This is a genomic window from Flavobacterium suaedae, from assembly GCF_014642915.1.
GTDB lineage: Bacteria > Bacteroidota > Bacteroidia > Flavobacteriales > Flavobacteriaceae > Flavobacterium > Flavobacterium suaedae.
The window spans coordinates 345,071-575,756 of sequence record NZ_BMJE01000001.1; the positions used below are offsets into that span (position 1 = coordinate 345,071).

The window sequence follows — 230,686 nt, forward strand, 5'->3', positions numbered from 1 at the left end:
AAAAGATGTAAATTTGTTCTCCAATCAATTTTTATTAATGAGCAGCAATATAACCGCTAAAAATTATAAAAAACTTGTACTACAGGCAGGACTTAAAGGAGTTAGCTTCTGTTCGTTTGATATGCTAAACAATAGTATATCAGAGATAAGCAGTGCTACGTTCTCCCGATACCAGTCGGTAGAAGATGAGTTATGGAAACTTTTTGTACACCATCCGGAGCTGAAAGCCTCGTATGATGAAGTACTGGTGTTACACGATAATAATTTTAACACCTTTGTACCTGAAGCCTTGTTTGACAAGGATTTTTTGGGTAGTTACCTGCAATACAATACCAAAGTTTTTGAAACTGATTTTTTCGCGTACGATGCTATAAACAGCTACGATATAAACAATGTTTATGTACCGCTGGTTAACATTAATAACTATTTAATTGACCGTTTTGGTAGTTTCGACTATAAAAACACCAATACCATACTGGTAAACAAGCTACTGGATGCTTCTAAAAATATAGAAGAAAACCAAGTGTTTGTACATGTACAGGATACTCATTTTGAGGTAGTAATAGCCAACAACCAAAAACTGTTACTGTACAACTCTTTTGAGTACACATCACCCGAAGATTTTTTATACTTCCTGTTATTTACATTGGAACAATTATCGCTTAACCCTGAAACGGTTAAGGTTATACTACTGGGTAACATAAGTAAAACTGACCCATGCTATACTATGGCATATAAGTATATACGTCATATTTCATTTCACGATACCGAGGCACTACAGGAAAAATACAATATAAACAGTAACATCGCTACACAACACTTTATATTGCTTAACGCATGAGAATAATATCAGGAAAATATAAAGGCAAGCGCCTTACCGCACCCAAAAACTTACCCGTACGCCCTACTACCGATATGAGTAAGGAATCGTTATTTAATATACTGAATAACAAGTTTTATTTTGATGAAGTTAAGGTACTGGACTTGTTTTCGGGTACGGGCAACCTGAGTTATGAGTTTGGCTCACGTGGCACGGAAACCATTACGGCTGTAGATGCTGATTACGGTTGTATAAGGTATATAAAACAAACTGCCGAGGCTTTGGAACTAAACATTACCGCTATAAAAAGCGATGTGTATAAATTCCTGAAAAACCATAAACTAAGCTACAATATTATTGTATCCGACCCACCATACGACTTTGATCAACAAAAGTTTGAGGAAATTGTAAACCTTGTTTTTGAAAACGAATTACTTGATAAAGAAGGGACTATGGTTATAGAACACTCCCCACAAACGGATTTAGAGCATATGCCTCACTTTGTAATGAAAAAGAAATACGGTAGCAGTATTTTTTCTTTTTTTGAGTTTGAAAGTGACTAAACGTTTAAGGTAGTTTAAAAAAATTATATTTCAATATTAATTATTTCATCCAAGATATGTGGGCAAGTCGTTTACCCAACCTACAACTCTTTCTTGAATTAATTCTTTAATATCATTCTCAACAAAGCCATCATATTTATACCAATTATCCGTCTCAACATCATAATAAGCAACATATTTAAAAAAGTGTTCTTTATTATTATTTCGTTTTAAAACGCTAATCACATATGATTGGGAATGATTTGGTTTATTTTCAGGGTAAGAAATCCAATTCATGATTTAATTTTTTAGTTTAACCAAAGATAATAAAAATCATCACATCATGGAAAAGAATAAAGCAGGTCTATAAGCCGGATTCTGTATTTCTTAATAAAGAAACCCTTATCATTTATCTGGGTATAGCATTACTGCTATACTCTATCTGCCTACCCCCCGGCATCGGGCGAGCAACCCTTAACAGCCGGTATACGTGGCATTGCACCGCATAGAGTTTACCTGATTTCACTACAGCATTACCTGTACATCCTTTCTGCTGCACTTGTCCTCCCATGCCTAAACATGGTGACGGGCGTTACCCGCTATGCTGCTCTACGGTGTCCGGACTTTCCTCCCTTTACATAAAGTAAAGAGCGATAAGGCGACCTGCGCGGCAAAGATAGTTTTTTTAAGTCTAAAGTTTATATAGTCCTAAAGTTATAATGTTTATAAAGTCAAAAGCCCGAACCCCTTTTAAGACTTTATGACCTTTGACTTTATGACTTTCGACCTTCAACGTTATGACTAAAATGATGTTTAACATTTCATTGGCAGCGCAACCAATAGTAAATCTGTAATTTTAAATAAACAAAAGAAAAACCAATAAAAAACTAAGTTATGGACAGACAAATGTATCATTACGCTCCTGTATCGAAAGCATTAGCAGAATTAGCTAAAAAAGGATACACAACCGATTTTAATCTGGAAGAAGAGCGAATAGTAAATACTCCGGACGACTTTACCATAGAACATATATACCGTTACGAAGGGGAAACCGACCCTGCTGATGAAGCTACCGTTTATGGTGTGGAAGCAAAAGACGGAACTAAAGGTGTTTTTGTAGCAAGTCACGGAGCTTATACCGAAAAAAGTGCTGCCAAAGTATTGCACGAAATGAGTATACAAGGCAGAGAAGATAATTAATAAAGGTCAGTACCCTTAACAGTACATGAATGCAACTATAAAGAAACTTGAAAAAATAGGTAGTGACCCTAAAATTACTGCCAAAGCCGCTGGCTTACGTTATGCTCTGCAATCCAACAAAGGATATTACAGGAAACGTAAAGGCAGCGGCTTTACTTATCAAGACCATGATGGCAACACGGTTAAAGACAAAGAACTGCGTAAGCGTTTTAAAGATTTGGTAATTCCGCCAGCATGGACTGATGTTTGGATATCGCCCTACCCTAACGGGCATTTACAGGTAACAGGTTATGATGATAAGGGCAGAAAACAATACCGCTACCACCCGGACTGGAACAAAATAAGAAACCAATCTAAATTTTATCGATTAAAGCATTTCGCCGAGGTACTGCCTGATATCCGTAAACAGGTAGAAAAAGACTTGCGTAAGCATGGCTTGCCGTATGAGAAAGTTGTTGCGCTAGTTGTAAAACTTATAGAGCTTACCAACATACGTATAGGTAACGATGAGTATAAAAAACTATACGGTTCTTTCGGGCTTACTACCCTGCGCGATAAACATGTAAAGTTTGAAGGACGTGCAGTTTACTTTCAGTTTACAGGGAAAAAAGGCGTTAAGCACAAAATAAAGCTACAAAGTAGACGAATGGCAAACCTGGTTAAAAAATGTAAAGAAGTACCCGGTTATGAACTTTTCCAATATTATGATGACGATGGAACGCACCATAGTATTGGCTCTGCTGATGTAAATAGCTATGTAAAAGAAATTACAGGCGAAGATTTTACCGCAAAAGATTTCAGGTCTTGGGCAGGCAGCCTTAATGCCCTTTGTTCTTTCTACGAAATAGGTGAACATACCAATAAAACCGACTGCAAGAAAAAAATAGTTCACGTGCTGGATTCCGTAGCCAAAAAATTGGGAAATACCCGTAGTGTTTGCAAAAAGTACTACGTACACCCTACTGTAATAGCATCGTACAAGCAGGGTTCTATTTGGAACTATAAACCCAAAAATACTACAAGTACCGACCTTAATGCAGAAGAAAAAGCATTATATAAACTTTTATCTACCGAAAACATTGCAGAGGTAATTGCCTGATAGTTACACATTATAAATTTATGTGATTAATTTCCTCATATTTCAAATATAAATTATATTGCAGTTGGCAGGGCAATTAGTATATTTGCTCTACAATTATTTCTATGGAGCAGTTTATTGTATCAGCACGCAAGTATCGTCCGCAAACATTTAAAGATGTTGTGGGGCAGCAGGCTATTACCAATACTTTGCTCAACGCTATAGAAAACAATCACTTAGCACAGGCATTATTATTTACAGGACCTCGTGGGGTTGGTAAAACCACCTGTGCGCGTATTTTGGCACGTAAAATCAATCAGGAAGGGTATGATGACCCTAATGAAGATTTTGCTTTTAACGTGTTCGAGCTTGATGCGGCTTCTAATAACTCAGTAGATGACATTCGTAATCTTATAGACCAAGTACGCATACCACCACAAACAGGTAAATACAAGGTTTATATTATTGACGAGGTACACATGCTTTCTCAGGCTGCATTTAACGCCTTCCTGAAAACACTGGAAGAACCGCCAAGGCATGCCATATTTATACTTGCCACTACCGAAAAGCATAAAATTATACCGACTATACTTTCGCGCTGCCAGATATTCGATTTTAAACGAATTACGGTAAACGATGCTAAAGAACACTTAGCAGTAGTAGCGGAAAACCAAGGTATTACTTTTGAGGATGATGCTTTACACATTATAGCCCAAAAAGCAGATGGTGCTATGCGTGATGCACTTTCTATTTTTGACAGGGTGGTTAGCTATTGTGGTAACAACTTAACCAGACAGGCAGTTACTGAAAACCTTAATGTACTTGACTTTGAGTACTACATAAAAGTAACGGACTTAATACTGGAAAATAAAATACCGGAATTGCTTTTAGCTTTTAATGATATTTTGGCTAAAGGTTTTGATGGTCATCATTTTATTGCAGGTTTAGCTTCCCATTTTAGGGATTTAATGGTATGTAAAAACCCTGCTACACTGGTATTACTACAAGTAGGCGAAATGGCGCAAAAGCAATATGCTGAACAAGCACAAAAAACATCAGAGAGTTTTTTACTTGAAGCTATAGATATAGCTAACGATTGTGACTTAAAATACAAAACAAGCCAAAACCAACGGCTTTTAGTAGAATTAACACTTATGCAGCTTGCCTCCCTCACTTTTGACGGAGAAAAAAAAAAGCTGACAAATTTATAATTCCACCGCATTACTTTAAGCAAGGTGCCACTACTCCATCGATAACTACTACTACCGAGCAGGTTAATAATAAGTCTGATAAGTCTAGAAGTAATACAAGTACAGAGGGAATAAGCTCTTTACCTACTAAGCAAATACCTGTAAATAATCCTGAAGTAGTAAAACCGCCTGTAATTAAAAAACAAGATGATGGTAAACCTCGTGTTTCCGCTTTTTCGCTATCCAGTATCCAAAAAAAGCGTGAAATTGAGCAGAATCAAAAAGCTCAAATTAAAAAACAGGACGAGCTGCCAAGAGAGTCTTTCACGGAAACGGATATGTTGTTAATGTGGAATAAATTTGCACAACGCCTTAGCGACAGTGGACAGAAAATTATGGCTACTTATATGCAAATAAACGACCCCGTATTAGCTGAAGATGGCGTAACCTTAAACCTTGAATTACCTAATGAGGGATCTAAAGTTGATTTTGACAGGAGTAAAAATGAATTAATAGGCTACCTGCGCGGGAAACTACACAATCATGATATTGTTATAGAAACCCATGTAAATGAGGAAGTTTCTAAAAAACATGCTTTTACACCACAGGAAAAGTATGAAAGGCTAAAAGCTATTAACCCTACTATTGAGTTATTACGTAAAACCTTTGATTTAGATATTTAAATCAATTGTTGTTACTAGTTTTTTCTACTTCATTTAAAAATTGGTTTAACCAGTTGTTTCTGTGCAATACTAAAAACTGATTTATAAGTTGGGATAGTTCATTTTGTATAATTCTGTCATTTTTACCATAATCCCATATCGGTAATATTGCTGTTTTAGCTATAGCTTCAAAATTAGGTGATATACTATATATACGAGATATATTGTTATCATCTTTAATAATATTCTCAGGGAAAGAGTTAATTCTGCAATCAAGTAGGTAGAATAAGGCACGTAATGCTAAACAAGCTGTACCAGGGTCATTTATACCGGGACTTAACGCCTTAATAGCAACTTCTGAAAGCTGCCGAAAACCATATAAATAATTGTTTTCAATAGTTTCATCTTGGTTTATAATAAGTGTTGTTTGCAGTTTCTTTACTACATCTTCTGATATTGGTTTGTCTACTTCCAATACAGGAGTGTTTTTTAGCACATATACGCCCGGCTCATATTTGACTTTAACCGTAATATCATTACTCTTACATAACTGGAGTAGGTTTTTAGTATCTATCCCTTCATAAACACCTGCTACGGGTGCTACTATATCATTTTGGAAATTAATATCATCTATAGGTTGTGGGAGTGACTTTAAAGTACACTTATTCTTCATAGATTTCTCTGTATCATTCAAAATACGGTGAATAATTACCTCATATTTTACCGACTGGGTAATAAAATGAATGAAATATATAAAGATGAAAATATCAATAACGGCAAGTATTATCAATAAATAAGTGCTTATGGCAGGTATGTGTATACCAGAGTCTATATCCCGTATGGTAGTATGCAGGAAAAGTGCAAACATAATAGTACCTATGTATACCCCAAGCACTACTTGCTGAAAGCTATTGCCTATTAACTTATTAAGTACCCGATTAGACATTTTTGATGCTGCCTGATTAAGCACTATCATTACCATTGAGAAACTAAACACTGTAAGCGATAATATACCTGCTGCAATTACCCCAATAATATTACGTGCTGTATCAGCATCTTGCAGATTCAGCCACTCTACATTGCTTTTTAAACTTTTACCCATTTCAGAGAAATCAAAGCGAATAGCTATTATTGAAACTATAAGAAATGTAAGAGATATAAAAGCAGGGTAAAATGCTATACTATTAACTATTTTGTAGTAGTTATGGCGAATCCAAATCTTTATTTTACTAAATAATTTACTCAAACTGCTGTTTTTATTTTTTGTAATACTAAATTTACATATAATTGACCTATTATATTCTTAACAAAATGCAAATAGTGTAAACTATGGCTTCAAGATCTGATATAATTTCTGTAAATACTTATATAGAGGTATTTAATATAAGTAATGATGAGTATATTGAAGAATTTGATATAAGTCATATTCCTTTAGCAATTCTTCGAACAATATTTGACCCAAACGAAGAGTATGATGTAGAGCTATATTTATCATACTCTATAAATAAAGAAAAATCAATAGCATTGAATTCATTTATAGACCCTCCCATAATATTTGAATTTTCAAAATATGAATATTTTCTGCAACGTTATGGAGATTATAAATAAAAAGCCGCTTAATAGCGGCTTTTTACTAATTAACCTTTACGGAGCTACTCCACGTCGCCCCGCTTATATCTGTCAGTGTTAAAATGTAATTTTCATGTTCTGATAAAATACCACTTCCTACAGGTAAAGTTATTGATGCCTTTGCACCTAATGGTATTATTAAGCTATATTTCCCTGATTTTACATCAGCTATATATTTATTTCTAATAGCACTTTTAGGCAGCTTAGCTAAATCTTCTCCTTTCAAATTCAAGATGGTTTTACCATGAGAATCCTTTAAAGAAATTCCAATTAAAAAAGAGCCGTAAACATCAACCCCTTCTACTCTATAAACATTGAATTGTAATTGATTAATATCAATCACTGCATCTGATACTTCAATTAATGGTTTTACGGATTTATTGTGTAATGTACCCCACAAACCACCATGAAAATAATGATTAGTAAATAGTGTTAGAAACAATATTAGCGTAGCTCCTGTTAAGGAGAGTTTTTTTAATGTATGTAGCTTTATCGGTAAACTCCCTGAGCCTAACCAGCTAAACCATTTTTTAGTAGTAAAGATGTATTTCTTGTTTAGCAGCCAATTATCAACAGCGTAATAACCACTACCGGAAAGGAATAATATAAAACCTCCTGAAATACCTAAAACGCCTATTTGCCATTCATCAAGGCATGTAGTACCAAGCCATCCTGAACCCAGCAAAATCCCCATAGCTAAAGCAATTACACCAATACTCATTAATCGGGTAAATAGCCCAAATAGTATAAAAAGCCCTACTACGCCTTCAATTATGGTAAAAATTACCATAGCGAGCCAAAGCTCATCAGGATTAAGTAATAAACGCTCAATAATGGGTTTAATTCCCAAAGCATTAGGTAAAAAATGATTGAACTTCTCCCCTATGTAGCCTGCTGTATCAGGGTTTAGTTTATCTGCTAAAATTAACCGCCTCCAAAAAGCGGAAAAGTACGTCCACCCCACCACTAAACGCAGGGCAAGTGTTATTGTGCCAGCCATTGTATAATGCTGACTATTAATATGTATGTTTTGCATATTATCTGAAAAATTAAAAAATGAAATATTTTACCGTTAGTAACGGTACTCTTAAAACTGTAAAGTATTTTAAGATAATAAGCTGTATTTCATTTTTTTGTAGAGAATATAAAGTGGTATTTTTTCCGCTATATATTGACTTTCAGCTTTTAAAGAGTTGATTTTAAAGCTATATGCTGTAAATAAAGTACTTGAATTATTTCTATTTAAGAAAGGAAGTGAAATAAACTTTTTAGCAGAAATTTTATACTGATTTTCTGCTTTTACTTCAGAGAAATGACAAGAATTAGTAACAGAAGATACTGTAGTTTTTGAAAGGTTTAAAGGTTTTTCATAACCTACATCAACAGCATGAGCAATTACTTTTTTTACTGTACATGAAGATAGTAGCAGTAATAGAGCACTAAAAAATGCCAAAAAATAATTGTTATGTATTTGTTCTCTACCGTTCAAACCCTGATATATACTATTTTAAAGTAAGTTTTATTATTTTATTTCTGCCTGCTGCTATTACAGTTTTATTATCTGCAAAACGTAATGTATGTAAAGCAGTATCATTATGTACTTTTTTCCAGCTTTTTCCTCTGTCATAAGAATAAAATACTCCCGCAGGACCACAAGCTAAAAGTTCATAACCATCACTTGCAGGGATAAATTGCACGCATGAAGCATAACCAAATCCAGTGTTTTGACCAACTAAAATCCAGGTTTTACCTCCATCAGTAGTTAGTATTTTATTACCTGAATTTTTATTTTGCTGTTCATAATCACCTCCTACAGCAAAACCAATGTTTTCATCGTAAAAATCTGCTGAAAAGATACCAGTCATAGCACTTCCCTGTACTATTGGAGTGTCAAACACTTCCCAGCTTTCTCCCTTATCAGCTGAATAAAAAACTCTGGATTTTTTCCCTCCGGAAACTATCCATGTGTTATCTCCCTTTACAATTACATTAGTATCGCTTGCTGCAAAACCAGCCTCACCTTCTGCAACATTCGGTAAAGCATCACAGCTAATTTTATGCCATGTTTCGCCTCCGTCTGTAGTTTTTATAACCGAAAGGCACTCATTAGTAGGATCTCCCATTGCAATACCCTCTTTATCATTATAAAACTGCATACTGTCATAAAAAACTTTTTCTCCTTCTTCGGTATATACTTTTGTAACGACACCGTCCTTTTTATCTATTTTATAAAGCATGGCAGGCGATGCAACATTAATAATAAAAATGTTATGCTTATTCTGTGCTATAGCTCTGAATTCAGGTAATATAGAGTCTTGTTCCTGAGTAATAACTTTTTGTAATTTATCTTCTCCGTTTAGTGACACCCTACCCCACTTTCCGTTACTGCCGGCATACCAAACTTTATCATTATCAATAGTTATAGCGCGTATACTTATATCATCCTGTAATAAGGTATCTACAGTAACTTCGCTAAAAGAAACCTCATTAATATGGTTTTCTTTGCAGCCAATAAAAACTAAAACAGAAAGTATAAAAAAGAGTTGTTTCATAAAACATAACATATTGTAATGCTAATATAAAAACAAAATCCGGTTAGTTATACCCAACTGAGTTACTAACCGGATTTCTTTGGAAATTAGTTTTAAAAAACTGAAACAAATTAATTATGTACTTCCTGCTTTTTCTTTTTCCCATCAAAAATATACATCCATATCATTCGTGAAAGCCTGAAATTAAAAGTACTCAACAAAAATGCACATATACCTATTATAGCTATAGTTGCATTGTAACTTTCTATAAAAATTCTTGATATAAGAAATACAGGAGCCATTTCTAATATTGTAAGCCCATAACTTACATACATTGCCCCGTAAAAAAATCCGGGTTCTTTTTCAAATTTATGCCCACATACATCGCATTCTTTTTTCATTTTGGGCATTTTAAATAAAAATGGATTCCCTTTTTGTGTAAAAACATGACTCTCACCACAAACAGGGCATTTTTCTGTTATAATATCTTTAAACTGTGACATACCTAAAAGTTTGATACAAATTTACTTCACAAAGCCCTATACAGTCAATGCAATATGTGAGCATAAATTTGTACTTTTAGGACATTATCATGGGAATATGAAAAAAGTAGCCATATTAAATATAAATCAGTTCTTAAGGCAAAGCAGCTTAAAGGGCTTTTATGCTAATACATTGGAGGACCACTTAGTAACCAGCCATAAAGATATTGCACTGCCCCATTCACACGATTTTTATTTGGCTATATTGTTCACGCATGGAAGCGGTATACATGAAGTAGATTTTACGACCTATGACATTAAACCCGGTAGCCTTTTTTATTTAAACCCGGGGCAAACGCATCATTGGGAACTATCTGATGACGTAAAAGGATATGTGTTTTTCCATACACAAGGTTTTTACGACTTGCAATACACCCAAGCCAACATCAATAGATTTCCCTTCTTTTACAGTATGCACAATTCACCCTGCTTATACTTAGTGAATGATGAACTTACATACATTATCTCGCTTTTTAGGCAGATACATGAAGAAAACTTAAAAGAAGAGCCTCTAAAAAGACAAAAAATGCTGAGCCTTATCAACTTGGTGTATATTGAGAGTACTCGTATTTATTTAGATGAAAATCCTGTTGATGATATCAATAAAAACGGATATTATTTAAAATTCAGGCAGTTAGAACAACTGATAGAAGAAAATTATAAAACAGAAAAAGCACCATCTGCTTACGCTGATATGATACACGTTAGCCCTAAACACTTAAACCGAATAACCCAAACTGTTGCAGGCAAAACAGCTACTGATGTTATTTTAGAACGTGTTTTTTTAGAAGCAAAAAAAGAACTGGTTTTACAGCAAAAAAACTTTAATGAAGTAGCTTACTTACTTGGTTATGAAGATTATGCTTATTTCTCCCGAATATTTAAAAAGAAAACAGGCGAAACACCTTCAGCTTTTTTAAATCGCTACAGAAAAGAGTAAAAAACCTTTGTTAAGCAGTAGAGCTACCTCAGTAAATTTCAGTACCTTTGCCCCTCAATTTTTCACAATGAGATTACACAGAAATTTAGTCTTTACAGTAATAGACTCGCTAAACTTTATTTTTAATGATGGAGAGTATGCCGATAAGGTAGTAGCACGTGCTTTAAAAAAAGATAAACGTTGGGGCAGTCATGACAGAAAGTTTGTTGCCGAAACAATATATGAAATAGTACGCTGGAAACGCCTTTACGCTGAAATAGCAGAGGTTAAAGAACCTTATGACAGGGATAACCTATGGCGCATATTTGCCGTATGGGCAATATTACGCGGTTATAAATTACCGGACTGGAAGTACTTTGAGCAAACCCCTGTACGCCGCATAAAAGGACGTTTTGATGAGCTTAATAAAATAAGAAAATATAGAGAGTCTATCCCTGACTGGATGGATGAACTGGGCGTTAAAGAGCTGGGCGAGAAAAAATGGGAAACCGAACTGGCTGCACAAAACCAGCAGGCTAAAGTAGTCCTTAGAGTAAACACCTTAAAAACGACTAAGGAAAAGCTTAGGGCTATTTTAATGGATGATGATATTGAAACAGAATTCAATAAAGAGTATCCTGATGCGCTTATACTAAAAGAGCGTGCTAATGTTTTCCTAACTCAAGCATTTAAAGACGGACTATTTGAAGTACAGGATGCTTCTTCTCAGTTAGTAGCACATTTCCTTGATGTTAAGCCGGGTATGCGTGTGGTAGATACGTGTGCAGGTGCAGGAGGTAAAACATTACACATAGCGTCCCTTATGGAAAATAAAGGGCAAATAGTAGCTATGGATATTTACGAAAGTAAATTAAAACAGCTTAAACTACGTGCGAAAAGAAATAGTGTTTTCAATATCGATTACCGCATTATTGAAAGTACAAAAGCTATAAAAAAATTACACGAAAAAGCAGACAGGGTACTTATTGATGCGCCTTGTAGTGGTTTAGGTGTTTTAAAAAGAAACCCTGACAGTAAATGGAAGTTACAACAGGAGTTTGTAGATAACATAAAGAAAACACAGGCAGAAGTACTGGAAAGCTATTCTAAAATAGTAAAACCGGGTGGTAAATTAGTATACGCTACCTGTTCCGTATTACCATCTGAAAATCAGGAACAAATAGAAAAATTCCTTACTACGGAAACCGGTAAAAACTTCACTTTTGTAAAAGATAAAAAAGTATTGGCTTCACAGTCAGGTTTTGATGGTTTTTACATGGCGCTTTTAGAACGTAAAGCATAAACAAAATACGTTTAAAGGCTTTTTATGTTAAACTTTAGGAGTTAATTTAAAATATTACTCTAAGTTTGTAGCCCAATTTTTGAGAGATGAAACATATTTACACTTTTTGCCTAATGATGCTTTCATTAGGTGCAATTGCACAAGACGGAGCTCCTGCTTCTCCTTATTATGATGGTTTTAATTTTGAGCAGACAGGAACAGCTTTAAAAAACAGTTTATCTACTAAGATTACCAATACCCATGTTAATGAATTATCTTATACACCTGAGGTTTGGGAAGCTTTAAAAATAACAGATCAGGATCCTGATGCATCAAATTACGTATTCTTATTATATGGATATAGTGATAATGTATGTCCTAACAACTCATCGAACGATGATTACCACAGAAGAAGACTAAAAAATGACAATGGCGGAGACCCTAATTGTGAGTGGAACAGAGAACATGTTTACCCACAATCATTAGGAAACCCAGAACTTGGACAGGTAGGTGCTGGAGCCGATGCACACCACTTAAGAGCGTGTGATGTTGACTTTAACGGTGACCGTGCTAACAAAAAATATAATACAGGTAGCGGTAATGCAGGAAATTCAGGTGGCGGATGGTATCCCGGTGATGAATGGAAAGGTGATGTTGCACGTATATTAATGTATATGTACCTGCACTATGGTGAACAATGCCTTCCTACAAATGTTGTAATGGGTGGTACTGTTCCCAGTGACTCAAACATGCCTGAACTGTTATTACAATGGAATGCCGAAGACCCGGTATCTGAACACGAAGATTACAGAAATACTTATTTAGGTAATGCCAATAATAATTACGGACAAGGTAACCGTAACCCGTTTATTGATAACCCTTACTTGGCAACATTAATATGGGGAGGACCTGTAGCACAAGACCGTTGGGCTATGGCTTCAATAGAAGATTACTTTACTACAAATCTTTCTGTATATCCTAATCCTGCTACAGCACATGAAGTTAACATATACAGTGAAGTTGAACTAGAGGAAATCCAGCTAATAAACCTTAACGGGCAAATAATTCAGTATATACAGCAACCAAAAGCTGAAAGTAACACTTATACTATAGAAAACCTGCCTAGTGGTTTTTATATGCTAAAAGTAGCTTCAGATAAAAACACTGCTGTTAAAAAAGTAATTGTAAACTAAATAATAGTTTAATAAAAAAGCCTCCAATAATTGGAGGCTTTTTTTGTGTTTATTTTATAACAGAAATTAATAAAATTGATGTAAAATTATTTCATGTACAATTTTAACGCGATATCGTTATAGTATTAGCAATTTATTTACCTTTGCCCACCGTATTTAAAGTAACTTTGCTACAAAACATTGTTTTGCTATGAACGAATGTATTTCAGTTTTTGATATGCTTAAAATAGGTGTGGGACCTTCAAGTTCGCACACTTTAGGACCTTGGCGTGGTGCCGAACGCTTTTTAGCCGAACTGCGCGAAGAGAATATTTTTGATAGTGTTACCCGTATAAAAGTAGATTTATATGGTTCGCTATCATTAACAGGAAAAGGACATGCTACTGATTTGGCTGTTATTCTTGGTCTTAGTGGTGCAGACCCTGAATATGTACCTATTGAAGCTGTTGAGAGTATAGTAGAAAACATAAAGGAAACTAGTGTTATGCGACTGGGTAATGAAAGAGAAATTACCTTTACTCCTGCTGATGATATTATTTTCAACAGAGATTTTCTTCCTTTTCACTCTAATGGTTTCCGTTTTACAGCATATTCAAATGATAAAGAAATATTCGTTTCTACATTATACTCTATAGGCGGTGGTTTTGTTGTAAAAGAAGAACGTACCGTAGCCAAAGAAAAAGAAGAAATAAAAGACAACTTCCCTTACCCTGTAGATAAAGCAACTGAACTATTAGAATACACCAAGAAGTTAAACAAAAGCATTTCGGAACTGGTTTACGAAAACGAGAAATCAATCCGTAGTGAACAGGAAATACACACCGAGTTAATGCGTGTATGGAACACCATGCTGGAATGTATGTATACAGGTTGCCATACTGAAGGTGTATTACCTGGCGGACTTAACGTTCGCAGGCGTGCTTATGATATGCACCTTAAAATGATTGGCGATTTACCTTATAACAATCCGCAGGACTGGATTGCCGTTATACGAAAAACAGAAGTAAAATTCAGGCAAATACTAAAATGGGTTAGCTGTTTCGCTTTAGCTGTAAATGAAGTTAATGCAGCGCTAGGTCGTGTAGTAACAGCTCCTACCAATGGTAGCGCAGGTGTAATACCTGCTGTACTTATGTACTATTTGGTTATAGAAAACCATGAAGCTGGCGAAGATGAAATCAAGCAATTTTTATTAGTAGCAGGCGAAATAGGAAGTCTATTTAAAAAAGGTGCTACTATATCAGCAGCTATGGGAGGTTGCCAGGCAGAAATAGGCGTTTCATCAGCAATGGCAGCAGCAGGATTATGTGAAGTTATGGGCGGAACTCCCGAACAGTGTCTTATCGCCTCTGAAATAGCTATGGAGCATCACTTAGGCTTAACCTGCGACCCTATTGCCGGACTTGTACAGGTACCTTGTATAGAGCGTAATACTATGGGTGCAATAAAAGCTATTAATGCCGCCGAATTGGCGTTGGAAACAGACCCGAAAAATGCTAAAGTACCGCTTGACAAAGTAATTAATACTATGTGGGAAACAGCAAAAGATATGAATAACAAGTATAAAGAAACTTCTGAAGGAGGGCTTGCTATAACTGTTAACGTATCCGACTGTTAATATTCTAATTTACTTACTATACTTATATATACTATGGTACAGGTGTTAATAAACAACCTGTGTCCTTAATTTCTTGTGGCAATTTAGTACTTTTACATCTTCAAAAAACTTAGGTATGTCTACAGCAAAAAAAGATTATAAAAGAATTACCACAAAATCATTAATAGAAATGAAAGCCAACGGCGAGAAGATATCTATGCTAACGGCTTATGACTATACAATGGCTAAAATAGTTGACACAGCAGGTGTTGACGTTATTTTAGTTGGTGACTCAGCATCAAACGTAATGGCGGGTCACGAAACCACCCTTCCTATAACACTGGATCAAATGATATATCATGCATCATCAGTAGTGCGTGCTATACAACGATCATTAGTAGTAGTAGATTTACCTTTCGGTAGTTACCAATCAGACTCTAAAGAAGCACTACGCTCTGCTATACGTATTATGAAAGAAAGTGGCGCACATGCTGTAAAACTTGAAGGCGGCAGAGAGATAAAAGACTCTATTAAAAAAATACTGCATGCAGGTATACCTGTTATGGGACACTTAGGGCTTACACCACAATCCATATATAAATTTGGTACGTATACGGTAAGAGCAAAAGAGGAAGAAGAAGCAGAAAAATTAATTGATGATGCCAAGCTTTTAGAGCGTATAGGCTGTTTTGCTGTAGTATTAGAAAAAATACCTGCTGCATTAGCAAAAAGAGTAGCAGAAAGTATATCTATACCTGTAATTGGTATTGGTGCCGGTGGTGGTGTAGATGGTCAGGTACTTGTAGTACATGATATGCTGGGTATGACACATGAATTCAGTCCTCGTTTCCTTCGCAGGTACATGAATTTATTTGAAGATATGAATATTGCTATTTCGCAATATGTGTCAGATGTTAAGTCAACTGACTTTCCTAATGAACAAGAGCAATATTAATTTACTAACGTAGAAAGTAAATTACTTTGAAAATAGTTTCAAATAAAGATAACCTACAAGTCTTACACGAAGACAATCACATAATTGTAGTAAATAAGCGCGCCGGAGATATTGTTCAGGGAGATAAAACCGGCGATAAGCCACTGAGCGATGTGGTTAAAGAGTATATTAAAGAAAAATATAATAAACCCGGCGCAGTTTTTTTAGGGGTTGTACATAGGCTGGACAGACCTACTACCGGTATTGTTGTTTTCGCTCGTACATCAAAAGCATTATCTCGTTTAAATGATTTATTTAAAAATCGTGAGACTAAAAAAACATATTGGGCTGCTGTAAAAAACCAACTGCCTAAAGAGCAAGGTACTCTGGTGCATTACCTTGTTCGAAATCCTAAAAATAATACCTCAAAAGCCCATACTAAAGAGGTTAATAATAGTAAAAAAGCAAGCCTGGATTACACAATTATCAGGGCTTTAAATAACTATTATATACTTGAAATAAACTTGCACACAGGACGCCACCACCAAATAAGGTCACAACTTTCGGCTATAGGCTGCCCTATAAAAGGTGATTTAAAATACGGCTTTAACCGCAGTAATCCTGATGGAGGGATACATTTACATGCACGTCAACTTTCATTTAATCACCCTGTTAATAAAGAAATATTAAATATTACAGCCCCTACTCCAAACGATCCTGTTTGGTCTTCTATATAAATACCCATTAGCAGGTATTTTAAGGTATTAAGACAAATTATAAATTTGCTAATATAAAGCCCTGTTAGGTGTCACTTTTAATAAATACATGATATTTTTTGTTAATTTTATAGAAAACAAATACTTACTACGAATATGAAAAAAACACTACTATGTCTTTTCTCTGTTATAGGGATATCTTCTTTTGCACAAGAACATTTTTCAGGTATTAATACTTCCCGAAGAGGAGGGTTATTAAATGCCGACATCAACCCTGCCGAATTAGCTAATATGAGCAGTAAATATGATGTGAATGTATTTAACTTCAGTGGTAATTTTGCTAATAACAAAGTTGCTTTTGGAGATTTTATTGATGGAGGAGATGATTTTGAAAACATACTGTTTTCAGGAAATGAAAACGTAAATATGCGTGTTGATGTAGAAATTTTAGGTCCTGCATTAGCTTTTCAGGTAAACAAATGGGCTTTTGCAATTTCTTCATCTGCAAAAGTACAGGCTTCATTAGTTGATATTAATACTACTTTGGGTAATGCTGTTACTAATGGTGGCGTAGATAATATTACTGAAGTGTATAATATACTTGCAAGCGAAAACCAAAGAGCGGCAGGTATTTCTTGGGGAGAAATAGGATTATCAATAGCTAGAGAGCTTTATGACTCTGAAGAACATAAAATAAGTGCTGGTATAACCTTCAATTTATTATTTCCGGGTACTTATGCCAATATGGGTGCCAGCAGATTTGAAGGTACTATAACTAATAACTTTGGGGATGTATCACTTACTGATGCCTCTGCAGAAGTTAATATTGCCTACTCCGGTTCTTTAGCAGGCGATTTTTCTGAAAGCGATAATTTTACAGAGTTTTTTGCAGGAGGCTTAAACGGTTTTTCTACAGATATTGGTGTTAACTACCGCTGGAAAGATAAAAGTAATTTTACATTAACAAAAAACAGTAACGATGAAGATGATAATGAAAATAATACATTAACATTTCAATATTCTGATCCAAGAAATTATAAGCTTAATGCAGGGCTTGCAATTCGTAACATGGGTAGCATGACATTTAAAGATGATAATAACGAGTCTGTAAACTATGAACTTGATGTACCTACAGGAGAATTTTTAGATCTTAACCAGTTTGAAGATGCTGAAAGTATTCAGGATGTTGAGGACATTCTTTTACAAAGTGGATATTTAACTATGGATGAGGCTGCTAAAGATTTTAAAGTAAAATTACCTACTGTATTTTCTGCTTATGCTGATGTTAAACTTTATGGTAAATTTTATGCTACAGGATTTGTACAACAAAAACTTAATGAGAATAATGATAACGACCAAATAACTGTACAAAACATTGTAAGTGTTACCCCTCGTTATTCTACTAACTTTTTTGAGGTGTATGCACCACTTGCCAATAATGAAATTTCAGGTTTTACAGCCGGTTTAGGAGTTAGACTTGGAGGATTCTTTATTGGTTCAGGTTCAGGAATATCTATGCTTTTAGACAGTGACTCTAAACAAGCGGACTTATATTTTGGGTTTAGATTCGGAATTTAAATCGAAAACAATTTAATCAATATATGCACAAAAAAGCCGAAGTATAATACTTCGGCTTTTTTATTGGTTAAAAACATTAACGCAATCAAGTTGCATTTAAATAAACTTTAATTAATTTTGCAACTTAATTGCATTAAAATTAATCATGATAGTAAAAAAATTACCTGTAACTGTTCTAAGCGGTTTTTTAGGTGCAGGAAAAACAACCTTATTAAATCATATTCTACACAATAAAGAAAATTTAAAAGTAGCTGTTATCGTAAATGATATGAGCGAAATAAATATAGATGCCCGATTAGTTGAAAAAGAAGAAACACTTTCACGGACAGAGGAGAAGCTAGTGGAAATGAGTAATGGTTGTATATGCTGCACACTCAGGGAAGATTTAATGGTAGAGGTAGAAAAATTAGCAAAAGACGGTCGGTTTGATTATTTATTAATTGAGAGTACAGGTATTAGTGAACCGGTTCCTGTAGCACAAACGTTTTCATTTGTTGACAGCGAAAATAATATTGATATGTCCAGATTCAGTTACATTGACACGATGGTAACAGTAGTTGATTGCTTTAATTTCTTTAACGATTTTAGCACAAATGAACTTCTGCAAGACCGTGACTTAACAGATATTCAGGATGACTATCGTACTATTGTTAATTTATTGACGGATCAAATAGAGTTTGCAAATGTTATAATACTAAATAAAACTGACTTAGTTGATAATAACACAATAGGACTTTTAAAAGCTGCTATACACAAGTTAAATCCAAGTGCAAAAATTATACTTTCTTCTTTTGGTAAAGTAGTCCCTACTGAGATATTAAATACTCAACTTTTTGACTTTGAAGAAGCTCAAAACTCGGCTGGTTGGCAAAAAGAATTACAAGCTGAGAACCATACACCTGAAACTGAAGAATATGGTATTAGTTCCTTTGTATTTCGAAATCAAAAACCATTTCACCCTGAAAGATTCTGGAATTATTTAAATAGTCAATACCCTGATGGAATTATACGAGCCAAAGGTCTGTTTTGGCTGGCTTCAAGACCTAACGAAGCTTTAACTTTCTCTCAGGCAGGTGGTTCTTTCAGAATGGAAAGAGGAGGTGTTTGGTGGTGCAGTATGGACTTTGGGGAAAGAATTAGATATGCCTCATTTATTAATAATAGAGATATTATTGAGGAACGCTGGGACAAACAATGGGGAGACCGGATGAATGAATTGGTATTTATAGGGCAGGATATAAATAAAGATAAAATGGTTACTGACCTTGAAGAATGTCTTTTATTAGATAATGAACAACATTTATTTGATAAAAACATGCCGTTTAATGACCCTTTTCCTGTAAATATATAATATCTAAATAATTAAGAATATTAATAAAGAAGCCATTACAAAAGCAAGTGTAACATATTCGTTTTTGCTATTGGCTTCTTTTAGTATCGATTTAAATGTTCTTTTCCTTCCCAAAAACAACCAGCGTATAAAAGCTCCCGGATAGGGTAAAATAACCTCTGTTATAACTTCAATTACAAAATCTGAACCTGCCAATGCTTTATAAATGTTTATTTGTGAGCTAATAGTGTTATAGTAGCTGCTGCAGTAACTTTTGCTTTAAAACTGCTATAGTCGCTTATATTTTCGCTTTTTTCATCTATAAAAATCCAACCTTCTCCACTACTATCTATTAATTGATTCGCTGTATTAGTAAATTCTTTTTCTTCCAGCCCTTTATTATTATCACTAACAAAAGATTTAATAATAGTATTTTTAGCTTCGTTTATATAGTGCACTTCTTGCAGCCTGCCAACACCATTATCCAATTTAAAATTAGCAATCACTGCATCGCTATCGGGGTATTCTTCCAATTCCCATTGAACATCTTTTTGTACCTCCAATAAAAAATTCTGAATCTCTTTAGTGGCTTCCTTCTTTGTGGTATAAGTAAATACTTTAGTAAAATCGATATTAATATCTTTCCAGGCTACTGCAAATGCTTCAGCAAGTGCTTCTTTATCAAATAATTTAGGGATAAACTCATCATTTTCTGTCTCTGCAACAGCTTCTACTTCCTGTTCATTATAGGTATCTTCTGCACTACAAGAAAAAAATAATCCTGATACTGCTATAAGTGATAGTATTCGTAAGTTTTTCATAATTATAATTTTTTAGTCGGTTAAATATACTCTAAATCACTTACAATCAGTTTATCAATTAATTATTTTTCTTACTATTCATTATTCTCCATTGGTCATTTAAGTACTTTACTTTGTGTACGTCTTTTATTATAAGTTCGCGGTATTTCTCGTAATAGTCAGGGTATTCTTTTTTCAAAAGAATTATATTCTCATAAACTAATTTACCGTTTTATCTAATATATTTTGATTTTAATCAATAATTATTATTAAAATATTTAACTTTTAAAACATGTTAATTGTGGTTTTATCTCAATAATAATAACTAAAAATCATATTCATTTACACCCGATTTCATCATGATATAATCAAAATATCTCATAGATTATTTTTCTATTATTATTATTAATTAAATCTAATTTTAAAAATGTTAAAAAGAATTTGGATGCCTTTAATGGCATTAGTAATTTTCGGCTGTTCAAGTGATAATGATTCAACAGAAATTAAAAAGCAAGCTTTTACAAAGAGTGATGATTTTACAATTAAAGATTTTGCTTATACACATTGTGTACTCACAAAAGATATAATGGATGTTTGGACAAATGAAGTTGAATCCGGTAGAGAAATTAAAGAAGAAGTAATTTATCAAATCCAAAGTGCTAAAACTGAATCTGAAATTAAATCTATCTTAGAAAATAATGGGGTATCTAAAGAGAATACATTAAAAATTGTAGAACTTCACATTCAGCAAATTGATAATTTTAAAAATTTTATAGATAAAAATAAAGAATTTTCTACTTTAGAGACTAAAGCTCAAGAACAAGCTATAAGTAATGCTGTTAGTGAAATGATTACCTTAAATCCTGGAAATATATTTCATCCTGGGGATATCTATGAACCAAATGTACATCCTTGTAACAGAGATAAAAGATTAGGTTTAAGAGATTGTTTTGAGGATGCCAGTGTAACGATGGGTATTGGGCTTATTGGTGGTATTTGGACATGCGGTATATCAATATTAAGTGGCACTCTTGTTGCAGGAGTTCAGGCTGCCTTATGCGAAAGAAGAGTTTTAAGAGCATGGCACAATTGTCTTGATGATGCAGGTATTGTAATACATATATAATTATGAACAATAAGATATTACCAATAATATTGATTATAATATTTGCAATTTTTTTATCCTTTGATAATGAAATAGTATTCTATTTGCAGGCAATTATAGTTATATTTATGGTAACCATGTCTATAATCAAACTTAAAAGGTTATATACAATCAATAAAATAGATAAATTTATTTTTGGTGCTACACTAATAGTATTAGTATTTCTTACCATTACAATACTTTATTTTTTATATAAAAAATACTTGAAATAATTCTGATAATATGAGATAGTATAATTATACTATCTCATATTTATTTAAAATAAGAACTATTAAAATCAAGTCATTATCAATTAATTATTTTCTCTGCTATTCATTATTCGCCATTGGTCATTTAAATACTTTACTTTATGTACATCTTTCATTATAAGTTCACGGTCTTCCTCATAATACTCCGGGTCTTCATTTTTAAATTCGTCATACTCCCCTGCCCGTTCCAGTATATTATCAATAACAGGTTTTAATTTATCTTGCACAAATTGTGGCATTCCGTTAAATAACTCTTCAAGTTCTTTTTTAAACATATTTTTTATTCTTTATTAATTCTTACCACATTATCCCAGCCAGCCCTCTCGGTCTAAACTTCTGTATTGTATAGCTTCTGAGATATGATGTGGTTCAATATTTTCGGCATTTTCAAGATCAGCAATAGTACGGCTTACTTTTAATATTCTGTCATAAGCCCTTGCCGAAAGGTTTAATCGTTCCATAGCTGTTTTCAGTAATTGTAACGATGTACTGTCTAATTTACAAAACTCCTGAATATGCTTGGTATTCATTTGTGCATTATAATGAATACTTTTATTACTTTCAAATCTTTTAGTCTGTATTTCTCTTGCTTTAATAACTCTTTCACGTATTTCCTTACTACTCTCCGCTTTTTGAGTATCGCTTAGCTTTTCAAAAGGCACGGGAGTAACTTCAATGTGTATATCAATCCTGTCCAATAATGGTCCTGAAATTTTACTTAAATAACGCTGTATTTCATGTGGTGAAGATGCGGATGGAACATCAGGGTCATTAAAATAACCGCTTGGGCTGGGGTTCATACTGGCAACCAACATGAATGATGACGGATAGGTTATCGTAAATTTAGAACGGCTTATAGTTACCTCTCTATCTTCCAGAGGCTGTCGCATAACCTCCAGTACGTCTCGCTTAAACTCAGGAAGCTCATCAAGAAAAAGCACACCATTATGTGCCATAGAAATTTCTCCCGGCTGAGGGAAACTTCCTCCACCCACAAGTGCTACATTACTTATAGTATGGTGCGGACTTCTAAACGGTCGCTGATTCATTAAACCTACATCTTTAAGTTTACCTGCAACACTATGTATTTTAGTAGTTTCCAAGGCTTCATGCAGTGTCATTGGTGGCAATATGCTTGGTAAGCGTTTTGCCAACATGGTTTTACCTGCACCGGGAGGACCTATCAATATTATATTATGCCCTCCTGCTGCTGCAATTTCCATACAGCGCTTTATACTCTCCTGTCCTTTAACATCACTAAAATCAAATTCAGGAAAATCAAGGGTTTTGTAAAACTCTTCTCTTGTATTAATTACAGTTGGTTCAAGTGTACTCTTACCTTCAAAAAACTCAATTACTTCTGTAAGGTTTTCTATTCCATATACATCTAATCCGCTCACAATAGCTGCTTCTCTCACATTCTCCTTCGGCAGGAAAAAGCCTTTAAATCCTTCTTCTTTTGCTTTTATAGCAATGGGTAGCACCCCTTTTATGGGTTGAAGGCTACCGTCAAGCGACAACTCACCCATTATAATATAATCTCCTACATCATTAGCTTTTATTTGCCCTGATGCTGCCAGTATACCAATAGCTAAAGTAAGGTCGTAAGCAGAGCCTTCTTTACGCATGTCGGCAGGAGCCATGTTTATTGTTATTTTTTTACCGGGAAGTTGATAACCTGTGTTTTTAAGTGCGGCTGCAATACGATAACTACTTTCTTTAATAGCGTTGTCGGGCAACCCTACCAAGTGATATCCTATTCCTTTATCAATATTAACTTCAACAGTAATAGTGGTAGCTTCTACGCCAAAAACAGCGCTTCCGAAGACTTTTATTAGCATAATTGTTTAATAATTTTAGGCATTCGAAAATAACCTAAAAAAGTGTATAAATCATAAATTACACTTAAAAATAATCGCACTTTTCTCACATTGACTAATAAGTTTTTAAATTGTATATCTATACTGATTGATATTAAAAAATAAATCTTAGCCTTTATTACATAGATGCCTGACTATTTTGAAATTGAATACTATAACATGGTGTTGCTTGCTACAGGAGTTATTGCTCTGCTGGCAGCTATAATACCTGTTATTACACAACGTAAAGTTCTATCTGCTCCGGTTGTATATATGCTACTGGGTATTGGTGGTTATTTTATATTCCTGCACTATTTCTTTCAGCCAATGGACTACATGGAGGTAATTAAAAAAGTTACTGAATTTGTAGTTATTATAGCACTTACCAATGCCGGCTTAAAAATAAAAGAACCTTTTAAATGGAGTACTTGGCGTAATTCTTTAAGGTTACTGGCTATTGTTATGCCTTTTACTATAGTTGCCGCTGCTTTTTTAGGCTGGTGGATTATTGGTCTTGCTCCTGCTACCGCTTTATTATTCGGGGCTTTAATAGCTCCTACAGACCCTGTACTGGCTAGTGAATTACAAACATCTCAGCCCAGTGAAGCAGATACATCTAAAATTAAACTGGGGCTTACTTCCGAAGCCGGTTTAAATGATGGTCTGGCTTTCCCTTTCACTTATTTTGCCATTTTAGCGGCACAAAAAGGAATGGAAATTGAAAATTGGATTGGTGATTGGTTACTACACTACGTACTAATTAGAATTGTAGTAGCCGTTATAATTGGTTTACTGTCTGGCTGGATATTATTTAAAATAGTATTTAATGTTGCTAAAAATGAATTGTTAACACAGATAAGCCGAGGGATATTATCATTATCTTTAACATTACTACCATATGCTATAACTGAAATGGTAGGCGGATATGGATTTATAGCTGTTTTTATAGCTGCCTGTATATTTAGCCGATATGAAAAGTTTGATGAACATATGGATAGTCTGCACGACTTTAATGAAGAGCTTGAAAGCCTTATAGTAGCTGTAATATTTATAGTTACAGGTATATTTATAGCCTCTCACTATTATATATTAATAGACGTTAAAATTATTTCAGTAGCACTAATAATGATATTCTTAATACGACCTGTAATTGGGTACTTATCACTATTAGGTACTGATTTAAACAAATTTCAAAAATTTGTACTCTCGTTTTACGGAATCAGAGGTATAGGCTCAGTGTTTTATTTAGCTTATGCTCTTACTTCTGCTGATTTTAAAGACTCTGAAAAATTGTTTGAGATTACTATAGCAATTATATTTTTCTCTGTACTTATACACGGTTTAACAGCACACCGCGTGCAAAAAAGAATTTATAAACATGACTCAACATAAAAGTAAAGGCAATAAACTTGTAGTGATTGGCGGAGATGCAGCAGGGATGTCAGCAGCATCAAAAGTAAGAAGAGAAAATCCTGAACGAGAGATAATAGTATTTGAAAAATCAAGCTACACCTCCTACTCTGCTTGTGGTATTCCTTATTTTATATCTAATACAATACCTGATATTAATGAACTTATAGTGCGAAGCCCTGAAGAGTTTAGAGAAAAATATGATATTAATGTACACATACAACACGAAGTTATACAGGTAAACACTAAAGAGAAAAAGATAAAAGTAAAGGACATTGAAGGTAATAAAGAGTTTTGGGAGAGTTATGACCAGTTACTGATTGCTACAGGTGCTAAAGCCTATTGTCCTGATGTAAAAGGTTATAATGCTGATGGTATTTTCGGAGTATCGAATTTGAGAAGCGGTGTAAAAGTCGAAAAGTTTATTGAGGAAGAAAAGCCTAAGAAAGCGGTAATAATAGGCGGTGGTTATATCGGGCTGGAAATGGCAGAGGCATTACTAATACGCGGGCTGGAAGTAACCATAATAAACAAATCTCCACAGTTAATGAATACGCTTGACCCAGATATGGGAGAAAAAATATCGGAAGCGATGAAAGGTTTGGGTATTACAGTGTATTGCGGAGAAGCCTTAAACTATTTTAAAACTAAGGATAACAAAGTAATCGCGGTAGTAAGCGAAAACAGAACCATAAAAACCGATATGGTTATACTGGGTATGGGCGCATTGCCTAACACCGGGTTTTTAAAAGGTTCAGGGATTGACCTGGGCGTAAAAAACGCTATAAAAGTAAATGCACAAATGCAAACCAATATAGAAGATGTATATGCCGCCGGCGATTGCAGTGAAACATTGGACCTTACCAGCAAACGGCCAACGCATATTGCTTTGGGTACGGTAGCCAATAAAACAGGGTTGGTTGCGGGTAGTAATTTAGCTGGTGAAAAAAGTGTATTCCCCGGTGTTGTAGGTACGGCAGTTTGTAAACTTTGCAGTTATGAGGTTGCCCGAACGGGGCTTCGTGAAAAAGATATAGAAAGTTTAGGTATAGAATATGTTACAGGTACTATTGACAGTAAAACCAGAGCGCATTACTACCCGGGTGCTAAGGACATAACTGTAAAGCTACTTGCAGAAAAAAACAGCGGGCGACTACTCGGTGGGCAAATAGTAGGTATGGAAGGTGCCGCCAAACGTATTGATGTTATAGCAACAGCTTTAACCCACAACCTTACACTGCAAAATATTATCGATCTAGACCTTTCTTACGCTCCTCCCTTCTCCCCTGTTTGGGATCCTGTGCAAACAGCAGCGAGGCATTTAATTAAAAGTATATAAAAAAAGCTCCTTAAAAAGGAGCTTTTTTTATTTTCAGATAATGTTATTTAATATCAGCAATTACTCTATCTCTTTCAATTGTATAATCGTTATAAACATCAGGATTTTCATCTAAATAAGTTCTTACCGGTTTTCCGTTAGGTAGCTCATCCTTAATAATAAAGTCTCCTTTATATTCTCCTTCATAACTATTAGTTACCAAACCTTCATCATCACACCCTGAACCTGTTTGAATAATAGCTGAATGAGCAAGACTTCTTTCTCCATCTTTATCCTTTAAAACTATTCTAAGTTGATACTTGAAACAGTTATTATCCCAGCTAATTAAATCAACTTCAACAAATATTCCGGTTTCTTTAGGTACTGGTTCAGTAGATTTCACATTAAAACCAGCATTAGATTTAGCTGCTTCATTATTAGTTACTTCACTATCATTTGAACACGATTGAGTACCTATTATCAAAAAAAGTAAACATAAAACAAAAATTGATTTTGCTACTACTGTATATAATGGTTTTTTATTCATAATAAATTTATTGCTTAGTGATTATTTTATATATGGACGTTAATTTTGTAATTTTTCTCTTTTTAAAACATATTCTTCATAAACTTTAGGGTGTTCCTTTAAAAAAGGGATTATAGGTTTGTCGTCCGGTCTTTCATCTTTAAGTAAATAATCCGGTAAAGACTTTGTTCCAAAGTAAGTAGTACTTAAAAGAACCTGCCCCTCTCTATCTCCACATCCAATACCACTTAATACTATTGCGGAGTGTATAAGTCTTCTCTGTCTTGTTGTAGTATTAGTAGCATAAATTCTGATTTGATAAGAAGTACAGCCTGAACCTGCACTATTAAATATATCAGCCTCTGCAGTAAACACATAGCTATCCTGAATTTGAGTTTTTTCATTTTTCTCAATCTTTAATGATTTGTTTTCTTGAAATAATTCTACATTAGGATTGATATTACCAGTAACCAAAAGCAATGGTAATAGTAATATTCCAATTTTAGGAATAAATAGGTTTGTCATAATTTAGATGGATTTAATAATTGTTTGTAATTTTAATTAGCTAGCTACTCAAATATAGACAGAAAGTATGTAAGAAAAAACGAAAAAATTCCTTTCAATAAAAAATACCTAGTATTAGGTATTTAACGATATAAATAAAAAAAGCTCCTTTTTAAGGAGCTTTTTTTATTATTCTTTAAAGTTTTCAATGCCCGATGTGAGCCATTCTTTATACTCTAATACATCCGGTGTATAACCTACTGGATCATTTAGTTTTTCCTCTGTATCAGGATTCATTAAAACATAATACGGCTGTGCATTGGCTTTATAGCGTTCTATTTGTAAGTCACTCCATTTATTACCTATTGTTTTAATCTTTTTACCTGTAGTTTCAGATATATATTGTTCGCTTTCAGGAAGGTCTTCTTTAGAATCTACATAAAGTGATACTAATACTACCTCATTTTTAAGTATTGAAAGTATACGTTCGTCAGACCACACATGGTCTTCCATTTTACGACAATTTACACAAGCATAGCCTGTAAAATCTAACATAACAGGTTTATTAACTTCTTTTGCATAAGCTAAGCCATCTTTATAATCTTCAAAAGCTATAAGCCCGTGTGCAGCTATTTTAGCTCCTTCAGGAAGTTCCTCTTCCATAATGGCAGCCGAAGACCCACCGAAGCCAAATGGCGACTCACTATACGTTGATGGTGGCGGGAAACCGCTTAATAATTTTAAGGGTGCTCCCCATAATCCCGGGATAAGGTATACAGTAAATGATAATACCAGTAACCCCATACATAAACGCCCTACCGAAATAGAAGTTATAGGGCTGTCATGCGGTAATTGTATTTTACCAAATAAGTAAAATGCAAGTGTACCAAATATAGCTATCCATAATGCTAAAAATGTTTCACGTTCTAATAAGTGCATTTGTAATACAAGGTCAGCATTAGAAAGGAATTTAAAAGCAAAAGCAAGCTCTAAAAATCCTAAAAATACTTTTACAGTGTTTAACCAGCCTCCTGATTTTGGCATAGAATTAAGCCAGCCCGGGAACATTGCAAATAACATAAATGGTAATGCTAAAGCTGATGAAAAACCAAGCATCCCAACTATAGGAGCGATACCACCTTTACTTGCTGCCTGTACTAATAAAGTACCTACTATTGGACCTGTACATGAAAAGGAAACAATTGCCAGTGCCAGTGCCATAAAGACTATACCTATGTAACCTCCTTTATCTGCCTGACGGTCTATTTTATTTGCCCAAGAGTTTGGTAACATAATTTCAAAAGCACCTAGGAAAGAGGTAGCAAAAACTATAAGTAATACAAAAAATACTAAGTTAAAAGTAACATTAGTAGAAAGTGCATTTAATGAATCTGCACCGAAAATTGCAGTTACTACAGAACCTAAAATTACATATATTACTATAATAGAAATTCCGTAAAAAATGGCATTTCTTCTTCCTGCTGCTTTTGTTTTACTTTGTTTAGTAAAGAAGCTTACCGTCATAGGTATCATAGGGAATACACAAGGAGTAAGTAAAGCTGCAAAACCGCCGGCAAAGGCTAATAAAAAGATAGTTAATAAGCCTTTTTCCTCTTCTTCTTCATCTTCCGATGATTTTTCTGTAGGAGATTTATCTTCTTTTTTTTTATCAGTAGTAGTGGCTGCTGTAGTAGCTTCTTCAAAATTATTTACTTCCTGAGATGTTAATTTCTCTAAATCAATAACAAAAAGCTTATCTCCCTGTAAACAAGATTCTTTACAAACCTGATATTCAATTTCAATCTGAACTAATTTATTATCAGGATTAGTAACTTTTATATGTTGTTTTAACTCGGCTGTTTCACTAAAAAAGGTTTCCTCTACACCAAAAGTTTCATTAAACTCTTTATGTGTTTCACTTTCTTCGGCTGTTTTTTCAGGCTCATAATTACCCTCAGCATTATTAAAGCTTATTACCATAGGTAAACCGCCCATTTCATCACTAAACTGAGAGTACATATGCCATTCCGGCTCTATCTCAGCATTAAAGATCAATATATATTCAGTGTCTGACTTTTTTTCTACACTGGACTCCCACTTTACAGGGTCTGCCATCTGTGCATTTGATGTTAAAAAAGCCATGAAAAACAAAGCAAAGTAAACTAGTTTTTTCATTTCTATAATAACTCTATTTTTAAAATTTGTGTTGTGTTTTCAGTTACTTTATAGCGTTCATCTGCCCGGCGACCAATTATCCATATAATATTGTTACCGGAACATAAAAGCCAGGTGTTTTCTTTTTCTGATAAAGACATTTTTTCGTCTTTAAAGAATTTAGAAACCTTTTTTTTCTTCCCATTCATTCCGAAAGGGTAAAAATAATCACCTTCTCGCCATTTTCTCACAAATAACGGGAATTTTATTAATTCATTGTTAACAAAGATTTCATTTTTTGATGATTTCTCAGGAACTATTGTTGTTTTTTGAAAATGTAATTGAATTGGCGTAGCTATATCACTTTGTCCTTCTTCAATTTTATACACATTACTATCCTGCTGTTGCAGAGGCTCTAAAATTAAATTTTCCCGATTTTTTAATAATCTGTATTCATCCGTATTAACCTGTTTACCTGATTGTGCATTAGGAAGTTTGTATATATCATTCCAGGCAGTAAAACCAAAAGGTTTCAACCACTGGTATAAATAAGCCTGATAATTAGGTAAGCGTAAAAGTTGTTCAATATTAATATGCTTTTGTCCCTCAACCTCTGTAACCACTTGCTTATAAACCAGTACCGATGCATCCTCTACCAGTGACTGTGCCTGTTGTAAATGCTGCAAAGTTTCTTTAAACGAACCATTAAAATCAGTATTCATCGATTTTAAAACAGGAATAATATCATGACGCAGTTTATTACGCATGTATTTATCTGAAACATTACTACTATCTTCCCGCCATTTTATGTTATTCTCTTCTGCATAACTTTCTATTTCAGCTCTGGTAAAAGATAATAATGGACGTATAATTATATCATTCTGTTGCGGAATACCTGTTAAGCCCTCTAAGCCTGTACCTCGCGTAAAATTGATAAGGAAAGTTTCTATACTATCATCCAAATGATGTGCTGTAAGCAGGTAATCAAACCCTTTTTCTTGTATTAATTCCTGAAACCAGGCATAGCGCAATTGCCTTGCTGCCATTTGAATGGATAGTTTAGCATCCTCAGCAAAAGAGACTGTATTAAAATGAGTTACAAAAATTTCAATATCATTATCCTGAGCATAATTTTTAATGAAATTTTCATCTCCGTCACTCTCTTCGCCACGCAAATTAAAGTTGCAATGTGCTATAGCGATATTATAATTTAATGCTTTAAAAAGATGCGTCAATACCATACTATCAACTCCCCCACTAACGGCAAGCAAGAGTTTTTTATCTTGTAAAAAAGGTAAGTTTTGCGATAAATGATTTTGGAGTTGTAAAAGCATTTTCAAAAATAGTAAATTAATAAGATAGTTTTACCCTACTCAGCTTCTAAAACATTACGCATTGCTTTGGCTTTAAGCAGGCATTCTTCATATTCTTTTTCGGGAGTTGCTTTAGCAGTAATAGCACTACCTACAGAAAAGGAAACATATTTTTCCTTTTCGTTATATAATATACTTCGTATTATTACATTAAAATCAAAATCGCCATCAGGTGTAAAATAACCAACCGCACCACTGTAAAGTCCACGTTTAGTTTCTTCCAACTTTTCTATAATCTGCATTGCTGATATTTTTGGTGCACCAGTCATACTACCCATTGGGAAAGTTGTTTTTATAACGTCAACAGGTGTATGGATGTCATCTATATGAGATGTTACCGTAGATACCAAATGATGCACTTGCTTAAAAGTATATACACCGCACAGCTCCTCTACTTTTACCGAGCCTTTGGCTGCCGTACGGGAAAGGTCGTTACGTACCAAATCAACAATCATTATATTTTCCGACCGTTCTTTTTCATTTAGGGTTAGTTCTTGCTTAATAGCCTCATCTTCCTGTGGGTTTTCACTACGTCGTGCGGTGCCTTTTATGGGTTGCGAAATTATCTTACTTGCCGATTTGCGCAAATAACGCTCCGGTGAGGCAGAAAGTAAATAATTAGAACCGTTATTTAAATAGGTTGCAAATGGTGGCTGCGATATGTTATTCAGTTTTTTATAAGTTGACAAAGTATCTATTTGGGCATTTTCAGCGTAAAACTCCATGCAGAAGTTTGCTTCATAAATATCACCACGCTGAATATGTGCCAGCATTTGCTGTACTTTATCAATGTATTCTTCTTTAGAAATTCTTTGTTGTATCGTTAGCGAGTTATGGGTTGCAGGTTGTGGGTTGTCGATACTTAATGATTCTATTTCCTTAACATCATCTTCCATTTCATCACTGCACATATTCAGATAGCAAACTTCTACTTCATTCCCTTTCACTAAAAATAACTTTTGTGGCTGAAAAAAAAACAATTCAGGGAAGTGTAACCCGTCAAAATTATTGGATGACAATTTTTCAGTATCATTTTTCAGGTCGTAAGTAAGATACCCAAACAACCAGTCTTTAGTAGTTTGTTGGTATTCATTTAAATCATTAAATGCGTTATGGTAATCGGTTACTATTGAGGTAAATGCATCAACAGCTAATACAGCATCATAACTGGTATATTTCCTGTGATAATCGTTACCGTCAAGATATACTACCTCTCTAAACTGCCTGCTCCATTGAAGCAACTGTTCTTTAAACTGTATCGGGTTTTGCAGGGTATATGTAGCACTAACTCTCACTTGTATTCTATTGAAATTCCTAAAAATTCAGTACTAAAAACTATAAAAAAACCCACTCCCTTACGAAAGTGGGTTTTATATATAAAATTATATTTTTTATAAATGTAATGGTCTGTTATCAGTAGCAGCAAGCGCAGCTTCTTTAACAGCCTCAGCATACGTAGGGTGTGCGTGCGACATTCTTGAAATATCTTCAGCAGAAGCACGGAACTCCATAGCTGTAACTGCTTCAGCAATAAGGTCAGCAACACGAGCACCAATCATGTGTACCCCTAAAACTTCATCCGTTTTAGCATCAGCTAGTATTTTTACAAAACCATCAGTATCCATACTCGCACGAGAACGTCCTAATGCTTTGAATGGGAAACTACCTGACTTATACTCTACTCCTGCCTCTTTAAGTTGCTCTTCGGTTTTACCTACAGCAGCAACTTCAGGCCATGTATACACTACACCCGGTATTAGGTTATAGTTTATATGTGGTTTTTGTCCTGCTAATATTTCAGCAACAAGTACACCTTCTTCCTCAGCTTTGTGTGCCAGCATTGCACCTCGCACTACATCACCAATAGCGTATATGTTCGAGACATTTGTTTGTAAGTGGTCATTTACTTCTACCTGACCTCTTTCTGTTAGCTTAACACCTGCTTTATCAGCATCAAGACCATCTGTATAAGGGCGACGACCTACCGATACTAAAGCGTAATCACCTTCAAGGGTTTCAATATCTCCTTTTTTGTTTTCCGCCTTTACGGTTACAGTATCACCATCTCTTTCAACCGATTGTACTTTATGGCTAGTGTAGAACTTCATCCCCTGCTTTTTAAGCACTTTTGTAAGCTCTTTAGAAAGGGCAGCATCCATTGTAGGGATAATTCTGTCCATATATTCTACAACTGATACTTTAGCACCTAAACGAAGGTAAACCTGACCAAGCTCTAAACCAATAACACCACCACCTATAATTACAAGGTGTTTTGGTATTTCTTTAAGTTTTAAAGCCTCTGTAGAGGTTATTATTCTTTCTTTATCAATATCTATAAAAGGAAGTGAAGCAGGCTTAGAACCTGTAGCAATTATAACGTTCTTAGCTTCTACCGTTTCAGATGAACCATCTTCTTTGGTTACTTTTACATGTGTTGCATCTTCAAAAGAGCCTACACCCTGTATAACAGTTATTTTGTTCTTATCCATCAGGTATTGTATACCGCTAACATTTTGGTCTACTACACCTTTTTTACGGTTAATCATTTGCTCGAAGTTTACTTTTATATCGCCCGGTATTTCAATACCATGCTCTTTAAAGTGCTTCATTGCATCATCATAATGATGTGAAGAATCAAGTAATGCCTTTGATGGTATGCAGCCTACATTAAGGCAGGTTCCCCCAAGTGTTGGGTATTTTTCAACAATTGCTGTATTAAACCCAAGCTGTGCGCAACGTATAGCTGACACATATCCGCCGGGACCTGAACCTATAACGACTACGTCAAATGAACTCATATTCTATAGTTTTTGTGTATTTTTTATTAGTTAGGCAAATTTAGCGAAGTTTTTTTGTTTAGGCTATTTTATACATTTAAAGTATATGTAAAAAATTTCCTGATTTGTTATAAATCTATCACATTTGTGTTTTTCACCTCGCTTATCATAAAAATACTGTGTGTACTGCCTATGTGTTGCAGTGTAGTTAACTTGGTTACCATAAACTCCCTGTAGGCATCCATATCATCAACATATATTTTTAAAATATAGTCGTAATCACCACTAACGTGGTAACACTCAAGTACTTCTTTTAGCTTCTTTACTTCCTGTTCAAAACGGGTTAAATATTCCTTGGTATGCTGTACCAACTTTATATGACAAAAGACTATAAAGGCTCTTTCTACTTTTTTGTGGTCTAATAAGGCTACATAGTTACTAATTATTCCTTCGCGTTCCAGTTTTTTAACTCTTTCATACACTGCTGTTACAGAAAGGTTAAGTTGTAAAGAAAGTTCTTTAGTAGTACGCCTGCTATTGGTTTGCAACAGGTTAAGTAATTTTTTATCTATAGCATCAAGATTCATACTGTAAATTTTTCTGTAAAGATACGTTAATAAAAACGTAAATAAATTTTTAAACTATAGAAGCACACTTAAACTGAAAATAAATCTATAATTATAGCTATATATTGATTATATAACTTTATTTTATTCTATTTGAGGGTAAAATTATAGAACAAAACAACTAAACCCTTAATCACTATGGAATTTAATCCGGCAGATAAAATACAGGATTTACAGTATTTTGGAGAGTTTGGAGGCGTAAACCCTTCAATTTCTGATTCATCTACTTATACCTTTCTTTCAGCAAAAACAATGTTTGATACTTTTGAAGGAAATGCTGATGGATGTTACTTATATTCACGTCACTCATCGCCAAGTAACTTGTATTTAGGTCAGGCACTTGCAGCAATGGAAGGTACAGAAACAGCAAATGTTACCGCTTCGGGTATGGGTGCTATAGTAAGTGCTTTAATGCAACTTTGCGAAGCAGGCGACCATATTGTTTCCAGCCGTACTATATATGGCGGAACATATGCTTTTATGAAAAACTTCCTACCTAAAATAAACATACAAACCGCTTTTGTAGATATTACTAAGCTGGATGTTGTTGAAGCTGCTATTACTCCTAACACTAAAGTGCTTTACTGTGAAACCGTTAGCAACCCATTACTTGAGGTAGCTGATATTGAAGGACTTTCTAAAATTGCTAAAAAACATAACCTGACACTTATAGTTGATAATACTTTCTCTCCACTATCTGTTACACCAACCAAATTTGGTGCTGATGTTGTAATACACAGTCTTACTAAGTTTATTAACGGTAGTAGCGATACTGTAGGTGGTGTTGCTTGTGGTTCTCAGGAATTTATTGATGCTATGCGTAACGTTAACGACGGGGCAGCTATGCTGTTAGGTTCTACTATGGACAGCCTAAGAGCAGCAAGTATATTAAAAAACTTACGTACACTGCACATACGTGTTAAGCAACACAGCCATAATGCACAGTATTTAGCAGAGCGTTTTGAAAAAGACGGTATTAAAACGGTGTATCCTGGACTGGCAAGCCACCCAAGCCATGAACTTTATAAAAGCATGATAAATCCTGAATACGGGTTTGGCGGAATGCTTACTATTGACGTAGGTTCTCTTGAAAAAGCGAATGAGCTTATGGAGCTTATGCAACATAAAAACCTTGGTTACTTAGCAGTAAGTCTTGGTTTTTACAAAACACTATTCAGTGCACCGGGTTCATCAACTTCCAGTGAAATACCGGAAGAAGAGCAAAAAGAAATGGGATTAACCGATGGTCTTATCCGTTTCTCAATAGGTCTTGATAATGATATTGAAAGAACCTATAATATGATGAAAGAGTGCATGAAAGAACTGGGAATATTGTAATCCAACTCCAACCAATATATCACAACAGTGAAAAAAGCCGCTTTTAAAAGCGGCTTTTTTGTAACTAATTACTATTTGTTACTACTAATAATAGCAAATATCATTTCGGTGAATTACACAGTTTCGTTAAATTCGCCTTCTAATTAAACAACAAACAATTTAAAAATGAAAAAATTTTTAATACTGTTCCTGCTTACAGGTATGGTGGCTACTGCTCAGCGTAACCTTACCATTCAGGAAGCAACCTACGGGCAATACCAAGCCTTTGCACCAAAAAGTCTTGTAGCACAACAATGGAGACCGGAAAGTAACACCATTACGTACCTTAGCAGTAATTACGCTGCATTAATGTCCAGAAGTAAAGAAAGTAACTGGACAGAAAGCACTCTTGTAACTAAAGACGAGCTACTTACTAAACTACAGGAAAGATTCTCTGACGAATCTTTTATGATGTCTATTTTCCCATATACTTACCAGTGGAGCGACAAAAATACTATCAGCTTTACGGTTCCCGGTAAAAGCGGTAACTACTTAATACTATTTAACGTTGAAAGCAAAGCTATAAGCAATACTATAAAAATAGACTCTACAGGAGAGCAGGAAAAACTTTCACCGGATAATAAATATGCAGCTTCTTTAAATGGTAACAATATTGTTATTACTGATGCTGCCGGTAAAAATATTACTGTTACTAACGATGCTGATGCAGGTATTGTAAACGGTAGCGACTATACACACCGTCAGGAGTTTGGTATTGACAGGGGTATGTGGTGGAGCCCTAACAGCGATAAGCTACTTTTTTATCGTAAAGACGAAACTATGGTAGGCAACTACCCGCTTACTGATTTTTCAGCACGTACTGCCTCAGAAAATGATATTAAATACCCAATGGCAGGGCTTAAAAGTGAAGAGGTTACGCTTGTAGTGTATGATGTAAAGTCAGGTAATAAAACAACACTTAAAACCGAAGGCCCTAAAGAACAGTTCCTTACTACAGTAACATGGTCGCCTGACGGGAAGTATGTTTTTGTAGGAGTTTTAAACCGTGAACAAAACGACTTAAAACTTAATAAGTATGATGCTGCTACAGGTAATTTTATAAAAACATTATTTGAAGAAACAGCTCCTACATATGTTGAGCCTTTACACCCATTAACTTTTGTTCCCGGTGAAAATGACGAGTTTTTATACCGTACTGAAAAAGATGGTTATGAGCAATTATACCTATACAACACTGATGGTAAACTGTTAGAAAAATTAGGTTATAAAGATATAGTTGTTACAGAATTCCTTGGGTTTGACAGCAAAGCTAAAAATGCTTTCTATATGGGAACTGCTAATAACGGACTTGACAGGCAGTTATATAAAGTTAGCTTGAAATCAGGAAAAACAACACAGTTAACAACTGAATCAGGTACACACAATGTTATTATTAATAGTGATGCTACTTTAGGTTTAGACAGCTTTAGTAACATTACTACTCCTAATGATGTAAGTATTATAAACCTTAAAAACGGTAAAGTTGAAAAGGAACTTATCATTGCAGAAGATCCATACAAAGGTACTGTTGAACTACCTAAAATGGAATTGGTAACAATTACAGCCGCTGATGGTAAAACACCATTAAACGGAAGAATTATTTACCCTGCTAATTTTGATGCTACCAAAAAATATCCTGTAATGATATATGTATATGGTGGTCCTCATGCCCAGCTTGTTACTAATAGTTGGTTAGGCGGAGCTTCTTTATTTGACTACTACATGGCACAACATGGTTATGTAGTATTTACATTGGATAACAGAGGTAGTGATGCCCGCGGACGTGATTTTGAACATGTAATACACCGCCAGTTAGGTCAAAATGAAATGGCTGACCAGATGAAAGGCGTTGATTTCCTTAAATCAAAAACGTTTGTAGACCAAGATAAAATTGGTGTATACGGTTGGAGTTTTGGTGGCTTTATGACTACTTCATTAATGACTACACATCCTGAAACCTTTAAAGTAGGTGTTGCCGGTGGTCCTGTTATTGACTGGAAGTTTTATGAAATAATGTATGGTGAGCGTTATATGGATATGCCACAGGAAAATCCTGATGGTTATGCTAAAGCAAGTCTTATAGATAAAGCTAAGAACTTACAAGGACGATTACTTATGATTCATGGTGCTCAGGATAATGTTGTGGTGCAACAACACAGTATGGAGTTTATACAGGCATGTATAGAGGCAGGTAAACAAGTAGATTACTTCCTGTACCCTACTCATGAGCACAATGTTCGCGGTAAAGATCGTTTCCACTTAAATCAGAAAATAGCTGATTATTTCGACACATACTTAAAGAAAGAGTAAATAAATCTCAATAATAAATTAAAGGGAGGCTGTACAGCCTCCCTTTTTAGTTAAATATACCCACTAATGGGTATGTTTTGATATTAGTCAACATAATACTTTTGTAGGAGCAATTATAAGTAAAGTTCAGATTTCCTTTTCAGGATTTAAATCTAAATTAAACGGGGGTCCATCTCCAACAAAAACAAGGGGTACAAAACTGTACCCCTTGTTTTGCTTTAAAATAATAACATTTTATTTGTATACATTTAAATAAAATGTATATTTGTACTATGTATAGTAAAGAACTTACCAAAGGAACCCTTCAGCCCATCATTTTAAAGCTCATAAGTGAGAGTGATAAAATGTATGGTTATGAAATAACGCAGAAGGTTAAAGAGATAACTAAAGGAAAAATAGATATCTCAGAAGGTGCGCTCTACCCTATTCTTCATAGATTAGAAGCTGATAAAATATTAGATACTAAAAAAGTATATATAGGTAAACGAGTACGTAAATACTATAAAATAACTAATTCAGGAAAAAAAGCAGCACAAAAAATAACTGCGGAACTGAATGATTTTATAGGAACACTATCATTAATTTTTAACGAGAAAAAGCCGTTATATGAAGCTGACTGATGAACAAATAGAATATATAGCTACTAACTTAAAGTTTTATGGGGTAAAATCAGAGGAACTAAAAGAAGATTTATTAGACCATATATGTACCTATATAGAGACAGGAAATTTTACAGATTTTGATACTGCATATAAAGCTGCTTTAAAGGAGTTTGGCGGTCATCATGCTATGGGTAGCATACAACGAGAAACTTATATAATGACAACCTTTAAGAAAAATATCAGGATTCAGCGATTGATATATATAACAGGCTATATAGTAGCAACACTAATTAGTACAGGGTTTATTTTTAAAATGATGCACTGGCCGGGAGCCAGTATTTTACTTACTATAGGCTTTGCTATATTAATAGTAATGCTTTTACCGGTATTTTTTTACAGAAAATATAAATCATCAGAAAGAAAACTATACGAATAATCATTAATCTAAATCAATCATATCATGAAACGAACAGTTTATTTATTCGCGTTTATTACCTGCTTTATTTTAAGTACAGGAATTATGTTTAAAATGATGCATTGGCCGGGGGCTAACATTTTAATCTTCTCAGGTTTTTTATTACTAAACCTTGTTACCATGCCAATGTATTTTTACCATAAGTACAAAGCAGCAGTATAATAAAAAAGAGGCTTAATAAGCCTCTTTTTTTATTTTTGTTAAATGAAAACATCCAAAATAATATATCTTCATATAGTTCTTTACATATTATTAAACATCTTGTTCTTTTTTTATTCCGAGATGCTTTTAAATATAACTGTTCCGGGACTTAGTAATATAGCTATATGGCTATATTTAATATTATTCGGTAGTATTACTCTTTTTACATTTTCCACTATCTCCTGCATATTCTTCATCCGTAAAGAAAAAAAGAAAAATTCTGAAGGATAATTACTTTACCTCTCTTATTCCTTTTATAAAAAGCCACTTCATAAATATTTTTTCTTCTCCCTGATAATTTAACGCCTGAAACTTAGGTGCTAATATAGTGGAGGCTATAAATGCTGTAAGTGGCATCCAAAAACCTGTTAATCCCGTAAATTTTTCAACTAAAAAATAAACTAATAGGAAAATAGGTGCAAAACCTAAAAAATTATATAAAAATGCTTTTACCTTTTTCTTACTCATAATAAAATTTATTGATTAGGGTTGTTATATTTTGCTTTTTTACTACCCTCGTATATTTCGTATTTTACTAACCTAGCTTCCAGTTTACCGTTAAACAGCTTTATTTTTCTTGATGGTTTTAGCCCCACAAACTTTAAAGCCTCTAAATTAGCCGTTATAAACCAAGCATTAGTATTAGGGTAACCTTGCTTAAAGGTATCGCCTATTTCACGATAAAAACGCTCCATATCTATATCCAAACGCTCTCCATACGGCGGGTTAAACACCATGTGTAAAGGTCCGCTTGTTTCTTTTTTGGTTTCAAAAAAGTTTTCATGCTTAATGATTATATAATCTTCCAAATTAGCATTACTTATATTATTTTTAGCTTTCTCTACTGCCGATGGTGCTTTATCATAACCTGTAATGGTATAATGAAACTCTCTGGTTTTATTTAATAACGAATCTTCTATTTTTTCAAAAAGGTCATTATCCCAGTCACTCCACTTTTCAAAAGCAAATTCTTTTCTGTTAATATTCGCAGGAATATTACAAGCAATCATAGCCGCTTCGGCTATTATAGTACCACTACCACACATAGGGTCTAAAAAATCCCCTTGTCCGTCCCAACCGGAAAGTAAAAGCATACCAGCAGCAAGCACCTCATTAATTGGTGCAATATTGGTTGCTGTTCTGTACCCTCTGTGGTGTAAAGAGCTACCGGAAGTATCTAGCGATACAGAACATTGCTCATCATGTATATGTACATTTATACGTAAATCAGGGAAATCTTTATCAATATTAGGGCGTTTACCAAATTTATCCCTAAACTGGTCTACTATAGCATCTTTAGTTTTTAGTGCTACAAACTGCGAGTGGTTAAAATGATCAGAATTTAAAGTAACATCAACCACAAAAGAGTCGTTTACATCTAAATACTGAGACCAGTCAACATTTTGTATACCACTATATAAGCTCTTGTCGTTATACACTCTGCAACTGTGTATAGGCTTTAATATTTTTAAAGCAGTACGCAAAGCAAGGTTAGCTTTATACATAAAGCCTTTATCTCCTACAAAGCTTACCATTCTTACACCTGTTTGTACATCTTGCGCGCCAAGGTTTCTTAACTCTTTAGCAAGCACTTCTTCAAGACCAAATAAAGTCTTGGCTATCATTTTAAAATTCTCCATTTCTTCACGTCAAAATTCTATGCAAAAGTAAGGGAAATATTTTAGGGTTTATTTAATATACTTCCTTATTATATTTGTAACGCTTTTTATATTTTCACTCAGCAAATTACGTATAGCCTATATCTATCATATAGGAAATTTCTATATACTAATAGGTAAATACGATAAATATCATTTATAGTAAAGGCTAATAAATTATATTTTTGCATTGTAATAAATTAGTAACCACAAAAAAAATCATACTTATGTCATTAGTAGGAAAAAAATTCCCAAACATTACTGTAGACGCAATGTCTGAAATGGGCGACAACCTTTCAATCAACGTTTACGAAGAAGCAGTAAATAATAAGAAAAAAGTATTATTATTCTGGTATCCAAAAGATTTTACTTTTGTTTGCCCTACTGAACTTCACGCTTTCCAGTCTGCTCTTAAAGAATTTGAAAAGAGAAACACTATGGTGATAGGTGCATCATGCGATACTAACGAAGTACATTTTGCATGGCTTAATACTCCAAAAGATAACGGTGGTATAGAAGGTGTTACTTACCCTATACTTGCAGATACTAACAGAAACCTTTCAAGTGTACTTGGTATTCTTGATATACAGTCTGCTGAATACAACGAAACAACTGATACTGTAATGGTAGAAGGTTCTAACGTAACTTACCGTGCTACTTATTTAGTAGACGAAGATGGTAAAATATTCCACGAAAGTGTAAACGATATGCCATTAGGTAGAAATGTAAATGAATACCTAAGATTAATTGATGCTTACACTCACGTACAGGAAAAAGGAGAAGTTTGTCCTGCAAACTGGGAAGAAGGTAAAGAAGCAATGACTGCTGACAGAGCCGGTGTAGCTTCTTACCTAAGCTCAAACTAATTAAATAACCTTAAAAAATTTCATTATGCTACAGGAACTGGATAAAGATAATCTTGCAGAGATAGTAGCTGAACAACCGGTGGTGTTAGTGCAATACTCTGCCGGATGGTGCGGCAACTGCAGGATAATGAAACCAAAATTTAAAAGACTGGCAGGAGAACATGAAAATGTACAGTTTGTTATAGCTGATGCTGAAAATTTCCCTGAATCGAGAAAACTGGCAAAGGTTGATAACCTGCCTACTTTTGCAGCTTTTAAAGATGGTAAACTGGTTAACCAGGTACAAACAAATAAACTAGAAATTTTAACTGATTTAGTCAATGAAGTTACCGGTAATTAAGAACCTTACAGAGTTTATAGAGCAAAACGACCAAGATTATGTAATTGAGGCAGTTGAAGTGCTTGAAGCACTAACGGAAGTACCTTCGCTTAAAGATGAAGAACTGGACGTTATTGGAGAGTTAATCTCTAACATGTATGGTGCTATAGAGGTAGACAAAATGATTAAAGACGGTATGAGCAAAAAAGAAGCGTTAAATACATTTATGCAACGCGTTCTTGGAGCAATAGATAAAAATTAATTTTAGAATTTCTTTTTAAATTTAAAAAAGCGTCCTGTAAACAGGGCGCTTTTTGGTTTTTGACTGTAATTTAAACTTTACTATACAATATAATTTGCTACTTTTGTTTACCAAGTAAATACAACAAAAATGGCACAAATAACATTAGGAGGAAATCCTGTAAATATCACTGGTAATTTACCTGCTACAGGTACTAAAGCTCCGGGGTTTGAATTAGTTAAAAACGATTTATCGACTGTATCATTAAATGATTTTAAAAGCAGTAAGTTGGTGCTTAATATTTTCCCCAGTATTGATACAGGAACTTGTGCTACATCTGTACGAAAGTTTAATGAAAAAGCAGCAGGTATAGAAAATACAAAAGTACTTTGCATATCACGCGATTTACCATTTGCTCAAGCCCGTTTTTGTGGTGCTGAAGGGCTGGACAATGTTATTACGCTTTCTGATTTTAAAGAAGGTAAATTTGGTAACGATTACGGGCTTACCATAACCGATGGCCCATTAGCAGGATTACATTCCCGAGCAGTAATAGTAATAAATGAAGAAGGTAATATAGTTTATACAGAACAGGTAAGCGAAATAAAAGACGAACCTGATTATGATAAAGCATTAGCTGCCCTATAATTTATTAAATGAAGAAACCATTTGTAAGTGGCAGACTTAAAAGTGTAGTATATGCTTTTAACGGAGCCAAGAAATTAATACTAACAGAGCATAGTATAATGGTTCAGTTTACTATTGGTATACTGGTAACCATAGCCGGTTTCATATTTAATATTTCAACTACCGAATGGCTTATACAAACCCTTGCCATAGGTATGGTACTGGGTATTGAAGGGGTAAATACAGCTATAGAAAAAATAGCCGATTTTATACACCCTCAATACCATGAACGAATAGGGTTTATAAAAGATATTGCTGCAGGAGCCGTTTTTTTTGCTGCTCTTATGGCATTATGTATAGGGATAATTATATATTACCCTAAGGTTTTTTAAACACCTTGCTTATAAATTAATATTTTTACATAAAAGAATTAGTTACTTTATAAATGGCGAAAGCAAAAAAAGACACTTCTAAGAAAAAGACGAAAACAGGTGCTGAAGGTAGTGAAGGTAAAAAGAAATGGTCTTTATCACGCAGGAATAAAGTCCTTATAGGAGTTTTATCATTTCTGTTTGCTGTTGCCATGTTACTATCATTTATTTCATACTTTCTATACGGAAGTTATGACCAAAGTGAGGTAACCGCATTAGCTGAAAGAAATGAAGTAGTACACAATTGGTTAGGTAAGTTTGGTGCTTATTTAGCCGATTTATTTTTGTACCATGGCTTTGGTGCCGCTTCTTTTATTTTAGTACGTTTTTTCTTTTTACTGGGTGCTTACCTTGTGCTGGGGTTACCCTCTCGAAAACTTAAAAGAACACTGTTTTGGGATTTATTCCTAACTATAAATGTTTCGGTATTATTTGGTTTCTTTAGCTCTTGCCTACCCGAACTTGGCGGAATTATAGGTTATGAAATTAACCTATTCCTACAGGATTACTTAGGTAAAACAGGAACATTACTCTTACTTATTTTCGGTTTCTTTACTTTCCTTTTATTTAAAGTAAAAATGTCTCCGGACGCTATAAAAGCACTTTTTGAAAGAAAGAAAAAAGAAATTGAAGAGGAAAATAACGATATAGAAAACGCTGTAACGGACTCGACTTTTTCGCCTACCGTAGTAGCTGCTGAAAACTCGGAAGGAAGTAATAAAACAAAATCAGACTCATTACAAGAAGTAAATACTAATAATAATGATGACGATAATGAATGGGAAAACATGCAACTTAAAACTGTTGAGGAAACTCCTGTTGAAGAAGCCTTTGATGCAAACAGTAAAATTAAACAAGAAGAATCTTCTGAAATTGACTTAAGCCCTGTAAAAAAAGAGTCTGAAACTAAAACTGATAAAAAGGCAGAAAAAGAAGAAGAGTTTGTTATAGAACAGGCTGTAGAGGAAGACAGTGTGGAAGAAAACCAAGCCTCTAAATTAGTTCAGGATTTTGGTGAATTTGATCCTACCCTAGAACTTTCTAACTATCAGTTACCTTCTATAGAACTCTTGAGAGACCATGCGTCGGGAGGTATCACTATTAATCAGGAAGAATTAGAAGAAAACAAAAACCGTATTGTAGATACATTAAAGAACTACAAAATTGATATTGCCCAAATAAAAGCAACGGTTGGACCTACGGTTACTTTATACGAAATTGTACCGGAAGCCGGAGTACGAATATCAAAAATTAAAAATCTTGAAGATGATATTGCACTATCGCTTTCAGCATTAGGTATTCGTATTATTGCGCCTATACCTGGTAAAGGAACAATAGGTATAGAAGTACCCAACCAAAAACCTACAATTGTTTCCGCAAAATCAGCTATAGCATCACCTAAGTTCCAAAATGCAGAAATGGAATTACCTATAGCATTAGGTAAAACAATATCAAATGAAACATTTGTAGTTGATTTAGCTAAAATGCCCCACTTACTTATGGCAGGTGCTACAGGTCAGGGTAAATCTGTTGGGCTTAATATGGTGCTAACTTCCCTGCTTTACAAAAAGCACCCTGCGGAAGTTAAGTTTGTATTGGTTGACCCTAAAAAAGTAGAGCTTACTTTATTTAATAAAATAGAAAGGCATTACTTGGCAAAATTACCGGATTCGGATGATGCTATTATTACTGATAACTCTAAAGTTATTACGACCTTAAACTCCTTGTGTGTTGAAATGGATAACCGTTACAACCTGCTTAAAGATGCCATGGTACGTAATATAAAAGAGTATAATGAGAAATTTAAGCAACGAAAACTCAACCCTGAAAACGGTCACAGATTTCTACCCTACATTGTACTTGTGGTAGATGAATTTGCTGACCTTATAATGACCGCCGGTAAAGAGGTAGAAACACCTATAGCAAGGCTGGCGCAGTTAGCAAGGGCGATTGGTATACACCTTATTATTGCTACACAACGTCCGTCGGTTAACGTTATTACAGGTATAATTAAAGCAAACTTCCCGGCGCGTATTGCTTTTAGGGTAACATCTAAAATAGATTCACGTACTATTTTGGACAGTCAGGGAGCCGACCAGCTTATAGGTCGCGGTGATTTACTATACACTCAGGGTAACGATTTAACACGCGTGCAATGTGCCTTTGTTGATACTCCTGAAGTAGAAAAAATCACTGAATTTATCGGATCGCAAAAAGCCTATCCTGATGCTTATTTACTTCCCGAATATCAAGGTGAAGAAAGTGGCACTAATCTTGATATTGATGTGTCCGAAAGAGATTCAATGTTCAGGGAAGCTGCCGAAGTTTTGGTTACAGCACAACAAGGTTCAGCATCTTTATTGCAACGAAAACTTAAACTGGGCTACAACCGTGCAGGCAGGCTTATAGACCAACTTGAAGCGGCAGGAATTGTAGGTCCGTTTGAAGGCAGTAAGGCAAGAAGTGTTTTAATTCCTGATTTGCAGTCTCTTGAACAATTTTTTGCAAATGAAGAAAATAGTTAATAACATGCACAAAAATATACTAAAACTGGTATTGCTTTTTACTTTAACGCTGGGCGTTACTGCACAAGCACAAGATTCTTTAAAAGCTAAAGATTTACTTGACCAAGTAGCTCTTAAAGCAAGAAGCTATGATAATATTGTTATCGACTTTAAATATTCAGTAGTTAATCTTGACAAAAATATTAATCAGGAAAGTAAGGGTAATGTAGCGTTAAAAGGTAACCGTTATGTACTTAATATTATGGGAATGACCCGTATATATGATGGTAGTAAGGTATACAATATTGTACCTGAAGATGAAGAAATTTCTATAGCTTCGTTTGACGATACTAATACCAATGAACTTACCCCTGCCAAAATGTTTACTTTTTTTGATTATGGTTATGAATACTACTGGGATATAACTCAAAATGTAAGAGGCAGAAAAATACAGTATATAAAGCTTAAGCCTATAGATGACAAAGACAATACAAAGGAAATACTTATTGGTGTTGATTTACAAACTAAGCACATATATAATCTTATAAAAATGGAAAAAGATGGTACTAAAATTACCTTTACCATAAATTCTTTTAAAACAAATCAACCTTTATCAAAAAATCACTTTACTTTTACAGAAAGTAAATATCCTAATTATTACATCAACCGATTAGATTGATTTTTCTTTGAAAATATTAGACCGTTATATAGTATCGTCATTCCTAAAAACATTTACATCTGTATTTGTTATACTCTTTTTTATCTTTATCCTGCAGGGAATATGGCTTTTCATTTCCGAACTGGCAGGTAAAGACCTTGATGCATGGGTAGTAATTAAATTTTTATTATTCTACTCCCCTACCATGGTTCCTTTAGTACTTCCTTTATCAGTACTGCTTGCTTCTATTATGACATTTGGTAATCTTGCCGAAAATTATGAGTTTGCTGCTATGAAAGCATCAGGAATATCATTAGGTCGTGCTATGCGAGGTTTAATGGTTTTTATATTTATACTCAGTATTATATCTTTTTTCTTCGCAAACAATGTTATCCCCAGAGCACAGTATAAGTTTATTAACCTGAGAAAAAATATTGTACAAACAAAACCGGCACTGGCTATTGCGGAAGGACAGTTTAACGCTATTGGAAACTTTAATATTAAGGTAGATAAGAAAAGTGGCGATAAAGGGCAAGAGCTTTCCGGGGTTACAATTCATAAGCGACTTCCGGGTTCTTCAAACGCGACCATAATACGGGCGAAAAGTGGTTTACTTCATAGCAGCGAAAAATCTAATATATTACAGCTGGAACTATTTAATGGGTATTACTATGAAGAAGTAACTACCAAAAATCCTGTTGAAAGAAGAAAACTTCCTTTTGTAAAAAGTAGTTTTTCTAAACAAGTCATGAATATCGACCTTACAATGCTCAACTCTGAGGATATGGATAAAGAGAGTATTTCTCCTACTAACAGTATGCTGAATATTAACGAATTAAAGTATACGTTAGATTCATTAGAGTCTAATTTTGAAAAAGAAAAAATAAGTGTACGGTCTAATATTACTGACAGAACAAATTTAATACTAACAAAAAGGCAACCTGTTACTAAACAACTTACGCTTCACGATAGTATTAAAGATATTACCAAGAATATAAATGACACTCTTAATAATAGTAATATTATAGAAAAAGAAATTGCAGTTAGCGATACAGACTCTTTACCGCAAAATCTTTTGCCGTTAATTGATAAAGAAGAAGATAAGAAAAGAGTTGTTGATTTAGCTTTTAACACACTAAACAGTACTGACTTTACTATTACTTCAGGTATAAGTAATCTGGATCAAAAGAAAAAAAATATAAATAACCACTGGTACGCAATTTACCAGAAGTTTGTAATTGCCTTTTCATGTATCCTTATGTTCTTTATAGGAGCCCCTCTTGGCGCAATAATACGTAAAGGAGGGTTAGGGTTACCTATAGTATTTGCGGTTATTATTTTTATAATATTTCACTTTGTAAATACTTTCGGAAGAAAATTAACTCAGGAAGATGCTATTTCTCCATTTTTAGGAGCATGGGTATCTTCAATAATATTAGCTCCTTTGGCGGTATTCTTAACTTATAGGGCTACTAACGATATAGGGCTTATTAATATGGATAACATATTATTACCTTTACAAAAGTTTGTACAAAAACTATTTAAATTAAAATCAAAAGAAGAAAATTAAATGGCTACTACTGCTACACAACAAGACATACAACTAAATACTATAGAAGAAGCTATTGAAGACATCAGAAATGGAAAAGTAATTATTGTAGTAGATGATGAAGACCGTGAAAACGAAGGTGATTTTCTTGCTGCAGCCGATAAAGTAACTCCTGATATGATTAACTTTATGGCAACTCACGGTAAAGGGCTTATATGTACCCCCCTTACCGAAAAAAGATGTAAAGAGCTTGAACTAAATGTAATGGTTGCTAATAATACCGATGCTATGGAAACAGCATTTACAGTATCGGTAGATCTTAGGGGAAAAGGTGTTACTACAGGTATATCAGCACATGACAGGTCTAAAACAATAGAAGCTCTTGTTGACCATAATACAAAACCATACGAATTAGGACGACCAGGGCATATATTCCCTTTAATAGCTAAAGAAGGTGGTGTACTTAGACGAACAGGTCACACAGAGGCTGCTATAGACTTTGCAAGACTTGCAGGGTTTCAGCCCGCAGGTGTTATTTGCGAAATAATGAACGATAACGGTACAATGGCAAGATTACCGGAATTATATGAAGTAGCAAAGAAATTTGACCTAAAACTGGTTTCTATTGAAGATTTAGTTGCTTACAGAATGCAACATGACAGTCTGATTCAGAAAAAAGAAGATTTTGAAGTAGAAACACGTTTTGGTGCCTTTCGTTTAAGAGCTTATGAACAAACTACAAATAAGCAAATACATATTGCATTAACCAAAGGTAGCTGGAATACAGGTGAACCTATATTGACACGTATAAATGCTACACATGTTAATAACGACATTTTAAGCACACTTACTAAAGATGCTGATAAAAAACTTGAGAAAATCTTTGAAAGGATTAATCAGGAAGAAAAAGCAGCTGTTTTGTTTATTAATCAGGAGGTGCGCCCTACAGAACTTTTAACGAGGATAAAAGAACTTAAAAGTTTACAAGCGGAAGGAACAAGCCAGGCTCCACAAATTAAAATGGACGCTAAAGATTTTGGTATAGGGGCACAAATATTACATGATATTGATATTTCTAAAATAAGATTACTTACAAACTCAGGACAGACAAAACGTGTAGGTATGATAGGTTACGGACTGGAAATAACAGAGTACGTTGAATTTTAAAAAAAATATAATTTTATAATATTCACTTAATGAAGCAGTTGAAAGTACTATAAAAATAAACATATATATTTTTAATTAATATGTTTGGAAAACCCGAAAAGCTTAGTATATTTGCAACCGCAATCAGGAAATGATAGCAGAATATTGGAGAAATGGCAGAGCGGTCGAATGCGGCGGTCTTGAAAACCGTTGACTGTAACAGGTCCGGGGGTTCGAATCCCTCTTTCTCCGCAGAAAAAAGGTCAGATTATAATCTGACCTTTTTTATTATTATATTTCATAAAACTCTATATCATTCTGTCAACTTATTTACTAATACTAGAATTATAATAAAATATATAATTCTTAGTACATTTTCACTTTAACAGATTTAATTCATTCCTCTTACATCAATAGTATTTTATTATAAATATAAATAAATACTGGGCGTAAGACATTTTAATTACACAAAAAGTAATTATAAAATATTGAAAATAACCTTTGCTTATCTTACATAAAAATAAATTTAATAGGTAATAACTAATTATATATCAATAAAAAAGAGTTTTAAAAGGTAATCATACAGTTCTTTGGTTGCGGAAAAACCGCAATTAAAGTTTTTTTCATTCATTTTTAACAAAAAACAAACTTAAATAACTGAATATTAATTTATTGAGATTAAAATATTAAAAGTATATTATCAAATAACATTAACATAATAAATACTTAGCTAAAAAAACGTTTTAACGTAATGGTTTAAAACTAAATTTGAAAAAGGAAGCACAAACCCTGCGCAGGTATAAAATGCTTTTAGTCAACGATTTATCCAACTTTAATTTTTAATCATTATGTTTAAAAAACGATTTTTGTTAGCCCTAGCCGTTGTAGGTATAACGGGACTATCATTCGGAAATTTTAAAACTATTTCCGGTCTTTTAGCTACTGAGTCAACCTCAATGGTAGCTTGCTCAGGAGGAGGAAACGAAACCTTCTCTAACCTTGGCTCTAGCCAAAGTAATTATACTACCAGAACTTGGACTGGTAATGACGGAATATCTTGGGAAGCTACTGATGCCAGAACTGACCAAGATTTAGATGGCGATGCTATCGCTGTAAGATCAGGGCATTTAATAAACACTTCTACTATATCTGGTGGTGTTGGTACAGTAAGCTTTGATTATGCAAGAGTATTTTCCGGTAATTCTACATTAAAACTTTATGTTAACGGTACTCAGTACGGTTCAGACATAACTGTATCATCTACATCTTCTACTACTTTCACTCAGGCTGTAAATGTAGCTGGTGATGCTACTATTGAATTAGTAAACAGTGGTAAAAGAACAATTATAGACAATTTAACTTGGGATTGTTACCCATCTATTAGCGGTCCTGAACTTCAGGTTGCTGACTCTGGTAACAATAATTTTGATTGTGATAGTCTTACTGTAAACTTTGGTTCTCAAGCAGTAAATGATTATAACGATCAGGTATTCTACATTAAAAACCTAGGTACTACAGATCTTGATGTTAGCTCATTAACATTAAGCAACACTACTGATTTCTCTATTATTTCACCTTCAGGTGCATTTACAGTAGCTCCATCTAACTCTTCTATAATACTTGTTCGTTTTCAAAGTGCTACTGCCGGTGCTAAAACATCTACACTTACAATAGCAAGCAACGATGCTGATGAAGCTTCTTGTGTTGTTAACCTTTCAGGTGTAGCTCTTGGTGCTTGTGTAGCTCCTGCTGATGCTGATGAACTTGTAATAAGCAATGTTACTTCTTCTTCTGCTGATGTTGAAGTTGAAAACAATACTGCTGATGGTTACATCGCTATTTTAAGTGACACTACTCCTCTGTCTGCAGCTCCTTCTGATGCTACAGAATATCAGGTAAATGATGCTATAGGTAATGGTACTGTAGCTTACGTTGGTGCTTCATCAACTTTCACTATTTCAGATCTTGAAGAAGATTCTGATTACTATCTATTTATCTACGCATACAACAGTGTAGATTGTACGGGTGGACCTCTTTACTCTTCTGTTGCCGGAGAGGATGAAATACAAACTCCAGTTGCTCCATGTATTGGTGGTTCTGAAAGCTTCTCTAACATGGGGTCTAGCCAAAGTAACTACGCTACAAGAACTTGGACTGGTGATAATGGTGTTGAGTGGGAAGCTACTGATGCCAGAACTGACCAAAGCCTTACTGACGAAGCTATTGCTATAAGAACCGGTTACCTTACAAACACAACTACTGTTTCTGGTGGTATAGGTACACTTTCATTTGACTATGCAAGAGTATTCTCCGGAGAGTCCACTCTTAAAGTATTTGTAAACGGTAATCAAGTAGGTACTGATGTTACTGTATCTGAAACTACTGCTACTGAATATTCTGTAGCTGTTGATGTTGACGGTGATGTTACAATCCGTATAGAAAACAGCGGTAACAGAACTATTATTGACAACCTTGCTTGGGATTGTTATTCAACTCCTACAACTCAAGAACTTCAGCTTCTTGATAGTAATCTTGCTAATCAGGATTGTGGTTATAACTTAGAATTTGGTAATGTTGAAACAAGTGTTGATACAGAGCGTACATTTACTATTCAAAACCGTGGTGCTTTAGACCTTAATGTAAGTAGCCTTGTATTAAGCGATGCTACTAACTACTCTATAGTAAGCCCAACTACTGTTCCTTTTGTAATAGCTCCACAAGGTACTCAAGACGTAACTGTACGTTTTAATAGTGCTACTGCTGCTGCTTACCCGGCTACTCTTACAATAAACAATAATGATGCAGATGAGTCTGCTTGTGTTGTTAAACTTAACGCTAATGCTCAAGATGCTTGTGCTGCTCCTGGAGTTACAGGTGAAGTTGCTATAAGCAATATTACTTCTACTTCTGCTGACTTTGCTGTAAGTAACGTTACTGCTAACGGCTATGTTGCTGTAGTAGTTTCTGCTTCCGGTACTGTAGAAGAGCCTGTAAACGGTACTTCTTACGAAGTAAATGATATGTTAGGTGACGGTGTAGTTGCTTACGTTGGTACTGACGCTAACTTTACTATCTCTGACTTAGACCCTGAAACATATTACCTTGTTTTCATTCACCCATATAATGATGCTGATTGTTTCGGTGCTCCTGTATATGCTTTAGCTGGTATAGAGGACGAAGTTACTACTGCTGCTGCTCCATGTGTTGGTGGTTCTGAAAACTTTGATAACTTAGGTTCTAGCTCTAGTAGCTACTCTACAAGAACTTGGACTGGTAACAATGGAGTTATATGGCAAGCTACTGATGCCAGAACTGACCAAGACCTTAACGATGATGCTATCGCTATAAGAACAGGTTCTCTTACTAACACAACTGCTGTTTCTGGAGGTATAGGTACACTTTCTTTCAACTATGCCAGAGTGTTCTCTGGAGAGTCTACTCTTAAAGTATTTGTAAATGGTACTCAGTACGGTTCTGATATTACTGTATCTGAAACTAGTGCTACTTTATTCTCTCAATCAATCAATGTTTCTGGTGATGTTACTATAGAAATAGAAAACAGCGGTAACAGAACTATTATTGATGATGTATCTTGGGATTGTTATTCAGCTCCTGCAACTCAGGAACTTCAGTTATTAGATAGCAGCCTGAACAACCAAGAGTGTGGTTTCGCTATCAACTACGGTGACGTTCAAACTGGTGTTAATGCTGATCAGACTTTCACTATTGAGAACATAGGTCTTCAGGCTCTTTCTGTATCTGACTTAGTATTAAGCGATGCTACTAACTACTCTATAGTTACTCCAGCTACATCTTCATTCACTGTAGCTGCTCAATCAACTCAAACAGTTACTGTACGTTTCAACAGTGCTTCTGAAGGTACATTCCCTGCTACACTTACAATAAGCAGTGATGATGCTAACGAGGGTACATGTGTTGTTAACTTTAGCGCTACAGCTCAGGATGTATGTGCTGCTCCTGCTAACACAGGTGAAGTTGCAATAAGCAATGTTACTACTAGTTCTGCTGATATTGCTGTAAGCAGCGTTACTGCTGATGGTTATATAGCATTAGTACTTACTTCAGGTACTGTTGGTACTCTTAATGATGGTACTGTATATGCAGTAGGTTCATCTGTAGGAGATGCAGTTGTTGCTTATGTTGGTCCTAGTGCTTCTTTCACTGCTTCTGACTTAGCTGACGGTACTTACTACCAACTTTATGTTTATCCATACAACAGTGCTAACTGTTTTGGTGGTCCTGTATACGCTACTGCTGCTATAGAAGATGAAATTACTACTCCTGCTGCTCCTTGCTCTGGTGTTGCTGAAGCATTCGATAACTTAGGTTCTAGCTCTAGCAGCTACTCTACAAGAACTTGGACTGGTAACGGTGGTATAGACTGGACTGCTACTGATGCAAGAACTGACCAAGACCTTAATGGTGATGCTATTGCTATAAGAACTGGTTCTCTTACTAACGATGATCCGATTTCTGGTGGTATAGGTACTCTTACTTTCAACTATGCAAGAGTATTCTCCGGAAACTCTACTATTAAAGTATATGTAAATGGTGTTCAGGTTGGTAGTGATGTTACTGTATCTTCTACTTCTGCTACTCAGTTCTCTGAAGTAGTTAATGTTGCAGGTAATGTTTCTATAGAAATAGAAAACAGCGGTAACAGAACTATTATTGATGATGTAACTTGGGATTGTTACTCAGCTCCTTCTTCTAGAATAGCTGTTGAGCAAACTGAAGCTAAAGAAGTTTCAGCTCCTTCAACTGTTGCCAGCAACGAAGTAGTACTTTACCCTAACCCTAACAACGGAGAATTCTTTATAGAGCTTCCTAGCGTTGATGCTAATGCTGAAGTAACTGTATTTGATTCTCTTGGTAAGCAAATAATAAGCAAAAAAGTTACCGGTAAAGAGTCAATCAACATGGAAAATGCTAATCAAGGTATATACATGGTGGTTATAACTTCTGGTAATAATGTAACTACTAAAAAAGTAGTTATAAAATAAGTTTTAGGTAAATTTATAATATCTAATTTTTAATAGCTCCGGAAGGATATCCTTCCGGAGCTTATTTTTTTGATTATTAACTACTTATGCTTTAATTTGACTAAATTTTATGTTTTTGTAATGTTTTTTTTATAACTATTTTGGGAATAAATGTTTTAATTTAGCATCACAACTACTTTTTTTCACTTTAACATTTAATTAAAACTAATATAACAATCATAAGCAAATTAACATGTAACTTGCGCGGCATTTTACCTTTTAGTAATCAATAAAAATTATCTATGAAAAAAACTACATTATTATTAACTATAACAACTTTTTTTACTGCGTTGTTATTTTTAATACCAAATAACGTATCAGCTCAGCTATATATGCATGAGTTTGGTACAGACCCTATAACAAGTCACCCTTACACAGTAACTCCTGATGTATTAGATACTGATTTATCTAATTCTGAATGGACAAATAATTTAGGTATATGGGTTAGCTATCTTGGTGAAAGTGGACAGGCAATAGGTCATGCTTCTGCATTAGCAGGTGCTACTGTTACATTAAATTTTGATATTGCTCCCGGTAAAGAGTTAGAAATAGCATCATTCAACTTCTGGAGAAAACGTTCTCCTGTAGGAGCGCAAAGCTGGGCTATGACTATTAACGGTATTGATGTAGGTAATGGCTCAATACCATCAACCGGAGCAGAAATAGGTACTACTGCTGTTGCAAACCCTGTTAATGGACTTACAGGAAACGTTACTATAGTAATAACATTAAGTAATGCTATAGGTTCAGGATGGTTTGCTTTAGATAATTTTACATTAAACGGTACTTTAACTGATGCTTGTATCCCTCCTACTGTAACATCGGTTTCACCACAATCAGGACCTGCACAAACTGTTGTTACTATTGAAGGTAGCGGGTTTGAAGCAGGAACAGGAACAACAAGTGTACTATTTAATGGGGTGGAATCTAACGGTTTTACTGTAATATCAGACACTACAATTAGAGCCGTTGTACCTGTAGACGCTACAGATGGCGATATTACAATAATTACAGATGGCTGTGAAGCAAACGCAGGAACATTTACTGTTTTCGAATCTGATTGTCCCGATTCAGGTAGTATACCAGATTTATTTATTTCTGAACTTTACGATCATACACCGGGAAGTTATGGAGTGATAGAACTTTATAATCCTACCCCAAACACTATTACTTTTAATGATGAATATGTACTGGAAAGGTATGGAGATATTGGCGGCGCTACAGCTAGCTACTCTTTAGTTTTACCTGGTTCAGTCGCTCCATTTACAACTTATTTAGTACGCAGTTACGGTACAGGAGTTTTAGGTTGTACTGTTGCTACAGATGCAGAAGTGGGAACGGGAATTAATGACAATGATGAATTTAAACTAAAAAAGAACGGTGTACTTATTGATGTGGCACATGCTCCAACCAATACAGGATATACCGTTATAAGAAATGCAGACGCTACGGCACCTAGCCCTACTTTTATAAGTGGTGATTGGAGTTTTACAAGTAATGATTGTTCTGACTTAGGAACTCATAATATTACACTTGCTGCTGCAATAGCTACACAACCTGAAAGTACAAGTGTTTGTGAAAATAATAGTGCTCAGTTTTCAGTATCTGTAACTGATGATACAGGATTTACATACCAATGGAAAACTTTAAATGATAGTGGTAACTGGGTAAACCTTACGGATGATGCCACATATTCTGGTACTAACACAAATACTTTAACAGTTACTCAGGTTACAAACAGTATGGACGGGCAACAATTCTATTGTGAAATAGAATCTGTAAGTTGTACACTTGTTACTGATGGTGTACAGTTAACAGTATCTCCACTACCATTAGCAATAGTGATACCTACACAGCCTACCTGTACTACAAACACAGGTAGTATAGAAATAACAGCATCTATAGGCGATGACCTTACTTACAGCCTTGACGGAGTAAACTTCCAAACAGAAACTACTTTTACAGGTTTAGCACCCGGTAACTATACATTATATATAGAATCTTCAACGGGTTGTAGTTCTACAATGCCTGTAGAGATAGAAGAAGCTCCTGACGGACCTGCTATTGCTACTACAGTACAAACACAACCTACCTGTACTACAAACACAGGTAGTATTGAAGTAACAGCGCCACTTGATGCTACCTTAGAATACAGCCTTAACGGAATTGATTTCCAATCAGGAACTACTTTTGATAACTTAGCACCAAGCACATATACTATTACAGTACAAAATGATGAAGGATGTATATCTGTCACAGAACAAATAACAATTGATGATGTGCCTACTCCACCGGCAGTAGCTACTTTAAACATCAGCCAATCAACCTGTACTACACCAGAAACTGTAGAAGTAACTGCACCGCTTGGAGCTGATTTAGAATATAGTATTGACGGGATTAACTTCCAAAGCGAAACTACATTTACAGGGATAGCTGCCGGAAATTATACTATAACAGTGAGAAATAATGATGGTTGTACATCAGAAACTGCTTCTTTCACTATTGATGAAGCCCCTACAACTCCTGTTGTAGCTACAACTACAGTTATTCAACCTACTTGTAATACAAATGCAAATATAGAAGTAACTGCACCACTTGGAACTGATTTAGAATATAGTATTGACGGGGTTAACTTCCAAACGGAAACTACATTTACAGGTTTGTCTGCCGGAAATTACACAGTAACAGTAAGAAATAATGATGGTTGTACTTCTGTTACAGGAACAATAACTATAAACCCTTCAGTTGATGCTCCTGATACTCCAACAGTATCTGTAACACAACCTGACTGTACTACTGCAATAGGTAGTATTGAAGTAACTGCACCACTGGGAGCTGATTTAGAATATAGTATTGATGGGACTAACTTCCAATCAGGAACAACTTTTAATAACTTAGCAGCAGGTTCTTACACAGTAACAGTAAAAAATTCAGCAGATTGTACATCTACTACAAACATTGTAATAAATGATGCGCCTGAAACCCCTGCAATAGCTACAGTTACAGAAACACAACCTGACTGTACTACTGCAACAGGTAGTATTGAAGTAACTGCACCACTGGGAGCTGATTTAGAATATAGTATTGATGGGACTAACTTCCAATCAGGAACAACTTTTAATAACTTAGCAGCAGGAACATATACGGTAACTGTTCAAAATAACGACGGTTGTACTTCTGTAACAGCTGATATAGTAATAAACGATGCCCCTGAAACTCCGGCTGTAGCTACAATTACAGAAACACAGCCTGACTGTACTACTTCAACGGGTAGTATTGAGGTGACTGCACCATTGGGAGCTGATTTAGAATATAGTATTGATGGAACTAACTTCCAGTCTGCAACTACTTTTGATAACTTGGCAGCAGGAACATATACGGTAACTGTTCAAAATAACGATGGTTGTACTTCTGTAACAGCTGATATAGTAATAAATTCAGTAACAACACCTGATGTTGCTACAACTACAGTTACTCAACCAGACTGTACCACACCAACAGGTAGTATTGACGTTACTGCACCACTGGGAGCTGATTTAGAATATAGTATTGATGGGACTAACTTCCAGCCTGGAACTACTTTTAACAATTTAGCTGCAGGAACATATACAGTAATTGTTAGAAATAATGACGGCTGTACTTCTGAAACTGCCACTATAACAATAGATGCTGATAACGGTGCTCCTGATGTAGCAACAATAACAGAAACACAGCCTGACTGTACTACTGCAACAGGTAGTATTGAAGTAACTGCACCACTGGGAGCTGATTTAGAATATAGTATTGACGGAACTAACTTCCAGTCTGCAACTATATTTGATAACCTTACACCGGGTACTTATAACGTAACTGTAAGAAATGGTGCCGGTTGTATTTCTACAACTACAGATATTGTAATAAACACAGTAACCACACCAACAGCTCCTACAGCAACAGCTACACAAGCTACGTGTAATGTAAACGCAAGTATTGAAGTAACTGCACCGCTGGGGGCTGATTTAGAATATAGTATTGATGGGGCTACCTTCCAAAGCGATGTTACTTTTAATGATGTAGCTGCCGGAACATATACAGTAACTGTGAGAAACAACGATGGCTGTACAGCAACATCATCAAATATTATAATTGATGACAGCCCACAAGCAGAAATTGCAACATACTTAGAAACACAGCCAACATGTGCTGTAGAAACAGGTACTATAGAAGTGGTTGCACCTGTAGGAGCAGGATACTCTTACAGTATAGATGGTACTAACTTCCAGTCTTCACGTTTCTTTAGTAACTTACAGCCTGGCCAGTACACAATAACACTTGAGAACCCTGATGGTTGTACATCAGTTACAGAAGCTATAACAATAAACGATGTTCCTACCCCGCCTACCATTACAGGTGTACAAGGTTGTTCTGAAATTACAGGTGGAGAAGTAAACTACTTATTAAATTTTAAAGTTGCTGATAACTCTTTTGATATTAATACAGCAACCATTACTTGGATAAATGAGAATGGTAGCACTATAGGTAATGATATTACTTTTAATGTTACCGAGTATGCTGATATGAATAGCATTGAGGGTTCAGACTATCCACTAGAAATTACAGCTATAGTTGAAACTGCCGGAGGATGTGAAACAAGCTATACCTTTATTATTGATGGTATACTATGTACTATACCAAGAGGTATTTCTCCAAACAATGACAACCAAAACGACAACTTTGACCTTAGTGGTTTAAATGCTCAAAAAGTAATTATATTTAACCGTTATGGTAAAGAAGTGTATAGCAAAACTAACTATACTAACGAATGGAATGGACAAACGGATAACGGAGATGAGTTACCAACAGGAACTTATTTTTACGTAGTTGAAACTACAAGCGGCTCAAAAACAGGATGGGTTTATGTAAATCGTCAGGAAAACTAATAGTAAAATCAATAATTTAGAATAGTAAAAGCCACTTATATAAGTGGCTTTTATTTTTTTATTTTGCATTTAACATTATATTTACAATTAATCTGCTTTTATATAATGTTATAATAATAGCTCAAACCATATTATCTTATAATTTTGGGCTGCTAAAAACGCTTAATAAAAAAGAAATGTTATTGAATTACAGTACTTTAACAAAAAAAAACTTTATACTGTTTTTTTTTCTCCTAATAGTTCCTATTAGTATAAAAGCACAATCTGTTATTTACCATCATAATTTTGATACTTATCAGGCTTCTGTTCCATATAATATACCTCCTACTACTATAGCTCCTGAAATATCAAATTCCCAATGGACTAATAATACTGATACACAGACCTGGAATGATGCATTAGGAGTTACAGGTAATTCATTATCATCAGATACAAGTCCGGGAAATACCATCCCGCTAACCATTTTTACACTTACTTTTGATGTAGCAGCAGGACAACAACTTGAAGTTTCTTCCTACGAATTTGCCAAAATGAGATCTTCTTTTGGAGCACAAAACTGGACAATGTACATAAACGGTACAATGGTTGGCAACGGTTCTTTAAGCAGTTCATGGACAAATAATACAAATTCCACCGTACTTGCACCAATATCAGGTTTAACAGGTACTGTTACAGTTAGTCTGGAATTTAATAACCACCCTACAGGAAGCGGAAGCATAAGAATTGATAATTTTTACTTATATGGTGCTTTAACACCGGATGCTGCTTCTTGCCCACTGGAAATAACTTCTTTTTCTCCCTCATACGGACCTGCTAATACATTAGTTACTATAGAAGGTACAGGTTTTAATGATGCTACATCAGTAACTTTTGACGGTATAGATGCTACTTTTGCAGCATTGTCAGATACCGAAATTATGGCGCTTGTGCCGGAAGGTGCAAGTACAGGAGAAATAGTAGTAAACTCAGCTGCTTGTAGTGAAACTACTACTTCAAACTTTACAGTACTTACTTCGGAATGTGAAAGTGATATTTATATTTCTGAAGTATATGACGCTTATAGTGGAAACCCTGGTGCTGTAGAATTATATAATCCTACCTCTACTACAATTAATCTTTCCGGTTACACCCTACTAAGGTATGGAGATATAGGTGCTGCTTCACCCAGTTATACTATGAATCTTTCAGGTTCTATAGCACCGGGAGATACTTTTATTATTGGTTTTTCAATAGGTAGTGTTTGTAGTGGAGTGACTTCTGACTTTGGATTAACAAATGGTATTAATGCAAATGATGAATTTGAACTATTAAAAAACGGAAGTGTTATAGATAATCTTGAAATACCTTTGGGGTCAGGTAATTCAGGTAAAGGATATACGTTAATAAGAAAACCTGATGCAGTAGCCCCTAAAGTTGCTTTTGATGTAGCTGACTGGAATGTATATGGTAATGAATTTTGCAGTGACCTTGGCACTCATACTGCAAATAATTCGGCTGCTCCAACTCCTGATATTACGCATCCTGTAACACAATATATTTGTGAAAATGAAACAGCTACATTCTCTGTAAGTGTAGATGGGACAGGTTATAACTACCAATGGGTAGTACTGGATAATTCGGGTAACTGGGTTAATGTAAATAACAACAGTAATTACTCGGGTGCTACTACTGATACTTTAACAATAACGGATGTGCCTTTCAGTTTTAACGGCTATCAGTATTACTGTTATATAACCTCTACTACCTGCGAAATTTTTAGTAATGCGGCACAGCTAAACGTTACGGAATCTCCTGAACAACCAACAGTTGTGGTTACTCCATCTGATTGTAATGCCGATACAGGAACTATTACTGTTTCTACAACATCTACAGACCCTATACTGTTTTACAGTATAGATGGTACTAACTACCAAGTAAATAACCCTATATTTACTAATTTAGCTCCGGGCGAATATACTGTAACAGTTAAAAACTTATCTGATTGTGTTTCTTTACCAGCAACCGCTACTGTAGAAGTTACCGGAGCGCCTGATATTGCCGACACAACAGTAACACAACCTAGCTGTCCCGACCCTTTCGGTACAATTACAGTTAACAGCCCTACGGGAGCAATTTACACGTACAGTATTGATGATGTTACTTATAATACTGACCCTGTATTTACGAACCTTATTCCGGGCGATTACGTTGTGTATGTAAAAAACGACCTTGGGTGTGTTTCTGAAACAGAAACTATAGAAATAGAAGCAATTACAACACTTCCTGAACCTGAAGCAACTACTATACAGCCTACTTGTGATGTGCCTACAGGAACTATTGAAGTGACTACCCCACTAGGAACTGAATATACTTATAGTATTGACGGAACTAACTTCCAATCTTCAACTACTTTTGAAAATTTAGCTCCGGACAACTATAATATAACACTAAAGGATAACAGTAACTGTACTGCTGTATCGCAAACAATAACAATTGACGATGTTCCTGCTCCACCTGTTTTAGGAACAATAAATGTAACACAACCTGACTGTAATATTAGCGGACAAATATTTGTATTTTCTCCTGTCGGTACAGGCTATACCTATAGTATAGATGGAGTTAACTACCAAAGTAGTCCTGTTTTTAATAATTTAGCAGCAGGAACTTATGATGTTACAGTACAATTAAACACTTGTATTTCAGATTCTCAATCTGTAACTATAAATAATGATAATGCTCCTTCATGTATCGAAAACCCTAACTTAGAAGATGGCTTCCCTCCTTCATCTGATACTTATTTATCAAGTAAAGGGAGTTGGTTTACTTCACATGGGTCTCCTTCAACCAGCACAACATCCAGCCATATCTGGATGTGGTCATACGGTGGAATAGGTGAAGGTACTTATACTTGCTATAATTTTGAAGCAGGAAAAGAATACCGCGTTTGTATAAATGTTGTAAACCAAAATGATCCCGGAACAAGAGGATATGACAATCCTAACGCTGTACTATACATACAAGCCAGTAATGGTAATTTTACTCCTACTCCTACCCCTGCAGGTAATCAGGTAATAGCGGGAGACCATATTATTGACGACACACCTACAGATTACGATTATACATTTACAGCAGATAATAATTATAATAAACTATGGTTATTTCCCTATATGGCACAAACCGCTGCTGTTTCGGGTGATGAATATAAAATACAAATATTCTCTGTTACCGTAGAAGAGGTTATAGCTGACCCGCAAGTAACAGTAGCTGCAAATACAGCAACTATAACAGGTACACCTGCTACAGGAGGGTCATGGTCATGGTCTCCTTCTAATTTAGTAACATCTCAAAACACTGATAATTCAGTAGTAACATTAGAAGAAACCTGTGCTCCTGAAACTGTTACAGCTACTTTTATATCAGACTGTGAAATTTGTTCAACATATACTGTACAAGTAACTACTAATACTACTCCTTTACCTGCACCTGATGTTATAACTACACAACCTGATTGCTCGGGAACAGTGTCTCAAATAGAAATTACATCACCAACAGGTACAGGAATTACATATAGCATTGGAGATGGAAACGGATACCAGTCCTCTCCTGTTTTCAATAATATTGCTACAGGAAATTATGACGTTACTATACAAAATGAAGATGGATGTATTTCTGAAATAACACAGGTAACTATTAACCCTATACCTAATGCGCCTGATGTACCTACACTAACAGTTACTGCACAGCCTACTTGTAATACCCCGACAGGAACTATTGAAGTGACTGCACCAACAGGTAGTGATTTAGAATATAGTATTGATGGCGGAACTTATCAAACTGCACCGGTATTTAGTGCTGCACCGGGTACACATACTATAACAGTACAAAATGCTGCGGGTTGTACTTCATCAAATACTATAACTGTTGATGATTTACCTACGGTAGCAGTACCAACCTACACAATACCTATTTTAGCTTGTGAAGATACTGATGGTATACTTACATTTAACTCTCCTACAGGTAATGAATACGAATATAGTATTGACGGAGGTACAACATTTGAAACTTTTACAGACTTTACAGTAACCCCTGGTAATTATACGCTAGTAGTACTAAATACTACTAACGGATGTGTATATGCTGATGAAAGTATTACTGTATTACCTGCTCCAAATACTCCTGAACAAGCTTTAGCTACATTAACACAACCTACTTGTACTACAACAACAGGAACTATTGAAGTTACCTCGCCAACAGGAAATGATTTAGAATATAGTATTGATGGAATAAACTTCCAGTCGTCAACTACTTTTGATAACCTGAATCCGGATACTTATAACGTAACAGTACAAAATGCAGATGGATGTATATCTGTTTCTAATGATTTTGTAATAACTGATGCGCTTGAAGTTCCTGCTACACCAACAGTAACAGAAACGCAACCTGATTGTACTACTGCAACAGGAACTATTGAAGTAACTTCACCAATAGGAGCTGACTTAGAATATAGTATTGACGGTACTAATTTCCAATTATCAACTACATTTAGTAACCTAACTCCGGGAATATATGATATAACAGTGCAAAATACCGATGGTTGTACTTCGTTATTAACAGGAATCGTAATAAATGACGCTCTTGAAGTTCCTGCTACACCAACAGTAACAGAAATGCAACCTGATTGTACTACAGCAACAGGAACTATTGAAGTTACTTCGCCAACAGGTACTGATTTAGAATATAGTATTGACGGAACAAACTTCCAGTCGTCAACTACATTTAGTAACCTAAATCAAGGAATATATGATATAACAGTGCAAAATACTGATGGTTGTACTGCGGTAGTAACAGGAATAGTAATAAATAATGCACCTGTAACACCTGCAGTAGCTACAACTGCACAAACTCAGCCTGACTGTACTACACCAACAGGAACTATTGAAGTTACATCACCAACAGGTACAGACTTAGAATACAGTATCGACGGAACAAACTTTCAGTCGTCAACTACATTTAGTAACCTAAATCAGGGAACATATACTGTAACTGTACAAAACGCTGATGGATGTACTTCGGTATTAACAGGAGTAACAATAGATGATGCACCTACTATACCTGCAATAGCTACAACTACACAAATTCAACCTGATTGTCTTGTAACAACAGGAACTATTGAAGTTACCGCACCAACAGGAACTGATTTAGAATACAGTATTGACGGAGTTAATTTCCAGTCGTCAAATACATTTGTAAACTTAACTCCGGGAACATATAGTATAACAATACAAAACGCTGAAGGATGTACATCGGTAGCGAATAACATCGTTATCAATGATATCCCAACAGACCCTGCTAACCCTACAGTATCGGAAACACAACCTAACTGCTTTAATAATACGGGTAGCATAGAGGTTACATCTCCTTTAGGTACTGATTTAACATACAGTATTAATGGCGTTAATTTCCAGTCATCAACTACATTTAATAACCTAAATCCGGGAACTTACACTATTACTGTAAAAAATGCAGGCAATTGTACAGCCGAGCTAAACAATATAATTATAAACAATGCTCCGCAAACACCTGCTACTCCTGTAGTGACACAAACACAGCCTACTTGTACAGTAACTACAGGAAGTATAGAAGTTACTGCACCATTAGGGGCTAATTTAGAATATAGTATAGACGGGGTTAACTTCCAGTCCTCAACTATATTTAATAACCTTACACCGGGAAGCTATAATGTAACAGTACAAAATGCCGATGGCTGTACTGCTACAGTTAATAATGTTATTATAAATGCTCCGCTTAACATTCCTGATGATGCAATTGTAAGTGTTACTCACCCTACTTGTAATAGTCCTTTAGGTATTATTGCTGTAACTGAACCTATAGGTAATGGGATGACATATAGTATTGACGGAGTTAACTATCAATCACAAACTACATTTTATAACGTTGCACCAGGGAATTATACTGTATATGTTAAGAATGCTGCAGGATGTATTTCTGACAACCCACCGAGTGTAACTATAAACCCTGCATTACAAATACCGGCAATTACAACTGCTGATATAACCAACCCTGACTGCGAAAATGCATTGGGTACAATTACAATTACATCTCCGCTGGGAACAGATTTAACGTATAGTATAGATAACGGAGTAACCTATCAATCATCTGCTGTATTTAGTGATGTAGCATCAGGAACATATTTTATCAGGGTTCAAAATGGTGATGGCTGTACATCTCAGCCATATCAGGTATATGTACAACCACAACCTTCAATTCCTGCTGTACCTACACTATCAATAATACAAACAGATTGTGATAATGACTTTGGTAGAATTACAGTTACCAGCCCTGTTGGTCCTATGAATACGTATAGTATAGATGGCGGTGCAAGTTATCAAGCTACAACTACTTTTAATAACCTTGCTCCGGGAAATTATACCGTTCAGGTAAGAAATCAGGCAGGATGTACTGCAATTTCAGAAGAAGTAACTATAGATGCTCCTCCCTCCCCAGCTCCAGACCCGGGAATTATTACAGGGACTACAACTATTTGTGAAGGTGAAAGCACAATACTCGAAAACACTGTTCTTGATGGAATATGGTCCAGCAGCAATGAAAATATAGCTACGGTAGACCAAGATGGTAATGTAACAAGTGTAGCAGCAGGAACAGTAACAATAAGTTATACAGTAGGAACAGAATGTACTGATAGTGCTGAGGCAACCATAAGAATCAATCCTCTGCCTAGCCCTCAGCTAAAAGATGAATATTACTTATGTTTTGATGAAGAAACAGAAGAGTATAACTCTGTAATGTTAAACACAGGACTTTCAACATCTAACTTTAGTTTTGTATGGAAAAAAGGTGAAGAAACACTACCATTTATGTCCAATTTTGTTTTTATAAATGAACCCGGTAATTATACTGTTGATGTAACTAATATTACTACAGGGTGTACCACAACGGCAACTACAACTGTAAATGTTTCATCTACAGCAACTGCAACTGCTACAGTAGGCACTGATTTTACTAACAACCAAATTATAACTGTAAATGTAGTTGGTGGTTCAGGAGACTATGAATTCAGCTTGAATGGTGGTCTATTCCAGGATAGTAATATATTTACCAATATAAATGAAGGTTTATATACAATAATCGTAAATGACAAAAACGGTTGTAACCCAATAGAACTTGAAGTCTATGCTTTAAATTACCCCAGGTTCTTTAGCCCTAACGGAGACGGGCAGCATGATACTTGGAACATTAGCGGTCTTAGAAATCAAAGAGAAGCGATAATTTATATATATGACAGGTTTGGTAAAATTGTATCTGTATTACAACCCGGTGGCTTAGGTTGGGACGGAACATATAATGGAGAAAGACTCCCTGCAACCGATTACTGGTTTACATTAGATTATCAATCTTCCGACGGAAGCAAAAAAGAATTTAAAGCACACTTCTCATTATTAAGATAAATTAAAATAGAATGAAGTTAAATAAAATCACGTTCCTATTATTATTTCCCTTATACTGTTTAGGTCAGGAAATCCCTGAATACTATTCATCAATAAATTTTGAATTAACAGGCGATGCTTTAAAAGAGGAATTGGCTGACATGATTACGGAAACACATACTAATGAACTGGTATATACACCTGAAGTTTGGGAAGCGTTAAAACAATCTGACTTAGACCCCGAAAATTCTGAAAATGTGCTTTTACTATATGGGTATGAGGATAACGACAATGATCCTGATAATGACAGAACAAGAGATAAAGATTTAAGTTGCCATAATACCAGTTGCGAAGGCAAATGGGTAAGAGAACATGTATATCCTCGCTCTCTTGGTGACCCTAACTTAGAATATACAGGACCGGGCTCTGATGCGCACCATTTACGCTCTATAGACTATTATATGAATAGCTCCAGAAGCAACAGGCGTTTTGCAGACGGCGAAGGACATGCCGCCCCCCTTGACGGATGGTTATTTTACCCGGGAGACGAATGGAAAGGTGATGTAGCCCGAATGATGATGTATATGTATGTAAGATATAATGAAAGATGTCTTGCAACAACCGTAGGGGCAGGTAGTACTACTTATAGTAGTGATATGCCTGATATATTTTTGGAATGGAATGAAGAAGATCCAGTAAGCCAATATGAAATAAACAGAAATGAAATATTAGAAGATATGCAAGGCAATAGAAATCCTTTTATAGACAATCCTTACTTGGCTACTATAATATGGAATGGACCTAATGCTGAAGATAAATGGGCTTTAAATAGCACGAATGAAATAGTTCAAACAAAATTTATAGTACATCCTACTATAACTGATGGTATAATCCATATCGAAAATAATTCAAATTCTAACTATAGTTATTCAGTATATAATATGGTTGGACAAGCTATTGAAACTACTCTATCCAGTAATAGTATTAATATTAAAGGCAATCCAAAAGGAATTTATTTTTTAAATATCACAACAAAAAATAAAAAAGAAATCTTCAAAATTCTATTAAAATAAATAGCTCCTGGGTTATTATAAAAGCTATGCTTTTTTATAAAAACTCAATCCAAAAAAATTTATTTAAAAAATTAATTATCAGTAATTTATAAACATTTTTTCAACAAAAAGGACTTAACATTATAGTAATAGTCATTTTACAAAAATGACATGATTAGTTAATATGTGATTTGAAACTTTGCGCTTGCCTCAGAATAGGTAATCCTTAAAGTATCCAAATATTAATTAAAACTTCTATGATGAAATTTTTGAAAAAAAAATTACTGTTAAAAATTTTTATGGCAGCATTTATGCTGTCTGTATGGACCGGATGGTCTCAGGGTCATGAAACATTTTCGAATATTACTACAGCCATAAATGGTAATAGTAATGAATATACTACACGAGAATGGACTGGCGATAATGGTATTGAATGGACCGCAACAGAGTCCACTATAAACCAATCAATTGATGGACCTGCATTAGGTGGGTTACGTGGCGGTGAACTAAGTCATTCATCACCTATATCAGGGGGCGTAGGTACTCTTAGCTTTGAATACAAAAGACTTTTTAGTGGAAATTCTAACTTAAGAGTATATGTAAACAACATACAGTATGGCTCTGATTTAACCGTAAGCAGTACTTCTGTAAATACATATAGTATAGATGTTAATGTTAGCGGAGATGTAAATATTAGAATAGTTAATACTATAAGTAAAAGAGTTGTATTAGATGATTTAAGATGGACTGCATATGTAACAACTCCCGAAATAACTACAAACAGTACTGTTACAAATACTACTACTAATTCTGCTACTGTTAGCGGAGAAATTACAAGTGAAGGAGCTTCTGCTATAACAGCAAGAGGATTTGTTTGGAGTTCTTCAGTTACTGCACCTACTTTAGAGTCGAATGACGGTTTAAGTAGTAACGGAACCGGAACCGGAACTTTTACAGAAGGTTTAACAGGTTTAACTCAAGGCACAACTTACTACTTCCGAGCTTATGCTACAAATAATGAGGGTACTGCATACGGAAATGTACAAACATTCACTACTCAGGCAATAGTCACTCCAACTGTATTTACCACTACAGTTGACGAACAAAATGACGTTGATTCTTCGTTTGCAATAATAGCTGGTGGTGTTACAAATAATGGAAATGCAACAGTTACAGAGAAAGGTTTTGTTTATAATACTACAGGAACAGACCTTAATGCAAGTGAGACAACAACTGTTATAAATGCTAATGCTGACAATTCATCATTTAGTGAAATTATAGAAGACCTTAATGCAAACACTCAATATTACTTCAGAGCTTATGCTACAAATAGTACAGGCACAGGCTATGGTAATACAGAAAGTTTTTATACGTATGCTGCTACTCCTTTAGCCCCAAGTATTACTAACCCTACAACTAACAGCCTGGATGTTACAGTTAACGATAATGGCGCTTCATTATACTCAATTACAGTATTAGGAGGAATAATTGACGGTTATTTAAATACTGATGGTACAATATCTGAAACACCTGTATGGGCAGATGCTTCTTCTTGGGTTAATGTAACTTTAACTGATTTAACTCCTGAAACATCTTATTTATTTGCTGTAAATGCACAAAATGCTTCAGGTATAGAAACGGGTGAGGGAGCAACTGCTGAAGAAACAACTGCTGAGGCTGTAAACCCTTACTTAGTACCTGTAGACAGTAATTTAGACTTTGGTGATATTTGTATCACTGCATCTAACACTACGGGATATATAACATTTAGTGGAGAAAACTTTAGCTCCCCTACTACTATAACTATAAGTTCAGCTACTCCTGATGGTACTGGTGGGTATGAGGATTTAGATGGATTTAGATTTGGTATTGAAGGAGAAACATTCACCGCAGGTTCTTACACCTTAAATGATTTTGATGGTAGTGAAGTAACTATACAAGTACATTTTTATCCTGCCTTAGCAGAAGATTACAGTACAGAGGATATACTTATAACTTATAATAATGGAAGTGCTATAGTAGAACTTTATACTTTTGATATTCTTAGTGCAAGAGGCATTAACACTGCAGGAGCAGTTACTACAGGAGGAGTTATAAGTACTGATTTATTTACAGCTACTTTGGCAGGACAAGCTGTTGAAGCATGTACTGCTTTTACTGAATACGGAATAGAATATAGTAATACCGAAAACTTTACAGAGGGTACGGGCACATCTGTAACAAGTAATAACATTAGTTCCGGTAATTACACTGCTGATATAACAGGACTTGAGCCTTGTACAACCTACTATTATAAAGCCTACGCTACTGATTCGGCAGGTACACATTACGGAACGCAACAATCCTTCACAACTTCACAAGTAGGCGCTCCTACTACAATTACCGCTACAGAAATTTCAAGCTCATCATTTACAGCTAATTGGGAAACAGAAGAAGGTGCTACAAGTTATATTCTTGAAATAAGTACAAGCCCTAATTTTATTACTGAAAACTATGCTGATGATTTATTTATATCTGAATATATAGAAGGTAGTTCAAATAATAAATATATAGAAATATATAACGGTACAGGAGAAGATGTTGATTTAAATAATTACGACCTTAGAATTTACTACAATGGTAATAGTTCATACGGTACCAGTATGAACTTAACAGGAACACTGGCAAACGGAGAAGTTATAGTGTACCGTAACCCTAATGCTGAAGTACATGGTGCAGTATCAACTATTGCTAGTTATGATGTTAATTTTAATGGTGATGATGCTATAGAATTATATAATAATAGTACTGATGCTCCTGTAGATATTTTTGGAGAAATTGGCAATGACCCCGGTAGTGGTTGGAATGTAGGAGGAAACTTTACAGCGAATTACACATTAGTACGTAATGCTGATGTAATGGGGGGAGTAACTACAAGTGTTGCCGGTTTCCCTTCATTAGGTACAGAATGGACTTCCTATTCAACAAACACAACTTCTAACCTTGGAAGCCATGATTTTGATGGAGGCTTAATTTCTGATATTATAGAAGGTTATGAAAACTTAAATGTAGGGAATGTAACATCATACAATGTTACAGGTCTTGATGAGTTTACAACATATTACTACAGAGTTCGTGCAGTAACAGATGGTTGTACATCTGAAAACTCTAATGTAACAAGTGTAACTACAAGTGGAATGGTAACTTGGGAGGAAGTTGACGGTATAGCAAAATGGATGCCTGAGTTTGAATCAGATGGTGTCACACCAATTTCCATTGATAATTCAGTAGCTATTGTAATTGATACTGATTATAATACAGGTACAGACGGAGAGTTTGAGGTAGAAAGCCTTACGGTTAACAGCGGCGCATCAATTACCGTTACCTCCGGTACCACCTTAACTATATCCGAGGGTATAGTAAACAACGCCGGAGCCGAGAACTTCATAGTAGAAGACAACGCCAACATTATACAAACCAACGATGCAGCCAATACAGGAGCCATCACAGTATATAAAAACAGCTCACCACTATACCGCTTAGACTACACCATGTGGTCATCACCCGTAAGCGGACAAAACCTACAGGAATTCTCACCGCAGACCCTGTCAAACCGTTTCTACACCTATAACGAAACCACCGATCAGTACAATGCCATAGACCCAAGTGTTACAGCATTTGCAACAGGACTGGGATACCTTATCCGTATCGCAAACGACCACCCGTCCTATGTAGATACCGACACACCCGGAGCACCATGGACAGGAACCTTTACAGGAACCCCAAATAATGGCGATGTAGCCGTAAACATGTCAACAGTCCTTAACGGCTATAACATAGTAGGAAACCCCTACCCATCACCAATAAACGTACACGACTTCTACAACACCAACTCAGGAACCATAAACGCAGGCTCAGCACTGTACTTCTGGAGAAAACGTAACGATGCCGCAGCAAGCAGCTATGCCACCGTAACCATGGCAGCCTATACCGCAAACAGCCAGGAAGGCGGATTCGGAGATACCGGTTCAGGAACCTTTACAGGAGACCCATCCACTTGGGTAATCAATCCCGGACAAGGATTCATAGTACAGGCAACAGGAAGCACCCTTACCTTCAACAACAGTATGAGAAGAGGCGTTAACAACGGGCAATTCTTCCGAATGAATCAGGAAAACACCCCATCAACAAACATTTCCCGTTTATGGTTAAACATCACCGGAAACAACGGAGAATTTAACCAAATGGCAGTAGCCTACAGCGATGTTACCACAAACGAGCTGGACTATGGTTGGGATGGTAAAATGTTAGAAAACAATGACAATGTTAAACTATTCTCTCTACTGGGAGATGCTACCAAACTATCCATACAGGCAAGAGCAGCCTTTACCGATACCGATGCAGTAGCGGTAGGATACAAAGCAAACAATGCAGGAAGCTATACCATAAGCCTGGACCATGTAGACGGATTGTTTGAAGAAGGACAACAAATATACCTTATAGACAAGGTACAGAACATGACCCATAACCTTACAGAAGGAGGCGGGTACAACTTCAGTACAGAAGCAGGAACATTTACTGACCGATTTGAAATAATTTATACCATAGAGGCACNTACTGGTACGTATAATGCCCTTTTATCAGAGTTGGGAATCATGAGTAAAAGTACAATTTTGAAAGCAATTCACAACTCCTTTCAACTCTTCCACGTATTTCTGTATGTTGGGAATCATGAGTAAAAGTACAATTTTGAAAGCAATTCACAACTATTCCAGTATCGCCAGCCTTGAGGGGTTGGTTGGGAATCATGAGTAAAAGTACAATTTTGAAAGCAATTCACAACTATAGTGTCTATTAATGGAGAATTGAATTAGTTGGGAATCATGAGTAAAAGTACAATTTTGAAAGCAATTCACAACTCTAGTGTTTGCAGTCCTCCTTTTGTTAGTGTTGGGAATCATGAGTAAAAGTACAATTTTGAAAGCAATTCACAACCCTGTTAAGTGTCATAAACATTTGACTATGTTGGGAATCATGAGTAAAAGTACAATTTTGAAAGCAATTCACAACATACCATCTTTAGCAAAAATAGAAACACCAGTTGGGAATCATGAGTAAAAGTACAATTTTGAAAGCAATTCACAACGCTAGGGTCTATGTACGTTGTTAAGTCTTTGTTGGGAATCATGAGTAAAAGTACAATTTTGAAAGCAATTCACAACTGCGATGCTTAAAGTAGTAGCATTGCAATGGTTGGGAATCATGTATTTAGTAATAGTACGCTTGCCATAATTACACTTTGACGATAGATGTGCCAGAAACTTTTCCAGTAAATTCGGAGTAATTTCATGGAATGCAATATTCTTTCCGTCCAAAAGTTCCTTAAACAATTTCAATCGTGATTTATCTGAAAGAAAGTCATTATAGCTCCCGGCATCTTTGAATTTTTGCAAGAACGCTGCCGCTTGGGTAAAAAATGTTTCTCCTCTTTGTGGTTTGATTTTATGCCGAATGGCACATACTGTTATTTCTTTCTTATTTTTTTCTACTTCAATGGAAATATTACTGGTCTTGGCTTTACGGCTAAGGATAAGATTGTTCAGCCTTTTAAAATTAGGGTGGGAGGTTCTGGACCGTTGCTCTGATAATCCAATCTTCACTTTTTAAATTATATTTTATTTTTTAACAGTAAAATAAAATACATTAATTGTAAGTGTTAAATTTCTTTTTAATAGAATGTTTTATTGAAAAATCAACTATTAAATATTAAATACGTGTTAACTAAAAAAAGATTAGTTAATATTAATTTAATGATAATGTGACTAATACATAAACATTTTTTAAGGTAAATAATTAAAATATAAATATATTTGCACCTTGATTATCCTTAAAAAATATTCACTAAATTAATTTTATTTATATGCTAAAAAGTTTACAATTGCATATAACAAAAGTGCTGTTCGCAGCAGTTTTGTTATGTATTGGCGCAACCTCTTGGGGGCAAGATTTAATAGCAGTGCAAGATTTTGAGTCTAGTCCTGCTACGCCAACTTTAACATTCTCTAATAGTAGTGGTAATTATTCTTCTGGTACAAATAGCGGTAGTTACAGACCTTCAGGTGCAGATAGATTTGTTAGTGGTTCTCGCGGGTGGGAAGTAAGAGGAGGTACATCTACTTTAACATTTAACAATCAAAGCCTTGATGGCTATATAGATGTTGACTTAAATCTCAAGATAGCTTCAATGTCTTTAACTACAGGCAATGGTGCAGACAGTTCTGATTATGTAGATGTCTATATAAGTTTAGATGGAGGCTCGACCTATTCTAATGAAGTTAGTATTAATGGTTCAGGAAACACTTATTGGTCTTTTACGGATTCAGGTTCTGAAACCGTTGAATATGACGGAGATAATAACCCTACAGATTTTACTTCAAGTGGTGAACCAAACGGTATTTCTAGCTTAACGGTTAGCTTACCTAATACTGCTACTCAAGTTAGAGTTAGGGTAGTTTTACATAATAATTCAAGTAATGAGCGTTGGGTTATTGATGATGTTAAGTTAACTGGTACAGTTTCAGGTCCATCAGTAACTACTGATTCACCTGATGTAGATACAGATTTTGCTATATTAAATGGTACAGTGAGCAATGGAGACGCTACAGCAGTTTCATTTGATTATGGTACAACTACAGATTACGGTAGTAACGAAATAGGAGATCCTTCAACTATTACAGGTAACGGTAGTTTTAATGCAATTGTGCTTATAGATGTAAATACACAATATCACTACCGTGCTGTTGCCGGTAGCGAACTGGGTGACGATGTAAGTTTTTGGACGTTGGCAAATGTGCCAAATGCTCCTGAGGCAAACAACGTAGGAGTTTATCAGGCGGATATTACAATAGGATCAGGGGACGGAAACCCTGCTACTACGCAATATGCTTTACATGTTGTAGATGAAGCAAATAATGATTATTATGTACAGACTGACGGTACATTGGGTGTCACAGCAGCATGGCATATAGCATCAGAGTGGGCTGCTATAACAGTAAACGGTCTTACAGAAGATTCAGATTATGTTTTCTATGCGAAAGCACGAAATGGTGCTAATGTAGAAACTGCTGAAAATACACAGGGTTTGTTAGTATCTACATTACCTAACACAGCTCCAACTATTACAGCAGACGAACTTACTGCGTTTGGAGAGGTGTGTATACATACAACATCTACAGAAAATAGTTTTGGGCTTTACGGAGAAAACCTTACAGCAGATAATGTAGTAATTACAGCACCAACAGGGTATACACTATCAAACACAGCAGCAGGTACTTATGCTGCAACATTAACATTAACTCCGGTAGGAGGGGAAGTATTAGAAGATATTTATGTACGTTTTACACCTACAGCAGTACAGTCATATAGCGGAAATATAACCATATCAGGTGGAGGCACAAGTATAGATACTAACGTTGCAACATCAGGTTCAGGTGTAAATACAGGCGCAACAGTAACAACAAGCAGTGCAAATGCTATTAATACTACCACAGCTACTTTAGGCGGAGAGGTTACAGATGAAGGGTGTAGTAGTGTAACAGCACGTGGTGTTGTAATAGGTACATCAGCAACTCCAAGTATAGGTGATGCAGGCGTTACAAATTTTGCTGCTGCTTCAGGTGGTTCAGGAGTATTCACTGTTTCAGCAACAGGGCTTACCTCAAATACACAGTACTATGCAAGAGCTTATGCTACTACAGCAGGGGGTACTACATACGGTAGTGATATTACTTTTACTACATTATGTGGAGAGTTTGCACTGCCATTTACCGAAGGATTTGATGATGTATCTTTTCCACCAACGTGTTGGACATCTTTTAGAGGTTCAAATGGTTTAGGCACTAACCAAGACTGGAAAAGGGAGACTAATACAAGTTACACGTATAACGGTTCTGCCGGTACAGCATATGTTGAGTATGAAAGTGTGTCAGGAGGAAATGCAGAAGATTGGTTAGTGACACCACCTATTATGTTACCGAATACTGATGGCACAATAGAATTGAAGTATCAAGAAATGCAGGACTTTGAAAATAATTGGGGTACGGAATATTATGTAAAAATAGCTACCAGTAATCCAAGCAATCCTGCATCATATACAAATGTCATAAATTATGGTGAATCTGATTTACCTGATGCAGAGACCAGTAATTATGCTGAAAGAACTATTGATTTAACCACCTATAAAGGGCAAACAGTATATATTGCTTTTGTAATGGTACAAAACAATGGTGATAGCTGGTATATAGATGATATTTCTATAACAGAAACAGCACCGCCTCTTGCTGCACCGGTTGCCATAGCAGCTACAGATATCACTACCACAAGCTTTACTGCTAACTGGGCTTCGGTTGAAGGTGCCACAAGTTACAGGCTTGATGTTAGCGCATATGAAGAGTTTGGAGTAGGATCTGCTTTTAGTGAACTAATTATATCAGAATATGTAGAAGGTAATAACCCCGGTAATAACAGAGCTATAGAGTTGTATAACGGAACAGGAAATAGTATAGATTTATCTGAATATTCTATTAGTAGGGGTGATGATACCAAATATGTTCTTTCAGGTACTTTAGCCAATGGAGCTACATACGTGATAGCCAATAGTGGGGCAGCATCAGGAACATTGGCTGTTGCTGATGATACAGTAGCTTGGTCTGATGGTACAGCAATGTCTTTTACAGGTGATGAAGATGTAAACTTATATAAGAACTTTGTTTTAATAGATAAAGTAGGAGCTGGTAATACAAATGTAACACTAAGAAGAAAATCTACTGTAACAGGTCCGACAACATCATACAATAGTAATGAATGGGATAGCTACCCTGTTGATAATATAGATAACTTAGGAAGTCATACCGCTAATGGAAGCTTTACACCGTCTTATGTAACAGGTTATGAAGACCTTAATGTAAGTGATGTAACGAGTTATGAAGTAACAGGTCTTGAATCAGGTGTTGATTATTTTTATAGAGTCAGAGCTGTTTCTGCAACAGAAACTTCTGATAATTCAAATGTTATAGCAACTATTACAGGTGCTCAAAATGTATGGAATGGTACTGAGTGGACTACCGGTAGCGCTCCTGGTGTAATTGATGCTGCTATTATAGAAGGCCCTTATAATACAACTGATAACGGAACTTTCTCTGCTGCTACACTTACAGTAAATGCGGAAGGTAGTATTACCGTTACCTCCGGTACTACCTTAACCATATCCGAGGGTATAGTAAACAACGCCGGAGCCGAGAACTTCATAGTAGAAGACAACGCCAACATTATACAAACCAATAATGTAGCCAACACAGGAGCTATCACAGTATATAAAAACAGCTCACCACTATACCGCTTAGACTACACCATGTGGTCATCACCCGTAAGCGGACAAAACCTACAGGAATTCTCACCACAAACCCTGTCAAACCGTTTCTACACCTATAACGAAACCACCGACCAATACAACACAGTAGACCCAAGCGTTACAGCATTTGCAACAGGACTGGGATACCTTATCCGTATCGCAAACGACCACCCGTCCTATGTAAATACCGACACACCCGGAGCACCATGGACAGGAACCTTTACAGGAACCCCAAACAATGGCGATGTAGCCGTAAACATGTCAACAGTCCTTAACGGCTATAACATAGTAGGAAACCCCTACCCATCACCAATAAACGTACACGACTTCTACAACACCAACTCAGGAACCATAAACGCAGGCTCAGCACTATACTTCTGGAGAAAACGTAACGATGCCGCAGCAAGCAGCTATGCCACCGTAACCATGGCAGCCTATACCGCAAACAGCCAGGAAGGCGGATTTGGAGATACCGGTTCAGGAACCTTTACAGGAGATCCATCCACTTGGGTAATCAACCCCGGACAAGGATTCATAGTACAAGCAACAGGAAGCACCCTTACCTTCAACAACAGTATGAGAAGAGGCGTTAACAACGGACAGTTCTTCCGAATGGATCAGGAAAACACCCCATCAACAAACATTTCCCGTTTATGGTTAAACATAACCGGAAACAACGGAGAATTTAACCAAATGGCAGTAGCCTACAGCGATGTTACCACAAACGAGCTGGACTATGGTTGGGATGGTAAAATGTTAGAAAACAATGACGATGTTAAACTATTCTCTCTACTGGGAGATGCTACCAAACTATCCATACAGGCAAGAGCAGCCTTTACCGATACCGATGCAGTAGCGGTAGGATACAAAGCAACAAATACAGGAAGCTATACCATAAGCCTGGACCATGTAGACGGATTGTTTGAAGAAGGACAACAAATATACCTTATAGACAACGTACAGAACATGACCCATAACCTTACAGAAGGAGGCGGGTACAACTTCAGTACAGAAGCAGGAACATTTACTGACCGATTTGAAATAATTTATACCATAGAGGCACTGGATACCAACACACCTGTATTAAATATCAATCAGGTTGTGGTGTATAAAGAAGGAAACAGTGTAATGATTGATACCGGAAATGCAGAAATAAGCACAGTAAATGTTTATGACATTAACGGAAGATTACTATACAATGCCGGTAACATTAATGCTACTACTACAGCTATTAACAATTTAAGAATAGCACAACAGTTAATCATCCTTGAAATTAATACAAACAAAGGTACTGTTAACAAGAAGTTTGTGTTTTAATATTTAGTTTGTCTTAAATAATAAAACCCCTCACGTATAGTTGACGTGAGGGGTTTGTTTTTTATTATTGACCTAAGTTTAGCTATTCAGGAATATTGGTTGCAGCAATTACCTTGAATAATTGTGCATATGAATCTAAATATTTATTTTCAAGGTCTATAAGTGATATTCTACTGCTAACAAGTTTATTTTCTCGGGTGTTTATTAAGAAAATAGAGCTTTCACCAAAAGAGAATAACCGCTCTTCCGAATCCAGCATTTTAGTATAGTCCTGAACTAATGAATCAGTTAACTCTATCTGTTTTTCTATATTGGTTATTTCATTTTGGCTAGCTATAACTTTGTTTTTAAGTTTTACTCTTTCCAAGTTTAAATCCAGTTCTGCATCTTGTATTTTAAGTTTAGTAAGTTTTAAATAACCTCTTTCTTTTCTTAAAAATAGAGGAAAGCTGAAGTTTAAAGCAAATTTGTGATCTTCAAACCTGAAATTGTCTATATATGAAGGCTCCGAAAGGTAATAATAGCTTAAATCTACTTTAGGTAAAAGAAGGTTGGCATTTAATTTACGTTCTATATTAAGCATATCAATTTTTGTTTGTAGTGATATTACCTTTGGGTGATTGTCTATATCAGCTATTCCTCCATTAAGTTCAGTAATATTTAATGCCTCCTGAACAGTCTTTTTTATATCGGCATCAGGCTTTATGGTTTCTTCAAGTTCAACCGGTACACCTTCAATCCATAAATAATTAGAAAGTTGAAGTTTAGCTTTTATTAATTTTAAACCAGCTTGTTCAACATTAAGCTTACGGTTTTTTACTACTATACCTGCCTCAATACTGTCTATCGCAGGTTTATCACCCAGTTCAATTAAACGGGTAATTCCTTTGTACCTTTTCTCAGCAAATTCCAGATATTCTTTATAAAGTAAACTTTCATTATAGGCTTTTAACCAATCAAAATATGCTACCGATGCTTCGTAAACAACATCTACAGCTCTAAGCTGGCGTTCGGCAACACTTAGTTTTTGCAGCATTTTTGCTGTGCGAATGTCAGCCATTCGTTGGTTAATAATTAGCCCTTGACCTATAGGCACACTAACTCCTAAAGATGTTAAACCACTATTAGGTAAAGTATTTTGCGGGTTAACATATATTCCTTCACTATTGTCAAATCCTGCTTTTACTTCTATGCCGTACCAGGTAGGTATTTTAAAACTGCTGTTTAGCAGTGAGTAATACTCTTTATCTTTAAACTCTTTTTTATCAAAATCCACTTCTATTTTTGGGTCAAAAGCACCACGGGCAGTCATTAACTTAGCTTCAGCCTTGCTGATTTCTAAGTTAGCTTGCTTTACTTGTGGATGGTATTTTTTTACATACCCAACATATTCAGTATAGCTTAAAATTTCAGGTTGTATCTCCTGAGAATGCATGAGTGAAGGTAAAGTAGCAAATGCACTCACCAATATAAGCTGTACTATTTTATTTTTTTTCTTTTCCAGCATCACTTTGTGTATTGTTGGGTTGATAATAGTTAGGAGGGAAGCCGTTAAGGGTTCTCCATATTTCAAACCATACCGGCACAGTTTCTAACAATGCCATTGTTTGAGCACCTGCGCCAATACTTAGTTGCTCAGGCCATGGTTCTGCACTTTTATCAGGAGCAATTAAAACCCTGTATTTACCGTTAGGGCTTATAAAGTTTTCTATTGCTACAATTTCGCCTCCAAAAGTACCGTATGACATATTTGGCCATCCTGAAAATACTATGGTAGGCCATCCGTCAAACCATACCCTTACTTTTTCACCTCTTTTTAATAGTGGTAAATCAATAGGGTTAACATAGGTTTCTACTGCAATTTCGTAATCAGAAGGCATTATGCTTACTATAGGTGTTCCTTCTTTAATAGTTTCTCCTAAGCCTGATTGCAGCGCACGATTTACATAGCCGTCTTGTGGTGCTTTTATATAGTACATGCCATTACGTATGCTATAATTTACATACTGATTTTCAAGTTTATTAACTTGTGTTTCAGTATCGAACTGATTGCTTAGAGCGGTAAACTTATCACTATTAGCTTTTGAAATTTTTTCAGAATATTCGGCTAAAATTCTATTAATCTCTACCTGAGCGTTTATAAGCTCGTTTTCGGAACTTAAAAGTTTATTTTCCTGAGTGATTATTTTTGCTTGAGATTCCTGTAATTTTAATCTTTTCTCTTCCAGTTCAGTAAGTGGTTTTAAGCCTTCTTCATGTAACTGGGAAACTCGGTTAAACTGTCTTGTAGCAATAGTAAGTTGTGTTTTTACAGCTTCCAGATCAATACTGTCACTCTTAACCTTTAACCGGGCTTGTTTCATTTTATTTTGAGCCTGTTCCAGTTTAAGATTCTGTTCTCTACTAAGAGCATTAATTTGGGAACTTAAAGCCTCTACCTTACCACTGTAAGACTCCAAAGACATTTTTTTAGCATCAACCTGTTGCTTAGTGTTTTGTACTAAGTTAGGGTCAAAATACTCTTCTTTTATTTCTGAAATAAATAAAATAGTATCCCCTTTATTTACATGGTCACCTTCTTTTACATACCATTTTTCAATTCTTCCTGCAATTGCAGAGTGTACCGTTTGCGGTCTTTGGTCAGGCTTTAAAGTAGTTACTGCACCGGAGCCTGATATATTTTGCGTCCACGGCATTAACAGTATTATTATAGCTAATACACAGGCAACTACTATAATACGGTTAAGTATTTTATAATGAGGCCTGTTTGCAAGTTTCTTTACAGTGTCTAAACTCTGTAAACCCTCTTGTTTTACATTTTTGTTGTTAGATATATTTAGCATAATTTTTACTGTATAATATCTTTAATAATTCGTCCTTTCTCCATTACAATATGTCTGCTGGTTTTAGTTTGCCAGTAAGGGTATGTAGATGATACAACTACAGTCCAGGTATTTTCAGGAGCACATATAAAATCTATAATTGCTTTGGCGGCTTGTTCATCTATTTTATCTGTAGGGTCTTCATAAAACAGTACCCTTGGTCTTCTTATAATACTTCGTGCCAATAATATTTTTTGAGCATTTGAAGCACTTAACTGTTTCCCTTCAGGGTATACCATTGTATCAAGACCATTGGTTAATGTTTTTATATAAGGAGTTAATTGTACCGCATCTAGCGCCCATTTTATGTCTTCAGGACTTATATTAGGGTCGTTAAATGTAATGTTTTCCATAATTGTTCCTTCAAAAGGTGTTTCACCCTGAACAATAGAACCTATTTGAACTCTATATTGTACAAGATCAATTTTATGGAAAGTATTATCATTAATATAAAAAGAACCGCTAGTAGGTTTAAGCACTGCGGAAAGTACACGCATGAGTGTAGTTTTCCCTGCTCCATTACTACCTTTAAGGCTTATTCTTTCACCTTGTTCTATTTTTAAAGATATGTCTTTTAAAATGTCATTTGAAGCTTGAGGGAATTTAAAGTGCAAGTTTTCTGTTTCCAGTGTAATACTGTTGTAGCAACTTTTACTGTCAGTCTCTTTAACATCTTCAATATCCATATCTGCCACCTCTCCAATTTTTTCAATAGAAGTAAGTACATCATAAAAAGTTTCCATACCCAGTATAATCTTTTCAACAGAGTTTATAACCAGCAGTATAACAATTTCCGAAGCTACAAACTGCCCTATATTCATACGCTGTGTTATAACAAGGTAACCACCTATAATCAGGAGACCGGCAGTAATAATTATTTTAAAAAGAATTAGCTGGCTATACTGTCTTTTAATTACAGAGAAATGTTTTTCCCTGTAATTAAGGTAACCATCAACCAAGTGGTCATTTTTCTCAAGAGCATAATCAAAATTTCTCTTTTTTCTAAAACTGGAGTTATTACGAGCTATTTCCTGTAGCCAGTCTGCAACTCGATATTTGTATTTTGATTCTTTTAAACTTGTAGCAAGACCGGGGTTATATGAAAGTCTGAATATTAAGTATAACAAAACCAAAAGTAATAACCCAAACAATATAAAGAAAGGGTGGTATAATGATAATAGTATAATACCAAAGATAATTTGCAATAGGGCAGCCGAAAAATCAAGTAATAATTTAGAGATACCTTTTTGTATAGAAATAGTATCAAAAAAACGATTGGCTAACTCTGGGGGATATACATTATTATATAGTTCATCAAACTTAATTTTTGGCATACGATAAGCAAACTCAAACGATGAGCGTACAAATATTTTTTGCTGTAAATTTTCAGTAATACGTAGTTGCATTAGCGATAGTATACCCACAAAGGCTACACCAATAACTACGACTACTACAAGTACCACCCATGATGCGCTTACCCTGCCACTTTGTATTAAGTTTACAATAGCCTGTATACCCAACGGAAGCGATAAACTAATGAGCCCTGCAAAAATTGCATAAAAGAAAATTTGGTAGACATCCTTCTTGTCTAGTTTTAATAAATTAAAAAAGCGTTTTGTAGTGGTCATAAATTAATGTTTTAAAACTCGTTTCACCAAGTCACTATAATAATCAGTAGGGCTAATTTTTTCGTTACAATTTGTAATAGTTTGTAAATGGTCTCTTAAAAAATGCTGATGAAGCCCTCCTTCAACAATATTTGAAACTAAACTTTTAGGATAAGGATATTCAGGATCAACCATAGTCACAATGTCCACCATACGGTTTATTATCCTTTTATATATAGTAAAAAAACCCTCTCTGTTTTCCTCATCAACCTCTTTAGTAAGAAAGGTTTTTGTAAATTCAGCTATAATAATCTTATTTAATATTGACTCATTAACATGTAAAGTAGCATCATCATCTTTAATTTTTTCAGTAATTACCGCAATAGCCTTTAAAAGCTGCTCCATAGGGCAAGTAACATTAGTAGTAGCAAGCAACATTTTATATTCAATCCAGCTCCAGTACCAAGATGATAAATATACTAGAAACTTATGCTTGTTTTCAAAGTACCTATATAAAGAACTTTCATTAGAACCTATTTTAGCTCCCAGCTTTTTAAAAGTAAAGCAATCAAACCCTATTTCATCAATAAGTAATATACCCTCCTTAATAATCTTTTTACCCAATACAGACGATTCAGGATCCTTAAGGTAAATTTTATCATTTACCTGTATGCGTAAACTTGAAAGTATAGTTTTCATTTAATATATTTTGTTTTCAAAATTAATAGTAAAACTATTAAAAAAGAAAATTTTAATATTATTTAACAATATTAGATGAATTTATTATTAATATACTTCTTTTAAGTAGGTACACAATGTATTAATAGTCTATTTTATCAATACAGACTTAAAATTAAAATTTTGTTATTTAACCATATATCGCACTATAATTTTTTATACCTCAAAACAAAACATTAGTTTAGCAGTAGAATAGTTTATACTATTTCAGTAATTTTTAGTTAGATTAAAAAGCTCGCGTTATAGCGAGCTTTTTTTATACATATATAAATAAAAAACACACTTCATCTACATATTAAAGTCATTTACCAGACTCAACAACCAGTTAGGCTAAAAATTAAATATATAATAGGTGTTCAAATATAGATTTGTATCAGAAATTGAAAACAAGAAAAGAATTAAAGTTGGACATAATTTTTAAAGTTAGATTTAAATTAAAGTAACAGCCCCTAAAAGTTGCTATAATTATGTTAGCCTGCCAAAACGGTAGGCTAATTTTTTATATGTATATTTAAAAAGTCTAAAAAATATAAACTAAAATTTATTAGATTAGCCTCCAAGAAAATTTAAGAATCGAGAAAATGACTGATTATGACAAACTAGAAAAAGAGCTCCATAAAGACTGTGAAGAGCTAAGTAAAGACTTTGTAAAGCAATATAATGAAAATTATATTTCAGCAGGAGGAGCTAAACTTGATGCATTTATATACGAAATGCAACAAGAATTCAATAATACAGCAATAAAGTTTCTGCAACAACGCCACCTTTTACATAATAAAGAAGCAAAAAAGCGTACATTAAATATAACAAAACACTACGCTAAAAATTGCGTAGAGCACTTTAGTAAAGTAACAAAATAATAACTTTTACTATGTTTGGGTTATTTAATAAAAAAGCAGCAAAAAAAACTTCAGTGTCTAAAATTAGGTAAATCAACAAGTTGAGCTAAAAGATTAAAAAAAGGTTAAAAAAACCTTAGCAAAACAGTTGCAAAAGCCAAAAAGAGTATTACATTTGCACCCGCTTACAACAACAAGCACGTACAGACACATACTGAAAACCTCCAAGCGCTGCAAACACTTATTTAAACTAAGAAAAGCAGCGAAAAAGTTTTAAAAAAAACTTCAAAAAACATTTGGAAAAAGGAAAAAAAGAATAGTATCTTTGCACCCCTTTCCGCCGGTAAAACANTATAAATGCTACTACTACAGCTATTAACAACTTAAGAATAGCACAACAGTTAATCATCCTTGAAATTATTACAGATAAAGGTACTGTTAAAAAGAAGTTTGCTTTATAAGAAAACTTCATAAATATTAAAAAAGCCCTCACAATGTGAGGGCTTTTGGTTTCTTATAGCTATTGTATAGGTTCTATTTTAAAACCTCTGCTTTTTATCTTTTCAATTACTCTATCTTCTGTAATACCATTTGATTTTACAGTAAGTATTTTATCAGGATTATCAGTATCTACTTTCCATTCTTGTATACCTTCTGCTTCATCAAGAACAGGGGTTACTTTTGCTACACAACCACCACAGTTGATAGTTGTTTTAAACTTAAATTCTTTCTCCATTTTATCTTATTATTTTTAGATTTTATAATTTTTTTAATCGTAAAAGCAAACTGTTACTTACTACACTAACACTACTCATAGCCATAGCAGCACCTGCAATCATCGGGCTTAGTAAAAAACCATTTATTGGGTATAGCACTCCCGCAGCAATAGGAATACCGATAACATTATAAATAAACGCCCAAAACAGGTTAAATCGAATAGTTTTAACGGTTTGCTGCGATAGTTTTATAGCCTGAGACACTTTCATCAAATCACCGGAAATAATAGTAATTTTTGCCACGTCCATAGCAATATCGCTACCACTGCCCATTGCAATACTTACATCGGCTTGTGCCAGTGCGCTACTGTCATTTATACCATCGCCAGCCATCGCTACAGTTTTACCTTGTTGTTGCAGTTTCTTTATATAATCCAGTTTATCCTGAGGTAAGATTCCGCCTTCGTAATGCTTAATACCTACCTGAGTTGCCACTGCTTTGGCTGTATGCTCATTATCTCCGGTAAGCATATATACATTAATACCATTATAATGTAATTGCTGTATTGCTTTTTGAGAAGTTTCTTTAATAGTATCGGCAATACCAATGGCACAAATAACCTGTTTTTCATCTGCGAAGAATACTACGGTGTTTGCCTGTTCCAGTCGTTGCTTTTCCCAAACTAATACCTCATCAGTAATAGTAATACCCTTTTCTTCCGTAAGTTTTCGGTTACCTATGGTATAGCTTTCACTGTTGTATTTCGCCTGTATACCTTTACCCTCATGATTTTCTATCGTAACATTTTCCAGATATTGCGATTGCTCTTTTAAATGTCGCACTACTGCATCTGCCAACGGGTGCTCTGATGCTTTTTCTATACTGTAAAGAATATTTCTTGCTTCATCCGTCTCACTGTCAAACCATTGTATTGCAGTAACATTTGGTTTCCCTTCAGTAATAGTCCCTGTTTTATCTAAAACTACAGTATCTACTTTATTTGCTAATTCTAAGCTCTGTGCATCTTTAATCAAAATACCATTTTGGGCTCCCTTGCCCACTCCTACCATTATAGCGGTTGGTGTAGCTAAGCCTAATGCACACGGGCAGGCAATAACCAATACAGTAATAGCTGCCAGTAAACCATGTGTAAACCCATCTGCTCCTCCGAAAGCTAACCAAATAAAGAAAGTAGCAGTGGCTATGAGTATAACAACAGGCACAAATATTCCTGCTATTTTATCAACTAAACGCTGAACGGGAGCTTTACTACCCTGTGCATCTTCAACCATTTTTATAATTTGAGATAGCAGCGTCTCCCCTCCTACTTTTTCAGCTTTGAATTGAAAACTTCCTTTTTGGTTTATTGTCCCTGCAAATACTTCGCTGTCTTTCTTCTTTTCTAACGCCAAAGGCTCTCCGTTAATCATACTTTCATCAACAAAAGAACTTCCTGAAATTACTTTGCCATCAACCGCAATTTTCTCTCCGGGTTTTACCAGTATTATATCTCCTTTTTCTACCTCAGCAATTGGTATTTTCCCCTGATTGTTATCTCTAACTACTGTTACTGTTTTAGGTTGTAACCCTATCAGGTTTTTAATAGCCGATGATGTTTTACTCTTAGCTTTTTCTTCCAGCATTTTACCTAGCAGAATGAAAGCAATTACCACTCCGGCAGCCTCAAAATAAACGCTCGCTTCTAACCCTCTACTTTCCCAAAACTGCGGAAACAATACATTAAAAACGCTAAACAAATAAGCTGTACCTGTACTTACCGCTACAAGAGTATCCATGTTAGCAGAGCGATGTTTGGTTTGTTTATAAGCTCCTACAAAAAACTGCCTGCCTAAGTATAAAACTATTGGAGTAGAAAATGCCCACATAGCATATTTAGCCCAAGGCTGATGATGTAAAAATGGTGTCATACCTATTACTACCAATGGTATAGCAAGTAGTACTGCCCATATTGTTCGTGTTCGTAATGCTTTATAATGCTGTACTTTCATTTCTTCCATAGCATCAGCATTCGACTCGTTTTCATCAATCAGTAAATCATACCCTATGGATTGCAATGAACTTTTTAATTTTTGAGGACTGGTAATAGTGGGGATAAATTCTACGGTTCCGTTGCCGTTAGCATAGTTAACCGAAGCGTCTACCACACCTGGCTGCATTTTCAGCACATCCTGACTTGATGCAGCACAGGAGGCGCAACTCATACCCGTAACAGGATATGTTTTTTTAATAGTAGTTACACCATATCCTAAATCGCGAATTTGTTTTACGGCTTCGGGTACGGCAGTTAAAATATCAGTTGTATTGAGTACTACTCGGTTGTTATTTAGTTCTACCTCATGGCTGTCAATAGCTTTTATATCATTGAGTCCTTTATTTACTATCATGGCGCAATGTTCGCTATCTACACCCTGTAAAGGCAGGTATACTGTATTTTCATTATTCTTTTCCATACTACTGTATTTGTACTATACAAAATTCAGTATAATTACGAAAAAGTGTTTATACAATTAAGGAAAGTGTTTACAGCTTTTTGGTAAGACTGTCTATAGGCTGGCGGTTATTAGTCCCACTACTGCGAAAAGCCGTAGGTGTAACGCCTGTAATTTTCCGGAATTGAGAGGAAAGATGTGCACTACTACTGTAGCCAAGTAAATCAGCGATTTCTGTTAAGTTTAATTCTTTATAAAGCAACAGCTCTTTTACTTTTTCTATTTTTTGGAGGATAATAAATTGCTCAATAGTGATGGCTTCTTCTGCCGAAAAAAGTTTACTTAATCCTGAATAATCTTTATGAAGTTCTTTGGATAGTAATTCAGAGAAAACAACAGGCTTACCATCCATGTGGTGAATATGCTCAATAATTATAGATTTTATACGGTCTATAATTCTGTCTTTATCAGCTTCCAACAGTTCAAAACCCTGCTGCTGTAATAGTTGCTTTAATTTACTTAATTGCTCGCTTTTAAGTTCTTCTGCCAAAATTACCTGTCCTAAAGTAACTTGCTCTGCATGAAATCCCATATTGCGTAATGTAGCATCAACAGCAGCAATACATCTCGGGCAAACCATATTTTTAATAGCAAGTTCCATTTTTCGGTTCAATTAAATCGATTACAAAGTTAGGTATTATTCATTTAAACAAATAATGTAACTATTTTGCACAATTACTATTCCGTAAGATTTTTTTTAGCAAAATTTTAAATAGGTAGTGCTTAATTTATGGCTACTTTTAGCCTTGAATGAATACAAAGGTTAAAAAATACTCGAAAAAGGTTTTAAAAATACTATTATGGATAATTGGTTCTATAATAGCACTATTTTTATTAATTGTTTTACTACTGCAAATACCCTACATACAAAACAAGGTTAAAGACAAAGCGGTTACCTATTTAGAAGAAAAAATAGGCACTGAAGTTGAAATTGACCGCATTGAAATTGGTTTACCTAAAAAAGTGATTGTAGAAGGTATTTACTTTGAAGACCAACAAGGAGACACTTTATTATCGGGTAAAAAAATTGCAGTAGATATTAGTTTATTCAAGCTGCTTGATAATACTGTAGAATTAAATAAAGTAGAACTTGAAGGCATAGTAGCTAATGTGGAGCGAGGTAAAGACTCTGTTTTCAATTTTGATTACATTATAAAAGCATTTGATTCCGGCAAGCCAAAAGATACTACGGCTGCACCTACTACTTTTTCTTTAGGTAAAGTTGAACTTAATAACATACGCGTTACGTATAATGATGCTATTACTAAAAATGACCTAAAGGCTAACCTTACTCACTTTGATACCAAAATTAAAGAGTTCGACCTTGAAAATATGAGTTTTAGCGCTCCTGAAATTAACCTTGACGGGCTTAAACTTGTTTTTGAACAGGGCATGGTTGATGAAATAGCCAAAACTACCCAAAAAGCAGCCGAAGAGGTATCAAAACGACCTGATTTAAAACTTGAGTTAGGCGATATTAATCTTACCAATATTGAAGTAGGCTATGATAATGCAGGTACTCATCTTGATACTAAAATAAAATTTGAAAAGCTATTAACCGAAGTTAACACTGTAGACCTTAAAAAGCAGCTTATAGATTTAGAAAAATTAGAATTTAAAGGCGTTGATGGTCAGCTTACACTAGGGGAATTTGAAAAACAAATAAAAAACAAACTACCGGAAGAAGACCCGGAGGCAAGTTCTGCACAATGGAAGTTTAAATTACAAGAAACCGATATTGCAGATGTAAACTTTAAATTTAATGATGAAAATGCTGCCCCTGTTAAAAAAGGTATCGATTATAAACACTTGAATATCCAAAATTTTAATCTGCAAGCAAAAGAACTATCCTATGCTACAGATACTATTTCAGGAGAAATAAATAATCTGAGTGTAAAAGAACTGGGGAGTGACTTAACCGTTACTAAATTACAAACTAACTTTTATTACGGGCAACAAACAGCTAAACTGGAAAACCTTTATATAGAAACACCTGAAACACTTATAAAAGATAAAATTGTAGTCAGCTACCCTTCTATTGAATCTCTAAAAGAAAATATAGGAGAGTTAGCTGTTGATGTTAAACTGAAACAAAGTAAAATAAGTTTTAAAGATGTATTACTATTTGTTCCTGATTTAGCTGATACTAATCCTTTTAAAAGTAACCCAAATGCTACGGTTTATATAGATAGTAATATAAAAGGTAAAGTAAGCGATTTACGTATAAATAGCCTTTCTATTAGTGGTATAAGTAATACTACCGTTGCTGCAAGAGGAAGAATAAAAGGTTTACCCGACGTTAAAACTGCTTATTTTGATTTAGAAATACCAAAACTTAAAACAACAGCAAAAGACATTAATACTTTTGTTCCTGAAAATACAATACCAAACAATATACAATTACCTAAATCACTAACAGTTTATGCTTACTTTAAAGGTACAATGGAAAACTTTAATACTGATGTTGGTTTAACCAGTAGCTTTGGTAATGCTAAAATAACAGCCTTGTTAGACCAAAGCCGTAAAGGCAATGAGAAATATGATGCTGATGTTGAAATAGACAAATTTGATGTAGGTGCATTATTAAAAAATGACTCTATTGGTACAGTAAGTTTAAACGCTACTGTAAAAGGTACAGGGCTTGACCCTAAAACAGCCAACGCTACACTAAAAGGAAAACTTATTGAGGCAGAGTATAACAGCTATGTGTACAATAACCTAAATATTGACGGTAGCATCAATAACGGTAGCTTTGAGGCTACTGCTAATATGACTGACCCTAACTTGGAGTTTGATTTAGTAGCAAGCGGAGGATTTAAAGATAAATACCCTACAGGGAAAATAAAACTTAATGTAGATATAGCTGACTTAAACGAACTAAACCTTCATGCTGGTCCTTTAAAACTGAGAGGAAATGTAGATGCAGATATTGCTGATTCTAATCCTGATAATTTAAACGGTACTGTTAAGTTTTATGATTTTTGGTTTGCTAATGCTGAAGAGCAGTTTGGCTTAGATACTATAAAAATAGAGGCAGAATCAACAGCAGAGAAAAACTCTATTATTCTAAAATCTCAAATTGTTGATGCTTACACTAAAGGTAAATATAATGTTAGTGAACTGGGTACTGCCCTATCTAACACTATTGCCAAATATTATAATACTGATACGCTTGCAAAAAGAAAAACTACCAGTCCGCAAAAAATTAAATTCTTAGTAAAAGTTAAAAACGACCCTGTTTTAACTAAGCTGTTACCCAACCTAAAACGTATTGAACCGATACAAATAATCGGTAAATATGACAGTGAACATGATAGCCTAAATATAAACGGGGTAATACCAAGAATAAGTTATGGTAGTAATACCCTATCAAGCGGAGTTATAAATATTAAAAATGACAGTTCTGCTCTAGCCTATGAAGTACGAGTAGGCAGTATAGAAAATGAGCAATTCCAAATACGCAATACTGCACTTACAGGAAAATTAAAAGATAACATACTTACCTACGAACTTGAGATTATAGGCAGAAAAGAAGAAGAACAAGAACAGCAATACCTTATAGCAGGAGAAATGCGTGCCAATAATGGTAATAACGAAATTGAACTTTACCCTAAAGGGCTTACGCTTAATTATGAGCCTTGGGATGTGGCAAAGGACAATCTTATACGTTTAGGTAAAAATGGTTTCTATGCCAATAACTTTAAAATGAGTAATGAAAATGGTAGTTCAATTAGCTTGCAATCAGAAAGTGAAACTGCCAATGCACCCCTTGATGTAAAATTACAGGACTTTAAAATTGAAACCATAACCAATATCATTCAAAAAGAAGAATTAAAAATAAAAGGTACTATAGACGGTGAAGCAAACATACGTAACCTGGCTAAAGAACCTATATTTACTTCTGATATTAATATATCTGATTTAGCTATTAGTAAAGACACCGTAGGAAATGTGGCTATAAAAGTTGATAACAATATAGCCGATACTTTTACTGCCGATGTAAAAATTACGGGAAAAGGTAACGATGTACAACTGGATGGAACATATAACACAAATGAGAGTAGCTTTAACTTAAACATGAATATGAATAAGCTGAACATGAATAGTGTTCAGGCTTTTTCTATGGGTAACCTTACAGATGGTGAAGGGTATTTATCCGGTAACTTTAAATTAACAGGAAATGTGCAGGCACCTAAAGTAAATGGCGATTTAAAGTTTAATGATGTAGCATTCAGAGTAGTTCCTTTTAATGCTTATTATCAAAATATAGATGATGCTATTACTTTTAATAATAAAGGGGTTCGCTTTAATAACTTTACTATAGAGGATAAAGACAATAACATCCTTACAGTTAATGGAGATGTAGCTACTACAAACTTTCAGGAATTTGGTTTTGGTTTACAGGTAGATGCTCAAAACTTTAAAGTAGTAAACTCAACAGCTCAAGATAACGATTTATATTACGGAAATCTGATAATAGATACCAACCTTAATATAAAAGGTACACTGGAAAGCCCTGTTATAGATGGTGACCTCAGAATTAATGAGGACACTAAATTTACTGTTGTATTACCTCAACAAGACCCTTCTATAGCAGACAGAGAGGGAATAGTAGAGTTTATAGACCAAGACAATATGCAGCTAAAACAAAAGTTGCAAATGGAACAAGACTTCAACCAAAGTGACCTTAAAGGTATGGATGTCTCGGTATCCATTAAAATTGTTGAGGAAGCAGAACTTAACTTGGTTATTGATAAAGGTAACGGAGACTTTTTACGACTAAAAGGAGAAGCAGATTTAAATGGTGGTATAGACCCATCAGGTAAAACCAGTCTTACCGGTAGGTATGAATTTACTGACGGAGCCTATGAAATGACCTTCAATTTTATAAAAAGAAAATTTGATATACAGGAAGGTAGTTACATACTTTGGACGGGAGAGCCTACCAAAGCAAATATTAATATTACTGCCGTTTATGAAACCGAAGCTGCTCCTATAGACCTTTTAGACGGTCAGCTTAATGCCAGCCAATCTGAAAGAAACATGTACAAACAAAGACTTCCTTTTGAAACACAGTTAAAGATGGAAGGTGAACTGTTGGAACCTGAATTATCATTTGATGTTGTACTACCTGAAGGAAACTATAATGTAGCTGCAAGAGTAGTAAACGATAGCCGTGCAAAACTGGAAGAGTTAAGGCAACAACCTTCGGAAATGAATAAACAGGTTTTTGCACTGTTGCTTTTAAACCGATTTATAGGAGAAAACCCTTTTGCCAGCGAAGCAGGTGTAAGTGGCGAAACCATAGCAAGAGAAAGTGTAAGTAAAATACTTTCGCAACAGCTAAACAGATTAGCTTCTGATGTTGTTAGTGGTGTAGAATTAAATTTTGATTTAGAGTCTACAGAAGATTATACTACTGGACAAAGAGAAAACCGTACAGACCTGAATGTAGGTGTATCTAAAAGACTATTAAATGACAGACTTAAAGTTACAGTGGGCAGCACGTTTAATTTAGAAGGACCACAGCAAACCAATGAAGAAGCAAACAATATAGCCGGAGACGTATCTGTAGATTATGAGTTAACAAAAGATGGCAGGTATATGGTTCGCGCCTACCGTAAAAACGAATATCAGGTAGCATTACAGGGGCAGGTAGTAGAAACAGGAGTAGCATTTATTATCACAATGGATTATGATAAATTCCGTGAGTTATTCCATACTACCAAGGAGGAAAAAGAAATGAAAGAGAGAGAACGCGCCAAAAAGAAACGAGAGAAGGAAAAAGCAAAACAAAAAGAGCAAGAAGAGAAAAATAAGAAGGAAGATACGAATGATTTACCGCCTAATACTGAGCAGAATGAGGAATAACCCTATTATATACATTTTATTAGTAATTTTTGCCTTTGGATGTAGCAATACTAAATATTTACCTGAAGGGGAAATGCTGTATACAGGTGCGGAAGTAAAGGTAAAAGATTCCACTTTAAGCAAAAGTGACCGAAAAGAAATGGAGCAGGAAATGGAAGACTTACTCCGCCCGAGGCCTAACCGTAAAATACTCGGGTTAAGAGCTAAACTCTATTTCTATAATATTGCGGGGGAGCCTAAAAAAAATAAAGGTTTCAGGCATTGGTTAAAAAATAAAGTTGGAGAGCCACCTGTACTTTTTAGTCAGGTAGATATGGATTATAATGCCGATTTACTGCAAAATTATGCTGAAAATAAAGGCTATTTTAAAACCAGAACAAGTGCCGATTCTACTTCACATAATCGCAGGGCATCTGTAGATTATACTGTTACTACGGGAAAGCGCTATACAATACGTAACGTAAACTACCCTCCTGCTGATTCTACAAAAATAGACAGTGTTATAAGTGGTTTAAAACGCTGGAGCATACTAAAATCAGGAAATCCTTATGATTTAGGAGATATAAAAGAGCAGAGAGAACAAATTGACAAAATACTTAAATATAAAGGCTATTATTACTTTAACCTTGACTATTTATTAGTACAGGTTGACAGTACAATAGGAAATAAACAGGTAGACTTGTTTTTAAAAGTAAAAGAGGAAACCCCAGAAAAGGCAAAGCAAGTTTATACTATAAATGATATTTATATTTATCCTAACTATTCTATTAGTGATAAAGAGCAAACAATAAACCCTGATAAAGATTCTATTACAGTATATAAGGATTTTAAGATTATAGACCCTGATCACACTTTTAGACCTGTAATATATGACAGAACATTATACTTTAAAAAAGGAGACATATATAATCGTAAAGACCATAACCTTTCCTTAAACAGGCTGGTTAACTTAGGGGTGTTTAAATTTGTAAAAAACGAATTTCGTCCTGCTGATAGTACCAACACTTTAAACGCTTATTACTACCTGAGCCCCTATCCTAAAAAATCAATCAGGGTAGAACTATTAGGAAAAACAAACTCTGCAAACTATAATGGTACAGAGCTAAATGTTAACTGGAGTAATCGTAACATATTTGGTGGTGCAGAACTTTTAACTTTAAGTGTTTTTGGTGGTATGGAAGTACAGGTAGCAGGACAAAACAAGGGGTATAATGTATACCGCGTTGGTGGGGAGGCAAGTTTAGACTGGCCTCGTTTTATAACTCCATTTAAGGTACATTCTGCAAGTGGGTTTGTACCCCACACACAAGCCAAAATAAGCTATGAATACCAAAACAGGCGTAAATTATATTCCCTAAACTCTTTTAGGGCACAGTTTGGCTATAAATGGAAAGAAAACATTAAGAAAGAGCATAACCTTAATGTGTTTGATATAAACTATGTAAGCCCTGCTACAGTAACTGATTTGTACAGAGAACGCATAGATGGTGATCCATCATTAAAAAATGTTATTGAAAAGCAGCTTATTTTTGGACCTACCTACTCTTACAACTATACCAATACTATGCAAGAGTACAAAAGGCATACTTTTTATTACAAAGGTTCGCTAGATCTTTCAGGAACACTTACAGGTTTACTATCAGGAGCTAATGTTAAAAAAGGTGATACAATTAGAATTTTAGATGTTCCTTTCAGTCAGTTTATCAAAATGGAACACGATTTTAGGTACTATTTAAAATTGAGTCGTAATTCTCAATTAGCCAACCGTATTATAGTGGGGGTTGGTATGCCCTATGGTAACTCAGGAGAGCTTCCCTATATAAGGCAGTTTTTCTCTGGCGGTACAAATAGCCTTCGTGGTTTCAGAGCAAGGTCTATAGGTCCCGGAACTTACAGAGATGATATTGATGAAGGTAGCTTTTTACCGGATCAATCGGGTGACTTAAAATTGGAACTAAACACTGAATATCGCGCAACGATTTACAAAATAATTGAAGGAGCAGTTTTTGTTGATGCCGGTAATATATGGCTATGGAATGACAACAGAGATGAAGATGGAAATATTATTAAACCTGACGGGCGCATATCTAAAGATTTTTACAAACAACTGGCTGTTGATACAGGAATAGGTTTACGGTTTGATTTTTCATTCCTTATACTGCGTACTGACCTTGCCTTCCCTATAAGAAAACCATGGTTACCTGAAGGTGACAGGTGGGTGCTTGACAGGATTAACTTTGGCAGTAGTACGTGGAGGAAAGAAAACCTTGTATTCAACTTAGCAATAGGCTATCCTTTCTAGTTTTTTTATTAGTTTAGCGAGATGATAAATTCATCCTTATAAAATAATGGCTAATATAATTACTTATTTAAAGCCTGTACCTGTAACAAAACGCATATTAGGTTTCACACTAATAATTTTTGGCTTTTTAGCTATTTTCACTAAAAGTATAGGGTTTGGTGCAGTTGCTGTAGCTTTTGGCATACACTTTTCTTCAAGCGAAGGTTCTCAAATTGATATTACAAGTAAAAAATATCGAAAAATATGGTCTATAGCAAGTATACATATTGGTAAATGGAAGCCATGCCCTGAATTTGAATATATATCTGTTTTTAGCACTAAAGAGTCTCAGAGAGTAAATGTAGTGACTGCTACAACTAATGTAACAAGAAGTGTAATTTTACTAAATCTGTTTTATGGTAATAAACATCAGACTGTTTATAAAACTACAAATAAAAAAGATGCTTTTAAAATAGCTGAACATTTTAAAGTTGCATTTAATATTGATATTCTTGATGCTACAGGAACAGAAAAAGTCTGGCTTTAAAAAGCCAGACTTTTTAAGTGCATTTGTCCTCTATAAATTCTTTATTTTTCTTATCAGGACGTATAATCATGCGTAAAGATTGGTCTTGTGCAAAATACGCTGTCATCCAGTTCCAAAAAGTTACAATTCTGTTTCGGTAACTTATTAAGGACATTAGGTGGATAAACAACCACATTAACCAGGCTATGAAACCATTAAAGTGCATTTTGGGTTTAGGTAAATCAACAACCGCTTTATTTTTACCAATAATAGCCATAGAGCCTTTATCATTATAATGGAAAGGAGTTAAAGTCTCCCCTTTTACCATTTTCTTGAAGTTTTTAGCTAAATGTTCTCCTTGTTGTATGGCAACCTGTGCAACCTGTGGGTGACCATGAGGAAAATCTTTATCGGTAAGCTGTATACAAGTATCGCCTATTGCATAAATATTTTCAGTATTCGCTACTTTGTTAAACTCATCTACCATCATACGTTTACCACGTCCATAACTTTCAACAGGAATACCTTCAAAAGTTTTAGCGGAAACTCCTGCCGCCCATATCAAATTTTTGGACTGTATGGTTTCTCCTGTTGATAGGTGAACAGTATCATCTTTATAATCGGTAACCCTTGTATTTAGTTTTATAATAACACCAAGTTTTTTTAAAGCGTTATAAGTATCTTTTTGCGATTTCTCACTCATAGGGCTTAATAACTGAGAACCGCCATCAACCAAATAAATATTACTAACACTGGTAGCTAATTCAGGATATTCTTTTCTTAAAGCTCCTTTACGCATCTCAGCAAACATACCTGAAAGCTCTACCCCTGTTGGTCCCCCTCCTGCTATTACTATGTTTAAGTACTTTCTGCGCTCACGCATGTCTTTACATATAGCGGCTTTTTCTGTACGTTGTAATAGCACGTTACGCATCTCAATAGCATCATTAAGCGTTTTCATCGGTATGGCATTATTTTTAACGTTTTCCATACCAAAATAGTTGGTCTCTGCACCTGTAGCAAAAATAAGAGTATCGTATGTCAGCTCACCATTATTAAGTACTATTTTATTCTCTTCAGGTTTTACTGATAGTAATTCTCCTAAACGAAATTGTATATTATCTTTAGTTCGGTATAATCTCCTAAAGGGATAACTAATGCTTGAAGGCTCTAAATAAGCAGTAGCAACCTGGTATATTAAGGGCGGGAAAAAATTATAATTATTTTTATCTATAAGAGTAACGCTAAAATTTTTATTTTTTGCCAGGTTTTGTGCCAAGTTAATACCTGCAAAACCACCACCTATTATTAAAACTTTCATGAAAATTTCTTTTTAGTTTTTGCTGTTCCCTTTGTAGGAAATTTTACTATAAAGTTAACCAATTTGGTACGAATTGCCAATGTATAAGTAGCTGTATAATCAGTTTTTAGGAAAGAATTAGCAATTTATAATTTGGTTGTATAATATATTGCCGAATACTTATAGCATAATGTTAATGTAATAGTTTTTATGTAGTGCTATTCTTATTTTTATGTTTAAACTAAACGGTTATATATGTATATTTTTAGTAAAAAGTTTGTAAAGGACAGTATCACTATATTAAAAGATGCAGGCTCAGGTTTTATGAAGGATAAAGGTTTAAAACTCAGCGCATCATTATCATACTATACAGTCTTTTCTATGGCTCCCTTATTATTACTGGTTATATCACTGGTAGGCTTCTTTTTTGGAGATGAAGCCATTGAGGGAAGAGTTTTTGCAGAGATAAATGGTTTAATAGGAGATTCAGCAGCATCTCAGGTACAGGAAACCATTACAAATATGAAATTATCAGGGGAAACAAATCTTTCGCTTATTATTGGTATTATAACACTAATTATTACTGCCACCACTGTATTTAATGAAATTCAGGATTCTATTAATATGATATGGCGACTGAAGGTTAAACCTAAGCGAGGTTGGTTAAAACTTTTAAAAGACAGACTTCAATCAGGTTCTGTAATAATAGGTTTAGGGTTTTTACTTATTGTTACTTTAATAGTAAACGGTGTATTACTGGCAATGGGAGATGCACTTAAAGATTACTTCCCTCAAATAACCATAGCACTTATGGACGTTATAAATATTGCATTAAACTTTTTAGTAATAACCGTACTTTTTGGAGTTATATTTAAAGTATTACCAGATGCTAAAATAGCCTGGAAGGATGTAAGAGCCGGAGCACTTTTTACGGCATGCCTATTTATGCTGGGGCGTTATTTAATTAACCTGTACATACAAACTACAGGCGCAGGTTCACCTTATGGAGCAGCAGGCTCTATAATAGTTATATTACTGTGGGTGTATTTTACAGCTGCTATTTTATATTTTGGTGCCGAGTTTACCCGTGCTTATGCTAATTTTATTGGTGCTAAGGTACGACCATCACAATATGCTGTATATGTAGAGCAACGTGAAATAGAAAAGCATGTTGATTGTTTGCCTAAACGCTGTGATGAAGAAAAAAATAATGTTACTATAGATGATTGATAGTTAGCAAGATGTTTTTATGAAAAAAAGCTCCTCTAATAATTAATTAAGAGGAGCTTTTAGCATTAATAAATAACTAAACGGGGGGGATAGTTATACTTTTATGTATATTACTCTACATTCAATTTTCCTTCTACGCCTATATCTGCTTTTTTACCTGTAACAGCCGAAGCTGCCATTTTTAGCATTGCAATCATCTTACCGTTTTTAGTATCCCAGTAATAAGCATCTTTAGGTATTACTTTAATAACTGTAGCATTAGGGTCTTTTTTACCTTCTTCAAACCATGCTTTGGCAACAGGTTTCCAAATATCATCTACATGAGACTGGTCTGTGTATATTACAGCTTCTCCCAATAATGAAAGATATTTTGCACCTGAATTTTCAGCAAATATAAGCTGAACTTCGTTATCATGCTTAATTTCAAAGTTTTTATTACTCTCTGCCGAACTTATAAACCACAGATTACCATTATCATCTACTTCACTAACGGCCATAGGGCGTGTTGGTACTGGTCTTACAGAAAGTTCTGTACAAAACATACAGGTTTTAATATCTTTTGCCATGTCTTTCACTTTGGCAATTGCTTCTTCACTAAATAAATCTTTATGATTTCCCATTTTTCAATTTTTTAATTAAACATTTACTTTTCCTGAAACCCAATTCACCGCATCGTTATAATCAGATGTATGATATCCTTTAAACTCACCCGGCATTACTTTACTAAAACCATCAGTAAAATCAATAACAGTATCAGAGTCAGACACTATAGCTACACGGTTCCATTTGGTTATATTTTCTATACCTAAAAGTACATCCTGTAACCAGGCTCCAACACTAAAATCTTTTGGTGAATTTTCTAAAAGCAATAAGTAGTTCAGTTCACCTGTCCTCTCAACAAGTTCCTTTACATGCTTTTTAACCAGTTCAAAGTCTTTACTGGTTACCTCGCCCTGAGAGCGGAAGCCTACCATATTTTCGGGTAAATTATTAATATAAGTTATCATAAGGTTATTAGGTTTTTACCAAATTTACCCTTATTATACCTTAATATGTGTTATAGGTATTATAATAAATATCCAAATTTATTATAAAGCAAGATTTTTCTCCAGTATAAAATCCTCCATTAAATAACCTCTGCCTATATCAATATCTTCTTCTCCTACTTTTTGAAAACCTGTTTTTTTATAAAAATGTAAGGCACTATTAAAGCGGTTTACATTTAATGTTATAATAGTATTATTCATAACCATAGCCTCTTTTTCTACAGCAGAAAGCAAAATTCTGCCTACACCTTTCCCTTGAGCATTTGGTAAAACGTATATTTTATGAATTTTTGTTACCCCGGGTTTAGCATTTATTTCATACGATGCAAAACCATAATATTGGGTATCATCTTTCACTAATAAATACTCATGTCCTTTCTTTACAATCTGCTCATTAATAGACTCTTTACTATACATCATAGTAAACATATATTGTAATTGTTCCGGTGAAAGAATTTCCTTATAAGTAGGCTCCCAAACCTGCTCTGCAAGTTTGTTTATTAATAAAATATCTTTTAAGCCTGCTTTAACAATTTCCATAAGTTAGTATATTTGGTGTAAAGTCTTTTATTTACAAGTTGTTTTATACAAGGTAAAATTACTAAAAAATTATTGGCACAGTAATTGGTTAATCTTAAACAGATAATAAAAAATAATTAATTCAGGGCATTTAAAAATTACCAGACGATGAAAACGAAAATGAAATATATTGCCTTATTTGCTTTACTTTTTGTAAATCAAATTTTTGCCCAGGATGTAACTACAGTCACTGCCAATAGTTATGATATTAGCGATAATCTGGACTTAAAAGCTGTAGCCTCTATTTTTGGAGAATCGAGAGACCTGGAAGATTTTGAAAAAAGACTTAACGACCCAAACATACAAATATCTAATCTGGACCTGAATGGTGATAACAGAGTGGATTATTTAAGGGTTATAGAGGTAGTAGAAAATAACACACACCTTATTATACTGCAATCAGTACTGGGAATTAACCAGTTTCAGGATGTGGCAACTATTGAGGTTGAAAGAGACCGCTATAATAATGTACAAGTACAGGTAGTGGGAGATGTATACATGTATGGTACAAATTATATATATGAACCTGTATACGTTACAAGACCACTTATATATGATGTGTTTTGGGCAAGCAGTTATCGTCCGTACTACTCACCTTGGTACTGGGGGTACTACCCTACTTATTACTCTTATTGGAACCCTTACCCGGTGTACAGATACAGAAGAAATATACACATACATATAAATAACAGAAATACTTATCATTATGTAAGTACACGAAGAAGTAGCCGTGCAGTAGCCATGCACAGTTCCAGAAGGTCTGATTACTACGAAAGAACACACCCTAACAGATCGTTTAACAGCAGAACATCTGCTACAAACAGATATGCTTTAGTACAAAGAAGAGGTAATAATGATACAACTACCAGAGCTACCACTACAGGTACTACAAGAAACAGCTATACCACTTCGGGCAGAAACTCAAATACCACTAATAATGTTAGAAACAGTAATATCAATCATAGTAACGTTAACAGTAGTCGCAGTAATAATTCACGCGCTACTACTCCTGCAAGAACAACTACCACTACAAGAAGAAGCAACACCACTACTTCAGGAAGAAACAGTAGTTTAAACAGGTCAGGCAGTTCTTCCAGACAAAATAATAACTCTTCATACTCCGGACAAAGAAGTAATACTCCAAGCAGAAATTCTAGTCCAAGTATGAGAAGCGGTTCATCAAGAAGCAGTAGTTCTTCTCCAAGAGTAAGAACAAGTACCCCTTCACCTTCAAGGTCCGGTTCAAGCACAAGAAGTTCCAGAGGTCAATAATTTTATAATAGTTTCTTTTGTTTTGTTTTAAAAAAGCACTGTGTATTTACAGTGCTTTTTTCATTTACATACTATTCACTTAACAAACATTAGCAGAACTTTAATAGTGCATTATAAAGTGTTGATTAATAGTATAACTAAATTTGAAGTAAATAAATTACAAACCAAAAAAAATAAAATTATGAACAAGAAGGTAGCAATTTTAGCAACTAACGGATTTGAAGAAAGTGAATTAAGCTCTCCTAAAGAAGCAATAGAAAAACAAGGCTGGACAGCACATATTATAAGCCCGGAAAGCGGATCTATTAAATCATGGTCTGGTACTGACTGGAGTAAAAGCTATGATGTAGATAAAACACTAGACGAAGTATCATCTTCTCAGTATCATGCACTTGTAGTACCTGGAGGCGTAATTAATCCTGACAAGTTAAGAAGAGACGAAAAAGCAATAAGCTTTGTTAGAGACTTTTTTAAAGAAAAGAAACCTGTAGCTGCTATATGCCACGGTCCTCAAATTCTTATCAATGCAGAAGTTGTAGAGGGCAGAGAGCTTACATCTTTCCCTTCAATCAGAAAAGATTTAGAAAATGCAGGAGCTAAATGGGTTGATAAAGAAGTTGTAGTAGATAATGGTTTTGTAACCAGCCGTACACCGGACGATCTTCCTGCTTTTAATGATAAGCTTATTGAAGAAATTAAAGAAGGTAAACATGAATTACAAACAGCATAGTTTGTAGTACTGTATAATTAAAGTTAATTATTTAACCTGGAAAAGCTTTTATATCAATTGATATAAAAGCTTTTTTTATATTTATCCTTTAAACAACCCAATAAAAAATGAAAACTAAACTATTATTTTGCTTCGCTCTTGTAACTATGGCTACACAAATCAACGCACAACGACTACAACCAATAAATTATAATGATGAAAACCAACAACTAAATGGTTTTGCTATAGCTCCCGAAGAAGCTACACCTGAAACTCCCGGTATTTTAATATTACCGGCATGGATGGGTATAAACGACCACTCTAAAAGAGTAGCGAAAGAACTGGCTGATTTGGGCTATTATGCTTTTATAGCTGATATATATGGTGAGGGTAGCTACCCGAAAAACCGAGAAGAAGCAGGAGAAAAATCAGGTTATTTTAAAAACAATCCTGAAAAGTATCAAAAGCGTATTCGCTTGGCTATGAATCAGCTCATAAAGTTTGGTGCAAGCCCCGAAAATATTGTAGTGATAGGCTATTGTTTTGGTGGTACAGGAGCACTTGAAGTAATGAGAGCGCAAATGGCGGTAAGAGGCATTGTATCATTTCACGGTGGGCTATGGAAAAATCCTGAACGCGAAAACAAAAAAATAAAATGTAAGGTATTGATTTTACATGGTGCTGATGACCCCTATGTACCTCAAGAGCATGTTGCATCGTTAAAACAAGAATTGAAAGACGGAAATGCCGATTGGCAAATGGTGTACTACGGTAATGCTGTACATGCGTTTACCGAGAAAGAAGCAGGAAATGATAACACTAAAGGAGCTGCCTATAATGCCCAGGCAGACAGAAGAAGCTGGGAACATTTTATGATGTTTTTGGATGAGATTTTTAATGAATAAAGATTTTAAATTAAAAAAACTAATATTAATTGCCGGTTAAAGTTAATTTTTTATATTCGTAGAGAATATATTCTGTCTGACAAGCCGAAACAAAGACATAAAATTATTGAGAGGAGGCACAATCCAATTAAATCATTTACTAATGAAAAAAATTTCTATGCTCTTAATTGGGCTATTTCTAATGGTTTCTTGTTCTTCTGACCAAGATGAAACTACAATTACTGATGCAAATGCATCTAAAAACTCTTCCCAAACTAAAGCATTAAGTAAACTTGAAAGCCTTTATAATACTATGGTTAGCTCTCAGGACTACATTGACTATGATGATGCAATAGAATCATTTGTAGCTAAAATGAAATTTTCAGGTTCATCATCACAAATAGATACCGAAGCTAAAATGCTTAACTGGATTTCAACTAATATAGGTAGTACAGGCTTTACAAGTTATATTGATGCTGAAAATGAATGGAATAGTATAAAAGCACAAAGGGAAACTGTAATTCTTAATAATAAACCTTTCTTTGCTGAACTTTCAATAAGCACAAGACAAGATTTTGTTATATTATTACCTGAAATAGAACCAGGTGTACAACCTACCAATGCATGTATGGATGAATGTAGAGCTACATTTGATGCCATTGTAGATGCTGCTCAGGATGATTTTGGTGATTCTCTACAGTTAGGGGCAAATGATTTCGGAATGTCTGGAGATGGACAAACTTTTTCAAGGCTTATGGCTATAGAGAAAATAACACTTACAGTAACTGTAGAAATGGCTGCAGGTGAATATGCAGATTGCCTAATAGGCTGCCTTTAATTAAAAATGGATACGATAATAAAAATATTGTCTTTAATTAGTATTTGTTTAAGTACTTGTTACTCTTTTGCTCAGCAAAATACTGTGCATAATGATAGCGTTACCTCTTATGATTTAGCCTATAACAAGCTAAAAAAATTATATATAGAGCAACTAGATTCAGATGTTTATAAAAAACAAAAAGTTGTTTTCCGTAAATTTTATAAAAAAATGAATTTTGAGGGAGATGCCTCGGAAATTACACCTGATCCTATACCTTGGATTAAGGAAAATCTGGAAAAAACTGATTTTTTTAGTGTGACTGAAGCAGAATTAGAGTGGGCTCAATATATGCTATTATATGAAGAGGATCTAAAACAAAATGCTGATTATCACGATTACTTAGTAGAAGTTGTTTTAAAATTTGGAGGGAAAATTGCTGCAAGTGTAATAAAAGACGTTGTTGAAGAGTACCCTGATAAATTTTTTAATAAAGACTCTCCCGAGGAGCTATATAAAGATTAAACTATTTCATACAAATAAAAGCCTGAGTTTAACTCAGGCTTTTTGCTCTAATACTAAAAGGTTTTGAAAATAATAAAAGGAATATTTATAATGAGTATTTATTTAAGTACTTGTTACTCTTTTGCTCAGCAAAACACATTGAGTGATAGTCTTACCTCTTATGATTTAGCCTTTAACAGGCTAAAAAAATTATATCTAAAACAACTTGATTCAAATATATATTGTAAGAAAAAAGCTGCTTATCGAAAGTTTTATAAAAAAATGAATTTTGAAGGAGATGTCTCAGAAATTGCACCTGATCCTATACCTTGGATTAAGGATAATCTGGAAAAAACTGATTTTTTTAGTGTGACCGAAGCAGAATTAGAATGGGCTCAATATATGGTATTGGATGAAGAGGATCAAAAACAAAATTCTGATTATTATAATTTTTTATTTGAATCTATACCAAAGTTTGGTGCTAAAATAGTTACGGAACTAATGGATGATATAGTAACCAATCATCTTGATAAATTCCTTTGTAAAGACTCCCCTAGGGAGCTATATAAAGATTAAATTAATTTATAGAAATAAAAGCCTGAGTTAAACTCAGGCTTTTTTTATTAAACATTGTTTTGTAAAGTTTAGGTTTAAATAATATATTTACTAAAAACATATTACTTTTAATGAAAAAACTATTTATATTACCGTTATCGCTACTTGTATTTTCGTGTAGTACTACCAAAATTGAAAATAAAGATTATGCCAAGGCAGATGTAACAAAGTATATGAACAGTATTACTACCTCTGATTTAGAGAAGCATCTTTATACAGTAGCTTCTGATGAAATGGAAGGACGTAATACAGGAGAAAAAGGACAGAAAAAAGCAGGGCTGTACATTATTAATCATTATAAAGATAATGGCATCTCCTTCCCAAAAGGAGCTGATAATTTTTATCAGAAAGTACCTTCAGAATATATGGTACGCCCTTTCAGCCCAAAACTTAATGACTCTGAAAATATATGGGCATATATAGAGGGAACAGAAAAACCCGATGAAATTTTAGTAATATCTGCCCACTATGACCATATTGGTATGAAGAATGGCGAAATATATAATGGTGCAGATGATGACGGTTCGGGTACTGTAGCTTTACTTGAAATAGCTCAGGCATTTATGGAAGCTAAAAAAGACGGATACGGTCCTAAGCGTTCTATTTTATTCCTGCATGTAACGGGTGAGGAATATGGGTTACATGGCTCTCGCTACTACTCTGATAATCCTTTATTTCCTTTAGAAAATACAATTACAGATATAAATATTGATATGGTAGGACGCAGAGATGCAGATCATGAAAATAATGGTAATTATGTATATGTTATAGGTTCTGACAGGCTAAGCTCTGAACTTCGTGAGATTAACGAGGAGGTAAACAATAAATACACGCACCTTGAACTGGACTATAAATATGATGACAGGAATGACCCTAATCAATTCTATTACAGATCAGACCACTATAACTTTGCTAAAAAAGGTATACCTATTATTTTCTTTTTTAATGGGGTACATGATGATTACCACATGCCTACTGATACTCCTGACAAAATTGAATATGATTTACTGGCTAAACGTGCTCAGCTTGCATTTGTAACAGCCTGGGAGCTGGCTAACAGAGAAAACAGACCTGTAGTTGACAGAGATGGTAAATAAATAGTTTTTAAAATAAGGAATAAACAATGTAAATAAAAAACTCCGGCAAAAGCCGGAGTTTTTTTATTTACTGTATTTTCTTTCTCTTTTAGAGAAGTTATTGGTCACAAATAATATAACTTTTCCTTTTTTATTTTTCCTGAACACCTCCCAATTAATAATTACTCCTGTTACGCATATAGCCATGAGCAACACTAGTAACGATATGTAAATACCGTCGTTAAAACTTTCGACAAAAGGTATTTTGTCAAAAAAGAAATATAGTGATACAAAGAACACCACTATAGATAATATCAGTGAAAATAATTTCATAGCCCTTTACTTTAAATTAAACAGGTTGTAAATAGCAAAAGGTGGAGTAAAACATTTTAATTGGCGGCTGCATTCATACAGATAAAACTGTATTTCCCCTTCATACTTACATTGTACAAATGTACAAAGTTTTAAGTTTAATTTAACTTTTATTAGGTTATTTTTTAGTAAACGTTATAATGCAAGCATTAACTCTTGCATGGTATTAAACTCCTGTTCTCTGCCTTTTATTGTATAATTAAACTGATATATTATTTTTTCATCTAAAAAGTCTTTGTAATAAGCAGTTGCATGCAACATTTTGTCTTGTTCATCACTTTCAAAATCAGCCGAAACCTCAGGTTCTTCTTTACTACATACTGCCGAAACTAAAAATTCAAAAGTTTCTCCTTCAAATGTTTCAATATCACCTTCAATAATAAAATCAGTATTGTCAAGATTTTTATACACATCTACATCCAACACTATAGCATGGTCTTTATATTCGGCAGTAACACTATGTTCATTTTCCTTAAACTTAAAACTGCCATCTCTTTTAAAGAACTCTTTAAAGCTATCAAATATATTTTTTATTTCATCTTTCTTTATCTCTTTTTTGGCATATTCATACTGCTTTCTGTATTGCTTATATTCTGCCTTAATATCTATCCTTAATTTAAGGTATGCTACGTCCATAAAGTACTGTTTTATAATTCTGCTACTTTAGGCGGATAAAAGTTTACATAAAAAACGTCGTTATAATCTATTCCCTCTTCTACAAGAATTTTCTTAATTTCTTCTGTACGCTCTTTGCTATTACTGGCTCCTGATATTTTGAGAAACTCCGAAAACTCATCTATGTTTTCAAACTTAAAGCTAAGGTCTGTATTTAGGGAATATCGAGTTAATTTAAACTCAACTGTAGTTAATTCTATATTTGCTTCTTTAAAAGCATCAAGTATTATTTTAAAATTTTCTTTCATGGCTGTATTTTTAATTAAATATAGCCCAAAAATTCTATTTCTGCAATAAGGTATCTATAGTTATTTTCATAGCGGCAATAGTTTCTTTTTGTGCCTCTATGGTCTTTAATAAAGCTTCTTTCTCACTTTCGTAAACAACAGGTTCTGGCTCAGCTATATTTTTAGAATTAGCGTTAGTATATCCTTTGTGTTTTAAGTATAAATCCTGATTTACAAATTCATCCAGCGTCAGATTAAATTCCTCGCAAATTTTTTGCATCACTTCGATTTTAGGATAAGATATTCCCCTTACGTAAGTACCTATCACACTCTTTTTGAGCCCGAATTTAGCACCAAACTCATCCTGAGACAAAAAATTATTCTCACACAGATATTTGATATTTAATCCAATAAAATTTTTCATTTCCAAAATTGATGATATATTTGTAATAAATAATTGTTTTTACTAGTAATATTCGATATGAAATCTTTATAAATATAAATAATTTATCGCAAAAATATAATTTATGACAGTAAGTGACCTATTAAAAAAGAGGAATCAAAAAATTGTAGAGCGGTATCACCAACTAAAACTACTAAAAATGAGAAGTGATGAAGCTAAAAAAATTATCAGCAATGAGTTTAATAATCTGTCTATCTCTACGATTGATCAGGTTATATATAACAAAAAGTATTCTAATAGCCCATATACTAAAGAATAAGTACCTGTAATTTATGTAAGTTGGATGGTTGATGGAACTCCGGGCTAAATATATAAATGCTCGGGGTTTTGTTTTTATTGAGAATAGTAAACTGTAATTTATACTATAAAAAATCCTAACGTTTAAAATCTGTATCTTTGCCCAAAATACAAGCTATGGCAACTTTCAACGATTTTAATTTACCTAAGTCCCTACAAAAAGCAATTGATGAAATGGGATTAACCACCCCTACTCCTATTCAGGAGCGTGCTATGCCGGTTATACTATCAGGCAGAGACATGATGGGAATTGCACAAACAGGTACAGGTAAAACATTTGCCTACTTGTTACCGGTATTAAAACAATGGAAGTTTGCAGAAACGCATACTCCCAGAGTTGTAATAATAGTACCAACTAGAGAGCTTGTAGTACAAGTAGTAGAAGTTGTTGAAAAATTAACGCAGTTTATGTCTATACGCACTGTAGGTGTATATGGTGGTACTAATATAAATACACAAAAAAAGCTTGTTTACGAAGGAGTAGATATATTAGTAGGAACTCCGGGACGTACAATGGATCTGGCTTTAGATAATGTTTTACGCTTTGATGCACTTCAAAAACTCATTATAGATGAGTTTGATGAAATACTAAACCTGGGATTCCGATTCCAGGTTACTTCTATACTAACCATGATGAAGGGTAAAAGACAAAACATTCTGTTTTCGGCTACTATGACTGAAGATGTAGACGATATACTAAATGAGTATTTTGATTTTCCCGAAGAAGTATCGTTAGCGCCATCAGGAACACCTTTAGAAAAAATAGAACAACTAGGCTACCATGTACCTAACTTTACTACTAAAGTTAATTTACTAAAGCACATACTAAAAAATGAAGAACTGGAAAGAGTTTTAATTTTTGTAAACAGTAAGCGTGCTGCCGATTTTGTAATGGAACATTTAGAGGAAGACTACCCTGAACAGTTTGGGGTTATACACTCTAATAAATCACAAAATTACAGGCTTAACACTATGGCTTCTTTTAAAGCCAGTGAAATAAGAGGTATTGTTACTACAGATGTAATGGCTCGTGGTCTTGATATTCCTGATATTACCCATGTTATTAATATTGAGTTTACCGAAACTCCGGAACAATACATACACCGTATAGGTAGAACGGGACGTGCAGAGAAAAAAGGTATTGCCATTAGTTTTATAAGCCCTAAAGAACAGGAACATCAAGTTGAGGCAGAAGTACTGATGGAAAAAGAAATAACCTTACATGCTATTCCCGAAGAAGTTGAGATAGCTAAGGAACTACTCCCTTTTGAAAAAGAAAAGCCAAAAATAAAAAAGCTACTTAAAGCACCTAAAACAGAAACTGTAGGACCTGCATTCCACGAGAAAAAAGCGAAGAACAAAAAAGTAAACTTAGGTGGTCCCGGTAAAAGAAAACCGCAAAAAACAGGTAAAAACCGAAATGCTCAAAAATCAAAAGCTGCAAAAAGGAAAAAGAGATAACACTTAGTTTATAAGCGCTTTTACTATACAAGCAATATACTTACTGGAAACGTTTTTTATAAAAACGGGAAAATCAATTGGTGAGGCATCATCTGCAGCGTCTGATATAATTCTTATAACGGTAAACGGTATATCATACTCATAGCACACTTGTGCTACAGCAGCGCCTTCCATTTCCACACAAAGTGTTTCAGGTAAGTTATCTGTAAGCTTTTCTTTATCGTCATTAGTAGCAAAAAATTTATCGCCACTGGCAATATCGCCAACATGCACACTTAGTCTTGTAATACCAAAATCACTTAAAACCTCTTTACCGACATTTTGAGATAAAATATTATTTTCCAATAAATTCGTTATGGTAGAAAGAGCTAAGGAAACGTTTCCGGCATTAGCTTCTATATAAGTTTTACCCAATAAAGGTATTTCAAAGCGTTGCATAATAGGTCGTGCATCAATATCATGCTGTATAAGCCTTTTGCCTATTACAATGTCACCAATTGCTACATTGGTATGAACAGCACCTGCTACGCCTGTAAAAATAAGCTCAGTTACGTTAAATACATTAATGAGTGTTGCAGCAGTAGCCGACGCAGCCACTTTTCCCCAACGTGAAAAAACTAATACTGTTTTAACCCCGTTAAGCATGCCGGAAATATACCTGCGTTTGCCTATTATTGTAGAAGTGGTATCTGTTAAAAGGGCTTTTATACCTTCAATTTCTTCGGGCATAGCCCCCATTATACCAACTACCCTATTGCTTTGCATTTACTCGTTGTGTTCTGCAAGAAGTTCCTTAGAGTCGTACCCGAATAAATTATCTTTCTTAATCATTTCCGAAACGCCTTCAGGAAGCATATTTTCCCAACCTGTTTGCCCCTTGCTAATCATTTTAAGTACTTCTCTGGAGAATATTTTAAGGTGCTCTTCTTTAACATCCGGTATATCTATTACCTTACCATTAAACTTAAAGAATTTGTACAGCTCCTTCATTCTTGGGTGTACTTTAAGATTTTCAGAGGTTATAATTGTACCGTCATCCTCTTTCATTGGGTATAAGAATACTTTAAGGTCTCTGTAGAATAGTTTACCAAATGCCTCCAGTATACCTCCACTAAGGTGACGATAGTACTTCTCATCGAATATATCAATAAGGTTACTAACCCCCATAGCAAGCCCCATACGGGCTTTAGTATACTTAGAAAAGTATTCTACAACTTTATAGTATTCCTGGAAGTTCGATATCATTACGGTTTGCCCAAGTGAACATAAAAGCTCTGCCCTGTCAAGAAAATCTCTTTCATCAATTTCCCCTTCGGAGCGAAGGTTAGAAAGTGTTATTTCAAATACAACAAGTGTTTTCTCTTTATTAACTTTATTCTCTTCAAGGAACATTTCGTAGGAGTTCTCCAGCATATCAATGTTAACCTTGGTTACAGGACGGAAACTACCACGTAAAGCCAGTATATTCTTTTTATATAATACTGCCGCAGGCAGTACATTATTACCATCAGGGTTAAACATTACGGCATCAGTCATGCCGTTTTTAACCAACTGAAGGCTCATTAAGCGGTTATCTACATCCTTAAACTTAGGACCTGAAAAGTTAATTGTATCTATTTCAAGCTGATCTTTGTCAAGGTTATCATATAAATATCTCAGCAGCTTTTTAGGATTATTATATTTATAAAAAGCACCATAAATAAGGTTAACCCCTAGTATTCCTAAAGTTTCCTGCTGCAATCTTGCATCATTCTCTCTAAAACGAATATGCAATGTAATCTCATTATACTCCTCTTCAGGATCAAGCTGATATTTTATACCTACCCAGCCATGCCCTTTAAACTGCTTGGCAAAATCTATAGTTGCTACAGTATTGGCATAACTAAAAAACATTTTATGAGGGTGCTTGTCTCTTTTAAGTCGGTTCTCAATAATGCGAACTTCATGAACAAGCATTTTCTTTAAACGGCTTTCTGTAACATACCTCCCATCATCCTCAACACCATATATGGCATCACTAAAGTCCTTATCATAAGCAGACATTGCTTTTGCAATAGTACCCGAAGAACCTCCTGCCCTGAAAAAGTGACGAACAGTTTCCTGCCCCGCTCCTATCTCAGAAAAGGTTCCGTATATATTTTCGTTAAGATTTATGCGTAAAGCTTTGTCTTTTGATGAAGGAACGTGCTCAATTATTTTGTCCCCTTTTAAAGTTATGTCTTTCTCTGTTAGTTTCATAGCTTGTTAGCTTAGTAGGTAGTGTAAAATAGGTCTCCTGCAAAGTTAGGAAAACAGGCAGTCTAATAAAACAAATAATGTTATTTTTGTAAAAATATCAAGTGATTTGAAAGTTTGTTTTTTAGGTACAGGAACATCGCAGGGAATCCCAATTATAGGTTCTGAGCACCCCGTGTGTCTCAGTAACGACCCGAGGGACAAACGTTTGCGTGTTTCTGTATGGATAGAATGGGATGAATATTCGTATGTTATAGACTGTGGTCCTGACTTCAGGCAGCAAATGCTTGTATCGCAATGCCCGAAGGTTGACGGTATATTATTTACCCATGAACATGCTGACCACACTGCAGGGCTTGATGATATCCGTCCTTTCTTTTTTAGGCAAGGTGATATTCCTGTATATGGCTGTGAGCGAGTAATAAAAAATCTTTCACGCCGTTTTGATTATATTTTTAGCAGTGAAAATAAATATCCGGGTGCACCTTCGGTAGCAATTAAAATTGTTGAAAATAATAAACCATTTCCTGTAGGAGATAAAATAGCAGTACCTATTAAAGTTTTTCATGGCAGCCTGGAGGTATTTGGATACCGAATTGATGAATTTGCTTACCTTACTGATATTAAAACAATAGCTGACGAAGAAGCTGAAAAACTTAAAGGAGTTAAGGTTTTAGTAGTAAGTGCATTGCGAATTGAACCTCATGCCACTCATTTTAATCTGGAAGAAGCTCTGGCTTTTATAGAAAGAATACAGCCTGAAAGAGCTTACTTAACGCATATTAGCCATAATATGGGCTTTCATGCCGAAGTAGAAAAAACATTACCCGAAAATGTATTTTTAGCTTACGATAACCTTAAAATAACTATTTAAAATACACCATGAAGAAGAACATATTTTTATATCTGTTTATTTTTAGCTTACTAATCAACATTTTTACTTTCATGCATTTTAGTAAACAGGAAAAATATCAAACTGAAAGAGTAAACAACCTTACGGAAAGAGTTACAGGCTTAAAAGACAGTCTTGCTGTAACTACTGATTTAATGCAAAGGGCTGACTACTTTTCGATAGAACAAAACCTTAATGCCCGTAATTATTTTAGAGGTGAGTATGATATTGATGAACTTGCTATTAAAATAACAGATGCTGTTTTTGCTAAAAATAAAAATGAAGAAGGTAATCCGCTAATAAACTACCCTAAAATGGGTGAAAAACCTTTTATCATCAACAAAATAAAAATACTTAACAATCGCTGGATAATAGCCGATTTTACTGACGGTAAAGCGTGGGGAGAAGTACTTATTAAGTATTTTATTGAAGAAAACGGCGATGTAACTTTCGAAACTATTGAAACGTTACTACATGCCAATACAATAATGCGCTAAAATTAATAGCGCATTATTGATATATAGTAATAGTATTATTTGTTTATAAATGTTAGCATATCCTGAAAGCTTTGTGGTGTAACACCATGCCCTACAGGATATTCATGATACTCCGGAGACATTCCTAAACCTTTAAAATATTCCGGTGCTTTACGTGCCCAGTCTACAGGTATAACCTGGTCTACCGTTCCGTGTGATATAAAGAGTTTTAAGTCCTTAATTTGTTCATCTGCCTTTTTATTAGCGATATCTAAATTAAGGTAACCGCTAAGCGCAATTACTCTCTTTATTTTTTCAGGATACGTTAATGCTATAGCATAACTTAAAATTGCTCCCTGACTGAAACCTATTAACGTAATATCATCTGCATCAATAGGATATTCTTTTATAACCTCATCAATAAACGTAACAATCAATTCGCGCGATTCTACTGCCTGCTTTTCATCAGTAAACTTATTCATACCGGCATCAAAATTAATAGCGTACCATGCATTACCATAAGGCGGTATAGTATGTGGTGCTCTTGCCGATATTATATAATATTCGTCCGGTAAATGTTCTGCAAAAGAGAATAAATCCTCTTCATTACTGCCGTAACCATGTAGTAGTAGTAATAACGGATTTTTATCTTTTTTTACTTTTGGTTCTCTTACTAAGTGGTATAGTGATAAATTATTTGCCATTACAATGATTTAAATATTTTTTGATAAACATTTCCTAAAAGCGGTATAAGATACGTGCGCCCCTGAACTGCACCTATAAAGCCATATATCCATAACACAAAAAAGAAAATATAAAAAGGAAGTGTTACTAACCAGCTATTAAAAGAACCTATAGGGTAGCCCAAAGCCATAAATGTTAGTAATAAACCTAACGCCTGCCTTACATGGAAAGAGGTAAAGGCATTTTTCTTTTCTAAATTCATTATCAGCGCTATTATAGTACCAAAAATAGTTACATAACTTACAATAGCCATTGTTTTTCCTTCCTGTACTGTATTATTATTATTTATATTGTTCATTTTAGTTTATTTCTATTGTACTTTTTGACTCTATATCTGTTCTGGCATCAAAAACCACATCATAATAATTAGCTTCTCCGGCCTTCCCTTCTACTTCAATTTGTTTTCTTCCGTACTCCACGCCTTTTTTATCTGTAAGTTTAAAGGTTAGCGGAGCTTTAAAATCTTGTTCGGTTATAATGTATATAACCAGTTTATTATCATTATTAGTTTCTATATCACTTTCAGTATAGTATTTCCCTATACTAATACCTTTACTTTGTAGCGTATCAGAAAGTTCTATTTTACTGTCTAAAGTATTTTTTATACCATCCTTTAAGCCATCAGCAATTTCAGATGCAGTTTCTCCTACTACTCTACCTCCTTCATTAAGAGTATCTTTTGTTCTTTCTTTTACATCATTACAAGAAATGAATAGTAAACCTGATAATAAAACTAAAACAAGTGATTTCATGGTTTTTATTCTTTTAAAATTATTTTTCCGTTACTGCCTATTCCGTATACTTTTCCTTTTAACTTTTTACCTAAAAAAGCTGAATTTTTAGATTTTGAAAGAATATGCTCTTTACCAAATGTATAGTCTTCATTTGGATTAAACAACGTAAACGAAGCCGGTTTCCCTTCGGCTATAACATGGTCTTCAACACTAAATAACTCTTTACCTGCTGTTAGTTTTTCAATAACAGTTTCCAAAGGTAAAAGTGTATTTAATGCACCAAAAGCACTTTCCAGTCCTATTGTACCATCCTTAGCCAAATCAAACTCCAGTTTTTTATTTTCTATATCCATAGGGTTATGGTCAGAGGTAACTAAATCAATAGTCCCGTCAATAACACCTTCAAGCAATGCTTTGCGTTCGCTTTCAGGGCGTAACGGTGGCATAACTTTATAGTTTGCGTCAAAACCGGTAAGTTCTTCATCCGTAAGGAATAAATGGTGTACGCTTACACTACAGGTTACATTTAAACCTTTGGCTTTAGCTTCTCTTACAAGCTGTACTGATTTTGCTGTAGAAACGGTTGGTATATGCATTTTACCACCTGTATATTCTAAAAGGAATAAGTTTCTTACTATTTGTAATTCTTCTGCAAGGGCAGGAATACCTTTAAGCCCCAACTTGGTGCTTACTTCACCTTCGTGTACTATTCCTTTACCTTTTATTTTACTGTCCTGAGCAAAAGCAATTAATAACCCATTAAAATCCTGAACGTATTGTAATGCTATTTTTAAAAGATTAGCATCCGATAATGATTTGTTATAATCACCAAAAGCTACTGCTCCTGCATTTTTCATATCAAAAAGCTCTGCCATATCTGCGCCTTCGCTGCCTTTTGTTAATGCTCCTATTGGGTGTACTCGTGTAGCATGTCCTGTTGCTTTACCTTTAAGGAAATGAATATCTGCCTGAGTATCTGCAACGGGATGTCCTGTGGGTTGTATAGCTACATCAGTAAAACCGCTTAATGCAGCAGTATTAAGTCCGTTAGCTATGGTTTCTCTGTTCTCGTAACCCGGTTCTCCAAAACTTACAGAGCTATCAAACCATCCACGTGAAACATGCAGATTAGGCAGCTCTATAACTTCTAAATGTGATTCTTCCGCTAGGTTCGCCCCTATTTTACTAATAATGCCGTTTTCAACCTTAATATCTACAGTCTCATTATTGTACTGACTGTGTTTATCTATTATCGTGGCATTTTTAAAAAGTAAATTCATTTTACAAATTTTTGTATAAAAAGTTCCAGTAACAAAAAGATTAGTGTCGCTATAACAAACCACTTCCATAATTCATCGGCTGTTCTTTTCGATTGCATATCGGTATACACCTCTTCTACAGAATTGGCTATGTTATACTCTTTCAGTATGGCTTTATTTTGCAGATTTAAATTACTCTCATTCCTGCTGTAATTAAAGCTAATATTTTTCAATGGCTCGTTATCCTTATAAATGGTATAGTTACCCGCTTTTTCAGGATAATTACCAAATGACAGTTTTACTTTATTGTTTAAAACCTGCTGCATTGGTATAAAATCACTGTTTTCACTACGTACCGTTACAACCTCATCTTTAGATAGTAAAGCATCAATAAAAATGCTCTCACTTTTACCGATAGTAATAGCACTAACTCCGGTAGTATTGCTATTCTGTGCCATATTAATAAATGTAGGCACTATAAGCGGAGAGTTCTGGAAATTACTATTATCGGTATTTACAGGAGCTGCAAAAACGTATACATTACCCACTCCATTGGTTACCGATGCCAGAAATAGTGAACCATCATCATACGTAAGCACAGGTAAAGCATTACCTCTTAATGTAAAGCCTGCGCTCACCTTAGGATATTGGAAATTAGATATTTGCTTTTCAAAAACAGTTCTGTACAATGGGTGACTAAATGCTATTTTAGTTACTTGCTTTTCTGTACTCTTTACAGCACTATATGTAGTACTACTAAATGCACTTAATAACTGATTTAAGTTTTGCGCACTGCTTTTAGCGTTAGGTAGTATTACTATATTCAATCCACTATCGTAATATGATTTTAAAGTAGTAATAAGCGACTGCGGAATTTCAGTCAGCTCATTTAATATTACAGCATCTTGCTTTTCAAGAATATTATAATCCAGCGTACTTAGTTCTGTAGCTGTAAAATTATATTCCTCAGTAGTATAAATACGTGACAGGAAGTTATTTTTAGCTGTTTCACCTATTGCAATTACATTCTGCTTTTCAGGTTCAGTTATACTGAAATAGTATTTATTGTCATAAGCCAGGTTGTTATCTGTTACACTAACATAACCGTTAAAATCTGCTTTAGGTATGGTAAAAGTAGCTTCCTGCTTTGGCTCGGTAAAGTTTACTACTGTTTTAGCCTGTAGTTTATTGCCATTGTATAAGGCTATTGGGGTTTCTTCTTCAACAGTACCATAAGCCTGCATGGTTACTTTTATTTCGTAAAAGTTATCCAGTGCCTGTGCTATATAGACACTATCAATAGTTATGTTATTTTTATTCTCAGCTTCCGGTACTATAAAATAAGTAGAAGCATCAGCATTTAAATCATTCAGGTATTTACTGTCCATATTTACAGCATCAGTAATTGTAATAATATCCTTAGTTGTATTAGGCTTTTTGGCTTGTGCCTTTGTCAGTAAAAAGTCAGGTCGAAAAGCAACATCCGAATACTCTAAACTCTGTAATTCCTTTTGTACTGATTTTACGTCAGTATCCCAAAAGACAGTAGTATTTGTAATTAATGAAAATTGCTTATCATCAGGTGTATTCTCCAATATGTCCTGTATAGCTCTTTTTAAAAGTTCTCCTTTACTGCCTTTTGCCTGCATAGAAAAAGAATTATCCAGCAATATTACCATTTCATTAGCTGCACTTTCGCTATCTTCCGCTTTAAAATAAGGCTGGGCAAAAGCAATAATAATTGCAGTAAGTAATAACAACCTAGTAAAAAGTAACAGCCATTTTTTAATAACTGAACTTTTACGGGTTTGCAGGCTCAACTCTTTTAAAAACTTAACGTTTGTAAAATTTTGCTTTTGAAAACGGCGTAATTGAAATAAATGAACCAGTATGGGAATTACCAACAGAAAAAGAAAGTAAAGGATTTCCGGGTGTTTAAACTGCATTCGTCTTAAAGTTTGTCAAAAATACTAATTTTTATTCGAAGCCTAAAGATACAAACAGCTATAAATATATAGTTACCGTTTAAATTCTTATTTTTGTTTTTCGCAAAAAAAATTAAGAAGCCATGAAATTATTAAAAATAGCTGCATTACTGTTATGCATTAGTGTAAATGCTCAAAATGATTATAACCTTTTAGTAGGTACTTATACTAATAAATGTGAAAGTGACGGTATTTATGTATACGGCTACGATGCTTCGAGCGGAGAGCTAAAATTAAAGGGAAGCACCAAGAACGTAGATAACCCCAGTTTTTTAACTGTCTCTGCTGATGAGAAAACAGTATATGCAGTAAACGAGAGTGGCAAAAAAAGTAGTGTTAGTGCTTTTCAATATATGCCGGCTGAAGGGAAACTTGACTTAATAGATAAAAAAAATGCAAAAGGCGAAGACCCTTGCCATATAATAAGCGATGAAAAAAATGTAATTATAGCTAACTATACCAGTGGTAATATTGTTGTTTTTGGTCGTAATAAAAAAGGGGAACTTACCGATGCTAAACAAGTTGTAATACATAGTGGTAACAGTATGCATCCAAGACAGAAAAGCTCTCATGTACACATGGTGCAATTTTCTCCTGACAAGAAATATGTTTTGGCTACTGACTTAGGTACAGATGAAATATACATATATGACTATGACCCTGACGGAGGTAAAGAAACATTGGTAGAGCAAGATGTAAAAGATGTAAAAAAAGGTAGCGGACCGCGTCATTTGGTTTTTAATCCTAACAATACATTTTTATACACTTTACACGAACTGGACGGAACACTTTCTGCATATTACTATAAAGATGGTAATATGGCAAATGTGCAGGATTTAACAGTACAACCTGAGGGTATGCACACGGAAGATAACAGTGCTGCCGAAATACAAATTACAAAAGACGGTAAGTATATATATGCCACAAACCGAGGTGGTGCTAACAATATATCTGTATTTAAAGTACACGCAAACGGAAAAATAAATCTGATACAACAAATAAGTACCGAAGGTATTGCGCCACGTCACTTTACTATTGACCCTAACGAACAGTTTATTTTGGTAGCTAACCAAATAAGTAATAATATAGTAATTTTTAAAAGAGATAAAGCTACAGGTATGCTGGAAGATACCGGAAACCGTGTAGAAGTATGCCAGCCGGTTTGCTTGGTTTTTACTAAAAGTAAATAAACTTTCTGTTTTCGTTAAGCAAATTTTTCATATCTGGCTCTTACAAAACTAAATACGCCATAACATATTAAACCAAAGCCTACTGCTGCTAAAAGGTAAGGACCGTATTCCACATCTTTTAAATAACTAAATGCTTTAGCGGTATCACCGGCTTTACTGGCATTAGCATCAATAGCTGCTTTTGCAAAAAGCCAGGCCAACAATAACCATACTACTCCCCTGGCAATGTATCCCATTTTACCGGAATTAAGCATTATCTTCCTCCCCTTTTCTACAGTTTTGTCAACATGCTTTTTATATTTTTCTGAATAGCCGTAATATATCTGATAAATACCAACCCCTAATAATATCGCTGCCGCAATACCTACCAAAATCTGACCGAAAGGTTTACTTAACAGTTCTTGGGCAACATTTTGTTGTGTGCTATTACCTCCGCTATCAGATGATGAGGATGATATGCCGGATATAAGTTTTTTGATCACCCTGTATGCCAATACGCCGTAAGCCACGGCACTAAAAATATATCGGAATGTTTTAATATACTTTTTAGATTTTTTATCCGTATCTTTTTTGCTAAATGCTTCTACAAATCGCCAAATGCAATAGCAAACCAAACCCAGTGCAAGTATGCCGAGCATTATTTGCCCTCCTGTTTGCTGATACAGAAAGTCAAAAACCCCTCCCTTGCCTGTTTCTTTTGTAGACTGCCCATTAATATTAAATGCAGCCATAAAAGTTAAAGCCCCCAATAGGCAATACACAATTCCTTTTGCGACGAAACCTGCCTTGGCTACAGGTTTTATTTTATTTTTAGATACTGATGGATTTGAAGTAATTGTAGACATGATAAATCAATTAAAGCTTATTTTCAAAGATATACCATATGCTACTGCAAAGCTCTTAACAATATGCTAAACAAAGACTAATGAATAAATAAAAAAAGCAGCCTGTTGGCTGCTTTTTTTATTTTAATATCTGTGAAGCATGTTCTTTGGTTTTAACCTTTTCAATTACTTCATCTATGATACCTTCTTCATTTATTATAAAAGTTGTTCGGTGAATACCTTCATACTCGCGTCCCATAAACTTTTTAGGACCCCATACCCCAAAAGCATGAATCACATCTTTATTTTCGTCTGCGAGTAAAGAGAATGGCAACTCATATTTGTCTCTAAATTTGCCTTGTGCTTTTTGGTTATCGCCACTCACACCTATCAGTTCATAATTATTGTCTACAAATCGCTCATAATTATCGCGTAAGTCGCAAGCTTCGCTTGTACACCCGGGGGTATTAGCTTTTGGGTAAAAAAACAATACTACCTTTTTACCTTTATAGTCACTTAGTTTATGTGCTTTACCATCTTGGTCAATACCTGAAAAATCAGGAGCTTTATCTCCTTTTTTTAATGTAGTCATAAATGTATATTTGTTTTTTTATAAAATTACTAAAAATGACAAAAGCTGAAAAGGTAAATTTTGTTATAGATACGTTAAACGATATTTACCCTACAATACCCATACCACTGGACCATAAAGATCCTTATACCTTATTAATTGCCGTACTAATGTCTGCGCAAAGTACCGATGTACGGGTAAACCAAATCACTCCTTTACTTTTTGAGAGGGCTGATAACCCCTATGACATGGTTAAACTCTCGGTAGATGAAATACGCGAAATTATAAAACCGGTAGGGCTTTCTCCTATGAAATCAAAAGGAATACATGGGCTCTCGAAAATATTAATTGAAAAGCACAATGGCGAAGTTCCTGCTAATTTTGAAGATTTAGAAGCCTTACCTGCTGTTGGGCATAAAACTGCGAGTGTTGTAATGAGTCAGGCTTTTGGTATACCTGCTTTTCCTGTTGATACACACATACACCGATTAATGTACCGCTGGGGCTTTAGTAATGGTAAAAATGTTGTACAAACAGAAAAAGATGCTAAACGTTTATTTCCTGAAGAGTTGTGGAATAAGCTCCACCTGCAAATAATATGGTATGGCAGGGAATACTCACCTGCACGTGGCTGGAATTTAAATAAAGATATTATTACCCGCACTATAGGCAGAAAAAGTGTAATAAACGAATATAATAAAAAAGCCTCCCGATAAAGGAGGCTTTATTTTTGCTTGTTAATTAGCAATGTTCTCAAACGTACCGTTAGAAGTCTTAACTATAGTAAGCGACTTAGAATAGTTAAGAAGAAAATCAATCGTTTCTTTCTTAGGTAGCATATTAGGAACTTGTAATTTTTCTTTAGAGTAAATTTTTGCCATATATAGAAGTTGTTTTTGTTTACATTTTCTATATAACGCAAAGCAAGTTCCTATTATTGTTTAATTTGTCAAAACAATATTATTTTTTTCTATAACTTTCCTCAAATTCATAATCGCATAGCGCATTCTGCCTAAAGCAGTATTAATGCTAACCCCTGTACTTTCAGCTATTTCCTTAAAACTCATATCCTGGTACATACGCATCAATAATACTTGTTTTTGGTCTTCAGGTAACTCTTCAATAAGCTTTTGCACATCGCTCTCTACCTGATTTGTTATCATAGTACTTTCTACATTCGGGCTATTATCACTCATAATAGAGAAAATAGAAAACTCCTCTGTTTCACGAAACATTGGCATTTTTTTGTTTTTCCTGAAGTGATCTACAATAAGGTTGTGAGAAATACGCATAACCCAAGGCAGGAATTTACCTTCCTCATTATAGTTATTCGATTTAAGTGTTTTGATTACCTTAATGAAAGTATCCTGGAAGATATCTTCTGCAATATCTCTGTCAGTTACTTTTGAATAGATAAAACCGTAGATTTTTGATTGGTGTCTCTTGATTAAGCAGGCAAGAGCGTTTTCGTCTCCACCTATGTAGTTTTTAACCAGAGCCGCATCTGGGATTACAACATTAGCCATAGCACAACTTTTTAGTTTTTGATTCGTGTTTTCGATAAATAGAACTTACAGTTCTCTAAAAAGTAGTTTTTCGCTTATAGGCAAATAGTAATTCTGGTTAATAATGAATCAAATATACTATAAAAGTTTTGTTAATAGCAACACAAAACTTAAACTTTAACATTTAAAACGCAATAAAATCTGTTAAAAATAATAAAAACAGCACACTTTTTTTATTGAAATTTACTATACTTTTTCGTGTTTTTCTATTTTTTTCAGCATTGTTACAATACGTTTTACTTTAGTCTTTTCCTGCTTTGCAGCGTATATCCAATCTATAAAAGCTTTTTGTTCACCATCGGTATAACTACAAAAGGTTTCATAAGCATTAGGTTCATTTTGTAAACAAAGTTTAATTTCTTCAGGTATCACAACAGGAGCATTGTCCAAGTATAGTGCAATATTTACATAGCCGCCTGCTTCCTTTTTTATCTTTTTTCGTATAGCAGCTTTTACAGGTAAAAACAACTCACCATTGCCCATAGGCATCAAGTTATAATTATTTATTTCATAATCGTCAATAGTGCCCTTTACCCGTACCATACCAAACTGTTTTGTTTTATCGGCTTTTATTTCAGGCATTCGGGCATACGTCCACCCTCCCTTACCGGGAAATTTTTCGAGTAGACAGGTTTTATTTATTAACAAAATATCCAATTTATTATATTTTTTAAGAGGTACTTTATTTGATAATAATCTACCATCAAAAAACTCTGTTTCATTATTTTCTATCTCTTCAAGAATGTATTTCGGCAATACATTTTTATATTCATCTGCATGAAATTCATAAAAAAGTTGGAAAGTATTAGCATCATTTAAACTCTTATACCTTAAAATTCCTCCCCCAAAACCTTCTGTATTAAGTTCTAAAAAAATGGGAAACATTATTATAGACTTAAAAGTTTTTGTTTCGCCGGGATATACAGTTACACTATTTCGGAGATAATTATCCACTTTCCTCGAATAAGATTTAGTAATCCCTAACTTTTCATAATCATCCATTCTATGTGTAATTACCCATCCTCTACAATCAGTACAGTTCATTATATCAAAATTATCCGCAATTCCTGGTGCAGGTTTCATAAGTTTATCATTTTTATCTCTTATATAAAATCCCGGACAAACAGATCTTGAATATGTTTCAGAAAACATTGGTTCAACTGTTTCTCTATCAATTATAAATAGTAGTTTTTTATCTGTCGGGTTATTAATAGTGTATGTAATTACATTCGTTGCTTTCTTTCTTATACTATCATTTTTATAATTATTAAACTGTATAGTTTCAGAAGAATCAACATAGGATATATACTCATTTTCAACAGTAAGTGTTACATGTTCTTCTTTATTATTACAACTAATAAAAGTCATTAATAGAACTAAACAAAAGCCAGTTAAATATCTTTTAATCATTGTTTTACAAGTTTTTCATTCAGTATTTTATTAATTATGCCTGTAGCTACAATTACACTTCCTTCACGGGCATCAAACTCCATTCCTACAGCCAAACTTTTCTCGAAATAATCCACTGCAAGTATTTTTATAGCTACATCAATAGTTTCTCCGGGGTTAACTATTTTTTTATTAATGAAAACTTGCATACCTGTTGTCATCATTTTATCGAAAGGAAACTTTACTGCAGGACGGTATCCTGATATTGCATAAGTCTTTCTCCCTCCCTCTTCTGCAGTTTTATACACTAAAGTGGCTATAAAATCACAAGAATCAATTTGTAGTTTTTTGATAAATCTTTCAGATAAATCACTTATTAATTCTTTTTTAGCCAGTTGGTTTAACCATTGTACAGGAATATTTTCTACACCATACAGTAAACCTGCAAGACCTCCTGCTACAGCAGCGGTAGTATCAGTATCTTCTCCTAGGTTTACGGCATTTAAAACACAGTCTTTATAACTTTTAAAATTAAATAAACACCAGAAAGATGCTTCTAAAGTATGTAAAACATAACCGCTACTCTGTATTTCATTCTCAGGTAAATTCCAAATATCATTTTTCAATAACCTGTCAAAAAACGATATTTCTTTTTCAGTAATATGTATGTTTTTAAGAAATTCAGGGATTTCATCTTTTAGCTTATTATAAATAGTTTTTGCGAACTCATTTGTTCTTTCTATCTCTGAAACTGATACTAAATACCTTGCAAATTCCAGATAATAAAAACAAGCTATTACAGAGCGGATATGCCCATGAGTAATAGATGAAACTTGTTTGGTAATTTCCCAACGTTCATTAATAGGTTTATTTTTTATGTAAAAAACCAACGGCAATATTCTCATTAACGAACCATTTCCATTTGAATATTCATCACTCCCACCGGCTAGCTCAGGCGAAGAAGCATCTTCTGCTAATTTGTTTATAGCCTGCCTTGTAGCAATACCTATATCGAAAACCTTTCCATGTGCTGCCCAGTAACCCTCCTTATACCATGCTATAAAATTGTATGCTATTTCAGTTAAGTTATAATCTTTAGTTAAAGCCTCTGCTAGACACAGTGTAAGCGAAGTATCGTCAGAAAACGTGCCTGCCGGTTGATGATGTGTACCAAAAGCCAACATATCATGTACAGGAAAACGCTTTAAATAATCACGGTCTTTAAACTCTACAGGTACGCCAATTGCATCACCTACAGCAACCCCTAAAAGTGCTGATTTTATATCTTGGGTATAAGTAAATGTCATATCGAGCTAATGTAATAATTGGAATGTTCAAATTTTTGTGCTTCTTTCAAATAAAAATAATTCGTAATCAAAATATTAAGTTGGTTTATAATTGTCATGAGTTCTTCACGTCTTTTAGTCTTTTCTTCACCTAATGTATTAAAATCATGCTTTTCTTCATCTAAAACAAGTTGACGTAGTCTGTCTATATATAGTTTCTTTTGCTTATCAATTTTATACTTTTTTTCATAAACATCTTTATTGTTTTTATACAGGTAAACACTATACTCAACTTTGCCATATATTCTGCTCATTTGATGACCAAAATAAGTTCCTCCATAATTTAGACTTCCATATATAGAATTTATATATTGAAAAATTTTGATAAGATTTTCTCTTTCTTCTTTATATTCCTCTTCTGCATTTTTCTGTTTTAAAAAATGACTGTATAAGACGTAATACACATCTTGTCCTGCTTCGCTTGTAAATTCATATCTCAAATCTTCATATCCCTCAATACAACATCCTGATAAAATTAAATAGGTTGTTTCCGGATTTTTAATAAAACCATCATTTATTTCATCAAAATATTGCTGATATTTATAGAATACTCTTTCAGAAATTCGCAAGGTGTCTTCTCTAATAATTATTTCTTTTTTAATTTCAGGTTTAACAGAAACTTCGGAATCATTCTCTTTTATAATTTCATCTTTATTTTCGTCAATATTTTTTACTTTATTACATGACACTAAAACAAGTAGGATAAGATAAATGGTTATTTGTTTCATATAGTACAGTATTTAAAATCAACTTGATGTATCATTAAGAAAATCAAGGTCAAAAAAGCATTTTTTATTGCGCGGATTATAGTAAATGTCTATTTCTTTTTTATTGTATAACTTTATTTCTAAAGTTTTCTTATCCATTTTTATCGCCTTACTTTTAAATAGCTTTTGAGTAAAATTTACTTTAGCCAGACATTCTATATAATAATCTTCAGTTTCTTTATATTTTTCACTTATAATTTTACACTTATCAGCACCGATAGTAATTTTAATTCCCTCTGCCTTAATAGTATTTATAAATTGGATTTCGCGTTCCCTTTGTTTCTTTTTATCTCTTCTTCGTGAGTATACTATATATAACAAAATGAGTATACAGGTTGTAGATACTGTTATAGTTTTTACACCACCTGAATAATTATTTCTATCCCAACTAGGAGGCGAATAACGAGATAGTATAAAACAGAATGTTATAAAGTAATTCACTGGTCGGTTTAAAATGATATAAAGATAGCAATCAAATATACCACTTCCCTTTCTCATTCCCTTAACAAAATTTTCCTGTAAAAACAGTACTTTTGCACATTACACTTTTTGCTATGACGAAAACCGATATATCTACACTAGAACCAAAGAAAAACATACTGATAAAAGGCGCGCAACTGCACAACCTTAAAAATATAGATGTTGCTATACCCCGTAATAAACTGGTAGTGGTAACAGGGCTTTCGGGTTCGGGTAAATCAAGCCTTGCATTTGACACACTATATGCCGAGGGACAACGCCGCTATGTGGAAAGCCTTTCCAGTTATGCACGTCAGTTTTTAGGACGATTGGATAAACCAAAAGTAGAATATATAAAAGGTATAGCACCCGCTATTGCTATAGAGCAAAAAGTAAACACTACCAATGCCCGCAGTACCGTTGGTACCAGTACCGAGATATACGATTACTTAAAACTACTGTTTGCCCGTGTGGGACGTACCTACTCCCCTGTTTCAGGCAGAGAGGTTAAAAAAGATACGGTAACTGATGTAGTGGAAGAAATAAAAAGCAAAGAGCTAAACACCCGCTGGTTACTATTAGCACCAGTGCATACCGAAAAAGGTCGTAGTATAGAAGAAAAACTTGGTGTACTATTACAACAAGGTTTCGCACGTATATTGGTAGATAACGAAACTATCCGCTTAGATGAAATAGAGCATGTAGATTTTACCAATAAAGAGGTTTTACTGGTAATTGACCGTATTGTGGTAAAAGAGGAAGAAGAATTTTATAACAGGCTTGCCGATGCCGTACAAACTGCTTTTTACGAAGGTAAAGGTGAATGTTTTTTGCAAGAACTAAAATCAGGGGAGCGTGTTACGTATAGTAATAAGTTTGAACTGGACGGTATGGCTTTTTTAGAGCCTAATGTTCACTTGTTCAGTTTTAACAATCCTTATGGAGCTTGCCCTGCCTGCGAAGGTTACGGCAGCATTATTGGTATAGATGAAGACTTAGTAGTACCCAATACATCACTATCGGTTTACGAAAGTGCTATATACCCTTGGCGTGGCGAGAGTATGAGTTGGTATAAAGATCAATTGGTAAATAATAGCCATAAATTCGATTTCCCGATACATAAGCCTTATTTTGAATTATCAGAAAAAGACCGCCTGTTAATCTGGGAAGGCAATAAATACTTTACAGGACTTAATGACTTTTTTAAAGAACTGGAAGAAAAGAATTATAAAATTCAAAACCGTGTAATGCTTTCGCGTTATCGTGGTAAAACCAAATGTAATGTTTGTAACGGTAAGCGTTTACGCCCCGAAGCTAATTATATAAAAGTAGGTAACAGAACAATATCCGACCTTGTTGACCTGCCTATTAAAAATCTTATTCCGTTTTTTGATGGCTTAGAGCTTAACGAATACGACCAAAAAGTAGCCAAACGACTGCTTATTGAAATAAATAACCGTTTACACTTTTTACAGGAAGTGGGGTTAGATTACCTTACCCTAAATCGTAAATCGGCTACACTATCAGGAGGGGAATCGCAGCGTATAAACCTGGCAACATCACTGGGCAGTAGCTTGGTAGGCTCTATGTATATACTGGATGAGCCTAGTATAGGGCTACACCCAAAAGACACCGAAAGGCTGGTTAAAGTACTCCTAAATCTACGTGATTTGGGTAATACCGTTATTGTAGTAGAACATGACGAAGATATTATGAAAGCTGCCGATATGATTATTGACATAGGTCCCGAAGCGGGAACACTGGGCGGTAATGTAGTAGCACAAGGCACGTATAAAGAGATTTTAAAGTCTGATTCGCTTACAGCCCAATACCTGAATGGCGAAATGGAAATAGCTTTGCCCAAAAAACGCAGAAAGTTTAAACACCATATTGATGTAGTTGGCGCACGCGAAAACAACCTAAAAAATATAGATGTTACTTTCCCGCTCGATTGCCTTACGGTAATAACAGGTGTTTCGGGTAGTGGTAAAAGTACATTGGTTAAAAAAATACTATTCCCTGCCCTGCAAAAAAAGCTGGAAAGCGTAGGCGAAAAAGCAGGTCAGTTTACAGAGTTAAGGGGTAGCTATTCGCATATTAAACATATTGAGTACGTTGACCAAAACCCTATCGGGCGTAGTTCGCGTTCTAACCCTGTAACCTATATAAAAGCGTATGATGACATAAGGGATTTATTCTCTAAACAAAAAATCTCTAAAATACGCGGGTACAAACCAAAGCATTTCTCTTTTAACGTAGATGGCGGACGTTGCGAAACCTGCAAAGGTGAAGGCGAAGTGACTATCGAAATGCAGTTTATGGCGGATGTTCACCTGGAGTGTGAAACTTGTAACGGTAAACGTTTTAAAAAGGAAATACTGGAGGTTACTTTTAAAGATAAGAATATTGATGATATCCTGACTATGACTATTGATGATGCTGTCGCTTTTTTTAGTGAGCACAAGCAAACCAAAATTATTCAGAAGCTACAGCCGTTACAGGATGTTGGTTTGGGCTATGTTCAGTTAGGGCAGTCGTCCTCTACCCTTTCGGGTGGTGAGGCACAGCGTATTAAACTGGCGTCTTTCCTTGTAAAAGGTACGACTAAAGATAAAGTACTTTTTGTGTTTGATGAACCTACTACGGGGTTGCACTTTCACGATATTAAAAAGCTATTAGCCTCTTTTGAAGCGCTTTTAGATAAAGGACATTCCATTATAGTGATTGAGCATAATTTAGACCTTATAAAATGCGCCGACTATATTATTGATATAGGCCCGGAAGGTGGCGAAAACGGCGGACATTTGGTTGCTTTTGGCACACCGGAACAAATTGCTAAAAACAGTAAATCAGTTACAGGAGAGTATTTGAGAGAGAAGTTGTAATAATTTTAATATTTTTATAAAAAGTAAAAGTTTTCCTTACTTTATTTATTCCAACTTAATATATAGTTATGGCAATTCCAAAATATCATGAATTAAGAATCTCCGCTTTAAGACTTCTTTCAGACGGACGTTCTATGAAACTCAGAGATTTTCTTGAACCATTAGCAAATGAATTTAAATTAACCGATGAAGAAATAAATGAAATGTATCCATCCGGTAACGGTCATATTTTTTATGATAGGATTTCATGGGCATTAAGTTATCTTAATATGGCGGGCTTACTAGATAAACCCGCAAGGGGTATTTACAAAATAAGCAAGAAGGGTGTAACAATGTTTAATTCTGAAACTCCTGAATATATAAATGAGTTTGTTGATAAAGAAGTTGCTAAACGAGATAAAATAAAGAAAAATAAAAATCCTGAAATAAAAATTATAGATTTAAATGACAGGCAGACTCCTCAAGAAGGTCTTTATACATCATTTAATAATATTCGAAATTCTATCTATGAAGAAATTCTTACTACTATCCTAACTAAAACCCCAGCTGCTTTTGAAAAGCTAGTAGTAATGCTTCTTCAAAAAATGGGATATGGAGGTGAAATTAAAAACTCTGGAGTAGTGACTAAGCAGTCTAATGACGGGGGTATAGATGGAATTATAAAAGAGGATATTCTTGGATTTGGCAGAATAAACATTCAAGCAAAAAGGTACAGACTTGATATTGCTGTAGGACGTGAGGAAATACAACGCTTTGTAGGTGCTTTAGCTGTTGCTCAATCAAATAAAGGGGTATTTATAACTACATCTTATTTTTCAAAAGGAGCAATTGAATATGTTGAAAACTTATTTGGTAACACGACCGTTGTACTGATTGATGGTAAAAATCTAGCTTCTTATATATATGATTATGGATTAGGAATGCAAGTAGAACAAACCATTGAAATTAAAAAGATGGATACTGATTTTTGGGATTCTATGGCTAATCAATAAAATGAAAAACCACTATAAAATACTCGGCGTTACACCCGGTAGCTCGCAAGCTGAAATAAAAAAGGCTTATAAGTTACTGGCGGTAAAGCACCATCCTGATAAAAACAACGGGGACAGGCATAGCGAAGAGCGTTTTAAAGAAATAGCGGAAGCATACCATATACTTTACGACGAGGAACGAAGAGAGGCTTATGATTTTGAAAAGAAATATAACCGACAAAAAGTAGGCTCTCAGGATATAACCTCTACTACTTTCCTCAACTTAATACGACGAATAAAAGACCGTATTTTCCATGCCGGAGGGCATATTGACGAAAATGCGCTTTTTAAACTGCTTAATGAAATACTTTCTGATAAGAATATTGAGTTAATGATAAAATCGGAAGATTTAGCAACCAATAGCCTTATTATGGATGAAACAATAGTTTCGAGTATCTTTTTAAGTGATTCCCATAAAGCCATTATATATAATAAACTCACCAAGCTGGCTGATAACAACCCTTGGTTTCTTGAAAAAATCCCGACTATTGAAGGGGATGCTACTGCCCATACATTCAACACCCCGGGTAAAAATGTAGAAACTCCTTATGCTGCTTTAGCGGTATTTTTTATACTTCTGGGTATCTGCATCTTCCTTATTGTGGTAGTATAAACCAAAAAAATGTATTTAAAAGTTATTCGCTTTCAAACACTTATTAAAAAATATCACTTGTATAATACACTTTTATTCCGTTAATTTATAATACCAACTAAATAAATTAACTATGAATACCTATACACAACGGTCGCAAACTGTTCAACAACAGTCTGCAGCAGGTAGCACTACATCAAAAAATACTGCTGCAATTACAGATAACCGTCCTGAAGCAGTTGCTCAACTAAAATTAAAGTCTTCCTTAAATGAAACTTGCACTCCTCAAAACAATGTAGTACAGTTGGTTAAGTCTATTAAAAAAAAGAAAGATGAACCAAAAATACCGGGAGTAACAAAAACTATAAAAAAAAGAACTAAATACAGAGAAGGACAGCATGGTTATAAAAAAAGTGAACAGCAACGTTTAAAGAAATTACTAGGTAAAGCTGTTAGCGGAAAAACGCATCAATCAGAACATTACTTCGGCTTTGCAGCACTTAATCAAACCTCCGGACAATCCAGAAAAGAATCCGGTGCGTTTGAAAGAAATGCATATGCCTATCAGGAAGCCTATCAATCTCACAGAGATCATGTAGGCACAGGTAGTAGCAAACAAATAGGTCCTACAGGGCTTTCATCAGAAACATATAGAAATGACACCCGAATGCTATTAGAGTCCGGAGATGTCAGTTCAGCAGGGCAATTAAACACTTTAGGATATGCTTTTCAACCTGATTTTTCAAAAAGGGCACAAACTATAGCAGGACAACAAGCCAGTAATTCTTTTACACATATGATGAGAGGAATGGATAGTGTTAGTTATATGCAAGGCAATAAACAAGTATCGGTACCGGTATCAGATTATGACAGACTTGAACAACTAGCTGCCCGATATGCTGTTGAAAGGAAGCATTCCTGGCCTACAGATAAAGACATTGCTGATGCAAAAAAAGCATTAGGTATGTTGTAAATAATAAACAGTAATAAAAAACATTACACTTAAACCGACTTTGGCACACAACTTGCTATTAACTATATGAATCTCAATCTACTTTTTGAGATTTGTTAATAATTGGTTGGTTGGTTTGTTAAGTCCCGTCTTTCTTTCATAAGAAGAAAACGGGATTTTACTTTTAAAGTATTTTAATTACTGATTATTAACGTTTTAGAATACTTTCAAGTTGTCCTGTTAAATTTTTTCTAGAATATTGTTGCAATCCTATAGCATGGCTTTTCAGTTCCTTTTTCTGGTATAAATCAAAATAGTTTTGCAGTGTTTCTTTAATTTTATCTTTCTCAGTATACGTAGTAAAAACTCCTGTATTGGTAGTTTTAATTATACTCTCAATATCAGCTCCTTCAGGACCAATAGCCAATATAGGACGTTCTGATACCATATATTCAAACAGCTTACCTGGAATAATACATCTGGTATCAGGTGAGTCTATTTCAACTAATAAAAGTACTTGTGATTTTCGCTGCTGTACTAAAGCCTCTGTATGGGAAATATATCCCATATTATTTACATAGCTTGTAAGCTCAAACTCATTAATGGTATTTAAAACTTCCTGACTTACCGCTCCTATAAGTTTTAATTCGAAAGCATTTTTAAAATCACTATTCTCATCTATAAGCTCTTTTATAGCTTGCCACAATGCTTTAGGGTTACGTTCCGAAAGTAATGAGCCTATATGTGCCAATGTAAACTTTTCATCCAGTGGTTGCCTGCCTACTTTTGATACATCATAACCATTAGTTATTACGGTTATAGGTTTATCAGTAATAGCTTCAAATTCTTTTTTAGTAGTAGGACTGGTTACTATAACATGGTCAGCAGTATTTAAAACTTCACTTTCCAGTTGTTTATGCTTTTTTGCAGCGGTTTTAGATAGCTTTAATTCTTTATGATAACCAATAGTAGTCCAAGGGTCTCTAAAATCAGCAAACCATTTTACAGCCAACTGCTTTTTTAACTCTAAACCTATTAAATGTAAACTATGCGGAGGCCCTGTAGTAATTACAGTATCGATACCATGTTCTTGTATATAATTAGATAAATAATTGACTGATGGCTTTACCCAAAGTACTCGGGCATCAGGAATAAAAAGGTTTCCCCTAACCCAAAGCATTAATCGCTGCATAAACGATTGTTTCTGCTTGTTAGGAATAATTCCTGAACTTATCTTTTTAGTATCTTTTTTAGAAAAAGCAGAAGCCCAATTATACGGTTCTGTAATTCTGTGCTTGATTATGGTAACTTGTGGGTTTACCTCATCAACCAAATCATTATCAATAAGCGGATAGGTAGGGTTTTCAGGTATGTAAACAATTGGCTCTATACTATATTCAGGTAAGTACTTTACAAACTTTAGCCAACGTTGCACACCGGGACCTCCTGCAGGTGGCCAGTAATATGTTATAATAAGAACCTTCTTCACAGTTAAAGTTGGTTATCTTTTTTAGTATTGAAATATATACCTCCCACTAAAAGCAACAGCATACCTATACTACTAAACAATGCTATAGAACTACCCGTTTTTACTACCTGAGGGTCAAACTTAAACTCAATAGTGTGTTTACCAGCAGGCACTTGCATAGCACGTAATACATAGTCTGCTCTAAAATACGGAACTTCTTTTCCGTCAATATAGGCTTGCCAGCCATTGGCATAATATATTTCAGAGAATATAGCTAAACCTTCATTTTTATTATCAGAAGTATATTTTATGTAGTTTGGCTTATGCTCATCCAATTGTATAGTAGCAGTACTATCAACAGCGTATGATGCTTTTATAACTTCTGTTAAGTCATTTTTATTTACTACAGCTTCTTGCTTGGAGTTTAAATCTTTAAGCGACAGGATTTCATCGTCTGCCGAAGCTACTGTTTTTACGTCGCTAACAAACCATGCTGCACCATTAGCATAAGGGTTCGTTAAAGGAAGACTCTGTCCCTCACCTGCTTGTACAATAATGTATTTTATATTTAATAAGTTAAGTACAGGGAAGTTTTTATTTACCTGCATTGTTTCAGGGTCAATAGACTGATATATTTCAGAAATATAAGGGTCTGCCAAATACGTAAACAGTTGGTCTGTTCTTCTTGGTCGTACAGCACTGTACCCCCCTACTGAATTATGGAAATAGGATGTTCTACCCTGTAGTCTTGCCTGTGGTTCGTATACTCTGTAGAATGAATCATCCTCAAGAATGTAAGAATCTGAAGGAGTTTCCTGAAATGGCATGTTAGCCTCTCTTGCACTTATAAAATCTTCTTTATTTACGTAATTTTTATCTATTAAATATAAATCGCCTACCAATAGTACCCCTACTATTATAGTCGCAACCATATTAGATAGTTTATTCTCTTTATAAGCCCACAATACACCACCTGTAACTAAAATTAAAAACCCTGAACGTAATAAATCGTTCATATACATATCGGCACGCTGTTCTTGTAATGCTTCTACAAATGCAGGTCCCATTTGCCCGTACATTTCTCTTAACTGGGCATCGTACCCACCTGTATATTCAAAACTTCCGCTAAGTGCAAATAATACTATTATTACTCCTAAAGCAGCACCTCCTGCATACTGTAAACCTTTCCATTGCTCAGCTTTTTCTGATTTCATAAACGATTGCAGCCCCATTATAGCTAAAACGGGAAAGCATAACTCTAATACAACTTGTATAGACGATACTGCTCTGAACTTATCATAAAGCGGAACGTAATCAATAAAGAAATTGGTAAGTACAGGGAAGTTTTTACCCCACGATAATAATAACGATAGAATAGCTCCTGCCAAAAAGGCATATTTTACTTTACGCTTATCTATAAACAATGCCAAAAGGGCTAAAAAGAAAACTACAGCACCTATATATGCCGGAGCTTCTACTATAGGCTGGTCTCCCCAATAAGTAGGTACACCCGAAACAAAATCTTTTGCTTCCGAAGGTCTTGCACCTTGCGAAAGTATAAACTCATACATTACAGAGTCTTCCCCTACATTTTCACGGGCACCACCTCCAAATAATCGTGGTGCAATAAGGTTAAAACTTTCAGCTTTACCATAACTATACTCTGTAATATAGTCATAGTCCATAGCAGAATCTGTATTGTTAGGAGAACCATCAGGGTTTATAGTTAGTTCACTTTTACTTCGCATACTAAAATCAGTATACTCGGCAGTAGCCATTAATCCTGTTGCATTAGCACCTATTGCAAAAAGTCCTGCAACTACAAATGTACCGGCTAATATCCCTAAGTGTTTAAAGTCTTTTTTCTGTATAATCTGAACTATGTAGTATATACCTATAACCAGTAATAATAGTAATAAGTAATACGTCATCTGGAAGTGGTTGGCATTTATTTCCAGTGCAGCGGCAACCATAGTAAGCAAACCACCTGTTATATATCGTTTCCTGAAAACCAGTAATACACCGGCTACTACCATAGGCATATAGGCAATAGCATGGGCTTTCGCATTATGCCCAACCCCCAGTATTATAACCAGATAGGTTGAAAAACCAAAAGCGAGTGCACCAAAAAATGCTTTTAGCGGATCAACTTTTAGTACACACATTAAAATATAAAACCCTATAAAATAAAGGAATAAATAATCGGCTGGGCGAGGAAGAAATCGTAAAACGGAGTCTAATTTTTTTACATAGTTATGTGGGTAATTAGCACCCATTTGGTAAGTGGGCATTCCCCCAAAGGCGTTGTCTGCCCAGTACGGTTCTTCACCTGTTGTTTTCCTGAAATCGTTTTGCTGTTTTGCCATACCTGTATACTGAGCAATATCAGACTGATATATTTTTTTGCCTTGTAATACAGGGTAAAAATAAATTAGGGAAACAACTACAAAACCTATTATAGCCAGTAAATGCGGATAGAGTTTACCGATGTTCTTCATGTATCGTTAATCTTTTTTAAACTAAAGTAAAACGCCGTGAAGATACTTAATTTACAGGAAAGAATAAATTAGCCGGTATAATTAATATAACATGTATGCATAAAAAAAGTTCCTGTAAGGAACTTTTAAATTTCTTTAATCTATTTCTTCAAAGTCAATATACTCACCAACTTTTTTATTGTCATTATATTTTTTGTCTGACTTAACTTTATGCTGTTGGTTAGTATTACGCTCTTGCTGACTTTTGTTATATTGTTGCTGGTTATACTGTTGTTGCTGATAGAAGTTTTGTTCTGCTTTTTTTGCTACCTGCTGTAATATCATAGGGGCAAACAGGCGCAGTAAAAATTTAGCTGCATAATAAATTAATATCAGTATGGCTATTGTTCTTAATATGCCTGCAAAAGATGCGATGTCCATAATCAATAATTTTTTTCAAAAATACGGAATCCGTACTTTAAAATTAAATAAGCTGCCTTAAAATAATAATAAATGTAGTATTTTTGAGCATTACCTTAACTTAAAATGAACAATAAACCTGCCAAACATGAGATACGCTAAAAAAATATTTCTTTTTGCTTTTTTGTCATGTCTTACTTCTACATACGCGCAGTATACTGACCAAATAAACTCTAACCGTCCCGGTAAATCAATGTCTGCTTTTGCTGTAGGTAAAAGTATATTTCAGGTAGAAACGGGTGTATACGGTATAATGGAAGACCACTCTATATTGAATTATGAAACTAAAGGCTTAGGCATAGACCTTTCTGTTCGATATGGTGCTTTTGTAGAAGAACTGGAATTTGTAGTTGATTTACAATACCAGTTTGACCAGCATGAAGATTTAATTTATACTAAATACCGTAACGATTTTAAACAGGCTTATATAGGTGCTAAATACTTATTATATGACCCTGACAAAAACTATAACCCGGAACCAAACTTATACAGTTGGAAAGCAAACCATAAATTTAAATGGCATAATTTATTACCCGCTGTTGCGTTATATGGTGGTGCAAACCTTATAGGGGGGAATAATATATACACTTTCCCTGAAGATAAAATCAGCTTTAAATTTATGGCTATTACTCAAAACCATTTTGGTAAGTGGGTATGGGTAAATAATATTATTGTTGATAAATTCCCTACAGAGTATCCCAGCCTTGGCTTAATTTCTACCCTTACAAGAGGTTTTAATGAAAGATGGTCTGGTTTCGTAGAATTTCAGGGCTATAATAGTGATTACTACTCTGATGGTATAGGACGTATAGGTGCCGCACACCTGCTTACGGATGTTTTACAAGTAGATGCATCAATAAGTGCTAATGTTAAAGATACACCTTCTATATTATATGCAGGACTAGGTCTCTCTTGGCGTTTTGATGCTAATTATGTTGATGTTTTACTACCGGGTAAAGGTAGCCGTGAAGATGAATATAACGAAGAGCAGAAAAAGCTAAAGGAGAAAAAAGAGAAAGAAAAGGAAGAACGTAAAAAGAAAAGAGAAGCGCGCAAGCAAAAAAGACTTGACGAAATAGACGAAGATTAACCCTACCATGATAACTATAACAGAAGTTAAAACGCTTAAAGAAAAAAAACAATTCATTAAATTTTCTTTTAAGTTATATAAAGATAACCCGTACTGGATACCACCACTTATTAGTGATGAACTTGAAAATTTTGATGAAACTAAAAACCCGGCTTTTAAAAATGCAGATGTAAAACTGTTTTTAGCTAAAAAAGGGAATGAGATAGTAGGTAAAATAGCTGCTATAGTTAACTGGCAGGAAATAAAACTGCAAAACAAACTTAAAGTACGTTTTGGTTGGTTTGATGTTATTGATGATATAGAGGTTACCAAAGCATTGCTTGAAAAAGTTTATGAATACGGCAGAGAGCACCATTTAGAGTATGTAGAGGGCCCCATGGGCTTTTCTAACTTAGATAAAGTTGGTGCGCTAACAGAAGGTTTTGATAAAATAGGTACGGCTATTACATGGTATAATCCTCCATATTATAAAGAACATTTTGAAAAACTGGGCTTTGTAAAGGAAAAAGAGTACATAGAGAGTACTTTTACTATGAATAATGTAGACCCTAAATCTTTTCAGAAAGCCAGCACCTTAATTAAAAAGAGGTATAACTTAACATCTGTAAACTTTTCCAGCAGCAAAGAAATAATGCCTTATGTAGACAAGATGTTCGATTTATTTAACCGATCGTATGAAAGGCTTTCTTCTTTTGTAGCAATCTCCGATGAGCAAAAAGCATACTTTAAAAAGAAATATATAGGGCTTATAAACCCTGAGTATATAAAATTTGTAGAGGACGAAAATAAAAATATAGTAGCCTTTTGTATTGTAATGCCTTCTTTTGCTAAGGCATTAAAAAAAGCTAACGGCAAACTATTCCCTTTTGGTTTTTTACACCTGCTTAAAGCACGCAAACACAGTAAAGATGTAGTTTTTTACTTGATAGGTATAGAGCCTGCTTACCAAAACAAAGGGGTTACAGCTATAATTTTTGATGAGTATTATAAAGTCTTTAAAAGAAATAACATTCAAAATTGTATTCGCACTCCTGAATTGGAAGAAAACCGTGCAATGCATAATCTTTGGAAAAACTTCGACCCTATTATACACAAACGCAGAAGAACATACCGAAAAGATTTATAAAAAAAATCCCGAGTAGTAACTCGGGATTTTTTATTTCAAGTAAAATTATTCTCCTGATACATCAACAGTAGTTTCAGCAGCTACTTTTTTGTATGTACCATTTTCTAATTTTTCTCTAATAGCTTCATAAGCCTCAAGTGTCAATTCTATATCTTCTGCCGTATGAGAAGCTGTAGGTATCATTCTTAAAAGTATAATACCTTTTGGTATTACAGGGTACACCACTATAGAAAGGAATATACCGTAATTCTCTCTCAGGTCATTAACCATCGCCATAGCTTCAGGAATACTACCTTCAAGATACACAGGTGTTACACAAGTATTAGTATCACCTATATTAAAGCCTCTGCTTTTTAAACCATTTTGCAGTGCATTTACATTCTCCCAAAGTTTTGCTTTTATCTCAGGCATTGTCCTTAGCATTTCTAAACGCCTAAGAGCACCTTTTACCATAATCATTGGTAATGATTTAGCAAACATTTGAGAACGCAGGTTATACTTTAAAAAGTCAATAACATCTTTATCTGCCGCTACAAATGCACCTATACTTGCCATAGATTTTGCAAATGTAGAGAAGTAAACATCTATACCGTCCTGGCATCCCTGCTCCTCTCCTGCTCCGGCACCTGTTTTACCAAGTGTACCAAAACCATGTGCATCATCTACTAAAAGTCTGAAGTTATACTTTTCTTTTAGTGCAATAATTTCTTTTAGTTTACCCTGCTGCCCACGCATACCAAACACACCTTCGGTAATAACCAATATACCGCCTCCGGTAGTTTCTGCTATGTTTACAGCACGTTCAAGGTTTTTTTCAAGGCTCTCTACATCATTATGCTTATAGGTAAAACGTTTACCCATGTGCAAACGTACACCGTCTATAATACAAGCATGAGAATCTACATCATATACTATAACATCGTTTTTAGATACTAATGCGTCTATAATAGACACCATACCCTGATAACCAAAGTTTAATAAATACGCTGATTCTTTTTGTACAAATGAAGCTAGTTCATCTTGTAATTTTTCGTGCCAGGTAGTGTGTCCACTCATCATCCTTGCACCCATGGGGTAAGCCGCTCCATACTCTGCTGCTGCTTCCGCATCAACTTTTCTTACTTCAGGATGATTACCCAGACCTAAATAGTCATTAATGCTCCAGTTGATAACTTTCTTACCATGAAACATCATTCTATTGGATAAAGGCCCTTCAAGTTTAGGGAAAACATAGTACCCCTCTGCCTGAGATGCCCATTTACCTAATGGTCCTTTATTTTTTTGTATTCTCTCAAATAAATCTTTTACCATTATCTCTAAATTTTCTGTGTCATAAAAAACGCATCAAAAGTAGTTATTATATTGCTTTCATCATAATAATTTTTTAATGCAGCTAGTAACTAAATGGTCTTAGATTTGCAGAAACAGAGTATTTTAAATAAGTTATGCATACATAATTTTATCAAAAAATTACTTTAACATAATTTTAATTAAAATATTTTTATAGTTTTACGCAGTTAACCAACCAAAAACTAAAAATAATGGATGCACAAAAAGTGGACATGTATATAATGTCAAATTCAAAGTATTTCCAAAGCCATCAAATAAGCTACCTGAGAGAAAGACTTTTGTTATTAGATGAGGACAAATGGATGATGCTACAAACAGTAGATCTTAAAGACCCGACTACTATATTAATAGTATCTATACTTGCAGGATCGCTTGGTATAGATCGTTTCCTTATAGGTGATACAGGGCTTGGTGTAGGTAAACTTTTAACTTGTGGTGGGGCATATATATGGACTATTGTTGACTGGTTCCTTATACAGGATGCTACTCGCCAAAAGAACATGGAAAAGATACAGCAATTCCTATAGTAAAAAGGTAATGACAAAAAAAAGGCTATACCTAATACTTACTTTAGGATTAATAGCCGGATATAGCTGGCTGGCTTATAATTTATGGCAACAACATGCCGTAAATAGTAAGCCGGTTTGTTTTTTTAAAAGAACTACAGGTATTCCATGCCCTTCCTGTGGTAATACCCGTTCTGTACTTGCTATAACTTCAGGAGATTTTTACGATGCTGTTTTAATTAACCCCTTGGGTTATGTTATTGCTGCTATTTTAATTATATTTCCTTTTTGGCTTCTTTATGATGTAACTTTAAGAAAAGAGACCTTATACAGGAGCTATTTACAGTTTGAAAAGGCTCTAGGCAAAAAAACTGTAGCTATACTACTTATTGTACTCATTTTATTAAACTGGATATGGAATATACAGAAGGGACTGTAACTAAAGAAAAACAGGTAAGCATACACCCGTATGAATACGAACAGGCGTCAAACGGATACCTTATGGCTATAGTAGCCGTTATTGTAGGGGTGCCTTTACCTATAGTTAATGTATTAGCTTCATTAATTTACTATTTAAGCAATTTAAAATCGAGCTATTTTATAAAATGGCATAGCCTGCAAGCAGTATTAGCACAACTTATTATAGTACCGTTTAACAGTATTGCATGGGGCTGGACTTTTGCTATAATGTGGCAAGACAGCAAAGTATCTGTGTTCTTTGTAATTTATATTTTCTTTGTATTAATATTAAATATAGCCGAGTTTATTGCGGTTATTGCTACCTCTTCAAAAGTGCGTAATGGTGAAAATGTACGCTGGGCAGTTGTAGCTAATATTACAGATGCACTCTGTAAGCCAAATAACAAAAATTAACAAACCCATTATTTCTATTCAATGAAACTTGTATTTGCCTCTAACAACAAAAACAAAGTAAAAGAAATAAAGCATCAGCTACCGAGTAGTATTGAGATACTAACACTTGAAGATATTGGGTGTACCGAAGATATACCCGAAACAGCCGAAACGATAGAAGGAAATGCAATTTTAAAAGCAAACTATATTACCGAAAAATATGGTTATAACTGTTTTGCTGACGATACAGGGCTTGAAGTAGAAGCACTAAACGGCGCTCCCGGTGTATATTCCGCACGATATGCAGGAGAAGAAAAAAACGCTGAAGCCAATATGGAAAAGCTTTTAAATGAACTTAGAGATAAAAGTAACCGTAATGCACAGTTTAAAACTGTAATAGCCTTAAACTTAAACGGAGAACAACTTTTATTTACAGGAATTGCCAAAGGCGAAATAACTGTAAACAAGCAGGGAAATGAAGGTTTTGGCTATGACCCTATATTTAAACCGGAGGGCAAAAATATAACTTTTGCCGAGATTTCTCTTGAGGAAAAAACAAAGCTAAGCCACCGTGGCAAAGCCGTTACAGCATTAACACAATTTCTGAAAAATATAAATATCTGATTTTCAAATTTTTAATTTAAAATAAAACTCGTACTGTTATTAGTATATCTCACTAACAAACAGTACCTTTGCAGCTATTTTAAAAATATTTATGAATAAATTTGAACAATTAGGATTGAATGAATCGCTGCTGAGGGCGATAAACGATCTAGGGTTTGAAAACCCGTCAGAAGTGCAGGAAAAGGCGATTCCCCTATTATTGGAAAAAGATACCGATATAGTTGCTCTTGCTCAAACAGGAACAGGTAAAACAGCAGCTTTCGGTTTTCCGTTAATTCAAAAAATTGATGCTGATAACAGAAATACACAAGCCTTAATACTTTCTCCTACTCGCGAGCTTTGTCTGCAAATTACAAACGAGATTAAACTTTACTCCAAATACATAAACGGTATTCGTACTGTTGCAGTATATGGTGGAGCAAGCATTACAGAACAAGCCAGAGAAATTAAAAAAGGAGCACAAATAATTGTAGCTACCCCGGGAAGAATGCAGGATATGCTTAATCGTAAAATGATTGACATATCTAAAATAAACTTTTGCGTTCTTGATGAGGCAGATGAAATGCTTAACATGGGCTTTTATGAGGATATAGTATCTATATTATCTACAACGCCTGATGAGAAAAACACATGGTTATTCTCTGCTACTATGCCAAGAGAAGTAGCACGTATAGCAAAAGAATTTATGAGAAAACCACTTGAAATAACAGTGGGACACAAAAATTCAGGCTCTTCTACAGTCTCACATGAATTTTACTTAGTTAACGGTCGTAACCGTTACGAGGCACTAAAAAGGCTTGCAGATGCAAACCCTGATATTTTCTCAGTAGTATTTTGTCGTACAAAACGTGATACACAGGCTGTAGCCGAAAAACTTATTGGTGACGGTTATAATGCAGCAGCGCTACATGGTGACTTATCGCAGGCACAACGTGATGCGGTAATGAAATCATTCAGAACACGCCAAATACAAATGCTTGTAGCTACTGATGTGGCAGCAAGAGGTATTGATGTTGATGATATTACACACGTAATTAATTACCAGTTACCTGATGAAATAGAAACCTATAACCACCGTAGTGGCCGTACAGGACGTGCAGGTAAATCAGGTACATCTATCGTAATTGTTACTAAAAGTGAGTTACGCAAAATATCTACTATAGAGAAGATTATCAAACAAAAGTTTGAAGAAAAATCTATCCCTTCAGGTATGGAAATTTGCGAAATACAACTTTTCCACCTTGCGAATAAAATAAAAGATGTAGAAGTAGATCACGAAATAGACTCTTACCTTCCTGCTATATATGAGGTAATGAAAGACCTTACCAAGGAAGAAGTTATCAAAAAAATGGTGTCAGTAGAGTTTAACAGGTTTATTAACTACTACAAAAAGAATCAAGACCTTAATACGCCATCTGCTGACAGAGGCAGCCATGCAATACCTACAGACGGTAACGTACGTTTCTTTATAAACATTGGTTCACGAGATAATTTCGACTGGATGAGCCTTAAAGATTTCCTTAGAGATACTTTAGGTCTTGGTCGTGATGATGTATTTAAAGTTGACGTAAAAGAAGGATTCTCATTCTTTAATACAGAAGCCGGTAACTTATCATTAGTTATGGATACGTTAAACAGTATGCACTTAGAAGGCAGAAAAATTAACGTAGAAATCTCTAAAAATGATGGTGGAGGAAGCAACAGCCGTCGCAGAGACCATAACGGAAGAAATAAAAGAAGCGGTAAGTTCGAAAACTCTTCCAGCTCAAACTCCAGAAAAGGAAACTTTAATAAAGGAGGGGGCAGCGGAAGAAGATCCAGAAGAAGTTAAAAGAAATATTTTTACTTAATTATACACTAACTACAAAATATCGCGTTTGTTTATTACTTTTACAACATATAGAGATTCGATGAGATATTTTGTAGTTTTTTTATTTTTATTTATTTCCGTTAGCGGTTTAGCACAAACAACTGTTTCGGGTATTATTATTAATGATGGTACAATGCGCCCTGCGGCTAATATCAGCATTATTAATATTAACACCGTAAAAGGTACTGTTACCGATGCTAAAGGACAATTTACCATAGAAGCAAAAGCAAACGATACCCTGCATATTTCGCAAACAGGTTATCAGGCAATAAAAGTAAGGGTAACAAACGACTGGATAAATAATGCTACCGTTACCAAAATTCCGCTTACAGAAAGAGCTTATACACTGGAAGAAGTTGTAATTAACAAATACAACCTTACCGGTTATCTTCAAATAGACTCAAAATTAGCTCCTATTGAGGAGAATAATTACCGTTATGGTATTGCAGGACTTAATTATGGCTACGAGGGCGGAGAGTACTCCCCCAGTGCTTTTAAACGTATTGTTAGCTCAGTACTAAACCCTGCCGATTTACTGCATAATATTTTTGGTAAAAAACCTGCCGAAATGCGCCGTTTAAGGCAAATGAAAAAAGATGATACAGTAAGAAACCTGTTAGCATCTAAATTTGACCGCGAAACACTGTCTGCATTATTAGGTGTATCAAAAGATGAAATTGCTGAAATATTAGAGCGTTGTAACTACTCCGAAGCATTTATTACCACTGCTAATGACTTACAGATAATGGATGCGATAAGTAGCTGTTATGAAGAATATAAAGTTTTAAACAGAGATTAAAGAATTTTATTATTCCTGATTAGCCTCAATATATTTTCGCTTTATATAATCAATATCTTTAATTGATTTCTCAGCCCAGTCAATACGCTTTTGCAGTAACTCTTCATCAGTTAACTTCCAATCAATATCTGATTTTCTTAGCTTACTTGTTATATACTGCATTACAATAGCTGCCGATGTAGATATATTAAGACTTTCAGTAAAACCTACCATTGGTATTTTAATAAAACTATCTGCCTGATCTAATACCTCTTGCGATAGCCCTGTTTTTTCAGTCCCGAAAAACAACGCTGCGGGTTTCGTTATATCAAATTCATCAAGATAACACGAGTCAATATGCGGTGAAGTAGCTATAATTTTATACCCTTCCCCTCTTAACTTATGTATACATGATGCTGTAGAAGCATGCCGGTTAATATCAACCCACTTTTGTGCGCCTAAAGCTATTTCCTTATCTATATCTTTACCAAATTTTTCTTCTATTACATTAAGTTCCTGTATACCAAAAACATCGCAGGTACGCATTACCGCACTGGTATTATGCAACTGAAAAACATCTTCTACAGCTACTGTAAAATGTTTTGTTCGGTTTTGTAATACCTTTAAAAAAGTCTCTTTTCTGTTTTCTGTAATAAAGCCTTCCAGATGTTGAAGGTAGTCTGCACCAAAAGTGTTTTTCATTAATCGTTAAAATGTTAAAAATCTTTTACTAAATTAGGCGTATCAAATTGAACTTATGACACAGGAAGAACTATTAGAGCAAATTTACAAAAAAGACAGTAAAGCCTTTACCTTGCTATACGACATGTACTCCAAAAGTTTGTATGGGGTAATATACAACCTGCTAAAGGATAAAGAAGAAAGCGAAGATGTATTGCAAGAGGTATTTGTAAAAATCTGGAAAAATCTTGATACTTACAATGACAAAAAAGGCAGGTTTTTTACCTGGATTCTTAATATTGCTCGCAATGCATCTATAGACAGGTTGCGCTCTAAAAGCCATAATAACAGTAAGAAAAACTTATCTTCAGACAATTTCGTACATATTCTCGACCACAATACCTCAACCACGAATAAGATAGACGCTATCGGGATAAAACAATTTATCCAAAAACTGAAACCTAAATGTATTCGTATAATCGATTTGCTGTTCTTTAAAGGCTACACACAAAAAGAAGCCTCCGAAGAACTGGATATACCTTTGGGTACAGTAAAAACACAAAACAGAAATTGTATTAAAGAATTAAGGAACATTTTACAAGCGTAATGGAGAAAGAAGAACTAATAGAATCAGGAACACTGGAATTGTTTGTTTTCGGGTTGCTAACCGAGGAAGAGAATATTGCGGTACAGGAAATGGCACAAAAACACCCCGAAGTACAAGCAGAAATACTATCTATAGAACAGGCAGTTATAAACCTGTCATATAGTATATCACCAAAACTTTCGGCAGAAAACTACCATAAAATAAAACAAATATTACTTGAGCGACAAGGTGGCGAAGTAGTACAAATACAACCTAAAAAATCTGTATCGCCATACCTTGGTTGGGCAGCAGCCGTTATACTTATGTTTGGTATAGGTATACAGTATTACAAGTATAACGAAGTTAAAGACGAAGCCAAAAAAGTGGTTATTGAAAGAAATAAGTATGAGCAAATGCTTGCCGATGCACAAAAGCAAAACACCCAAACAGAAGAGGCACTGGCAATAGTTCGCGATAAAGCAGACCAAACCATAACACTGGAAGGACAACAAGTAGCCCCCGATGCTAAAGCAAAAATATACTTAAACAAAGCCGATAACGAAACTTATGTTGATATTGCAGGACTGCCTACTCCACCCGAAGGAAAAGTATACCAAGTATGGGCACTTAAACTTAGTCCCCTTACCCCAACCAGTATAGGTGTACTTGATACTGATAATATAGCCGACACAAAAGGTATTTATAAAGTAGACTCTTTTGAAGGGGCTGAAGCCTTTGGTATTACGCTTGAACCGGAAGGTGGTAGCGATTCGCCTACCCTTGAACAACTTTACACACTGGGAAAAGTATAACTAAATGAAAAAGAAACTGGTAGTACTTTCCGGAGCCGGAGTGAGTGCCGAAAGTGGTATTAAAACCTTTCGCGATGCTGACGGGCTTTGGGAAGGACACGATGTTATGGAAGTGGCAACACCCGAAGGTTTTCGTAAAAACCCTGCGTTGGTACTGGATTTTTATAACCAAAGGCGTAAACAGCTTTTAGAAGTACAGCCCAACAAAGCGCATAAAATAATAGCGGAACTGGAAAGCCATTTTGATGTTACGGTTATTACCCAAAATGTAGACGACCTGCACGAACGTGGTGGCAGTACTAATGTAGTACACCTGCATGGCGAACTGTTAAAGGCGCGCTGTACTGTATGCGAAACAGAGATACTGAACTGGCAAGACGATATTTTACAAGGCACACTACACCCTGTTACACAAAAACAGCTACGCCCGCATATAGTATGGTTTGGTGAGGCGGTACCCGCTATTGAAAAAGCCATGAAAATAGTAGAACAAGCTGATTATATGATAGTAATAGGCACCAGTATGCAGGTATACCCTGCAGCAGGGCTTGTAGACTATGCTAAACCCGATACCCCTATTTATTACATAGACCCGAAACCGGCACAAATCCCGCACTTACCAAACCCATTAGAGGTATTTCCGTTAACGGCTAGTGAGGGGATAGAGGTAGTAAAAGGAAAACTGATGTCGTTTACTGCTTTTTTCCCTCTGATAAAGAATAACTTAAAAGATAAACTTGAACTTGATAAAGACTATCTTTTTGGTTACACCTACTTCGATGGTTTAACTCATAGATTGCTCAATATTGACCTTTTTGTAAATCTCTTATATGAATATGAGATAAAAATGAGCTTTCGTAATGAAGATAATAAGGAGAAAACTCATATTTCTTCCGGAAACTTTCCTGAGCATCTAAAAAGTATGCTTGACAATATTTTAAACAATCAGAGTTTTCAAACAAAAGAAGAATACAACGGAGATTTTTGCGCTACTGATTTATCTCTTGAAAACTATTATTTTAATATAAATGGCAGAAAAGCAAGTTCTTTCATATATGGTTTAATAACTAATCAAAAAGAGTATTTTACAAGTGAAAACGAGCAGACTTTATTTGAATTCCACACCTCAATAAAAGACTGGACTAAAAAGATTTTTGAAGAATTGACAAATACATAATGAACTCAATAAAAGATATATGGATAGAAAGCGAAGTTAAAGGGTCAATTATTGAAGGTGAATTATATACTAATGACAATACTGATGTTATAGTTACTTTTGATAATGATAAAAAATACATTGCTACATTTTTCACTTATCAAAACATCCAACACCTCAGATTAAAAAATCAAAAAACAGGAGAATGCGATTCAGGTTATTATTTTTGGCTTCTGATATGATAATTATAGAAAGAACAGATAGAAAATCAATTATATCAACAATTGAATATCTAATAGATAATGATGAATTTTATTCTGTTTTTAATGAAATCAGCACTTAATCACAGTCCACAAACAAAGAATCCGCTAAAGGAGCTAAGCCTATTTCTGCTCTGGCGCTGTTGGTTTCTTCTCGCATATCTTTACATGGCATTCCAAACTGAGAACCATATAGTACCCTGTGGTTATTATCCTTTTTTACCCAATAATACTTATCTAAAATAGTAGCATACATTTCCGCTTTTAAATTTCCTTTTTTAACCTCATTTAAAAACACATTAAAATACGTTTTATCATTTACCAGCATATGTGGGGTATGTAGTAATACCGCAACAGCAGCAGCTTCTACACATTCATGGCTATAGTTCTTTTCACCTAAAAGCTTTTTAGTCGGGAATCCGTTATCTTTTACAAAAGCAACCAGCTTTTTAAAGTTAATAGAATCTATTTTTTGAACGTAAGCCCAGTCTATTTTGCCACCATATAAATAAGGGTCTCTTAACCCCTGGTCGCTACCATATAGTTTGCAAAGCTCAAAAGCAAGGCTATCCTGTAGCTTTGTGTTTACAGTTTTTATACTCTTGCCGTCGGTAGTTATATTTTCCGCCTTAATAGTTATACAACTGTATACTAAAAAGATAAGCATTGAAGCTAATAGCAAAGGCAGTTTTTTCATAGTAATTTATTATTTTTTGATGATGGAACGGCAAGTTAGCATTATTTTTTAAACTATTGTAAAGCAGTAATTTTTCTATAGACTTATATTTAATTATTACCTAAAATTGGTAACTTTACAAAAAATTCAGGTTATGGGGAAAAACACATCAATATCATTAGGCAATCATTTTGAAGGGTTTGTAGAACATGCAATATCAAACGGACGATTTAAAAATGTAAGTGAGGTAGTAAGGGCGGGGTTACGACTTCTTGAAGAACAAGAAGATAAAGCTGCTATGCTAAAAAAGGCTATTCAGGAAGGAATAAACAGTGGAAGAGCTGATGATTTCGACCCCAAAAAACACCTTGCATCATTAAAAGCTCAAAAAGCGAAAAATGGCTAAATATCATCTTTCAAAAAAAGCTGTTGATGACTTAGCCAATATATGGAGCTATACTTATGATGAATGGTCTGAAAGGCAAGCTGACAAATATTACAAATTACTTATAGACAGTTGTCAAGAAATAGCAAACAATCCGTTATTAGGTAAATCATATACCGAAATAGCTGATTCTTTATTCGGCTATAAATCAGGAGAACATATTATATTTTACCTGATAATTGACAAAAAAGAAATAGAAGTAGTAAGAATACTTCACGGCAGAATGGATATAAAACAGAAGTTTTAATATTGGCTTCAAAAACCTATCTTTGCCGTTTACTGAAACACACAACAACAAATGCAAGTTTTAACTGAATTAAATGCCATTTCTCCGATAGACGGAAGATACAGAGGTAAAACACAATCGTTATCAGCTTATTTTTCTGAAGAAGCACTAATACGCTACCGTGTATTAGTAGAAATCGAATACTTTATTGAACTATGCTCATTACCCCTGCCACAGTTGGAAGGCGTAAGCGAAAGTAAGTTTGAAGAACTTCGCGATATATACAAAAATTTTACTGCACAGGATGCAGCGGATATAAAAGAAATAGAAAAAACTACTAACCACGATGTTAAAGCGGTTGAGTATTTTATAAAAAAGAAATTTGATACACTGGGACTTGAAGCGTATAAAGAGTTTATACACTTCGGGCTTACCTCTCAGGACATAAACAACACGGCTATACCGCTTTCTACCAAAGAAGCATTTGAAAACGTATACCTGCCATCGCTTATTAAGGTTATTGCCAAATTAAAAGAGCTATCTGTTGAATGGGCAGATGTACCTATGCTGGCACGAACACACGGGCAACCGGCATCGCCTACGCGTTTAGGTAAGGAAATAGCTGTTTTTGTAGAACGTTTAGAAGAGCAAATGCGTTTGTTATTCAACGTACCTTTTGCTGCTAAATTTGGTGGTGCTACAGGTAACTTTAATGCGCATTTTATTGCCTACCCTAAAAATGACTGGAAACAGTTTGGTATCGACTTCGTTGAAGGGAACCTTGGGTTAAAACACTCATTCCCTACTACACAAATAGAACATTACGACCATTTTGCTGCTTTTTGCGATGCTTTAAAACGTATCAATAATATTTTTATTGATTTAGACCGCGATATATGGACGTATGTATCTATGGACTACTTTAAGCAAAAAATTAAAGCAGGTGAAATAGGTTCATCGGCTATGCCACATAAAGTAAATCCTATTGATTTTGAAAACTCAGAAGGGAACTTAGGTATTGCAAATGCACTATTTGAACACCTTGCTGCTAAATTACCAATATCAAGACTGCAACGTGACTTAACAGATAGTACTGTATTACGAAATATAGGTGTACCTGTTGGGCATACATTAATAGCTTTTGAAGCTACTTTAAAAGGGCTTAACAAACTATTGCTTAACGCAGATAAATTTGCAGAAGACCTAGAAAAGAATTGGGCTGTAGTAGCAGAAGCGATACAAACCATTTTAAGAAGGGAAAACTACCCTAACCCGTATGAGGCTTTAAAAGATCTTACACGTACTAATACAGTAATAAATAAAGAAGCTATACATTCCTTTATAAACACACTTAACGTAAGTGACGATGTAAAGAATGAACTATTACAAATTACACCTTCTAACTATTTAGGTATAAACGTATAGTACGTTTATAAAAATAATTTTAAAAGAAAACCGATATTTTTTAATATACTCGCTATGTTTTAGCAGTATTAATTCAGAGAATATCGGTTTTCTTTTTTATTTAAGGTGTATTTATAAAGTTTTTCATCAATTAAAAATGGGATTAATTTCAACATTTGTAAAAGATGTTAAAGAAGCGTTATTGCTGGAATATAACACTTACTTTTTTATGAATAAATCCTTAACTTTAATGGCATATAAGTTAGTTACATGCCAAACAGGATTCTTATAATTTTTGCACATCCGCTATTCGAAAAGTCAAAGGCAAATGCTGCATTGGTAAAGAGTATACCCAAATCAAGTAATATTACATTTCACGATTTATATCAGGAATATCCGGAGTTTGATATTGATATGAAACGGGAACAGCAATTACTGTTAATGCACGATATTATTATTTGGCATCACCCGATGTATTGGTATAGCTGTCCGCCATTATTAAAACAATGGATTGATATTGTGCTGGAACATGGCTGGGCATACGGAAAAGAAGGCAAAGCATTAAAAAATAAACTTCTATTACAAGTAATTACTACCGGAGGCAGACGTGAGAACTACAGCCCTACCGGACGTGACCGCTTTACTATAATGCAACTTTTAGAACCTTTTTACCAAACGGCTCAGGTTTGTAACATGACGTATCTGCCACCTTATGTAGTGCATGGTACACACGTAATGAAAAATCAGGGGTATGATGAATGTGGTAAAGAATATAGTGTTTTACTGGACTATCTTGAAAACAGAGACCTTAATATCTCTGAACTGAGCAAATACACTTATTTTAATGATTGGTTAAAAACTAAACTAAGCTAATTATGCAGGACAGCTTTTTCTTTCAGGCTATAATATACCTTACGGCTGCCGTAATATGTGTACCTATTGCTAAAAAAATAGGACTCAGTTCCATACTGGGGTATCTTTTTGCCGGTATTATAATAGGTCCTTATGTTTTAGGGTTAATCGGTCAGGAAGGAGAAGACATTATGCACTTTGCCGAATTTGGTGTAGTAATGATGCTTTTCCTTATTGGTTTAGAACTGGACCCCGCTAAGTTCTGGCGTATGCGGAAGTTTATTTTTGGTATGGGGCTTTTACAGGTCGTCATGACCATAGTAGTGCTGTTTTTAGCCTGTTCGCTTGTGCTGCGGTGGGAATGGAAAACTACTTTAGCTATATCTATGGCACTGACGCTTTCCTCTACTGCTATTGTCATGCAAACCTTAAAAGAGAAAAACCTCACTAAAACCTCAATGGGGCGTTCCTCTTTTGCTGTGTTGTTATTTCAGGATATTGCAGTGATTCCTATACTGGCACTATTACCATTTTTGGCAAGCAGCACCATACAAAACGAAAATGTAGGGCAGTCACTCATTACAGAATTATCTCCCTGGCTACAGGCAGGAATAGTATTCGGTGCTATAGCATTAGTATATTTTGGAGGGCGTTATATTATTGTCCCATTATTACATATAATAGCCAAAACACGGTTACAAGAGCTATTTACAGCATCAGCACTACTCTTAGTTATGGCAGTTTCCTACATGATGCAACTGGTAGGACTTAGCCCCGCATTAGGTGCATTTATGGCAGGAGTAGTATTAGCAAACAGTGAATTTAGGCATGAACTGGAAGGCGACATAGAACCCTTTAAAGGATTGCTCTTAGGACTATTTTTTATAGGTGTAGGAGCGTCTATAAATTTTAGATTAATATTTGCCGATCCTGCTTTCATTATCATATTCTGTACTATTTTCAACATTATAAAATTCTTTGTATTAGTATTTGTAGGTCGGGTTTATAAAAAGAGTTCCGACCAAAATTTACTATTCGCATTTGCATTAAGTCAGGCAGGTGAATTTGGGTTTGTAGTGTTAGGGTTTGCCAATCAACTAAACCTGATGCCTACTACACTGGCAAACCAAATGATGGCTGTTATTGCTTTAAGTATGATGGGAACTCCTTTCCTTCTATTAATAAATGAACGCTGGATAGCCCCTAATTTTGGAGTAAAGGAAAAGTCAGGTAACGATTTTGATACTATTGATGAAGATGAAAACAATGACGTGATTATTGCCGGGTTCGGAAACTTTGGTAGTACCATTGGTCGACTACTTAAAGCAAACGGAATACCTGCTACAGTATTAGACCTCAACTCCGAACGTGTAGACTCACTACGTAAAATGGGCTTTAAAGTATATTATGGTGATGCTAACCGCCTAGAATTATTGAAAGCAGCAGGTTGCGAGAAAGCTAAAATATTTATTGCAGCTATAGATAACCCTAATGTTAACCTTAGCGTTATAGAAAAAATAAAAAAACATTTTCCTCATCTTAAAATACTGGCACGTGCCAGAAACCGTACAGACTCTTTTGAAATGGTAGATTTAGGGCTGGAAAATTTTTACAGAGAAAACCTATACAGTGCGGTACATTTAGGAGTAGATGCTTTAGTAGCTATGGGACACCGTAGGTATACTGCAACAAGGCAAGGACAACGCTTTATTAAATATGACGAGCAGGCTACTTTTAGGCTGGCACATAAACGCCATGATAAAAAAGCTTTCCTAATTACTTCATTAGAAGAAATTGAAATGCAGGAACAACTTATAAAAAGTGACTTGTATGCCCAATTGGGAGCTAATGACCACGCTTGGGAAAGTGAAGATATTAAACGTGAACATTTGGAAGCAAATCAAAAAGATAAAAAGAAATAAAAAAGCAAGGTTTAAAACCTTGCTTTTTTATTATATATCCTAATTGTATTATCTTCTTGAATAGTTTGGAGATTCTTTTGTTATAGTAACATCATGTGGATGACTTTCTGCAATTCCGCTTGATGTTATACGAACAAACCTACCGTTATCCTGAAGCGTAAGAATATCGCTTGCACCACAATAGCCCATACCGGCACGAAGTCCGCCTATAAACTGTAGCATACTTTCAAATAGTTCTCCTTTATACGCTACACGCCCTACAATACCTTCCGGCACAAGTTTCTTAACATCATCCTCAACATCTTGGAAGTATCGGTCTTTTGAACCTTTTTCCATAGCCTCTACAGACCCCATACCTCGGTATGACTTGAACTTTCTTCCTTCGTATATTATCGTTTCTCCAGGAGATTCTTTAGTTCCTGCCAGTAGCGAACCAAGCATTACAGAATCAGCTCCCGCTGCTATCGCTTTAGGAATATCACCTGTAAAGCGTATACCACCATCGGCAATAACCGGCACACCCGAACCCTTTATAGCTGCTGCTACTTCCAGCACTGCTGAAAACTGAGGGAAACCAACACCTGCAACTACTCTTGTAGTACATATAGAACCTGGTCCTATGCCTACTTTTACAGCATCAGCACCATTTTCTACAAGATATTTAGCCGCTTCCGGTGTAGCAATATTTCCTACTACTACATCAAGCTCCGGAAATTCTCTTTTAAGTTCTTTAAGTACTTCTACCACTCCTTTTGTATGCCCGTGTGCAGTATCTACAATTACAGCATCTACTCCGGCATTTACAAGTGCTCCGGCACGCTCTAACACATCGCCTGTTACACCCAGTGCAGCCGCAACACGCAGCCTGCCGTATCGGTCTTTATTAGCAATAGGTTTTTGTGTTAGTTTGGTTATATCTCTAAAGGTAATAAGCCCTATTAGTTTATAATCACTGTCAACTACAGGTAGTTTTTCAATTTTATTATCCTGAAGAATTGTTTCAGCCGTAGTAAGGGTTGTACCCTCTCCTGCCGTAACTAAATTTTCAAAAGTCATTACCTCTGTAATGGCTCTGTCATTATTTCTTTCAAATCGTAAATCACGATTGGTAACAATACCTCTAAGTATTCCGTTATCGTCTACAATAGGAATACCGCCAATACTATACTCACGCATAACTGTTTTAGCATCGCCTACAGTAGCAGTAAGTGGTAAAGTAACAGGGTCTATTATCATTCCTGATTCTGCTCTTTTTACCTTACGTACTTCTGTAGCCTGCTTTTCAATCGTCATGTTTTTGTGTAACACACCTATCCCGCCTTCGCGAGCCATAGCAATAGCCATAGCACTTTCGGTTACGGTATCCATAGCTGCAGAAACTATAGGTACATTTAGCTCTATATTACGTGAAAATTTAGATTTCAGGCTTACCTCTCTCGGTAATACTTCTGAGTAGTTTGGTATAAGGAGAACATCATCGTAAGTAAGTCCTTCCCCGATGATTTTTGTGTTGTGTGCTTCCATTTGCAATTTGTAGTTAAATTGCATGCAAATATAATACTTTTTAAAATACTTTTAAAGTAGTATTATTTATAAAAAATTAATGATACTCATTAAATATTTTGGTAGCCTCATTATAGGCACTTTCAAAACTTAGTGAATTTAAGTTTGTGGTAACTTTTTCAGCAGTAAAATAGGATAACATTTTTTCTGTAGGCATATTTCCTGTCAGGTCATCTTTTGCCATTGGGCAGCCGCCAAAGCCTTGTATTGCACCATCAAAACGAATACACCCTGCTTTATAAGCAGCATCTACTTTTTCATGCCATTTGTCAGGCGTTATATGTAAATGCGCACCAAATTCTATTTCAGGATATTTGGTTATCAGGTTCGAGAACAAGTAATCAATAACGTCAGGTGTTGAACTCCCTACAGTATCCGATAACGATAATATAGTTACCCCCATATTGGCAAGTTTCTCTGTCCACTCCCCCACTATTTCTACATTCCAAGGGTCACCATACGGATTACCAAAACCCATAGACAGGTATGCTACTACTTCCTTATTGGATTTATCAGCCATATTTAATATTTCCTGTAACGTCACAATAGATTCCGCTATGGTTTTATGTGTGTTACGCATCTGGAAGTTTTCGGATATAGAGAAAGGATAACCTAAATATTGTATTTCAGGATGCTGAGCAGCAGCTTCTGCACCACGGGTATTGGCAATAATAGCCAGTAATTTACTTCGTGTTGAAGATAGGTCTAATTGTGCCAGTACCTCAGCGGTATCTTGCATTTGTGGTATTGCCTTTGGCGAAACAAAACTACCAAAATCAATAGTATCAAAACCAACACGCAAAAGCGATTGTATATAAGCTACTTTTTTTTCTGTAGGAATAAACGTTTTTATACCCTGCATTGCATCGCGTGGGCATTCAATGATTTTTACCTGCTCCATAGAAAGCCAAAGATATAAAATTTACCGTTTACGAAATCGTTTTATTTCTACAGAATATGCAATAAATACTATAAAAACAAAGGTTGATTTACAGGTTTCTTATTTATACACCTGTAATATCTTTTTATTGATAGCTTTAACCAATTCCGGCCCTTCGTAAACAAAGCCTGTATAAAGCTGGATAAGGCTTGCTCCTGCTTCCAGTTTTTCAATAGCATCTTCAGGAGTGTGAATACCTCCCACCCCTATTATAGGGAATGCTCTATTACTTTTCTCTGAAAGGAAGCGTATTACTTCTGTAGAACGTTTGTTTAACGGTTTACCGCTTAACCCTCCCATTTCCTTTTTATTTTCAGATTGTAGTCCTTCTCTTGAAATGGTAGTATTGGTAGCTATAACCCCTGCTATTTTTGTAGTAGTTACTATATCTATTATATCTAATAATTGCTCATCCGTAAGATCAGGAGCTATTTTTAATAATATAGGTTTCTGTTTTGGCTTTGCAGTATTTTTTGCCTGTAGTGTTTGTAACAGCTTGGTTAATGGTTCTTTGTCCTGTAACTCTCTTAAATTAGGCGTGTTTGGCGAACTTACATTTACCACAAAATAATCTACATAATCATATAATGCATCAAAACATACTTCGTAATCCTTTACAGCATCTTCATTTGGGGTAACTTTATTTTTACCAATATTACCTCCTATTAATACGTGTCCTTTTCCTTTCGGGTTATTTTTCAGGCGTTCCACTGCATCAACTACACCACCGTTATTAAACCCCATTCGGTTAATAAGTGCACTGTCTTCACGAAGCCTGAATAACCTTGTTTTAGGATTTCCGGGCTGGGGTTTTGGCGTTAGCGTACCTATTTCTATAAATCCGAAACCGCAATTAGAAAGTTCTTTATACAGCGTAGCATCTTTATCTAAGCCTGCTGCAAGCCCTACTGGGTTTTTAAAATTCAGTCCGAAAACTTCTCTTTCAAGTCTTGGGTCACTTACTGTATACTTTGCTTTAAGAAAACCGGCCATTCCCGGTATTTTGTTCATAAAGCGAATGGAATCAAAAGTAAAGTGGTGTATTTTTTCAGGATCGAAACGGAAAAGTAACGGGCGTATAATTGATTTGTACATAGTTGTTGTGTTGTGAGTGCAAAAATAACATTATCCTTTCAATAATTACTAATTTTGATAAGAAGCAATAATTACCAAATCGTTTTTATGATGAAAGATGTTTTTTATAGTTTATTAGACAACTACACTAAAGATAAAAACCTGATTAGTACATTATGGATTGAAATAGAAACTAATTATACTAATAGTAAAAGGCATTATCATACACTCCTACACTTGAAAAACATGTGTAAAGAACTGTATGAATGTAATGATGATATTAACGATTGGCATACAATTTTGTTTTCGCTGTTTTACCATGATATAATTTATAATGCTTCGAAAAAAGATAATGAGGAAAAAAGTGCAGACTTGGCAATAAAGCGGCTTCAACAAATAAATTATACTGAAAGCAAAATAAACGTATGTCATGAAGCAATAGTAGCTACAAAAAGCCATACTTTAAGTAATAATAATGATATCAACCTCTTTACTGATGCCGACCTTTCCATATTAGGGTATACATGGCAAGAATATGAGCAGTACTATAAACAGGTACGAAAAGAATATAGTATATACCCTGACTTTTTATACAACCCAGGCAGAAAAAAAGTATTACAGCATTTTCTTGATATGGAAAATATATTTAAAACTGAATTCTTTAGAAGTAAATATGAAAATACCGCCCGAAATAACATCTCTAAAGAATTAAGGCTGCTTTAAATTTAATACTCTTAAATAAATCGTAAATTTGTGCTTCATTATTAATAAAAATATAAAAATGCAACACATAATAGACCGTTTTATCAGCTATGTTACTGTTGATACCGAATCTGATCCGAATTCTGACACTACACCAAGTACCGAAAAACAATGGGATTTAGCTAACCAACTTGTAGAGGAGCTAAAAGCCATAGGTATGGAAGATGTAACTATAGATGAAAATGCATACATAATGGCGACGTTACCATCTAACGTGGAGCATGATGTTCCTGTTATTGGTTTTGTTGCTCACTTTGATACTACTCCTGACTTTACAGGAGCTAATGTAAAGCCTCAAATTATAGAGAATTATGATGGTGGCGATATTGTTTTAAACAAAGAACAAAACATTGTACTTTCTCCGTCATACTTTAAAGATATGCTACAGTATAAAGGGCAAACTCTTATTACTACTGATGGTACTACCCTACTGGGTGCTGATGATAAAGCAGGTATTACCGAAATTGTAAGTGCAATGGAATACCTTATACAGCATCCTGAAATTAAGCATGGTAAAATTCGTGTTGGATTTACTCCTGATGAAGAAATTGGTCGTGGAGCTCATAAATTTGATGTAGCTAAATTTGGTGCTGAGTGGGCTTATACTATGGATGGTAGCCAAATAGGCGAACTGGAGTATGAAAACTTTAATGCGGCAGGAGCAAAAATTACTTTTAAAGGTAAAAGCGTACACCCTGGTTATGCAAAAGGAAAAATGATAAACTCTATGCTATTGGCAAGCCGTTTTGTTGCTGCTTTACCACAGGATGAAGTACCGGAAAGAACTACTGGTTATGAAGGTTTTTACCATGTAACAGGTATTGAAGGTAGCCTTGAAGAAACTACCGTGAAAATGATTATCCGTGACCATGATAAAGAAAAGTTTGAAGCAAGAAAGAAAAAAGTTGCGGAGATAGCTGATGAAATCAGTAATGACTTTATGGAGCAATTTGGCGAGCCTGTTGCCATTGCTGATATAAAAGACCAGTACTACAACATGAAAGAAAAAGTAGTACCGGTTATACATATTGTTGATATTGCGGAACAGGCGATGAAAGAACTAAGCATTGAACCTATCATTAAGCCAATTCGTGGTGGTACTGATGGTTGCCAACTTTCTTACATGGGGTTACCTTGTCCTAACATTTTTGCAGGTGGTCATAACTTCCACGGTAAGTACGAATATGTACCTGCTGAGAGTATGCAAAAAGCAACGGATGTTATTATAAAAATAGCAGAACTTACAGCTAAAAAATATAATGGATAAGGAGAAAAAAAGTTGGGACAGTTCACACTTGTGGACAGAGGAACTCGATTTTTTAAAATCTATAATAAATAAAACAGGGCTTACCGAAACTATTAAATGGGGTAGCCCTGTTTATATCTATAATAACAAAAACGTACTGGGTTTAGGTGGCTTTAAAAGCTATTTTGGCTTATGGTTTTTTAAAGGTATTTTTCTTAAAGATGAATCTAATGTATTAGTAAATGCTAATGAAGAAAACACTAAATCGTTACGCCAAATGCGTTTTACATCAATCGACGAAATAGATGAAAAACTGGTATTACAATACATTTATGAAGCTATTGAGGTAGAAAAAAGCGGATTGGAAATAAAACCTGAAAAAAGAGAAACGGTTATACCTGAGTTATTACAAAAAGAACTTAATAATAACCCGGAGTTGCAGACAGCTTTTGATGGTTTACCGCCTTATAAACAACGTGAGCATTGCGAGCATATTGAAAGTGCTAAACGGGAAGCTACAAAACTTTCACGGCTTGAAAAGTGTAAACCTTTAATACTGGAAGGTAAAGGATTAAATGATAAGTACAGATAACACATAAAAAAGCCTCATCAATTGATGAGGCTTTTTTTATTTCCTGTAATCAGAAAATTATTTCTTTTCAACAGGTGCATTTAGTTTTTGGCTAAGCTCTAATGATACTGCCGAACGCTCCATTTTAAGCTTTCCTGCAAGTGTTTCCATTATTATGGTATTATCATTATCGTTTAGTTCTAAAACTTTACCATGAAGACCACTTCTAGTAATTATTTTATCACCTACTTTTAAGTTCTTTTCAAATTCTTTTTCCTGTTTTTGCCTTTTTTGTTGTGGGCGTATCATTAAAAAATAGATAACCACAAACATCATTATTAACGGCAAAAAAGTACCTAATTGATCCATATATTATTATACTTATGATTTTTTAACTACATCAGCAGTAAACTTAACTACCTCTGTACCTTTTTCTGTGTTAGCAGTAATAGTAACTGATTTACTTTGCTTACCGTTTTTACCTGCTGTATTAAACTCTACGTTTACCTCTCCTGTTTCACCAGGTGCCACAGCAGTTTCGGTATAACTAGGTACAGTACAACCACAACTTGCTTTTGCATTTGTTATAAGAAGATCTGAACTACCTGTATTTTTAAATGTAAACGTGTGTGTTACTTTTTCACCCTGCTCAACAGTACCAAAATCGTAATCTGTTTCGTTAAATTCCATAACAGCTACTTTTCCTGCATCTGCATGAGCTTGTTCTGCCTTTTCAGCAGTTTCTTCATCTATACGTAATGCAGCATTGCTATTTTCTTTACATGATACTGTAAGTGCAAGAGACGCTATAGCAAACATAGCTACTGTTTTTCTTATCATAATTATAGTTTTAATTTGGTTTTACATTAAGCCTCTTCCGGCTTTTATTAACTTATTATTAGTTTGGTAATCTTTAACTAAATTATCTAAAATACCATTGATAAAAATACTACTTTTTGGCGTAGAATATTCTTTAGATATTTCCAGATACTCGTTAATAGTAACTTTTACAGGGATTGAAGGGAATTTTAAAAACTCGCATATAGCCATTTTCAGTATAATAGCATCAATTTCCGCTATCCTTTCGGTATCCCAGTTTGGTGTTTTATCAATGAACTCTTTTGCAAGTTCTACCTCATTCAGTACTGTTTTCCTGAAAAGGTTTCTTACAAACTCTTTATCATCTGAATCTTTATACAAACTTGGTACAAAAAATGGTTTCCCTTCAGGTTTAATTTGCTTTAATTGTTTTGCAATAAGCGTATTCACTAAAGGTATATCATCAACCCAAGTAAGTTTATAATCTTCAAGATATTCATACAGCTTTTCGTTTGGTGCAATAACATTTACAAAAAGGTCATGCACAAAACGCTTGTCTTCCTCAAAGCTATCTTCATTACTTTGCATATAATTATTATATACTTCACTCTCCCTGATAGCCTCAAGCAGTATCAATATATAATCATCATTCTTCTTCCAGTTGTCTACTTTAGACTCTTCTAAAGCATTCATAACTGATTCATTCTCTTCAAGCAGCTTTAGTACCCTATTATTTACAAACTTTCTGTTTGGGTTTCGCTCTTCAGCAGTGGCAAGGTGCTTTTTAGATATTCTTTCTATATGTTGCTCCTCGCTGTTTCTAATTTCAACCAAAGCAGAAATTATGATAAGGTATAAGTTTCGGATGTTTTCTATACTTTGGAAAAGGAATTTTTCTTCCCTTACCATATCATCTGAATTACTTTGATGCATAGCGTATATTGATTGCATCACTTTTACCCGAATATGTCTCCTGTTTAACATCCGACTTGTAAGAACTTTTTAAAAATTAAAGAAGCGAAAGAAAAATTCTTTCGCTTCGCAAAATTAAGATAATATTTTTTCTGTCGCCAAATTATTTAGCTGTTTCTTTTTTCTTATCGTCAATTCTTTTCTGAGCTAATGACATTGCTGCATTTTGTGTAGTTATACCATGCGCATCAGCAAAAGTAAGTATCTCTAAAGTAGTGTTATAAATGTTTTCGGTACGCTTCATTGCTTCAGCTTTATCATAACCTACTATTTCAGCATATACATTTATAATACCGCCGGCATTGATTAAGAAGTCAGGAGCATATAAAATTCCTTTTTCCTGTAATTTTCTACCGTGTATTTCTTCATTAGCAAGCTGGTTGTTTGCAGCACCTGCAATAACTCTTGCCTTAAGTCTTTCAATAGTTTCATCATTTACAGTAGCACCAAGCGCACACGGAGCATAAATATCAACATCTGCACCATAAATATCTTCTCCTGTATATATTTTAGCACCATACTTAGCCGCTACTTCTTCCATTTTAGCCTGATTAATATCTGCTATTTCTACAATAGCACCTTCTTTAGCCAAATAGCTTATAAGTGTTTCACCAACGTGACCTGTACCTTGTACTAATACTTTTTTACCTTCAAGCTTATCAGTACCAAACTGGTGCTTAGCAGCAGCTTTCATACCCATATATACACCATAAGCTGTAACAGGAGAAGGGTTACCTGAACCTCCTTTAGCTTCTGATATACCTGTAACGTGAGGGGTAACTTCACGAATAATATCCATATCAGGAGTTGTAGTACCTACATCTTCTGCTGTTATATACTTCCCGCTTAGAGAGTGTATGAATTGACCAAATCTGGTCATCATCTCCGGAGTTTTATCTGTTTTTGAGTCACCTATAATTACGGCTTTTCCTCCACCCAGATTTAATCCTGAAATAGCAGACTTATATGTCATACCTCTGGATAACCTTAATACATCATTTAAAGCCTCCCATTCATTAGCATAATTCCACATTCGGGTACCTCCCAAAGCGGGACCTAAAACCGTGTTGTGAATACCAATTATTGCTTTTAATCCAGTATCTTTGTCGTGACAAAAAACAATTTGTTCATGGTCGTTAAAAGATGTCTGTCCAAAAACAGGATCAGCTTTTGTAAGCTCGTTGGCTTTAATAACTTCTGCTATCATGATATTAATATTAAATTGAAATTTATTCAAAAACAGTGTACAAAAATACATATTTAATCAAAATACAGCAATTGAAAACGTTTTTTTTGCATATTCAATAATTTACCGCCTAGCAACAGCAGAATTAATAAAAGTAAATTACATACAAAATTTAACATAAACTTAATAGATATTACTTACAGATAACACACATAATGAAGGAACTTCAATATTTAAATAAATATTTTGTAAAATATAAATTTCAATTTCTTTTAGGAATCCTCATTACTATTATTGCTCAGATATTCTCTCTGTTTACTCCTGAGCTTATAGGGGATTCTATTAAAACTATTGAAGAATTTGGAAGAAATACCAATTCTAATACAGAAACCATACGAGGAGAACTGCTAAACAACATATTACTTATTGTAGCAACTACTCTTATTGCGGGTGTACTCACCTTCCTTATGCGACAGACTTTAATAGTGATGTCCCGACATATAGAGTACGACTTAAAGAATGAGATATTCAGGCATTATGAGGATTTATCTCAAAACTTCTACAAGCGTAACAGAACGGGTGACTTAATGAACCGTATTAGTGAAGATGTTAATAGGGTACGTATGTATGTAGGTCCTGCTGTTATGTATTCTATGAATACTATAATACGTTTTATTGTTATCATTACACATATGTGTATTATATCACCAAAATTAACTTTATACACACTCCTACCCTTACCCATACTTTCATACAGTATATTTAAAATAAGTAAAGAGATTAATAAACGTAGTGGGGTGTACCAACAAAATCTTTCTACCCTTTCAACATTTACTCAGGAAATGTTTTCAGGAATACGTGTAATAAAGGCTTATGCTTTAGAAAAACAAAAGCAAGATGACTTTACTGAAATTTCCCGAGACAGTAAACAAAAATACATGAACCTTGCTAAAGTAAACGCACAGTTTGGTCCTTTAATGATATTACTTATAGGTATTAGTAACCTGGTAGTTATATATGTAGGTGGAGTAATGTATATAAATGGCTCTATACCTGATATTGGTGTTATTGCAGAGTTTATTTTATACATAAACATGCTTACCTGGCCTGTAGCATCTTTAGGATGGATATCATCTATGATACAGCAGGCAGAAGCATCACAAAAAAGGATAAACGAGTTTTTAAAAACAGAACCGGAAATACAAAACACCCAGCCAAAGCACACTCCTATTATAGGTTCAATTGCATTTAATAACGTATCATTTACCTATCCTGACACAGGTATTAATGCGCTAAAAGATATTTCGTTTACTGTAAACAGAGGAGAAACACTGGCTGTTTTAGGTAAAACGGGTTCGGGTAAATCTACCTTATTATCATTAATAAGTAGGTTGTATGATGTACAATATGGGGAAATTAAAGTTGATAATGAAAACGTTAAAAACTTAAACTTAAATGATTTAAGAAACAGTATAGGTTTTGTACCGCAAGATGCCTTCTTGTTCTCCGACTCTATTAAAAACAACATAAAATTTGGTAATGAAAACGCTACAGATGAAGAAGTAATTACTGTAGCTAAAAAAGCAGTAGTACATAATAATATTATCGGCTTTACTAAAGAGTATGAAACGGTACTTGGCGAGCGTGGTATTACGCTATCAGGTGGACAAAAGCAAAGGGTGTCTATAGCTCGCGCTATGATTAAAGATGCTCCTGTATTATTACTGGATGATTGCCTTTCGGCAGTAGATACAGAAACCGAAGAAGCAATACTAAATAATTTATTAGAATTTTGTAAAGATAAAACTACTATAATAGTGAGCCACAGGGTGTCATCGGCTAAAAATGCAGACAAAATTATTATACTTGATGATGGAGAAATTATACAACAAGGAACTCACAATCAATTAGTAAATCAGGCAGGGTATTACAAAGATTTATACCTTAAGCAGCTTTCTGAAAAAGAAATTGAGTAATTTGTTGTATTATTTAGATTTTTTTTAGACTTTTGGTCGGTACATAAACCAATATTATAAAGACGAAAGGATTATGAGAGATAATGGTACGCTGGAAAGAGAAGAGATATTCTCAAAAGTATTGAGAGCCGGAAGAAGAACTTATTTCTTTGATGTAAGAGCTACTAAAGCTGACGATTATTACCTTACTATTACTGAAAGCAAGAAGTTTACAGAAGATGATGGTTCTTTCCACTTCAAGAAACATAAAATTTATCTTTACAAAGAGGATTTTGCTGCCTTTAAGGAAATACTGGATGAAATGACACAGTATATTCTGGATCATAAAGGTGAAGAAGTAATCTCTGAAAGACACCAAAAAGATTTCAAAAAGCTGTTTGGTGAAAAAGGAGAAGAAGCTGTTACCGCTACTGCTACTACAGAAAGTTTTACAGACGTAAGTTTTGACGATATATAATATATAAAAACAGCCCTATAAATATAGGGCTGTTTTTATTTTATACTATCTGCTACTGTTACTTTACGCGTTTTATGTTTAGGCAATACGCAAACCATTTTGCACTTTAAAGTCAGGTGAAAGCAATGTAATATTGTTTTCCTCACCTACAGCTCCCAGTACAAGACATTCACTCATAAATTTTCCTATTTGCTTTTTAGGGAAATTTACAACTGCTATTATTTGCCTGTTCAGCAAATCTTCTTTGCTGTATCTTTTAGTTATTTGTGCTGATGATTTAAGAATACCTATTTCGGTACCGAAATCTATTTGTAGTTGATATGCAGGTTTTCTTGCTTCAGGAAAATCATTAACTTCAATAATAGTACCTATTCGCATATCTGTCTTTTCAAAATCTTCCCAAGTAAGCATAGTTAATTATTTAATTTATCAATACGTTAATGTAACAATATTTAAAATAGATGAAATTGATACATTGGTATATTGATTAATTGATACATTATTCTTTCTCCACTACAATATCTATAGGCTTATTCATTCTCCTTCCAAACTTCATAGCAGCCTGCTTACTGTCGTTAGAACAAAGCACATACATATTATATCGGTATAAAGGTATTGTTACCGTTTTAAACTTACCACCATTCTCCTCACCGTCAACATCTTCAACTTTTACACTAAAATCATCAGCAGGAAAAGTATTAGCTACCGATAGTAAGTAATTATCTCCTGCAAACGGGAAGAACCAGCGTTCTTTAGCAGAAGTATCTCCCTCCGCAAGTCTCTTGTTATCATCACCTATTCTATAATTAAGAGAAAACAAAAGCGGTTCATTAGCATGTTTAAAACTGTATATATTATTAAGATTTATAACCTCTTTACCCTCTTTATTTACTATAGTAATTTTAAGGTTTTTAATATTTTCTGTTTTTCCCGCTTCATGCACATCCAAAACTATGTATGATGTAAAGTCATACCCACAGTGCATTACCTGAGCTTTTGCGGTAAAAGTGGTAACTACTAAAAACAGAAGTGTTATATAATATTTCATAGTAAAAATTAAATATCTGTAAAATTAACGTATAACTCCCTATCCAAAAAGCATTCCAATAAAAAAAGCCACCTAAAAGGCAGCTTTTTTTATTTATAGTGTAAATGGATATTATTTTACATCCATTAACTCAACATCAAAAACAAGTGTTGCATCAGGAGGAATAACACCACCTGCACCGCGAGAACCATACCCAAGGTGAGAAGGTATTACAAAACGAGCCTTATCCCCTACTTGTAGTAAAGATATACCTTCATCCCAGCCCGATATAACCTGACCTACACCTAATTGAAACTCTATAGGCTGCTTTCTCTGGTAAGAAGAATCAAATACCTGCCCGTTATCAAGAGCTCCTTTATAGTGTACTGATACCATTTTACCTTTCTCCGCTTTTTTACCGTCTCCTTTTTGAATTATTTGGTAACGAAGTCCGCTGTCAGTCTTATCAAAGCCTGCTGCAAGTTTTCCCATTTCTTCCTCAGCTCTTTTCTTAGCTTCAGCTTCTCTTTTTTCACGCTCGCCTTCAAAAACTCTAAACGCCTCTATTGCATTCCAGTTTTTAGCCTCGTCACCTTCTCTTATTATTTCTACACTTTCAATAGCATCACCTTGTGCAACACTATCTACAATATCTTGCCCTTCTACAACATGACCAAAAACAGTATGCTTGTTATCTAACCAAGGTGTTTCAACATGGGTAATAAAAAACTGAGAACCGTTTGTACCCGGTCCTGCATTTGCCATAGAAAGTACACCCGGTCCGTCATGTCTTAATTCAGGGTGAAACTCATCATCAAAGTTGTAACCCGGCCCCCCTGAACCTGTACCTTGTGGGCAACCACCTTGTATCATAAAGTCAGGTATAACTCTGTGGAATTTTAACCCATCATAATATGGCTGTCCTTGTGGTTTAGCATCGTTTTCAAGGTTACCTTCTGCCAAACCTACAAAGTTCCCAACAGTACCTGGAGTTTTATCGTGTGTAAGTTTAACCAGTATAGCACCTTTTGAAGTATTGAATTTTGCGTAAATTCCGTTTTCCATTATGTTTTAAGTTTGTTTTTTACAATTGAAATGCAAAAGTACAAATAAAAATTTTCTAGCCCGTTAAACCTTAAAATAGCGTTAAAAAAAGTAAATTTGAACTATTACTATTAATAAACTTATATAAGTGGAATTCTTAGCACAAAAACAATGCAAAAAGTGTAGAAACATAGATGAATACCAGATAACTAAAATAGAGGCTGCGTTTTCACTAAAAGATGATTTTATATATAATCAAGCATGTAGTAAATGTGGTAGTAAAGATTATGTTAGCTACAGTCGTGATCTAGTTGCTGTAGATCAAGAAATACTGGATATATGGGGCAACAATCCTTCTTATCACTTTTTAGATCAAGATGAAGATTTACTACTTGCATACATGCAATATATGCCAATATTATTAAATGCTGTAGATAATAATCTTTACCCTCAAGAAAAATTGAATATAGTTATTTTAGCGTTATGCATTTTACTATATGATAATACAGGTGACTATAGTCAATATAGTGCAGAAGAAAGTAAAAAAATGCAGCAAAATGCAGCTATTATACAAGCTGAGCTTCTAAAAAGAAACAATATAATTTTCAAACATCAAGATGTAATTATGAATTACATAAAAAAGCGGGTTTTCCCCTTAATTGATTTAAAAATATAAACTAATGGAAAACAATTATATAGAAATAAATAAAAAAGCATGGAATACTAAAACAGCCATTCATGTTGACTCTGAATTTTATGATATGCCTGCTTTCCTGCAAGGTAAAAGCAGTTTAAATAGTATTGAACTGGAATTATTGGGAGATGTTAAGGGCAAAAAAATATTACACCTACAGTGCCACTTTGGACAAGATACACTATCGCTTGCACGAATGGGTGCCGAAGTTACCGGTGTAGACCTATCTGACCAAGCTATAAATAAAGCCCAAGGATTAGCTGAATCATTAAACATTCCTGCCCGTTTTATTTGTTGTGACCTGTATAGCCTGCCTGAACACCTTGATGATACATTTGATATTGTTTTTTCAAGCTACGGCACAATAGGCTGGTTACCCGATATTGAAAAATGGGGAAGCATAATAAGCCGTTACCTGAAACCAAAAGGGCAATTTATTTTTGCTGAATTTCATCCTGTGGTGTGGATGTTCGACGACTCATTCAGCACTGTGGCTTACAACTACTTTAATAAAGAGACTATTATTGAAACGGAAACAGGTACGTATACCAATAATGAGGCTGATATTACAACCGAAACTATTTCATGGAATCATAGTATTGCAGATGTATTAACCAGTTTATTAAATAATGGATTAGCAATAAAAGCTTTTAAAGAATATGATTACAGTCCTTATGACTGTTTTCAGGGTATGGAAGAATTTGAAAAAGGAAAATTCAGGATTAAAAAAATGGGAGACAAACTTCCAATGGTATATGCTTTAGTAGCAGAAAGACAGTAACCACTATTTACTTATATTTAACCTGTAAACCAAAACGTTATGGAGAGTATTTTTGACCAACAAGGCAACCAAAATATAATAGCTCGTATAGAAAAGCTTACCCCGTCTACTCCGGCAAAATGGGGTAAAATGACAGTAAGCCAAATGCTGGTACATTGCCAGCAGCCTATAAAAGTATGTTATGGCACACTTAAACTAAAATCAGGAATAATGGCTTTTCTTTTTGGGAAAATGATTAAAAAGAAAATAGGAGGTCCTAAACCTTTTAAACAGGATTTACCTACCGTAAAAGAATTTGTTGTAGCTAATGACCCTGATTTTGAGACATCACAAAAAGAACTTATCGACTTAGTTAAAGTTTTTGCAGAAAAAGGTCATGACGCTATAGTAAACCCTAAACATCCGTTTTTTGGTGAAATGACTATGGACGAGTGGAATGAATTACAATGGAAACATCTTGACCACCATTTAAGGCAATTTGGAGTATAACTTAATGTAGTAATTATTCAATTTAATAATGTAGCAATGGAATTTGTTACATTTGCACTTTATTACATTAAGAAACTAACGAATGCGCATTGATATAATTACTGTACTGCCTGAACTGCTACGCAGCCCTTTTGAAGCATCTATTTTAAAAAGAGCTATAGATAAAGGTTTGGTAGAAGTACACCTACACAACCTGAGAGATTACAGCACCAACAAACATAAAAATGTAGACGATTACCAGTTTGGTGGTGGTGCGGGTATGGTAATGATGGTAGAGCCTATTGATGCCTGTATTTCTAAATTAAAAAGCGAACGCAATTACGACGAGGTTATTTATATGACTCCCGATGGCGAAACATTAAACCAAGGGATTTCTAACCAAATGTCGATGCTGGAAAACATAATTATACTTTGCGGACACTATAAAGGTGTTGACCAGCGTGTGCGCGACCACTTTATTACCCGTGAAATCTCTATAGGTGATTACGTGCTTTCAGGTGGTGAGCTGGCAGCAGCCGTACTTTCGGACTCTATTATACGTTTAATACCGGGTGTATTAAGCAATGAAACATCAGCATTAACGGATAGTTTTCAGGATAACCTGCTCTCCCCTCCTATTTATACCCGCCCTTCTGATTATAAAGGCTGGCAAGTACCCGAAGTTTTATTGAGCGGTAACTTTGCTAAAATAGACAAGTGGCGTGAGGATAAAGCTATAGAGCATACTAAAAACAGGCGACCGGATTTATTAGAGTAGTTGTAATAATCAGCCAAAAGCCATTAGGCAATAATTGATAGCTTTGTATTTCTTTTGGCTAGTAGCTTATGCCTATTAACTCATAACCACTAACTTTGCAATACAAAAATTTCTAATTATTTAAAATAATTTCTATATTTGCACCCACTTTCGGACCAACCTCTGACGAAGTACGTGTATGTTGCTCTGATTCAAAACTTTAATCATTAGAAATCATGTCTGATTTAGTAAAATTTGTCGAAGAAGAATTCGTAACAAAAAAAGATTTCCCTGAATTTAGTACGGGAGACACAATTACTGTTTACTACGAAATTAAAGAGGGTGAAAAAACAAGAACTCAGTTCTTTAAAGGTGTAGTTATCCAAAAAAGAGGAACTGGAAGTACACAAACTTTCACAATCCGTAAAATGTCAGGTTCTGTAGGTGTAGAGCGTATCTTCCCTATCAACATGCCTGCATTACAAAAAATTGAAGTTAACCAAAGAGGTCAAGTGCGTAGAGCACGTATCTTCTACTTCAGAAATCTTACCGGTAAAAAAGCTAAGATTAAAGAAAGAAGAAGATAATTATCGCTTTGAGCAAATTATACCAAAAACCTCCGTTACAGCGGAGGTTTTTTTATGCTTACTAATTACAGAATATAACTCCTTAATGTTTGGCTGTTATAAAAACATCAACTCTTGTTTTTAGGCTATTTACAACTGGAAAAATTGCTTATATTTTCCTATATTTGCGAGCCTTGCTTTTTTAATCAAAAGGTTCTGTAACAGCTTACTTAAAGCCTCAATCTTTTATCTGCACAAAAAAGCACTGCAAACCAAAAAACTTAATCGATTAATAATCTGCCTGTCCGCTGTTAAAGGGCAGGGAATAAAAAAATGTAAAAAATGTCAAAAGCATCAAAAATCATTTATACGATAACTGATGAGGCCCCAATGCTGGCCACACATTCTTTCTTACCTATAATAGAAGCCTTTGCCGCTCCGGCTGGTGTAGCTATAGAAACAAGGGATATTTCCCTGGCAGGCAGGATACTGGCAAATTTCCCTGACCACCTTACTGAAGAACAAAAAATTGGTGATGCGCTTAGCGAACTTGGCGAGCTGGCTAAAACACCGGAAGCTAACATAATAAAATTACCAAACATATCTGCTTCTGTACCACAGCTTAAAGCAGCTATAAAAGAACTACAGGAACAAGGGTACAACATACCTGACTATCCCGGAGAACCAAAAACAGATGAGGAAAAGGAAATAAAAGCACGTTACGCTAAAGTTTTAGGTTCTGCTGTAAACCCTGTACTACGTGAAGGTAACTCTGACCGTAGAGCACCTAAAGCCGTTAAAAACTATGCTAAAGCACATCCGCACAGAATGGGTGCATGGTCATCTGATTCTAAAACGCATGTGACTAGCATGGAGCAGGGTGATTTTTACGGTAGTGAGAAGTCAGTTACTGTAAATGAGGCTGATGATGTTAAAATAGAATTTGTTGACAAAGCAGGTAATGCTACTGTATTAAAAGAAAGCACACCGCTTAAAGCAGGTGAAATTATAGATTGCTCTGTAATGAGCATGAGTGCTTTAAAAGAATTTATATCTAAAGAAGTTGAAGATGCTAAAGCAAAAGGAGTACTTTTCTCTGTACACCTTAAAGCTACCATGATGAAGGTTTCTGACCCTATTATCTTCGGTGCTTTTGTTGAAGTATTCTTTAAGGATGTATTTGCTAAGTACGGAGAGTTATTTAAAGAACTTGGTGTTAATACACGTAACGGTCTTGGTGATGTATATGCTAAAATAGAAGGTACTCCGCAAGAAGCAGAAGTTAAAGCTGCTCTTGATGAAGTTTACAAAACAGGACCGGATTTAGCAATGGTAAACTCTGATAAAGGTATTACTAACCTCCATGTACCATCTGATGTTATTATTGATGCTTCTATGCCTGCAATGATTCGTACATCAGGACAAATGTGGAATGCAGAGGGTAACCAACAAGATACTAAAGCTATTATACCGGACAGAAGTTATGCAGGGATTTATGATGCCACTATAAACTTCTGTAAAGAAAATGGTGCATTCGACCCTGCAACAATGGGTAGTGTACCAAACGTTGGGCTTATGGCTCAAAAGGCAGAAGAATATGGTTCTCACGATAAAACATTCCAACTTCATGGAGAGGGTGTTGTTCGTGTAGTTGATAAGAACGGAAATACACTAATGGAGCAAAATGTTTCGGAAGGAGATATTTTCAGAATGTGTCAAACTAAAGATGAGCCAATTCGCGACTGGGTTAAACTTGCTGTTACCCGTTCAAGACTATCTGAAACACCTGCTGTATTCTGGTTAGATGAACACAGAGCACATGACAAGCAACTTATAGAAAAAGTAAATACTTACTTAAAAGACCATGACACTACAGGACTTGATATCCGTATTATGAGCCCTGTAGAAGCTACAAACTTCACGCTACAAAGAATTAAAAACGGTCAGGATACTATCTCTGTTACAGGAAATGTACTAAGAGATTATTTAACTGACTTATTCCCTATTCTTGAACTTGGAACATCTGCAAAAATGCTTTCTATAGTACCGTTAATGAATGGCGGAGGTCTATTTGAAACCGGTGCGGGAGGTTCAGCTCCTAAGCACGTACAACAATTCCAGGAAGAGGGTTATTTAAGATGGGATTCTCTTGGTGAGTTCTTAGCACTTGGTGTATCATTAGAACATTTAGGTCAGGCATTTGGAAACGAAAAAGCACTTGTGCTTTCTGAAACACTTGATGATGCTACGGCTAAATTCTTAGAAAATGATAAATCGCCTGCTCGTAAGTTAGGACAAATTGATAACAGGGGTTCTCATTTCTACCTTGCTTTATACTGGGCAAATGCACTTGCTAATCAGGATAAAAACGAAGAGCTAAAAGCTACCTTTACTAATATAGCTAAAGCGCTTAATGAAAACGAAGAAAAGATTAATGCTGAATTAATCGGTGCACAAGGTAAAGCTCAGGAAATAGGCGGATACTACCACCCTAATGAGGAAAAAACCACTAATGCTATGCGCCCTAGTGAAACATTAAATACTGTTTTGGCACAACTAAAATAGTAGTAACTAAATACTTTTATATAAAAGCCGTATTGCATTGCAATACGGCTTTTATTTTTAGCAAAAATCGGGTTACAAATTACGTTACAATTCGTCATGTGCATAAAACCATTCAGTAGTATTTTTCTACAGTTTGGTATTTTACCTATTAATGGGTAATAGCCTAAAAACTAAAAAGGAGTATTTTTGCAGCGGAAATAAATCGTAATACTTTTTTTATAAAAAAGACAGTAAAAAATAAAGGCAAAAGGCAATTAAAATTACTATGACTCGTTATCCTAACAAATCGTTTTTACACATAATCTATCAATAATAAACAGAGTTCAATCATTAATCAAAAAAAACAAACAATCAGCTATGAAGTTAAATCCCCGGACTTACCTAACGGTATTCCTATGCCTAATTTTTTCGGTAGCATTTGCTCAGGAAAAATATACGTTAAGTGGTGTTATTTCTGACGCTCAGAGTAGTGAAACCCTAATAGGGGCAAATGTTTATATTGTAGAAGCTGAAAAGGCAGTATCTGCAAATGAATATGGGTTTTATTCCATTACACTACCGGCAGGAACTTACACATTACAAATAAGTTATGTAAGTTTCGGTACTGTACAAGAAACTGTAGAACTAAACAGTGACATTCGTAAAGATGTTTCATTATCACCCGCTTCGGAAGAACTGGAAGAAATAGTTATTACTGATAATCAAAAAAGAGCAGATATTCGCACTCCGCAAATGAGTGTAAATAAACTTACCATAAGCGAAATAAAGAAAATGCCTGCGGTAATGGGAGAAGTTGACGTATTAAAGTCTATACTGCAATTACCGGGTGTTACCAATGCTGGTGAAGGTTCATCAGGGTTTAATGTACGTGGTGGCGCTGCCGACCAAAACCTTATATTACTGGATGAAGCTACAATATACAACTCCTCTCACCTTTTTGGCTTCTTCTCTGTATTTAACCCTGATGCTATTAAAAACCTAAAACTGTATAAAGGTGGTATTCCTGCAAAGTTTGGTGGCAGGGTATCATCAGTATTGGATATCTATCAAAAGGAGGGTAATAAAAATGAATTCCATATGACTGGTGGTATAGGTGCTATTTCCAGCAGATTACTTGCCGAAGGACCTCTTGTAAAAGGTAAAAGTTCATTTCTTGTAGGTGGTCGTGCTTCATACGCACACTTATTTTTAAAATTAAGTAATAATGATAACTCAGCATATTTCTACGACTTGAATACTAAACTGAGCTATAACATTAACGAAAATAACAACCTCTACCTTTCAGGATATTTTGGTCGTGATTTATTGGGTATTAGCGATAGTTTCGAAAACGTATACGGTAACTCAGTATTAAATCTTAGATGGAATCACTTATTTAATGAAAAGCTATTCTCTAACTTATCTTTAATATATAGTGATTACTATTATGGTTTGGAATTAGGCTTTGTAGGGCTACAATGGGATTCCGGTATTAAAAACTTTAACCTGAAATACGACTTTAAACATTATTTATCTGATAAATTTAAACTGGACTACGGTATAAATGCTATTTACTACGATTTCAACCCGGGTGAAATATCAGCTTCAGGAAGCGATTCTTCTATAAATCCTCAAAGTTTTGAACATAAGTATGCTTTTGAACCTGCTATTTATATAGATGCAGAACATGAAATTACTGACTTTTTAAATATTAGCTATGGTGTACGCTATAGTATGTTCTACAGAATGGGTGCACAAACTATGAGTCTTTATGCAAATGACCAGCCTGTATATTACAACAACCAGTTAAAAATATATGAAGAGGCTGACGCTATAGGCACTAAACGATATGGAAGTGGTGATGTAATTGCTGATTTTAGCAACTTTGAGCCTCGCGCAGCAATATCTTTTCAACTGGATGACAACCAATCTATAAAAGCAAGCTATAACAGAATGGCGCAGTACCTGCACCTTATTTCTAACACGGCGTCACCTACCCCTCTTGACAATTGGGCGCCAAGTGGAAAATATATAAAACCTCAGTTACTGGATCAGGTGGCTTTAGGCTACTTCAGGAATTTTGCTAACGATAAGTACTCTTTAGAGGCTGAAACGTTCTACAAAAAAGTAAAAAACAGACTCGACTATATTGATGGTTCTGATCTTGTTGCTAACGAAAATATAGAAAGAGTACTACTTAATGGTGAAGGAAGAGCTTATGGTCTGGAATTATTACTTCGCAAAAATGAAGGTAAACTAACAGGCTGGATAGCTTATACACTATCACGTTCAGAACAAAGAGCACCGGGCAGAACCCCTGAAGAAACAGGTATTAATAATGGTAACTGGTATAAAACAGGGTATGATAAACTACATGACCTTTCAGTAACCGGGGCTTATGAATTGAATGATAAATGGTCTTTCGGGGCAATATTCGCACTACAATCAGGTCGTCCTGTAACCTACCCTAATGGGCAGTACGTATATGGCGATATGGTAGTACCCAGCTACGGAGACAGAAATGAAGAAAGACTACCTGCTTATCATCACTTAGATATTTCTGCAACCTATACTCCAACTAAAAATAAAGACAGAAAATGGAAAGGAGAATGGGTATTTAGTATTTACAACCTCTACAATCGTAAAAATGCCGCTTCAATTACTTTTGGACAAAATGAAGATACAGGAGTTAACGAGGCAACAAGGCTTTCAATATTCGGAGTAATACCAAGTGTTACCTATAACTTTAAGTTTTAACTAAAAATTGCTTTTCTAAAAAAGAATAATAAGTCATGAAAAATATAAAATATATACTACTGATAATAACAGGGATATTTTTTACCGCCTGTACAGATGTTGTAGATGTAGACCTGGAAACAGGCCCAACACGTCTGGTTGTAGATGCGCAACTGCAATGGCTAAAAGGTACTGATGGCAGCGAGCAAGTTATTAAGCTAAGCACTACTACAGGGTATTATGAACAAGAAATACCTGTGGTAACTAATGCTACTGTTTTTATAACGAACAGCGAAGGAACAGTATTTACGTTTAATGAAAATAACGGAACAGGAAACTACATTTGTAATAACTTTATTCCTGTAATTGGTGAGGAATACACCCTTACCGTAGAATATAACGAAGAAACGTATGTAGGTACAGAAACTTTATATGCCGTTTCTGAAATTTCGGAAATAGTACAGGACAATGAAGGTGGTTTTGGTGGTGATGACATTGAAGTACGCATTAAATGGATGGATAACCCTGACGAAATAAACTATTATATGGTTAGGTTTGATACTGACAGACTCCCTTACCCTGATTACGATGTAATGGATGATGAATTCTTTCAGGGAAATGAAATGTTTACATTTATAGACGATGAAGATTTTGAAGCTGGTGATGTTGTAGACATGAAGCTATATGGAATATCTGAACAATATTTTAATTATATGATGACCCTTTTAGGTGTTACTGAAGGTGGTGGAAGCCCTTTCCAGACACCACCCGTGGGTGTAAGAGGTAATATGGTTAACATTGATAACGAAGACAATTTCCCTGTAGGCTATTTTAGCATTACAGAAACTGATAAGACAAGTTATACCATTCAGTAAAAAAACACGGCACTGTATTTGAGGCAGTTATTAATAAATTGCCTATGAAAAAGAAACTATATTTATTGTTTACATCTTTGGTTTTACTTTCTGTAATTCTCACAAGTTGTGAAGATGTTATTGATGTAGATTTAGGCAGTTCAGAAAAAAGACTGGTAGTAGAAGCATCTATAAACTGGAAAAAAGGAACTGCAGGAGAATGGCAGGTTGTATATTTAAGTACTACTACTGATTTTTACAGTAATAACGTTCCTCGTGTTTCGGGAGCTGAAGTGTATATAACAAACAGTAAAGGAGATATATTTGAATTCCCTGAGCTCTCTAATGAGTTCAGGGGTTCTTATGGTTGTACCAATTTTGTCCCTGAAATTGGAGAAACCTATACACTTACAATACACTATAACAATAATACCTATACCGCTACCGAAAAACTACTACCCGTACCTGAATTAGTAGATGCAGGACAAGAAACTGAAAGTTTACTAGAAGACCTGATTATCGTTAAAGGATATTTTAATGACCCTCAAAACGAAGTCAACTATTATATGAGCGGATATGAACAGGAAAATAAAGGGTTAGAATACGCCGTTTTTGATGACAAATTTGTAAATGGCAATTATACCTATGCTGCAAGAATATTTGATGATTTAAATAGTAATGATGAGATAACTATTAACCTATACGGTATTACAAGGCAGTATTATGATTATATGAGTAAAATATTTACTATAACTTCCGAAGCAAATGTAGGTCCGTTTCAAGTTCCTCCCGGTGATATAAGAGGAAATATAAAAAACAGCAATAACCCTGATGATTTTGCTTATGGCTATTTTCGCTTAAGTGAAGTATCCACCATTCAGTACACAGTACAATAGTTTATTTGTATTTTTGCTGCTAAACTTTACTATATGTCATCTCACCACATAGTTCGTGACGACCAGGAATCGGCATTAATAATAGCCAATGGCGCAACTTGCAGCCAAGAACTATTAGGGCAATTACTGGAGTGGTCTCCCTATATAATTGTATTGGATAACGCTATGCAACGCGTAACGGAACTTGGTATTAAAGTAGATGTATTACTGGGTGATTTTGATGATGATTTTAATCCTGAAAAGTATAAGGATATGCAATATCCTTTGGAAATTGTACATACTCCCGACCAAGACAAAACAGACCTTGAAAAAGCCTTTGATTACCTTATAGAAAAAGGCTTTCCTGCGGTAAATGTAGTATGGGCAACAGGCAAACGTGCCGACCATACTATTACTAATATTACCAATATAGTACGTTACCGTAATAAACTAAAAATAGTGATCTTGGATGACCACAGTAAGGTTTTCCTGCTACGTGAAAAGTTTGAAAAGTGGTACACAGCAGGTACTCCTATTTCGCTTATTCCTATTGGTAAAGTAACCGGTATACATACTAAAAACCTAAAATACCCTTTAGCTGATGAAGAGTTAACCATAGGATATCGCACAGGTAGCAGCAATAAGGTTTTACAAGATGGTATAGTTAGCATTGAGCATAAGGAAGGTGATTTATTGCTTATGGAATGTTTTGATTAAAGAACTCCTCTCACTTAGTGTTAAGGGGTTACTACAACTGTAAACTAATCGTTATCTTTGTGAGAAAGCAGGAAAAAGAACATGAAATTTCAGGTAGTATCAGACTATAAGCCGATGGGCGATCAGCCCACAGCCATAAAACAACTTAGCGAAGGAATAAATGCAGGAGACAAATACCAAACACTTTTAGGGGTTACGGGTTCCGGTAAAACATTTACAGTTGCAAATGTTATTCAGGAAGTGCAGCGCCCTACTCTGGTACTGGCACACAACAAAACACTGGCAGCACAGTTATACAGCGAGTTCAAACAATTCTTCCCGAATAATGCAGTGGAATACTTTGTCTCGTACTACGACTACTACCAACCCGAAGCCTACATACCCGTATCAGGGCTTTATATAGAAAAAGACCTCTCCATAAACGAGGAACTGGAAAAAATGCGACTAAGCACCACCTCTGCCCTGTTATCAGGTCGCAGGGATGTTTTAGTAGTAGCGTCCGTATCGTGTTTATACGGTATTGGTAACCCTGTAGAATTTCAAAAGAACGTAATATCAATAGAGCGCGATCAGGTCATTAGCAGAACACAGCTATTGCACAGACTCGTACAAAGTTTATACTCCCGAACGGAAGCCGAATTCGTACCTGGAACATTCCGTATTAAAGGCGATACTGTAGAAGTTTTCCCTAGTTATGCCGATGAACCATTCCGTATACACTTTTTTGGTGATGAAATAGAAGAAATAGAAGCGTTTGATGCTAAAACCAGTTTGGTAATAGAAAAGTATGAAAAGCTGAATATTTATCCTGCTAATATGTTTGTTACCAGTCCTGATGTGTTACAAGGGGCGATATGGCAAATACAGCAAGACTTAGTAAAGCAAGTTGACTACTTTAAAGAAGTAGGCAAACACCTTGAAGCTAAACGACTGGAAGAGCGTACTAACTTCGATTTAGAGATGATTCGTGAACTTGGGTACTGTTCCGGTATTGAGAACTACTCCCGCTATTTAGATGGAAGAGAGCCCGGCACACGTCCTTTCTGTTTATTAGATTATTTCCCTGATGATTATTTAATGGTAATTGACGAAAGTCACGTAACCGTTAGTCAGGTGCATGCCATGTATGGAGGAGACCGTTCCCGTAAGGAAAACTTAGTGGAGTATGGTTTCAGACTACCAGCAGCTATGGATAATCGCCCGTTAAAATTTGAGGAGTTTGAAGCACTGCAAAACCAAGTGGTATACGTGAGTGCTACCCCTGCCGATTACGAAATGCAAAAAAGCGAAGGTATATATGTAGAGCAGGTTATTCGCCCAACGGGATTACTGGACCCTGTAATTGAAATACGCCCAAGCCTCAACCAGATAGACGATTTAATTGAAGAGATTCAGCAGCGTGTAGAGGTTGACGAGCGTGTTTTGGTAACTACCTTAACCAAACGTATGGCAGAGGAATTGGCTAAATACCTTACTAAAGTGGGTATTCGCTGCCGTTACATACACAGTGAAATTGATACGCTGGAACGTGTAGAAATTATGCAGGATTTACGTAAAGGTTTATTTGATGTGCTGATTGGGGTAAACTTACTGCGTGAGGGACTCGACTTACCCGAAGTATCATTGGTTGCTATACTGGATGCTGATAAAGAAGGCTTCCTGCGTAGTAATCGTTCGCTGATACAAACGGTGGGGCGTGCTGCACGTAACGTAAATGGTAAAGCGATAATGTATGCAGATAAGATTACTGACAGTATGCAAAAAACCATTGATGAAACCGCTTACCGCCGAGAAAAGCAGCATAACTTTAACGTAGCGCATAACATTAAGCCTACTGCGCTTAATAAAAAGATTGAAAGTGCCCTTTCTAAGAGCCCTATTAACGAATTCCATTACGATAATACGCAAAAAGCTGCTGCCGAACCGGATACTGCTTACATGAGTAAAGGTGATATTGAAAAACTGATACGTGAAAAACGTAAAACAATGGAAAAAGCTGCCAAAGAGCTTGACTTTTTACAGGCTGCTAAACTGAGAGATGAAATTAAGGCTTTGCAGGAGAAAATATAAACAATATAAAACTGAAATTATGCCTTCAAATGCCTATATAAATTTTTTACATATTAGAGTCGATGTATTGAAACTAATCGAAACATATACTTACTATAAAGACAACAATCTTGGTAAAAAGGGTCTAGGGCACTTAACTAGAAGTGCAATAATAATGTTATGTGCAGCATGGGAAAGATATAATGAAGATTTGTTATTGGAAAGCATTCAATATATAGGTAATCATGTTAATAATATCCAGTCACTGAATAAAAAAATAAAAAAGACAATCAGTAAAAAAGTAAGAGATGATAAAAATGAAATTAAGCCTATTGAATTAGCAGGAACAGGCTGGAAGGATATATGGTTTGAATATGCAAAGATTGATACTGATTTATTAAATACTCCAAAGTCTGAAAAGTTGAAAACATTATTTGAGACATATTTAGGCATCTCCGATTATTTATCTTTTTGGAACACAACTAATCCAAAAGAGATTGATAAGTTTGTTTCAGATAGAGGCGATATAGCTCATAATGGAAATAAAGCATCTTCAATCAGAATGAATAAATTAAGAAAATATCAAGATTTAGTAGTAGAAAATGTTATTGAAATTGATTCTAAAATGGCTAATGAGTTAAAAAGAATGACTAACTCTTCAAACTTAGCATGGACTCAAGAGTATTATACTAATATAAACAGATATTAAAGTATATGGGAAAGTTTGTCATACAAAAAAAATCTAATGGATTATATTATTTTACTTTAAATATAAACGGTAGAGTAATATTAAATAGTGAAGGGTATACAAGTATCTCAGGGTGTCATAACGGAATCGAAGCGGTTAAATTAAATTCTAAAAATGACTCAAGTTACAAATTAGGAATGGCTCGAAATGGAAAGTATTATTTTTACATTAAATCAAGTAATGGACAAATTATAGCTACAAGTGAATTATATGACACAAAAATCACAATAGAAAATGATATTAATAAAATAAAAGAATGTGGTTTAACTGCACATGTTTATGAAAAAAACAATTAATTATCTTAAAATTCACATGTTCTAATCTTATAAAAATCAACCATTCTTATCATCTTTTTATTTTCTGCAAAATCTAGTAACTATCATAGTAAGGAAAATTGAAATTCAAATATTGAAGTTAAGCCGTTAACCAATAATTTTTAACCATCCCCTTTTCTCCCTGCTTTTTAGTATCTTGCTATAACAAACACAAAACCAGTTTCGGGATGAAAAGCTTTTTCCGTTTCTTTCTATTTTCACTATTACTAATAGTAGGGCAATTATTGCACGCACAAACCGATACGGTTAAGCAGGCCGACTCGGTAAATACTGTAAGCCTTAGCGACTATAAATTACAATTGCAGTCACTTGAACAACAGCGCATAGCCGACTCTATTAAAAAGGCACGACTGGAAGAGCAATTGCATTCGCTAAAGACCACTGATAATATTAAGAAAGAAGAGCTACTTGCTGAAATTAATGAATTGAACAGCCGAGAAGCCAAACTTCTTAAAGATAAAAAAGCACGTATTGATTCGCTAAGGGCTACGGCAAAAGGGTATCCTGTAAGAGGGTTCTTTAAAGATACACTGTTTACTATCTACAGCAAACTGGGTAGTTTTTCCGCACACGACCGTGCTGAAGCTATTACTGAACGAATTAAGGTGCTCGGAGATAATTACCTGTTTAAAGCTGATTCACTAAAGGTTACAGCTTCTGAAAACACGTATGATGTTGTTGCAGGAGAATCTATTATAGTAAGCGTTTCAGAGAATGATGCCTTATGGAATGACACCACTATGGAAGGGCTTGCTATGGCATATTCCAAAATAATTGGCGATGCTGTACTCCATTATAAAGATGAAACAAGTTTTATTACACTGGCTAAAGAAATAGGTTTAGCCATACTTGTTTTACTACTGCTTGGGCTTATCATACGCTTTTCAAACAGGCTGTTCCGGTGGACAGCGTTGAAAATACATGATCAAAAAGGTAAGCTCATTAAGGGCATTACCATAAAAAATTATGACTTGTTTGACGCAGAACGTCAAATAAGAATACTATTAACACTAAATACTATACTAAAATGGCTTGTAATATTATTACTGATATATATTGCCTTGCCAATACTGTTTGGTATTTTCCCCTGGACACAAAACTTTGCGGAAACGCTGTTTAGCTATATCCTCTCCCCTGTCAAAAATATGGCATTCGGGTTATGGAACTACCTGCCTAACTTAATTACAATAATTGTTATCATTTTCGTTTTCCGTTATGTATTACGGTTTGCACGTTTTCTAAAAAATGAAATTGCCAGTGGTGACCTTCATATTAATGGGTTTTATCCGGACTGGGCTAACCCTACCTACCAAATAATACGCGTATTGATTATCGCTTTTATGTTGGTACTCATCTATCCTTACCTACCGGGAAGCGACTCACCTATTTTCCAAGGGGTTTCAGTGTTTTTAGGTTTCCTGTTCACGTTTGGGTCTATGGGGTCGCTGTCAAATATTATTGCCGGGCTGGTACTTACCTATATGCGACTATTTAAAATAAACGACCGTGTAAAAATAGGTGATGTAGTTGGCGACGTTATAGAAAAATCACTTCTAGTAACCCGCGTGCGTACTATAAAAAATGAGATTATAAGTATCCCTAATTCCACTGTAATGAACAGTTATACTATAAACTACAGTAGCGATACCGTAGATCGTGGACTTATACTACATACCACAGTAACACTAGGTTATGATGTGCCCTGGAAAGATGTACATCAGGCACTTATAACGGCTGCCGACCGCACAGAATTACTTGAAAAAGAACCGAAACCGTTTGTACTGCAAACCAGCCTTGATGATTTTTATGTATCATATCAGTTAAATGCTTATACCAGAGAGGCTAACAAACAGGCTAAAATATACAGCGACCTACACCAAAATATACAGGACTGTTGTAATGAGGCGGGTATCGAAATACTATCGCCACACTATCGTGCTGCACGAGATGGTAACATGACCACCATACCTGCTGATTATCTGGATAAGGATTATAAAGTACCATCATTCAATGTAAAAATGGATAAGAAGAATGGGGAACAACGCTAAACGAGGTTAAACTTATTACAAAACCTTACTTTTTATAACTGTAATACTATATTTTCATAGTATGAAAACGAAAAAGCCTTTAGGGAATGTTACATCCTTTGTTTTAGAAGCTCCGCAACTGCATAGCGATAAAACTATTTGGGTATACTTGCCTTATAACTACAATAATAGTGATACTAACTACCCTGTACTATATATGCACGACGGGCAAAATGTTTTTGATGAATCGGAATCATATAAAAGAGAATGGCATGTGGAGGATAAACTTAATGAACTACACTCCGAAGTTATTGTGGTAGGTATAGAACATGGCGGCAGTACGCACCGTATTGATGAGCTTACTCCTTATAAAAATGATGATTATGGAGGAGGACATGCCGATGATTATCTTGATTTTATGCTTACAGTTTTAAAACCTCATATTGATAATAATTTCCGCACGCTTACTGATAAGGAACATACTACTATATTTGGCAGCTCTGTAGGTGGTTTAATTTCTTTTTATGCCCTGCTTAAGTTTCCTGATGTGTTTGGCAATGCCGGAGTTTTCTCTCCTTCTTTCTGGTTTAGTGAGGAAATTTTTAAGTTAATGGATGAAGTAGAAACTATTGAGGGTAAGATATATTTTATGGCAGGTGACCACGAAAGTAAAGGTATGATTCCCGATTTGGAACGTATGGAAAAGTTAGTGCTGCAAAAAGTAAAAAATGAAAATCAGGTATATAAAAAAATTGTACCCAATGGCAGGCATAACGAAAAAAGCTGGAGAAAGCAATTTAAAGAAGCCTATATGTGGCTTGAAAAACAAAATTAAATAACTTTATAGCTGATATTTTAATGTAATCAAACTAATTAATGGATGAAATAAGTGATAATATTACTGAAGATTTAAGTATACATGAAATACTTGACTCTGTATTATTTTCTATTGGGGATACCCGTATTAAGCTAAGTGCTGTACTTGCAGTAGTTATATTTGTTATTATTTCTTTACTAATAATAAAGCTAATAAAAAGAAGTGTATACCGCTCTAAAAGTCTTGATAGTGCTAAAAAGTACTCGGTATATATGCTTATTAAATACTTTTTATTAGTAATTATAATAGTAACTTCATTACAAATACTTGGTTTTGACCTTTCAGTACTTTTAGCCGGTTCTGCAGCACTATTGGTAGGTATCGGGCTTGGTATACAAAATTTATTTAGCGATTATACGTCGGGTATAATCATACTTATAGATTCGACTGTAAAAGTAGGCGATGTTATAGAGGTAAACAGTATAGTAGGTACAGTACAGGAAATACGGCTCCGTACTACTACAATACTTACACGAGACGATAAATATATTATTCTACCCAATACTTTGCTTACAAGAAATGAACTTATTAACTGGACACATAATGCCCTTGCATCACGTTTTGAGGTATCAGTAGGTGTAGATTATTCTTCTGATGTAAAAGTTGTTATGGACATATTAAAGGAAGCAGCACTAGAGGAACCTGCTGTACTTTCTGCACCTGAGCCTTTTGTACGCTTTACAGAGTATGGAGAATCATCACTTAACTTTTCTGTTTACTTTTGGGTTGAAGATGTTTTTAGGGCTGAAAATGCTAAAAGTAAATTAAGGGTAACCATATTTGAAAAATTTACTGAGAATAATATCACCATTCCATTCCCACAACGAGTAATGCATCAGGCTAAAGAATAATTACTATGAAAGACAACTTTTATGAAATACTAAACAATCCTGTTATTACCAAAGTACTATTTCTCTCATTGGGCATAATTATTATATGGTTTGTTATACGCCTTGTACAGCGCAACTTATTTTCCCGAATAAAGGAAAACGAGCACCGTTACAGAGCCAGAAAGTTTGGTCATTTTATAGGTTATTTACTAACAGCGCTTTTATTTACAATAGTGTTTAGTGACAAGCTGGGTGGGCTTACTGTAGCTTTTGGTGTAGCAGGTGCAGGTATTGCTTTTGCTTTGCAGGAAGTTATAGCATCATTTGCAGGGTGGCTGGCTATAATGTTCGGCGGATTTTATAAAACCGGAGACAGGGTACAGCTTGGTGGTATGAAAGGTGATGTTATGGACATAGGTGTACTTCGTACTACACTTATGGAAACAGGACAATGGGTAGATGGGGATTTATATAACGGTCGTATTGTTTTAGTGGCTAACAGTTTTGTTTTTAAAGAACCTGTTTTCAATTACTCAGGCGATTTTCCTTTTTTATGGGATGAACTAAAAATTCCTGTACAATATGGTAGCGATTATGATTTAGCTAAAGAAATATTGCTTAAAGTTGGTAATGAGGTAGCCGGTAACCTTTCGGAAGAATCTCAGGCTAAATGGCATTCACTACAACGTAAATACAGGCTTGAAGAAGCCAAAACAGAACCAATGGTATCATTAATTGCTAACGATAACTGGGTAGAGTTTACACTTCGCTACGTAGTAGATTATAAACAAAGAAGAGGTATTAAAACCGAAATGTTTACCCGTATATTAAAAGAAGTTGATGCCACTAATGGCGCTATTAAATTTGCATCGGCTACCTTCCAGTTAGTAGAACCTTCGGGTATTGATGTTTATTTAAAAAACAGAGAGTCTAAACAAAATTAATTTAGTAGGGGCACTATTTTTTTCTGAACCATTGGAGAATCATCTCGCCAGTCGCCACCTTCTTTATCTTTATAATTAGTTACTATTAATACTTCTCCTTTATCATTAAGTAAAATATATTTAGAGAAGTCATCAATAGTTTCAAATTTAGCAGGTGTAATTTCCTTTACAAATTGTCTGTTTCTCTTTTTGGTTCTCTTTCCATATACTTCGTCAGATAGTATTGCTATTTGTATATCCTTATCTTGCTCCTTTAAAAAAGCTACTGCATTTTGTGTCATATCACTACCTTGCTCATCTACAATTATTACATAAAAGTTAAGATTATAGTCTTTAGCAAGTTTTATAGCAGTAGGTAAATGCAAGCGGCAAGGTTCGCACCATATACCAAATGTGTAAAATAAAGTATAGTCTTTATCAGAATCTTTAGCTACTTGTGGTAAGGATGCCGCATCAACTACTAAAACATCAATCTTTTCATCTGCTGATTGTGCATTAGCAAATTGCATTACAATAATAGCCAGTAACGCTAAAAGTAATTTTTTCATTTTTGAAGATATAAAATGATTAGTTATGTTGTGCCCTGAAAAGAGCAATTAAAATATCAGGATCAATAAGGCCACTTGGCGATTTTTCCATTTCAGCAAGTACACTACGCATGGCAAAAGGACTAAGTCCCATATTAACGCCAAGTTCGCGTATTGCTATTTGCTCATTTTCATGTAAAACACCATCAGCATGCATTAAAAGTGCTAGTCTGTAAAACTGCATTATACGCTGGTGTTCTGATTTTATAACCATCTTCTCTGCTTTATGCACAAAAAGGCGTTCAAAATCAGTAACATCCACTTTTAGCTGAGTAGCTACCACTGAAAGAAAACTATATTCTCTTTCATGCACTTCACCATCTATTTGGGCAAATGCAATCATTTCCGAAAGTAAACTTAATTTCTCTTGGTAACTGCTCATAGCATTTAATATTTTTTAGCTAAAATATTCTTTTATATATTAAAATCAAAGATATTTTGTTAAACTGCTCACTTATAAATATTATACGGTCTAAAAATCAGAAAGGTTTTAATAATAGAGTATCTTTGCCAAAATTACATACAGTATGGATAATAATGATATTTTTAAAAAGTTAAGAGTTGCATTACAGCTAAGAGATGACCAGATAGTAGAAATACTGCAACTTGTTGATTTCAGAATATCAAAATCAGAACTAAGTGCATTTTTCCGTAAACCTGATCACCCTAATTATATGGAATGTGGTGACCAGGTATTACGTAATTTTTTAAACGGACTCGTTATTCATTTAAGAGGTACTAAAGAGGAGCCTAAAAACCCTACCGAAGTTTTGGCTAAAAATACAGGATCAGCTAAGCAAAATGGTAATAATAAAGCCAAAGCAAACATAAAACCTGATACAAAATCGCAGACAAAGCCTCAGTTTAAAACTCCTGTAAATAAAAAATTTAAAGAAAAGAAATCTGTTGTTGAAAAAGTGAAATTCAATAATGGTAAGGATAAAAAATCTTCAAAATAAAGCGGGAGATTTTTTTTATTTTTCATTAAATTTTCCAGTTTTTATTCATTCAATAAAACGCTCTTAATTATATGTTACTTAACATATATTAAAGTTTTTTTTAATACGGTGTTTTGTAAATTTGAGAAAACAGTCCCGCTAAAATTATTTAATTATTTAAGGCGGGCAAAACACCTGAAATGAAAATAATAACCGTTTCTTACAGACTTCCACTCTCAATTAAAAAAAGTAAAGACAACGTAAAAATTACACAAAGTGCCGGAGGACTGGCCACAGCAGTACTCTCCTATTCTGAAAAAAGTAATGTAGATCTTACTTGGGTAGGCATTGCAGATTTTGACAAAACCACTTGGGAAAATAATAAAAACCGTTACGACAAAAACTTTGAGGTTGAACCTGTTTTCTTAGAAAAACAACTAAACCGGATGTTTTATAATATATTCAGCAACTCTGTATTATGGGCACTATTTCACTATTTCCCTTCTTTTGTAGAATATACTGACGATGGTTTTGAAGCCTATAAAAAAGCTAATGAAATTGTAGCGCAAAAAGTAAGTGATATTTATGAACCGGGAGATATTATCTGGATACATGATTATCACTTTTTAGGATTACCACATTTACTTAGAAAATTGCAGCCTGATGCCAAAATAGGCTTCTTTTTACATATACCCTTCCCAAATTTTGAAATTTTCAGAATATTACCTAACAAGGTTAAAAAATATATCCTTAATGGTGTACTGGGCAGTAATGTTGCAGGTTTTCATACATGGGATAATACCATCCACTTTACCGAGTGTGTTGAAAAAATATTGGGTGTTCCTCATAAAAATTTTATTTTCAGCCAGGAATCACACCGTACAAAAGCAGGATCTTTCCCTATTAGTATTGATTTTGATAAGTTTCATGAAGCTTATGATAACGACCGTGTAGTAACGTTACGAAAAGAGATTAAAGAACTATATGAGGATAAAAAAATAATTTTCTCTGTAGACAGGTTAGACTATACTAAAGGAGTTACTAACAGGCTCAAAGCTTTTGAGAAATTCCTTAAAAAATACCCTGAATGGAGCGAAAAAGTTGTGTTTCTTTTAGTATTAGTGCCTTCACGAGAAGAAATAAAGAAATATGGTGAGCGTAAACGAATGATTGAGCTTAGTATAGGGCGCATTAATGGTAATATGGGTAACTATAAATGGACTCCCGTGGTATACCAGTACCAGCCTGTTAACTTTAATAAACTTATAGCCTTATATACCAGTGCAGATGTAGCACTTATATCTCCGGTACGTGATGGTATGAACCTTGTTGCAAAAGAGTATGTTGCATCAAGAAAAGATTTAAGGGGTGCACTTATATTAAGCAGTATGGCAGGTGCAGCTAAAGACCTGAAAGAAGCCATTACCATAAATCCTTTTGATGCGGAAATGATAGCAGATAAACTATCTTACGCTTTGAATATGAATGAAAAAGAACAAGAAGTTCGACTGGAACGTATGCAACGCTATCTTAAAAAGCATGATGTATTTAATTGGGCTACCAAGTTTTTAAATGAAACAGAAAAAATACATAAACTTGACTCTAAGTCTACCCAACTTGAAACAGAGGCTAAAAAAGAATTACTAAATAAATTTAAAGTTGCTGAAAAAAGATTATTATTAATAGACTTTGACGGTACTTTGGTTAATTTACAGTCTAAACCGGAACTTGCAACTCCCGGGGATGATGTAATAAAAGTATTAAAGAACTTAGCTGCCAATCCTAAAAATGAAGTTTGGATTGTGAGTGGTAGAAACAGAGATTTTTTAGAGCAATGGCTAGGACACTTACCGATAGGTATGGTAGCAGAACACGGTGGATATGTAAAAAATCCGGAATGGACTCCTGTAATTAAAGGCGAACCGGAATGGAAACAACAGGTTATTGATATAATGCAATATTATGTAGACAGTAACGCTGAAAGTTTTATAGAAGTAAAAGAGTTTGGTGTAGCCTACCATTACCGTAACGTTTCTGAAAAACAAGGTTTTAATACTTCAAGAGAGTTGTTAATGCTACTGAAAAACCATATGTATAACACCCCTACCCAAATTATTGACGGTAATAAAGTTATTGAAGTAAAACACTTTATGGCACATAAGGGTATGACGTGTAAAAACAATATATTAACTCAAGGAGAGCATGATTTTGTTTTAGCTTTTGGTGATGATAAAACTGACGAAGATTTATTTGAAATGCTTACCGGTGAAAATGAATTTTCAGTAAAAGTAGGGCAAGGTAATACTGCTGCTAAATATAGGCTAAATACTGTAGAAGAAGTACTAACTTTCTTAAATGAACTGGAGAATTAGACAGCGATAGACAAAATTTAAGTGCAAAACCATACAAAAAAGCCTGAGTTAAAACTCAGGCTTTTTTGTACGTAATTCTTGCTGTTATTAAAAATAATATATTTTTGCTAAAAAATTAAAATACGTGCAGTTTATAAAATCCAACCTTACTTACTTCTTTCTTTCAATAGTATTAATAGGAAGTCTTGTTCATTCATATATTCAATACAGTAAATCTACAATTGATGGTGATGTATCTCGAATTGTAGTATCAGCTCCTCCTTATGATAAAGTTTTAAAAGATCCTTTGGGTTTAAGTGCTTTAAAAGGCGAAGAATATGGTGCTACTAACCGATATACTGCACACCTCATAATGTCAGAATATTTTTTGAATATTCCTCTTTTCTTGCAAAATTTTGTATCTCCTGTTCAAAGTGTATTCTTATCAATATACTTAATGAAATTTTTAACGCATTTACTTTTACTATTTTTAATTAGCTATTATGTAAGTGCTTGGAATAATTTTAGTTGGAAATCAATAATAATAGCCGCTGTACTTATTAATCCGCTTTTTTATACGGGTTCATCTTCTATTAAAGAATATATGGCCATAATTGATCCTGCTATTACTTATGTAATGTTTTATGCGTTACCTTTCTGTGCTTTATTACTGTTTTTATTACCTTTTTATAAATACTTATTCACAGGTAAATTGTCTAGCTCTCCCCTTTTTATTATTTCCTGGATAGTATTTGCCGGTTTTTTAGTATTCTTCGGTCCGCTTACTGCACCAATGCTAATAGTTGCTATAACAGTAATTTTTGGTTATATATTTATAAAAGGCTTTTTAAGTGACTATAAAATAAATACAGCGTTTAATGCTGTCTTCAAAATGAGAAGAAGTGTATTAATACTATTTATTATTACGCTGCTTTTCTCTTTTTACTCTATGTATATAGGAACCAAAAACATAGAAAATATTTATGTTGAACAAGTTTCTTTAACGGAACGTTTTATAAAACTTGCTAATGGTATTGTAGATGCGTTTTTAAAACCTAAATCCGGTTTATTATTCGTTGTACTACTATGCATTATTAACCTTACAGTTACCTATAAATACTATAAGGAGAACTATAAGAACCAGCTTAAAATTACACTCTTATTAATAGTATTCAGTGTACTATATACCTTACTTCTGCCATTAGGAGGTTATAGATTTTATCGTCCACTTATAGTAAGGCGGGACACTTTATTCCCTGTACTTATTATTATATATTATATATGGGGAACAACATCTATAGTATTACTAAAACACTTGCCTAAAACAAAAACGACCATTTTTTGTATATGTGCTACCGTTCTTTTTGTCTTTTTTGAAGTAAAAAACAAGAAAAATGCTTCTAACATTTGCCAGCAAGAAAGCATGATAATACTATCAGAATCTAAAAGTAATGTAGTAAAATTGGAAAGAAATTGTATTTTAGGTTTATGGAGTTTTAATACCGAAAAAGAGGGTAGTAAAGATGTAGCAAAGCTATTAAAGCATTGGAATATAACACCCGGAAGAGAGGTGCTGTTTTATTATGATGAAGAAAAATAAAGAGTAGAAATGTTAATCTACTCTTTTATCTATAATATATCTTGGGCGCTGTTTAACCTCAGCATATATTTTGCCTATATACTCTCCTGCAATACCAATACATAATAACTGGATACCTCCTAAAAAATACATTGGTAAGACGGTAGAAACCCAACCCGGAACAGTATTACCCATAGATAAAGAATAAAGAGCATATACACTCATAAAAAGGCAACAAATAAAGATAATAACTCCTATTCTTGTAACTATTTTTAGGGGAAATGTACTAAAGGAAGTAATTCCATTCCAAGCAAAAGTAAGCATCTTTTTTAATGGATATTTAGATTCTCCTGCCATACGCTCAAGCCTGTCATAATAAACTACATCATTTTTAAAGCCTATAGATGGAATTATGCCTCTAAGAAAAAGATTAACTTCGTTAAATTGGGACAGCGCTTTAATTACCCTGCTACTACATAAACGAAAATCAGCATGATTATAAAGTATATTTACTTTCATTATCTTCATCATTCTGTAAAATAATAAAGCTGTATTTCGCTTAAAGAAGGTATCTGTTGTCCTTTGCTTTCTCACACCATAAACAACATCTGTTCCTTCAGTATACTTAACAATCATTTCCTCAATAACACTTATATCATCCTGAAGGTCGGCATCTATAGATATTAAAGCATCTGCATCATCATTAAAAGTGAGTAACCCTCCTAATAAAGCATTTTGGTGCCCTACGTTACCGGCAAGTTTTAAACCTTTTACAAGGTTATTTTTAGTTGCTAATTCGTTTATTATAGTCCATGTTTTATCATGGCTTCCATCATCTACAAAAGCAATAAAACTTTTATCTGAAATAATATTTTTCTCTATTAACTGAGATAATAATATTTGTAACTGCTTAGAAGTTTCGTAAAGTATTTCTTCTTCATTATAACAAGGAGAAACAATACCTATAATGGGTTGAGGATGAATGGTCATAATAACGTAATTACATAATATAAAAGAAAATCCTACGAAGTTTTAATTACGTAGGATTTTTATCTTCTTAAAGGTAAGAATATTTATTCTTTTAGCTCAAAGCAGCTTTAACTTGGTCAGCAGCTTCTTGGAATAAAGTAGCTGAAAGTATTGGCATACCTGAGTTATCTATAAGTTCTTTAGCAATTTCCGCATTAGTACCCTGTAGACGAACAATAATCGGAACATTGATTGAATCTCCCATGTTCTTATATGCATCAACTACACCCTGTGCAACACGGTCACAACGTACAATACCACCAAATATATTAATAAGGATAGCTTTTACATTAGGATCTTTTAATATAATACGGAAAGCAGTTTCTACACGCTTAGCATCAGCAGTACCACCAACATCAAGGAAGTTAGCCGGCTCAAAACCTGCATACTTAATTAAGTCCATAGTAGCCATTGCTAAACCAGCACCGTTAACCATACAACCAACTGTACCGTCAAGGTCAACATAGTTAAGACCTACTTCTTTAGCTTCAACTTCAATTGGGTTCTCTTCTGTAATATCACGCATTTCAGCGTACTCTTTTTGTCTGTATAAAGCATTATCATCAAGAGATACTTTAGCATCTACAGCAAGTATTTTATCGTCAGACGTTTTTAACACCGGGTTAATTTCAAACATCGAAGCATCACTTTCTACATATGCTTTGTAAAGTGCCGCAGCAAACTTTACCATTTCCTTAAATGCATTACCTGAAAGACCAAGGTTAAAAGCAATTCTTCTTGCCTGAAATGACTGTAAGCCTACAGCAGGATCAATTTCCTCAGTAAAGATTAGGTGAGGTGTCTTTTCAGCAACCTCTTCTATATCCATACCACCTTCGGTAGAATACATTATCATGTTACGTCCTTTACCTCTATTAAGAAGTACAGACATATAAATTTCTGAAGTTTCACTTTCTCCGGGATAATAAACATCTTCTGCAATTAGTACTTTGTTTACTTTTTTACCTGTTGGAGGAGTTTGTGGTGTAACTAGGTCCATACCTATAATTTGTCCGGCAATATCTTTAACCTCATCAAGGTTTTTAGCCAGTTTTACACCTCCGCCTTTACCGCGGCCACCTGCATGAATCTGTGCTTTAATTACATGCCATCCGGTACCTGTTTCATCAGTAAGTTTTTTTGCTGCTTCTACAGCCTCTTCAGCAGTGTTAGCAACAATACCGCGCTGTACACGTACTCCGTGGCTTGCTAATATTTGTTTTCCCTGATATTCGTGTAAATTCATAATTCGTGGGTTTATCTTATTAAAAGTGCAACAAAAATAGCAAAATACATCCAATGGCTGAAAGTATTTTTAAATTTTTTCCTGCAAAAAACAACAGGTATTTAAAAAATGATACTGCCTTTACGCAACCTTGATAAGCAAAGGGTATCTACTATATATAAAAACGGTTGTTTTTAGAGTTTTAATACCTATAATAATATAGAAATTAAGAGAGTAGTTTTGTCCATAAATAAAGTTTAGTTATTTATTATTATGTACTTCTATTAATTGCCCGGTAAGTAAACATTTAGTCCGTGTTTATAAGTCGGGCTTTTTTTTTATTTCAAAAAGAAAATAAAAAGTTTTATTTAAAACAAAATGTTATATTTTGTTATATAGTATTATATTTTTTGATTGCTGTTTATTCCGTATATACTTTTGTTCTATTAATAATTATAGAAATGGAAACAAATCAGTTACTACAACTGGCAAACGAGTACGGCAGCCCGCTATATGTATATGACGGAGCAAAAATAGAATTGCAATACCAAAGACTGGAAAAAGCTTTTAATAAGGTAAACAGTCTTAAAATAAACTATGCGGTTAAGGCATTAAGTAATATATCTATATTAAAATTGCTTAAACGTTTAGGCTCAGGGCTTGATACTGTTTCTATACAAGAAGTTCAGCTTGGATTAATGGCAGGTTTCGCTCCCGAAAATATTATATACACTCCCAACGGCGTGTCAATGGAAGAAATTGAAGAAGTGGCAGCACTGGGAGTACAAATTAATATTGACAACCTTTCTATACTGGAACAATTTGGTGCAAAGCACCCTACTACCCCTGTTTGCATACGTATAAACCCACACGTTATGGCAGGAGGAAACAGTAATATATCTGTAGGGCATATTGACAGCAAATTCGGTATATCTATACATCAAATGCCGCACCTGCTACGAATTATAGAAAACACCGGTATGCATATTAATGGTATACACATGCATACAGGATCGGATATTTTAGATATTGAAGTTTTTCTGTATGCTGCCGAAATACTATTTAAAGCAGCCACTGAATTTAAAGAATTAGAATTTATAGATTTTGGTAGTGGTTTTAAAGTACCTTATAAAAAAGATGATATTGAAACCAATGTAGAAGAGCTTGGTAAAAAACTAAGCAAACGCTTTAATAACTTTTGCAAAGAGTATGGCAGAGAACTTACACTTTGCTTTGAACCGGGTAAATTTTTAGTTAGCGAGGCAGGTTATTTTCTTGCAAAAGTAAATGTAGTAAAGCAAACAACTTCTACAGTATTTGCAGGGATTGACAGTGGTTTTAACCACCTTATGCGCCCTATGCTATATGGCTCATACCATCATATAGAAAATCTTTCTAACATAAAAGGTAAAGAACGATTTTACAGTATAGTAGGTTATATATGTGAAACAGACACTTTTGCTAGCAATAGAAGAATAGCCGAGATTAACGAAGGAGATATTCTTTGTTTCCGTAATGCCGGCGCCTATTGTTTTTCTATGGCTAGTAATTATAACTCTCGTGTTCGCCCTGCCGAGGTACTGTGGTATGAAAATAAAGCGTACTTAATAAGAGAAAGAGAAACGCTGGACGATATTATTCGCAAACAGGTTATTGTAGATTTTGAAACTGAACCTGCTACTATATAAATGGCACAACTAGTTTATATCATTTTTATGATTGGTCCCGCCCTGAAAGCGGGATTCATTTATTAACAGATACTCTTACTTTCAAAAAAGTAATTTCTATATCTTTGCCGTAACTCAAAAAAATTACCTGTAATAGTGAGTAAAAAGCTAAACACTAACATATATAAAAGGCTCTGCTTTTTTTTAGCACTCTATATCCTTAATCTTAGTGTAGACTCACCTGATACGCATAACTTTGCTGCAACTGACAGTTTACAAATAAATGACCAGGAAAGTATACTGGAAATAGTCATTGAAAAGGTTTTAAAATTTGATGATGTTATTATTGAGTATGATGATGATGATGATGCAGAAACTTCTTTAAAAAAAAAATAAAAACAATATTGATTTTTACCTGTCACAATTAAGACATACTTCTATAAGAATAAATAAATATTGTAATAATAATAACTATTCTTTTTTAGCCCAAAAGGTTAAATATATCTATTATAAAATTCCGTCCCCTCCACCTGATAGTTTGGTTTAATATAAGGTTTTAAACCTCTTTATAATATAAAGGTTTCAATCTATTTTTATTAAATCAAATTTTAAAATCCATATGAAATATGTAATATCATTATGGGTCATTGCTTTGTGCTTTGTACCTGTAACAAACTATGCCCAAAATATAAATAACGAAAGTTTACAAAATAATACAGAAGAAAACAACCTACCCCCTAAAGTTTTACATGCTGAACCACTTTATATTGACCTGATTAGAGATTTAGGTGCAAGGAAAGGAGAAAAAGAATGGAATATAGGTTTAGGGCTTACTGATAACAATAATTACGATGAATATATAGCCTTAATAGAATATGAATGGGCTCCTATAGACCGCTTAGGGTTTGAAATAGAATTACCCTTCTCATTATACTACCGTACAACCGCTGAATCTGCACCGGCAAATAAATTAAACAGTTTAAAGATGGCTACCCAATATAGCTTTTTTGTATCAGAGAAATGGCAAACCTCTATGGCTATTGGTTATATACATGAATTTGAATTAACCGAATTCAATAATTACAATGAAGGAAAACTGGTTACAGGAAATATATATAATCCTTTTTTTGTAGCCGCTAAAAACTGGGGAAAGGGTATACATTCCTTACTATATACAGGACCACAATTTTTTCATCATTTTAATGAATCACAAATAGAAATGGAGTGGGAAATAAATTCTAATTTCCATTATATGATACCGGACACACGAAATTTTGTAGGTTTAGAATTCAATAAAAGATTATCTGATGATGATTTTGATATGATAATACGCCCGCAAATGCGAGTAGATTTTGCCGAGAATCTCTTAGTAGGGATTGTTACAGGTATCCCTCTTAGTAAAAGGAATGAACGCTTTAGCGCTTTTTTAAGGCTTATATATGAACCTGCTAACTAAAAAAATTTATATAAAATCCTGTTATAAATAACAGGATTTTTTTTACTTTTTAAAATAATAAATAGTCTTTTATACTGAATTCTTAACAGAGAAGATAATTCATAAAACACTATTACATGCAAGGTTTATTTATATAATTATAATAAAAAAATAAAATCATACATTCAAAATACTGTTAAAATTTATTTTAATTGATATTTTTTTAATACTTTAAAAACTTAATAAAAATATTCCACCATGAAAAAAATTTACTTAATTTTTGCTTTTATGCTGTTTCTACCGGCAACAATACAAGCACAATGTACCCCACCAAGCCTTACTGATGTAAGCGGTCCCGAAACTGTTTGTAACGGCACTTCCGCTACTCTTACTGCTTCAACTGACGGTACAGACGTTGCCTGGTATACATCAGAGAACGGAGGCACGGCTATAGGCACCGGAACAACTTTTGAAACTCCCCCTGTAACTGCTACAACATCCTACTGGGCAGAAGCTCAAGGAGAAACTGTAGGCGGAACACCAACATCAGGTGGAGGTAAACTGGCTCCTACAGGTGCTTCAGGTACTACTGTGGTTGATGTTACTTCACCTTGGGGTTTATCTTTTGATGCTTCTGAACCTTTTATATTAAACTCTGTAGATGTATTTCTTACTTCCTCTACTCCCGGAGATATAGTAATGCAACTTAAAAACAGTAATTATGAACTTATTGAGACTGTAACCGTATCGGCTCCCGCAGGAGGTTCAGGCTCAAACCCTGTACAGTTTACTGTACCACTTGGTTTTAGTATCCCCGCAGGAACAGGTTATAAACTTGTTGCTGCCAGCGGACCGGCAATGATACGCGATTTTAGTTCAGGAAATAACTTTCCTTATCCTATAGGTAGCGTTGGTTCTGTTACAGCAGGAACAATTAACAACGGAACAGGAAATTCAGGTGTATACTATTTCTTTTATAACTGGAATTATACACCGGGTACTGTTTGTGTTTCAGACAGACAGGAAGTTATTGTAGATGTTAACACTACCCCGGCACCAACAGTAGAAGATTTTGATTCTTGTACCTCAGCTACAATAGCCGACCTTAGTGCTACAGGCGAAAACCTTGCTTGGTATAATACTGCTACAGGTGGTACAGCTCTTTCAAGTGATGCTGACCTTACTTCGGGTACCTATTATGTATCACAAACTGTAGATGGCTGCGAAAGTGCTCGTGAGTCATTTACTGTAACTATAACTAACGCTGCTGCTCCAGCAGTACAAAATTTTGAGTTTTGCAATGAGGCAGTTATATCTCAGTTAAGTGCTGAAGGGGAAAACCTCTCGTGGTATGATCAAGCATCGGGTGGCACAGCCCTTACAGGAGATGTGGCGCTTACTACAGGAACATACTACGTATCGCAAACCATAAACGGATGTGAAAGTGAACTTTCAGCGTTTACAGTAACTATAAACAATACACCTGCACCAGCAGTTAATGATTTTCAGTTTTGTAATGCTGCCACAGTAGCCGACCTAAGTGCAACAGGTGAGAATCTTGCATGGTATACGAATGAAACAGGAGGAACTGCTCTTACTGATGAAACAGAACTTACATCAGGTATTTATTATGTATCACAAACATTAAACAACTGCGAAAGTACACGTGCCTCATTTACTGTAAGCATTAGTGATATAGAAGCTCCTTTAGCTGAGAATCAGCAACTTTGTAGCGGTGCTATGATATCAGACCTATCACCTTCAGGAGCAGCCTATAACTGGTACAATATCGATGTTGAAGGAGAAGTTCTTGCTGAAGAAACCCTGCTTACTTCAGGAACTTATTATGTTTCTCAAACATCAGGTGAGTGCGAAAGTGAATTAACCGCTGTAGTTATAGATATAAATGCTACTCCTGCACTGCCAACAGGTGAAACAGATCAGCTTTTTGAAGAAGGCGAAACACTTGCCGATCTTAATGTAACAGGAAATAACCTGATATGGTATAGTGATGCGGAAGGTACAATACTTTTACCTGATACTACGGAGCTTGTAAGCGGAATGACTTATTATGTAAGCCAAACTATAGACGGATGTACCAGTGAACTTCTTGCTGTAAATGTTACAAGTACTGCAGGTGTTGAAGAGCAAACATTTACAGGTTTTAACTATTACCCTAACCCAACAAATGGTATACTTAATATCTCTAACAATAACACTATTAAAAAGGTTGAAATATATAGCCTTCTAGGGCAGCGAGTACAAGAGCAAACTTTTAACTCTGATAACATACAACTTAATATGTCAGCTATTTCACAAGGAATATATCTTGTAAAAATATATTCGGGTACAGCCGTAAAAACAATCAGGATAAGTAAGAACTAAATAAATTTATAGTATTCTATTCTTAAAAAAATCCCGCTGCAATTAGCGGGATTTTTTTCTATATATACTTCTATAGCTTTATTGAGCTAACCATAAAATAACAGTAGCCAATAATTATGTTTCACAATTTGTTGCTATTTTTGGGGAAACTACATTTATACCAATGGACAGAAGAAAATTTTTCAGGGCAGGTTCACTGGCTACTATAGGAGCTGCTGTATTAAACCCTTTTAGAACAGATCAGGAATTAATTGATTTTGATAGCCTTACCGGTAAAGATAAAAAAGCAAAAAACATCATATTCTTAGTAAGCGATGGTATGAGTTCAGGTACATTAAACATGGCTGACATATACCTTAACCGCAAAATGGGAAGAAGTTCTAACTGGATTCAGTTATATAAAGACCAGCGTGTAAGCCGTGCATTAATGGAAACAGCTTCGGCAAGTTCCATAGTAACCGATTCTGCTGCAGGTAGTTCCTCCTGGGGAGGCGGTTTCAGGGTTAACAATGGTTCTTTAAATGTTGGTCCTAACGGAGAGGAACATTTACCTATCCTTCAAAAATTTAAAATGAGTGGTAAAAAAGTAGGTTGTGTTACTTCAGTACCTATCACACACGCTACTCCCGCAGGTTTTTGTATTAACAGTAACAGCCGAAATGCACAACCTGAAATAGCTAAAGACTATTTAAGAATAGGTTTTGATATTATGATGGGCGGCGGAGATAAATACTTTAATGCGGAAAAAAGAACCGACGGGGAAGACTTATACAGCCAGTACAAAGCAAAAGGCTGGCAAATAGTACGCAACACTCAGGAAATGAACAAAGCAGGAAATAATAATCCTGTACTTGGTATTTTCGGTGAAGATGCTATGCCCTATAGTTTAGACCGTAGCAGTAGCAAAGAGCTTACTAACAGTACTCCTACCCTTGCCGAAATGACTCAGAAAGCTATAGATCACATGAAAGGGAGCAAAAAAGGCTTTGCTCTACAGGTTGAAGGCGGTAAAGTGGATTGGGGAGCACACTCTAATGATGTAGGAGCACTTTTATATGACCAGGTTGCTTTTGATGAGGCTATAAAAGTAGCTATAGACTTTGCTGAAGAAGATGGTGAAACACTTGTAATTATTACAACTGACCATGGTAATGCCAACCCGGGTATTATATATGGTAAAGAAGCTAATGATAATTTTGACAGCTTGCAAAACTATAAACAAACTAATGAGTGGATATTAAACGAAATTAAGCCAACTTCAACAACAGCACAAGTAAAAGAACTTGTTGATTATGCTAACGGTCATGCTATTACCGATGAGGAAGCCAAAACCATTTTAAGCTACTACACAGGTACATTTGGTAAACAAAACGGGCTTTACAATTATAAAAATGTTCCGTTTGAAAAATATGCTGAAATACAAAAGAAGTATAATTCAATAGGCTGGATTAGTATGCAGCATTCCGCAGACCATGTTGAACTGGCAATGTTTGGTCCCGGTAGTGAGTTATTAAAGCCTTTTGTTAAAAATACAGACTTGCATTACTTAATGCTACAAGCAGCAGAGGTAGAAAATAAGTTTTAAGCTCAAATTAAATATATATCTTTAAGCTCGGTTATACCGAGCTTTTTGTTTATAACTTAGTTTCATTATGAAGAATATATTAATAGTCTTTAGTTTTTTATTATTACTTGTTAGCTGTAATAACAAACAACCTGATGTTTCACTGCTTAAAAATGGTGATATTATTTTCCAGACCTCAACATCTGCACAAAGTAAGGCTATACAGCTAGCTACAAACTCTAAATACTCACATTGCGGTATTATTTATAAAGAAGATGGTAACTATTTTGTTTTTGAAGCGGTACAACCTGTAAAGAAAACTCCATTATTAAAGTGGATAGCACGAGGGAAGGATAACCATTATGTAGTAAAACGACTTAAAAATGCAGATGAGGTACTTACCAAAAAGGCTTTAAACCAAATGAAAAGCATAGGTAAAAGTATGAACGGTAAAAATTATGACTTATATTTTGAGTGGAGTAATGAGCGTATATATTGCTCTGAACTGGTATGGAAGTTATACAAACAATCAACAGGGTTAGAGGTTGGAAAACTGCAGCAACTAAAAGAGTTTGACCTCTCCCACCCTATGGTACAGCAAAAAATGAAAGAATGCTACGGGAATACTATTCCTTTAAATGAAAAAGTAATTTCTCCCGCAGCTATTTTTGAAAGCGATTTGCTTTATACTGTTACTTCAAACTAAATTTTGATTATTATAAGCCGGCAACTTCCTGTTTAGCTTTTTCAAAATCAGTAATTATTTCTTTTACTATATCAGCAGCAGGTTTAATATCGTGAATAAGCCCTGCTATTTGCCCTATTTCCAGTTCGCCTTCATCAAGGTCACCTTCAAACATACCTTTTTTGGCACGGGCGCGCCCCAGTAGTGTTTTAAGATCATCAACTGTTGGTGATTTAGTGTATAGTTCTGTTACATCCTGGAAAAATTTATTTTTAATCAACCTTACAGGTGCTAATTCTTTTAAAGTAAGTTGCGTGTCGCCATCTTTAGCTTCAACAATAGCTTTCTTAAAATTATCATGTGATGACGACTCTACCGAAGCAGCAAACCTGCTCCCTACCTGTACAGCATCGGCTCCCAGAACCATAGCTGCTAACATACCGTGTCCTGTAGCAATACCACCCGCAGCAATAAGCGGTATTTGTAACTGTTCTTTAACCATCGGTATAAGGGTAAAAGTTGTAGTTTCTTCTCTACCGTTATGCCCGCCTGCTTCGAAGCCTTCAGCTACTACAGCATCAACGCCTGCATCTTGTGCTTTTAGCGCAAATTTTACACTACTCACTACGTGTACTACAATAATACCATTCTCTTTTAAAAATGGTGTCCATGTTTTAGGGTTACCCGCCGAAGTAAAAACTATTTTTACGCCCTCTTCCACTATTATATCCATAATTTCTTCAATATTAGGATATAGCATTGGCACATTTACGCCAAAAGGCTTATCAGTAGCTTTTTTACATTTTTGTATATGTTCACGCAATACATCAGGGTACATAGAACCTGCACCTATAAGCCCCAGCCCTCCTGCATTACTTACTGCACTGGCAAGTTTATAGCCGCTTGCCCATATCATTCCTGCTTGTATTAAAGGATATTCAATATTAAATAGTTGGGTTATTCTGTTATTCATAATTAGTATTAAATTATTTTTTTATTCAAGTTCGCAAAAGTTGCTTCCCTCCAAAAGGTTTCTCCCTACATCAATAGTTTTTGTTGTACCGTCTTTTAAGTATATTTTATAATACCTCCCGTCGGTTTTTATATTTTCTAATAGTTTATTAGAATAGGTAATTGTGTATTCTTCTTTAAACGTTTTATTGGTCTCTTTACCTTCTACTAGGCTATTAATAATATAAAAGGTTTCGGATGTTGTTAAGTGAACATTTTTCCTACCCTTTAATGAAGCATAATATATCTCATCATTATACAAATAATCAGGTACTTCTCGAGCTGAAACCTCCATCTTTTGTTCTAAGTTAAATAGTGAGTTATATGCGTATACAAATTCAGGAGGGCTGGATGCAGCATAATCTGATATTGACTGTACTACCTTTCCGTTTTTTATAAAAGTTGTGTAGACTGTAGCGCAATCTGTAACCATAGTAAAATACTCTTTTTTAAGGTTCATGTAATTTGCCTGCTTAAATCGTGTCATTATATTTTTAAACTCCGATTTTGAAATATGTGAGGTATAATGTCCCTCATTCTTTAAATATTCTTCACCATGGTAGCTCACTTTTCCTTCCTTAGTAACAATAATTTCAAATATAGGGCAAATGCCAAAACAAGGGGTTGAAGCTACTACAACGGCATCATAATCAGGAATTGTATCGAGGTTAAAATGTCTTTTTATAAAAATATTAGGAACACCTTTAAATTCTATAATTAAACTGTCTGCTTTTAAACTTTTTAATTTATAAGCGTCCCATCTGTTTTCTGAAAGATTAAATACCTTAAGACTATCTTGTGATAGAGAATATCTTGTTTTTGTACCTAAATTATTTAAAAATTTATCTTTTCGGCTTTTAGGATCATTCATGTAAGCATTATAATCTACAAAACCATCTTTATAGTTGCATACACTGTCATTAATAAATTCAAAACCTAAACGGTTAACATATTTAAGTTGTTTTTAATATTACCTTGTAAATTATCAGGAGACCAATGCCCTATAATGGTGTTTTCCGTATTATCGGAAACTATTTGCTTTTTACTTTCTTTATTTTTACAGCCAATAAAACTCACAACGATTATAATTAAATAAATAACTTGCTTCATATATTATTGCTTTATCAGTTTACCTGTATATAAATATTCCCCTGAAGTTATTGTATAATTATACATCCCGTTAGAGAGATTATCTACTGTAACTGTTTGTTTATTTGATGATATAATCTCTTCTAAAACCAATTGTCCTAAACTGTTATATAGCGTAATAGTTGCTGTTTTATCACTTTGAATAGTATTATATATTTTAATTACACTATTCGCAGGATTAGGGTATATAATAATTTTATCTTTTTTAAAGCTGGCTACCTGTAAACCATCTTGTAAAGCTAAAGCAAAATCAGGAATACCATAACCATATTGTCCGTCAGGATTATTATAACGGTCTGCCGATTGTCTTACTATTGCTATAATTTCAGCATTAGTTTTATCAGGCAGTGCCTGCCACAAACAAGCTACTAAACCTGCTGTAATAGGACTGGAGAAAGAAGTACCCCCTGCCAATATAATTTCACCGTCTTCGTTTGCCATTACTGCATTTTGCCCTTGTGCTACTACATCGGGTTTAATTCTCATATCTGCTGTAGGACCTATAGAGCTAAAAGTAGCGTATTGTCCTTCAGGTGTTACAGCTCCAACAGTAAGTGTGGTTAAAGCATCTGCAGGGACACCGATATTTGGGTGTGCAAAATTCCCTGAGTTTCCTGCTGAGGTAACACATATCATACCTTTAGCAAATGCCATATCAGCCCCCCTTGATATAAAAGCAGTTTGCCCGTTAATATCTTCAAAAGTATAGCTGTAATCAGGGTTATCATATTGAAAATAGCCTAATGATGTATTAATAACATCTACACCAAGACTATCAGCCGCTTCGGCTGCTTCCACCCAATAAGATTCTTCTACAGGGTTTTCACTGGTTGCATCTTCTGTTCTGAATAAATAATAAAAAGCATCAGGAGCAGTACCTGTAAGCTCTCCTTCAGTATAACCTCCCATTGTAGAAAGCACTAAAGTACCGTGATTATTTGCTGTATAAAAATCTTCGGAACGGGATACAAAATCATACCCCCCTAAAATTAAATTATTATTTAAAAGCCTTTGAAAAGGCTGTGCCGTATTCACTCCCGGAAAACCTGAATCTAAAACTGCAATGGTTATCCCTGCACCGGTATAACCATCATGATGTAACAAATGCCCGTTAAGCATCATTATTTGGTTTCCTGAGTCACCATAATCAAAATCAGCCTGAATATCCTGTAGTTCATTAAACTCTTGTTGCTCAATTATTTGTTGTGGTCTTCCTGATGTGTTAAGGTTTTTGTTTGCAAAATCAACATGATCTACAAAATCGAGTGTGGTTAAATTATTGATAGCATCTTCTGTGCCACGAATATGCAATGCATTTAGCCATTTTGATTTTGCCATAACGGTAATGCCTTGGGCTTCACTTACAGCAAGTATATATGCCTCACTTATTGGCACATCTGTTTCATCAAGAGCTATGTTTTGATTTTCCCTTCTGTCCAGTGCCTTTTGAGTAAGCATCTCTAAGGGATTAGCTAAATAATAATTAGTATCAGGTTTATCAGTAAAATATACCCAGGCATCTTCCTGTGCATATAAAGAACTTACCGTTATAAGGAATAATAAGGCTAACAGTTTCTTTATCATCAGCTAATTTTTATTCTGATTAAAATTTTAGTATTGAGAATTATGTAATAAAAAGCAATTTTTTTCTTTATTAATCTACATATTTAGTGTATTTCAAAGATACAAAAAGATAATTGGTCGAGTATTAATTGTAATTTGACTAAACCTTTTATTTTTGTGAGATAAATTTTTCTGAAAAATGCTATATCTCATATTATGTGTTATATGCAGCGTTAGTGTAGGTGTTATATTTAAGGTAATAAGAAAATTTCAGCCGCTCTCTATGATGCAGGTTTTAATGTGGAATTACCTTGTTGCTTTGCTGCTTTCTTTTTTTATTTTTAAACCAGACTTTACGGCTGTAGGCAGGAATGCCCCCTGGGTTATATATACATTGCTATCTGTTTTATTGCCTTTAATATTCTTGTTTTTAATTGCTTCTATACGGCATACAGGTATTGTAAAAACCGATGCCGCTCAACGGCTTTCGCTTATTATACCCATACTGGCAGCTTATTTTATTTTTCAGGAAAAGTTTAACCTGTTTAAAATAATAGGTATTAGTATTTGTTTCCCGGCTATATGGTTAATACTAAAAAAACCTGATGCACAAAAAAGTAAAAAGTGGATTTTCCCTGCTGTGGTATTGCTGGGTTTTGGTGTAATAGACACAATGTTTAAAAAAATTGCAACATATACTGAAATACCTTACACTACATCGATTTTTATAATTTTTGCAGGTGCATTAATTGTTAGCAAGATACTAGTAGCCAATGAAATGTTTGCCTGTAAAACAAAAATTCAGGGTAAAAACCTGCTTTTTGGTTTTATAGTGGGAGTATTTAACTTTGGTAATATTATTTTTTATTTAACGGCGCATAAAACATTTGCAACCAATCCTTCTACTGTATTTGCCAGTATTAATATTGGTGTTATTGTTTTAGGTAGCATTGTAGGTACTTTAGTTTTTAAAGAAAAACTCTCTATTTTAAACTATGCGGGTATACTTTTAGCTGTAGCAGCTATACTTTTTATTACCTTATCTCAGGTTTATTAAAAGTTTAAATTAGTTTTTATAAGCCTTTACTCCTGCTTTTATTTCAATTAAAAGATCATTTTGCTCCGGTGGTACAGGGCATGAGTAGTCATGATTATAAGCACAATAAGGGTTGTAAGCCGTATTAAAATCTATATTAATTATATCACCTTCCGGTATGGTTAAGTCAATATAGCGTCCTCCTCCATAGCTGCCGTTACCCGAAGTAAGGTCGGTAAATGGTAAAAATAAGTAGTCTTTATACTTTTCCATTTTAGACAGTCGAACATTCCTGAAAACATCCAGCTTACACTTTTTCCCTTTTAATGTAAAGTGTAACTCCCCATACTTTACATACAGTGGTTTCCTTCTGGTAGAAGTATGCATTTCAAAAGGTTTTTCATCAGGTGTACGTACCAATTTAGCCGTTACACAATATGCTGTATCTATCGGGTAAAAATCAAGCGATTTAAAGTGCTTTAAGTCTTTCTTAGTTAATGGCGATTCTTCAGGGTTAGCATATTCACTGTTTATTCTCTTTTGGAAAGCAACTGCATTTGCTTCGCTACACTCTTGTGCATTTATAAACAAACTGCTTAAAAATAAAAGTGCCAGTATTAATTTTCTCATAATTAAAATTGTATTGATACAAAAATAACAATTCACTTTGCATACAGCGTATATTTAAGAGTGTAAAATCCTACCTTTGCTGTTTCATTTTTTATAAAACACATTTTTTTCTTTATCCATGTTTCAAAGGGCTATACAACGTTACGTAAACAACTTTAGAGGATTTAGTCGCGAAATCTGGATTCTTACCCTGATTACTTTTATTAACCGTGCAGGGACTATGGTATTTCCTTTCCTGTCTAAATATCTTAAAGAAGACTTACATTTTACATATGGACAAGTAGGAACTGTTATGATGTTTTTTGGGGCAGGTTCATTAGCAGGTTCATGGATAGGTGGTAAACTATCCGATAAAATAGGATTCTATAAAATAATGGTTTTCAGCCTCTTTACTACCGGTATATTATTCTTTTTTATGCAATATGTAACCACCTTTAAAGGTTGGTGTGCTGCTATATTTGGTATTATGGTTATTGCTGATATGTTTCGCCCTGCTATGTTTGTTTCACTTGGGGTTTATGCCAAGCCGGAAAACAGAACCCGGGCTTTAGCACTGGTAAGACTGGCCATAAATTTAGGGTTTGCAGCAGGACCTGCTTTGGGTGGGCTTATTATTGTATACATGGGTTATAGTGGACTTTTTTGGGCTGATAGTATAAGCTGTGTACTGGCAATAATAATATTTTGGTTATTAGTTAAAGAAAAAAGTAAAAAAACTACGGATGAAGAAACAGAACAAGAAAACAATACGGTAAAGCAAATAAAAAGGAGGCTTTTTAAAGACACTGTATTCTTGCTGTTCCTTTTCAATTGTTTTGCTACTGCTTTTATTTTCTTTCAGCTTTTTACAACACAACCGTTATATCATAAAGAAGTTTATGGCTTAACAGAGTTCCATACAGGTTTATTAATGTCGTTAAACGGACTTACAGTCTTTATTTTAGAGATGCCTCTTGTTGGGTATGTAGAACGGAAAGGTATCCCTAAAACAAAAGTTTTTGTTTTTGGTACACTACTTTTTGCTTTAAGTTTTTACGTACTGCTTATTCATGTATGGTTAGGCATTTTATTACTCGGGTTGTTATTATTAACCGTAGCAGAGATGTTTTACTTCCCCTTCTCTAACAGCTTTGCTATGGGACGTGCACCTAAAGGCAGAGAAGGTACTTATATGGCTGCCTATACTATGGCTTTTAGCCTTGCGCATATACTTAGTGCTAAAACCGGTATGACTATAATATCAAAATGGGGATATAATGTAAACTGGGTATTTATGGGAACTTTTGGTTTACTTGGTGTTGGCTCACTCATCCTTATGCAAAAATTACTGGCAGAAGAAAATAAATAACTTACTGTTTTTCATAAATTTACACTTCTTAAACACAATAAAAGACTATTTATCTAGTTATTCAACTATAAAAATAGTTTGTAAACTAAAAATATAGTTATACATTTGTTATATATAAAAGTTACATCATGCAAAAACTCACAAATAAAGAAGAAGAGATAATGCACATATTATGGAAGCTGGAAAAAGCTTTTGTAAAAGAAGTGCTTGCTGAGATTAAAACCGAAAAGCCTCATTATAACACGCTTTCTACTATAATAAGAAATTTAGAAGAAAAAGGATATGTAGGTCATAATGCTTTTGGTAATACCCACCAATACTACCCTAAAATAGCTAAAGAAGAATACCGAAAAGGTTTTATGAATAATGCTATAGAAAACTACTTTAATAACTCGTATAAAAGTATGATTTCATTCTTTGCTAAAGAAGAAAAAATTAGTGCCGAAGAACTGAGAGAAATACTGGATATGATAGAAAAAAAGAAATAGTATGGAAAATTTTATAATATACCTGTGTAAAACATCGGCATTACTATCCATATTCTATATAGCTTACTATGCCCTGCTTAGAAAAGAAACTTTTTTTAACTCTAACAGGAGGTTTTTACTAATAGGCTTAATTACATCTGCCGTATTACCACTATTGGTATTTACCCGCACTGTTTGGGTAGAGCCTGTAGTGTTACAGGAATTAAACGCTCAGGATATTCAACAGGCAATAAATGCACAAGAACTGAATATAACCGAACAGACCAAAGGGTCTCCCATAAACTGGATAGCTGTAGCTATAGGCTTTTACCTTGCAGGGATGTTATTTTTTATAGGGCGCTTTTTAAATGAGCTGAGAAACTTAAAAAACATGCTGAAAAATCAGCCATTTTTAAAAAGAAACGGGTTTAAATATATCGACACTCCTGCTGTAAGCTCCCCGTTCTCTTTCTTTAATTATATTGTTTACAATTCAAAAGTATTAAGTGAAACAGAATTAGAGAATATACTGCAACACGAAAAAGTGCACAGCAGCCAAAAACACTCGCTTGATATGGTTATAAGCCAGTTATTCTGTTCATTTTTCTGGTTTAACCCTTTTGCTTGGCTGTACAAAAAAGCTATAGCGCAAAACCTTGAGTTTATTGCCGACTCCGAAGCATGTAAAAAAGTAAATGATGTTACCGCATATCAAAAAACATTATTAAAAATAACAGTACAACCCGAAGAGGGAAATACTGCAATCGTCAATCAATTTTATCAATCATTAATCAAAAAACGAATCGTTATGTTAAACACAAAACAATCAAGCTTACTCAACAAATGGAAGTATGCGACAGTATTACCTATACTGGTACTATTTATGTTTGCTTTTCAATTAGAAGTAAATGCACAGGAAAAAGGAAAAAAAGCCAATACAGCTTATTCTTTTGATAAAAGCGTTAAACTTGAGTTGCTCATTACCAAGGATACAAAAAAAGAAGAACTTGAAAAGGAAAAGGATTTCTTAAAAGAACAATTTAATGTGGATTTGAATTACTCTGATATTAAATACAATAACAACGAAGAGTTAATCGGCATAAAAATTATTACTAATAACGGAAAAAAGAAAAAAGAATATCATATAAGCGGTACTGAGCCTATTACTCCTTTTGCTATTATTGCTGAACAAAAAAATGGTAAAAATGTTGAAATTGATTTCTCTTCGCAAACACTCCCCGTTAATGCAAAAGGGCATGTATATATAAAATCAGATGAAGATGATATAAACATAACTAACGAGGACGAAATAACAGCTATTGTTGTAGGTAATACATCTGACACTGATAAATCAGAATCTAAAACAGGTTTTTGGTCTGTAGACAATGTAAAAATTAATAATAAGGAACTTCTTATAGTTATAGATGGTAAAAAACAGGAAAAAGGAGAAACGATACAAATACCTGTTAATCGCGCTATAGATGTAATAAAAACACTGGAACGAAAAGAAGCTAAAAAGAAATACGGCAGAGACGGCAGAAAGGGAGCTATAGAAATAACTACCAAAAAAGATAGTGATTTAGGAACAGGAGTAATTATAAAAAGTGATTTAAAAGGTTTAAAATCAGATGCTATAAAAATGTATAGCGGAAAAGGTGTTGCAGTTATTGACAGTAGAGACCTTCAGGAAGAGGCTTATAACCGTACCAAAAAACTACTTATAAAAACTGAGCAACAGCTAAATGATAATGAAGAAATGCTAGTGTACAGCAACGAAGAACAGGAAGAAGTAAGAAGAGCTTTAAAAGAAGCCCGTAAAGAAGTAGAGTCTACCAGAAAAGAAATGATTAATACCAGAAAAGAACTTTCCGAAAAGCGCAGAGTATTACAATTGGAAAGAGCTAAACAAATAGAAGAACGAAGTAAAATAAAAGACGAAAGAGCCAAACAGCGTGAAGAGTGGAATAAAGTAAAGGAAGAGATAAAAAAGGCTAAAGAAGAAAATTAATTAAGGAATTAGTTAGCAAGTAACAAATTAAAAATTTGTTATAAAAAGAGACGGCTATACAACGCCGTCTCTTTTTTTTGTATTTTTATTATATATTAAGTAACATAACTTACTATGTATAAACTACTGGCAAAACTAAATAAGTTGCTTTTACCAAGCTATACTAAACAACAACTGGATCTTGCCAAGGCAACCAAGCTGCAAAAAGCAATTATAGCCTGGAAATATTTTGTAACTACCCGTGCTGTAAACTAGTAGTTTATTGCAGCATATATATTATATTGGCTTAATTTATCACGCCCGTTAAGAAAGGAAAGTTCCATAAGAAAATTACACTGTACAATCTCCCCTCCCAGTTTTTCAACCAATTCGCATACTGCACTTGCAGTACCGCCTGTAGCTAAAACATCATCGTGTATTAAAACACACTCTCCCTCTTTTATAGCATCTGTATGAATTTCTAAAGTGTCTTGCCCATATTCTAAATCATACGAAGCAGCTATAGTACTGTAAGGTAATTTACCCGGTTTACGTACCGGTACAAACCCTGCATTAAGTTCATAAGCTAAAATAGTACCTAAAAAGTACCCTCTGCTTTCTATACCCACTACTTTATCAATGTTTTTATCTTTTATAGTACTCATAAGCTGTGCAATACTAGCTTTAACAGCTTTTGGGTCTGCAAGCAGTGGAGTAATATCTTTAAAACCTATTCCGGGTTTCGGAAAATCCTGTATGTCACGCACATACTCATTTAATACCATTTTTTTCTTATTTTTTATTGTAATTACGTTTGCAAGTTAATCAATTTTATATATATTTGCACCCGCAAAGAAGATAACACTATTAGTGTATTTGAAAGCATTTTTTACTAAACCAATGTTTTGGCGCCGTGGCGCAACTGAATAGCGCATCTGATTACGGCTCAGAAGGTTACAGGTTTGAATCCTGTCGGCGTCACCATATGGTGCAAATGATAAAAATTATCATTTGCACCATTTTTATTTATTATAAATTTATCAATCAGCATATAGCATTACAATAAAAAACCGCCCTAAAAAGAGCGGTTTTTTTATAATAAGAAGTAGTATATGCTATATTATTGTTTTACAACTTTTTTGGTAAATATTGTTCCATCAGTATTATTAACCTGTAGTATATATATACCATTTGCTAAAGCACTTATATTAATGTTTTGGGTTTGACTGGTTATTAAAGATCTTTGTCCTAATATATCATAAAATTCTACTTCAGAAACTTCCTTATTATCAGGCAGTGAAATAGAAAGAATGTTTCTTGTCGGGTTTGGAAAAACTGCAAAGGAATTATTTTCAAACGATGGTGTGCTTAAACTCCCAGTAGTAATTACAAAATTATCATAGTATCCGTCGGCACCAAAGTTATTATGCAACATATTAAGCCCAACAATATCAAGTTGTGTATAATTAGCTATCGTGTTCTCCAGTGTGTCGTTAATATAGTATTTTATTTCATCTGCAGATACTTCAATCCTAACATTTATCCATTCATTCGGAGTCCATTCTGCCTCAGCATAGTCAAAACCATAGTCTACATCTTTAATAAGATAAATATATCCGCGGTTTTCAATCCCAACCCCCGCTACAGGAACATACTCTTCATTTTCATTTATTGCGAAAAGGGTAAATTCAAAATCTGAACCGTCAGTTTCTGTTACTAAAACATCATAAGAAACTGTAAGATTCGTATAATCAATTGGTTCATCAAAAGTTTTTGAAGCACCAAATATAGGAAACCACTGATCAGAAAATGAAGGCTCAAATGCATTTTTAAAAGAGAAAGAGCCTTCTGAAGCTTCTTCATCTGTTATTACCTGATTTGTTATAAGGCCATCACTGCCTTCGGTTACTTCCCAATCATTTTGTCCATGTATCGTTCCAAGTTCATATCCTTCGGATGATTCAAAAGAAGTTGACTGCTGTGCAAATGTTAAGGAAGACAAAAGTGATGCAAAAAGTAGGTAAAAATTTTTCATAGCTATTAAATAAATTATTTATTCAAATTTAGCTATTTTTAAAGGTTTAAAGTATTCTCACACTATTGTTAACACTATTAATACAGGGGATACCATAAATTTCATTAAAGCGTAATAGTAATGGTAAATAAAGCTACTTACTATTAAATTATCAATAACTGCATATGGCCTTAAAGCAGATAAAGTAAAATAATTATACAGGGAGAAAAATTGAAAAGTTATCGTAAATGAGTATACCAATATCATTTAAAAAATGATTGAAAATTTGATATCAGTATAAAGAAAACGAAATTTAGTAACTATAGCGTTTTTTCTTTTTACAAAATAAACCGGCCATTTATTATTTAAGGCTTTATAAAGTAAAACTACTATTTGTCTTACTTAAAAGGTTATTTAACTGCACATACAATTGGGTTAAACGAAAAAGTAACCATATACTGACAAAACGAACGTAAATTTACTATATAAATCGATGGCCCCCCAAACATGCCATATTTATTTCGAAACTAGTGCAAATAAAAAAGCCTGCTATATACTATAGCAGGCTTTTACATTCTATATAGATATATTAAACTGTTGCTCTTTTTTTATTTGTAAACGACTGTACAACTGCAAAAGCTACTACAGATGCTAATATCCCGAAAAAGTTAGCGTCTAACCCCTTCCATAACTCTATTTGAGTAAGGATTAAAGTTAGAGTAGTAAGCCCCCCGCATATCATTGCTGCCATAGCTGCCATTGCTGAAGGTTTTTTAAGCACAAGCATACCTATAACAGGCACTAATAAGCCTGAAACCATAAATGCATAAGAATACAGCATTAACTCCAATACATTTTGCATGTGGGTTGCCAACAGCACTGCTATTGCACCAATAATTAATGTAATAAATTGTGAGTTCTTTATAGTATCATATTTCTTTTTGCCTTTAAAATAAGCTAGTATATCTGTTGAGAAGTTACCTGAGGCAGCCATTAAACAACTATCAGCTGTAGACATAATTGCCGAAAAGTAAGCTGAAAGCATTAGCCCCATAAGCCCTATTGGTAGTATACTTCTTAAAAATAGCGGTAATCCCAGCTCTGCATCTAAATCACTTCCCGGTGCATAACCAATATCAGTAAACATACCTTGTTCAAAACCTACCCTTGCAAATAAGCCTAAGGCAATACCCATAAATGCCATTACAGGCCATTCAAACAATCCTGCTATTCTCCATGCCTTTTTAGCTGTTTTTTCATCTCTACAGGCGTAAATACGCTGGTATAACGTCATACCCACAAACCATATAGGTACTATGGTTATAAACCAATTAAAAAACTGGACGGGCTCTACTTCGGTTAATGAAAGGAAACTACTATCAAGTGTATTTTCAATAGCCTGCCAACCGCCAATATAGTTATATCCTAATGGTATGCCTATACCTATTAAACCTGCCATAAGTATAATCCATTGAATAGTATCGGTATATATTACCGCTTTAATACCGCCTATAGCAGTATATACTATTGCTATAACTCCCATTATTAAAATGGCATCAGGAATGGAAACTGATGGGAATGTAGCCGAAGCCAGTTTAGCTCCTGCCAATATTTGCGAACTGGTAAAACCTATATAACCAACCAATGATATTATTCCTGCTACCAGTGCTACTTTAGCATTATAATGAAATGCCAGCGACTGTGGAAAGGTTAAAAACTTATGTTTGTGTGCTATAGGGTATACCTTTGGTATTAGCAAAACGGCACTAATCCAAGCGCCAAGCAGCCCTGTAAAAAGCATCCAGCTACCCGAAAGCCCCATCATAAAGCCAAGTCCTCCTAAACCTATGGAGAATCCCCCGCCAACATCCGTAGCTACTACAGAAAGACCAATATGCCCGGCAGACATTCCTCTGCCCCCTACATAGTAATCTTCTTCGGATTTATTGCGTTTCATAAAATAAACGCCAACGCCAAGCATTATTACTAAATAAACAATAAAGATAAGAAGGTCGATAATGTGAATGTCCATGAAAGGATTTTTTGGTTTATTACAAAAAAATAAAGGCTGTATAAAAACCATTAAGCCAACGTCAATATAGAGTATGACTACTGAACTTATTATGTAAAATGATTATTTTGGCGTTCAGTATAAAAATGATTTTTGCCAAGAATTTAATAATATACTAAATGGCAATAGCCTTAAAATATATTGTGTTAGCAACAAATATATAAAAGTTATGCGGTAAAGGCTAACTTTGTAGTAAACCCTGTATATACAAGAAAGCGCTACATTAATATAATGTAACGCCTCTATTGTATATAAAACCAAATTATATCTCTTACATTTTATATGCTTTGTATACGTTTATTTCATAACTGTATGGTCCTAAAAATAATTGCATTGCCGAGCCGTCAGCTGCGTACCATGCTAAGTTTATTTTAGCTTTTTTAGCTTGTATGGCACTATGCAGTTCCGCAGCAGTATCATTTTCAATATCGCTGTCTCCTACACTATTATATATATTAGGTTCTGAGGTTAATAGCTGATTTTTTAACAGCATCTGATCCATTATATCCAACGCGTCCTGTAATCCTTTCGGCGTTTGAGGAAATTTCATAATTACATCATTAGTATTTCCTTTTCTCAGCCAGTCGTAATAAACAGCTTCAGTATTGCTAAATGTACCTTCTACTTCAAGCCCTGCGCCTCCAAAAGATTGTGCTCCGGCAACAGTAGCCACAAAAAGAAAGAACATAGTAAGATAATTTTTTAATTTCATAATATGTAAGTTTTTAATTTTAAAATTCTTGTTTTATCTAAATTACAAAATCATAAAGTGAAAAATTTTAAATAAATCATAAAACAAATCTTACTAAGAGGTAACTTAACTAAAAATTAAGAATATAACCTTTTAAAAAAAGCCCTCTAATTAAAGAAGGCTTTCTTGTTAGATTGAAGTAACCGGATTATAAATTTTTGCTTATATAGCTTCCAAACATATCTTTAAATTCATAGCCTGAAGAGATTCGGTCTTTATTTAATTTGTTGTACTGAGATAATCCCCACAAAATAAACTCTTTAATAAAGTACACATCTTCTTTAGATGTGTTAGGCTGGTATTTTTTTACCAAATGGCTTAACGGTGTAACAGCATCTAAAGCTTTTTTATATTCATCATCTGTTGCATCATCAGGCAACTCAAAATTACTTTGGTTAAAGAACCAGTCATAAACTTCCTGATACGGACTTTCTTCATTAGGGCGCTCCAGTTTCTCTATTTTAGGGAAGTATACAGGGAATAGCGTTTCTATGGCTTTGCCTATTAAGTGTTCGGCAACATAAGCAGCTCCCTCCTGCTCTCCTTCATAAACCAACTCTATTTTTCCGGTTAAAGCAGGAATAATCCCCATAAAGTCAGAAAGGCGAACTCCTGTAGTTTTATCGCCCGAAAGTAAAGCCCTTCGTTCGGCTGTACTCAGCAAGTTTTCAAATGCCGTAATACTCATACGTGCACTCACACCGCTTTTATAGTCCACATACTCGCTGTCACGAGCCTCAAAGCCTATCTGCTCCAATAAATCTTTCGCTAATGAAGGTACATAAACACTACCGCTCTGTCTTTCATCAAGATTAGCTTCCTGTTCTGTAATAGTACGGGCTATTTGTATGTTTTCAGGGTAATGTGTTAATATTTGCGAACCTATCCTGTCTTTAAGCGGTGTAACTATGCTACCCCTGTTGGTATAATCTTCAGGGTTCGCCGTAAATACAAACTGGATATTTAAAGGCATACGCACTTTAAACCCTCTGATTTGTATATCGCCTTCCTGTAATATATTGAATAATGCTACCTGAATACGTGCCTGTAAATCAGGCAATTCATTAATTACAAAAATACAACGATTGGCTCTTGGCACCATCCCAAAATGAATTACTCTGTCATCAGCATACGATAGTTTTAAGTTTGCTGCTTTAATAGGGTCTATATCCCCTATAAGGTCGGCTACTGTTACATCAGGTGTGGCAAGCTTTTCGTAGAAACGTTCGCTACGGTGTAGCCATATTATTGGTGTATCATCGCCTTTTGTGTCAATAATTTCTTTAGCATAACGCGAAATAGGGTTAAAAGGATCATCGTTAATTTCTGAACCTTCTACAACCGGAATCCACTCATTTAAAAGGTTTACCATAAGCCTTGCCAGTCTTGTTTTTGCCTGACCTCTTAAACCCAGTAAATTGATATTATGACGTGATAATATAGCACGTTCCAGTTCGGGTATCACAGTGTTTTCAAAACCCCAAACACCTTCAAAAACATTTTCTTTTTTACTTATTTTATCTATCAGGTTATCTCTAAGTTCATCTTTTATATTTTTACTTTGGTAACCTGTTTTCTTTAACTCTCCTAAAGTTTTTATGTTTTTTACATCCATTTGATAATCTGTCTTAAAGTTTAAAAGTTGAAAGTCGTAAAGCCCTTCCTATTTAAAATTCTACTTTATTTATAATTTCCTAAAAGGCCTAAACCTCTTATATCATTTCTATCTTCTAATGTTGTTGGATTAATGCTCCATTTTTCTGCTATTTTCATAACAAGCTCTTCGTCTGGATAAGTAATATCTTCTCTTTCCCAATAGCTTTCCTGTTTTGCTTCTTCCGATGCTGTATCTATCAATATGTAGTTTGATTCAGCTTCTGTCGGCTCTCCTATTATTTCAAGATTTTCACCGCTTTCTCCTAAATAAGAATAAAACCTTTTTATTTCTCCATTTATTGACTTTACCCAACAATGATATTCTACTATTCTATGGGTACCGAAAAACTGAACCTCACCAAATTGCTTACTTAGCTTATTAGCCAGTTCTTTTAGTTCTGTTATAGATTCTTTTGAATCTCCTGACGGTAAGCCCCAACCTACTGCGAGCACCCAACCGTCTATAGGAGGACTTACATAAACTTTATCTTTATAAGCCGAGTCTATTCCTTTTTTCCAACCAGAAGGTTTTACATTTTTTAAATGCAATGAATTTGCTACTTCTTCCGCATTTGATGATTTTACCGCAAACCATACTACTTTATAACCAAAGGAAACAGGTGTATTATGTATGGTATCAGCTACTATTTCAGTCTGTTTTACAGCAGATTCACTTTTTATACCTGTCCTTCTTATTAAGAATACTAACAGAGTGATAACAATAATAGGTGCAAAAACTACAATGTATTCTGACTTCATTTTATAATTATACTATTTGTAAATTCCTAAAAGCCCTAAGCCTTTTATATTTTTATTTTCTCGTAATTTCATGGGGTTTACACTCCATTCTTCCGCTATATCCAAAATGGTTGCACCATCAACAAAAGTTACCTTGTTTCTTTTCCAATAGTCTTGGTCTTCTTCATCTATTTCCCAAGGTAAAATAGCAGGTAAGTTATACCCTAGCTCTGCTCTTGTAGGGGTACCTAAAGTATGATATTCATTTGTATGATCGTTATAATCATATAGCCTTTCAATACTACCATTTATAGCTTTTGCAAAACAATAGTAGCCATAACTTTTTGCAAAGTATTGTGCTTCTCCAAAAGTAGCACTGAGTTTTTTTAATAGTTTCTTTATCGTTTTTAAATCTTCTGCCATACTCCCTAAAGGCAAGCCATCTCCCATAACTAAAACCCAATCATTTACCTTAGGGGTTACAAATACAGTTTCCAACCCTTCGTAACTCATTGCATTTTTCCAATTGGACTTAACAACTCCTTCCAAACCCAATATTTGAGATACTTTTACAACATCATTTGTTTTAACAGCAAACCAGGCATCTCCAAAATTATAGGGTGCATCAGGTGTTGCAACTTCTTTTAAAATCCCTTTTCTTCTGTTTTCAGATTTTGTATTATTATTTCCCTCTTCAGTTATTAACCTATAAGATATAACCACGAAAACAAGAGCTATTAAAATAATTATTACTTCCATTAAGTATTTTCTACTAAATATAACTATTTACTTTACCCTCTTTTTCCTATTCGTTTCGTAATCTTCAAAAATCATTTCACCCAGTCCTTTTAAGCCTGTATAAAATGCCTTACCTTGATTCGCTTCGGTAAAATTCATTACAAAACGCTGCAAATAAGGGTCTGATGTTATCATAAAAGTAGTAATGGGTATATGCAGCTTTCTGGCTTGCGATGCCATATTATAGCATTTCTCTACAATATATTCATCTAGCCCGTTACTGTTCATGTAATACGTACCATCATTTTCCTTAACACAGCTTGGCTTACCGTCGGTAATCATAAAAATCTGTTTATTGGTATTACGCTTTCGGCGAAGTATATCCATTGCCAACTGTAACCCTGCTACAGTATTGGTATGATAGGGACCTACCTGCAAGTAAGGCAAGTCTTTAATAGGTATTGTCCAGGCATCGTTACCAAAAACCAAAATATCAAGTGTGTCTTTTGGGTAGCGTGTAGTAATTAACTCAGATAATGCCATAGCTACTTTTTTAGCGGGTGTAATACGGTCTTCTCCGTAAAGTATCATACTGTGGCTAATATCAATCATTAACACCGTACTCATTTGGGCTTTATACTGTGCATCTTCAACTACCAAGTCATTTTCAGTAAGGGTTAAATCGCCTATACCGTTATTTATCTGAGCGTTTTTTATACTTTCAGTTAGCGATATCCTGTCGAAGCCATCGCCAAAGCGGTATTCCCTAAACTCACCTGTTTGTTCGTTTCCGCTTCCGGAATGTTTGGTTTTATGGTTACCTGCCCCACGCTTTTGTAAATTCCCAAATATTTGTTTTAAGGCATGCTGACGTATAGAGCGTTCTGTTTTTGCAGTAATTTTTAAACCTCCATCGCCAGTTTGTTCTGTTTCATCTTTTATATAACCTTTCTTTTTAAGGTCTTCAATAAAATCGTCTATAGTATAATTTTCATCCGTAAGTTTGTATTCCTGGTCAAGCTGCCTAAGCCAGTCCAACGCTTCGTCTAAGTCTCCTGAAGTATGTGTAATAAGTTCAGTAAATATCTCGAATAACTTATCAAAAGGAGGTACATCGGGTGCTGTATAGGAAGAAAAACGGAATCCCTTTCTTTTTTTATTTTCCATAGCCTTAAATTTACTATTTATTACACGTAAAGGCTATAAAACAAAACTAAATTTTGAGTTAAATTTAGATAGGCTTTATTAAAATAAAAAAACTCCCCTTAACTAAGGAGAGTTTTTATAGTATATAATCATATTTTTATTTAGAAAACAAAAGTAGGTCTTTCGCTCATCATTTCATTAACTTCAGCAGCTACAACTTCAATAACTTCCTCGTTTTCAAAGTCGTTTATTACTCTGTCAATCATATCTACTATAGTTTCCATATCAGCCTCCATTAAACCTCTTGTAGTAATAGCAGCAGTACCCACACGAATTCCTGATGTTACAAATGGTGATTTATCATCAAACGGAACCATGTTTTTGTTTACGGTAATTTCTGCTTTTACTAATGCGTTTTCAGCATCTTTACCTGATATATTTTTATTTCTAAGGTCAATAAGCATCATGTGGTTATCAGTCCCTCCTGAAATAATATCGTAACCTCTTTTTACAAATGCTTCTGCCATAGCTTTAGCATTCTTCTGTACTTGTAACATATAACGGAAGAACTCATCTTGTAATGCCTCACCAAATGCTACTGCTTTAGCTGCAATTATATGCTCTAAAGGCCCTCCCTGGTTACCCGGGAATACACCTGAGTCTAATAACGAAGACATCATACGTACATTACCTTTAGGTGTTTTAAGCCCCCAAGGGTTCTCAAAATCTTTCCCCATTAAAATCATACCTCCTCTTGGTCCTCTTAAGGTTTTGTGAGTGGTAGTAGTTATAATGTGGCAATGTGGTACAGGGTCGTTTAATAAGCCTTTAGCAATAAGTCCCGCAGGGTGCGAAATATCAGCCATAAGTATAGCGCCTACGCTATCAGCAATCTCTCTGAAACGTTTAAAGTCCATATCACGAGAGTATGCCGAAGCACCTGCTATAATCAGCTTTGGTTTTTCCTGCTCTGCTACTTCCTGTATTTTATCGTAGTTTAATAGACCTGTTTCCTTTTCTACACCGTAAAATGATGTTTCGTATAATTTACCTGAAAAGTTTACAGGCGAACCATGTGTTAAGTGCCCACCGTGAGAAAGGTCGAAACCTAAAATTTTATCACCCGGTTTAAGACATGCTGCAAATACTGCTGTATTAGCCTGAGAACCTGAGTGTGGCTGTACGTTAGCATACTCAGCTCCAAAAAGTGCTTTGGCTCTGTCTATAGCTATTTGTTCTACAACATCAACTACTTCACATCCGCCATAATATCTTTTTCCGGGGTATCCTTCAGCATATTTATTGGTTAAAACAGAACCCGCAGCTTCCATTACCTGATCGCTTACAAAGTTTTCTGATGCAATTAGTTCCAGACCATGTATTTGTCTTTCTTGTTCTTCCAGTATTAAGTCGAAAATTTGTTCGTCTCGTTGCATTTTATAATTTTTCGTTAATTTGCTGTCAAAAATACAAAAAAAGGTTTGTTAATACCACTTAGGAAAGTATATTTGATAATTCAATAAAACATAAAAACAACGTTACTAAGATATGCCAATAACAGCAAACGACCCAACCAGAAAATCCTGGTTAGACGTACCAAAAAACAGCGATTTCCCAATACAAAATATACCATTTGGTGTTTTCATTACTAAAGATGATGTAGTTACCATAGGAACAAGAATTGGCGATTATGCCATAGACCTTGGTGCACTACAGCAACTTAACTACTTTGAAGGTATTGAACTTACTGATGATATGTTTATGCAGGATACTCTGAACGATTTCATATCGGACGGTAGAAAAACATGGAGATTAGTACGTAACAGAATAGCTGAACTATTTGACAGCAACAACCCAACACTTAGAGATAACCAAAAGCATCGTGATATTGTTATCTTCAATTTAGAAGATGTTGAAATGCAATTACCGGTTTTAATTGGTGATTATACTGATTTCTATTCGAGCAGAGAACATGCTACTAACGTAGGTAAAATGTTCCGCGATCCTGAAAATGCATTATTACCAAACTGGTTGCATATACCTGTAGGGTATCATGGCAGATCCTCTACTATAGTACCATCAGGAATACCGGTACACCGCCCTAACGGACAGACGTTACCTCCTGGAGAAACACAGCCTGTTTTCGGTCCTTCAAAAAGAGTTGACTTTGAACTTGAAATGGCATTTGTTACTACAGATGCTAACATTATGGGTGAAAGTATTCCTGTAGACAAAGCAGAAGAACATATTTTTGGTTTAGTATTGCTTAATGACTGGAGTGCCCGCGATATACAAAAATGGGAATATGTGCCGCTAGGCCCGTTCCTTGCTAAAAACTTTGCATCATCAATGTCGCCTTGGATTGTTACTCTTGATGCTTTAGAGCCTTTCCGCGCCAAAGGTCCTGAGCAGAATGATCCTAAGCCATTAGAGTATTTACAACTTGATGGCGAGCATGCTTTTAATATTAAACTGGAAGTTGGTCTTAAGCCAGAAAACGGTGAAGAGAAAACAATAGCTAACTCTAACTTTAAGTACATGTACTGGAGTATGGCACAACAACTGGCTCACCACACTGTAAACGGCTGTCGTGTAAACAGTGGTGACCTTATGGGTAGTGGTACTATATCAGGGCCTACACCTGATAGTTTCGGTTCTATGTTAGAGCTTACTTGGGGTGGTAAAAACCCAATAAAAATGAACGACGGTAGCGAGCGTAAATTTATAAATGACGGTGATACTGTTATTATGCGCGGTCACTGTGAAAATGATGAAGTAAGAATAGGTTTTGGTGAAGTAAGCAGTAAATTATTACCTGCTTTTACTCCTAAAAAATAATTCTATTTTATAAAGCATAAAAAAAGCTCCTTGAAATTCAAGGAGCTTTTTTATTATCTATTATTTAAAAATGTTTATGTTGTCTTATTTAAAACGACTTTTTAATCCTGTCAAGACTACGTTTTACATCTCTGTCTTTTATAGTTTCTCGTTTATCATAATTCTTTTTACCGCGAGCCAGACCAATTTCCAGCTTTGCCAAACCTCTATCGTTAGTAAACAGTCGCAATGGTACTATAGTTAACCCTTTGGACTGTACACTTTTTTGCAGGCTTTTCAACTCTCTCTTATTAAGCAAAAGTTTACGCTCACTTTTAGGTGCATGACTAAAATTTCGGCTAAAAGCATACTCCTCTATATTGGTATTTATAGCAAATAATTCATGCCCCTGAAATTCACAAAAACTTTCAGCTATAGAAGCCCTGCCCTGTCGGATAGATTTAATCTCCGATCCGGCAAGTACTATACCTGCTGTATATTTATCCAAGATTTCATATTCAAACTTGGCTTTTCTGTTTAATATGTTTACTGATTTCTGCATAAGGATTGCAAAGTTACATACAAATTGTGTAAAGTACTACAATCAGCACTTTTAATGCATGTAAGTTTTGCTAAATCAATATATAACCGGGGAAATAGCATTTAATACCCTTTACAGCTATTTGCATTGCAACGGGCTGTACAGGAATAAAACACATTGCACATAAAAAACGACACAGTTGAAAAAGACTGCTTAGGGTTATTGCGTGATAAGAGGTTATTGCTGTTTAATAATGATGATTTCATCGCTACCGGCATTCATAATCTTGAAACATTATTTTATAAAGTAGCATTAAAAAGCCCGTAAGATTACGGGCTTTTTTTATTATTGTTTAAAGATAGTTTAACATTTTTTACCACATACTCGTGTATTGGTAAGACTTACTTTTGTATATATCATAGTGCAATCGCCAGGATTTGTTAAATTATTAGTCATATAATCTTTAATTGCACTTGCTACACACTCCTGTGGGTTACTAAAATTACCACAATTAGCAAGCTCTGTATACCCTCCTGGGCATTTTGCAGCGTTAATATTTATAGATTGGAGAACTGGAGCACTGTATACTACATATTTGTTAATTGATTCATCTAAATACCAACCTCTTTTCATTTTGTCGGAATTTGAATCATAATGTAAGATTTCGGAAATATACGCTTCGCCATTACTTATTGTTACTTTTGTGTAAACATCGCTAATGTCGTTATAGTCATTAAATTCATCCAAGGATTCTTGAAATAATGTTGAAAAACTAGTATCAACACTATCAATAGCTTGCGCCACTGTAGTATAGGTAAATAAAGTTGTTTTAGTACCTATTTGCAGTCCTTTTAAATTAAGAGGTATTTCACCAATTAGAACTTCAGAGTTTTGCTCGTTAGACTTAATTGATGAATCACTGTGACCATCGTCTGAACAAGAATAAAATGCAGTAACTGCTAATAATAAAACTAGCTTAAATTTGAATAAATGTTTCATAAATTAGAATTTTAGTTGGTATTTGGATTATAAAAATATAAAAAATGTTTTTAAAAATTACTTTTAAATAAATATATATATCGATTAATGCAATACTTTAATCGACAATATGTTACAAATTTTTGTAAATAAAGTAATTATTAAAATACAGGTAAATACCTATTAATAGATATTTATTAAAATGTAAATATAATCTTCAACATTGTCAATTTTCATATTACAAAATAACATATAGGCCATTGCCACATTTGATTAAAATGCAAGGCAATGGCAAAATGTTGTGAAACTATACTAATTATTCTGTTACTGTAATAATTTTAGTAATATAGTTTGTATTACTGGTAGGAAATCTAAGCTCATATTCTCCTGCTTCGGTAACCTGAAAGGTAAATTGATCTGTTTCTGTAGTAGCTATTTCAGCACATTGACAACCTGTATAAGCAACAACAGGACTTACAGTTCTAAACCCACTTACAGAGGGATTAGACACTTGAAAGCGAACAAAATCTCCGCAATCACTAAGTACTACAAAGTCTACATCAAAAACAGCAGGTTCATTTACCGCAACAGTTTCAGGACCTGTAACGCCGCTAACGCTTGCATAGCCTATATAGTAGCAATTATCACTTCCGTCATCATCTAAACTACAGCCGGTTATTAATAATGTGGTTAGTGTTACAACTATCAAATAAATAAACCTCATCTTTTTCATATCTCGTCTTTATTTATAGGATGTTAAACTAATAAAATGGTTGCGTAGAAAATAGAATTATCAACCTAATACTTCTATACTAAAACTTTTAGATATTTTTTCTTTTTCGTCTAAAACAATAATACCTTCTTTTTCAAATATATTACCTGTGGTGTTTACACTATCTGCATAGCCCTGCCATGGCTCAATACATAAAAATGGTGCGCCCGGTTTCGTCCATATACCCAGATGAGGAAAATCTTCAAAATTTATTTTCAAAAATACCTCATCGTTTTTTTCTATTGCAAGGGATTTTGAATTTAACTGTTTAAATACTAAAGCATCATTAGCGAATAACTTATGGTTTAAATTCAGTTTTTTATCAACTGTAGGTACTGCTACAGTAGTTTGCGACAATAAGTTTTCCTGTAATGGATAACTGGTTAGCTTTTCCTCTTTTTCAAAACTTAAACTATAGTCTTCAAAATTACCGGGTAATGCAAAAGCAGGATGTGCACCTATAGAAAACGGCATCTTTTCGCTACTGTTATTGTGCACTATATATTCTATAATTAAACTTGTAGTACCCAGAGTATATTTTAATTCTAATTCAAAATCAAAAGGATATACAGCTCTAGTATCATCATTAGCTTTTAGTGAAAAAACAACATTATCCAATTGCTGCTCTTTTACTTTAAACTCATTATCGCGGGCAAAACCATGACGGCTAAGCTTATATTCTTTATCATTATAGGTGTAGGTGTCATTTTTTAATGCTCCTACTATTGGGAATAATACAGGTGAATGTTTACCCCAAAACTCAGGGTTTCCTTCCCACATATATTCTTTTCCGTCTTTATTTTTTAATGATACAAGCTCTGCTCCTTTAGGGTTTATTACAGCTTTTAAATGATTGTTACGTATGGTTACCACAGTTATAATTTTTTACAATACTACCGATTTCTTTTCAGCAAGCTCTTTAATTTTATGCGATGCTGTTTCTCCAAAGGTAATGCTTTCATCATAATACTTATCTCCTTCGGTAAGTATCGCAAAATCGCCTATTTCTATGCCAAGCCATGTATGCCCTTTATCATCAACTGACAGTGTATAGGTATAACCAATATTGGTTATGGTATCATCATTCCATGCCGGCATATATACTGAATATTTAAGGGTCTGGTTTACATCAAACTCTACCACCTTCATTACAGAAACACCCGGTCGCTCTATTACTGTGGCGTTTTGTATTTCATAATCTCCGAAATCTTCCGGTAAGTAATTCCATTGGCGGATGTATTCCGGCTTGGTTAAAATTTCCCATACTCTAGCAGCAGGGGCTTCTATCCTTATATTGTTTTTAACAACTAACTCTTTACTCATGGCAATTTTTTTATGGTTATTACATAAAATTATAAATACCCTTACAGCTTACATAGGCATTTAACTATACTTTAAAAAAATAAAAGCAACACAGTATGTTGCTTTTATTAAACTCCAAATTATGTGTTTATTTCTTTAAAAACCTATGCTTCATCTTTAGTTCTTTTTATAAGCCTTATCCCGGCTATAAAAAATATTAACCCTATTATTCCGTATATAGAAGTTGTTTTTATACTATATGTACCTGTAGAGGTATTAGCGAATATATAAGCTGCATAAATAAGCCCTGCAACACCTAATATTGTAAGCAATGCTCCAAAAATTCTTTTCATGTTCATAATAATCTGCTTTTGTTGTTTTTTACAAATTTCAAACTAATGCCAGCGAAAGCCTGAACTTTTGTCAAAACTTTAACTTTAAACCGTTTACATTTATTTTTTATTCGTTAACAGATTGTAAACATTTTATGTAACACTTATTATTATTGAGTTACAGTAAAAAAAGTAAGTTTTAACTTATAAAAAATGATTTAAAGAAAAGTTATTCATTCACAAAGTTCTAGTGATGAAAGGATTAAATTCTGAAATTGCAGAATGTTTTAAGGCTGTTAAAGCCCATAAAAAAAAACTCAAAAAGAATATTATTATGAGATTCCTATACCTATCCTTATTAGCATTAGTTGGCTTAGTTGCCGGTTATTTATTTTTAAATGATTTCAGCTTTGATAATAAAAGCTTTAGTAACTATTTAATAAGCACATTGTTTATTATACTGCTAACATCACTTGCTGTTATAGGTATGGTACTATTATTGAACAAAAGAAAAGACAAAGGAAAAAATATAATGACGATACGTCAATATTATCAATATAAAAATAGAAGTTAAGTTAAAAGTGCCCTAATAAAAAAAGCCCCCTATGTATTGTACATAAGGGGTTTTTTCATTCCAATTATCTATTATTAACTCTCACCTTCTATAATATCTGTTTGGTTTCTAAAAACCAGTTCACCATCAAAACTATCCAGTAGTATAATACTATCAGTAGTTATAGTTCCCGAAAGTATTTGTTTAGAAAGTTCGTTCATTACTTCTTTTTGAATTACACGTTTTACAGGACGCGCACCAAAATCAGGATCATAACCTTTCTTAGCTAAATAATCAATCGCTTCAGGAGTAGCATCAAGCGTTATATTCTGCTGTGCTAACAGTTTAGTAACACCTTTCAGTTGTAATCCTACAATCTCTTTAATGTTTTCAGCACTAAGCGGCGTAAACATTACTATATCGTCAATACGGTTTATAAATTCAGGGCGTACAGTTTGTTTTAATAAGCCCAATACCTCTGTTTTAGCAGATTCTATAGCACCTTCCATATCGCCTTTTAGCGTTTCAAACTTCTCCTGTATAATACTACTACCCATGTTTGATGTCATTATGATAATAGTATTTTTGAAGTCAGCCAAACGACCTTTGTTATCTGTTAAGCGACCTTCATCAAGCACCTGTAACAGAATATTAAAAGTATCAGGGTGCGCTTTCTCTATCTCATCAAGCAGTATTACAGAATACGGTTTTCTTCTTACCGCTTCGGTAAGCTGTCCGCCTTCATCATACCCTACATATCCCGGAGGTGCACCTACCAGCCTACTCACACTATGGCGTTCTTGGTATTCACTCATATCAATACGAGTCATAGAACTTTCGTCATCAAACAGGTACGATGCTAAGGCTTTGGCAAGCTCTGTTTTACCTACACCGGTTGTACCTAAAAACAGGAACGAACCTATTGGCTTTTTTTGGTCTTGTAATCCCGCTCTGCTTCGTCTTACAGCATCACTAACTGCTTGTATTGCTTCTTCCTGCCCTACTACGCGCTTGTGTAGCTCCTGTTCTAAATGCAGTAGTTTTTCACGCTCGCTTTGCAGCATTTTGGTAACCGGTATTCCTGTCCACTTCGCAATAACCTCAGCAATATCCTCATTGGTTACTTCCTCTTTAATAAGGCTGTTTCCTTTTTGGGTTTCCTGTAATTGCTCTTGGTATTTATCTAACTGCTCCTGAGCTTCTTTTATTTTACCGTAACGTATTTCGGCTACTTTACCGTAATCACCATCACGCTCTGCTCTTTCCGCTTCTTGCTTATAATCTTCAATATTAGCTTTTGTAGCTTGTATATTATCAATTACATCTTTTTCACTTTTCCAGCGTGCGTAAATTTCGTTACGCTCTTCTTTTAAGTTAGCAAGCTCAAGCCCTAATGTTTTTAATTTAGCTTCGTCATTTTCGCGTTTAATCGCCTCAATTTCAATTTCAAGCTGCATTATTTTACGGTCTATAACATCAAGCTCTTCGGGTTTTGAGTTAATTTCCATACGCAGTTTACTCGCAGCCTCATCCATAAGGTCAATAGCTTTATCCGGTAAAAAACGATTGGTTATATAACGTTGCGATAGTTCAACCGCTGCTATAATAGCATCATCCTTAATACGTACCTGGTGATGTGCTTCATATTTTTCTTTAATACCACGAAGTATAGAAATGGCACTTTCGGTATCCGGTTCATCAACCATTACTTTTTGGAAACGTCTTTCTAACGCTTTATCTTTTTCAAAGTATTTTTGATATTCATCCAGCGTTGTAGCACCTATAGCACGCAGCTCTCCACGAGCTAATGCGGGTTTTAATATGTTAGCAGCATCCATTGCACCGTCTCCCCCGCCTGCTCCTACAAGAGTGTGTATCTCATCAATAAAGAGTACTATATTACCATCAGCAGAGGTTACTTCTTTCACTACCGATTTTAAACGCTCTTCAAACTCACCTTTATATTTAGCACCTGCAATAAGTGCCCCCATATCCAGCGAGTAAATTACTTTATCTTTTAAGTTTTCAGGTACGTCTCCCTGAATGATACGGTGGGCTAAACCTTCGGCAATGGCTGTTTTACCTACACCCGGTTCCCCTACCAGCATCGGGTTGTTTTTAGTTCTTCGTGAAAGTATTTGTAATACTCTGCGGATTTCCTCATCACGCCCTATTACGGGATCCAGTTTACCATCATTGGCTAACTGATTCAGATTTTTGGCGTATTTATTTAAGGAGTTATAATTTTCTTCAGCACTGGCTGAAGTTACACGCTCACCTTTTCTTAACTCTTCTATCGCCGCTTTTAATCCTTTTTCGGTAACGCCCTGGTCTTTTAAAATTTGGGCTACCTTACTTTTAGTATTAAAAATGGCTAACAGTAAATGTTCTATAGAAACGAATTCATCGTTCATTTTTCTCGCAATATTCGATGCTTCGTTTAACGCAGTTCCCGAACTTCGCGAAAGCGACATATCGCCTCCCTGAACTTTTGGGAAACTTTGCAGGGTACTGTCCAGTATTTGCTGGAACATTCCTACATTTACATTCAGTTTTTTAAGCAGAAAAGGAGTTACATTTTCGTCGACTTCCAGTATAGCTTTAACAATGTGTTCATTTTCTATTTGCTGGTGTCCGTAGCCTTGGGCAATTTGTTGAGCCCTTTGTATGGCTTCTTGTGATTTTATGGTAAAATTGGCAAAATTCATATTCTAATTTTTTAAATTCGATATGTATATTTCAATTTATATTCCAATAAGTAAAATCTGATATTTTGACTTTAAAAAACTGGTTAAAAGGAATTTAAACAGACAAAATGTCTTAAACTAAGTAAAACATGAGTATTTTCGATAATATATTCGGTAAGAATGACAGTAAAGGTACTTCATCCCAATCAGTAATGTGGAATGAATTAACACAATTACAACAACTTGATACTATAGCAGAAGAGTCTGAAAGTACCCCTGTACTTATATTTAAACACAGTACAAGATGCAGCGTGAGCCGTATGGCTTTACGAGGTTTTGAAAATGAATATTCTTTACCGGAAGAAGATTTGAAACTCTACTTTTTAGATCTTATAGCTTATAGAAATGTTAGCAATGAAATTGCCTCCCGATTTGACGTTGTACACCAGTCACCACAAGTTATACTTATTAAAAACGGAAAAGCAGTATATAATGAATCGCATAGCGATATAGATGTTACTGCAATTGAAGACATTTTATAAATAAAAAAGCACTCTTAAAAGAGTGCTTTTTTATTGAATATATGTTATAATTATTACTTAAAGCCTATAATAGCCTCTTCTATAGCTAATACTTCTTCTACATATTTTTTATACTCATCATAATCAGCTACTTTAATAGTATTCCAAGGTGTTGTAACATCTCGGGTAACTTTTAAAGAATTGGGGCTTACCAATTCATATTTTATTTTGTAATTATGCCCCTTAAATTTAAGTTCTTTACCTTCCGGTATTTCAATAAACTTTTTACCTTCTTCAATATTTACTAT

The 230,686-nt window shown here is 34.7% G+C and carries 206 protein-coding genes, 2 tRNA genes, 1 other RNA gene, 4 pseudogenes and 1 CRISPR repeat array (1 of these 214 only partly in view); of the genes and pseudogenes, 117 read left to right on the forward strand and 96 right to left on the reverse strand.

Translation table 11 applies throughout. The features are described from left to right. Positions 1–37: 37 nt before the first annotated feature. On the forward strand, positions 38–841 hold the full coding sequence (locus IEW45_RS01650; protein WP_188619482.1) for a DUF3822 family protein: 804 nt from the start codon (positions 38–40) through the stop codon (positions 839–841). After that, positions 838–1,383 (forward strand): 16S rRNA (guanine(966)-N(2))-methyltransferase RsmD, encoded by a 546-nt coding sequence (gene rsmD, locus IEW45_RS01655; RefSeq protein ID WP_188619483.1) that lies wholly within the window; start codon positions 838–840, stop codon positions 1,381–1,383. Before IEW45_RS01650 ends, rsmD begins: the two co-directional genes overlap by 4 nt. A gap of 45 nt (positions 1,384–1,428) precedes the next feature. Here the strand turns inward: rsmD and IEW45_RS01660 are convergent, their stop codons facing one another. Together IEW45_RS01660 and rnpB are read right to left on the reverse strand one after the other, a co-directional pair. Then, positions 1,429–1,659 carry a hypothetical protein gene (locus IEW45_RS01660; RefSeq protein WP_188619484.1) on the reverse strand — a complete coding sequence of 77 codons (231 nt, stop codon included), beginning with the start codon at positions 1,657–1,659 and terminating at the stop codon, positions 1,429–1,431. Positions 1,660–1,713: 54 nt separating this feature from the next. Then, positions 1,714–2,032, reverse strand: an RNA gene (gene rnpB / locus IEW45_RS01665) — RNase P RNA component class A. A 224-nt stretch (positions 2,033–2,256) separates the two neighbouring features. On the opposite strand from rnpB, the gene IEW45_RS01670 reads away from it, so the two are divergent. From IEW45_RS01670 to IEW45_RS01685, 4 genes are all read left to right on the forward strand, one after another. Continuing rightward, a complete protein-coding gene (locus IEW45_RS01670) occupies positions 2,257–2,562 on the forward strand; it encodes a hypothetical protein (RefSeq protein ID WP_188619485.1) in 306 nt (101 codons plus the stop codon). 25 nt (positions 2,563–2,587) lie between these two features. Further along, positions 2,588–3,661, forward strand: coding sequence for a DNA topoisomerase IB (locus IEW45_RS01675; protein ID WP_188619486.1), 1,074 nt, complete (start codon positions 2,588–2,590; stop codon positions 3,659–3,661). 104 nt (positions 3,662–3,765) lie between these two features. Beyond that, the gene (dnaX, locus tag IEW45_RS01680) at positions 3,766–4,851 is read left to right on the forward strand and encodes a DNA polymerase III subunit gamma/tau (protein WP_188619487.1); all 1,086 of its coding nucleotides are present in this window, start codon (positions 3,766–3,768) and stop codon (positions 4,849–4,851) included. Positions 4,852–5,177: 326 nt separating this feature from the next. Then, complete coding sequence (locus tag IEW45_RS01685; protein WP_229665872.1) at positions 5,178–5,513, forward strand: DUF8439 domain-containing protein; 336 nt, start codon at positions 5,178–5,180, stop codon at positions 5,511–5,513. A 1-nt stretch (position 5,514) separates the two neighbouring features. Here the strand turns inward: IEW45_RS01685 and IEW45_RS01690 are convergent, their stop codons facing one another. Beyond that, positions 5,515–6,738, reverse strand: a complete 1,224-nt coding sequence (locus IEW45_RS01690) for a DUF2254 domain-containing protein (protein WP_229665873.1) — start codon at positions 6,736–6,738, stop codon at positions 5,515–5,517. Positions 6,739–6,821: 83 nt separating this feature from the next. Between IEW45_RS01690 and IEW45_RS01695 the strand changes: the two genes are divergently transcribed. Continuing rightward, positions 6,822–7,100 carry a DUF7683 domain-containing protein gene (locus tag IEW45_RS01695; protein WP_188619488.1) on the forward strand — a complete coding sequence of 93 codons (279 nt, stop codon included), beginning with the start codon at positions 6,822–6,824 and terminating at the stop codon, positions 7,098–7,100. Between the two features lie 25 nt (positions 7,101–7,125). Here the strand turns inward: IEW45_RS01695 and IEW45_RS01700 are convergent, their stop codons facing one another. From IEW45_RS01700 to IEW45_RS01715, 4 genes are all read right to left on the reverse strand, one after another. Beyond that, complete coding sequence (locus IEW45_RS01700) at positions 7,126–8,157, reverse strand: TQO small subunit DoxD (protein ID WP_188619489.1); 1,032 nt, start codon at positions 8,155–8,157, stop codon at positions 7,126–7,128. A gap of 69 nt (positions 8,158–8,226) precedes the next feature. Beyond that, entirely contained in the window at positions 8,227–8,574 is a 348-nt protein-coding gene (locus IEW45_RS01705; protein WP_188619490.1) for a hypothetical protein, read from the reverse strand. Between the two features lie 49 nt (positions 8,575–8,623). Further along, complete coding sequence (locus IEW45_RS01710; RefSeq protein ID WP_188619491.1) at positions 8,624–9,673, reverse strand: WD40/YVTN/BNR-like repeat-containing protein; 1,050 nt, start codon at positions 9,671–9,673, stop codon at positions 8,624–8,626. 110 nt (positions 9,674–9,783) lie between these two features. Continuing rightward, positions 9,784–10,155: a DUF983 domain-containing protein gene (locus IEW45_RS01715; protein WP_188619492.1), complete on the reverse strand. Its 372-nt coding sequence runs from the start codon at positions 10,153–10,155 to the stop codon at positions 9,784–9,786. A gap of 97 nt (positions 10,156–10,252) precedes the next feature. Here IEW45_RS01715 and IEW45_RS01720 point away from each other — a divergent pair, with 97 nt between their 5' ends. The 8 genes from IEW45_RS01720 to IEW45_RS01755 all read left to right on the forward strand — a co-directional run bounded on the left by IEW45_RS01720 (position 10,253) and on the right by IEW45_RS01755 (position 19,764). Then, the gene (locus IEW45_RS01720) at positions 10,253–11,134 is read left to right on the forward strand and encodes a helix-turn-helix domain-containing protein (protein ID WP_188619493.1); all 882 of its coding nucleotides are present in this window, start codon (positions 10,253–10,255) and stop codon (positions 11,132–11,134) included. Between the two features lie 67 nt (positions 11,135–11,201). Then, positions 11,202–12,416: an RsmB/NOP family class I SAM-dependent RNA methyltransferase gene (locus IEW45_RS01725; protein WP_188619494.1), complete on the forward strand. Its 1,215-nt coding sequence runs from the start codon at positions 11,202–11,204 to the stop codon at positions 12,414–12,416. 86 nt (positions 12,417–12,502) lie between these two features. Continuing rightward, positions 12,503–13,588: an endonuclease gene (locus IEW45_RS01730; RefSeq protein WP_188619495.1), complete on the forward strand. Its 1,086-nt coding sequence runs from the start codon at positions 12,503–12,505 to the stop codon at positions 13,586–13,588. 190 nt (positions 13,589–13,778) lie between these two features. Then, positions 13,779–15,206, forward strand: coding sequence for an L-serine ammonia-lyase (locus IEW45_RS01735; RefSeq protein ID WP_188619496.1), 1,428 nt, complete (start codon positions 13,779–13,781; stop codon positions 15,204–15,206). A gap of 115 nt (positions 15,207–15,321) precedes the next feature. Continuing rightward, entirely contained in the window at positions 15,322–16,140 is an 819-nt protein-coding gene (gene panB, locus IEW45_RS01740; protein WP_188619497.1) for a 3-methyl-2-oxobutanoate hydroxymethyltransferase, read from the forward strand. A 26-nt stretch (positions 16,141–16,166) separates the two neighbouring features. Further along, on the forward strand, positions 16,167–16,856 hold the full coding sequence (locus IEW45_RS01745; RefSeq protein WP_188619498.1) for an RluA family pseudouridine synthase: 690 nt from the start codon (positions 16,167–16,169) through the stop codon (positions 16,854–16,856). Between the two features lie 135 nt (positions 16,857–16,991). Beyond that, entirely contained in the window at positions 16,992–18,413 is a 1,422-nt protein-coding gene (locus IEW45_RS01750) for a hypothetical protein (protein ID WP_188619499.1), read from the forward strand. A 145-nt stretch (positions 18,414–18,558) separates the two neighbouring features. Beyond that, entirely contained in the window at positions 18,559–19,764 is a 1,206-nt protein-coding gene (locus IEW45_RS01755) for a GTP-binding protein (RefSeq protein ID WP_188619500.1), read from the forward strand. 3 nt (positions 19,765–19,767) lie between these two features. On the opposite strand, the gene IEW45_RS01760 is transcribed toward IEW45_RS01755, so the two are convergent. Further along, positions 19,768–19,959 (reverse strand): hypothetical protein, encoded by a 192-nt coding sequence (locus tag IEW45_RS01760; protein ID WP_188619501.1) that lies wholly within the window; start codon positions 19,957–19,959, stop codon positions 19,768–19,770. A gap of 14 nt (positions 19,960–19,973) precedes the next feature. Further along, a complete protein-coding gene (locus IEW45_RS01765; protein WP_188619502.1) occupies positions 19,974–20,564 on the reverse strand; it encodes a hypothetical protein in 591 nt (196 codons plus the stop codon). A 406-nt stretch (positions 20,565–20,970) separates the two neighbouring features. Here IEW45_RS01765 and IEW45_RS01770 point away from each other — a divergent pair, with 406 nt between their 5' ends. Next, on the forward strand, positions 20,971–21,669 hold the full coding sequence (locus IEW45_RS01770) for a hypothetical protein (RefSeq protein WP_188619503.1): 699 nt from the start codon (positions 20,971–20,973) through the stop codon (positions 21,667–21,669). Between the two features lie 331 nt (positions 21,670–22,000). On the opposite strand, the gene IEW45_RS01775 is transcribed toward IEW45_RS01770, so the two are convergent. Then, on the reverse strand, positions 22,001–22,231 hold the full coding sequence (locus tag IEW45_RS01775) for a hypothetical protein (RefSeq protein ID WP_188619504.1): 231 nt from the start codon (positions 22,229–22,231) through the stop codon (positions 22,001–22,003). A gap of 30 nt (positions 22,232–22,261) precedes the next feature. Continuing rightward, a complete protein-coding gene (locus IEW45_RS01780; RefSeq protein WP_188619505.1) occupies positions 22,262–23,797 on the reverse strand; it encodes a YifB family Mg chelatase-like AAA ATPase in 1,536 nt (511 codons plus the stop codon). Positions 23,798–23,962: 165 nt separating this feature from the next. Between IEW45_RS01780 and IEW45_RS01785 the strand changes: the two genes are divergently transcribed. Then, positions 23,963–25,207 (forward strand): cation:proton antiporter, encoded by a 1,245-nt coding sequence (locus tag IEW45_RS01785; RefSeq protein WP_188619506.1) that lies wholly within the window; start codon positions 23,963–23,965, stop codon positions 25,205–25,207. Continuing rightward, positions 25,194–26,564 (forward strand): FAD-dependent oxidoreductase, encoded by a 1,371-nt coding sequence (locus IEW45_RS01790; RefSeq protein ID WP_188619507.1) that lies wholly within the window; start codon positions 25,194–25,196, stop codon positions 26,562–26,564. Before IEW45_RS01785 ends, IEW45_RS01790 begins: the two co-directional genes overlap by 14 nt. Positions 26,565–26,607: 43 nt before the next feature. Here IEW45_RS01790 and IEW45_RS01795 read toward each other — a convergent pair whose 3' ends face one another. From IEW45_RS01795 to IEW45_RS01825, 7 genes are all read right to left on the reverse strand, one after another. Further along, complete coding sequence (locus IEW45_RS01795; protein ID WP_188619508.1) at positions 26,608–27,090, reverse strand: hypothetical protein; 483 nt, start codon at positions 27,088–27,090, stop codon at positions 26,608–26,610. 39 nt (positions 27,091–27,129) lie between these two features. Continuing rightward, positions 27,130–27,594 (reverse strand): hypothetical protein, encoded by a 465-nt coding sequence (locus tag IEW45_RS01800; protein ID WP_188619509.1) that lies wholly within the window; start codon positions 27,592–27,594, stop codon positions 27,130–27,132. Between the two features lie 168 nt (positions 27,595–27,762). Continuing rightward, positions 27,763–29,748, reverse strand: coding sequence for a protein-disulfide reductase DsbD family protein (locus IEW45_RS01805; RefSeq protein WP_188619510.1), 1,986 nt, complete (start codon positions 29,746–29,748; stop codon positions 27,763–27,765). A gap of 2 nt (positions 29,749–29,750) precedes the next feature. Beyond that, positions 29,751–31,061, reverse strand: coding sequence for a tRNA lysidine(34) synthetase TilS (gene tilS / locus IEW45_RS01810; RefSeq protein ID WP_188619769.1), 1,311 nt, complete (start codon positions 31,059–31,061; stop codon positions 29,751–29,753). A gap of 35 nt (positions 31,062–31,096) precedes the next feature. After that, positions 31,097–32,395 carry an anthranilate synthase component I family protein gene (locus tag IEW45_RS01815; RefSeq protein ID WP_188619511.1) on the reverse strand — a complete coding sequence of 433 codons (1,299 nt, stop codon included), beginning with the start codon at positions 32,393–32,395 and terminating at the stop codon, positions 31,097–31,099. A 96-nt stretch (positions 32,396–32,491) separates the two neighbouring features. Further along, positions 32,492–33,898 (reverse strand): dihydrolipoyl dehydrogenase, encoded by a 1,407-nt coding sequence (gene lpdA / locus IEW45_RS01820; RefSeq protein WP_188619512.1) that lies wholly within the window; start codon positions 33,896–33,898, stop codon positions 32,492–32,494. Between the two features lie 107 nt (positions 33,899–34,005). Continuing rightward, the gene (locus IEW45_RS01825; RefSeq protein ID WP_188619513.1) at positions 34,006–34,464 is read right to left on the reverse strand and encodes an Lrp/AsnC family transcriptional regulator; all 459 of its coding nucleotides are present in this window, start codon (positions 34,462–34,464) and stop codon (positions 34,006–34,008) included. Between the two features lie 177 nt (positions 34,465–34,641). Here IEW45_RS01825 and IEW45_RS01830 point away from each other — a divergent pair, with 177 nt between their 5' ends. The 5 genes from IEW45_RS01830 to IEW45_RS01850 all read left to right on the forward strand — a co-directional run bounded on the left by IEW45_RS01830 (position 34,642) and on the right by IEW45_RS01850 (position 39,429). After that, entirely contained in the window at positions 34,642–35,841 is a 1,200-nt protein-coding gene (locus IEW45_RS01830) for an aminotransferase class I/II-fold pyridoxal phosphate-dependent enzyme (protein ID WP_188619514.1), read from the forward strand. A gap of 165 nt (positions 35,842–36,006) precedes the next feature. Next, positions 36,007–38,190 carry a S9 family peptidase gene (locus tag IEW45_RS01835; protein WP_188619515.1) on the forward strand — a complete coding sequence of 728 codons (2,184 nt, stop codon included), beginning with the start codon at positions 36,007–36,009 and terminating at the stop codon, positions 38,188–38,190. Between the two features lie 272 nt (positions 38,191–38,462). Further along, positions 38,463–38,810: a PadR family transcriptional regulator gene (locus IEW45_RS01840; protein WP_188619516.1), complete on the forward strand. Its 348-nt coding sequence runs from the start codon at positions 38,463–38,465 to the stop codon at positions 38,808–38,810. Continuing rightward, the gene (locus IEW45_RS01845; RefSeq protein WP_188619775.1) at positions 38,797–39,228 is read left to right on the forward strand and encodes a hypothetical protein; all 432 of its coding nucleotides are present in this window, start codon (positions 38,797–38,799) and stop codon (positions 39,226–39,228) included. The genes IEW45_RS01840 and IEW45_RS01845 overlap by 14 nt, the downstream gene beginning before the upstream one ends. A 24-nt stretch (positions 39,229–39,252) precedes the next feature. Beyond that, positions 39,253–39,429, forward strand: coding sequence for a hypothetical protein (locus IEW45_RS01850; RefSeq protein WP_188619517.1), 177 nt, complete (start codon positions 39,253–39,255; stop codon positions 39,427–39,429). A 270-nt stretch (positions 39,430–39,699) separates the two neighbouring features. Here the strand turns inward: IEW45_RS01850 and IEW45_RS01855 are convergent, their stop codons facing one another. Together IEW45_RS01855 and IEW45_RS01860 are read right to left on the reverse strand one after the other, a co-directional pair. Beyond that, positions 39,700–39,936 (reverse strand): hypothetical protein, encoded by a 237-nt coding sequence (locus IEW45_RS01855; RefSeq protein WP_188619518.1) that lies wholly within the window; start codon positions 39,934–39,936, stop codon positions 39,700–39,702. Between the two features lie 8 nt (positions 39,937–39,944). After that, the gene (locus IEW45_RS01860) at positions 39,945–41,108 is read right to left on the reverse strand and encodes a THUMP domain-containing class I SAM-dependent RNA methyltransferase (RefSeq protein WP_188619519.1); all 1,164 of its coding nucleotides are present in this window, start codon (positions 41,106–41,108) and stop codon (positions 39,945–39,947) included. Positions 41,109–41,353: 245 nt separating this feature from the next. Between IEW45_RS01860 and IEW45_RS01865 the strand changes: the two genes are divergently transcribed. From IEW45_RS01865 to IEW45_RS01930, 14 genes are all read left to right on the forward strand, one after another. Then, a complete protein-coding gene (locus IEW45_RS01865; protein ID WP_188619520.1) occupies positions 41,354–41,992 on the forward strand; it encodes a peroxiredoxin in 639 nt (212 codons plus the stop codon). Between the two features lie 25 nt (positions 41,993–42,017). Next, the gene (locus IEW45_RS01870) at positions 42,018–42,332 is read left to right on the forward strand and encodes a thioredoxin family protein (protein WP_188619521.1); all 315 of its coding nucleotides are present in this window, start codon (positions 42,018–42,020) and stop codon (positions 42,330–42,332) included. After that, a complete protein-coding gene (locus tag IEW45_RS01875) occupies positions 42,313–42,573 on the forward strand; it encodes a DUF6952 family protein (protein WP_188619522.1) in 261 nt (86 codons plus the stop codon). The genes IEW45_RS01870 and IEW45_RS01875 overlap by 20 nt, the downstream gene beginning before the upstream one ends. Before the next feature lie 129 nt (positions 42,574–42,702). Further along, complete coding sequence (gene tpx, locus IEW45_RS01880) at positions 42,703–43,200, forward strand: thiol peroxidase (RefSeq protein ID WP_188619523.1); 498 nt, start codon at positions 42,703–42,705, stop codon at positions 43,198–43,200. 8 nt (positions 43,201–43,208) lie between these two features. After that, positions 43,209–43,571 (forward strand): diacylglycerol kinase family protein, encoded by a 363-nt coding sequence (locus IEW45_RS01885; protein ID WP_188619524.1) that lies wholly within the window; start codon positions 43,209–43,211, stop codon positions 43,569–43,571. Between the two features lie 53 nt (positions 43,572–43,624). Next, positions 43,625–46,135 (forward strand): DNA translocase FtsK, encoded by a 2,511-nt coding sequence (locus tag IEW45_RS01890; protein ID WP_188619525.1) that lies wholly within the window; start codon positions 43,625–43,627, stop codon positions 46,133–46,135. Beyond that, on the forward strand, positions 46,119–46,793 hold the full coding sequence (gene lolA1 / locus IEW45_RS01895; protein WP_188619526.1) for an outer membrane lipoprotein periplasmic chaperone LolA1: 675 nt from the start codon (positions 46,119–46,121) through the stop codon (positions 46,791–46,793). The genes IEW45_RS01890 and lolA1 overlap by 17 nt, the downstream gene beginning before the upstream one ends. 7 nt (positions 46,794–46,800) lie before the next feature. Further along, positions 46,801–48,342: an LptF/LptG family permease gene (locus IEW45_RS01900; RefSeq protein WP_188619527.1), complete on the forward strand. Its 1,542-nt coding sequence runs from the start codon at positions 46,801–46,803 to the stop codon at positions 48,340–48,342. Continuing rightward, the gene (ribB, locus tag IEW45_RS01905) at positions 48,343–49,488 is read left to right on the forward strand and encodes a 3,4-dihydroxy-2-butanone-4-phosphate synthase (protein ID WP_188619528.1); all 1,146 of its coding nucleotides are present in this window, start codon (positions 48,343–48,345) and stop codon (positions 49,486–49,488) included. A gap of 146 nt (positions 49,489–49,634) precedes the next feature. Continuing rightward, positions 49,635–49,719, forward strand: a tRNA-Ser gene (locus tag IEW45_RS01910). A gap of 614 nt (positions 49,720–50,333) precedes the next feature. Then, positions 50,334–54,491: a choice-of-anchor D domain-containing protein gene (locus tag IEW45_RS01915; protein WP_188619529.1), complete on the forward strand. Its 4,158-nt coding sequence runs from the start codon at positions 50,334–50,336 to the stop codon at positions 54,489–54,491. Between the two features lie 281 nt (positions 54,492–54,772). Beyond that, on the forward strand, positions 54,773–59,449 hold the full coding sequence (locus tag IEW45_RS01920) for a T9SS type B sorting domain-containing protein (protein ID WP_188619530.1): 4,677 nt from the start codon (positions 54,773–54,775) through the stop codon (positions 59,447–59,449). Positions 59,450–59,631: 182 nt separating this feature from the next. Then, positions 59,632–66,915 carry a T9SS type B sorting domain-containing protein gene (locus tag IEW45_RS01925; protein ID WP_188619531.1) on the forward strand — a complete coding sequence of 2,428 codons (7,284 nt, stop codon included), beginning with the start codon at positions 59,632–59,634 and terminating at the stop codon, positions 66,913–66,915. A gap of 11 nt (positions 66,916–66,926) precedes the next feature. Beyond that, a complete protein-coding gene (locus IEW45_RS01930) occupies positions 66,927–67,967 on the forward strand; it encodes an endonuclease (protein WP_188619532.1) in 1,041 nt (346 codons plus the stop codon). 1,666 nt (positions 67,968–69,633) lie between these two features. On the opposite strand, the gene IEW45_RS14775 is transcribed toward IEW45_RS01930, so the two are convergent. Then, positions 69,634–69,834 (reverse strand): hypothetical protein, encoded by a 201-nt coding sequence (locus tag IEW45_RS14775; RefSeq protein WP_229665874.1) that lies wholly within the window; start codon positions 69,832–69,834, stop codon positions 69,634–69,636. A 138-nt stretch (positions 69,835–69,972) separates the two neighbouring features. Then, positions 69,973–70,179: a hypothetical protein gene (locus tag IEW45_RS14780; RefSeq protein ID WP_229665875.1), complete on the reverse strand. Its 207-nt coding sequence runs from the start codon at positions 70,177–70,179 to the stop codon at positions 69,973–69,975. Positions 70,180–70,426: 247 nt separating this feature from the next. Between IEW45_RS14780 and IEW45_RS14880 the strand changes: the two are divergent. Further along, a pseudogene (locus IEW45_RS14880) lies at positions 70,427–70,744 on the forward strand (lamin tail domain-containing protein); the annotation flags it as partial. Positions 70,745–71,049: 305 nt separating this feature from the next. Here the strand turns inward: IEW45_RS14880 and IEW45_RS01940 are convergent. Further along, the gene (locus IEW45_RS01940) at positions 71,050–71,202 is read right to left on the reverse strand and encodes a hypothetical protein (protein WP_188619533.1); all 153 of its coding nucleotides are present in this window, start codon (positions 71,200–71,202) and stop codon (positions 71,050–71,052) included. Here IEW45_RS01940 and IEW45_RS14925 point away from each other — a divergent pair. Then, positions 71,162–72,466: pseudogene (locus IEW45_RS14925) on the forward strand (RemA C-terminal-like gliding motility protein); the annotation flags it as partial. The gene IEW45_RS01940 and the pseudogene IEW45_RS14925 overlap by 41 nt on opposite strands. A 104-nt stretch (positions 72,467–72,570) precedes the next feature. Further along, a CRISPR array of direct repeats spans positions 72,571–73,147; the repeat unit is 46 nt; unit sequence GTTGGGAATCATGAGTAAAAGTACAATTTTGAAAGCAATTCACAAC. Between the two features lie 51 nt (positions 73,148–73,198). Here IEW45_RS14925 and IEW45_RS14885 read toward each other — a convergent pair. After that, positions 73,199–73,585, reverse strand: a pseudogene (locus tag IEW45_RS14885) (phage integrase SAM-like domain-containing protein); the annotation flags it as partial. 260 nt (positions 73,586–73,845) lie between these two features. Here IEW45_RS14885 and IEW45_RS01955 point away from each other — a divergent pair. Next, positions 73,846–78,651 (forward strand): beta strand repeat-containing protein, encoded by a 4,806-nt coding sequence (locus IEW45_RS01955; RefSeq protein WP_188619535.1) that lies wholly within the window; start codon positions 73,846–73,848, stop codon positions 78,649–78,651. An 82-nt stretch (positions 78,652–78,733) separates the two neighbouring features. Here the strand turns inward: IEW45_RS01955 and IEW45_RS01960 are convergent, their stop codons facing one another. Genes IEW45_RS01960 through IEW45_RS01975 form a run of 4 tightly spaced genes read right to left on the reverse strand, consistent with a single transcriptional unit; the run spans position 78,734 to position 83,839 of the window. After that, complete coding sequence (locus IEW45_RS01960; protein WP_188619536.1) at positions 78,734–80,158, reverse strand: TolC family protein; 1,425 nt, start codon at positions 80,156–80,158, stop codon at positions 78,734–78,736. After that, positions 80,136–81,494, reverse strand: coding sequence for an HlyD family secretion protein (locus IEW45_RS01965; protein ID WP_188619537.1), 1,359 nt, complete (start codon positions 81,492–81,494; stop codon positions 80,136–80,138). The genes IEW45_RS01960 and IEW45_RS01965 overlap by 23 nt, the downstream gene beginning before the upstream one ends. Before the next feature lie 5 nt (positions 81,495–81,499). Then, on the reverse strand, positions 81,500–83,161 hold the full coding sequence (locus tag IEW45_RS01970; protein ID WP_188619538.1) for a peptidase domain-containing ABC transporter: 1,662 nt from the start codon (positions 83,159–83,161) through the stop codon (positions 81,500–81,502). A gap of 3 nt (positions 83,162–83,164) precedes the next feature. After that, positions 83,165–83,839 (reverse strand): TetR/AcrR family transcriptional regulator, encoded by a 675-nt coding sequence (locus IEW45_RS01975; RefSeq protein WP_188619539.1) that lies wholly within the window; start codon positions 83,837–83,839, stop codon positions 83,165–83,167. 620 nt (positions 83,840–84,459) lie between these two features. Here IEW45_RS01975 and IEW45_RS01980 point away from each other — a divergent pair. Next, positions 84,460–84,738, forward strand: coding sequence for a hypothetical protein (locus IEW45_RS01980; RefSeq protein WP_188619540.1), 279 nt, complete (start codon positions 84,460–84,462; stop codon positions 84,736–84,738). 499 nt (positions 84,739–85,237) lie between these two features. On the opposite strand, the gene IEW45_RS01985 is transcribed toward IEW45_RS01980, so the two are convergent. From IEW45_RS01985 to IEW45_RS01995, 3 genes are all read right to left on the reverse strand, one after another. Further along, complete coding sequence (locus IEW45_RS01985; protein ID WP_188619541.1) at positions 85,238–85,453, reverse strand: heavy-metal-associated domain-containing protein; 216 nt, start codon at positions 85,451–85,453, stop codon at positions 85,238–85,240. Positions 85,454–85,475: 22 nt separating this feature from the next. Further along, on the reverse strand, positions 85,476–87,905 hold the full coding sequence (locus tag IEW45_RS01990; protein ID WP_188619542.1) for a heavy metal translocating P-type ATPase: 2,430 nt from the start codon (positions 87,903–87,905) through the stop codon (positions 85,476–85,478). Positions 87,906–87,975: 70 nt separating this feature from the next. Continuing rightward, positions 87,976–88,545, reverse strand: coding sequence for a helix-turn-helix domain-containing protein (locus IEW45_RS01995; RefSeq protein WP_188619543.1), 570 nt, complete (start codon positions 88,543–88,545; stop codon positions 87,976–87,978). Between the two features lie 149 nt (positions 88,546–88,694). On the opposite strand from IEW45_RS01995, the gene IEW45_RS02000 reads away from it, so the two are divergent. From IEW45_RS02000 to IEW45_RS02010, 3 genes are read left to right on the forward strand one after another with little or no spacing between them, the layout of a single operon-like run. Then, on the forward strand, positions 88,695–93,815 hold the full coding sequence (locus IEW45_RS02000; RefSeq protein ID WP_188619544.1) for a translocation/assembly module TamB domain-containing protein: 5,121 nt from the start codon (positions 88,695–88,697) through the stop codon (positions 93,813–93,815). After that, the gene (tamL, locus tag IEW45_RS02005; RefSeq protein WP_188619545.1) at positions 93,805–96,117 is read left to right on the forward strand and encodes a translocation and assembly module lipoprotein TamL; all 2,313 of its coding nucleotides are present in this window, start codon (positions 93,805–93,807) and stop codon (positions 96,115–96,117) included. Before IEW45_RS02000 ends, tamL begins: the two co-directional genes overlap by 11 nt. Before the next feature lie 46 nt (positions 96,118–96,163). Further along, complete coding sequence (locus tag IEW45_RS02010) at positions 96,164–96,643, forward strand: hypothetical protein (protein ID WP_188619546.1); 480 nt, start codon at positions 96,164–96,166, stop codon at positions 96,641–96,643. A gap of 13 nt (positions 96,644–96,656) precedes the next feature. Here IEW45_RS02010 and IEW45_RS02015 read toward each other — a convergent pair whose 3' ends face one another. Further along, entirely contained in the window at positions 96,657–97,943 is a 1,287-nt protein-coding gene (locus tag IEW45_RS02015) for an NAD(P)/FAD-dependent oxidoreductase (RefSeq protein WP_188619547.1), read from the reverse strand. 234 nt (positions 97,944–98,177) lie between these two features. Between IEW45_RS02015 and IEW45_RS02020 the strand changes: the two genes are divergently transcribed. Next, on the forward strand, positions 98,178–99,152 hold the full coding sequence (locus IEW45_RS02020) for a YihY/virulence factor BrkB family protein (RefSeq protein ID WP_188619548.1): 975 nt from the start codon (positions 98,178–98,180) through the stop codon (positions 99,150–99,152). A 110-nt stretch (positions 99,153–99,262) separates the two neighbouring features. Here the strand turns inward: IEW45_RS02020 and IEW45_RS02025 are convergent, their stop codons facing one another. From IEW45_RS02025 to IEW45_RS02035, 3 genes are all read right to left on the reverse strand, one after another. Continuing rightward, positions 99,263–99,772: a pyridoxamine 5'-phosphate oxidase family protein gene (locus tag IEW45_RS02025; RefSeq protein ID WP_188619549.1), complete on the reverse strand. Its 510-nt coding sequence runs from the start codon at positions 99,770–99,772 to the stop codon at positions 99,263–99,265. 15 nt (positions 99,773–99,787) lie between these two features. Further along, positions 99,788–100,159, reverse strand: coding sequence for a SpoIIAA family protein (locus IEW45_RS02030; RefSeq protein WP_188619550.1), 372 nt, complete (start codon positions 100,157–100,159; stop codon positions 99,788–99,790). Positions 100,160–100,240: 81 nt separating this feature from the next. Next, a complete protein-coding gene (locus IEW45_RS02035; protein WP_188619551.1) occupies positions 100,241–100,738 on the reverse strand; it encodes a GNAT family N-acetyltransferase in 498 nt (165 codons plus the stop codon). A 147-nt stretch (positions 100,739–100,885) separates the two neighbouring features. Here IEW45_RS02035 and IEW45_RS02040 point away from each other — a divergent pair, with 147 nt between their 5' ends. The 7 genes from IEW45_RS02040 to IEW45_RS02070 all read left to right on the forward strand — a co-directional run bounded on the left by IEW45_RS02040 (position 100,886) and on the right by IEW45_RS02070 (position 106,675). Then, positions 100,886–102,049 (forward strand): hypothetical protein, encoded by a 1,164-nt coding sequence (locus IEW45_RS02040; protein WP_188619552.1) that lies wholly within the window; start codon positions 100,886–100,888, stop codon positions 102,047–102,049. A gap of 181 nt (positions 102,050–102,230) precedes the next feature. Then, positions 102,231–102,779, forward strand: coding sequence for a type 1 glutamine amidotransferase domain-containing protein (locus IEW45_RS02045; RefSeq protein WP_188619553.1), 549 nt, complete (start codon positions 102,231–102,233; stop codon positions 102,777–102,779). 107 nt (positions 102,780–102,886) lie between these two features. Then, a complete protein-coding gene (locus tag IEW45_RS02050) occupies positions 102,887–103,663 on the forward strand; it encodes a dienelactone hydrolase family protein (protein WP_188619554.1) in 777 nt (258 codons plus the stop codon). Positions 103,664–103,805: 142 nt separating this feature from the next. Next, positions 103,806–104,480: a hypothetical protein gene (locus IEW45_RS02055; RefSeq protein WP_188619555.1), complete on the forward strand. Its 675-nt coding sequence runs from the start codon at positions 103,806–103,808 to the stop codon at positions 104,478–104,480. A gap of 6 nt (positions 104,481–104,486) precedes the next feature. Next, a complete protein-coding gene (locus tag IEW45_RS02060; protein WP_188619556.1) occupies positions 104,487–104,984 on the forward strand; it encodes a hypothetical protein in 498 nt (165 codons plus the stop codon). A 63-nt stretch (positions 104,985–105,047) separates the two neighbouring features. Then, positions 105,048–105,539, forward strand: a complete 492-nt coding sequence (locus tag IEW45_RS02065; protein ID WP_188619557.1) for a hypothetical protein — start codon at positions 105,048–105,050, stop codon at positions 105,537–105,539. A gap of 110 nt (positions 105,540–105,649) precedes the next feature. After that, positions 105,650–106,675 carry a M28 family metallopeptidase gene (locus IEW45_RS02070; RefSeq protein ID WP_188619558.1) on the forward strand — a complete coding sequence of 342 codons (1,026 nt, stop codon included), beginning with the start codon at positions 105,650–105,652 and terminating at the stop codon, positions 106,673–106,675. A gap of 63 nt (positions 106,676–106,738) precedes the next feature. On the opposite strand, the gene IEW45_RS02075 is transcribed toward IEW45_RS02070, so the two are convergent. The 4 genes from IEW45_RS02075 to IEW45_RS02090 all read right to left on the reverse strand — a co-directional run bounded on the left by IEW45_RS02075 (position 106,739) and on the right by IEW45_RS02090 (position 108,352). Continuing rightward, a complete protein-coding gene (locus tag IEW45_RS02075; protein ID WP_188619559.1) occupies positions 106,739–106,987 on the reverse strand; it encodes a hypothetical protein in 249 nt (82 codons plus the stop codon). Positions 106,988–107,161: 174 nt separating this feature from the next. After that, the gene (locus IEW45_RS02080) at positions 107,162–107,662 is read right to left on the reverse strand and encodes a hypothetical protein (RefSeq protein ID WP_188619560.1); all 501 of its coding nucleotides are present in this window, start codon (positions 107,660–107,662) and stop codon (positions 107,162–107,164) included. Between the two features lie 11 nt (positions 107,663–107,673). Further along, positions 107,674–107,949 (reverse strand): hypothetical protein, encoded by a 276-nt coding sequence (locus IEW45_RS02085; protein WP_188619561.1) that lies wholly within the window; start codon positions 107,947–107,949, stop codon positions 107,674–107,676. Positions 107,950–107,983: 34 nt separating this feature from the next. Next, a complete protein-coding gene (locus IEW45_RS02090) occupies positions 107,984–108,352 on the reverse strand; it encodes a helix-turn-helix domain-containing protein (RefSeq protein ID WP_188619562.1) in 369 nt (122 codons plus the stop codon). Positions 108,353–108,805: 453 nt separating this feature from the next. On the opposite strand from IEW45_RS02090, the gene IEW45_RS02100 reads away from it, so the two are divergent. Beyond that, positions 108,806–110,149: a DEAD/DEAH box helicase gene (locus tag IEW45_RS02100; protein ID WP_188619564.1), complete on the forward strand. Its 1,344-nt coding sequence runs from the start codon at positions 108,806–108,808 to the stop codon at positions 110,147–110,149. Positions 110,150–110,152: 3 nt separating this feature from the next. On the opposite strand, the gene IEW45_RS02105 is transcribed toward IEW45_RS02100, so the two are convergent. Then, positions 110,153–110,914 carry a 5'-methylthioadenosine/adenosylhomocysteine nucleosidase gene (locus tag IEW45_RS02105; protein WP_188619565.1) on the reverse strand — a complete coding sequence of 254 codons (762 nt, stop codon included), beginning with the start codon at positions 110,912–110,914 and terminating at the stop codon, positions 110,153–110,155. Then, positions 110,915–112,387, reverse strand: a complete 1,473-nt coding sequence (locus IEW45_RS02110; protein ID WP_188619566.1) for a TonB-dependent receptor — start codon at positions 112,385–112,387, stop codon at positions 110,915–110,917. Positions 112,388–112,493: 106 nt separating this feature from the next. On the opposite strand from IEW45_RS02110, the gene IEW45_RS02115 reads away from it, so the two are divergent. Beyond that, a complete protein-coding gene (locus IEW45_RS02115) occupies positions 112,494–113,258 on the forward strand; it encodes an MBL fold metallo-hydrolase (RefSeq protein WP_188619567.1) in 765 nt (254 codons plus the stop codon). A gap of 71 nt (positions 113,259–113,329) precedes the next feature. Beyond that, entirely contained in the window at positions 113,330–113,773 is a 444-nt protein-coding gene (locus tag IEW45_RS02120; protein ID WP_188619568.1) for a hypothetical protein, read from the forward strand. Positions 113,774–113,808: 35 nt separating this feature from the next. Here the strand turns inward: IEW45_RS02120 and IEW45_RS02125 are convergent, their stop codons facing one another. Genes IEW45_RS02125 through IEW45_RS02145 form a run of 5 tightly spaced genes read right to left on the reverse strand, consistent with a single transcriptional unit; the run spans position 113,809 to position 118,435 of the window. After that, complete coding sequence (locus tag IEW45_RS02125) at positions 113,809–114,456, reverse strand: alpha/beta hydrolase (protein WP_188619569.1); 648 nt, start codon at positions 114,454–114,456, stop codon at positions 113,809–113,811. Further along, positions 114,456–114,794 carry a DUF4870 domain-containing protein gene (locus tag IEW45_RS02130; RefSeq protein ID WP_188619570.1) on the reverse strand — a complete coding sequence of 113 codons (339 nt, stop codon included), beginning with the start codon at positions 114,792–114,794 and terminating at the stop codon, positions 114,456–114,458. Before IEW45_RS02130 ends, IEW45_RS02125 begins: the two co-directional genes overlap by 1 nt. A gap of 1 nt (position 114,795) precedes the next feature. Next, positions 114,796–115,248, reverse strand: coding sequence for a hypothetical protein (locus tag IEW45_RS02135; protein WP_188619571.1), 453 nt, complete (start codon positions 115,246–115,248; stop codon positions 114,796–114,798). 5 nt (positions 115,249–115,253) lie between these two features. Further along, the gene (locus IEW45_RS02140; protein WP_188619572.1) at positions 115,254–116,510 is read right to left on the reverse strand and encodes a dihydroorotase; all 1,257 of its coding nucleotides are present in this window, start codon (positions 116,508–116,510) and stop codon (positions 115,254–115,256) included. Then, complete coding sequence (locus tag IEW45_RS02145) at positions 116,507–118,435, reverse strand: vWA domain-containing protein (RefSeq protein WP_188619573.1); 1,929 nt, start codon at positions 118,433–118,435, stop codon at positions 116,507–116,509. Before IEW45_RS02145 ends, IEW45_RS02140 begins: the two co-directional genes overlap by 4 nt. Positions 118,436–118,557: 122 nt before the next feature. Between IEW45_RS02145 and IEW45_RS02150 the strand changes: the two genes are divergently transcribed. Then, positions 118,558–119,664, forward strand: a complete 1,107-nt coding sequence (locus IEW45_RS02150) for a lactonase family protein (protein ID WP_188619574.1) — start codon at positions 118,558–118,560, stop codon at positions 119,662–119,664. Positions 119,665–119,678: 14 nt separating this feature from the next. Here IEW45_RS02150 and IEW45_RS02155 read toward each other — a convergent pair whose 3' ends face one another. Beyond that, positions 119,679–120,509, reverse strand: a complete 831-nt coding sequence (locus IEW45_RS02155; protein ID WP_188619575.1) for a DUF1206 domain-containing protein — start codon at positions 120,507–120,509, stop codon at positions 119,679–119,681. Between the two features lie 118 nt (positions 120,510–120,627). Continuing rightward, a complete protein-coding gene (gene bcp, locus IEW45_RS02160; protein WP_188619576.1) occupies positions 120,628–121,080 on the reverse strand; it encodes a thioredoxin-dependent thiol peroxidase in 453 nt (150 codons plus the stop codon). Positions 121,081–121,115: 35 nt separating this feature from the next. Between bcp and IEW45_RS02165 the strand changes: the two genes are divergently transcribed. Further along, positions 121,116–121,775: an endonuclease III domain-containing protein gene (locus IEW45_RS02165; RefSeq protein WP_188619577.1), complete on the forward strand. Its 660-nt coding sequence runs from the start codon at positions 121,116–121,118 to the stop codon at positions 121,773–121,775. A gap of 21 nt (positions 121,776–121,796) precedes the next feature. On the opposite strand, the gene IEW45_RS02170 is transcribed toward IEW45_RS02165, so the two are convergent. From IEW45_RS02170 to IEW45_RS02195, 6 genes are all read right to left on the reverse strand, one after another. Continuing rightward, on the reverse strand, positions 121,797–121,940 hold the full coding sequence (locus IEW45_RS02170; RefSeq protein WP_188619578.1) for a hypothetical protein: 144 nt from the start codon (positions 121,938–121,940) through the stop codon (positions 121,797–121,799). Between the two features lie 60 nt (positions 121,941–122,000). Then, on the reverse strand, positions 122,001–122,585 hold the full coding sequence (locus IEW45_RS02175; RefSeq protein ID WP_188619579.1) for an RNA polymerase sigma factor: 585 nt from the start codon (positions 122,583–122,585) through the stop codon (positions 122,001–122,003). Between the two features lie 225 nt (positions 122,586–122,810). Then, the gene (locus tag IEW45_RS14790; protein WP_229665877.1) at positions 122,811–123,992 is read right to left on the reverse strand and encodes a YdeI/OmpD-associated family protein; all 1,182 of its coding nucleotides are present in this window, start codon (positions 123,990–123,992) and stop codon (positions 122,811–122,813) included. A 38-nt stretch (positions 123,993–124,030) separates the two neighbouring features. Beyond that, positions 124,031–125,320: an ADP-ribosylglycohydrolase family protein gene (locus tag IEW45_RS02185; protein WP_188619580.1), complete on the reverse strand. Its 1,290-nt coding sequence runs from the start codon at positions 125,318–125,320 to the stop codon at positions 124,031–124,033. Next, positions 125,317–126,087, reverse strand: coding sequence for a hypothetical protein (locus tag IEW45_RS02190; protein WP_188619581.1), 771 nt, complete (start codon positions 126,085–126,087; stop codon positions 125,317–125,319). Before IEW45_RS02190 ends, IEW45_RS02185 begins: the two co-directional genes overlap by 4 nt. Positions 126,088–126,105: 18 nt before the next feature. Next, positions 126,106–126,624, reverse strand: coding sequence for a hypothetical protein (locus IEW45_RS02195; RefSeq protein WP_188619582.1), 519 nt, complete (start codon positions 126,622–126,624; stop codon positions 126,106–126,108). Between the two features lie 56 nt (positions 126,625–126,680). On the opposite strand from IEW45_RS02195, the gene uvrA reads away from it, so the two are divergent. From uvrA to IEW45_RS02215, 4 genes are all read left to right on the forward strand, one after another. Further along, positions 126,681–129,470 (forward strand): excinuclease ABC subunit UvrA, encoded by a 2,790-nt coding sequence (uvrA, locus tag IEW45_RS02200; protein WP_188619583.1) that lies wholly within the window; start codon positions 126,681–126,683, stop codon positions 129,468–129,470. Between the two features lie 68 nt (positions 129,471–129,538). Further along, on the forward strand, positions 129,539–130,462 hold the full coding sequence (locus IEW45_RS02205) for a restriction endonuclease (RefSeq protein WP_188619584.1): 924 nt from the start codon (positions 129,539–129,541) through the stop codon (positions 130,460–130,462). Between the two features lies 1 nt (position 130,463). Then, positions 130,464–131,114 carry a J domain-containing protein gene (locus IEW45_RS02210; RefSeq protein WP_188619585.1) on the forward strand — a complete coding sequence of 217 codons (651 nt, stop codon included), beginning with the start codon at positions 130,464–130,466 and terminating at the stop codon, positions 131,112–131,114. A 112-nt stretch (positions 131,115–131,226) separates the two neighbouring features. Next, entirely contained in the window at positions 131,227–132,066 is an 840-nt protein-coding gene (locus IEW45_RS02215; RefSeq protein WP_188619586.1) for a hypothetical protein, read from the forward strand. Positions 132,067–132,253: 187 nt separating this feature from the next. On the opposite strand, the gene IEW45_RS02220 is transcribed toward IEW45_RS02215, so the two are convergent. The 3 genes from IEW45_RS02220 to IEW45_RS02230 all read right to left on the reverse strand — a co-directional run bounded on the left by IEW45_RS02220 (position 132,254) and on the right by IEW45_RS02230 (position 136,431). Then, positions 132,254–133,534, reverse strand: a complete 1,281-nt coding sequence (locus IEW45_RS02220; protein ID WP_188619587.1) for a glycosyltransferase family 4 protein — start codon at positions 133,532–133,534, stop codon at positions 132,254–132,256. Positions 133,535–133,536: 2 nt separating this feature from the next. After that, a complete protein-coding gene (locus IEW45_RS02225) occupies positions 133,537–136,011 on the reverse strand; it encodes a YfhO family protein (RefSeq protein WP_188619588.1) in 2,475 nt (824 codons plus the stop codon). A 135-nt stretch (positions 136,012–136,146) separates the two neighbouring features. Beyond that, positions 136,147–136,431, reverse strand: coding sequence for a DUF4834 family protein (locus IEW45_RS02230; RefSeq protein WP_188619589.1), 285 nt, complete (start codon positions 136,429–136,431; stop codon positions 136,147–136,149). A gap of 127 nt (positions 136,432–136,558) precedes the next feature. Between IEW45_RS02230 and IEW45_RS02235 the strand changes: the two genes are divergently transcribed. After that, positions 136,559–137,560: a transporter gene (locus IEW45_RS02235; protein ID WP_188619590.1), complete on the forward strand. Its 1,002-nt coding sequence runs from the start codon at positions 136,559–136,561 to the stop codon at positions 137,558–137,560. Between the two features lie 7 nt (positions 137,561–137,567). Next, positions 137,568–138,686: a GTP cyclohydrolase gene (locus tag IEW45_RS02240; RefSeq protein WP_188619591.1), complete on the forward strand. Its 1,119-nt coding sequence runs from the start codon at positions 137,568–137,570 to the stop codon at positions 138,684–138,686. A 45-nt stretch (positions 138,687–138,731) separates the two neighbouring features. Here the strand turns inward: IEW45_RS02240 and capB are convergent, their stop codons facing one another. After that, on the reverse strand, positions 138,732–139,997 hold the full coding sequence (capB, locus tag IEW45_RS02245) for a cysteate-C-fatty acyltransferase (protein WP_188619592.1): 1,266 nt from the start codon (positions 139,995–139,997) through the stop codon (positions 138,732–138,734). Positions 139,998–140,227: 230 nt separating this feature from the next. Here capB and IEW45_RS02250 point away from each other — a divergent pair, with 230 nt between their 5' ends. The 6 genes from IEW45_RS02250 to IEW45_RS02275 all read left to right on the forward strand — a co-directional run bounded on the left by IEW45_RS02250 (position 140,228) and on the right by IEW45_RS02275 (position 144,687). Further along, positions 140,228–140,563: a TM2 domain-containing protein gene (locus IEW45_RS02250; RefSeq protein WP_188619593.1), complete on the forward strand. Its 336-nt coding sequence runs from the start codon at positions 140,228–140,230 to the stop codon at positions 140,561–140,563. A 10-nt stretch (positions 140,564–140,573) separates the two neighbouring features. Next, positions 140,574–140,981: a DUF2752 domain-containing protein gene (locus IEW45_RS02255; RefSeq protein WP_188619594.1), complete on the forward strand. Its 408-nt coding sequence runs from the start codon at positions 140,574–140,576 to the stop codon at positions 140,979–140,981. Beyond that, positions 140,957–141,415, forward strand: a complete 459-nt coding sequence (locus IEW45_RS02260; RefSeq protein ID WP_188619595.1) for a magnetosome magnetite crystal formation protein family — start codon at positions 140,957–140,959, stop codon at positions 141,413–141,415. The genes IEW45_RS02255 and IEW45_RS02260 overlap by 25 nt, the downstream gene beginning before the upstream one ends. A 21-nt stretch (positions 141,416–141,436) precedes the next feature. Then, entirely contained in the window at positions 141,437–142,018 is a 582-nt protein-coding gene (locus IEW45_RS02265; RefSeq protein ID WP_188619596.1) for a non-canonical purine NTP diphosphatase, read from the forward strand. A 91-nt stretch (positions 142,019–142,109) separates the two neighbouring features. After that, complete coding sequence (locus IEW45_RS02270; protein ID WP_188619597.1) at positions 142,110–143,849, forward strand: DEAD/DEAH box helicase; 1,740 nt, start codon at positions 142,110–142,112, stop codon at positions 143,847–143,849. 79 nt (positions 143,850–143,928) lie between these two features. Next, entirely contained in the window at positions 143,929–144,687 is a 759-nt protein-coding gene (locus IEW45_RS02275) for a carboxypeptidase-like regulatory domain-containing protein (RefSeq protein WP_188619598.1), read from the forward strand. A gap of 9 nt (positions 144,688–144,696) precedes the next feature. Here the strand turns inward: IEW45_RS02275 and IEW45_RS02280 are convergent, their stop codons facing one another. Next, positions 144,697–145,368, reverse strand: a complete 672-nt coding sequence (locus IEW45_RS02280) for a TrmH family RNA methyltransferase (RefSeq protein ID WP_188619599.1) — start codon at positions 145,366–145,368, stop codon at positions 144,697–144,699. A 55-nt stretch (positions 145,369–145,423) separates the two neighbouring features. Between IEW45_RS02280 and IEW45_RS02285 the strand changes: the two genes are divergently transcribed. From IEW45_RS02285 to IEW45_RS14795, 3 genes and pseudogenes are all read left to right on the forward strand, one after another. Then, complete coding sequence (locus IEW45_RS02285; RefSeq protein WP_188619600.1) at positions 145,424–145,954, forward strand: RNA polymerase sigma factor; 531 nt, start codon at positions 145,424–145,426, stop codon at positions 145,952–145,954. Then, entirely contained in the window at positions 145,954–146,745 is a 792-nt protein-coding gene (locus tag IEW45_RS02290) for an anti-sigma factor (protein ID WP_188619601.1), read from the forward strand. Before IEW45_RS02285 ends, IEW45_RS02290 begins: the two co-directional genes overlap by 1 nt. Before the next feature lie 4 nt (positions 146,746–146,749). Further along, positions 146,750–147,436 (forward strand): annotated as a pseudogene (locus tag IEW45_RS14795) (SIR2 family NAD-dependent protein deacylase); the annotation flags it as partial. A gap of 804 nt (positions 147,437–148,240) precedes the next feature. Here IEW45_RS14795 and IEW45_RS02300 read toward each other — a convergent pair. Continuing rightward, complete coding sequence (locus IEW45_RS02300; RefSeq protein ID WP_188619603.1) at positions 148,241–148,858, reverse strand: hypothetical protein; 618 nt, start codon at positions 148,856–148,858, stop codon at positions 148,241–148,243. A gap of 133 nt (positions 148,859–148,991) precedes the next feature. Here IEW45_RS02300 and IEW45_RS02305 point away from each other — a divergent pair, with 133 nt between their 5' ends. The 5 genes from IEW45_RS02305 (at position 148,992) to IEW45_RS02325 (ending at position 153,686) form a co-directional block, all read left to right on the forward strand. Continuing rightward, positions 148,992–149,243, forward strand: coding sequence for a type II toxin-antitoxin system ParD family antitoxin (locus tag IEW45_RS02305; protein WP_188619604.1), 252 nt, complete (start codon positions 148,992–148,994; stop codon positions 149,241–149,243). Continuing rightward, positions 149,236–149,529, forward strand: a complete 294-nt coding sequence (locus tag IEW45_RS02310) for a type II toxin-antitoxin system RelE/ParE family toxin (protein WP_188619605.1) — start codon at positions 149,236–149,238, stop codon at positions 149,527–149,529. The genes IEW45_RS02305 and IEW45_RS02310 overlap by 8 nt, the downstream gene beginning before the upstream one ends. 51 nt (positions 149,530–149,580) lie before the next feature. Continuing rightward, on the forward strand, positions 149,581–150,933 hold the full coding sequence (gene purB / locus IEW45_RS02315; protein WP_188619606.1) for an adenylosuccinate lyase: 1,353 nt from the start codon (positions 149,581–149,583) through the stop codon (positions 150,931–150,933). A gap of 249 nt (positions 150,934–151,182) precedes the next feature. After that, positions 151,183–151,785 carry an NAD(P)H-dependent oxidoreductase gene (locus IEW45_RS02320; RefSeq protein ID WP_188619607.1) on the forward strand — a complete coding sequence of 201 codons (603 nt, stop codon included), beginning with the start codon at positions 151,183–151,185 and terminating at the stop codon, positions 151,783–151,785. 2 nt (positions 151,786–151,787) lie between these two features. Further along, on the forward strand, positions 151,788–153,686 hold the full coding sequence (locus IEW45_RS02325) for a monovalent cation:proton antiporter-2 (CPA2) family protein (RefSeq protein WP_188619608.1): 1,899 nt from the start codon (positions 151,788–151,790) through the stop codon (positions 153,684–153,686). 48 nt (positions 153,687–153,734) lie between these two features. Here the strand turns inward: IEW45_RS02325 and guaB are convergent, their stop codons facing one another. The 3 genes from guaB to IEW45_RS02340 all read right to left on the reverse strand — a co-directional run bounded on the left by guaB (position 153,735) and on the right by IEW45_RS02340 (position 157,284). Continuing rightward, the gene (gene guaB / locus IEW45_RS02330; RefSeq protein ID WP_188619609.1) at positions 153,735–155,210 is read right to left on the reverse strand and encodes an IMP dehydrogenase; all 1,476 of its coding nucleotides are present in this window, start codon (positions 155,208–155,210) and stop codon (positions 153,735–153,737) included. Between the two features lie 76 nt (positions 155,211–155,286). Then, positions 155,287–156,150, reverse strand: a complete 864-nt coding sequence (locus IEW45_RS02335) for a hydroxymethylglutaryl-CoA lyase (RefSeq protein WP_188619610.1) — start codon at positions 156,148–156,150, stop codon at positions 155,287–155,289. Positions 156,151–156,249: 99 nt separating this feature from the next. Continuing rightward, positions 156,250–157,284, reverse strand: a complete 1,035-nt coding sequence (locus IEW45_RS02340; protein WP_188619611.1) for a quinone-dependent dihydroorotate dehydrogenase — start codon at positions 157,282–157,284, stop codon at positions 156,250–156,252. A gap of 87 nt (positions 157,285–157,371) precedes the next feature. Here IEW45_RS02340 and IEW45_RS02345 point away from each other — a divergent pair, with 87 nt between their 5' ends. The 3 genes from IEW45_RS02345 to IEW45_RS02355 are packed head-to-tail and all read left to right on the forward strand — an operon-like array spanning position 157,372 to position 159,863. Further along, entirely contained in the window at positions 157,372–157,986 is a 615-nt protein-coding gene (locus tag IEW45_RS02345) for an HD domain-containing protein (protein ID WP_188619612.1), read from the forward strand. 58 nt (positions 157,987–158,044) lie between these two features. After that, positions 158,045–159,292, forward strand: a complete 1,248-nt coding sequence (gene pepT / locus IEW45_RS02350; protein ID WP_188619613.1) for a peptidase T — start codon at positions 158,045–158,047, stop codon at positions 159,290–159,292. Continuing rightward, entirely contained in the window at positions 159,285–159,863 is a 579-nt protein-coding gene (locus IEW45_RS02355) for a YdeI/OmpD-associated family protein (RefSeq protein WP_188619614.1), read from the forward strand. The genes pepT and IEW45_RS02355 overlap by 8 nt, the downstream gene beginning before the upstream one ends. A 57-nt stretch (positions 159,864–159,920) precedes the next feature. On the opposite strand, the gene yajC is transcribed toward IEW45_RS02355, so the two are convergent. From yajC to IEW45_RS02375, 4 genes are all read right to left on the reverse strand, one after another. Next, positions 159,921–160,211: a preprotein translocase subunit YajC gene (gene yajC, locus IEW45_RS02360; protein ID WP_188619615.1), complete on the reverse strand. Its 291-nt coding sequence runs from the start codon at positions 160,209–160,211 to the stop codon at positions 159,921–159,923. A gap of 12 nt (positions 160,212–160,223) precedes the next feature. Then, positions 160,224–160,682 (reverse strand): DUF1573 domain-containing protein, encoded by a 459-nt coding sequence (locus tag IEW45_RS02365; protein WP_188619616.1) that lies wholly within the window; start codon positions 160,680–160,682, stop codon positions 160,224–160,226. 21 nt (positions 160,683–160,703) lie between these two features. Next, positions 160,704–161,645, reverse strand: coding sequence for a transcription antitermination factor NusB (gene nusB / locus IEW45_RS02370; protein WP_188619617.1), 942 nt, complete (start codon positions 161,643–161,645; stop codon positions 160,704–160,706). Positions 161,646–161,736: 91 nt separating this feature from the next. Further along, a complete protein-coding gene (locus IEW45_RS02375; RefSeq protein WP_188619618.1) occupies positions 161,737–162,840 on the reverse strand; it encodes a Glu/Leu/Phe/Val dehydrogenase dimerization domain-containing protein in 1,104 nt (367 codons plus the stop codon). A 194-nt stretch (positions 162,841–163,034) separates the two neighbouring features. On the opposite strand from IEW45_RS02375, the gene IEW45_RS02380 reads away from it, so the two are divergent. Both IEW45_RS02380 and IEW45_RS02385 read left to right on the forward strand, forming a co-directional pair. Continuing rightward, the gene (locus IEW45_RS02380) at positions 163,035–164,795 is read left to right on the forward strand and encodes an ABC transporter ATP-binding protein (RefSeq protein ID WP_188619619.1); all 1,761 of its coding nucleotides are present in this window, start codon (positions 163,035–163,037) and stop codon (positions 164,793–164,795) included. Between the two features lie 73 nt (positions 164,796–164,868). Then, complete coding sequence (locus IEW45_RS02385; protein ID WP_188619620.1) at positions 164,869–165,252, forward strand: PUR family DNA/RNA-binding protein; 384 nt, start codon at positions 164,869–164,871, stop codon at positions 165,250–165,252. A gap of 78 nt (positions 165,253–165,330) precedes the next feature. Here IEW45_RS02385 and IEW45_RS02390 read toward each other — a convergent pair whose 3' ends face one another. The 3 genes from IEW45_RS02390 to IEW45_RS02400 form a co-directional block, all read right to left on the reverse strand. Then, positions 165,331–165,663, reverse strand: a complete 333-nt coding sequence (locus IEW45_RS02390) for a tRNA-binding protein (protein ID WP_188619621.1) — start codon at positions 165,661–165,663, stop codon at positions 165,331–165,333. Between the two features lie 88 nt (positions 165,664–165,751). Then, complete coding sequence (locus IEW45_RS02395; protein ID WP_188619622.1) at positions 165,752–166,300, reverse strand: hypothetical protein; 549 nt, start codon at positions 166,298–166,300, stop codon at positions 165,752–165,754. Positions 166,301–166,411: 111 nt separating this feature from the next. Next, positions 166,412–167,344, reverse strand: coding sequence for a peptidylprolyl isomerase (locus IEW45_RS02400; protein ID WP_188619623.1), 933 nt, complete (start codon positions 167,342–167,344; stop codon positions 166,412–166,414). Positions 167,345–167,471: 127 nt separating this feature from the next. On the opposite strand from IEW45_RS02400, the gene IEW45_RS02405 reads away from it, so the two are divergent. The 17 genes from IEW45_RS02405 (at position 167,472) to IEW45_RS02485 (ending at position 186,125) form a co-directional block, all read left to right on the forward strand. Then, on the forward strand, positions 167,472–167,999 hold the full coding sequence (locus IEW45_RS02405) for a hypothetical protein (RefSeq protein ID WP_188619624.1): 528 nt from the start codon (positions 167,472–167,474) through the stop codon (positions 167,997–167,999). A gap of 4 nt (positions 168,000–168,003) precedes the next feature. After that, on the forward strand, positions 168,004–168,798 hold the full coding sequence (locus tag IEW45_RS02410) for a class I SAM-dependent methyltransferase (protein WP_188619625.1): 795 nt from the start codon (positions 168,004–168,006) through the stop codon (positions 168,796–168,798). Positions 168,799–168,837: 39 nt separating this feature from the next. Continuing rightward, on the forward strand, positions 168,838–169,287 hold the full coding sequence (locus tag IEW45_RS02415; RefSeq protein WP_188619626.1) for a DUF1569 domain-containing protein: 450 nt from the start codon (positions 168,838–168,840) through the stop codon (positions 169,285–169,287). Between the two features lie 82 nt (positions 169,288–169,369). Next, positions 169,370–170,044 (forward strand): tRNA (guanosine(37)-N1)-methyltransferase TrmD, encoded by a 675-nt coding sequence (gene trmD / locus IEW45_RS02420; protein ID WP_188619627.1) that lies wholly within the window; start codon positions 169,370–169,372, stop codon positions 170,042–170,044. Between the two features lie 215 nt (positions 170,045–170,259). Continuing rightward, a complete protein-coding gene (gene rplS, locus IEW45_RS02425; RefSeq protein ID WP_188619628.1) occupies positions 170,260–170,610 on the forward strand; it encodes a 50S ribosomal protein L19 in 351 nt (116 codons plus the stop codon). A 321-nt stretch (positions 170,611–170,931) separates the two neighbouring features. Further along, positions 170,932–173,154 carry an NADP-dependent isocitrate dehydrogenase gene (locus IEW45_RS02430; RefSeq protein ID WP_188619629.1) on the forward strand — a complete coding sequence of 741 codons (2,223 nt, stop codon included), beginning with the start codon at positions 170,932–170,934 and terminating at the stop codon, positions 173,152–173,154. Between the two features lie 357 nt (positions 173,155–173,511). Further along, the gene (locus IEW45_RS02435; RefSeq protein WP_188619630.1) at positions 173,512–175,890 is read left to right on the forward strand and encodes a TonB-dependent receptor; all 2,379 of its coding nucleotides are present in this window, start codon (positions 173,512–173,514) and stop codon (positions 175,888–175,890) included. 35 nt (positions 175,891–175,925) lie between these two features. Then, positions 175,926–176,744, forward strand: coding sequence for a DUF4249 domain-containing protein (locus IEW45_RS02440; RefSeq protein ID WP_188619631.1), 819 nt, complete (start codon positions 175,926–175,928; stop codon positions 176,742–176,744). A 44-nt stretch (positions 176,745–176,788) separates the two neighbouring features. Further along, entirely contained in the window at positions 176,789–177,619 is an 831-nt protein-coding gene (locus tag IEW45_RS02445) for a DUF4249 domain-containing protein (protein WP_188619632.1), read from the forward strand. A gap of 33 nt (positions 177,620–177,652) precedes the next feature. Further along, entirely contained in the window at positions 177,653–178,315 is a 663-nt protein-coding gene (locus IEW45_RS02450; protein WP_188619633.1) for a thiamine diphosphokinase, read from the forward strand. 81 nt (positions 178,316–178,396) lie between these two features. Next, positions 178,397–180,385 (forward strand): excinuclease ABC subunit UvrB, encoded by a 1,989-nt coding sequence (gene uvrB, locus IEW45_RS02455; RefSeq protein ID WP_188619634.1) that lies wholly within the window; start codon positions 178,397–178,399, stop codon positions 180,383–180,385. Continuing rightward, positions 180,354–181,073 (forward strand): MAE_28990/MAE_18760 family HEPN-like nuclease, encoded by a 720-nt coding sequence (locus IEW45_RS02460; protein WP_188619635.1) that lies wholly within the window; start codon positions 180,354–180,356, stop codon positions 181,071–181,073. The genes uvrB and IEW45_RS02460 overlap by 32 nt, the downstream gene beginning before the upstream one ends. A gap of 5 nt (positions 181,074–181,078) precedes the next feature. Further along, a complete protein-coding gene (locus IEW45_RS02465; protein WP_188619636.1) occupies positions 181,079–181,408 on the forward strand; it encodes a YegP family protein in 330 nt (109 codons plus the stop codon). Between the two features lie 206 nt (positions 181,409–181,614). Then, a complete protein-coding gene (locus IEW45_RS02470; RefSeq protein WP_188619637.1) occupies positions 181,615–183,495 on the forward strand; it encodes a mechanosensitive ion channel family protein in 1,881 nt (626 codons plus the stop codon). 61 nt (positions 183,496–183,556) lie between these two features. After that, positions 183,557–184,309, forward strand: a complete 753-nt coding sequence (locus tag IEW45_RS02475) for an alpha/beta hydrolase (RefSeq protein ID WP_188619638.1) — start codon at positions 183,557–183,559, stop codon at positions 184,307–184,309. A gap of 41 nt (positions 184,310–184,350) precedes the next feature. Beyond that, a complete protein-coding gene (locus IEW45_RS02480; protein ID WP_188619639.1) occupies positions 184,351–185,202 on the forward strand; it encodes a mechanosensitive ion channel family protein in 852 nt (283 codons plus the stop codon). Positions 185,203–185,207: 5 nt separating this feature from the next. After that, positions 185,208–186,125 carry a mechanosensitive ion channel family protein gene (locus IEW45_RS02485; RefSeq protein WP_188619640.1) on the forward strand — a complete coding sequence of 306 codons (918 nt, stop codon included), beginning with the start codon at positions 185,208–185,210 and terminating at the stop codon, positions 186,123–186,125. Here IEW45_RS02485 and IEW45_RS02490 read toward each other — a convergent pair. After that, positions 186,122–186,673, reverse strand: a complete 552-nt coding sequence (locus tag IEW45_RS02490) for a thioredoxin domain-containing protein (protein ID WP_188619641.1) — start codon at positions 186,671–186,673, stop codon at positions 186,122–186,124. The two genes, IEW45_RS02485 and IEW45_RS02490, sit on opposite strands and share 4 nt — an antisense overlap. A gap of 19 nt (positions 186,674–186,692) precedes the next feature. Next, a complete protein-coding gene (locus IEW45_RS02495; protein ID WP_188619642.1) occupies positions 186,693–187,094 on the reverse strand; it encodes a TerB family tellurite resistance protein in 402 nt (133 codons plus the stop codon). 145 nt (positions 187,095–187,239) lie between these two features. Here IEW45_RS02495 and IEW45_RS02500 point away from each other — a divergent pair, with 145 nt between their 5' ends. The 3 genes from IEW45_RS02500 (at position 187,240) to IEW45_RS02510 (ending at position 191,601) form a co-directional block, all read left to right on the forward strand. Continuing rightward, positions 187,240–187,671, forward strand: a complete 432-nt coding sequence (locus IEW45_RS02500; RefSeq protein WP_188619643.1) for a DUF1456 family protein — start codon at positions 187,240–187,242, stop codon at positions 187,669–187,671. 179 nt (positions 187,672–187,850) lie between these two features. Further along, entirely contained in the window at positions 187,851–190,022 is a 2,172-nt protein-coding gene (locus IEW45_RS02505; RefSeq protein WP_188619644.1) for a bifunctional alpha,alpha-trehalose-phosphate synthase (UDP-forming)/trehalose-phosphatase, read from the forward strand. 124 nt (positions 190,023–190,146) lie between these two features. Next, on the forward strand, positions 190,147–191,601 hold the full coding sequence (locus tag IEW45_RS02510) for a hypothetical protein (RefSeq protein WP_188619645.1): 1,455 nt from the start codon (positions 190,147–190,149) through the stop codon (positions 191,599–191,601). Positions 191,602–191,613: 12 nt separating this feature from the next. Here IEW45_RS02510 and IEW45_RS02515 read toward each other — a convergent pair whose 3' ends face one another. After that, complete coding sequence (locus IEW45_RS02515) at positions 191,614–192,570, reverse strand: glycosyltransferase family 2 protein (RefSeq protein ID WP_188619646.1); 957 nt, start codon at positions 192,568–192,570, stop codon at positions 191,614–191,616. Positions 192,571–192,661: 91 nt separating this feature from the next. After that, positions 192,662–193,855: an ADP-forming succinate--CoA ligase subunit beta gene (sucC, locus tag IEW45_RS02520; RefSeq protein WP_188619647.1), complete on the reverse strand. Its 1,194-nt coding sequence runs from the start codon at positions 193,853–193,855 to the stop codon at positions 192,662–192,664. 440 nt (positions 193,856–194,295) lie between these two features. Here sucC and lysA point away from each other — a divergent pair, with 440 nt between their 5' ends. The 6 genes from lysA (at position 194,296) to IEW45_RS02550 (ending at position 201,591) form a co-directional block, all read left to right on the forward strand. After that, the gene (gene lysA / locus IEW45_RS02525) at positions 194,296–195,522 is read left to right on the forward strand and encodes a diaminopimelate decarboxylase (protein WP_188619648.1); all 1,227 of its coding nucleotides are present in this window, start codon (positions 194,296–194,298) and stop codon (positions 195,520–195,522) included. Positions 195,523–195,657: 135 nt separating this feature from the next. Then, entirely contained in the window at positions 195,658–195,897 is a 240-nt protein-coding gene (locus IEW45_RS02530) for a hypothetical protein (protein ID WP_188619649.1), read from the forward strand. Between the two features lie 223 nt (positions 195,898–196,120). Then, positions 196,121–196,957: an HAEPLYID family protein gene (locus IEW45_RS02535; protein ID WP_188619650.1), complete on the forward strand. Its 837-nt coding sequence runs from the start codon at positions 196,121–196,123 to the stop codon at positions 196,955–196,957. 237 nt (positions 196,958–197,194) lie between these two features. Next, the gene (locus IEW45_RS02540) at positions 197,195–199,321 is read left to right on the forward strand and encodes an Ig-like domain-containing protein (RefSeq protein WP_188619651.1); all 2,127 of its coding nucleotides are present in this window, start codon (positions 197,195–197,197) and stop codon (positions 199,319–199,321) included. A 163-nt stretch (positions 199,322–199,484) separates the two neighbouring features. Continuing rightward, on the forward strand, positions 199,485–200,906 hold the full coding sequence (locus tag IEW45_RS02545; RefSeq protein WP_188619652.1) for an alkaline phosphatase: 1,422 nt from the start codon (positions 199,485–199,487) through the stop codon (positions 200,904–200,906). Positions 200,907–200,973: 67 nt separating this feature from the next. Next, positions 200,974–201,591: a YiiX family permuted papain-like enzyme gene (locus tag IEW45_RS02550; protein WP_188619653.1), complete on the forward strand. Its 618-nt coding sequence runs from the start codon at positions 200,974–200,976 to the stop codon at positions 201,589–201,591. A gap of 10 nt (positions 201,592–201,601) precedes the next feature. Here IEW45_RS02550 and IEW45_RS02555 read toward each other — a convergent pair whose 3' ends face one another. From IEW45_RS02555 to IEW45_RS02570, 4 genes are all read right to left on the reverse strand, one after another. Next, positions 201,602–202,543: an NAD(P)H-dependent flavin oxidoreductase gene (locus IEW45_RS02555; RefSeq protein ID WP_188619654.1), complete on the reverse strand. Its 942-nt coding sequence runs from the start codon at positions 202,541–202,543 to the stop codon at positions 201,602–201,604. A gap of 21 nt (positions 202,544–202,564) precedes the next feature. Then, positions 202,565–203,452: a DUF6438 domain-containing protein gene (locus tag IEW45_RS02560; RefSeq protein ID WP_188619655.1), complete on the reverse strand. Its 888-nt coding sequence runs from the start codon at positions 203,450–203,452 to the stop codon at positions 202,565–202,567. Positions 203,453–203,517: 65 nt separating this feature from the next. Next, positions 203,518–203,691 (reverse strand): hypothetical protein, encoded by a 174-nt coding sequence (locus IEW45_RS02565; protein WP_188619656.1) that lies wholly within the window; start codon positions 203,689–203,691, stop codon positions 203,518–203,520. A 3-nt stretch (positions 203,692–203,694) separates the two neighbouring features. Then, the gene (locus IEW45_RS02570) at positions 203,695–205,314 is read right to left on the reverse strand and encodes a S8 family serine peptidase (protein WP_188619657.1); all 1,620 of its coding nucleotides are present in this window, start codon (positions 205,312–205,314) and stop codon (positions 203,695–203,697) included. 178 nt (positions 205,315–205,492) lie between these two features. Here IEW45_RS02570 and IEW45_RS02575 point away from each other — a divergent pair, with 178 nt between their 5' ends. Further along, complete coding sequence (locus IEW45_RS02575; RefSeq protein ID WP_188619658.1) at positions 205,493–206,350, forward strand: EamA family transporter; 858 nt, start codon at positions 205,493–205,495, stop codon at positions 206,348–206,350. 9 nt (positions 206,351–206,359) lie between these two features. Here the strand turns inward: IEW45_RS02575 and IEW45_RS02580 are convergent, their stop codons facing one another. Further along, positions 206,360–206,959 (reverse strand): DUF1684 domain-containing protein, encoded by a 600-nt coding sequence (locus tag IEW45_RS02580; RefSeq protein ID WP_188619659.1) that lies wholly within the window; start codon positions 206,957–206,959, stop codon positions 206,360–206,362. Between the two features lie 118 nt (positions 206,960–207,077). Between IEW45_RS02580 and IEW45_RS02585 the strand changes: the two genes are divergently transcribed. From IEW45_RS02585 to IEW45_RS02600, 4 genes are all read left to right on the forward strand, one after another. Further along, positions 207,078–208,307, forward strand: a complete 1,230-nt coding sequence (locus IEW45_RS02585) for an MDR family MFS transporter (protein WP_188619660.1) — start codon at positions 207,078–207,080, stop codon at positions 208,305–208,307. Between the two features lie 128 nt (positions 208,308–208,435). Beyond that, entirely contained in the window at positions 208,436–208,795 is a 360-nt protein-coding gene (locus tag IEW45_RS02590) for a BlaI/MecI/CopY family transcriptional regulator (protein ID WP_188619661.1), read from the forward strand. A gap of 1 nt (position 208,796) precedes the next feature. Continuing rightward, positions 208,797–210,782 carry a M56 family metallopeptidase gene (locus IEW45_RS02595; RefSeq protein WP_188619662.1) on the forward strand — a complete coding sequence of 662 codons (1,986 nt, stop codon included), beginning with the start codon at positions 208,797–208,799 and terminating at the stop codon, positions 210,780–210,782. 114 nt (positions 210,783–210,896) lie between these two features. After that, complete coding sequence (locus tag IEW45_RS02600) at positions 210,897–211,037, forward strand: SsrA-binding protein (RefSeq protein ID WP_188619663.1); 141 nt, start codon at positions 210,897–210,899, stop codon at positions 211,035–211,037. Here the strand turns inward: IEW45_RS02600 and IEW45_RS02605 are convergent. Continuing rightward, on the reverse strand, positions 211,034–211,546 hold the full coding sequence (locus tag IEW45_RS02605; RefSeq protein WP_188619664.1) for an adenine phosphoribosyltransferase: 513 nt from the start codon (positions 211,544–211,546) through the stop codon (positions 211,034–211,036). The genes IEW45_RS02600 and IEW45_RS02605 overlap by 4 nt on opposite strands. A gap of 122 nt (positions 211,547–211,668) precedes the next feature. Between IEW45_RS02605 and IEW45_RS02610 the strand changes: the two genes are divergently transcribed. After that, positions 211,669–211,745 (forward strand) — tRNA-Arg (locus tag IEW45_RS02610). Between the two features lie 136 nt (positions 211,746–211,881). On the opposite strand, the gene IEW45_RS02615 is transcribed toward IEW45_RS02610, so the two are convergent. The 8 genes from IEW45_RS02615 to glyA form a co-directional block, all read right to left on the reverse strand. Further along, positions 211,882–212,796, reverse strand: coding sequence for a T9SS type A sorting domain-containing protein (locus IEW45_RS02615; RefSeq protein WP_188619665.1), 915 nt, complete (start codon positions 212,794–212,796; stop codon positions 211,882–211,884). Positions 212,797–213,364: 568 nt separating this feature from the next. Beyond that, positions 213,365–214,807, reverse strand: coding sequence for a sodium:solute symporter family protein (locus IEW45_RS02620; RefSeq protein WP_229665878.1), 1,443 nt, complete (start codon positions 214,805–214,807; stop codon positions 213,365–213,367). A gap of 310 nt (positions 214,808–215,117) precedes the next feature. Next, on the reverse strand, positions 215,118–215,558 hold the full coding sequence (locus tag IEW45_RS02625; RefSeq protein ID WP_188619666.1) for a hypothetical protein: 441 nt from the start codon (positions 215,556–215,558) through the stop codon (positions 215,118–215,120). A gap of 187 nt (positions 215,559–215,745) precedes the next feature. Then, complete coding sequence (locus IEW45_RS02630; RefSeq protein WP_188619667.1) at positions 215,746–217,212, reverse strand: MoxR family ATPase; 1,467 nt, start codon at positions 217,210–217,212, stop codon at positions 215,746–215,748. 65 nt (positions 217,213–217,277) lie between these two features. Continuing rightward, a complete protein-coding gene (locus IEW45_RS02635; protein ID WP_188619668.1) occupies positions 217,278–218,012 on the reverse strand; it encodes a hypothetical protein in 735 nt (244 codons plus the stop codon). A 12-nt stretch (positions 218,013–218,024) separates the two neighbouring features. After that, positions 218,025–218,750 (reverse strand): hypothetical protein, encoded by a 726-nt coding sequence (locus IEW45_RS02640; protein ID WP_188619669.1) that lies wholly within the window; start codon positions 218,748–218,750, stop codon positions 218,025–218,027. A gap of 27 nt (positions 218,751–218,777) precedes the next feature. Beyond that, positions 218,778–219,896, reverse strand: coding sequence for a vWA domain-containing protein (locus tag IEW45_RS02645; RefSeq protein ID WP_188619670.1), 1,119 nt, complete (start codon positions 219,894–219,896; stop codon positions 218,778–218,780). A gap of 140 nt (positions 219,897–220,036) precedes the next feature. Then, the gene (glyA, locus tag IEW45_RS02650; RefSeq protein WP_188619671.1) at positions 220,037–221,311 is read right to left on the reverse strand and encodes a serine hydroxymethyltransferase; all 1,275 of its coding nucleotides are present in this window, start codon (positions 221,309–221,311) and stop codon (positions 220,037–220,039) included. A gap of 112 nt (positions 221,312–221,423) precedes the next feature. Here glyA and fahA point away from each other — a divergent pair, with 112 nt between their 5' ends. Beyond that, on the forward strand, positions 221,424–222,713 hold the full coding sequence (fahA, locus tag IEW45_RS02655) for a fumarylacetoacetase (protein WP_188619672.1): 1,290 nt from the start codon (positions 221,424–221,426) through the stop codon (positions 222,711–222,713). Between the two features lie 88 nt (positions 222,714–222,801). On the opposite strand, the gene smpB is transcribed toward fahA, so the two are convergent. The 6 genes from smpB to IEW45_RS02685 all read right to left on the reverse strand — a co-directional run bounded on the left by smpB (position 222,802) and on the right by IEW45_RS02685 (position 226,638). Next, complete coding sequence (gene smpB / locus IEW45_RS02660; RefSeq protein WP_188619673.1) at positions 222,802–223,254, reverse strand: SsrA-binding protein SmpB; 453 nt, start codon at positions 223,252–223,254, stop codon at positions 222,802–222,804. A gap of 342 nt (positions 223,255–223,596) precedes the next feature. Further along, the gene (locus IEW45_RS02665; protein ID WP_188619674.1) at positions 223,597–224,232 is read right to left on the reverse strand and encodes a hypothetical protein; all 636 of its coding nucleotides are present in this window, start codon (positions 224,230–224,232) and stop codon (positions 223,597–223,599) included. 295 nt (positions 224,233–224,527) lie between these two features. Next, positions 224,528–224,944, reverse strand: coding sequence for a hypothetical protein (locus tag IEW45_RS02670; protein WP_188619675.1), 417 nt, complete (start codon positions 224,942–224,944; stop codon positions 224,528–224,530). 60 nt (positions 224,945–225,004) lie between these two features. Further along, positions 225,005–225,856 carry an aldose 1-epimerase family protein gene (locus IEW45_RS02675; protein WP_229665879.1) on the reverse strand — a complete coding sequence of 284 codons (852 nt, stop codon included), beginning with the start codon at positions 225,854–225,856 and terminating at the stop codon, positions 225,005–225,007. Positions 225,857–225,868: 12 nt separating this feature from the next. Further along, entirely contained in the window at positions 225,869–226,306 is a 438-nt protein-coding gene (locus tag IEW45_RS02680) for an SRPBCC family protein (protein WP_188619676.1), read from the reverse strand. 143 nt (positions 226,307–226,449) lie between these two features. Continuing rightward, a complete protein-coding gene (locus IEW45_RS02685; protein ID WP_229665880.1) occupies positions 226,450–226,638 on the reverse strand; it encodes a hypothetical protein in 189 nt (62 codons plus the stop codon). A gap of 232 nt (positions 226,639–226,870) precedes the next feature. Between IEW45_RS02685 and IEW45_RS02690 the strand changes: the two genes are divergently transcribed. Further along, positions 226,871–227,191 carry a hypothetical protein gene (locus IEW45_RS02690; protein WP_188619678.1) on the forward strand — a complete coding sequence of 107 codons (321 nt, stop codon included), beginning with the start codon at positions 226,871–226,873 and terminating at the stop codon, positions 227,189–227,191. 74 nt (positions 227,192–227,265) lie between these two features. Here the strand turns inward: IEW45_RS02690 and clpB are convergent, their stop codons facing one another. Continuing rightward, positions 227,266–229,878 (reverse strand): ATP-dependent chaperone ClpB, encoded by a 2,613-nt coding sequence (gene clpB / locus IEW45_RS02695; RefSeq protein WP_188619679.1) that lies wholly within the window; start codon positions 229,876–229,878, stop codon positions 227,266–227,268. A gap of 128 nt (positions 229,879–230,006) precedes the next feature. Between clpB and ytxJ the strand changes: the two genes are divergently transcribed. Beyond that, positions 230,007–230,399, forward strand: a complete 393-nt coding sequence (gene ytxJ, locus IEW45_RS02700) for a bacillithiol system redox-active protein YtxJ (protein WP_188619680.1) — start codon at positions 230,007–230,009, stop codon at positions 230,397–230,399. A gap of 53 nt (positions 230,400–230,452) precedes the next feature. Here ytxJ and IEW45_RS02705 read toward each other — a convergent pair whose 3' ends face one another. Beyond that, a protein-coding gene (locus IEW45_RS02705; RefSeq protein WP_188619681.1) for a transglutaminase domain-containing protein crosses the window boundary here: on the reverse strand, positions 230,453–230,686 show its 3' end. 3,516 nt of this gene lie beyond the right edge of the window; 234 of the gene's 3,750 nt are visible here — the last part of the coding sequence; the start codon falls outside the window, past its right edge — the gene reads right to left on this strand; it ends in the stop codon at positions 230,453–230,455.

Coding starts and splice junctions, on each gene's coding strand:
- IEW45_RS01650 (WP_188619482.1), top strand. CDS start 38: ATGAGCAGCAATATAACCGCTAAAAATTATAAAAAACTTGTACTACAG.
- rsmD (WP_188619483.1), top strand. CDS start 838: ATGAGAATAATATCAGGAAAATATAAAGGCAAGCGCCTTACCGCACCC.
- IEW45_RS01660 (WP_188619484.1), bottom strand. CDS start 1,659: ATGAATTGGATTTCTTACCCTGAAAATAAACCAAATCATTCCCAATCA.
- IEW45_RS01670 (WP_188619485.1), top strand. CDS start 2,257: ATGGACAGACAAATGTATCATTACGCTCCTGTATCGAAAGCATTAGCA.
- IEW45_RS01675 (WP_188619486.1), top strand. CDS start 2,588: ATGAATGCAACTATAAAGAAACTTGAAAAAATAGGTAGTGACCCTAAA.
- dnaX (WP_188619487.1), top strand. CDS start 3,766: ATGGAGCAGTTTATTGTATCAGCACGCAAGTATCGTCCGCAAACATTT.
- IEW45_RS01685 (WP_229665872.1), top strand. CDS start 5,178: ATGTGGAATAAATTTGCACAACGCCTTAGCGACAGTGGACAGAAAATT.
- IEW45_RS01695 (WP_188619488.1), top strand. CDS start 6,822: ATGGCTTCAAGATCTGATATAATTTCTGTAAATACTTATATAGAGGTA.
- IEW45_RS01700 (WP_188619489.1), bottom strand. CDS start 8,157: ATGCAAAACATACATATTAATAGTCAGCATTATACAATGGCTGGCACA.
- IEW45_RS01710 (WP_188619491.1), bottom strand. CDS start 9,673: ATGAAACAACTCTTTTTTATACTTTCTGTTTTAGTTTTTATTGGCTGC.
- IEW45_RS01715 (WP_188619492.1), bottom strand. CDS start 10,155: ATGTCACAGTTTAAAGATATTATAACAGAAAAATGCCCTGTTTGTGGT.
- IEW45_RS01720 (WP_188619493.1), top strand. CDS start 10,253: ATGAAAAAAGTAGCCATATTAAATATAAATCAGTTCTTAAGGCAAAGC.
- IEW45_RS01725 (WP_188619494.1), top strand. CDS start 11,202: ATGAGATTACACAGAAATTTAGTCTTTACAGTAATAGACTCGCTAAAC.
- IEW45_RS01730 (WP_188619495.1), top strand. CDS start 12,503: ATGAAACATATTTACACTTTTTGCCTAATGATGCTTTCATTAGGTGCA.
- IEW45_RS01735 (WP_188619496.1), top strand. CDS start 13,779: ATGAACGAATGTATTTCAGTTTTTGATATGCTTAAAATAGGTGTGGGA.
- panB (WP_188619497.1), top strand. CDS start 15,322: ATGTCTACAGCAAAAAAAGATTATAAAAGAATTACCACAAAATCATTA.
- IEW45_RS01750 (WP_188619499.1), top strand. CDS start 16,992: ATGAAAAAAACACTACTATGTCTTTTCTCTGTTATAGGGATATCTTCT.
- IEW45_RS01755 (WP_188619500.1), top strand. CDS start 18,559: ATGATAGTAAAAAAATTACCTGTAACTGTTCTAAGCGGTTTTTTAGGT.
- IEW45_RS01765 (WP_188619502.1), bottom strand. CDS start 20,564: ATGAAAAACTTACGAATACTATCACTTATAGCAGTATCAGGATTATTT.
- IEW45_RS01770 (WP_188619503.1), top strand. CDS start 20,971: ATGTTAAAAAGAATTTGGATGCCTTTAATGGCATTAGTAATTTTCGGC.
- IEW45_RS01775 (WP_188619504.1), bottom strand. CDS start 22,231: ATGTTTAAAAAAGAACTTGAAGAGTTATTTAACGGAATGCCACAATTT.
- IEW45_RS01780 (WP_188619505.1), bottom strand. CDS start 23,797: ATGCTAATAAAAGTCTTCGGAAGCGCTGTTTTTGGCGTAGAAGCTACC.
- IEW45_RS01785 (WP_188619506.1), top strand. CDS start 23,963: ATGCCTGACTATTTTGAAATTGAATACTATAACATGGTGTTGCTTGCT.
- IEW45_RS01790 (WP_188619507.1), top strand. CDS start 25,194: ATGACTCAACATAAAAGTAAAGGCAATAAACTTGTAGTGATTGGCGGA.
- IEW45_RS01795 (WP_188619508.1), bottom strand. CDS start 27,090: ATGAATAAAAAACCATTATATACAGTAGTAGCAAAATCAATTTTTGTT.
- IEW45_RS01800 (WP_188619509.1), bottom strand. CDS start 27,594: ATGACAAACCTATTTATTCCTAAAATTGGAATATTACTATTACCATTG.
- IEW45_RS01805 (WP_188619510.1), bottom strand. CDS start 29,748: ATGAAAAAACTAGTTTACTTTGCTTTGTTTTTCATGGCTTTTTTAACA.
- tilS (WP_188619769.1), bottom strand. CDS start 31,061: ATGCTTTTACAACTCCAAAATCATTTATCGCAAAACTTACCTTTTTTA.
- lpdA (WP_188619512.1), bottom strand. CDS start 33,898: ATGAGTTCATTTGACGTAGTCGTTATAGGTTCAGGTCCCGGCGGATAT.
- IEW45_RS01825 (WP_188619513.1), bottom strand. CDS start 34,464: ATGAATCTTGATGCTATAGATAAAAAATTACTTAACCTGTTGCAAACC.
- IEW45_RS01830 (WP_188619514.1), top strand. CDS start 34,642: ATGGAATTTAATCCGGCAGATAAAATACAGGATTTACAGTATTTTGGA.
- IEW45_RS01835 (WP_188619515.1), top strand. CDS start 36,007: ATGAAAAAATTTTTAATACTGTTCCTGCTTACAGGTATGGTGGCTACT.
- IEW45_RS01840 (WP_188619516.1), top strand. CDS start 38,463: ATGTATAGTAAAGAACTTACCAAAGGAACCCTTCAGCCCATCATTTTA.
- IEW45_RS01845 (WP_188619775.1), top strand. CDS start 38,797: ATGAAGCTGACTGATGAACAAATAGAATATATAGCTACTAACTTAAAG.
- IEW45_RS01850 (WP_188619517.1), top strand. CDS start 39,253: ATGAAACGAACAGTTTATTTATTCGCGTTTATTACCTGCTTTATTTTA.
- IEW45_RS01855 (WP_188619518.1), bottom strand. CDS start 39,936: ATGAGTAAGAAAAAGGTAAAAGCATTTTTATATAATTTTTTAGGTTTT.
- IEW45_RS01860 (WP_188619519.1), bottom strand. CDS start 41,108: ATGGAGAATTTTAAAATGATAGCCAAGACTTTATTTGGTCTTGAAGAA.
- IEW45_RS01865 (WP_188619520.1), top strand. CDS start 41,354: ATGTCATTAGTAGGAAAAAAATTCCCAAACATTACTGTAGACGCAATG.
- IEW45_RS01870 (WP_188619521.1), top strand. CDS start 42,018: ATGCTACAGGAACTGGATAAAGATAATCTTGCAGAGATAGTAGCTGAA.
- IEW45_RS01875 (WP_188619522.1), top strand. CDS start 42,313: ATGAAGTTACCGGTAATTAAGAACCTTACAGAGTTTATAGAGCAAAAC.
- tpx (WP_188619523.1), top strand. CDS start 42,703: ATGGCACAAATAACATTAGGAGGAAATCCTGTAAATATCACTGGTAAT.
- IEW45_RS01885 (WP_188619524.1), top strand. CDS start 43,209: ATGAAGAAACCATTTGTAAGTGGCAGACTTAAAAGTGTAGTATATGCT.
- IEW45_RS01890 (WP_188619525.1), top strand. CDS start 43,625: ATGGCGAAAGCAAAAAAAGACACTTCTAAGAAAAAGACGAAAACAGGT.
- lolA1 (WP_188619526.1), top strand. CDS start 46,119: ATGAAGAAAATAGTTAATAACATGCACAAAAATATACTAAAACTGGTA.
- ribB (WP_188619528.1), top strand. CDS start 48,343: ATGGCTACTACTGCTACACAACAAGACATACAACTAAATACTATAGAA.
- IEW45_RS01920 (WP_188619530.1), top strand. CDS start 54,773: ATGAAAAAAACTACATTATTATTAACTATAACAACTTTTTTTACTGCG.
- IEW45_RS01930 (WP_188619532.1), top strand. CDS start 66,927: ATGAAGTTAAATAAAATCACGTTCCTATTATTATTTCCCTTATACTGT.
- IEW45_RS14780 (WP_229665875.1), bottom strand. CDS start 70,179: ATGTTATTACTTGTTACAGATGTGCCCGTACCCTCTGTAAAGTTTTCG.
- IEW45_RS01940 (WP_188619533.1), bottom strand. CDS start 71,202: ATGGAAATTGGTGTGACACCATCTGATTCAAACTCAGGCATCCATTTT.
- IEW45_RS01955 (WP_188619535.1), top strand. CDS start 73,846: ATGCTAAAAAGTTTACAATTGCATATAACAAAAGTGCTGTTCGCAGCA.
- IEW45_RS01960 (WP_188619536.1), bottom strand. CDS start 80,158: ATGCTGGAAAAGAAAAAAAATAAAATAGTACAGCTTATATTGGTGAGT.
- IEW45_RS01965 (WP_188619537.1), bottom strand. CDS start 81,494: ATGCTAAATATATCTAACAACAAAAATGTAAAACAAGAGGGTTTACAG.
- IEW45_RS01970 (WP_188619538.1), bottom strand. CDS start 83,161: ATGACCACTACAAAACGCTTTTTTAATTTATTAAAACTAGACAAGAAG.
- IEW45_RS01975 (WP_188619539.1), bottom strand. CDS start 83,839: ATGAAAACTATACTTTCAAGTTTACGCATACAGGTAAATGATAAAATT.
- IEW45_RS01980 (WP_188619540.1), top strand. CDS start 84,460: ATGACTGATTATGACAAACTAGAAAAAGAGCTCCATAAAGACTGTGAA.
- IEW45_RS01985 (WP_188619541.1), bottom strand. CDS start 85,453: ATGGAGAAAGAATTTAAGTTTAAAACAACTATCAACTGTGGTGGTTGT.
- IEW45_RS01990 (WP_188619542.1), bottom strand. CDS start 87,905: ATGGAAAAGAATAATGAAAATACAGTATACCTGCCTTTACAGGGTGTA.
- IEW45_RS01995 (WP_188619543.1), bottom strand. CDS start 88,545: ATGGAACTTGCTATTAAAAATATGGTTTGCCCGAGATGTATTGCTGCT.
- IEW45_RS02000 (WP_188619544.1), top strand. CDS start 88,695: ATGAATACAAAGGTTAAAAAATACTCGAAAAAGGTTTTAAAAATACTA.
- tamL (WP_188619545.1), top strand. CDS start 93,805: ATGAGGAATAACCCTATTATATACATTTTATTAGTAATTTTTGCCTTT.
- IEW45_RS02010 (WP_188619546.1), top strand. CDS start 96,164: ATGGCTAATATAATTACTTATTTAAAGCCTGTACCTGTAACAAAACGC.
- IEW45_RS02015 (WP_188619547.1), bottom strand. CDS start 97,943: ATGAAAGTTTTAATAATAGGTGGTGGTTTTGCAGGTATTAACTTGGCA.
- IEW45_RS02020 (WP_188619548.1), top strand. CDS start 98,178: ATGTATATTTTTAGTAAAAAGTTTGTAAAGGACAGTATCACTATATTA.
- IEW45_RS02025 (WP_188619549.1), bottom strand. CDS start 99,772: ATGGGAAATCATAAAGATTTATTTAGTGAAGAAGCAATTGCCAAAGTG.
- IEW45_RS02030 (WP_188619550.1), bottom strand. CDS start 100,159: ATGATAACTTATATTAATAATTTACCCGAAAATATGGTAGGCTTCCGC.
- IEW45_RS02035 (WP_188619551.1), bottom strand. CDS start 100,738: ATGGAAATTGTTAAAGCAGGCTTAAAAGATATTTTATTAATAAACAAA.
- IEW45_RS02040 (WP_188619552.1), top strand. CDS start 100,886: ATGAAAACGAAAATGAAATATATTGCCTTATTTGCTTTACTTTTTGTA.
- IEW45_RS02045 (WP_188619553.1), top strand. CDS start 102,231: ATGAACAAGAAGGTAGCAATTTTAGCAACTAACGGATTTGAAGAAAGT.
- IEW45_RS02050 (WP_188619554.1), top strand. CDS start 102,887: ATGAAAACTAAACTATTATTTTGCTTCGCTCTTGTAACTATGGCTACA.
- IEW45_RS02055 (WP_188619555.1), top strand. CDS start 103,806: ATGAAAAAAATTTCTATGCTCTTAATTGGGCTATTTCTAATGGTTTCT.
- IEW45_RS02060 (WP_188619556.1), top strand. CDS start 104,487: ATGGATACGATAATAAAAATATTGTCTTTAATTAGTATTTGTTTAAGT.
- IEW45_RS02070 (WP_188619558.1), top strand. CDS start 105,650: ATGAAAAAACTATTTATATTACCGTTATCGCTACTTGTATTTTCGTGT.
- IEW45_RS02075 (WP_188619559.1), bottom strand. CDS start 106,987: ATGAAATTATTTTCACTGATATTATCTATAGTGGTGTTCTTTGTATCA.
- IEW45_RS02080 (WP_188619560.1), bottom strand. CDS start 107,662: ATGGACGTAGCATACCTTAAATTAAGGATAGATATTAAGGCAGAATAT.
- IEW45_RS02085 (WP_188619561.1), bottom strand. CDS start 107,949: ATGAAAGAAAATTTTAAAATAATACTTGATGCTTTTAAAGAAGCAAAT.
- IEW45_RS02090 (WP_188619562.1), bottom strand. CDS start 108,352: ATGAAAAATTTTATTGGATTAAATATCAAATATCTGTGTGAGAATAAT.
- IEW45_RS02100 (WP_188619564.1), top strand. CDS start 108,806: ATGGCAACTTTCAACGATTTTAATTTACCTAAGTCCCTACAAAAAGCA.
- IEW45_RS02105 (WP_188619565.1), bottom strand. CDS start 110,914: ATGCAAAGCAATAGGGTAGTTGGTATAATGGGGGCTATGCCCGAAGAA.
- IEW45_RS02110 (WP_188619566.1), bottom strand. CDS start 112,387: ATGAAACTAACAGAGAAAGACATAACTTTAAAAGGGGACAAAATAATT.
- IEW45_RS02120 (WP_188619568.1), top strand. CDS start 113,330: ATGCATTTTAGTAAACAGGAAAAATATCAAACTGAAAGAGTAAACAAC.
- IEW45_RS02125 (WP_188619569.1), bottom strand. CDS start 114,456: ATGGCAAATAATTTATCACTATACCACTTAGTAAGAGAACCAAAAGTA.
- IEW45_RS02130 (WP_188619570.1), bottom strand. CDS start 114,794: ATGAACAATATAAATAATAATAATACAGTACAGGAAGGAAAAACAATG.
- IEW45_RS02135 (WP_188619571.1), bottom strand. CDS start 115,248: ATGAAATCACTTGTTTTAGTTTTATTATCAGGTTTACTATTCATTTCT.
- IEW45_RS02140 (WP_188619572.1), bottom strand. CDS start 116,510: ATGAATTTACTTTTTAAAAATGCCACGATAATAGATAAACACAGTCAG.
- IEW45_RS02145 (WP_188619573.1), bottom strand. CDS start 118,435: ATGCAGTTTAAACACCCGGAAATCCTTTACTTTCTTTTTCTGTTGGTA.
- IEW45_RS02150 (WP_188619574.1), top strand. CDS start 118,558: ATGAAATTATTAAAAATAGCTGCATTACTGTTATGCATTAGTGTAAAT.
- IEW45_RS02155 (WP_188619575.1), bottom strand. CDS start 120,509: ATGTCTACAATTACTTCAAATCCATCAGTATCTAAAAATAAAATAAAA.
- bcp (WP_188619576.1), bottom strand. CDS start 121,080: ATGACTACATTAAAAAAAGGAGATAAAGCTCCTGATTTTTCAGGTATT.
- IEW45_RS02165 (WP_188619577.1), top strand. CDS start 121,116: ATGACAAAAGCTGAAAAGGTAAATTTTGTTATAGATACGTTAAACGAT.
- IEW45_RS02170 (WP_188619578.1), bottom strand. CDS start 121,940: ATGGCAAAAATTTACTCTAAAGAAAAATTACAAGTTCCTAATATGCTA.
- IEW45_RS02175 (WP_188619579.1), bottom strand. CDS start 122,585: ATGGCTAATGTTGTAATCCCAGATGCGGCTCTGGTTAAAAACTACATA.
- IEW45_RS14790 (WP_229665877.1), bottom strand. CDS start 123,992: ATGACTTTTATTAGTTGTAATAATAAAGAAGAACATGTAACACTTACT.
- IEW45_RS02185 (WP_188619580.1), bottom strand. CDS start 125,320: ATGACATTTACTTATACCCAAGATATAAAATCAGCACTTTTAGGGGTT.
- IEW45_RS02190 (WP_188619581.1), bottom strand. CDS start 126,087: ATGAAACAAATAACCATTTATCTTATCCTACTTGTTTTAGTGTCATGT.
- IEW45_RS02195 (WP_188619582.1), bottom strand. CDS start 126,624: ATGAGAAAGGGAAGTGGTATATTTGATTGCTATCTTTATATCATTTTA.
- uvrA (WP_188619583.1), top strand. CDS start 126,681: ATGACGAAAACCGATATATCTACACTAGAACCAAAGAAAAACATACTG.
- IEW45_RS02205 (WP_188619584.1), top strand. CDS start 129,539: ATGGCAATTCCAAAATATCATGAATTAAGAATCTCCGCTTTAAGACTT.
- IEW45_RS02210 (WP_188619585.1), top strand. CDS start 130,464: ATGAAAAACCACTATAAAATACTCGGCGTTACACCCGGTAGCTCGCAA.
- IEW45_RS02215 (WP_188619586.1), top strand. CDS start 131,227: ATGAATACCTATACACAACGGTCGCAAACTGTTCAACAACAGTCTGCA.
- IEW45_RS02225 (WP_188619588.1), bottom strand. CDS start 136,011: ATGAAGAACATCGGTAAACTCTATCCGCATTTACTGGCTATAATAGGT.
- IEW45_RS02230 (WP_188619589.1), bottom strand. CDS start 136,431: ATGGACATCGCATCTTTTGCAGGCATATTAAGAACAATAGCCATACTG.
- IEW45_RS02235 (WP_188619590.1), top strand. CDS start 136,559: ATGAGATACGCTAAAAAAATATTTCTTTTTGCTTTTTTGTCATGTCTT.
- IEW45_RS02240 (WP_188619591.1), top strand. CDS start 137,568: ATGATAACTATAACAGAAGTTAAAACGCTTAAAGAAAAAAAACAATTC.
- capB (WP_188619592.1), bottom strand. CDS start 139,997: ATGGTAAAAGATTTATTTGAGAGAATACAAAAAAATAAAGGACCATTA.
- IEW45_RS02250 (WP_188619593.1), top strand. CDS start 140,228: ATGGATGCACAAAAAGTGGACATGTATATAATGTCAAATTCAAAGTAT.
- IEW45_RS02255 (WP_188619594.1), top strand. CDS start 140,574: ATGACAAAAAAAAGGCTATACCTAATACTTACTTTAGGATTAATAGCC.
- IEW45_RS02260 (WP_188619595.1), top strand. CDS start 140,957: ATGGAATATACAGAAGGGACTGTAACTAAAGAAAAACAGGTAAGCATA.
- IEW45_RS02265 (WP_188619596.1), top strand. CDS start 141,437: ATGAAACTTGTATTTGCCTCTAACAACAAAAACAAAGTAAAAGAAATA.
- IEW45_RS02270 (WP_188619597.1), top strand. CDS start 142,110: ATGAATAAATTTGAACAATTAGGATTGAATGAATCGCTGCTGAGGGCG.
- IEW45_RS02275 (WP_188619598.1), top strand. CDS start 143,929: ATGAGATATTTTGTAGTTTTTTTATTTTTATTTATTTCCGTTAGCGGT.
- IEW45_RS02280 (WP_188619599.1), bottom strand. CDS start 145,368: ATGAAAAACACTTTTGGTGCAGACTACCTTCAACATCTGGAAGGCTTT.
- IEW45_RS02285 (WP_188619600.1), top strand. CDS start 145,424: ATGACACAGGAAGAACTATTAGAGCAAATTTACAAAAAAGACAGTAAA.
- IEW45_RS02290 (WP_188619601.1), top strand. CDS start 145,954: ATGGAGAAAGAAGAACTAATAGAATCAGGAACACTGGAATTGTTTGTT.
- IEW45_RS02300 (WP_188619603.1), bottom strand. CDS start 148,858: ATGAAAAAACTGCCTTTGCTATTAGCTTCAATGCTTATCTTTTTAGTA.
- IEW45_RS02305 (WP_188619604.1), top strand. CDS start 148,992: ATGGGGAAAAACACATCAATATCATTAGGCAATCATTTTGAAGGGTTT.
- IEW45_RS02310 (WP_188619605.1), top strand. CDS start 149,236: ATGGCTAAATATCATCTTTCAAAAAAAGCTGTTGATGACTTAGCCAAT.
- purB (WP_188619606.1), top strand. CDS start 149,581: ATGCAAGTTTTAACTGAATTAAATGCCATTTCTCCGATAGACGGAAGA.
- IEW45_RS02320 (WP_188619607.1), top strand. CDS start 151,183: ATGCCAAACAGGATTCTTATAATTTTTGCACATCCGCTATTCGAAAAG.
- IEW45_RS02325 (WP_188619608.1), top strand. CDS start 151,788: ATGCAGGACAGCTTTTTCTTTCAGGCTATAATATACCTTACGGCTGCC.
- guaB (WP_188619609.1), bottom strand. CDS start 155,210: ATGGAAGCACACAACACAAAAATCATCGGGGAAGGACTTACTTACGAT.
- IEW45_RS02335 (WP_188619610.1), bottom strand. CDS start 156,150: ATGGAGCAGGTAAAAATCATTGAATGCCCACGCGATGCAATGCAGGGT.
- IEW45_RS02340 (WP_188619611.1), bottom strand. CDS start 157,284: ATGTACAAATCAATTATACGCCCGTTACTTTTCCGTTTCGATCCTGAA.
- IEW45_RS02345 (WP_188619612.1), top strand. CDS start 157,372: ATGATGAAAGATGTTTTTTATAGTTTATTAGACAACTACACTAAAGAT.
- pepT (WP_188619613.1), top strand. CDS start 158,045: ATGCAACACATAATAGACCGTTTTATCAGCTATGTTACTGTTGATACC.
- IEW45_RS02355 (WP_188619614.1), top strand. CDS start 159,285: ATGGATAAGGAGAAAAAAAGTTGGGACAGTTCACACTTGTGGACAGAG.
- yajC (WP_188619615.1), bottom strand. CDS start 160,211: ATGGATCAATTAGGTACTTTTTTGCCGTTAATAATGATGTTTGTGGTT.
- IEW45_RS02365 (WP_188619616.1), bottom strand. CDS start 160,682: ATGATAAGAAAAACAGTAGCTATGTTTGCTATAGCGTCTCTTGCACTT.
- nusB (WP_188619617.1), bottom strand. CDS start 161,645: ATGTTAAACAGGAGACATATTCGGGTAAAAGTGATGCAATCAATATAC.
- IEW45_RS02375 (WP_188619618.1), bottom strand. CDS start 162,840: ATGATAGCAGAAGTTATTAAAGCCAACGAGCTTACAAAAGCTGATCCT.
- IEW45_RS02380 (WP_188619619.1), top strand. CDS start 163,035: ATGAAGGAACTTCAATATTTAAATAAATATTTTGTAAAATATAAATTT.
- IEW45_RS02385 (WP_188619620.1), top strand. CDS start 164,869: ATGAGAGATAATGGTACGCTGGAAAGAGAAGAGATATTCTCAAAAGTA.
- IEW45_RS02390 (WP_188619621.1), bottom strand. CDS start 165,663: ATGCTTACTTGGGAAGATTTTGAAAAGACAGATATGCGAATAGGTACT.
- IEW45_RS02395 (WP_188619622.1), bottom strand. CDS start 166,300: ATGAAATATTATATAACACTTCTGTTTTTAGTAGTTACCACTTTTACC.
- IEW45_RS02400 (WP_188619623.1), bottom strand. CDS start 167,344: ATGGAAAACGGAATTTACGCAAAATTCAATACTTCAAAAGGTGCTATA.
- IEW45_RS02410 (WP_188619625.1), top strand. CDS start 168,004: ATGGAAAACAATTATATAGAAATAAATAAAAAAGCATGGAATACTAAA.
- IEW45_RS02415 (WP_188619626.1), top strand. CDS start 168,838: ATGGAGAGTATTTTTGACCAACAAGGCAACCAAAATATAATAGCTCGT.
- trmD (WP_188619627.1), top strand. CDS start 169,370: ATGCGCATTGATATAATTACTGTACTGCCTGAACTGCTACGCAGCCCT.
- rplS (WP_188619628.1), top strand. CDS start 170,260: ATGTCTGATTTAGTAAAATTTGTCGAAGAAGAATTCGTAACAAAAAAA.
- IEW45_RS02430 (WP_188619629.1), top strand. CDS start 170,932: ATGTCAAAAGCATCAAAAATCATTTATACGATAACTGATGAGGCCCCA.
- IEW45_RS02435 (WP_188619630.1), top strand. CDS start 173,512: ATGAAGTTAAATCCCCGGACTTACCTAACGGTATTCCTATGCCTAATT.
- IEW45_RS02440 (WP_188619631.1), top strand. CDS start 175,926: ATGAAAAATATAAAATATATACTACTGATAATAACAGGGATATTTTTT.
- IEW45_RS02445 (WP_188619632.1), top strand. CDS start 176,789: ATGAAAAAGAAACTATATTTATTGTTTACATCTTTGGTTTTACTTTCT.
- IEW45_RS02450 (WP_188619633.1), top strand. CDS start 177,653: ATGTCATCTCACCACATAGTTCGTGACGACCAGGAATCGGCATTAATA.
- uvrB (WP_188619634.1), top strand. CDS start 178,397: ATGAAATTTCAGGTAGTATCAGACTATAAGCCGATGGGCGATCAGCCC.
- IEW45_RS02460 (WP_188619635.1), top strand. CDS start 180,354: ATGAAATTAAGGCTTTGCAGGAGAAAATATAAACAATATAAAACTGAA.
- IEW45_RS02465 (WP_188619636.1), top strand. CDS start 181,079: ATGGGAAAGTTTGTCATACAAAAAAAATCTAATGGATTATATTATTTT.
- IEW45_RS02470 (WP_188619637.1), top strand. CDS start 181,615: ATGAAAAGCTTTTTCCGTTTCTTTCTATTTTCACTATTACTAATAGTA.
- IEW45_RS02475 (WP_188619638.1), top strand. CDS start 183,557: ATGAAAACGAAAAAGCCTTTAGGGAATGTTACATCCTTTGTTTTAGAA.
- IEW45_RS02480 (WP_188619639.1), top strand. CDS start 184,351: ATGGATGAAATAAGTGATAATATTACTGAAGATTTAAGTATACATGAA.
- IEW45_RS02485 (WP_188619640.1), top strand. CDS start 185,208: ATGAAAGACAACTTTTATGAAATACTAAACAATCCTGTTATTACCAAA.
- IEW45_RS02490 (WP_188619641.1), bottom strand. CDS start 186,673: ATGAAAAAATTACTTTTAGCGTTACTGGCTATTATTGTAATGCAATTT.
- IEW45_RS02495 (WP_188619642.1), bottom strand. CDS start 187,094: ATGAGCAGTTACCAAGAGAAATTAAGTTTACTTTCGGAAATGATTGCA.
- IEW45_RS02500 (WP_188619643.1), top strand. CDS start 187,240: ATGGATAATAATGATATTTTTAAAAAGTTAAGAGTTGCATTACAGCTA.
- IEW45_RS02505 (WP_188619644.1), top strand. CDS start 187,851: ATGAAAATAATAACCGTTTCTTACAGACTTCCACTCTCAATTAAAAAA.
- IEW45_RS02515 (WP_188619646.1), bottom strand. CDS start 192,570: ATGACCATTCATCCTCAACCCATTATAGGTATTGTTTCTCCTTGTTAT.
- sucC (WP_188619647.1), bottom strand. CDS start 193,855: ATGAATTTACACGAATATCAGGGAAAACAAATATTAGCAAGCCACGGA.
- lysA (WP_188619648.1), top strand. CDS start 194,296: ATGGAAACAAATCAGTTACTACAACTGGCAAACGAGTACGGCAGCCCG.
- IEW45_RS02535 (WP_188619650.1), top strand. CDS start 196,121: ATGAAATATGTAATATCATTATGGGTCATTGCTTTGTGCTTTGTACCT.
- IEW45_RS02540 (WP_188619651.1), top strand. CDS start 197,195: ATGAAAAAAATTTACTTAATTTTTGCTTTTATGCTGTTTCTACCGGCA.
- IEW45_RS02545 (WP_188619652.1), top strand. CDS start 199,485: ATGGACAGAAGAAAATTTTTCAGGGCAGGTTCACTGGCTACTATAGGA.
- IEW45_RS02550 (WP_188619653.1), top strand. CDS start 200,974: ATGAAGAATATATTAATAGTCTTTAGTTTTTTATTATTACTTGTTAGC.
- IEW45_RS02555 (WP_188619654.1), bottom strand. CDS start 202,543: ATGAATAACAGAATAACCCAACTATTTAATATTGAATATCCTTTAATA.
- IEW45_RS02560 (WP_188619655.1), bottom strand. CDS start 203,452: ATGAATGATCCTAAAAGCCGAAAAGATAAATTTTTAAATAATTTAGGT.
- IEW45_RS02565 (WP_188619656.1), bottom strand. CDS start 203,691: ATGAAGCAAGTTATTTATTTAATTATAATCGTTGTGAGTTTTATTGGC.
- IEW45_RS02570 (WP_188619657.1), bottom strand. CDS start 205,314: ATGATAAAGAAACTGTTAGCCTTATTATTCCTTATAACGGTAAGTTCT.
- IEW45_RS02575 (WP_188619658.1), top strand. CDS start 205,493: ATGCTATATCTCATATTATGTGTTATATGCAGCGTTAGTGTAGGTGTT.
- IEW45_RS02580 (WP_188619659.1), bottom strand. CDS start 206,959: ATGAGAAAATTAATACTGGCACTTTTATTTTTAAGCAGTTTGTTTATA.
- IEW45_RS02585 (WP_188619660.1), top strand. CDS start 207,078: ATGTTTCAAAGGGCTATACAACGTTACGTAAACAACTTTAGAGGATTT.
- IEW45_RS02590 (WP_188619661.1), top strand. CDS start 208,436: ATGCAAAAACTCACAAATAAAGAAGAAGAGATAATGCACATATTATGG.
- IEW45_RS02595 (WP_188619662.1), top strand. CDS start 208,797: ATGGAAAATTTTATAATATACCTGTGTAAAACATCGGCATTACTATCC.
- IEW45_RS02600 (WP_188619663.1), top strand. CDS start 210,897: ATGTATAAACTACTGGCAAAACTAAATAAGTTGCTTTTACCAAGCTAT.
- IEW45_RS02605 (WP_188619664.1), bottom strand. CDS start 211,546: ATGGTATTAAATGAGTATGTGCGTGACATACAGGATTTTCCGAAACCC.
- IEW45_RS02615 (WP_188619665.1), bottom strand. CDS start 212,796: ATGAAAAATTTTTACCTACTTTTTGCATCACTTTTGTCTTCCTTAACA.
- IEW45_RS02620 (WP_229665878.1), bottom strand. CDS start 214,807: ATGGACATTCACATTATCGACCTTCTTATCTTTATTGTTTATTTAGTA.
- IEW45_RS02625 (WP_188619666.1), bottom strand. CDS start 215,558: ATGAAATTAAAAAATTATCTTACTATGTTCTTTCTTTTTGTGGCTACT.
- IEW45_RS02630 (WP_188619667.1), bottom strand. CDS start 217,212: ATGGATGTAAAAAACATAAAAACTTTAGGAGAGTTAAAGAAAACAGGT.
- IEW45_RS02635 (WP_188619668.1), bottom strand. CDS start 218,012: ATGAAGTCAGAATACATTGTAGTTTTTGCACCTATTATTGTTATCACT.
- IEW45_RS02640 (WP_188619669.1), bottom strand. CDS start 218,750: ATGGAAGTAATAATTATTTTAATAGCTCTTGTTTTCGTGGTTATATCT.
- IEW45_RS02645 (WP_188619670.1), bottom strand. CDS start 219,896: ATGGAAAATAAAAAAAGAAAGGGATTCCGTTTTTCTTCCTATACAGCA.
- glyA (WP_188619671.1), bottom strand. CDS start 221,311: ATGCAACGAGACGAACAAATTTTCGACTTAATACTGGAAGAACAAGAA.
- fahA (WP_188619672.1), top strand. CDS start 221,424: ATGCCAATAACAGCAAACGACCCAACCAGAAAATCCTGGTTAGACGTA.
- smpB (WP_188619673.1), bottom strand. CDS start 223,254: ATGCAGAAATCAGTAAACATATTAAACAGAAAAGCCAAGTTTGAATAT.
- IEW45_RS02665 (WP_188619674.1), bottom strand. CDS start 224,232: ATGAAACATTTATTCAAATTTAAGCTAGTTTTATTATTAGCAGTTACT.
- IEW45_RS02670 (WP_188619675.1), bottom strand. CDS start 224,944: ATGAAAAAGATGAGGTTTATTTATTTGATAGTTGTAACACTAACCACA.
- IEW45_RS02680 (WP_188619676.1), bottom strand. CDS start 226,306: ATGAGTAAAGAGTTAGTTGTTAAAAACAATATAAGGATAGAAGCCCCT.
- IEW45_RS02685 (WP_229665880.1), bottom strand. CDS start 226,638: ATGAAAAGAATTTTTGGAGCATTGCTTACAATATTAGGTGTTGCAGGG.
- IEW45_RS02690 (WP_188619678.1), top strand. CDS start 226,871: ATGAAAGGATTAAATTCTGAAATTGCAGAATGTTTTAAGGCTGTTAAA.
- clpB (WP_188619679.1), bottom strand. CDS start 229,878: ATGAATTTTGCCAATTTTACCATAAAATCACAAGAAGCCATACAAAGG.
- ytxJ (WP_188619680.1), top strand. CDS start 230,007: ATGAGTATTTTCGATAATATATTCGGTAAGAATGACAGTAAAGGTACT.